This window comes from Sphingomonas sp. TDK1 (assembly GCF_001650735.1).
GTDB lineage: Bacteria > Pseudomonadota > Alphaproteobacteria > Sphingomonadales > Sphingomonadaceae > Sphingomonas.
In genome coordinates this window covers 344459-523610 of record NZ_LXVY01000034.1, presented here as the reverse complement: position 1 = coordinate 523610, position 179152 = coordinate 344459, and the positions used below count along the sequence as shown (strand labels likewise).

The 179152-nt window shown below is 65.7% G+C and carries 176 protein-coding genes, 2 tRNA genes, 1 pseudogene and 1 riboswitch (1 of these 180 only partly in view); of the genes and pseudogenes, 93 read left to right on the top strand and 86 right to left on the bottom strand.

Annotation, left to right across the window (positions count from 1 at the left end; all coding sequences use genetic code 11):
- Positions 1–547 precede the first annotated feature (547 nt).
- From A7X12_RS19125 to tnpC, 4 genes and pseudogenes are all read left to right on the top strand, one after another.
- A pseudogene (locus A7X12_RS19125) lies at positions 548–1135 on the top strand (integrase core domain-containing protein); the annotation flags it as partial.
- A gap of 100 nt (positions 1136–1235) precedes the next feature.
- The gene (locus A7X12_RS19120) at positions 1236–1700 is read left to right on the top strand and encodes a transposase (protein ID WP_064313016.1); all 465 of its coding nucleotides are present in this window, start codon (positions 1236–1238) and stop codon (positions 1698–1700) included.
- Positions 1697–2050 carry an IS66 family insertion sequence element accessory protein TnpB gene (gene tnpB / locus A7X12_RS19115; protein WP_064313015.1) on the top strand — a complete coding sequence of 118 codons (354 nt, stop codon included), beginning with the start codon at positions 1697–1699 and terminating at the stop codon, positions 2048–2050. The genes A7X12_RS19120 and tnpB overlap by 4 nt, the downstream gene beginning before the upstream one ends.
- 64 nt (positions 2051–2114) lie before the next feature.
- Positions 2115–3770: an IS66 family transposase gene (gene tnpC, locus A7X12_RS19110; protein ID WP_064313014.1), complete on the top strand. Its 1656-nt coding sequence runs from the start codon at positions 2115–2117 to the stop codon at positions 3768–3770.
- A 58-nt stretch (positions 3771–3828) separates the two neighbouring features.
- Here tnpC and A7X12_RS19105 read toward each other — a convergent pair whose 3' ends face one another.
- Complete coding sequence (locus tag A7X12_RS19105; protein ID WP_157105647.1) at positions 3829–4317, bottom strand: hypothetical protein; 489 nt, start codon at positions 4315–4317, stop codon at positions 3829–3831.
- A gap of 352 nt (positions 4318–4669) precedes the next feature.
- Between A7X12_RS19105 and A7X12_RS19100 the strand changes: the two genes are divergently transcribed.
- Complete coding sequence (locus tag A7X12_RS19100) at positions 4670–5566, top strand: DUF1963 domain-containing protein (RefSeq protein WP_064313012.1); 897 nt, start codon at positions 4670–4672, stop codon at positions 5564–5566.
- Between the two features lie 404 nt (positions 5567–5970).
- Here A7X12_RS19100 and A7X12_RS19095 read toward each other — a convergent pair.
- A tRNA-Arg gene (locus A7X12_RS19095) sits at positions 5971–6047 on the bottom strand.
- A 311-nt stretch (positions 6048–6358) separates the two neighbouring features.
- Here A7X12_RS19095 and A7X12_RS19090 point away from each other — a divergent pair.
- Together A7X12_RS19090 and A7X12_RS19085 are read left to right on the top strand one after the other, a co-directional pair.
- Positions 6359–7102 (top strand): queuosine precursor transporter, encoded by a 744-nt coding sequence (locus A7X12_RS19090; protein WP_064313011.1) that lies wholly within the window; start codon positions 6359–6361, stop codon positions 7100–7102.
- A 76-nt stretch (positions 7103–7178) separates the two neighbouring features.
- The gene (locus A7X12_RS19085; protein WP_064313010.1) at positions 7179–7991 is read left to right on the top strand and encodes a sulfite exporter TauE/SafE family protein; all 813 of its coding nucleotides are present in this window, start codon (positions 7179–7181) and stop codon (positions 7989–7991) included.
- A 50-nt stretch (positions 7992–8041) separates the two neighbouring features.
- Here the strand turns inward: A7X12_RS19085 and purQ are convergent, their stop codons facing one another.
- From purQ to purC, 3 genes are all read right to left on the bottom strand, one after another.
- On the bottom strand, positions 8042–8707 hold the full coding sequence (gene purQ, locus A7X12_RS19080) for a phosphoribosylformylglycinamidine synthase subunit PurQ (protein ID WP_064313009.1): 666 nt from the start codon (positions 8705–8707) through the stop codon (positions 8042–8044).
- Positions 8704–8934, bottom strand: a complete 231-nt coding sequence (purS, locus tag A7X12_RS19075) for a phosphoribosylformylglycinamidine synthase subunit PurS (RefSeq protein ID WP_064313008.1) — start codon at positions 8932–8934, stop codon at positions 8704–8706. Before purS ends, purQ begins: the two co-directional genes overlap by 4 nt.
- A 211-nt stretch (positions 8935–9145) precedes the next feature.
- The gene (gene purC, locus A7X12_RS19070) at positions 9146–9925 is read right to left on the bottom strand and encodes a phosphoribosylaminoimidazolesuccinocarboxamide synthase (RefSeq protein ID WP_010543438.1); all 780 of its coding nucleotides are present in this window, start codon (positions 9923–9925) and stop codon (positions 9146–9148) included.
- Between the two features lie 207 nt (positions 9926–10132).
- Here purC and parC point away from each other — a divergent pair, with 207 nt between their 5' ends.
- Positions 10133–12373, top strand: coding sequence for a DNA topoisomerase IV subunit A (gene parC / locus A7X12_RS19065; protein ID WP_064313007.1), 2241 nt, complete (start codon positions 10133–10135; stop codon positions 12371–12373).
- 181 nt (positions 12374–12554) lie between these two features.
- Entirely contained in the window at positions 12555–14153 is a 1599-nt protein-coding gene (locus A7X12_RS19060) for a putative bifunctional diguanylate cyclase/phosphodiesterase (protein WP_064313006.1), read from the top strand.
- Here the strand turns inward: A7X12_RS19060 and A7X12_RS19055 are convergent.
- From A7X12_RS19055 to A7X12_RS19040, 4 genes are read right to left on the bottom strand one after another with little or no spacing between them, the layout of a single operon-like run.
- A complete protein-coding gene (locus A7X12_RS19055) occupies positions 14143–15342 on the bottom strand; it encodes a CCA tRNA nucleotidyltransferase (protein WP_064313005.1) in 1200 nt (399 codons plus the stop codon). The genes A7X12_RS19060 and A7X12_RS19055 overlap by 11 nt on opposite strands.
- Complete coding sequence (locus A7X12_RS19050) at positions 15330–15926, bottom strand: CoA pyrophosphatase (RefSeq protein WP_064313004.1); 597 nt, start codon at positions 15924–15926, stop codon at positions 15330–15332. The genes A7X12_RS19055 and A7X12_RS19050 overlap by 13 nt, the downstream gene beginning before the upstream one ends.
- Positions 15923–16489 carry a DUF1285 domain-containing protein gene (locus A7X12_RS19045; RefSeq protein WP_064313003.1) on the bottom strand — a complete coding sequence of 189 codons (567 nt, stop codon included), beginning with the start codon at positions 16487–16489 and terminating at the stop codon, positions 15923–15925. Before A7X12_RS19045 ends, A7X12_RS19050 begins: the two co-directional genes overlap by 4 nt.
- Before the next feature lie 46 nt (positions 16490–16535).
- Entirely contained in the window at positions 16536–17057 is a 522-nt protein-coding gene (locus A7X12_RS19040) for a GNAT family N-acetyltransferase (RefSeq protein ID WP_064313002.1), read from the bottom strand.
- Between the two features lie 181 nt (positions 17058–17238).
- Here A7X12_RS19040 and A7X12_RS19035 point away from each other — a divergent pair, with 181 nt between their 5' ends.
- Complete coding sequence (locus tag A7X12_RS19035; RefSeq protein WP_064313001.1) at positions 17239–17610, top strand: dihydroneopterin aldolase; 372 nt, start codon at positions 17239–17241, stop codon at positions 17608–17610.
- A gap of 21 nt (positions 17611–17631) precedes the next feature.
- On the opposite strand, the gene A7X12_RS19030 is transcribed toward A7X12_RS19035, so the two are convergent.
- On the bottom strand, positions 17632–18525 hold the full coding sequence (locus A7X12_RS19030) for a hypothetical protein (RefSeq protein ID WP_232318578.1): 894 nt from the start codon (positions 18523–18525) through the stop codon (positions 17632–17634).
- 167 nt (positions 18526–18692) lie between these two features.
- Here A7X12_RS19030 and A7X12_RS19025 point away from each other — a divergent pair, with 167 nt between their 5' ends.
- From A7X12_RS19025 to A7X12_RS19005, 5 genes are all read left to right on the top strand, one after another.
- On the top strand, positions 18693–19367 hold the full coding sequence (locus A7X12_RS19025) for a TonB family protein (protein ID WP_064312999.1): 675 nt from the start codon (positions 18693–18695) through the stop codon (positions 19365–19367).
- A gap of 75 nt (positions 19368–19442) precedes the next feature.
- On the top strand, positions 19443–20246 hold the full coding sequence (locus A7X12_RS19020; protein WP_064312998.1) for a MotA/TolQ/ExbB proton channel family protein: 804 nt from the start codon (positions 19443–19445) through the stop codon (positions 20244–20246).
- Positions 20247–20329: 83 nt separating this feature from the next.
- Positions 20330–20809, top strand: coding sequence for an ExbD/TolR family protein (locus tag A7X12_RS19015; protein WP_064312997.1), 480 nt, complete (start codon positions 20330–20332; stop codon positions 20807–20809).
- A 26-nt stretch (positions 20810–20835) separates the two neighbouring features.
- Entirely contained in the window at positions 20836–21261 is a 426-nt protein-coding gene (locus A7X12_RS19010; protein ID WP_064312996.1) for an ExbD/TolR family protein, read from the top strand.
- A gap of 493 nt (positions 21262–21754) precedes the next feature.
- A complete protein-coding gene (locus tag A7X12_RS19005; protein ID WP_064312995.1) occupies positions 21755–22111 on the top strand; it encodes a tetratricopeptide repeat protein in 357 nt (118 codons plus the stop codon).
- Between the two features lie 188 nt (positions 22112–22299).
- Here A7X12_RS19005 and A7X12_RS19000 read toward each other — a convergent pair whose 3' ends face one another.
- Positions 22300–24150: a methyl-accepting chemotaxis protein gene (locus tag A7X12_RS19000; RefSeq protein ID WP_064313074.1), complete on the bottom strand. Its 1851-nt coding sequence runs from the start codon at positions 24148–24150 to the stop codon at positions 22300–22302.
- Positions 24151–24322: 172 nt separating this feature from the next.
- Between A7X12_RS19000 and A7X12_RS18995 the strand changes: the two genes are divergently transcribed.
- The 4 genes from A7X12_RS18995 (at position 24323) to A7X12_RS18980 (ending at position 28193) form a co-directional block, all read left to right on the top strand.
- Positions 24323–24766, top strand: a complete 444-nt coding sequence (locus A7X12_RS18995) for a GFA family protein (RefSeq protein ID WP_064312994.1) — start codon at positions 24323–24325, stop codon at positions 24764–24766.
- A complete protein-coding gene (locus tag A7X12_RS18990) occupies positions 24747–25508 on the top strand; it encodes an alpha/beta fold hydrolase (protein WP_064312993.1) in 762 nt (253 codons plus the stop codon). The genes A7X12_RS18995 and A7X12_RS18990 overlap by 20 nt, the downstream gene beginning before the upstream one ends.
- A 58-nt stretch (positions 25509–25566) precedes the next feature.
- A complete protein-coding gene (locus tag A7X12_RS18985; protein WP_064312992.1) occupies positions 25567–27390 on the top strand; it encodes a M2 family metallopeptidase in 1824 nt (607 codons plus the stop codon).
- A gap of 62 nt (positions 27391–27452) precedes the next feature.
- Entirely contained in the window at positions 27453–28193 is a 741-nt protein-coding gene (locus tag A7X12_RS18980) for an SIMPL domain-containing protein (RefSeq protein ID WP_064312991.1), read from the top strand.
- Positions 28194–28237: 44 nt separating this feature from the next.
- Here A7X12_RS18980 and A7X12_RS25675 read toward each other — a convergent pair whose 3' ends face one another.
- Genes A7X12_RS25675 through serS form a run of 4 tightly spaced genes read right to left on the bottom strand, consistent with a single transcriptional unit; the run spans position 28238 to position 30827 of the window.
- Positions 28238–28378 carry a hypothetical protein gene (locus A7X12_RS25675; RefSeq protein WP_157105646.1) on the bottom strand — a complete coding sequence of 47 codons (141 nt, stop codon included), beginning with the start codon at positions 28376–28378 and terminating at the stop codon, positions 28238–28240.
- A gap of 44 nt (positions 28379–28422) precedes the next feature.
- A complete protein-coding gene (locus A7X12_RS18975; RefSeq protein WP_064312990.1) occupies positions 28423–28767 on the bottom strand; it encodes a DMT family protein in 345 nt (114 codons plus the stop codon).
- Between the two features lie 12 nt (positions 28768–28779).
- Positions 28780–29547, bottom strand: coding sequence for a 5'/3'-nucleotidase SurE (surE, locus tag A7X12_RS18970; RefSeq protein ID WP_064312989.1), 768 nt, complete (start codon positions 29545–29547; stop codon positions 28780–28782).
- Positions 29547–30827, bottom strand: coding sequence for a serine--tRNA ligase (serS, locus tag A7X12_RS18965; RefSeq protein WP_064312988.1), 1281 nt, complete (start codon positions 30825–30827; stop codon positions 29547–29549). The genes surE and serS overlap by 1 nt, the downstream gene beginning before the upstream one ends.
- Positions 30828–30920: 93 nt before the next feature.
- On the opposite strand from serS, the gene A7X12_RS18960 reads away from it, so the two are divergent.
- The 3 genes from A7X12_RS18960 (at position 30921) to A7X12_RS18950 (ending at position 32644) form a co-directional block, all read left to right on the top strand.
- The gene (locus tag A7X12_RS18960; protein WP_064312987.1) at positions 30921–31376 is read left to right on the top strand and encodes a host attachment family protein; all 456 of its coding nucleotides are present in this window, start codon (positions 30921–30923) and stop codon (positions 31374–31376) included.
- A gap of 309 nt (positions 31377–31685) precedes the next feature.
- Complete coding sequence (gene dksA / locus A7X12_RS18955; RefSeq protein WP_064312986.1) at positions 31686–32153, top strand: RNA polymerase-binding protein DksA; 468 nt, start codon at positions 31686–31688, stop codon at positions 32151–32153.
- A gap of 116 nt (positions 32154–32269) precedes the next feature.
- Positions 32270–32644, top strand: a complete 375-nt coding sequence (locus A7X12_RS18950; RefSeq protein WP_064312985.1) for a PilZ domain-containing protein — start codon at positions 32270–32272, stop codon at positions 32642–32644.
- 143 nt (positions 32645–32787) lie between these two features.
- On the opposite strand, the gene A7X12_RS25235 is transcribed toward A7X12_RS18950, so the two are convergent.
- A complete protein-coding gene (locus tag A7X12_RS25235) occupies positions 32788–32940 on the bottom strand; it encodes a YdcH family protein (protein ID WP_084445710.1) in 153 nt (50 codons plus the stop codon).
- 161 nt (positions 32941–33101) lie between these two features.
- Between A7X12_RS25235 and A7X12_RS18945 the strand changes: the two genes are divergently transcribed.
- Both A7X12_RS18945 and A7X12_RS18940 read left to right on the top strand, forming a co-directional pair.
- Complete coding sequence (locus A7X12_RS18945) at positions 33102–33299, top strand: YdcH family protein (RefSeq protein ID WP_064313073.1); 198 nt, start codon at positions 33102–33104, stop codon at positions 33297–33299.
- 73 nt (positions 33300–33372) lie between these two features.
- The gene (locus A7X12_RS18940) at positions 33373–33834 is read left to right on the top strand and encodes a DUF1465 family protein (RefSeq protein ID WP_064312984.1); all 462 of its coding nucleotides are present in this window, start codon (positions 33373–33375) and stop codon (positions 33832–33834) included.
- A gap of 4 nt (positions 33835–33838) precedes the next feature.
- Here the strand turns inward: A7X12_RS18940 and A7X12_RS18935 are convergent, their stop codons facing one another.
- From A7X12_RS18935 to A7X12_RS18920, 4 genes are all read right to left on the bottom strand, one after another.
- The gene (locus tag A7X12_RS18935; protein WP_064312983.1) at positions 33839–34783 is read right to left on the bottom strand and encodes an NAD(P)H-dependent flavin oxidoreductase; all 945 of its coding nucleotides are present in this window, start codon (positions 34781–34783) and stop codon (positions 33839–33841) included.
- A 112-nt stretch (positions 34784–34895) separates the two neighbouring features.
- The gene (locus A7X12_RS18930) at positions 34896–35420 is read right to left on the bottom strand and encodes a gamma carbonic anhydrase family protein (RefSeq protein WP_064312982.1); all 525 of its coding nucleotides are present in this window, start codon (positions 35418–35420) and stop codon (positions 34896–34898) included.
- 5 nt (positions 35421–35425) lie between these two features.
- Positions 35426–35656: a hypothetical protein gene (locus A7X12_RS18925; protein WP_064312981.1), complete on the bottom strand. Its 231-nt coding sequence runs from the start codon at positions 35654–35656 to the stop codon at positions 35426–35428.
- 126 nt (positions 35657–35782) lie between these two features.
- On the bottom strand, positions 35783–37270 hold the full coding sequence (locus tag A7X12_RS18920; RefSeq protein ID WP_443029311.1) for a UxaA family hydrolase: 1488 nt from the start codon (positions 37268–37270) through the stop codon (positions 35783–35785).
- Positions 37271–37339: 69 nt separating this feature from the next.
- Between A7X12_RS18920 and dacB the strand changes: the two genes are divergently transcribed.
- From dacB to A7X12_RS18900, 4 genes are all read left to right on the top strand, one after another.
- Positions 37340–38743, top strand: coding sequence for a D-alanyl-D-alanine carboxypeptidase/D-alanyl-D-alanine endopeptidase (dacB, locus tag A7X12_RS18915; protein ID WP_064312979.1), 1404 nt, complete (start codon positions 37340–37342; stop codon positions 38741–38743).
- Positions 38744–38888: 145 nt separating this feature from the next.
- Positions 38889–39776: a GGDEF domain-containing protein gene (locus A7X12_RS18910; RefSeq protein ID WP_232318577.1), complete on the top strand. Its 888-nt coding sequence runs from the start codon at positions 38889–38891 to the stop codon at positions 39774–39776.
- Complete coding sequence (locus tag A7X12_RS18905) at positions 39773–40285, top strand: GAF domain-containing protein (protein WP_064312978.1); 513 nt, start codon at positions 39773–39775, stop codon at positions 40283–40285. Before A7X12_RS18910 ends, A7X12_RS18905 begins: the two co-directional genes overlap by 4 nt.
- An 83-nt stretch (positions 40286–40368) precedes the next feature.
- Positions 40369–41388: an oxidoreductase gene (locus tag A7X12_RS18900; RefSeq protein WP_064312977.1), complete on the top strand. Its 1020-nt coding sequence runs from the start codon at positions 40369–40371 to the stop codon at positions 41386–41388.
- 45 nt (positions 41389–41433) lie between these two features.
- Here A7X12_RS18900 and A7X12_RS18895 read toward each other — a convergent pair whose 3' ends face one another.
- The gene (locus tag A7X12_RS18895; protein ID WP_064312976.1) at positions 41434–43650 is read right to left on the bottom strand and encodes a beta-glucosidase family protein; all 2217 of its coding nucleotides are present in this window, start codon (positions 43648–43650) and stop codon (positions 41434–41436) included.
- 100 nt (positions 43651–43750) lie between these two features.
- Positions 43751–46012: an FdhF/YdeP family oxidoreductase gene (locus A7X12_RS18890; RefSeq protein WP_064312975.1), complete on the bottom strand. Its 2262-nt coding sequence runs from the start codon at positions 46010–46012 to the stop codon at positions 43751–43753.
- A 65-nt stretch (positions 46013–46077) separates the two neighbouring features.
- Here A7X12_RS18890 and fdhD point away from each other — a divergent pair, with 65 nt between their 5' ends.
- From fdhD to A7X12_RS18875, 3 genes are all read left to right on the top strand, one after another.
- Positions 46078–46827 carry a formate dehydrogenase accessory sulfurtransferase FdhD gene (gene fdhD, locus A7X12_RS18885; RefSeq protein ID WP_064313071.1) on the top strand — a complete coding sequence of 250 codons (750 nt, stop codon included), beginning with the start codon at positions 46078–46080 and terminating at the stop codon, positions 46825–46827.
- Entirely contained in the window at positions 46824–47354 is a 531-nt protein-coding gene (mobA, locus tag A7X12_RS18880; protein WP_064312974.1) for a molybdenum cofactor guanylyltransferase, read from the top strand. Before fdhD ends, mobA begins: the two co-directional genes overlap by 4 nt.
- A gap of 72 nt (positions 47355–47426) precedes the next feature.
- On the top strand, positions 47427–49028 hold the full coding sequence (locus A7X12_RS18875; protein ID WP_064312973.1) for a response regulator: 1602 nt from the start codon (positions 47427–47429) through the stop codon (positions 49026–49028).
- 6 nt (positions 49029–49034) lie between these two features.
- Here the strand turns inward: A7X12_RS18875 and A7X12_RS18870 are convergent, their stop codons facing one another.
- Both A7X12_RS18870 and A7X12_RS18865 read right to left on the bottom strand, forming a co-directional pair.
- The gene (locus A7X12_RS18870) at positions 49035–51086 is read right to left on the bottom strand and encodes an NAD(+) synthase (RefSeq protein ID WP_064312972.1); all 2052 of its coding nucleotides are present in this window, start codon (positions 51084–51086) and stop codon (positions 49035–49037) included.
- A 105-nt stretch (positions 51087–51191) separates the two neighbouring features.
- The gene (locus A7X12_RS18865) at positions 51192–51812 is read right to left on the bottom strand and encodes a murein L,D-transpeptidase catalytic domain family protein (protein ID WP_232318588.1); all 621 of its coding nucleotides are present in this window, start codon (positions 51810–51812) and stop codon (positions 51192–51194) included.
- Between A7X12_RS18865 and A7X12_RS26400 the strand changes: the two genes are divergently transcribed.
- Genes A7X12_RS26400 through mtnA form a run of 5 tightly spaced genes read left to right on the top strand, consistent with a single transcriptional unit; the run spans position 51697 to position 55045 of the window.
- Positions 51697–52164 (top strand): hypothetical protein, encoded by a 468-nt coding sequence (locus A7X12_RS26400; protein WP_232318590.1) that lies wholly within the window; start codon positions 51697–51699, stop codon positions 52162–52164. The two genes, A7X12_RS18865 and A7X12_RS26400, sit on opposite strands and share 116 nt — an antisense overlap.
- A gap of 9 nt (positions 52165–52173) precedes the next feature.
- Complete coding sequence (locus A7X12_RS18860; RefSeq protein ID WP_064312970.1) at positions 52174–52800, top strand: methylthioribulose 1-phosphate dehydratase; 627 nt, start codon at positions 52174–52176, stop codon at positions 52798–52800.
- Positions 52788–53345, top strand: a complete 558-nt coding sequence (locus tag A7X12_RS18855; RefSeq protein ID WP_084445708.1) for a cupin domain-containing protein — start codon at positions 52788–52790, stop codon at positions 53343–53345. Before A7X12_RS18860 ends, A7X12_RS18855 begins: the two co-directional genes overlap by 13 nt.
- A gap of 24 nt (positions 53346–53369) precedes the next feature.
- Positions 53370–54002 carry an acireductone synthase gene (gene mtnC, locus A7X12_RS18850; RefSeq protein WP_064312969.1) on the top strand — a complete coding sequence of 211 codons (633 nt, stop codon included), beginning with the start codon at positions 53370–53372 and terminating at the stop codon, positions 54000–54002.
- Positions 53999–55045 (top strand): S-methyl-5-thioribose-1-phosphate isomerase, encoded by a 1047-nt coding sequence (gene mtnA / locus A7X12_RS18845; protein WP_064312968.1) that lies wholly within the window; start codon positions 53999–54001, stop codon positions 55043–55045. Before mtnC ends, mtnA begins: the two co-directional genes overlap by 4 nt.
- 7 nt (positions 55046–55052) lie before the next feature.
- Here mtnA and A7X12_RS18840 read toward each other — a convergent pair whose 3' ends face one another.
- A complete protein-coding gene (locus A7X12_RS18840) occupies positions 55053–56207 on the bottom strand; it encodes an aminotransferase (RefSeq protein ID WP_064312967.1) in 1155 nt (384 codons plus the stop codon).
- Between the two features lie 96 nt (positions 56208–56303).
- Here A7X12_RS18840 and A7X12_RS18835 point away from each other — a divergent pair, with 96 nt between their 5' ends.
- The 3 genes from A7X12_RS18835 (at position 56304) to A7X12_RS18825 (ending at position 60059) form a co-directional block, all read left to right on the top strand.
- A complete protein-coding gene (locus A7X12_RS18835; RefSeq protein ID WP_232318576.1) occupies positions 56304–56540 on the top strand; it encodes a hypothetical protein in 237 nt (78 codons plus the stop codon).
- A gap of 509 nt (positions 56541–57049) precedes the next feature.
- Positions 57050–58909: a HAMP domain-containing methyl-accepting chemotaxis protein gene (locus A7X12_RS18830; RefSeq protein WP_064312966.1), complete on the top strand. Its 1860-nt coding sequence runs from the start codon at positions 57050–57052 to the stop codon at positions 58907–58909.
- Positions 58910–59015: 106 nt separating this feature from the next.
- Complete coding sequence (locus A7X12_RS18825; RefSeq protein ID WP_064312965.1) at positions 59016–60059, top strand: DUF2332 domain-containing protein; 1044 nt, start codon at positions 59016–59018, stop codon at positions 60057–60059.
- Here the strand turns inward: A7X12_RS18825 and pncB are convergent.
- The 15 genes from pncB to A7X12_RS18750 form a co-directional block, all read right to left on the bottom strand.
- Positions 60056–61360, bottom strand: coding sequence for a nicotinate phosphoribosyltransferase (pncB, locus tag A7X12_RS18820; RefSeq protein WP_064312964.1), 1305 nt, complete (start codon positions 61358–61360; stop codon positions 60056–60058). The two genes, A7X12_RS18825 and pncB, sit on opposite strands and share 4 nt — an antisense overlap.
- 9 nt (positions 61361–61369) lie before the next feature.
- Complete coding sequence (locus A7X12_RS18815) at positions 61370–62767, bottom strand: efflux transporter outer membrane subunit (RefSeq protein ID WP_064312963.1); 1398 nt, start codon at positions 62765–62767, stop codon at positions 61370–61372.
- Positions 62768–62769: 2 nt separating this feature from the next.
- Positions 62770–63723, bottom strand: coding sequence for an efflux RND transporter periplasmic adaptor subunit (locus A7X12_RS18810; protein ID WP_064312962.1), 954 nt, complete (start codon positions 63721–63723; stop codon positions 62770–62772).
- Positions 63720–63935 (bottom strand): DUF1656 domain-containing protein, encoded by a 216-nt coding sequence (locus tag A7X12_RS18805; RefSeq protein WP_064312961.1) that lies wholly within the window; start codon positions 63933–63935, stop codon positions 63720–63722. The genes A7X12_RS18810 and A7X12_RS18805 overlap by 4 nt, the downstream gene beginning before the upstream one ends.
- Positions 63932–65977, bottom strand: coding sequence for an FUSC family protein (locus A7X12_RS18800; protein WP_064312960.1), 2046 nt, complete (start codon positions 65975–65977; stop codon positions 63932–63934). The genes A7X12_RS18805 and A7X12_RS18800 overlap by 4 nt, the downstream gene beginning before the upstream one ends.
- Positions 65974–66384 carry a MarR family winged helix-turn-helix transcriptional regulator gene (locus A7X12_RS18795; RefSeq protein ID WP_084445705.1) on the bottom strand — a complete coding sequence of 137 codons (411 nt, stop codon included), beginning with the start codon at positions 66382–66384 and terminating at the stop codon, positions 65974–65976. Before A7X12_RS18795 ends, A7X12_RS18800 begins: the two co-directional genes overlap by 4 nt.
- A gap of 108 nt (positions 66385–66492) precedes the next feature.
- Complete coding sequence (locus tag A7X12_RS18790) at positions 66493–67674, bottom strand: dipeptidase (RefSeq protein ID WP_084445702.1); 1182 nt, start codon at positions 67672–67674, stop codon at positions 66493–66495.
- Between the two features lie 68 nt (positions 67675–67742).
- Positions 67743–68249 (bottom strand): bifunctional adenosylcobinamide kinase/adenosylcobinamide-phosphate guanylyltransferase, encoded by a 507-nt coding sequence (gene cobU, locus A7X12_RS18785; protein ID WP_064312958.1) that lies wholly within the window; start codon positions 68247–68249, stop codon positions 67743–67745.
- On the bottom strand, positions 68249–69703 hold the full coding sequence (locus A7X12_RS18780; RefSeq protein ID WP_064312957.1) for a cobyric acid synthase: 1455 nt from the start codon (positions 69701–69703) through the stop codon (positions 68249–68251). The genes cobU and A7X12_RS18780 overlap by 1 nt, the downstream gene beginning before the upstream one ends.
- Entirely contained in the window at positions 69691–70623 is a 933-nt protein-coding gene (gene cbiB / locus A7X12_RS18775) for an adenosylcobinamide-phosphate synthase CbiB (RefSeq protein WP_064312956.1), read from the bottom strand. Before cbiB ends, A7X12_RS18780 begins: the two co-directional genes overlap by 13 nt.
- Positions 70616–71593 (bottom strand): aminotransferase class I/II-fold pyridoxal phosphate-dependent enzyme, encoded by a 978-nt coding sequence (locus tag A7X12_RS18770; protein WP_064312955.1) that lies wholly within the window; start codon positions 71591–71593, stop codon positions 70616–70618. The genes cbiB and A7X12_RS18770 overlap by 8 nt, the downstream gene beginning before the upstream one ends.
- Positions 71590–72312 carry an adenosylcobinamide-GDP ribazoletransferase gene (locus A7X12_RS18765; RefSeq protein WP_064312954.1) on the bottom strand — a complete coding sequence of 241 codons (723 nt, stop codon included), beginning with the start codon at positions 72310–72312 and terminating at the stop codon, positions 71590–71592. Before A7X12_RS18765 ends, A7X12_RS18770 begins: the two co-directional genes overlap by 4 nt.
- The gene (locus A7X12_RS18760; protein ID WP_064312953.1) at positions 72309–72875 is read right to left on the bottom strand and encodes a histidine phosphatase family protein; all 567 of its coding nucleotides are present in this window, start codon (positions 72873–72875) and stop codon (positions 72309–72311) included. Before A7X12_RS18760 ends, A7X12_RS18765 begins: the two co-directional genes overlap by 4 nt.
- A complete protein-coding gene (cobT, locus tag A7X12_RS18755; RefSeq protein WP_064312952.1) occupies positions 72872–73888 on the bottom strand; it encodes a nicotinate-nucleotide--dimethylbenzimidazole phosphoribosyltransferase in 1017 nt (338 codons plus the stop codon). Before cobT ends, A7X12_RS18760 begins: the two co-directional genes overlap by 4 nt.
- Positions 73889–74042: 154 nt before the next feature.
- Positions 74043–74241: riboswitch (cobalamin riboswitch) on the bottom strand.
- A 54-nt stretch (positions 74242–74295) separates the two neighbouring features.
- Complete coding sequence (locus A7X12_RS18750; protein ID WP_198162077.1) at positions 74296–74799, bottom strand: hypothetical protein; 504 nt, start codon at positions 74797–74799, stop codon at positions 74296–74298.
- 102 nt (positions 74800–74901) lie between these two features.
- Between A7X12_RS18750 and A7X12_RS18745 the strand changes: the two genes are divergently transcribed.
- The 4 genes from A7X12_RS18745 to A7X12_RS18730 all read left to right on the top strand — a co-directional run bounded on the left by A7X12_RS18745 (position 74902) and on the right by A7X12_RS18730 (position 79239).
- A complete protein-coding gene (locus tag A7X12_RS18745) occupies positions 74902–75612 on the top strand; it encodes a response regulator transcription factor (RefSeq protein ID WP_064313067.1) in 711 nt (236 codons plus the stop codon).
- Positions 75609–76934 carry an ATP-binding protein gene (locus A7X12_RS18740; protein WP_064312950.1) on the top strand — a complete coding sequence of 442 codons (1326 nt, stop codon included), beginning with the start codon at positions 75609–75611 and terminating at the stop codon, positions 76932–76934. The genes A7X12_RS18745 and A7X12_RS18740 overlap by 4 nt, the downstream gene beginning before the upstream one ends.
- A gap of 101 nt (positions 76935–77035) precedes the next feature.
- Positions 77036–77731: a carbonic anhydrase gene (locus tag A7X12_RS18735; protein WP_064312949.1), complete on the top strand. Its 696-nt coding sequence runs from the start codon at positions 77036–77038 to the stop codon at positions 77729–77731.
- Entirely contained in the window at positions 77728–79239 is a 1512-nt protein-coding gene (locus tag A7X12_RS18730; protein ID WP_064312948.1) for a SulP family inorganic anion transporter, read from the top strand. The genes A7X12_RS18735 and A7X12_RS18730 overlap by 4 nt, the downstream gene beginning before the upstream one ends.
- A 62-nt stretch (positions 79240–79301) precedes the next feature.
- Here A7X12_RS18730 and A7X12_RS18725 read toward each other — a convergent pair whose 3' ends face one another.
- The 5 genes from A7X12_RS18725 to A7X12_RS26395 form a co-directional block, all read right to left on the bottom strand.
- On the bottom strand, positions 79302–81200 hold the full coding sequence (locus A7X12_RS18725) for a potassium transporter Kup (RefSeq protein WP_064312947.1): 1899 nt from the start codon (positions 81198–81200) through the stop codon (positions 79302–79304).
- A 202-nt stretch (positions 81201–81402) separates the two neighbouring features.
- On the bottom strand, positions 81403–81996 hold the full coding sequence (gene rplI / locus A7X12_RS18720) for a 50S ribosomal protein L9 (RefSeq protein WP_064312946.1): 594 nt from the start codon (positions 81994–81996) through the stop codon (positions 81403–81405).
- A gap of 11 nt (positions 81997–82007) precedes the next feature.
- Positions 82008–82232, bottom strand: coding sequence for a 30S ribosomal protein S18 (gene rpsR, locus A7X12_RS18715; protein ID WP_010543816.1), 225 nt, complete (start codon positions 82230–82232; stop codon positions 82008–82010).
- A 13-nt stretch (positions 82233–82245) separates the two neighbouring features.
- Positions 82246–82620, bottom strand: a complete 375-nt coding sequence (gene rpsF, locus A7X12_RS18710; RefSeq protein ID WP_010543817.1) for a 30S ribosomal protein S6 — start codon at positions 82618–82620, stop codon at positions 82246–82248.
- A 151-nt stretch (positions 82621–82771) separates the two neighbouring features.
- Positions 82772–83365 carry a PEPxxWA-CTERM sorting domain-containing protein gene (locus tag A7X12_RS26395; RefSeq protein WP_064312945.1) on the bottom strand — a complete coding sequence of 198 codons (594 nt, stop codon included), beginning with the start codon at positions 83363–83365 and terminating at the stop codon, positions 82772–82774.
- A 278-nt stretch (positions 83366–83643) separates the two neighbouring features.
- Between A7X12_RS26395 and fabD the strand changes: the two genes are divergently transcribed.
- The 11 genes from fabD (at position 83644) to A7X12_RS18650 (ending at position 95883) form a co-directional block, all read left to right on the top strand.
- Positions 83644–84579 carry an ACP S-malonyltransferase gene (fabD, locus tag A7X12_RS18700; RefSeq protein ID WP_064312944.1) on the top strand — a complete coding sequence of 312 codons (936 nt, stop codon included), beginning with the start codon at positions 83644–83646 and terminating at the stop codon, positions 84577–84579.
- Between the two features lie 12 nt (positions 84580–84591).
- Positions 84592–85332 (top strand): 3-oxoacyl-[acyl-carrier-protein] reductase, encoded by a 741-nt coding sequence (gene fabG / locus A7X12_RS18695; protein ID WP_064312943.1) that lies wholly within the window; start codon positions 84592–84594, stop codon positions 85330–85332.
- A 36-nt stretch (positions 85333–85368) separates the two neighbouring features.
- Positions 85369–85902, top strand: a complete 534-nt coding sequence (locus A7X12_RS18690) for a hypothetical protein (RefSeq protein ID WP_064312942.1) — start codon at positions 85369–85371, stop codon at positions 85900–85902.
- A gap of 100 nt (positions 85903–86002) precedes the next feature.
- On the top strand, positions 86003–86251 hold the full coding sequence (locus A7X12_RS18685) for an acyl carrier protein (RefSeq protein WP_010543822.1): 249 nt from the start codon (positions 86003–86005) through the stop codon (positions 86249–86251).
- 135 nt (positions 86252–86386) lie between these two features.
- A complete protein-coding gene (gene fabF, locus A7X12_RS18680) occupies positions 86387–87646 on the top strand; it encodes a beta-ketoacyl-ACP synthase II (RefSeq protein WP_064312941.1) in 1260 nt (419 codons plus the stop codon).
- A 4-nt stretch (positions 87647–87650) separates the two neighbouring features.
- Positions 87651–88667 (top strand): endolytic transglycosylase MltG, encoded by a 1017-nt coding sequence (gene mltG / locus A7X12_RS18675; protein ID WP_064312940.1) that lies wholly within the window; start codon positions 87651–87653, stop codon positions 88665–88667.
- Positions 88668–88745: 78 nt separating this feature from the next.
- The gene (locus A7X12_RS18670; protein WP_064312939.1) at positions 88746–90350 is read left to right on the top strand and encodes a S10 family peptidase; all 1605 of its coding nucleotides are present in this window, start codon (positions 88746–88748) and stop codon (positions 90348–90350) included.
- Between the two features lie 271 nt (positions 90351–90621).
- A complete protein-coding gene (locus A7X12_RS18665) occupies positions 90622–92400 on the top strand; it encodes a methyl-accepting chemotaxis protein (protein WP_232318574.1) in 1779 nt (592 codons plus the stop codon).
- Positions 92401–92555: 155 nt separating this feature from the next.
- Positions 92556–94169 carry an alginate export family protein gene (locus A7X12_RS18660; protein ID WP_232318573.1) on the top strand — a complete coding sequence of 538 codons (1614 nt, stop codon included), beginning with the start codon at positions 92556–92558 and terminating at the stop codon, positions 94167–94169.
- 337 nt (positions 94170–94506) lie between these two features.
- A complete protein-coding gene (locus A7X12_RS18655) occupies positions 94507–94977 on the top strand; it encodes a YaiI/YqxD family protein (RefSeq protein ID WP_064312937.1) in 471 nt (156 codons plus the stop codon).
- 135 nt (positions 94978–95112) lie between these two features.
- Positions 95113–95883: a PEPxxWA-CTERM sorting domain-containing protein gene (locus A7X12_RS18650; protein WP_064312936.1), complete on the top strand. Its 771-nt coding sequence runs from the start codon at positions 95113–95115 to the stop codon at positions 95881–95883.
- Here the strand turns inward: A7X12_RS18650 and A7X12_RS25225 are convergent.
- The 13 genes from A7X12_RS25225 to A7X12_RS18595 form a co-directional block, all read right to left on the bottom strand.
- Entirely contained in the window at positions 95813–95992 is a 180-nt protein-coding gene (locus tag A7X12_RS25225) for a hypothetical protein (RefSeq protein WP_010543827.1), read from the bottom strand. The two genes, A7X12_RS18650 and A7X12_RS25225, sit on opposite strands and share 71 nt — an antisense overlap.
- A 9-nt stretch (positions 95993–96001) precedes the next feature.
- On the bottom strand, positions 96002–96298 hold the full coding sequence (locus A7X12_RS18645; protein WP_064312935.1) for an antitoxin Xre/MbcA/ParS toxin-binding domain-containing protein: 297 nt from the start codon (positions 96296–96298) through the stop codon (positions 96002–96004).
- Positions 96298–96459: a hypothetical protein gene (locus A7X12_RS26005; protein WP_198162076.1), complete on the bottom strand. Its 162-nt coding sequence runs from the start codon at positions 96457–96459 to the stop codon at positions 96298–96300. Before A7X12_RS26005 ends, A7X12_RS18645 begins: the two co-directional genes overlap by 1 nt.
- Positions 96460–96587: 128 nt before the next feature.
- Positions 96588–97355 (bottom strand): type I methionyl aminopeptidase, encoded by a 768-nt coding sequence (gene map, locus A7X12_RS18640; protein WP_064312934.1) that lies wholly within the window; start codon positions 97353–97355, stop codon positions 96588–96590.
- Position 97356: 1 nt separating this feature from the next.
- Positions 97357–97563: a ParD-like family protein gene (locus A7X12_RS18635; protein ID WP_064312933.1), complete on the bottom strand. Its 207-nt coding sequence runs from the start codon at positions 97561–97563 to the stop codon at positions 97357–97359.
- Positions 97564–97756: 193 nt separating this feature from the next.
- Positions 97757–98341 (bottom strand): bifunctional 4-hydroxy-2-oxoglutarate aldolase/2-dehydro-3-deoxy-phosphogluconate aldolase, encoded by a 585-nt coding sequence (gene eda, locus A7X12_RS18630; protein ID WP_064313065.1) that lies wholly within the window; start codon positions 98339–98341, stop codon positions 97757–97759.
- Between the two features lie 29 nt (positions 98342–98370).
- Complete coding sequence (gene glk / locus A7X12_RS18625) at positions 98371–99339, bottom strand: glucokinase (protein WP_064312932.1); 969 nt, start codon at positions 99337–99339, stop codon at positions 98371–98373.
- Positions 99340–99464: 125 nt separating this feature from the next.
- Positions 99465–101288 (bottom strand): phosphogluconate dehydratase, encoded by a 1824-nt coding sequence (edd, locus tag A7X12_RS18620; RefSeq protein ID WP_064312931.1) that lies wholly within the window; start codon positions 101286–101288, stop codon positions 99465–99467.
- Positions 101289–101996 (bottom strand): 6-phosphogluconolactonase, encoded by a 708-nt coding sequence (gene pgl / locus A7X12_RS18615; RefSeq protein WP_064312930.1) that lies wholly within the window; start codon positions 101994–101996, stop codon positions 101289–101291.
- Between the two features lie 136 nt (positions 101997–102132).
- Positions 102133–103593: a glucose-6-phosphate dehydrogenase gene (gene zwf / locus A7X12_RS18610; RefSeq protein WP_064312929.1), complete on the bottom strand. Its 1461-nt coding sequence runs from the start codon at positions 103591–103593 to the stop codon at positions 102133–102135.
- A 195-nt stretch (positions 103594–103788) separates the two neighbouring features.
- On the bottom strand, positions 103789–104727 hold the full coding sequence (gene argC / locus A7X12_RS18605) for an N-acetyl-gamma-glutamyl-phosphate reductase (RefSeq protein WP_064312928.1): 939 nt from the start codon (positions 104725–104727) through the stop codon (positions 103789–103791).
- A complete protein-coding gene (locus tag A7X12_RS18600) occupies positions 104724–104990 on the bottom strand; it encodes an SH3 domain-containing protein (protein ID WP_232318572.1) in 267 nt (88 codons plus the stop codon). Before A7X12_RS18600 ends, argC begins: the two co-directional genes overlap by 4 nt.
- Positions 104991–105033: 43 nt before the next feature.
- Positions 105034–105387 (bottom strand): MarR family transcriptional regulator, encoded by a 354-nt coding sequence (locus A7X12_RS18595; protein WP_064313063.1) that lies wholly within the window; start codon positions 105385–105387, stop codon positions 105034–105036.
- A gap of 238 nt (positions 105388–105625) precedes the next feature.
- On the opposite strand from A7X12_RS18595, the gene secG reads away from it, so the two are divergent.
- The 4 genes from secG to A7X12_RS18575 all read left to right on the top strand — a co-directional run bounded on the left by secG (position 105626) and on the right by A7X12_RS18575 (position 110107).
- Positions 105626–105982, top strand: a complete 357-nt coding sequence (gene secG / locus A7X12_RS18590) for a preprotein translocase subunit SecG (RefSeq protein WP_064312927.1) — start codon at positions 105626–105628, stop codon at positions 105980–105982.
- 107 nt (positions 105983–106089) lie between these two features.
- Positions 106090–107721 carry a CTP synthase gene (locus A7X12_RS18585; RefSeq protein ID WP_064312926.1) on the top strand — a complete coding sequence of 544 codons (1632 nt, stop codon included), beginning with the start codon at positions 106090–106092 and terminating at the stop codon, positions 107719–107721.
- A gap of 4 nt (positions 107722–107725) precedes the next feature.
- Positions 107726–108385, top strand: a complete 660-nt coding sequence (locus A7X12_RS18580; protein WP_064312925.1) for a peptidylprolyl isomerase — start codon at positions 107726–107728, stop codon at positions 108383–108385.
- Positions 108386–108736: 351 nt separating this feature from the next.
- The gene (locus A7X12_RS18575) at positions 108737–110107 is read left to right on the top strand and encodes a methyl-accepting chemotaxis protein (protein ID WP_064312924.1); all 1371 of its coding nucleotides are present in this window, start codon (positions 108737–108739) and stop codon (positions 110105–110107) included.
- Positions 110108–110236: 129 nt separating this feature from the next.
- Here the strand turns inward: A7X12_RS18575 and A7X12_RS18570 are convergent, their stop codons facing one another.
- Entirely contained in the window at positions 110237–110713 is a 477-nt protein-coding gene (locus tag A7X12_RS18570; protein ID WP_064312923.1) for an Hsp20 family protein, read from the bottom strand.
- A 219-nt stretch (positions 110714–110932) separates the two neighbouring features.
- Between A7X12_RS18570 and A7X12_RS18565 the strand changes: the two genes are divergently transcribed.
- The 6 genes from A7X12_RS18565 (at position 110933) to A7X12_RS18540 (ending at position 121849) form a co-directional block, all read left to right on the top strand.
- Positions 110933–113416, top strand: a complete 2484-nt coding sequence (locus tag A7X12_RS18565; protein WP_064312922.1) for a TonB-dependent receptor — start codon at positions 110933–110935, stop codon at positions 113414–113416.
- Positions 113417–113957: 541 nt separating this feature from the next.
- A complete protein-coding gene (locus A7X12_RS18560; RefSeq protein ID WP_064312921.1) occupies positions 113958–115208 on the top strand; it encodes a lipoprotein-releasing ABC transporter permease subunit in 1251 nt (416 codons plus the stop codon).
- Positions 115201–115884: an ABC transporter ATP-binding protein gene (locus A7X12_RS18555; RefSeq protein WP_064312920.1), complete on the top strand. Its 684-nt coding sequence runs from the start codon at positions 115201–115203 to the stop codon at positions 115882–115884. Before A7X12_RS18560 ends, A7X12_RS18555 begins: the two co-directional genes overlap by 8 nt.
- On the top strand, positions 115881–116363 hold the full coding sequence (locus A7X12_RS18550; protein ID WP_064312919.1) for a glutathione peroxidase: 483 nt from the start codon (positions 115881–115883) through the stop codon (positions 116361–116363). Before A7X12_RS18555 ends, A7X12_RS18550 begins: the two co-directional genes overlap by 4 nt.
- A 90-nt stretch (positions 116364–116453) precedes the next feature.
- Positions 116454–119933 carry a DNA polymerase III subunit alpha gene (dnaE, locus tag A7X12_RS18545; RefSeq protein ID WP_064312918.1) on the top strand — a complete coding sequence of 1160 codons (3480 nt, stop codon included), beginning with the start codon at positions 116454–116456 and terminating at the stop codon, positions 119931–119933.
- Positions 119934–120256: 323 nt separating this feature from the next.
- Entirely contained in the window at positions 120257–121849 is a 1593-nt protein-coding gene (locus tag A7X12_RS18540) for a long-chain fatty acid--CoA ligase (RefSeq protein ID WP_198162074.1), read from the top strand.
- Positions 121850–122023: 174 nt separating this feature from the next.
- On the opposite strand, the gene A7X12_RS18535 is transcribed toward A7X12_RS18540, so the two are convergent.
- From A7X12_RS18535 to A7X12_RS18525, 3 genes are read right to left on the bottom strand one after another with little or no spacing between them, the layout of a single operon-like run.
- Complete coding sequence (locus tag A7X12_RS18535; protein ID WP_064312916.1) at positions 122024–123841, bottom strand: DUF885 domain-containing protein; 1818 nt, start codon at positions 123839–123841, stop codon at positions 122024–122026.
- 20 nt (positions 123842–123861) lie between these two features.
- Positions 123862–124320 (bottom strand): NfeD family protein, encoded by a 459-nt coding sequence (locus A7X12_RS18530; RefSeq protein ID WP_064312915.1) that lies wholly within the window; start codon positions 124318–124320, stop codon positions 123862–123864.
- 8 nt (positions 124321–124328) lie between these two features.
- Positions 124329–125312, bottom strand: coding sequence for an SPFH domain-containing protein (locus tag A7X12_RS18525; RefSeq protein ID WP_064312914.1), 984 nt, complete (start codon positions 125310–125312; stop codon positions 124329–124331).
- A gap of 50 nt (positions 125313–125362) precedes the next feature.
- Between A7X12_RS18525 and A7X12_RS18520 the strand changes: the two genes are divergently transcribed.
- The 3 genes from A7X12_RS18520 (at position 125363) to guaB (ending at position 128163) form a co-directional block, all read left to right on the top strand.
- The gene (locus A7X12_RS18520; protein WP_157105643.1) at positions 125363–126181 is read left to right on the top strand and encodes an HpcH/HpaI aldolase/citrate lyase family protein; all 819 of its coding nucleotides are present in this window, start codon (positions 125363–125365) and stop codon (positions 126179–126181) included.
- 59 nt (positions 126182–126240) lie between these two features.
- The gene (locus tag A7X12_RS18515) at positions 126241–126630 is read left to right on the top strand and encodes a hypothetical protein (protein ID WP_232318571.1); all 390 of its coding nucleotides are present in this window, start codon (positions 126241–126243) and stop codon (positions 126628–126630) included.
- 75 nt (positions 126631–126705) lie between these two features.
- Positions 126706–128163 (top strand): IMP dehydrogenase, encoded by a 1458-nt coding sequence (gene guaB / locus A7X12_RS18510; RefSeq protein WP_064312912.1) that lies wholly within the window; start codon positions 126706–126708, stop codon positions 128161–128163.
- Here the strand turns inward: guaB and A7X12_RS18505 are convergent.
- Complete coding sequence (locus A7X12_RS18505; RefSeq protein WP_232318570.1) at positions 128148–129917, bottom strand: GGDEF domain-containing protein; 1770 nt, start codon at positions 129915–129917, stop codon at positions 128148–128150. The genes guaB and A7X12_RS18505 overlap by 16 nt on opposite strands.
- 145 nt (positions 129918–130062) lie before the next feature.
- Here A7X12_RS18505 and A7X12_RS18500 point away from each other — a divergent pair, with 145 nt between their 5' ends.
- Entirely contained in the window at positions 130063–131250 is a 1188-nt protein-coding gene (locus tag A7X12_RS18500; protein ID WP_064312910.1) for an RsmB/NOP family class I SAM-dependent RNA methyltransferase, read from the top strand.
- 29 nt (positions 131251–131279) lie between these two features.
- A complete protein-coding gene (locus A7X12_RS18495) occupies positions 131280–131795 on the top strand; it encodes a tetratricopeptide repeat protein (protein WP_198162083.1) in 516 nt (171 codons plus the stop codon).
- Between the two features lie 6 nt (positions 131796–131801).
- On the opposite strand, the gene A7X12_RS18490 is transcribed toward A7X12_RS18495, so the two are convergent.
- Complete coding sequence (locus A7X12_RS18490) at positions 131802–132299, bottom strand: hypothetical protein (protein ID WP_064312908.1); 498 nt, start codon at positions 132297–132299, stop codon at positions 131802–131804.
- A gap of 83 nt (positions 132300–132382) precedes the next feature.
- Between A7X12_RS18490 and A7X12_RS18485 the strand changes: the two genes are divergently transcribed.
- Positions 132383–132459, top strand: a tRNA-Arg gene (locus A7X12_RS18485).
- Positions 132460–132507: 48 nt separating this feature from the next.
- On the opposite strand, the gene A7X12_RS18480 is transcribed toward A7X12_RS18485, so the two are convergent.
- Genes A7X12_RS18480 through A7X12_RS18460 form a run of 5 tightly spaced genes read right to left on the bottom strand, consistent with a single transcriptional unit; the run spans position 132508 to position 137203 of the window.
- Positions 132508–132720: a hypothetical protein gene (locus A7X12_RS18480; protein ID WP_064312907.1), complete on the bottom strand. Its 213-nt coding sequence runs from the start codon at positions 132718–132720 to the stop codon at positions 132508–132510.
- Between the two features lie 59 nt (positions 132721–132779).
- Positions 132780–134039 (bottom strand): N-succinylarginine dihydrolase, encoded by a 1260-nt coding sequence (locus A7X12_RS18475; RefSeq protein WP_064313061.1) that lies wholly within the window; start codon positions 134037–134039, stop codon positions 132780–132782.
- The gene (locus A7X12_RS18470) at positions 134039–135055 is read right to left on the bottom strand and encodes an arginine N-succinyltransferase (RefSeq protein WP_064312906.1); all 1017 of its coding nucleotides are present in this window, start codon (positions 135053–135055) and stop codon (positions 134039–134041) included. The genes A7X12_RS18475 and A7X12_RS18470 overlap by 1 nt, the downstream gene beginning before the upstream one ends.
- Positions 135052–136260, bottom strand: a complete 1209-nt coding sequence (locus A7X12_RS18465) for a hydrolase (RefSeq protein WP_064312905.1) — start codon at positions 136258–136260, stop codon at positions 135052–135054. The genes A7X12_RS18470 and A7X12_RS18465 overlap by 4 nt, the downstream gene beginning before the upstream one ends.
- A gap of 55 nt (positions 136261–136315) precedes the next feature.
- Positions 136316–137203, bottom strand: coding sequence for a DUF481 domain-containing protein (locus A7X12_RS18460; RefSeq protein ID WP_064312904.1), 888 nt, complete (start codon positions 137201–137203; stop codon positions 136316–136318).
- 142 nt (positions 137204–137345) lie between these two features.
- Between A7X12_RS18460 and A7X12_RS18455 the strand changes: the two genes are divergently transcribed.
- On the top strand, positions 137346–138062 hold the full coding sequence (locus A7X12_RS18455; RefSeq protein ID WP_064312903.1) for an SDR family NAD(P)-dependent oxidoreductase: 717 nt from the start codon (positions 137346–137348) through the stop codon (positions 138060–138062).
- Here the strand turns inward: A7X12_RS18455 and A7X12_RS18450 are convergent.
- Genes A7X12_RS18450 through A7X12_RS18440 form a run of 3 tightly spaced genes read right to left on the bottom strand, consistent with a single transcriptional unit; the run spans position 138056 to position 141273 of the window.
- Positions 138056–139387 carry an ABC1 kinase family protein gene (locus A7X12_RS18450; RefSeq protein WP_064312902.1) on the bottom strand — a complete coding sequence of 444 codons (1332 nt, stop codon included), beginning with the start codon at positions 139385–139387 and terminating at the stop codon, positions 138056–138058. The two genes, A7X12_RS18455 and A7X12_RS18450, sit on opposite strands and share 7 nt — an antisense overlap.
- Positions 139374–139748 (bottom strand): DCC1-like thiol-disulfide oxidoreductase family protein, encoded by a 375-nt coding sequence (locus tag A7X12_RS18445; protein ID WP_064312901.1) that lies wholly within the window; start codon positions 139746–139748, stop codon positions 139374–139376. Before A7X12_RS18445 ends, A7X12_RS18450 begins: the two co-directional genes overlap by 14 nt.
- Positions 139741–141273, bottom strand: a complete 1533-nt coding sequence (locus tag A7X12_RS18440; RefSeq protein WP_064312900.1) for a cryptochrome/photolyase family protein — start codon at positions 141271–141273, stop codon at positions 139741–139743. Before A7X12_RS18440 ends, A7X12_RS18445 begins: the two co-directional genes overlap by 8 nt.
- Positions 141274–141362: 89 nt before the next feature.
- Here A7X12_RS18440 and A7X12_RS18435 point away from each other — a divergent pair, with 89 nt between their 5' ends.
- On the top strand, positions 141363–141809 hold the full coding sequence (locus tag A7X12_RS18435) for a DUF3429 domain-containing protein (RefSeq protein WP_064312899.1): 447 nt from the start codon (positions 141363–141365) through the stop codon (positions 141807–141809).
- On the opposite strand, the gene A7X12_RS18430 is transcribed toward A7X12_RS18435, so the two are convergent.
- Complete coding sequence (locus A7X12_RS18430; protein WP_064312898.1) at positions 141810–142757, bottom strand: NAD(P)/FAD-dependent oxidoreductase; 948 nt, start codon at positions 142755–142757, stop codon at positions 141810–141812.
- 14 nt (positions 142758–142771) lie between these two features.
- Positions 142772–143386: a GTP cyclohydrolase I FolE gene (folE, locus tag A7X12_RS18425; RefSeq protein ID WP_064313060.1), complete on the bottom strand. Its 615-nt coding sequence runs from the start codon at positions 143384–143386 to the stop codon at positions 142772–142774.
- A gap of 145 nt (positions 143387–143531) precedes the next feature.
- Between folE and A7X12_RS18420 the strand changes: the two genes are divergently transcribed.
- A complete protein-coding gene (locus tag A7X12_RS18420; protein WP_064312897.1) occupies positions 143532–144119 on the top strand; it encodes a PAS domain-containing protein in 588 nt (195 codons plus the stop codon).
- Positions 144120–144177: 58 nt separating this feature from the next.
- On the opposite strand, the gene A7X12_RS18415 is transcribed toward A7X12_RS18420, so the two are convergent.
- On the bottom strand, positions 144178–144399 hold the full coding sequence (locus A7X12_RS18415) for a hypothetical protein (RefSeq protein WP_064312896.1): 222 nt from the start codon (positions 144397–144399) through the stop codon (positions 144178–144180).
- A 148-nt stretch (positions 144400–144547) separates the two neighbouring features.
- The gene (locus A7X12_RS18410) at positions 144548–145927 is read right to left on the bottom strand and encodes a M20/M25/M40 family metallo-hydrolase (RefSeq protein WP_064312895.1); all 1380 of its coding nucleotides are present in this window, start codon (positions 145925–145927) and stop codon (positions 144548–144550) included.
- Positions 145928–146323: 396 nt separating this feature from the next.
- Here A7X12_RS18410 and A7X12_RS18405 point away from each other — a divergent pair, with 396 nt between their 5' ends.
- From A7X12_RS18405 to A7X12_RS18395, 3 genes are all read left to right on the top strand, one after another.
- Entirely contained in the window at positions 146324–148729 is a 2406-nt protein-coding gene (locus tag A7X12_RS18405) for a TonB-dependent receptor (protein ID WP_198162073.1), read from the top strand.
- A gap of 175 nt (positions 148730–148904) precedes the next feature.
- The gene (gene ettA, locus A7X12_RS18400) at positions 148905–150584 is read left to right on the top strand and encodes an energy-dependent translational throttle protein EttA (RefSeq protein ID WP_064312893.1); all 1680 of its coding nucleotides are present in this window, start codon (positions 148905–148907) and stop codon (positions 150582–150584) included.
- Between the two features lie 330 nt (positions 150585–150914).
- A complete protein-coding gene (locus A7X12_RS18395) occupies positions 150915–151094 on the top strand; it encodes a DUF3108 domain-containing protein (RefSeq protein WP_064312892.1) in 180 nt (59 codons plus the stop codon).
- Between the two features lie 148 nt (positions 151095–151242).
- Here A7X12_RS18395 and A7X12_RS18390 read toward each other — a convergent pair whose 3' ends face one another.
- The 3 genes from A7X12_RS18390 to A7X12_RS18380 all read right to left on the bottom strand — a co-directional run bounded on the left by A7X12_RS18390 (position 151243) and on the right by A7X12_RS18380 (position 154122).
- Positions 151243–151521: an acylphosphatase gene (locus A7X12_RS18390; protein WP_064312891.1), complete on the bottom strand. Its 279-nt coding sequence runs from the start codon at positions 151519–151521 to the stop codon at positions 151243–151245.
- Between the two features lie 115 nt (positions 151522–151636).
- Positions 151637–152116, bottom strand: coding sequence for a transcription elongation factor GreB (gene greB, locus A7X12_RS18385; protein ID WP_064312890.1), 480 nt, complete (start codon positions 152114–152116; stop codon positions 151637–151639).
- Positions 152117–152130: 14 nt separating this feature from the next.
- Positions 152131–154122: a lytic transglycosylase domain-containing protein gene (locus A7X12_RS18380; RefSeq protein WP_064312889.1), complete on the bottom strand. Its 1992-nt coding sequence runs from the start codon at positions 154120–154122 to the stop codon at positions 152131–152133.
- A gap of 71 nt (positions 154123–154193) precedes the next feature.
- On the opposite strand from A7X12_RS18380, the gene dapA reads away from it, so the two are divergent.
- The 6 genes from dapA (at position 154194) to A7X12_RS18350 (ending at position 161783) form a co-directional block, all read left to right on the top strand.
- On the top strand, positions 154194–155075 hold the full coding sequence (gene dapA, locus A7X12_RS18375; RefSeq protein WP_064312888.1) for a 4-hydroxy-tetrahydrodipicolinate synthase: 882 nt from the start codon (positions 154194–154196) through the stop codon (positions 155073–155075).
- 67 nt (positions 155076–155142) lie between these two features.
- Positions 155143–155625 carry an SsrA-binding protein SmpB gene (smpB, locus tag A7X12_RS18370; protein ID WP_064312887.1) on the top strand — a complete coding sequence of 161 codons (483 nt, stop codon included), beginning with the start codon at positions 155143–155145 and terminating at the stop codon, positions 155623–155625.
- Position 155626: 1 nt separating this feature from the next.
- Positions 155627–156169: a DUF2062 domain-containing protein gene (locus A7X12_RS18365; RefSeq protein WP_064312886.1), complete on the top strand. Its 543-nt coding sequence runs from the start codon at positions 155627–155629 to the stop codon at positions 156167–156169.
- A gap of 71 nt (positions 156170–156240) precedes the next feature.
- Positions 156241–158634, top strand: a complete 2394-nt coding sequence (locus tag A7X12_RS18360; RefSeq protein WP_064312885.1) for a hybrid sensor histidine kinase/response regulator — start codon at positions 156241–156243, stop codon at positions 158632–158634.
- A gap of 40 nt (positions 158635–158674) precedes the next feature.
- Entirely contained in the window at positions 158675–159028 is a 354-nt protein-coding gene (locus A7X12_RS18355; RefSeq protein ID WP_064312884.1) for a response regulator, read from the top strand.
- 70 nt (positions 159029–159098) lie between these two features.
- Positions 159099–161783, top strand: coding sequence for a valine--tRNA ligase (locus A7X12_RS18350; RefSeq protein WP_064312883.1), 2685 nt, complete (start codon positions 159099–159101; stop codon positions 161781–161783).
- A 35-nt stretch (positions 161784–161818) separates the two neighbouring features.
- Here the strand turns inward: A7X12_RS18350 and A7X12_RS18345 are convergent, their stop codons facing one another.
- Positions 161819–162700, bottom strand: a complete 882-nt coding sequence (locus A7X12_RS18345; RefSeq protein ID WP_064312882.1) for a diacylglycerol/lipid kinase family protein — start codon at positions 162698–162700, stop codon at positions 161819–161821.
- A 115-nt stretch (positions 162701–162815) separates the two neighbouring features.
- Here A7X12_RS18345 and A7X12_RS18340 point away from each other — a divergent pair, with 115 nt between their 5' ends.
- The gene (locus tag A7X12_RS18340; protein ID WP_064312881.1) at positions 162816–164189 is read left to right on the top strand and encodes a cryptochrome/photolyase family protein; all 1374 of its coding nucleotides are present in this window, start codon (positions 162816–162818) and stop codon (positions 164187–164189) included.
- A 40-nt stretch (positions 164190–164229) separates the two neighbouring features.
- Complete coding sequence (locus A7X12_RS18335; RefSeq protein ID WP_064312880.1) at positions 164230–165462, top strand: SAM-dependent methyltransferase; 1233 nt, start codon at positions 164230–164232, stop codon at positions 165460–165462.
- A gap of 21 nt (positions 165463–165483) precedes the next feature.
- Here the strand turns inward: A7X12_RS18335 and A7X12_RS18330 are convergent, their stop codons facing one another.
- The gene (locus tag A7X12_RS18330) at positions 165484–165777 is read right to left on the bottom strand and encodes an I78 family peptidase inhibitor (protein WP_064312879.1); all 294 of its coding nucleotides are present in this window, start codon (positions 165775–165777) and stop codon (positions 165484–165486) included.
- The gene (rnd, locus tag A7X12_RS18325) at positions 165774–166949 is read right to left on the bottom strand and encodes a ribonuclease D (protein WP_064312878.1); all 1176 of its coding nucleotides are present in this window, start codon (positions 166947–166949) and stop codon (positions 165774–165776) included. The genes A7X12_RS18330 and rnd overlap by 4 nt, the downstream gene beginning before the upstream one ends.
- 147 nt (positions 166950–167096) lie before the next feature.
- Between rnd and aspS the strand changes: the two genes are divergently transcribed.
- Genes aspS through A7X12_RS18310 form a run of 3 tightly spaced genes read left to right on the top strand, consistent with a single transcriptional unit; the run spans position 167097 to position 170717 of the window.
- Complete coding sequence (gene aspS, locus A7X12_RS18320) at positions 167097–168899, top strand: aspartate--tRNA ligase (protein ID WP_064312877.1); 1803 nt, start codon at positions 167097–167099, stop codon at positions 168897–168899.
- A 16-nt stretch (positions 168900–168915) separates the two neighbouring features.
- Positions 168916–169932, top strand: a complete 1017-nt coding sequence (locus A7X12_RS18315) for a 2-hydroxyacid dehydrogenase (RefSeq protein ID WP_064312876.1) — start codon at positions 168916–168918, stop codon at positions 169930–169932.
- Between the two features lie 8 nt (positions 169933–169940).
- A complete protein-coding gene (locus A7X12_RS18310; protein WP_064312875.1) occupies positions 169941–170717 on the top strand; it encodes a polyphosphate kinase 2 family protein in 777 nt (258 codons plus the stop codon).
- Between the two features lie 69 nt (positions 170718–170786).
- Here A7X12_RS18310 and A7X12_RS18305 read toward each other — a convergent pair whose 3' ends face one another.
- Together A7X12_RS18305 and A7X12_RS18300 are read right to left on the bottom strand one after the other, a co-directional pair.
- The gene (locus A7X12_RS18305) at positions 170787–171050 is read right to left on the bottom strand and encodes a hypothetical protein (RefSeq protein ID WP_064312874.1); all 264 of its coding nucleotides are present in this window, start codon (positions 171048–171050) and stop codon (positions 170787–170789) included.
- A gap of 166 nt (positions 171051–171216) precedes the next feature.
- Complete coding sequence (locus A7X12_RS18300) at positions 171217–171846, bottom strand: carbonic anhydrase (protein ID WP_064312873.1); 630 nt, start codon at positions 171844–171846, stop codon at positions 171217–171219.
- Positions 171847–171975: 129 nt separating this feature from the next.
- Between A7X12_RS18300 and lipA the strand changes: the two genes are divergently transcribed.
- Both lipA and A7X12_RS18290 read left to right on the top strand, forming a co-directional pair.
- Positions 171976–172908 (top strand): lipoyl synthase, encoded by a 933-nt coding sequence (gene lipA, locus A7X12_RS18295; protein WP_064312872.1) that lies wholly within the window; start codon positions 171976–171978, stop codon positions 172906–172908.
- On the top strand, positions 172908–173405 hold the full coding sequence (locus A7X12_RS18290; RefSeq protein ID WP_064312871.1) for a type II toxin-antitoxin system RatA family toxin: 498 nt from the start codon (positions 172908–172910) through the stop codon (positions 173403–173405). The genes lipA and A7X12_RS18290 overlap by 1 nt, the downstream gene beginning before the upstream one ends.
- On the opposite strand, the gene A7X12_RS18285 is transcribed toward A7X12_RS18290, so the two are convergent.
- Positions 173330–173866, bottom strand: a complete 537-nt coding sequence (locus A7X12_RS18285; protein ID WP_064312870.1) for a CinA family protein — start codon at positions 173864–173866, stop codon at positions 173330–173332. The genes A7X12_RS18290 and A7X12_RS18285 overlap by 76 nt on opposite strands.
- Positions 173867–173905: 39 nt before the next feature.
- Positions 173906–175063, bottom strand: a complete 1158-nt coding sequence (locus A7X12_RS18280; RefSeq protein WP_064312869.1) for a bifunctional 2-C-methyl-D-erythritol 4-phosphate cytidylyltransferase/2-C-methyl-D-erythritol 2,4-cyclodiphosphate synthase — start codon at positions 175061–175063, stop codon at positions 173906–173908.
- Between the two features lie 138 nt (positions 175064–175201).
- On the opposite strand from A7X12_RS18280, the gene dusB reads away from it, so the two are divergent.
- The 4 genes from dusB to A7X12_RS18260 all read left to right on the top strand — a co-directional run.
- On the top strand, positions 175202–176200 hold the full coding sequence (gene dusB / locus A7X12_RS18275; protein ID WP_064312868.1) for a tRNA dihydrouridine synthase DusB: 999 nt from the start codon (positions 175202–175204) through the stop codon (positions 176198–176200).
- Positions 176176–177285, top strand: coding sequence for a two-component system sensor histidine kinase NtrB (locus A7X12_RS18270; protein WP_064312867.1), 1110 nt, complete (start codon positions 176176–176178; stop codon positions 177283–177285). Before dusB ends, A7X12_RS18270 begins: the two co-directional genes overlap by 25 nt.
- Positions 177282–178724 carry a nitrogen regulation protein NR(I) gene (gene ntrC, locus A7X12_RS18265; protein ID WP_064312866.1) on the top strand — a complete coding sequence of 481 codons (1443 nt, stop codon included), beginning with the start codon at positions 177282–177284 and terminating at the stop codon, positions 178722–178724. The genes A7X12_RS18270 and ntrC overlap by 4 nt, the downstream gene beginning before the upstream one ends.
- 90 nt (positions 178725–178814) lie before the next feature.
- Positions 178815–179152 carry the 5' end (the start) of a sensor histidine kinase NtrY-like gene (locus tag A7X12_RS18260; RefSeq protein ID WP_064312865.1) on the top strand. The gene runs 1930 nt beyond the window's last position, so the window shows 338 of its 2268 coding nt (coding positions 1–338); the start codon lies at positions 178815–178817; its stop codon lies off the right edge, out of view.

The window sequence follows — 179152 nt, the reverse complement described above, 5'->3', positions numbered from 1 at the left end:
ACCCACAAACATCCGTTCACGAACAACCGGTTATCGGTACCAGAACGCCCCGGATCAGCCACCTTGCCCGGCAACAGCGATGCGATCCTTTGCCATTGCGCATCGTTCAGTTCGTACCGCTTCACCGCCATCACTTGCTCCGCGTCTCAACACGGATGCCTATGAATCAGCGATCCGCTCGTTTGGGAATCCCGAATGTCGATCCGCGCTAGGGTTGTGCGAGGCACAGCGGCGAGTAGGCGGAGGAGCGACAAGTCGATCCCAGAGCTGGCCTTTTCCCTCGTGAAGAAGGGCACGACAATCATCGATGCGGTCTGCCGGATGGCGGTTCCGCCTTTCTACGCGCTGGTTCGCTGGCAGAGGCAGTCGGAGGCCGGCATCCTCCGGCACCGACATCGTTGATTGCACTACGTCCGTCACCAGCACCAAAAGGTCCAACGCTACCTGCGGCAGATCGCCAAGCGGGCGACGGCATTCGGCGAAGCTGAACGGATGCGTGGCGCGGCGCCCGACAGCGCCCACCCGTGTGGCCAGTTGCCAGGGATGGAAGGGCGGCCGCACGCCAATGCCCCTGTCGCTGCGGCCGAATGACCGCGGGTCGATGGACTTCGTTGCCGACACGTTCGGAGCCTCGCGGCGACTGCGCATCGTGGCGATCAACGACGATTGCTGCCGCGAAAACCTGTGCCTGATGGGCGACACCGGCATCTCCGGCGTGCGGGTTGCGCGGGAGTTGGACACGCTGGTGCGGCTCTACGGCCAACCGACTTGCATCGTCAGTGACAACGGGACCGAGTTCACCAGCCCGGCGATCCTGAAGTGGGCCAGCGAGAACCAGGTCGCGTGGCATTATATCGATCCCGGCAAGCCGCAGCAGAATGCCTTCATCGAATCTTTCAATGGGTCGCTGCGCGACGAATTCCTGAACCAGGAACTGTTCGACAGCTTGGCTGACGCCAGGCGTAAGCTGGCGGTCTGGCGCTACGACTACAACAACGTCAGGCCGCACTCGTCGCTGCAGAACCCAACACCGGCACGAGCGCGCTCGGCGTTCCTGCAGAATGGAAGCGTCACCTCCGGCGCGCTTGGGCCGGCGAGCACGCCTGAATATCAAACCAGCGGACTCTCATTATGACCGTAAGCGTCCGATCTGACCCGTATTGCGTGGGTACTTCTTCTGCGCGAGGCGGGGAGCACTGAGGAGTGTCCTTTGGCACTCCAAAAGGAGAGTGCGGATGGGGCGGATGGAAGTCATCACCCATGTGGAGCGTCGGCGGCGCTATTCAGACGCGGAGCGGGCCGCAGTGCTGGCACAATGCGACGCGCCGGGTGCCACCATCGTTGGAGTTGCTCGGCAGCTGAGGATGTCGCCCAGCCTGATCCATAGCTGGCGCAAGCGGCAGCGCGAGGTCGCGCTTCTTACGAGCGAGCCGCTCCAGTTTGTATCTTATGGTGAAGTGGCGAGCGGATCTGCTGCGGAGCCCTTGGTGGAGCTCCGGGGCACCGAGGTTGCTGCGTCATCCCGTGCTGCGGCGCGCGAGACCGGGACGACGCAGGAGGAACTGATACGGCCGAACCCGGGGTTGCGCCCCGGCGGCATCGACATTGAACTGCCCGGTGGGGTGCGCCTGTCGGTCGACACCTATGTCAACGAGAAGGCACTGGCCCGCGTGCTGCGGGTGCTGCGGGAAACGGCATGATCTCGCTCCCACCCGGCACCAAGGTGTACCTGGCCAGCAAGCCGGTGAGCATGCGGCTCGGGTTCGATGGCTTGGCGGCGCTGGTGCGGCCGCTGTTCGACCAGGAGCCCTATGGCGGGCACGTCTTCCTCTTCCGCAGCCGCAAGGGCAGCTATCTCAAGGCGCTCTATTGGGACGGCACCGGCCTCTGCCTGTTCTCCAAGCGCCTTGAGCGCCATCGTTTCGTTTGGCCGCCGCTGGTGAATGGCGGCGTCGTGCTGAGCGCGGCGCAGTTCGCCCTGCTGATCGAGGCGATGGACTGGCGTCGCACGGTGGTGCCGGAGGCACCTCGACTGCCCGTCCAGATGTAGCGGAAAGCTGCAGAAAATCTTGCATTTTGCTTGGGCGGGAGTCGCTGTTCTGGTATGGAAAATCATGTCTTCCGATGCGCTGGACATCCTCGACAATCCTGATGCGGTGAAGGCGCTTTTGGCGGCGATGCAGGCCAAACTCGCGGCCTCCGAGCAGGCGCTGGCGGCCGAGCGATCTGCGCATCAGGATACCCGGCAGCAGCTCGCCGCGGCCGAAAATGCCATCAAGCTCACGACGCTGCAGATCGAGAAGCTGAAGGTCCAGCTTGCGCGCCTGCGCCGGATGAAGTTCGGCCAATCCTCGGAGCGGCTATTGCTGCTGGCGGATCAGCTGGAGCTTTCGCTGGAGGATCTGGAAGCCGCACAGACGCATGCGACCTGCGTGGTCGCTGGCAGGACGGCTGAGGAAACAGCCTCAGAAAGCAGCCAGCCCCGCCGTCAGCCGCTCCCTGCGCATCTTCGTCGCGAAGAGGTGCTGCACCCGGCGCCGGCAGCGGACGGTTGCACCAGCTGCGGCGGCGCCATGGCCCAGTTGGGCGAGGACGTGACCGAGGTGCTGGAATATGTCCCGGGACGCTTTCACGTCGTGCGGCATGTGCGGCCGAAGCTGGCCTGCAAGCGCTGCGATGCGATCAGCCAGGCACCGGCGCCTTCGCTGCCGGTCCCTCGCGGCCGAGCCGGTCCTGGCCTTCTGGCACATGTGGTGATCTCGAAGTTCGCGGACCATCTGCCGCTCTACCGCCAATCGCAGATCTTCGCGCGGGAGGGTGTCGAGATCAGCCGATCGACGCTGGCGGACTGGATGGGTCAGGTCAGCTGGCTTTTGCAGCCGCTGGTCGACCGCATCGCCGAGCATGTGATGGCCAGCCCCAAGCTCCACGCCGATGACACGCCGGTCCCGGTGCTCTCGCCGGGCAGCGGCGAGACGGCGACGGGGCGGCTATGGGTATACGTGCGCGACAATCGACGATGGCGCCCCAGCGACAAACCCGCGGCGCTCTACCGCTACAGCCCGGATCGTAAGGGAGAACGCCCTCGCGAGCACCTCAAGACGTTCGCTGGCTTCCTGCAAGCTGATGCCTATGCCGGGTTCGAGAAGCTCTACGCGGCCGATCGACAGCCGGGGCGGATCACGCCGGTTGCTTGTTGGGCCCATGTGCGCCGCAAGCTGCACGATGTGCTCGATGCCGACGTCCGCTCCATCGCCCGTGAGGGGCTGGTGCTGATCGGCGATCTCTATGAGGTCGAACGACGGATCACCCGGGATCCGCATGATGATCGGCGGAAGGCACGTAAATACTCCAAGCTGAAGGCGCTCGACTTCTTCCAGTGGGCAGACGGCGTGCTCGCCCGGGTATCGGCGCGGTCTCCACTGGCGGAGGCGCTCCGCTATGCCGTTCGTCTGAAGCCGGCACTTCTCACCTACACGGAGGATGGCCGGCTTGAGATCGACAACAACCTGGCAGAGAACGCCTTGCGCGGCATCGCCGTGGGTCGGAAGAACTGGCTCTTTGCAGGTGCCGACTGCGGTGGCGAGCGGGCAGCAGCGATCTACAGCTTGCTCGAGACGGCGAAGCTCAACGATGTGAACCCGCAGGTTTGGCTCGCCGATGTGCTTGGTCGTATCAGTCGGGGGCACTCGATCAGCAGACTAGACGAACTGTTGCCTTGGATCTGGGAGGCACCCACCGCCCAAGGTTGCTCGACGGCATCAGTCTGAGATTTGTTTGAGCGGGCTCGGCGGCAGGCGCCGTCCGAGGATGGTCACCCATTATGCGTCAGTCCTTCGACGAAGTCTCCCACGCCTCAGCATAGAGAGGAGTGTGATCGTACAGGCATGAAAGTGAGCGGACCGTGCCAAAAGCGGGCGAACGCAGCGAAACATTGCGCACCGTCGCGACCAGCGTGCCGGTGGCGCGCTCCCTCACCAAGTAATCGTCATCATAAATGCGACTGGTCTGCGGCTCCGGAACATTTTCCTCCGCCCATCGTGACAACAAGCGGAAATCCGCGGTCGACCAGAAGGCCCGCCGATCCGGATCATCGCCCGCCGCCTTTCGCTCGGCGGTGAGCTGCACGAGGTATGCGTGCCATGCATTGGGCAGATGGATCTCGACACGTGCCCGGCGCTGGCACGCCGCAGCAATTTCGGCATCCGGGTCGCCACAGGACGGGATGACTAGGGTCATCAGAATGCAGCCCGCAAGGCGGCCCACCATTCCCGTACCGCTCGAAAATCGTTTCATGGATCCGATAGGATGCGTCATGGCCTAATCTCGTCCGCGAGCATCGTAGCCCTTGGCAGCTGCTGCCCGAAAAAGCTCGCCCGCTGGCGTTCTTTCTGAGGGAACACCGCAGCCGCGATGATACGATTGGCCCATCCGCACTCTCCTTTCGGAGTGCGAAAGCACACTCCTAAGTGCTCCCAACCTCGCGCAGCAGAACTTCAAGCGCAATATGGGTCAGGGCAGACGCTTACCTCGACCGTGCGCCTTCCTTCGCACCATAGCCGCCGGTGCCGGGTCGGTCGGCTCGTTTCCGTACTTTCCGCTTTTCAATCAACTTGGCTCATCAGCAACCTTGATGTTGCAAGCGGTTTCCTCTGATGTCTGACAGACTATGGCACGGCTTATCGATCTGATTCCTGGGCTACGGCTTTTTATCGAGAAGCTGGATCGCGGGCGGGCGATCGATCCTGAGTTCGCCATTCGCTACTTGAGAGGCGAGCATGACATCGACGGGAAACCCATCCCGCGATCGCCATACACCGTTGCACGTCTCAAGCTGGCGAAGCTCCAGACCCGGAAAATGGGACACCTCGGCGGCTTTGCCAGTGAGCCCACTTCCTCTTGGCTGGGTGGACAACCTGCGGAGTGCGACAACTCCCTATGGCCTACGCACCAAGGAGAACGGCTCACCTTCGTCGCGCAGATCGCGCTTCATGACCTTGAGGGCCGGGATGACATCGAATGGTTGCCGTCATCGGGATACCTCCTGTTCTTCGTCGGCCGGAACGAGTGGGGAGGGTTCGATCAGATGCTAGGGCGCGTGGTCCATGTTCCATACAGCTCGCGAACCGTTTGCCTGGCCAGCGAAGGGCAGGTGCGACAGTGGATACACTTTGAGCACCTAGCTACCTACGAGTCTCTCCAATCTAACGACGACGCGGGACAAGCTGATGACAATCGCGAATTCGACCGTTGGTATTGGAGTATCAGTCCAAGCTACTTCAAGGGGGCGGCGTGGCAAGTGGGCGGTTGGCCGCGACCACTGCAAACGGACGACATGCGACGCGAGTGCGAGCGCCGGTATCGTCGTCTGGCGTGGGACGACTATGATGCAATGAATGCGCCTGACTTCATGCGGGAGCTGGAGTCCTGGCATCTGATCGGCCAGTTCGATCTCGACGCGGCGGTCGAGAAGCCGGACGGCTTCATGCGTGGCTTTTACTGGGCCAAAGTAATAAACGGCCAGGCCATGATCAACGATGCCGTTCTTATTGGCCAATCCGACTGAAGATAACCCAGCCTCCGAATGCGCGGACGGGACAGGCCGGACGCTTACTTATGACCGCGGGTTCGATGGGGGGCAGGTCAAGTAGTATACAAGTTTGTAGACGGGCTCTGCGAGATTGGCTGCAGTCGGTAAAAGCTACGGGCGGTTGGCAGCTCGGGCTTCGATCGCTCTTACTCGCTACTTTTGCTTGAGTCCTTTTCGCCTCCGGTTGGCGGGAAAGGCGTGATAGGGGCCGGCGTTACGGTTGCGGCGACCATTAGGGGAGTTGGATCCTGTTTAGGATGACTCTGGGATGTCACACGCCCTCAGGCTGGCCTAAGAACTTCAGGTGACGAGAAAGATACGCGTGCGTCATAAACGACGGCGGCCAGCAGCGTCCAGAACGATCTGATAAGGGCGAACCTTGGTGACCCCGGCGTGATTCGAACACGCGACATTCGGTTTAGAAGACCGATGCTCTATCCAACTGAGCTACGGGGCCCCTCGATTCACCGTCGCTGCTTATCCGCTCGATGGCCGCAAGCCAAGCTATCTACGGTAGCCGAGACAGGGCGGGAGAGGCAATTGTGCCAAGCGGACGAAAGTTCATGGTTTTCCACGCCTTTTCAAGCATCGGCAGATAGCTGTCTAGAATGTTACCTGAAATTGCACAATCGCAGTAAGTGATTCAAATTAAAAGATTAGCGGAAAATTGGGCGGCTCGCGCTCTATCCAACTGAGCTACGGGCGCGCGACGAGGTGGCTTTAAGCGCAGATTGCCTGCGGCGCAAACGCCTCGCATAGTGCGGTGCAATGAAGACGCCGTCCGGACCTACCCATGTCGCCGCCCGCAGCCTTGCCGGTGGGCATTTCCGCTACTTCGATTTCGTGATGGCGGCCTTCGTCGCCATCATCCTGCTGTCGAATGTGATCGGCGCGGGCAAGGTCGCGCAGATCTGGCTCCCGGGCGTGGGGTACTGGCCGTTCGGAGCAGGAATCCTGTTCTTCCCGATCTCCTATATCATCGGCGACGTGCTGACGGAGGTCTATGGCTATGCCCGCGCCCGGCGCGTGATCTGGGCGGGGACGGCGGCGGTGCTGTTCATGGCCTTCATGTCGTTCGTCGTCGTGGCGCTGCCGCCCGCACCGGACTGGAAGAACCAGGCAGCGTACGAGGTGATCTTCGGACAGGTGCCGCGCATCGTGCTCGCCTCGGTCTGCGCCTTCTGGGCGGGCGAATTCGTCAATTCCTACGTCCTTGCGCGGATGAAGCTGTGGACAGGCGGGCGGATGCTATGGACACGGACGGTAGGGTCGACGATCGCCGGCCAGGCGGTCGACAGCCTGATCTTCTATCCGCTCGCCTTCTGGGGCGCGGAAGGCTGGACCAACGCGCTGGTCGTGAAGGTGCTGTTCACCCAATGGGCGCTGAAAGTCGCGTGGGAAGTGCTGCTGACGCCGCTCACCTATCTTGTCGTCGGGTTCCTCAAGCGCGCCGAGGGTGTCGACGTGTTCGATGAAGGGACCGACTTCACGCCGTTCGCCACGCGCGTCTGATCCTCCGCCGGCGCAAGCCGGGGACCGTGCGAAGCCCTGAAACCAAATCTTTCTGGCGTTCGCGGCAAATCCCCGCATGCTCGTGGGAAATCGGCTGCCAAGGATTCCTGTGCTCGCGATCAATCCGCTCTATTCCGTCGCCGGTGTGCTCGTTGGGTTGCTAGTCGGCATGACCGGCGTCGGTGGCGGCTCGCTGATGACGCCGCTACTCGTTCTCGCCTTCGGTTTTCACCCGGCCACTGCGGTGGGGACGGACCTCCTCTACGCCTCCGCGACCAAGACGGTGGGGGCAGGCGTGCATGGCTTGCATGGCACGATCGACTGGAAGGTGGTGCGGCGACTCGCCTATGGCAGCGTGCCCGCCACCATCCTGACGCTGCTGCTGCTTTCGAACGCACAGGAGCATGCCAAGAACAGCGGCGGGGTAATCACGGTTACCCTCGGCATCGCGCTGGTGGTGACGGCAGTCGCCACCTTTTTCCGGAGCCGCCTCGTCACCTTCATGGCGCCGCGATTCGAGCGGCTGGGCGAGGCGCGGATCGGCTATGTCACCATCGCCCTGGGGGCGGTGCTCGGGCTGTTGGTGTCACTCACCTCGGTGGGGGCGGGGGCGCTCGGAATGACGGCGCTGCTGATGCTCTATCCGCACCAGGCGGTGAACAAGCTGGTTGGATCGGACATCGCGCATGCCGTGCCGCTCACCTTGCTTGCCGGGCTGGGCCACTGGATGCTGGGATCGGTGAACGGGGCGCTGCTTCTGTCGCTGCTCGCCGGATCCGTGCCGGGAATCATTGTCGGCAGTTTGCTGGCGACGCGCACCTCGGACAAGGTGCTGGTACCGATCCTGGCCGCCACGCTGGCGGTGGTCGGCTTGAAGATGCTGTTCTGAAAAGGAATGCCGCGGTCCGGCGACCGCGGCTTCCGTTTGTCCGGCCCCGGTCAGGCGACCGCGGCGAGAAGCCCTTCGAACAGCCGGCGACCGTCGCTGCCGCCATGACCGGCTTCGATCTTGCGTTCCGGGTGCGGCATCATGCCGAGCACATTGCCGGCAGCGTTCATCACACCCGCGATGTTCCGCACCGAGCCGTTGATGTTCTCGCCGTATCGGAATGCGACACGGCCTTCGCCTTCGAGCCGATCCAACGTCTCGGCATCGGCGAAGTAGTTGCCGTCATGGTGCGCAACCGGGATCGAGAGTTGCTCGCCCGCCTGATAGGCGCTGGTGAAGATCGACTGGCTGTTGTCCACCACCAACGGTACGTCCCGGCAGACGAAGTCGAGGCCGGCATTGCGCATCAGCGCGCCCGGCAGCAGCCCGGTTTCGGTGAGGATCTGAAAGCCGTTGCAGATGCCAATCACCGGCGTGCCGCGATTGGCCGCCTCGATCACCGCCTGCACCACCGGCGAGCGCGCCGCGATGGCGCCGCAGCGGAGATAATCGCCGTAGGAGAAGCCGCCGGGCAGGGCGATCAGACCCAGGCCCTCGGGCAGATCGCTGTCGCCGTGCCACACCATGTGCGGCTTGGTGCCGGTCACGCTCTCCAGCGCGACCGCGATGTCGCGATCGCAGTTGGAGCCGGGGAAGACGATGACCGCGGTCTTCACAGCGTTTCGACCCGGTAGTTTTCGATCACCGTGTTGGCGAGCAGCTTGCGGCACATTTCGTCGATGGCGGTGTCGCTGGTGGAATCGGCGACCTCCAATTCGAAGATCTTGCCGGCGCGGACATCCTCGACGCCCTCGAACCCGAGGCCGCCAAGCGCGTTCTGAATGGCCTTGCCCTGCGGATCGAGCACGCCGTTCTTCAAGGTGACGATGATGCGGAGTTTCATGGGCGCGCCTATGACGCGGCGGGGCCAAAGTCGCAATCGGAAAACGTCTTGAAGCGACTCCTCCACGGTGCAGCGGGCGAAGGGGTCGCGTCGCGCTAGCAGCACCGTACACGGGGAAACGACAAAAGGCCCCGCTTGTGGCGAGGCCCTCATCACCATTCGCTCAAGGAATGGTCTCCTTCCCCGGCAGCCCGCGGAAGGAGATGGGATATTACTTGCCCCGCTTCTTGCGATGCGTCTCGAGGTCGAGCACGTCGGAGGCATCGCCTTCCGGGAACAGGCCGAGGCGGCGCGCCACTTCCTGATAGGCCTCGACTTCGCCGCCCAGATCGCGACGGAAGCGATCCTTGTCGAGCTTCTCGCCGGTGGTGATGTCCCAAAGGCGGCAGCCGTCGGGGCTGATCTCGTCGGCCAGAATGATCCTGGGATACTCGTTTTCCCAGATCCGGCCGAACTCAAGCTTGAAGTCGACCAGGCGGATGCCGATGCCGGCGAACAGACCCGAGAGGAAGTCGTTCACGCGGATGGCCATGTCGGCCATGTCGTGCAGTTCCTCCTGCGCGGCCCAGCCGAACGCCAGGATGTGCTCGTCGGTGACCATCGGGTCACCCAGCGCATCGTCCTTGTAATAATATTCGACGATCGTGCGGGGCAGCGGCGTGCCTTCCTCGATGCCGAGCTTCTTGGCCAGCGAGCCGGCGACGACGTTGCGTACCACGACCTCGATCGGCACGATCTCGACCTGGCGGATCAGTTGCTCGCGCATGTTGAGGCGGCGGATGAAGTGCGTGGGGATGCCGATGCCGCCGAGCAGGGTGAAGACATGCTCGCTAATACGGTTGTTGAGCACGCCCTTGCCGTTGATCGTGCCCTTCTTCTGGGCGTTGAAGGCCGTTGCGTCGTCCTTGAAATACTGGATCAGCGTGCCCGGCTCCGGACCCTCGTAGAGAATCTTAGCCTTGCCTTCGTAGATTTGCCGGCGGCGTGCCATGTCGGCCTAGTCCCTTGGAAATGCGTTGCCCCGGCTCCACGGGATTTCTCCGCGTGACCGCCGGGGCTCTGGAAGGCCTCGCGCTATACCGCAAGGGGGGCGTGCGCGCAATGCGGCGGTCCATACCGGCGAATCCGAAACAATCGGCGAGATCATAAGGGGAACGCTCTTGGCGTTTGCCCCTGTCGCCTGCTATCCCGTCCGGCGATGAGCCTCGACACCGACGTTTCCGAACCTTCCGGCGCCTCCGACGTCCCCTTCGACAGCGCGCTTTCCGAGCGTTACCTGGTCTATGCGCTGTCCACGATCACGGCACGATCGCTGCCGGACGTGCGCGACGGGCTGAAGCCGGTGCACCGCCGGCTGCTCTGGGCGATGCGGCTGCTGCGGCTCGATCCGGCCAGCGGGTACAAGAAGTGCGCGCGCGTCGTCGGCGACGTGATCGGTAAGTATCACCCGCATGGCGACGCCTCGGTCTATGACGCGATGGTCCGCTTGGCGCAGACCTTCGCGCTCCGCTATCCGCTGGTCGACGGGCAGGGCAATTTCGGCAATATCGACGGCGATAACGCCGCGGCCTATCGGTACACCGAGGCGCGGCTGACCCAGGTCGCGATCGACCTCATGGAGGGTCTCGACGAGAATTCCGTCGATTTCCGCCCGACCTATAACGGCGAGGATGAGGAGCCCGAGCTCTTTCCGGGCCTGTTCCCGAACCTGCTCGCCAACGGCGCGGCAGGCATTGCGGTGGGCATGGCGACCAGCATCCCGCCCCATAATGCCGCCGAGCTGATGCAGGCGGCCGTGGCGCTGATCGACAACCCGCAGGCGAATGTGCTCGAATTCGTGAAGGGGCCGGACTTTCCGACCGGCGGCATCGCCGTCGACAGCCCGGCCGCGATCGCCGAGGCCTATACCACCGGCCGCGGCAGCTTCCGCGTGCGCGCCAAGATCGAGAAGGTGACCGAGAAGGGCGGGGGCTGGCACCTCGTCGTCAGCGAAATTCCCTACGGTGTGCAAAAGGGCAAGCTGATCGAGGGCATCGCGGCGCTGGTCAACGACAAGAAGCTGCCGATCCTCGGCGACGTGCGCGACGAATCGGCGGAGGACATCCGCATTGTCCTGGAGCCGCGCAGCCGCACCGTGGATGCCGATACGCTGATGGACAGCCTCTACCGCCTGTCCGACCTGGAAGTACGTGTTCCGCTCAACCTCAACGTGCTCGACAAGAACCGCACGCCGCGGGTGATGAGCCTGGCCGAGGCGCTCGCCGGCTGGCTGGAACACCAGTTCGTGGTGCTCCAGCGCAAGTCGCAGCACCGGCTGGAGAAGATCGCCGACCGGCTGGAGCTGCTGCGTGGCTATATCACCGCCTATCTGAACCTCGACCGGGTGATCGAGATCATCCGTACCGAGGACGAGCCCAAGCCGATCATGATGGCAGAGTTCGGCCTGACCGACCGCCAGGCCGAGGCCATCCTCAACATGCGCCTGCGATCCCTGCGCAAGCTGGAGGAGATGGAACTCCGCCGCGAGCAGGAAAAGCTGGAGAAGGAACAGGCCGATCTCGAGACGCTGCTCGGATCGGAAGCCCGCCAGCGTACCTGGATGAAGCGCGCGCTGGGAAAGATGATCACGCGCTACGGACTCGACACGCCGCTCGGCGCGCGCCGCACCGCAATCGTGGAGATGGCGCCGGCCCGCGAGATTCCGCTGGAGGCGATGATCGAGCGTGAGCCGATCACCGTCATCCTCTCGCAGCGCGGCTGGATCCGCGCGATGAAGGGGCATGTCGAAGACGTCAACGGCGAGGCGCTGAAGTTCAAGGAAGGCGACGGGCTGCTGCTCGCCTTCCATGCGCAGACCACCGACAAGCTGCTGCTGGCCGCCGATAATGGTCGATTCTACACGCTGGGCGCCGACAAGCTTCCGGGCGGCCGGGGCTTTGGCGAGCCCGTGCGTCTGATGATCGACCTGGAGGCCGAGCGGCACATCGTCAATTTGGTGCCGGCGAGTGCCGCGCCGAAACTGCTCGTCGCGGCAAGCGACGGCCGCGGCTTCATCGTGAGCGCGCAGGAGGTGATTGCCGAGACCCGCAAGGGCAAGCAGGTGGTGACGCCGCGGCCGGGCGCGCACCTGAAGTTGGTCCGCCCGATCGGTCCCGAGGATGATTTTGTCGCTGCGATCGGTGACAACCGCAAGATGCTGGTCTTCCCGCTCTCGGAGGTCGCCGAGATGACGCGCGGGCAGGGCGTGCAGCTCCAGCGCTATCGCGACGGCGGCCTTTCGGACGTGATCACTTTCAAGTTCGCGGATGGCCTTCGGTGGCGTATGGGCGGCGAGCAGGAGCGCTACCGTTCGGAGCCCGACGTGATGCCGTGGCGGGCAGCGCGCGGCGCGGCAGGGCGCATGCCGCCTACCGGCTTCCCCCGCGACAACAAATTTTGAACGCGCAATTCAAAGTATCTGCCGATGCTTTTCAGGTCGCCTTAACTAGTTTGCCGCTACATCGGAATGGATGGCGTTTCGAAGGGTCCGGGCTCTGAGTATGCGTACCGTGGACCCCGTTCCACGGCCGGCTGACGCGTCGTCTGCACTGCCGCCGGGAACGGATGGTCTGCTGGAATTGATGCCGATCCCTGCAGCCGTGCTGGAAATCCAGGACGGGCGGTATTGTTTTGCCGCGGTCAACGGGCAGTTCAGGGTCGCAGGTCTGGGGTGCACTGCGCAAGATTCACCGGTGATCCAGTTGCTTGGTGCCCGGATCGGCCAATTTTTCGCTTCCGAGAAGCAGCACGAAGAAATTGCGTGGCGATTTGGCGGCGAAGTCGACAGCCGGCACTTCCGGGTCGTGCTCGCGCGCCGCAGCGGGACGGAGCCGCGATGCCTGATCACGCTTGTCGACCAGACGTCGGAGCTTCGCACCGAGCAGAGCCTGCGCCGCGAAATGGCGACCGACAGCCTGACCGGCCTGCCGAATCGCGCGGGTTTTTCCGATGAGCTGGAAAGCCGGATCGGGGAGGGGGATGCGGCGCGCTACGCCGTACTGGTCATCAACCTCGATCGGTTCAGCCGGGTGAATGCGTGCATGGGCGCGCTGGCCGGCGACGAACTGCTGATTTCGGTCGCGCGCAGGATCAAGGGCGCGTTGCGCGGACGGGACGTGCTGGCGCGGATCGGCGGTGACGAATTCGGCGTCGTGATGGCGCTCGACGAAGGCGCCGAGGACGCGGTGCAGGTGACGAAGCGCGTCCATGCCGCTTTCACCAACCCGTTTCGCCTCTCCAACTTCGAGATCCGCATCGACTGTTCGATCGGCATCGCGCTGGGCAGCGATATCGATGGCGACGCGGAGGATCTGGTGCGCAACGCCCAGCTCGCCGTAAGGCGCGCGAAGAAGAGCGGCCACACTGAATTCTATCACACCCGCGCCTTCGATCTGGCGCGCGAGCAGTTCGCGATCGAAACGGAACTGCGCCGCGCCATCGAAAATGGCTGCATGACACTCAATTTCCAGCCGATCTGCGACCTGGGCACCGGCCGCATCACCTCGTTCGAGGCGCTGGCGCGCTGGACCAATGATGACGGTGTGCTGATATCGCCCAATGCCTTCATCCCGGTCGCGGAGGAATCGGGTCTGATCGTGCCGCTCGGTCGCTGGGCGATGGAAGAGGCAGCGCGCACATTGGCCCAATGGGATGCGCGGGCCGGCGGGGATTGCGGTGTGAAGATCGCGGTCAATCTGTCGGCAATTCAGTTGCAGCGCGATCAGATCGGCGCGATGGTCAAAACGGCGCTTGATCGCCACAACATGCCCGGCTCGCGCTTCACGCTGGAGCTGACCGAAAGCGCGATCGTCAGCGATCCCGATCGCATCGCGCAGACGATGACGGCGCTGAAGGATCTCGGCACCACGCTCGCCATGGACGATTTCGGCACCGGCTATTCCAACCTTGCTTATCTGCAGAAGCTGCCGATCGACGTGCTCAAGATCGACCGCAGCTTCGTCACCGGCATGCTTGCCGACCGTGACAAGGTGGCGATCATCCGTGCGATCCTCAGCCTTGCGTATGCCCTGGGCATGCAGACGACCGCCGAAGGTATTGAGACGCCGGAACTGGCCCAGACGCTGGGCGCGCTAGGCTGCACCTACGGCCAGGGTTATCACTATTCCCGGCCCGTACCGGGCGATGCGGCCTTCGCGCTGATCGAGGCCTTCAAGGCCTGAGCTGGGCCACTACGGTATCGGCGATTGTCTCGACCCGGGCCGGCTCGGGAAAACCTTCCGCAATCCACTGGTCTTCCACCGCACGCAGCGCACGGGCGACGTCCGGCCCCTTCGCGAGGCCGCGTTCGACCAGCGCACCGCCGGTAAGCGGAAGGCGGGGAATTTCCCATCCGGCGAGCCGTTGCCAGCTCCGCTCTAGCGCGACGTCGTCGGCCGCAAGCAACAACCTATCCTCTGCGCCTTCCCGACCAATCCGATAGGCTAGCGCCCGGGCGTCGTCCGTGCCGCCGTCGGTCAGCGCCGAGACGAGCCGCTTGCGCTGCGCGTTGGACAGCTTGAGGCGGGCGCCGATCAGGTCGCCCACGGCGGGATCGCGCGGCAGCAGCGCGGCGAGGCGCCGGATCGCGTCGGGTTCGACGCCCAACCGCTTTTCCCGGGCTGCGACGGCGTCCAGCCGATTGGCGGTGGTGATTTCCGGGACGACCGGCGCCAGGATGCCGCGCTCGAGCATCAGGTTCGTAACCCGTACCGCATCCTTCGCGACGAGCAGCTTGAGCAGTTCGTCGCGGATGCGCTCGCGGCTAAGCGCCATAAGGTCCCGCGCGCGGGCGGTGCAGGCGTCCAGCCCTTCACGATCAGGCGTGTCGCCGAACCGCGCCAGAAAGCGGAAGAAGCGGAGGATGCGGAGGTGGTCCTCGGCGATGCGGCGCAACGGGTCGCCGATGAAGCGCACCCGTCGCGCGGCAAGGTCTTCGATGCCGCCGAAATAATCGGTCAGCTCGCCGCTCTTCGGATCGGCATAGAGGGCGTTGATCGTGAAATCGCGCCGAGCGGCATCTTCGCGCCAATCGTCGGTGAAGGCCACCGTCGCGTGTCGCCCGTCGGTGCTCACATCGCGACGCAGCGTCGTCACCTCGACCGGGCCGCTTTCCAGAACGGCGGTGATCGTGCCATGCTCCAACCCGGTCGGCACTGCGCGGATGCCCGCGGCGCGCAGGCGCGCCAGAACGTCCTCCGGCGGGAGCGCCGTGGCCAGATCAAGATCCGCGACCGGAATGCCGAGAAGCGCATCCCGTACCGCACCACCAACGAAACGGCACAGGCCTTCCGCCGCGCCCAGCACGTCGGTGAGCGTGTCCAGGCTGGGGCGGCTCCGCCAGTCAGTCTCCGGAAGCGTCAGCGGGGCCATGCTATCCGCCGCGACAGGTTTACCAGCATCGCCGCAGTGGCGCCCCAAATCCGATACTCTTTCCACATGATCTCGTAATAATGGCGCTCATGGCCCTGATAGAGCGCGTGTTTTTTCTGATGATTTGCCTTGTCGAGCAGGAAGGCCAGCGGAGCTTCAAATACCTCTGCAACCTCTGCTTCCGAGGGAACCAGCGCAATGTCAGGCGGAACGACGCCGATCACGGGCGTTACCTGATAGCCGGTAACGGTGCGATATTGCTCAACGGTTCCAACCACCTCGACCAGTCGGCGGGGCAGGGCGATTTCTTCTTCCGCTTCGCGCAGTGCCGCATCGACGGGATCCTTGTCGCCGGGATCGATGCGGCCGCCGGGGAAGGCGATCTGACCGGCATGGCGGCGGAGATTCGCGTTGCGGCGGGTGAGCAGCACCCCCGGCACATCACGATCGGTGACGGCAAGCAGGACGGCTGCGGCGCTCGGCACCTGCGCGGGATCGTAATATGCGTGATCGCCGGGCAGCAGCGTGGTGGCCTGGGCAGGCCGATCCTCCAACGCGTGTCGCAGCCGATCGTACAGCCTCATTCGCCAGGCTCTAGCGGGAAGAACGTGCCCTGGCTCCACACGCCGGGGGGCGTCCCTTCCTGCGTGAGCGCCAGCTGCGCGAGTTCGTAATAGACGGTGCGGGCGACCAGCGCCTCCAGGCCCTTTCGTACCATGAGATAAGGGTGAGGGCCGTCTTCGCGCGCCTCGATCCGCAGCGGATGCTCGCGCCCGGCCAGGACCGAATCGCCGGTATTCAGGCGAAAGGCGAGTCGCATGGATTCGCCTTCGCCTTCGACCTTCAGTTCAACGGCGACAAAGGGTGCATCCTCGACGGCGATGTCGAGCTTCTCCACCGGCGTCACCAGCACGTACCGGCCATCCGGTTCGCGCCGCAGGATGGTAGAGAAGAGCCGAACCATCGCCGGCCGGCTGATCGGGCTTCCCTGGTGGAACCAGGTGCCGTCGCGGGCGATCCGCATGTCGCTGTCCCCGCAGTGCGACGGGTTCCAGCTCTCGACCGGCGGCAGGCGGTGTTCCTCGGCGAGCCGGGCGATCTCTGCGAGCGAGAGGCTGGCGAAATCGGGGGGCGGCGTGTTGGGCATGCCACTCCCTTAGCGTGGTCTGTGGCTTTGTCGAACCCCAGTGGGATCAGGCGACCTTGCGAAGCCGGGGGACGAGCATGCCCGAGCAGTTGGGCACGGCCGCGCCGCGGGCCAGCAGACGCCGCGGTTCAAAAGGGCCTGGAAGGCGCCAGCGGCCGGTGCGGCTGGCGTCGAAGCCGAAAAAGCGGCCATAATATTCCGGGTCGCCGATCAGCATCAGTGCTTCGGCACCGGGGAGCGCGCTGACGTCCGCCGCTTCCAGCGTCTCCTGCACCAACCGCCGACCGATGCCGCCATGCTGCAGCGACGGCTCGACGGCGACGGGCCCTACCATCACCAGCGGCACCATCGGCCCGGAATCGCTCGCCAGCGCCACCGGCCAGCTCTGGATGGTGCCGGCCAGCTTGCCATCTTCGCGTAATGCGGCAAAACTGAAGGGGCGAATCGGCTGGGTTCCCTGCCGCACGCGATAGGCGGTACGCAGATGCCGCTCGGGCCCGAAGGCACGGTCGAGCAACGCCTCGACGGCGTGCGGATCGACCGCATCGAGCGCAACTATCTGTACCACGCCTAATCCTTCTCCGCCTCGGGCGCATCCCGAAAGGCGGGCGCCTTAGCGTTCCCGACGCATAGCGCAAGCGCGGATTTTACCAGGGGACGTGCAGAATTTGCACGGGGGAGGCCGGGCTTTCCCCTGCGCGGCGATCTGCTATGGCGCCCGCCTGTTTCGCCCACGAAAGGCTATTGGATTGCCCGACTCATTGCAGCTTCAGGTCATGGACCTCGAGGTGGAAGTGCTCACCGGAGTTTATTCCGAAGAGACGCATCTGCCGCAGCCGCTGCGCATCTCCGTCATCGCCGACCTCGACCTGCCGGAGCGTTTCCTGCCGGAAACGCCGCTCAATGCCTCCAAAAGCTATATCGACCTGAAGCATGCCGCAACGGACGCACTGCCCAAGGACGTACATTTCACGCTGATCGAGGCCGTGGCCGACCATATCTGCGAGACACTATTCGTCTCCGACTCGCGCGTGCGCCGGGTGGAGGTGCGGATCGTGAAGCTGGCGATCGCCGAGGCGGGCGAGTCGATCGGAATCACGCTTGTCCGCCACCGGCGCTGAGCGCCGGCAGCGGCCAAGGCGTCAGGCGCAGGGCCCGAGTTCGCGCAGGACGACCTGGTAATCCTGCCGGGCGGCTTCCGCATTGTCCGGCGTCTCGGCACTAACCGCTTCGTTCGGTAGCGCTTTGGGAAGCCCGCAGGCGAGGCGATACCAGGCCAGCGTGTTGCGCTTCGGGGCACCGGCATTGGGATCGACAATGTCGCCCAGCGAGACGCCCCAACGCGGCTTTTCACCCGGGCGGCGGAGAATCTGCAGTGAGATCGGCGCGCCGTTGGCGGTCTTCACAAAGACCTGAGTCTCGCCTTCGCCAGGCAGTGCGCCCGGTACATGGAAGGCGTTGCCGATGCCGGTGACGGCGGGGGGCGCATCGCTCGCCAGCAATTCGCGCGTGATGCCGCGGGTCAGCGCGTCCAGTTCCGGCGTCCACATATATTGGCTGTCGATCCCGGTCAGCTGCACTTCATTCGTCTTGCCGGTAGGGCGGGCAAACAGCAGCACGCGCTGCTTCTTCAATTTGGGTAGCTTGCCACGAGAATCGAGCGGCACGTCGGCGAGGTAGGAAATCTGCGTCGGCAGGGCGCTCCCGCCGCGAATCAGCGCCAGCACATCGGCCGTGACGTAGAGGCGGGCGCGTCCCGATGCGAGACCGGGTGCCGCATTTTCCTTGATCCGGATCATGTCGCTGATGCGCGCGTCAATGACCAGCGGCGCCCCGACAATAGCGGTAGCAACAGTGGCATAACTGGGTAAGCCACTTTGCGCTTCTTGGCGGATTTGCGCGGTTTGCGGAGCAGGTTGCGCAAGCGCAGGAAATGCCGCAGCGCAACAAAACAGCAGGGGTAGGGCATGTTTCATGCCGGTGCCGGTACCGGATTGTGCCGATCTTATACAGAAATAATTCTGCCATGGGCGCATTGTACGACCAATTCGTCCGACAAAGAGTTTGCGTCGTCGGAAGGCCCACGATACAGACTCGGTGCTCTCGCCATCAGGGGCGCAGTGTGACCCGAGGCGAGCGGACTTGTGCGCGGCTGCCAGCCGGCCAGGGTCGCAAGCAGGATTAGAGGGAGTGACGTTGCCGAATGGCTTACGCTGACCGGAATGTAAGTGGCAGTCGTGTGGTAGCGATCGTGATCGTCGCTATCATCGTGGCTGGCATGGGTTATGCCTTCGTCACAGGTCTGGCATACCAATATATCAAGAAGAAGGCGGAAGAGCTGAAGACCTTCGAGGTCGAAGAGCCGCCGCCCCCGCCGGAGGAGATTCCGCCGCCGCCGCCGCCGCCGGACACGCCGGTGCCGCCGCCCCCGACCCAGGTCGTGGTGCCGCCGGCCATCGTGCAGACGGTATCGCCTGCGCCGCCGATCCCCACCACGCCCATCATCCCCCCGCCGCCGCCGATTACGCCGCCTGCGCCTCCCGCGCCGCCGGCTCCCCCGGCGCCGCCCGCACCGCCGAAGATCGCTAAGGGCCTCAAGCCCCGCACGCCTCCGGGTTCGTGGGTTACCGACGACGACTATCCGGCAGCCGCATCGCGTGCCGGTGACGAAGGCACCGTTGCCTTCCGTCTCGACGTCGACGGTTCGGGCAAGGTGACGAATTGCACGATCACGTCGTCCAGCGGTTCCTCGCTGCTCGACAGCACCGCGTGCAACCTTCTCAAGCGTCGTGCCCGGTTCGATCCGGCTCAGGATGCGGCAGGAAACAAGATTTCCGCGCCGTACATGGGCCGCTTCACCTGGCGGTTGCAGAAGTAATTCTCCGGTTTCCGGTCCGTCGGGCGTGGCGGACCGGCTTGCGCAAGAAGCTATCTTTTAGAGGAAAGACCCAAAATGCTCACGACCATTCTCGCTGCCGGTGGTGCCGCAGCTAAGGGCGGCGAAAGCCCCTACGGCCTGACCCAGGCGCTCAAGGAAGGCGGCCTGATCTCGCAGTCGGTGTTCACCATCCTGGTGCTCATGCTCTTCGTGTCGCTCTACATCCTCTTCACCAAGCTCTTCGAGCAGCAGAAGATCATCAACCAGTCGAAGCGCGTGCGCCAGTCGTTCTGGAGCTCGACCAGCCTCCGCGAGGGCGCTGCGAAGCTCGAAAAGAACTCGGCCTATCGCCAGATCGTCGACGACGGCATCGAAGCCCAGGAGCAGTACAAGCTGCTGACCGATCCGGTCGAAGCGCATGACTGGCTGCATGGCTCGCTGGCGCGTTCGGAAGGTTCGATCAACTCGGCGCTGGGCGGCGGTCTCGCCTTCCTCGCGACCGTCGGTGCTACCGCGCCGTTCATCGGTCTGTTCGGTACCGTTATCGGTATCTACCGCGCGCTCATCAAGATCGGTTCGGCCGGTCAGGCATCGATCGACGCCGTCGCCGGCCCGGTCGGTGAAGCGCTTATCATGACCGCACTCGGCCTCGTCGTCGCCGTGCCGGCCGTGCTCGCCTTCAACTTCCTGCAGCGTCGTAACAAGGCGATCGCCGAGAACCTGAACGCGTTCTCGAACGACGTCCTCGGCTACCTGGCCTCGGACGGCCGCGTGAAGCCGGCGACTGCCGCTGCTGCCAAGAAGCCGGCCGTTGCCGCCGCTGCGAAGCCGGCGACCACGACCGCTGGCCAGACCGGCGGCACCACGACCCGCCCGTAAGACCAAGGTCGCAGGGCTGCGCACGTCGTGCAGCCCTGCCGCCGGATCCCGATCCGGCGCACAAGAGGATAGGATAACGCCCAATGGCGATTAGCACAGGCAGCGGCGGCGACGACGTACCGATGTCGGACATCAACACCACGCCCCTCGTGGACGTGATGCTGGTTCTCCTGATCATCTTCCTCATCGCCGTTCCCGTTGTTATCCAGACGATCGACCTCGCGTTGCCGAAGGTGCAGTTCGAGCCGACCACCACCAAGCCCGAGAACGTGTCGCTCTCGGTCAAGGGTGGTCCGGACGGGTGCGAGATCTTCTGGGGTCTGACCCGGGTCAACCACACCGAGCTGCTCGACCGCGCGGTTGCCAAGCTGAAGGCTGAGATCGACCGTCAGGGTGGCCCGAACGCCGCTGGTCTCGAACTTCCCGAAGTTCATATCCGCGGTGACATCAACACGCCCTATCGCTGCATCGGTGGCACCATCTACACCATGCAGATGGCGGGTTTCGTGAAGGTCGGCTTCATCTCGGAACCGGAGCCCGGTTCGAACACCACCCGGCTCTGATCGGTCCCGTTTAAGGAGTTACGACAATGGCAATGAGCGCAGGCCGTGATGACGGCGAGCCGATGATGGACATGAACACGACGCCGTTGATCGACGTCATGCTCGTGCTCCTCATCATGTTCATCATCACCATTCCGGTCCAGACGCACGCTGTGAAGGTCGACCTGCCGCAGCCGAGCGCCAACAACGCTCCGCCCGTCGAGCCGGACAAGAACAAGGTCTATATCGACGCGCAGGGCCAGGTGTTCTGGAACAGCATGCCGATCAACGACGTGATGCTGCGCCAGTATCTGGACGCATCGCTGCAGCGCTCGCCGGAGCCCGAGCTGCACTTCCAGCCGGATCCGCAGGCGCGGTACGAAGTGGTCGATCGCGTTCTGGCGATCATCAAGCGGGCGAACGTCACGAAGCTGGGCTTCGTCGGCAACGAGCAGTACCGCAACGATTTCTGATCCGCGGCGCGGTCAGAGTATTTTGGGAAGGCGGCCCTTCGGGGCCGCCTTTTTTTTGTGCCTATGGCATGCCGGCTATTTCGGTCTTTGGCGGCACCTTGGGCCCTTGGGCTCCGGGAACGCAGGGACCTAATGTCGATAGGCGCCCCGCTACCCGCCACAGGCCGGATGTCGAGGGCCGCGCGCGCAGCCAGGCCAAGCCTTTTTGAAGCCTGGTCAGCCCCCCGCGGCAGGAGGTGAAGCGCGCCCAAAGGACCTGCGTATCTCGAATCCCTCCGAGCTGGTTGCCTCTGATCGCCACCTAAATGGCCAGAATCCTGATTCCAGCATGCTTGGCGTAGGACCGATCAAACGCGGGCCTGTCGGGCCACTCAAAAAATCCTGCGCCTAGGCCGAAATCCGGGGTTGCGGGGATGACTTCATCGTGTCACTCATTGGTCATCCAAGTGTCATAAAAGTGCAACCTTGGTGTAACGATTGAGAGGAGAACGATATGTCGATCAAACTTGTCGCTGCGGCCGCGGTGTCGCTGTTCGCGCTGGCTTCGTCGGCGGCTGCCCAGGACAACAGCCTCGCGGCCAAGGAAATCATGACCGGTTCCTATTCGAAGGCCGAACACAAGCTGCTCGCCCAGATGCGCTTCGATCAGCGCCCCGAGGTGCAGCTCAACCTCGCAGCTGTCTATTACGCCACCGGCCGGACCGATCAGGCCCGTTCTCTGTATGAGCAGGTGCTCCAGAAGGATGAAGTGCCGATGACGGTAACGACGGATCGCACCGCGGGATCGCACGCCATTGCGCATGCGGGTCTCCGCTATCTCAACCAGCGTCAGCGCGTCGCTTCGCGCTGAGTTTGTGGACGGAGCGGTCGGATGCGACCGCTCTTGCCGACACAGGCCGAAACAAAGAAAAAGCGCGTCCGCGATGAGCGGCGCGCTTTTTCTTTTGGGGCGTCTATGGGCGCTCCGACATTTGGGCCTGGATCGATTTTCCGACGCCCAGCTCGCGCTGCGCCCGCTTCGACCTGAGCCAGTAATCGTCAGAAGCTGGCCCAATCGTCCCCATCGGCCGGCGCCCGTACGGGCACGGCCTGCGTCGTCCCCCGTGCAGGCGCGACCGGGGTCGCGCGCGCCAGGTTGGGCCGGCGCAGCGGCGCCTGTTGGCCGCCGGTGCGGAAAGTGGCGGCATGGGCGTCGAGCCGGGCGACCTGCTCCGTCAGCTGGCGGGCAGCTGCGGAGGTTTCCTCGACCATTGCGGCATTCTGCTGCGTCGCGCGGTCCATGTCCCCGATCGCAGAGCTGATCTCGCGGATCGCGGACGACTGCGCGCGGTTATCCGCCGCCATGCCGCCGAGCAGCTGGTGCACTTCGCCGACGGTATCGACGATGGCAGCGAGCGCGCCGTCGACGCGTTCCACGGCCCCACGGGCGATGACGACTTCGGACTGGGTGACGGTCAGCTGATCGCGGGCGCGCTTGGCTTCTTCTTCCGCACGCATCGCCAGCGCCGAGACGAGGTCGGCGACGACGGCGAAGCCACGGCCCGCTTCGCCGGCGCGGCCCGCTTCCACGGCGGCGTTCATCGCGAGAACGCGGGTCTGGAACGCGATCTTGTCGAGCCCCTCGATGACGCTGTCGATACCCTTGGCGCTGTCCGACACGCGGCCCATGGCCTGTACCGCTTCGTCTGCCGTCGCGCGGCCGGAACCGACCACGCCGATCGCCTGATCCGCCCGCTCCACGGTCACACCGGCGGCAGCGGCGGTGGCATCGATGCGCTGATTCATCTGGGTGATGGCGGCTGCCGTCTGCTCCAGGCTGGCGGCATTGGCTTCGGTGCGGCGGGCGAGATCCTCGGACGCGCTGGCGATTTCCTGCGAGCCGGTGCGGATCGCGGCCGTGCCTTCGAGCACGGTCCCGATCAGTTCGCGCAGGCTGCCGATTGCCGAGCGGAAATGGGTGGCAAGCTTCTCGTAATCGGCAGGAAAATCCTTGCCGATATCGGCCGTGAGGTCACCACCGGCGACCTTGGCCAGCGCCTGGCCGAGCGCGTCCATCGCGTGTTCGCGTTCCAGCTGCGCCTGACGATCGCGGGCCTCGGACTGCTGGCGGGCAAGCTCCGAGGTGCGGAAATGCTGCAGCGCCTCGGCCATCGCGCCGATCTCGTCCGTGGCGGTATGCGCGGGGATGGCGACATCGACCTTGCCGGCAGCGAGGGCGCGCATCGCGTCGGTCATCTGCACCAATGGCGCGAACATGCGAAGACCGGCGTACCAGGCCGCAGCGGCGACCAGCAGCGAGATCACCGCGGCCGAAAGCGCGAGCATCCAGCGTGCACCGCCGATAGCGCCCATCACGTCGCTTTCGGGAATGCCGACAAATAGGATGCCGATGGTCTTGCCCGAGGCGTCTTTGATCGGATCATAAGCGGTGAAGAAGGGTTTGCCGAGAATGTCGGCGGTGCCGCGATAAGGCTGGCCCTTTTCCAGCACCGTTGCATAGGCGGCGTTGCGGGCGAGCGGCGTGCCCACCGCGCGGCCGCCCTCGGGTTTGGTGACGTTGGTGGAAACGCGCATGTCGCCGCGGAAGATGGTCGCGGTGCCGCCGACCAGGCGCTTCACTTCGTCGACCGGAGCGTCCCAATTGTTGAGCTTGTGGCTGCCGACATAGATGTCGTCGCCATCCACACGGAATTCATTCCCATAGTCGCGCAGCACGCTCCAAGCGACGCGCATGTTCACTTCCTGCCGGTCCGCCGCCGTTTGCGCCGCCTGGCGCATCAGCGCGCGATCGGAGACGAAGAAGGTCGCGATCGCGAGCAGCACCATGCCGCCGACGGCCAGAAATGTCGTCTTAGAGGCGAGCGGAAGGTTGTTGAAGCGTTTGAACATATTGATCCCGTGATAGTGAGCCGCGGCGGCTTGGCGCGCCTTCAATGCGGTAATCTCCCCATTCATTATAGATCAGGTCGGCTTCACCGCGCTTTTTGGCCCGGCGGCCTCCGGGCAATTACGGAGCGTTGTGCGTTGTCGGCGGAAGATCTTTTCAACGGGAGTTGAGACGATGGTGGAAGAAGTCACCGGCGGGTGCCAATGCGGGCGCATCCGCTATCGCGCATCGATCGAGAATAACGATGCCTATCTTTGTCACTGTCGCATGTGTCAGCGTGCGACCGGCGGGGTGTCGATCGCCTTCAAGGGCGTGGCCAAGACCGCGGTGCACTGGGAGCAGGAGCCGGACCGCTACCGATCGTCCCCGATCGCCCAGCGGGGCTTTTGTCGCGAATGCGGTACGCCGTTGAGCTTCGAATTCGTCGACGGCGAGAATCTGGATCTGACGGTGGGCAGCTTCGATACGCCTGGCCGCTTCGCGCCGCGGCACCATTATGCAGTCGAGAGTATGCATGAACAGTGGCTCGACACGACCGCGCTCCCCAGATACCGGACCGAGGACAACCCGAACGTCGTCAAACGATGGATGGAAACACTTGGCCGATTACCCGACTGAAACCCACCGCTTCCACAGCTTCGACGGCGTGGAGATCGCCTGGACCGAAATGGGAGAGGGGCAGCCGGTGGTGCTGATCCACGGCTATTTTTCCAATGCCGAGGTCAACTGGATCAAATATGGCCACGCCGCCAAGCTGGCGTCACGCGGCTATCGGGTGATCCTGCCCGATCTGCGGGCGCACGGGCAAAGCGACAAGCCGCACGACCCTGCCGCCTATCCGCCGGACGTGCTGATGCGCGACAATTTCGCGCTGATCGAACATCTCGGCCTTAGCGACTATGATCTGGGCGGCTACTCGCTCGGAGCGCGGACGGTGGTTCGAATGCTCGCCAACGGCGCCCAGCCGAACAAGGTGGTGCTTTCCGGCATGGGGCTCGACGGGCTGGTCGCAACCAAGGGCCGCGGGGCTTATTTCCACCGTGTGCTCACCAATTTGGGAAGTTTCGAACGCGGCAGTTCCGAATGGCTGACCGAGGCTTTCCTGAGGACCACCAAGGGCGATCCGGTCGCATTGCTGCGCATCCTCGACACCTTCGTCGATACCCCGCGCGACGAGATCGAGGCGATCACCCAGCCTACGGTAGTGATCGCTGGTGCCGACGACTATGACAATGGCTCTGCCAAGGAGGTAGCGGACCTGCTGCCCTATGGCCTGTTCGTCGAAATCCCCGGCAATCACATGAGCGCCGTGACCCGGCCGGAACTGGGCGACGCGCTGGTGGAGTTCCTCGCCGGTTGACGGGGGCAGGGGAGGCGCGGCAGGGTCGCGCCTTTCTTGATTCCAGGGGCTTAGCATCATGATCCGCACCGGCCTTTCGCTCGTGGCGCTCGCCGCGATGCTGGCGGCACCCGCCCAGTCGCAGCAGACTATCGGGGCGCCCGCACCAACCGCGGCCGATGCCGCCACGTTCCTCGACCGGGCCCAGCAGGAGATGGCGGCATTCACGCTGACGGCGTCGCGCGTGGCCTGGGTCAACGCGACCTATATCACCGACGACACTGACGCGCTGGCCGCCGATTACGGCGCCAAGGGTACCGAAATGGCGGTCCGTTTCGCGCTCGACGCCGCGCGCCTCCAGAAGGCGTCAGGACTGACGAACGAGCAGCAGCGTCAGCTCACCATGCTCCGCGCCGCGCTGGTGCTGCCCGCGCCGACCACCCCGGGCGCCGCCCAGCAGCTGAGCGACATCTCGACCAAGCTCGGCTCCTTCTACGCCAAGGGCAAAGGAACGCGCGGCGGCAAGCCGATCAACGGCAGCGACATCGAGGCCGCGATGGGCACCAGCCGCGACCCTAACGAGCTGAAGGAGATGTGGGTCAGCTGGAACGACAATGTCGGCGCGCCGATGCGGCCCGACTATACCAAGCTGGTCGGCATCGCGAACCAGGGCGCGATGGAGCTGGGCTTCGCCGACACCGGCGCGCTGTGGCGCTCGGGCTATGACATGCCGCCCGCTGAGTTCGCAGCGATGACCGACAAATTGTGGAACGAGGTGAAGCCGCTCTACGTCGCGCTCCACACCTATGTCCGCCGCAAGCTCAACGAGAAATATGGCGACGCGGTGCAGGGCAAGACCGGCCCGATCCGCGCCGATCTGCTCGGCAACATGTGGGCGCAGGAATGGGGCAATATCTACGACGTGGTCGCGCCCAAGGGGGCGGGCGACCTCGGCTATGACGTGGGCGACCTGCTCAAGGCGAAGCAGTACGACTGGAAGAAGATGGTGCAGACCGGCGAGGGCTTCTACTCCTCGCTCGGCTTCGCGGCGCTGCCGGGCACCTTCTGGGAGCGCTCGCTGTTCGTGAAGCCGGCCGACCGCGAAGTGCTGTGCCATGCCTCGGCCTGGGACATCGACGAGAAGAACGACGTCCGCATCAAGATGTGCATCAAGGTGAATTCGGACGATTTCGTCACGATCCACCACGAGCTCGGCCATAACTATTACCAGCGCGCGTATCAGGCGCAGCCGGCGCTCTATCGCAACGGCGCGAACGACGGCTTCCACGAGGCGATCGGCGATTTCGTCGCGCTCTCGATCACCCCCGAATATCTGGTCCAGATCGGCCTGCTCGACCGCGCCCAGGTGCCGAGCGCGGACAAGGATATCGGCCTGCTGCTCCGTCAGGCGATGGACAAGGTCGCATTCCTGCCATTCGGCCTGCTCGTCGACAAGTATCGCTGGCAGATCTTCGACGGCACGATTCCGGCGAACCAGTATGAGGCGGGCTGGAACAAGCTGCGCCTCCAGTATCAGGGCATCGTGCCGCCGGTGGCGCGCGACGAGACCAAGTTCGACGCGGGCGCCAAATACCATGTGGCGGGCAGCGTGCCCTACACCCGCTACTTCCTCGCGCGGCTGCTCCAGTTCCAGTTCTACAAGGCTGCGTGCGACCAGTCGGGCTGGAAGGGTCCGCTGCACCGCTGCAGCTTCTACGGCAACAAGGAAGTCGGCGCGCGGCTGAACAAGATGTTGGAGATGGGCGCGTCCAAGCCCTGGCCGGACGCGTTGCAGACCTTCACCGGCAGCCGCGAAATCTCCGGCAAGGCGATGATGGAGTATTTCGCCCCGCTCAAGAAGTGGCTCGACGCACAGAACAAGGGGCAGCCCCAGGGCTGGTAAGTTCTACAAGACATTCTCCTCCGATCTGTGCAGGTACGCGCGCACAATCGGAGGAGAAGTTGATGCGTACCAAGAGCCTCGTTCTAGCACTGGCCCTGATCGTCCCCGGCGTCGCGAGCGCCCAGGGGCGTTCGGGCCGGCCGGTTACGTTGGAAATCGTCGGCAATGGCTGGGCCGATGTGAAGCCGGGAAAGGTGACCCTCGAAGTCGGCTATATCGGCAAGGGCAAGACCGAGGCGGAGGCCAAGCGCGACAGCGCCGTGCTGCTCACCAAGGTCGAAGGCGCGCTGCAGACGCAGGGGCTTTCGGCAGCGGCGATCAGCAATGCTGAGGCGGATAGCCTTTCCAAGCTGCGGGCCGAGCAAATGCAAAACGAGGATGCGGACAGCGCCAGCGATGCTGCGCCGACCGTCACCGATCCCCAGGCGCGGCTGCTGACCTTTCGCACGACCGCGCAGGCCGAAGCGGTGAAGGACAAGCTGCGCGCGATGGACTTCGAAATCGGCACGCTGCGCGCCGAGCCGGACATGGTGGAGGTCAACGTCGCCGACAAACAGGTGAAGGCGATGGCGCTGCGCAATGCCCGCGCCGATGCCGAGATCTACGCCAAGGATATGGGCCTGCGCGTCGCTCGGGTTGTGCGTATCAGCGAAACCGGCAACGGTCCGCTCACGCCCGCCGTCCAGAACAAGATCGAGCTGGCGATGAGCCAGGGGCCGCAGGCGGTGTTCCGCAGCTTCAAGCGGGCGGACGGCGCCACGCATGTCGAGAAGGCGCTGGTGGTCACCTTCGAGCTGCAGTGAAGCCGACGTCAATCCTCCCCCGCCAGGGGGAGGATCAGGTAGGATCAGTCCTCGGGATTCTGATCCGGGATCATCTTCTCGTCGGCGATTCCTGCATTCCACTCCGCAGAGCTGTCGGTGCCGTCGGGCTGGTGCGCGGTGCCGGGCTGGGTGTCGGGCGTCTCGCGGGTCGGTTCGGGGTTCATGGCGCTCTCCTTGTCCGAAAGAAACGCGCTTGCACCCGCCCGGTTCAGTGCTGTGTGCGGAACAGGAAGAAGGCGCCGGCCGCGATCAGCGCGAAGCCGATCAGGTGATTCAGCGTAATCCGCTGTCCCAGATACAGGACCGAAAAGGCCGCGAAGACGGTGAGGGTAATCACCTCCTGCATGCCCTTCAGCTGCGCCGCCGAATAGACCGCGCTGCCCAGCCGATTGGCCGGCACCGCGAAGCAATATTCCACCAGCGCGATACCCCAGCTGATGAGGATGACGAGCAGGATCGGCGCATTCTTGAACTTCAGATGGCCGTACCACGCGAAGGTCATGAAGATGTTGGAGACGAACAGCAGCCCGATCGGCAGCAGGCGATCCGTCATCGGCGTGCGTTCTCAGCCCGCATAGGCGCCGCGCAGCCGGTCCATCGATTCGCGGTGGGTAAGGTCGAGATGGAGCGGCGTAACGGTGACGAACCCGGCCTCGATCGCGTCGAGATCGGTATCGGGTGCCGCCTGGTGCGGCATCCGCCCCATCGCCAGCCAGTAATAGGGGAAGCCGCGCGGATCGAGGCGCTTGTCGAGCCCCACGCGGCCATAGTCGCGGAAGCCCTGCGCCACCACCTTGATGCCCTGCACGGCGCCGGCTTCGATGGGCGGGAAGTTGATGTTGACCAGCGTGCGCGGTTCCATGGTGACGTCTAGCAGCGGCCGCAGTACGCGCTCACCCCAGGCCTCGGCAGTGTCGAAGGGCACCGCGTCGCCCATGCCGCTGCGCGCGTAGCGCTGGCTGAGCGCGATCGAGCGGATGCCGGCCAGCGCGCCTTCCATCGCGGCCGAGACGGTGCCGGAGTAGCTCACGTCCTCGGCGAGGTTGCCGCCACGGTTGACGCCCGAGAGGATCAGGTCGGGCTTGGCGTCCGCCATCACCTCGGCGAGCGCGAACATCACGCAATCGGTCGGCGTGCCCTTCACCGCATAGCGGTTGTCGCCGTGGCGGCGGACGCGGAACGGCTCGGTGATGGTGAGCGAGCGGCCCTTGCCCGATTGCTCCTCCGCCGGCGCGACGACCGTGATGTCGTCCGACAGCGTCCGCGCGATCCGCTCCAGCACCGCGAGGCCGCGGGCATGATAGCCGTCGTCGTTGGTGAGGAGGATCCGCATCAGCTGCGCGGTTCGAGCCGGTTCAGTCCGCCAAGATACGGCTGGAGCACCGCCGGCACCGCCACCGATCCGTCTTCCTGCTGATAATTCTCCAGCACGGCGACCAGTGTTCGGCCCACCGCCAGACCCGAGCCGTTGAGCGTATGGACGAAGCGCGTGTTCTTTTCGCCCTCCGGGCGGTAGCGCGCATTCATGCGGCGGGCCTGGAAATCGGCGCAGGTCGAGCAGGACGAGATCTCGCGATAGCGATCCTGGCCCGGCAGCCATACTTCGAGATCGTAGGTGCGCGCGGCGGTGAAGCCCATGTCGCCGCTGCACAGCTTCATCCGGCGGAAGGCGAGACCGAGCTTGGTAAGCACGTCCTCGGCGGCGGCGGTCATCCGCTCATGCTCTGCCTCGGACTGGTCCGGGGTAGTGATCGACACCATCTCGACCTTTTCGAACTGGTGCTGGCGGATAAAGCCGCGTGTGTCACGGCCCGCCGCGCCCGCTTCGGAACGGAAGCAGGCGGTGAGGGCGGTGAGGCGAAGGGGCAGTTCCTCCTCCGTCAGGATCTTCTCGCGCACCGCGTTGGTGAGGCTAACCTCGGCGGTGGGAATCAGCCAGCGGCCATCGGTGGTCTGGAACAGGTCCTCGGCGAACTTGGGCAGCTGGCCGGTGCCGAACAGCGCCTCGTCGCGCACCAGCAGGGGCGGCACGCATTCTTCATAGCCGTAGGTTCCGGTCAGCGTATCGAGCATGAACTGGCCCAGCGCGCGGTGCAGCCGGGCGGCATGGCCGCGGACAAAAGTGAAGCGCGCGCCGGACATGGCGGCGCCGGTCTCGAAGTCCAGGCCAAGCGCCGGGCCGATCGCATCATGCTCCTTCGGCGTAAAACCGAAGGCGGGGATCGTGCCGCGCTCGTGCACGAAGACATTGTCGTTCTCGTCGGCGCCCAGCGCCACATCGGGGTAGGGCAGGTTGGGAAGCGTCGCGAGCCGGCCTTCGAGCTCGTCGCCGACTGACTTTTCCTCTGCCTCGAGCGCGGGAAGCCGTTCCTTGAGCGCTCCGACCTCCGCCATCAGCGCCGAGGCGGTTTCCTCGTCCTTCTTCGCCTTGGCGGCACCGATCGCCTTGGAGGCTTCGTTGCGGCGGGCTTGCCCCGCCTGCAGTTCGGTGACCAGTGCGCGGCGGCGCTCGTCCAGCGCCAGCAGCGCCTCCGACTGCGGTTCCAGGCCGCGCTTGGCTAGGCCTTGGTCGAAAGCTTCGGGATGTTCGCGGAGGAAGCGGATGTCGTGCATGGCACGAGCCTATGGCCGGGCCCTGTTCCCCACGCAACCCCGCCGCCGCCCATCCGTTGGTCTTGCCCAAGCGAGCAGCCAAAGGAGAGCGCAATGCAGGTTCCGCACGACGCGATGGTGGTGGTGGCCGACGGACGCAAGCTGCTGATGCTGCGCAATGAAGGCGATGCCGAATATCCGAACCTTCAGGTGGTCCGAAAGGAGTTGCATCCGAACCCCAAGGACTCCGACCAGAAAACCGATTCGTCCGGTGCGGCGGCTTCCACGCGCGGCGGCGGGCAATTCGCATCGTCCGGCGGGACGATGGGCGAAACCGATTTCCATCAATTGGAAGAAGATCGTTTCGCCGCCGAGGTCGCGGCGATGCTGAAGGAGGCGGCGCTCCGCAACAGCTTCGAATCCCTTATCATCGTCGCGCCGCCCAAGACGCTGGGCGAGCTGCGCAAGCACTATCACAGCAGCGTCAGTGATCGATTGAAGGGCGAACTCGCCAAGGACCTGACCGATCATCCTGTGCCGGCGATCGAATCGGCGCTGCTTTCGGCATGAAAAGGCGGCGGCAGGGGAAATCGCCTTCTGCCGCCGCCCCCCGAAGACGCATGATGATGCATCCGCAATCGTTCGAAATCAGGACAAGGACCGTTTCGGGACGGCACGGGCCCGCCTTTTGTCTCGCACAGAAACGCGAAAAGGCGCAGCTGGTTCAGGCGGGGCTAATTTCTACTCAACTATGGGGAATTCCCGCCAAAAAGCTTTCGCGGCATTGGCTTGTTAACGGCTGCTTGCGAAAGTATAGCGCCTGCGGGCAATGCAGTCTCCTGGCGGCTGGCCACCGGGGGACTGGTGTGGAGAGTGGGAATGGCAACTGTTTTGGGCCGTTTTGACGAGCACGATAAAAGCGTTCCTCCGGCCGCCAACGATGGCGACGATGGGTACCGGCCGAGTGACGACGAACCCTTCATGAATCCTCGGCAGCAGGAATATTTCCGCGCCAAGCTGAATGCCTGGAAGGACGCGATCTATCGCGAAGCGGCAGGCACGCTGAACCAGCTCCAGTCGGAACCGCTGCGCGAAGCGGATCTCACCGATCGTGCGTCGAGCGAGACCGACTGGTCGATCGAACTGCGCACCCGCGATCGGCAGCGCAAGCTCATCGCCAAGATCGACGCGGCGCTCCGTCGGATCGAAGAAGGTGAGTATGGCTATTGCGAGGTGACTGGCGAGCCGATCCCGCTCGGCCGCCTCGAGGCCCGTCCTACTGCCACGATGACCGTGGAGGCGCAGGAGCGGCACGAGCGCAACGAGAAGATCAGCCGGGACGAGTAAAATCCACGGCGGAAATCCGCTCCGGCATTTTTCCGGAGCGGATTCCGGTTAATCCTTTCGTTAAGAGTTGTTGGTCTACTTCCCTTCGGGTGCGAATCCGCGTTTGAGAGCCAACAATGGACCAGCAGTCTTACATCCCCACCAACACGCTTTCCGCGGATGATTTCGCGGGGAAGCGCAGTGGCGTTCGCGACAGCCTGTTGCTGACCGCGCAATTCCGCGTGGACGCAGAGGATGCGGGGACGGTGCGGGTCCGAAATCTTTCGGCTGGCGGTCTGATGGCGGAATATGCCGCGCCGGTGAGCCTTCGCACACCCGTGGAAGTCGAAGTGCGCGGCGTGGGCTGGGTGAAGGGCAAGATCGCCTGGGCAGCCGAGGGACGTGTGGGCGTGGCCTTCGATCACGAGATCGATCCGAAGCTGGCCCGCAAGCCCGTAGGCGGCGGCACGCGAACCCCTGACTATGTGAAGCCCATCCTCACACGTCGCTGACGCGGGTAGGCAGCGCAAATCCATGGGGTGAACCGCCCCGGACCTGTGCGGACGTCTTATTGGTTGAACCCGATCCGGGCTCGCGCAACGCCCTTGCGCTACGCGAGTCCAAGATCACGACAAATAGTCTGTGGACGAGATAGCTAGCGCTGCATCTCTTCCTTGACGCGCAGTTTCTGTTTCTTCAATTGCGCAATGAGTATGTGATCGGGGAGGGGGCGCTGCGTTTCGTTGGCGATTCGCTGATCAAGCTGCGAATGTTTGGCGTTAAGTGCCGAAAGATGCGCGGTGTGCATGAAGCAGTCCTCCTTCTACGACTCTGAGGGGTGCGAACTACATCATGTTTCGCCAGCTTTGTCGCGTGCAGAATCAACACTGATCGACAGAAGGGCGAAAAGCCGCGATGGTCCGTGCGCCGGAGCACGATCCGGCGAGTCGCGTGCACTGGGGGCAGGGAATGGACGAGAGCGAGATCCGGCGGCGGCTGGAGCCACTGCGCGCGGAGCATCGCGATCTGGATGCCGCCATCCTCGCTCTTGTCGACTCCGGGACGGGTGACCAGCTGCAAATCGCCCGGCTGAAAAAGCGCAAGCTCAAGCTCCGAGATGAGATCTCGATCCTTGAGGACCAGCTGATTCCCGACATTATCGCGTGATCGTTTCGCCATGTTGCGCTGTCGCGCGTTTGGGGCTTTCCGCGTGACCCGTACCTGTGGCAGCTAGGCCGGAATGAACGGGCAGGACGCCATTACCCTCCATCGTCGTCTGGTCGACTCGCTATATGTCGAGGCGATGGTGCTCGCTGATGAGGCGCGCGGTTATTTCGACCAGCTGGGCCGCGACGAGCGTGACGCGCTGGAGGCGCTGACCCGTGTCGCCTTTTCGTGCGAGTCGCTGAAGGTCACGACGCGGCTGATGCACGTGATTGCCTGGTTGCTCACCCAGCGCGCTGTCGATGCAGGGGAACTGCAACTGGCCGATGCGCGCACGGCGGGCCGTCGCCTGGGTCCCGCGCCGGAAACCGACCCGGTCCTGCTGGAGAGCATGCCCCATCAGGCAGTCGCGATCGTCCGGTCGAGCATTGATCTCTATCGCCGCGTTGCCCGACTGGATTCCGCTTTCGATGTGCCGGGCGTGGCGGTGCCAAGTCCCGCCCGGCGCATGCTGGATCGGCTCAGCGGGGCCTTCTGAGGGCTTAGAGCGCCAGCCGGGCGCGTGCCGCGGCATATTCCTCGCGCAGGCGCTCGATGCGCGCGCTGGCTGGCTCGATGGCATGGACCGCGCCGATGCCTTGGCCCGAACCCCAAATGTCTTTCCAGGCCTTGGCGCCGCCGAAATTCATCGCGCTGGGATCGCTCTCCGGGAGATGGTCCGGATCGAGGCCCGCATTGACAATCGAGGCGCGCAGATAATTGCCGTGCACGCCGGTGAAGAGATTGGAATAGACGATGTCTTCGGCATGGCCGTCGACGATCGCCTGCTTATAGGCTTGGACCGCGTTGGCCTCTTCGGTGGCGATGAAGGGCGAGCCGATATAGGTGAGGTCCGCGCCCATCGCCTGGGCAGCCAGTATGGCGCCGCCGGTAGCGATCGCGCCTGACAAGGCAATGGGGCCGTCGAACCAGGCCCGGACTTCCTGGACAAGCGCGAAAGGGCTCAGCCGCCCCGCATGGCCACCAGCGCCGGTAGCGACCAGGATCAGCCCATCCGCGCCCTTTTCGACTGCCTTATGGGCAAAGCGATCGTCGATCACGTCGTGGAGCGTGATGCCGCCCCAGGCATGCACCGCCTCGTTGAGTTCCGGCCGCGCGCCCAGGGAGGTGATGACGATCGGCACCTTCCACTTGGCGCATGTCGAAACATCTTCTTCCAGGCGTGGGTTGGAGCGATGAACGATCTGATTGACCGCAAAGGGTGCTGCCGGCGTTTCGGGATGATCGCGGTCCCAGGCGGCGAGCGCCTCAGTGATTTGGTGCAGCCATTCGTCGAGCTGGCTCTGGGGCCGCGCGTTCAGCGCCGGAAAGGATCCGACGATCCCTGCCTTGCACTGGGCGATCACCAACTCGGGGCAGGAGATGATGAAAAGCGGCGAGCCGATGACGGGAAGCCGCAGACGATCGAAGAGAGCCGGTAACGCCATGACAAAGTGATACCGCAGCCGATCGGCCTGTCTAGGCAGTGCCCGGCGACGCTACGGCAACGGTTCGCGCGGTGGGGCACTGGCGAGCGGCCGCTGGACGAAAGCGCGCGAATCAGTCGATTCGGACAAGCCCGGCGGCATATTCACGCTGTTTGGAGGCGTACAGTGCGGCGCTGGCCCGCAGCATGGCCCGCTGCGAGTCCTCGAGCGGGCGAACGGCGCGCGCCGGGCTGCCGACAATCAGATGGCCCGCCGGGAATTGCTTGCCTTCGGTGACCAGCGCACCAGCGCCTATCAAGCATTCGGGGCCGATTATCGCGCGATTGAGGATGATGGCGCCCATGCCGATCAGGCTGCCGTCACCGATGGTGCAGCCGTGCAGCACGGCATGGTGGCCGACCGTCACCTCCTCGCCAATCGTCAACGGGGCACCCGGGTCCGAATGGAGCAGGGCGCCCTCCTGGATGTTGCTACGCGCCCCGATCAGGATCGGCGTATTGTCCGCGCGCACGACGGCGCCGAACCAGATGCTGGCGGCGCTGCCGACATGCACATCGGCGATCAGCTCGGCGCTGGGCGCGATCCAGGCATCGGGCGCGACACGCGGCACCTTGCCCCCGAAGGCGTAGAGCGGCACCGCGGTTAGAGCGCGAAGCTCTCGAACCCGGCGGGCAGCGGCATGTTCATGCCAAGCGCCAGCGCCAGGGCGACGGCACCCAGCAGCAGGGCGAGGGTGGAGGAGAGCGAGAACAGTCCCCAGCCCACCAGCGTCACGATCGGTGCGTCGGTGCGCTGCTCACGCCGGTTGCGCTGCATCGTCAGCAGCACGAAGCCGGAGGCCATTGCGTAGACAAATACGAAGAATTCAGCCATTCCATCCACCCGATCTCTGCCCGGTTCAACGGCTAACCCTTTCAGCTTGCAGCATCAATCCAGGGGAAATGCGGACCACCGCAGTGCGGCAATCATTTACCGCATCTGCGTGGAACAAAGCGCGCATCAAAGCGTGACGCCACGTTTCCAGATGGCGATTTCGCGTTCGCCGTTGCGCTCGGCGGCGGTCGACTCGCCCGATGCAATTGCGACAATCCGGGCAAGCAGTGCATCTGCCGTGGCGGCGAGGCCGTTTGACAGCACCTTACCCGCGTCAAAATCGATCCAGCCGGACTTACGAGAGGCAAGATCGCTGTTCGATGCAATCTTCACCGTAGGGACCGGGAAGCCGAGGGGCGTGCCGCGCCCTGTGGTGAACAGAATGACCGTGGCACCCGCGGCGGCGAGCGCAGTGCTCGACACCGCGTCATTGCCGGGTGCTTCCAGCAAGGCGAGGCCGCGACGGGATACATGGCCGCCATATTCGAGGACGTCGGTAACAGTCGCATGGCCCGCCTTCTGCACCGCGCCGAGCGATTTTTCCTCCAGTGTGGTAATGCCGCCCGCGATGTTGCCGGGCGAGGGGTTCTCGGACACCGGCTCGCCATGTCGGGTGAAATAGGCCTTGAAGCCGTTCACCAGCGTAACGATGCGTTCGAAGACATCGCTGTTTTCGGCGCGCGCCATCAGCAACTGCTCCGCCCCGAATATCTCAGGGATTTCCGTGAGGATGGCCGTGCCGCCGCTTGCGGTTATTGCATCGCTCATGCGGCCGACCAACGGGTTGGCGGTCAATCCGGAGAATCCGTCTGAACCTCCGCACTTCACCCCGACAACAAGCTTGTCGATTGTCTGCGCTGTTCTCACACACTGTTCAGCTTGAACGATAAGCTCTTCAACTAGGCCAATTCCTTCCTCGACCTCATCCCCCGCGGCCTGGGCCCCAATGGTGCGCAGATTTGGTTGAGAAATCCCGTGCAGCATCGTGCTCATCTGGTTGGATTCGCATCCTAAACCTACGAGGAGCACGCCTCCCGCATTGGGGTGGCTCGCAAGCGCGGTCAGGATGGCGCGCGTGCCTTCCAAGTCGTCGCCCAGTTGGGAGCAGCCGAAGGGATGGGCAAAGGCATGGATCCCATCGACCCGTCCGGCAAACTTGGCAGCGGCACGTTCCGCGATCTTTTCGGCGGTGCGGCCCACACAGCCTACCGTGGGCAGGATCCAGATTTCGTTGCGGGTGCCAACCCGACCATCGGCACGCTGGTAGCCAAGGAAGCCCGGCCCCTCCGCGGCGGGGCCGGCCTCGAATGCCGGGTTATAGGCATAGGTGCCGCTCGTCTGCAGGGCGGTCTGGACATTATGGGTGTGTACATGTTCGCCCGCTTCGATCGCCCGGGTCGCCCGTCCGATGGGGAAACCGAACTTGTGGACCGGTTCGCCTGCCGCGATCGGCCGCAAGGCTACCTTGTGGCCCTTGGGAATGTCCTGACAAACGGTAATGCCGGATGCGGTTTCACCGGCAACGACGTCACGAAGGGCGGTGGCGACGGGGTCGCGGGGATCGATCTGGAATAGCGCGGGATGCATGCGCACCGATATAGGCGACGGGCGCATGGACGAAACCTTCTTTGCGCACGAAGAGAATGGCTTTCGTGCGGCTTCGGGCGGGCATAGGATGCTGCGATGCAACGCCTCTCGCTTCTGCGCTGTGCTGCGCTTCTCCCGCTGTTGGCCTTTACCGTTCCCGCCGCCGCACAATCGACTCTGCGAGCGCAGGTGGAGGCCCGACTGGCCGCTGCGGGCCCCGGCGTCCGCTTCGGCATGCTGGTGCTCGATGCGGACGGCCGGGAGATCGTCTCCATCGCGCCAGATCAGCGTTTCCAGCCGGCATCCACCGCCAAATTGCTGACCACGGCCGCAGCGCTTTCGGCGCTGTCGACCGACGGACCGGATTTGACTGCGGGAACGGCCGTCCGCCTCGATGGCGACGATGTCATCCTTGAAGGTCATGGCGACGGTCGGCTTTCGAGCGCCGACGACTGCATCGTCGATTGCCTTGCGACGCTCGCCGACGCCGTCGCAGCGCGGACGAAGCGCGTGCGGGACGTGATCGGCGACGACTCGGCGTTCGTGGAAGCTCGCTGGATTTCGGGTATGAGCTGGAACAATATGGGCACGCGATCGGGTGCGGCCGTATCCGCGCTCAGCTTGGACGGCAATCTTGCGACAATCCATGTCTCGTCCGCCGGCGGTGACAAGTTGGTCCGTGTCGAAGCGCCGCCCTTCTTCACCGTGGATCATCATGTCGAGGTCCGGTCGGGGGCGACGGATATTGTCACGGTCGACAGGATGCCGTTCGACTCGGTGCTGCACCTTACCGGCAGTCTGCGTGCCGAAGGCGGGACGGTGCACACAGAAATTGGCGTGGATGACCCTGCGCTGTTCGCGGCATGGCGCCTGAAGCAGTTGCTGGAAGCTCGGGGCGTCCGAGTAGCTGGACGCTATCGGTCCCGCCACCGCGTGACGGGTGCGGCGCCGCCCCCGGTGCCGCACGGCACGCTGATCTGCCGCGCCACCCCGCCGCCTTTGATCGAGACCCTGCGACATACCAACAAGACCAGCGATAATCTGGAAGCGGAGTTGTTGCTGCGACGCATCGGTGACGGCTCGGCGGAGGAGGGCGTGAAGCGCGTGGCGGAGATGCTGGATCGAGCAGGGGTCGCCGCCTGGAGCAGGGAGTTCGCCGATGGTTCGGGCATGTCGACCTATGACCGGGTCACGCCGCGCGCGATGGTTCAGTTTCTCCGCTGGGCGTCAGGCCAGCCATGGGGCGCGGCCTGGCGGGACACCCTGCCGATTGGCGGCGTCGATGGCACGCTCGCCCGTCGGTTCCGTAACACACCCCTGGCGGGACACGTGCTCGCAAAGACGGGAACGCTGGCGGGCGTGCACGCCCTGGCGGGCTATGTGCGGACGGCCAGCGGCGCTATGCTGACATTCGCAATTTTCGCTAACGATGCGCCGCGCGGCGCGGGCGCTGTCGCTGCGATCGACGCGGCGCTACAGCTGGTCGCCGCCGTCAACTGATCGCATTTGGTAGTTTTACGGAGCAGCAGCTTGGCAATTCATATGTTTTGGGCGCGTTAAGCTACTGGGCTCCAAAGAGTATCCAAGCCTTGGGGGAGTGGATCGCGTGAATGCACCGCCGCCGCAATCGGCCTTGATCAAGGCTATGATGCGCAGTTTCCGATGGACGACGCAGCTACATCCGCGCCAAGCTTGGCTCGGTGTCGGCGCGGGGCTGTTGCTGGTGACGCTGCTGGACTGGCTCACCGGGCCGATGATGTCGCTGACGATCGGCTATCTGTTCGTCGACTGTTTCGCGGCCTGGACTCTCCGTGAGCGCGCTGGCATCGGCGTGGTGCTGTTCAGCGTGGCGATCAGCTCGGCCATGAACGGTTTCGGCTATATTCCCGCGGTAGACCAAAGCGGGCTTTCGACCACCGTGGCGATCTGGAACACCGCGACGCGCGCCGCGGCGGCGATCATGATCGTGCTGATGGTCGCTACCCTGCGCCATTCGATCGATAGCGAGCGCTGGCGCGCCTCGACCGACTATCTGACCCGTTCGCTGAACGGAGGCGCCTTTCGCAGCCAGATCGAACGCGTCGCGCGAATTGGACGGCGACGTGGGGCCACGCTGTTGCTGCTCTACATGGACCTGGACGGGTTCAAGGCAGTGAATGACCGCTATGGCCATGCCGCTGGCGACGATGTGCTCCGCTGCTTTGCCGACGAGGCACGCGCGCGGATGCGTGCCGACGACCTGTTCGCGCGGTTGGGCGGGGACGAATTCTGCGCCTGTCTGGCGATCGAGCGGGAGGCTGCACCAGAGCAGGTGGCGGAGAGCCTCCATGCCCGCCTCAGCGACGCGCTGCGGGCGACCGGCTACGCCGTCACCTGCAGCATGGGGGCGGTGGTGATTGACGCTGCGGCGGGGGATGACACCGAACGATTGATTGCACTGGCGGATGAAGCGATGCTTGAAGTGAAGCGTAACGGCAAGAATGCGATCCGGATCGCATTCGACACGCCGGTTCAGATGCGGCGGGCGGCATGAGCCTGCATTTCTTCTCGGCCGCCTTTCGTCCCGAGGGCGAAGCCGAGCGCCAGCGCGCGGTGGAGGCACTGCCGCCGATCGCCCCGGACGATCCGGTCCTGCGCGAATTGCTGGAGGAGGTGCGTCGGGTGCTGTGCACACCGATCGCCATGCTCACCGTAACCGATGGCGAGATCCAGCGGATGGTCGGCGCCCTCGGCGTGGAGCCCGTGGTGCTGCCGCGCGCAATCGCCTTTTGCGCGCACACGATCGCAGCCGCGGACGGGATGATGAGCGTGCCGGACTTGCGGCTCGATCCCCGTTTCTCGGCGAATCCCCTCGTCACTGGAGGGCCGCGCGCCCGCTATTACACCGGCGTCGTGGTTCGGAACGGCGCGTTTCCCGTCGGGGCGCTTTGCGGGCTGGACCAGCGCCCGCATGGCCCCGCATCGTTCCGGCAGCGTGCGCAGATGCGGCGGTTGGCGGAGGCCGTGGCGGAGCATATCGGCGCGGTGGACAGTCGCGACTAGCGCGGACGGCCGTCCGCCGCACCTTGCTTGGAATGCCGAACGGTTCCCGCTAGGCCGCTGCCCCACGGCAACGGGAGAATTACATGATCCGCACCGGCCTGATCGGCTTCGGCCTTGGCGGTACCGCCTTCCACGCACCGCTGATCGAAGCGGTGGACGGCCTTGTGTTGGCGGCGGTGGGCACTTCCCGCGCCGATGCGGTACAGGCTGCCTATCCTGGTGTACGCGCGGTGTCGCCGGACGCGGTGATCGCCGATCCCGATGTCGACCTGGTGGTGATTTCCACGCCCAACCCGACGCACTTCCCGCTGGCGGAGGCGGCGCTCAACGCGAGCAAGCATGTCGTCATCGACAAGCCGCTCACGCCCAGCGTCGCGCAGGCAGAGGTGCTGATCGCGCTCGCCAAAGCGCAGGGGCGCATGCTGGTGCCGTTCCACAATCGGCGCTGGGACAGCGATTTTCTCGCCGTCCAGTCGTTGGTCGAGAGCGACCGCCTCGGCGAAATCCTGCTGTTCGAAGCGTATTGGGATCGCTTCCGGCCGGAATTGTCTCAGGCTTGGAAGGAAGCCGAGGGGGCGGGGCAACTGCTCGACCTAGGTCCGCACATGATCGACCAGGCATTGGTGCTATTCGGGATGCCAGAGGCCGTGCAGGGCGATGTCGCGAGCCAGCGGGGTAACAGCCTGGTCGACGACTATTTCAACCTGACGCTGTTCTACGGCGTGCGGCGGGTCGTGCTGGCGAGCTCGCGAATGATCGCGGCGGCGCGTCCTCGCTTCGCGCTGCACGGGCGCCGCGGCAGCTTCGTCAAATACGGGCTGGATCCGCAGGAAGCTGCGATGCGTGCCGGTGGATCGGTACGCGATCCGAACCATGGGCTCGAAGATCCGGCGCAGTACGGCAAGCTGACGATGCCGGACGGCTTGAGCGAGATTATCACGTCCGAACGCGGCGATTACCGGCGGTTTTATGCGGGCGTTGCAGCGGCGATCCGGGACGGAACGCCGTCGCCGGTGGCTGCAGAAGATGCGCTTGGCGGGCTCAAACTGATCGAGCTCGCCAAGCGCAGCGCACAAGAAGGACGGCGCATCCCCGTTGCCTGAAGGGCGCCCCCGCACGTCCTTCGCAGGACGCGCGGGAGATGCCGATCAGGGGTGCCAGCTTACCGGTAACGTGCGTGCGGGCACGTTGACGGTGGTAGTTGCGACAATGTCTTCCGAGGATTGGCCGAGCAGCACCTTGTAGCTGCCTCCAGCGATCTTCCACTGGTTCGAAGCACCGTCGAACATGGCCAGCAGACGCGGATCGACGGTGACGGAGACCGTCTTGGATGCGCCCGGCGCCAGCGCGATTTTCTGGAACGCGCCCAGCCGCTTCGGCGCTTCCCAGCCTGCGCCCGAGACATAGACCTGCGCCACGTCCGCGCCCGCACGGGTGCCGGTGTTGCGGAGTGTAAAGCTGACGGTCACCTGGCCCTTCGGTGCCGCGGCCTTCAGGCCCGAATAGGCGAAGCGCGTGTAGGACAGGCCATGACCGAACGCGAATTGCGGCTTGTCGCCCTTTGCGTCGTACCATTTATAGCCCACCGCCGCGCCTTCGGTGTAGCGCGTCTCGCCGTCGTTGGGGGCGCTAGGCTTGGGCAGCTGCGAGACGCTGCGCGGGAAGCTGGCGGGCAGGTGGCCCGAGGGGTTCACCTTGCCGGTCAGCACGTTGGCGATCGCCTCGCCGCCCGCGGTGCCGGGGTACCAGGCTGCCAGGATCGCCGCGGTCTTGTCCGCCCACGGCGTGAGCACGGGGCCGCCGCTTTCCAGCACCACCACCGTCTTGGCGTTGGCGCCCGCGACCGCCTCGATCAGGGCATCCTGATTGTCGGGAAGGGCAAGCGAGACGTCGAACGACTCCCCGGTCCACTGGGTAGCGAAGACCAGCGCAACATCGGCCTGCTTGGCCGCCGCTGCGGCCGCTGCTGCGTCGGTGCCGTCGACATAGCTGATCTGCGCGCCCGGCAGCTGCCGGCGCAGCGCCTCCAGCGGCGAAGACGGATGGTACATGACCGGGCCCGGCCAGATCTTCGGCTCGAGCGCGGGCATCGCATTGCCGCCGACCGGGTAGACCAGCGAAGAACCGCCACCGGCCAGCACGCCCTTGTCGGCATGCCCACCGATCACGACGATGCGCTTGGCGCTGCCTAGCAGCGGCAGCACGTCGCCCTTGTTCTGGAGGAGGACGATGGCGGCCTCCGCATCGGCGCGGGTCACGTCGGCATGTGCCTTCAGCATCGCCGGCGCGAGATCGAGCGGTGCCGCGGTGATCGGATGATCGAACAGCCCGTGCGCGAACATCGAGCGGAGGATGCGATGCGCCATCTCGTCGAGGCGCGCCTTGGTCACGTCGCCCTTGGCGACGGCTGCCTTGAGCGGTTCGCGGAAATAGGGCTGCTCATCGAACGGCCACCCGGACTGCTGCTCGAGACCTGCATTGGCGGCGGCGACGGTGGAGTGGGTCGCGCCCCAATCCGACATCACGAAGCCCTTCCAGCCCCAGTCGCGGCGCAGAACGTCGGTGAGCAGCCAGGGCTGTTCGCAGGCCCAGAGCCCGTCGACCTTGTTGTAGCTGCACATCACCGAACCCGGATCCGATTTCTCGATCGCGATGTTGAAGGCGAGCAAGTCGCTCATCCGCGCGGCGGTGCGATCCAGCACCGCGTTCATCTTGTTGCGATCGGTCTCCTGATCGTTGATCGCATAATGCTTCACGGTGGAGATGATGTGGTTCGACTGGATGCCGGCGATCTGCGCACCGACCATCGTTCCGGCGAGGAGCGGATCCTCGCCGCCATATTCAAAGTTTCGGCCATTGCGCGGCTCGCGGAGCAGGTTCACGCCGCCAGCGAGCATGACGTTGAAGCCGGAGGCGCGTGCCTCCGCACCGATCATCGCCCCGCCCTTATAGGCGAGGCCCGGATCCCAGGTAGCGGCAGTGGCGATCCCGGAAGGAAGCGAGGTGCGACCGCGCTTGTTCACGGCGCTGCCCTGGGTCGCCACGCCGACGCCGGCATCGGTCTGCCACTGGGCCGGAATACCGAGACGCGGGATGGCGGGGATGTAGCCCGCTGAACCCGGCCGCGCTTCTGCGGGCGTCTTGAAGTTCTTGGGCGCAAAGTCGGTGCCGAAAAGGCCGAAGACCAGCGTCAGCTTCTCGTCCTCGGTCATCTGCGCGAGGATGGCCTTGGCGCGCGCATCGGGGGAAAGCTTGGCGTTGGTCGAGGGGCGCGATGCCTGTTGCGCCTGGGCGGGTGCGGTGATGGCGGTGGTTGCGGCAAGGGCCAGCAGCGGTGCGGCCAGCGCCAGGGTACGTCGTTTCATATCGTCCTCTCCTCCCGGATCGTTTGTCAACGTTGTCCGCTGCCTAGCATAAGAACGGCCGCCGACAAGAGCCGGCAGCCGTCTTTGCGCAACGCAGGCGTCAGGCGCGAATTCGCACGGGTACCGATTTGGCGGCGGGAGTCTTTGACTCGCTTTCATGATGGCTGAGCGCGATCAGCGGATTAAGCTCCGGATAATAGCCGGCGACGCAGCCCGCGGGCAGGTTGAACGGCAGCACTTCCAGCCCCTCGACCTTGCGATCGATGCCATCGGAATCGTCGCCCACCAGCGTTACCCGCTGGCCTTCCGTCAAGCCGGCCCGCTCCATTTCCGCGGGACTGATCAGCAGCACGTCGCGCTTGCCCTCGATGCCGCGCAAGCGATCCGAATAGCCGTAGACGGTGGTGTTGAACTGGTCGTTCGAGCGCAGCGTCATCAGCCGGTACACGCCGTCCGCATCGGCGAAACCGGTGGCATTTAATTGGGTCGGCACGGTGAAGTCGGCCTTGCCGCTCTTGGTCTGCCAGTTGCGGTCGCGGGCGCTGTTGCCCTTGAAGAAGCCGCCGGGGGTGAAGAGCCGCTGGTTGAAATCCTTGAACTTGTCCGGATAGGTTTTCTCGATCGCGTCACGGACCAGCGCATAGTCGTTCGACCAGGCATCCCACGGAACGTTCGGATTGGGATCGAGCGTGGCGGCCGCGATACCCGCGACGATTGCGAGTTCGGGCTCGAGATGCGGAGAAGCAGGCTTGGCCTCGCCGATGGAGCCGTGGATGCAGCTGAGGCTGTCCTCCATCGTCACCACTTGCGGGGTGCCGTCGCGGATGTCGCGTTCCGAGCGGACGAGGGTGGGGAGCAGATAGGCAGTCTCGCCGCAGAATAGATGTCCCCGATTGAGCTTGGTGGCGATCTGGACGGTAAGGCCCATGCCGGTCCACGCCTTTTCCATTACCCGGTGATCGGGGATCGCGCGGAGGAAATTACCGCCCAGCCCGAGAAAGGCATTGATCTTGCCCGCCGCGATCGCCTCGCAGCCGGTGATGGTGGTGTAGCCTTCGTCGCGCGGCGGCTGGAAGCCGTACTGCTCGGAGAGCTGGTCGAGCGGCACCAGCTCGGGCTTTTCCGAAATGCCGACGGTGCGCTGGCCCTGCACGTTGGAATGGCCACGCACCGGCGATACGCCCGCGCCCAGTCGACCGATATTCCCGCGCAACAACATCAGGTTCACCACGCCCGCGACATTGTCATAGCCGCCGACATGCTGGGTCAGCCCCATGCCCCAGATGCCGATCGCGCTTTCCGCCTCGATATAGACATCTGCCGCGGCGATCAGGTCGGCGCGGGGCAGGCCGGTCTCGGCCTCGATCGTTTCCCAGCTGGTGCTGCGAACCTTCTCCGCGAAGGCTTCGAAACCATGGGTGTGCTCGGCGATAAAGGCACGATCGAGCACGCCGCCGCGGCGATCCTCCTCCGCGAGCACATGCTTGGCGATGCCGAGCATGGCGGAGATGTCGCTGCCGGGCTTGAGCTGATAATATTGGTGCGAGATCCGGGTCTTGCCGCCGGTGACCATCTGGATGCTCTGCGGATCGCGGAATTCGAGAAGCCCCTTTTCCCGGATCGGGTTGAACGTGACGATCTTGGCGCCGCGTTTGCGGGCTGCGGTCAGCGTATGAATGAATCGCGGGCTGTTGGTGCCGGTGTTCTGGCCGAAGAAGAAGATCGCGTCGCAATGCTCGAAATCCTCGAGCAGGCAGGTACCCACCGGCGCGCCGATCGTCGACTTGAGCGCCACCGAGGTGGTCTCGTGGCACATGTTCGAGCTGTCGGGCAGGTTGTTGTGCCCATACATTCGCGCGAACAGCGCCCAGGCATAGCTCGTCTCCAGGCTGGCCTTGCCCGAGGCGTAGAAGATCGTGGTCTTGGGATCATAGCCGCGCAGCTTCTTGCCGATCCCGCGATAGGCCTCTTCCCAGGTGCACGGGAGATATTTGTCGGTCGCGCGGTCGTAGCGCATCGGATTGGTGAGGCGTCCGGCCTGTTCAAGGTCGAAGTCACTCCAGCCGCGCAGCTCGGTGAGCGTATGCTGGGCGAAAAACGCAGGCGTGGCGCGGCGGGAGGTCAGGTCCCAAAGGGTCGCCTTGGCGCCGTTCTCGCAGAATTCGAACATGTGCGGCTTGGCCGGCTTGGTCCAGGCGCATGAGGTGCACATCATCCCGCCAGGCTTGTTCTGTCGCGCGAGCGTCTTCAGCACGTCCGGGCTGGGCCGTTCGGCGCCAGCCACCAGCGCCATGCCGCGCATCGAACCCCAGCCGCCCTCGGCGCCAGAATAGTGAATCGTTCCGTCTTTTGCCCGGGCCATTGCCACGCTCCTTCGAACACATTTTGCCCCTACCGCTGGCGCGGGCGCCTGCCTATTTGGAACCCATGGAAATGTGGTTCGATCGCATGACGCCCGACGGGTCGGAGACCCGCCTCCAACGCAGCTTGATCCCCGAAGTGCCGGTCGCGATCGAAATCAACGGCCTGGGGTATGCCGTCATGATGGCGACGCCCACCGACCTGGAAGATTTTGCCACCGGGTTCGTCGCGGCCGAGCGATTGGGCGAGGCGGTGGACGTCGAAAGCCACGCGACCGAGCGCGGCGTGGTGCTGCGCGTAACGCTTGCCGATCCGACCACGGTCATTGAGCGCGTGCGCCATCGGACCACCGATTCCAGCTGCGGGCTGTGCGGGATCGACAATCTCGAAGCGGCACTGCGACCGCTCCCGAAGATCGAAGCCGCCAGCACCGCCACGTCGGCCGCGATCTTTCGCGCCGCCGAGGCGCTGCGCGACCACCAGCCGCTCAACCGCGCCACCGGCGGCGCCCATGCCGCTGCGCTTTGTTCGGCGGGGGGCGAGATCCGTCTTGTTCGCGAGGATGTCGGGCGACACAATGCCTTCGACAAGCTCATCGGCGCGATGGCGCGGCAGGAGCTCGGCTGGGATGGCGGCTTCGCATTGATCAGCGCGCGCTGCTCGTTCGAGCTGGTCGAGAAGGCCGTGCTCGCGGGCTGTCCCCTCCTGGCGGCGATCTCGGCACCTACCGCGCTGGCAGCAGAGCGGGCGCGGGAGGCTGGCCTGCGACTGGCCGCGCTGGTCCGCCCTGATGCGATGCTGCGGCTGGTGCCATGAAGCTGCTGGGGGCGATCCTGGCCGGCGGCAAGGCGCAACGCTTCGGATCAGACAAGGCGCATGCGGAGTTTCGCGGGCGCCCGCTGGTCGACCATGTTGCCGCCGCTCTGGCGCCCTATTGCGACGATGTGATCCTTTGCGGCCGACCGGATGAGGGCGGCGCGCCGGACCTGCCGGAGCCGGGGCTCGGGCCGTTGGGCGGCCTAAATGGGGCGCTTCATGCGGCGGCGGAGCGTGGCTTCGCGCGCGTGCTGATAGCGCCTTGCGATACACCGCTGCTGCCCGGACCGTTGCTGGAGTCGCTTGTTGCCGGCGAGGGATCGGGCTTCGTCGCACAGTTGCCGGTGCTGGGGATCTGGGAAAGCCGGCTGGGTCCATTGTGCGACTCCTATCTGGCCGGCGGGAGCCGGGCCTCGATGCGCGCCTGGGCGGCGCATGTCGGGGCGCGGGCAATCGATTGGGAATTTCCCATTCCCAACATCAACTCCTGCGACGATCTTTCGGGGCTCACCGGGTTTTTTCCTTAGTTCCGCTTCTCATTCGCATGCGCTAGGTGTTGCGCAATTTTCTGTCGGCGACGGCCGGCGGCAGGGGGATGGATGGAAAGCGTGTTCGCAGCCTTCTGGAGCGGCAATTATTCGCCGCATGGCTATTGCCTGTTTTGGCAGCCCCAGTTGTTGTGGACGCATATCATCGCCGATGCGCTGATAGCGTTGTCGTACTTCTCGATCCCCATCGCGCTCGTGGCGCTGGTGCGTAGCCGCAAGGACCTGGCGTTCGGCTGGGTATTCTGGTGCTTCGCCCTGTTCATCCTGGCTTGCGGCGGCACGCATGTGATGGCCATCGTGACGCTGTTCTACCCGCTCTACGGGCTCGAGGCCGTGGTCAAGCTCGTGACGGCGATCGTGTCCGTCACCACGGCGATCTTGCTTTGGCCGCTTCTCCCCACACTCGTACGAATGCCCTCCGCTGAGAAGCTGAAGGAAGCGAACGGCCAGCTCGCCGCGATGGTCGAGCAGCGGGACGCGGCACTCGCCGAACTGAAGCATGAAGTGGCCCAGCGCGAGACGGTCGAGGCCGCGCTGCTTCAGGCGCAGAAGCTGGAAGCGGTGGGGCAGCTCACCGGCGGCATAGCGCATGACTTCAACAATCTCCTCCAGGCGATTGCGGGCAATCTCGAACTGATCGCACGCAAGCCAGACGATGCCGACCGCGTGATCCGCTGGACGTCGAGCGCGCTCGATGCGGTGGAGCGGGGCCGCCAGTTGACCGGACAGCTGCTCGCCTTCTCCAGCAAGCAGCGGCTGGACGTGAAGTCGGTGCGGCTGGCGGAGCTGATCGGGGGCATGGCAGGCCTGATCGAGCGCGCGGTGGCACCGCTGAGCCGCGTGCGGATCGAACGGATCGATCCGGTGTGGAACGTCCAGACCGATGCGCTGCAACTGGAACTGGCGGTGCTGAACCTCGCCTTCAACGCCCGCGACGCGATGCCGGAGGGCGGCATGCTCACGGTTTCCGCCGAGCTGCGTAGCGGTAAGGTGGCGCCCGATCTGCCGCCGGGCGATTATGTCGCATTGCGAGTGGAAGACACCGGCATGGGCATGCCCCCCGAGGTGGCCGCACGCGCCGTCGAACCCTTCTTCTCCACAAAGGGCGTGGGCAAGGGCACCGGCATGGGCCTGTCGATGGCGTTCGGGGTCATGCGCCAGTCGGGCGGGACGCTGCTCATCGAAAGCGGCGTCGGCAAGGGCACGGCGATCACGCTGGTGCTGCCCATCGCCACGTTGGAGCCGCGCCGCGACGTGCAGGACGATGCCGCCCGCGACGAACGGATCAGCCTGGCGGGCAAGACCATCGCGCTTGTCGACGACGACGCGCATGTCCGTGCGTCGCTGGCTGAAATGCTGCGCGCTGCCGGTGCGAATGTGGAGGAGGCTGCGGATGGCGCGGCCGGCGTCGCACTGGTGCAGACGCGGCGCTTCGATGCGCTGGTCGTCGATTTCGCGATGCCCGAGCTGAGCGGGAGCGAGGTCGCCGACCAGGTAGCGGCCACCAACCCCGATCTCCCGGTGATCCTCATCACCGGCTTCGCGGATTCGAACAAGCTCGACGCCATCGCTTCGCCCAACGTCAATATCCTGCGCAAACCATTCGAGTCGCACGAGCTGCTGCGCAAGATCCGCGACATCGCACGTCGCTGACGACGGTCAGGGCAGGGCGGCGCGCAGTTCCTCGATCCATGCCGTCGCCACGCTATCCGACGGGGCACGCCAGTCGCCGCGGGGGCTAAGGGCAGCCGCGCCTGATACCTTCGGCCCGTTGGGCAGTGCCGAGCGTTTGAACTGGCTGATCTGGAAGAAGCGGAACAGGAAGGTTTCCAGCCATTTGCCGATCGTCGGCAGATCATACTGGTTGCGACCCTCCGCCGGGAAGCCGATCGGCCACTGACCGGCCTGCGCATCGCGCCACGCGTGCCAGGCGAGAAACGCGACTTTCGACGGCTTCAGGCCAAAGCGCGCGACGTGGTGTAGGAAAAAGTCGTGCAGTTCATAAGGCCCGATCCGGTCCTGCGTGCTTTGCATCTTGCCATCGGCGTCGGCGGGTACGAGCTCGGGCGAGATCTCGGTGTCCAGGATCGAGAGCAGCACCGTCGCCGCCTCGCCGTCGAACTGGCCGCTCTCGACGCTCCAGCGGATGAGGTACTGGATCAGCGTCTTGGGTACGCCGGCATTGACGCCATAATGGCTCATCTGGTCGCCGACACCATAGGTCGACCAGCCCAGCGCCAGCTCGGAAAGGTCGCCGGTGCCGAGCACGAAGCCGCTGTTTTGGTTGGCCAGGCGGAAGAGATAGTCGGTGCGCAGGCCGGCCTGGACGTTCTCGAAGGTGACGTCATAGACCGGTTCGCCCCGCGCAAAGGGATGGCCGAGATCGGCGAGCATCTGGCGCGCGGCGGGCCGGATGTCGATTTCCGCCGCGGTGATTCCGATGGTCCGCATCAATGCCCAGGCGTTTGACTTGGTGCCCTCGCTGGTTGCGAAGCCTGGCATGGTGTAGCCTAGGATATCCGTACGCGGACGCCCCAGCCGGTCCATCGCCTTCGCCGCAACGATGAGCGCATGGGTGGAATCAAGCCCGCCCGAGATGCCGATCACCAGCGACTTGCTCTTGGTGGAGGCGAGGCGTTGGCGCAGCCCCTCTACCTGGATGTTGAAGGCCTCGTAGCAATCCTCTTCCAGTGCGGCCGGCGTGTTGGGTACGAAGGGGAAGCGGCGCAGCGGGCGGATCAGGCCGCGATCGGCAAAATCCGGCTGATGCGAAAAGGCGATGCGGCGGAACCGCGTTTCCGGCAGGCCGGCGTTTCGCGCATTGTCGTTAAAGGTGCCGTCCCGCATCCGCTCCAGCCGCAGTCGTTCCAAATCGAGATCGGCATAGGTGATCGCATCGGTCAGCTCGAAGCGCTGCGAGCTCGCCAGCTTCTCGCCGAACTCATAGATCAGGCCCTGGCCGTCCCAGGCAAGATCGGTCGTGCTCTCGCCGGGACCCGAGGCGGAATACAGATAGGCCGAAATCGTCCGCGAGCTCTGTGAAGCGCAGAGCAGCTCGCGCTCGCGGCCCTTGCCGATCACGATGTTCGAGGCGGACAGGTTGCAGAGCACCAGCGCACCTGCCATCGCGCCCTCGGTGGAGGGCGGCTGGGGAGCCCAATAATCTTCGCAGATCTCGATGTGGAAGACGAAGTCGGCCATGTCTTCGGCCGCGAACAGGAGATCGGGCCCGAAGGGGACGTTCTGGCCGGCGATCGTGATGTTGAGATCCCGCAGGCCCGAGCCCGAGGCGAACCAGCGCTTCTCGTAATATTCGCGGTAGTTGGGCAGATAGGTCTTCGGCACCACCCCGAGTATCCGGCCCCGCGCGATGGCTATGGCGCAATTATAGAGACGGCCGTTGCGTTGCAGGGCGGCGCCGATCAGCAGGACAGGTTTGAGCGCGCGGCTGGCCTCCGCGATCGCAGCGATGCCGGCTTCGGTGGCGGCGAGAACCGTGTCCTGCAGATGCAGATCGTCGATAGCGTAGCTGGTGACATTGAGCTCAGGGAAAACAAGGATGTCGGCACCGGACGCATCGCCCTGTCGTGCCAGCGCAATCGTCGCCTGCGCATTGGCGGCAGGGTCGGCGACGGTGCCGACCGGGGTGCAGGCGCCCGCCCGGATCATGCCGTGACGGTGGAGCGCGAAAAACGGATGCGGATCGGCCATGGATGTGTCCTATGCCGGGGACCATGGCCTGCCAACCCCGCGGCGGGCGGGATGTATCCAGCGATAGAGGACCAGGTCCTCCTGTGGGAAAGGCTCCTAGGTGGTTTACACCTTGGTGGCGTAGATCAAGCGCCCCGGGCCGAGGCGATCGAACACCTTCGCCAACTGGCGTTCGCCGACCGCGAAGCACCCCTGGCTGCGCCCGAGTTTGCCGTGCTTCGAAACCATGTCCGGGTTTGCATACCAGGCCGAGTGAACGACGATCGCACGGGCCAGCGCATTGTTGTTGGTCGGGTCGAGACCAATCAGCCGCTGGGAGTCGCCATGCTTGCCGACATAATAGTCAGCAGTAAGGAACGCGCCCTCGCAGGTTGCCTCCGAGTTGATCTGGTTCGAGAAGCGCTGCAGAACGCCGGTGTGCCCCGGGTCCGAGCCGATGCCGTGCGCTACCAAGAGCGGCTCGACTTCGCCGGTGCCCATGTTCACCAGAAAGAAGCGCGGCTGCGAGGACGGCAACGAGAAGTCCGCGATGGCGATCCGGTCGTGCGTGTCGACATGCATCGAGTGCCGGTCCAGCGCCGCAGTGGCGCGCTTGAACAGCTCGGGACGGATGCCTGCCGGCACGATCCGCGCCTGGGCTGCCACCTTGGGCGCCGGGTTCAGCGAGGCGACCGGCGCCGGCTGGATGCGCGGAGGCGGCGGTGCGGCTGCGAGGGTGGTCCCGATCGTGCGCGAAGCGCAGGCCGAAACCGCCGCGCCGCTCGCCATTACCAACGCCGATTTGAGCAAAGCCCGACGCGATTGTACCGAAGCGTTCGAATCCATAATCGTTATTCTGCGCCCGCAAATTTCTGTCATGCTGTGGAAACCGTATAGCAGAAACATCGTTAAGGATGGTCTTGCATATGGCCGGAACTGGGGCGTTTCGGCGCACCTGTTGCCCGGTTCACCGAGACGTCATGCCGTTTCGGGACTAGCGATCTTAACGACGCCGCGAATCACGCTGCGCCGCGGCGCCTTCTCTGGCTTGTTCGGCAACCGAAAATTTCTGTGTCGCGCGGCGCTTGCGAAGCGCTAGAGGCGCCGCATGACCATGTCCTATGACCAGGCTGTCGCAGCGTTGATCGATGCCGGACGACGGCTCGATGCGCGCGGCTGGGCACCCGCTACGTCGGGCAACTATTCGGCGCGGCTAGATGACGGCAGCGTCGCGCTCACGGTGTCCGGCAGGCACAAGGGGCGCCTTACCAGCGATGGCGTCATGCGCGTCGATCTACACGGGCGTCCGCTCACGGCAGGTAAGCCCTCCGCGGAAACGGATCTCCATCTCGCGATCTACCGTCTTTTTCCGGAGGCGGGTGCCGTGCTGCATGGTCACTCGCCGCAGGCGGTGGGCCTGAGCCGCGCGACGGACGCTGCGACCTGGACGCTGGCTGGGCATGAGATGCTCAAGGCCTATCCCGGTCATGTGACCCACGAGGCCGAGGTGCAGCTGCCCATCGTCGACAATAGCCAGGATATGGCCGTCATCGAGGCTGCGATCCGGCCCGCGCTGCTGGCGCCCGGGGCCATTCCGGCGTATCTCATTCGCAGCCACGGGCTCTACGCCTGGGGCAAGGACGTGGACGAGGCCGAACGCGTGCTGGAGGCGACCGAATGGATGATCGCCGCCGAACTCGCTGAGGCCAGCTTTAGGCAGGCATGGGCACGATGAGCCGACTTCGCATCTTCTCCGAAACCGGCACGACGCCGCTGCTCGATACGATGGATCCCGTCACCATCACCGAGGAACTGGCGATGCGCGGCGTGCGGTTTGAACGCTGGCCCTCCCGACGGATTCCGGCCGATGCAGGGCAGGAAGAGGTGCTCGCCGCCTTCGCGGCGGAAGTCGATCGGCTTAAAGCGGAGAAGGGCTATCGTTCGGTCGACGTGATACGGATGCAGCCCGACCACCCCGACAGGCATATGTTGCGCGGCAAGTTCTTGTCCGAGCATCGCCACGCCGAGGACGAGGTCCGCTTCTTCGTTGAAGGCGAGGGCTTGTTCACACTGCATCTGAACGATCGCGTCTATGCCGTTCTCTGCACGGAAGGTGATCTTATTTCGGTGCCGGCGGGTACTCCGCACTGGTTCGACATGGGGCCTGCGCCGTTCTTCACGGCAATCCGTCTGTTCACCAATCCCGATGGCTGGATTGCCCAGTTCACCGGGGACGCCATCGCCGATCGCTTCCCGCGCCACGAGCCCATCGCCGCTTGACCGCGGCGCAGTGAGATTCAAGCCATGACCCAGCACAAGGCCGTCCTTCTTGATATCGAGGGGACTACCAGTAGTATCGCCTTTGTGGCGGACGTGTTGTTTCCCTATGCTGCCAAGCACTTGGCGGAATATGTCGCTAATCACTCCGAAGAAACGGCGGCGATCCTGGCCGAGGTGCCGGGCGACGACAAGATTGCGACGCTGCTTGCTTGGATCGCCGAGGACCGCAAGGCGACGCCGCTCAAGACGCTGCAGGGCGTGATCTGGGAGCAGGGCTATGCCGACGGCACCCTCCAGGGCCATGTCTATCCCGACACGCCCGATGCGATGCGCCGCTGGTACACCGCCGGCGTGGCGATCTACATCTACTCCTCGGGTTCGATCGCTGCGCAGAAGCTGATCTTCGGTCATTCGATCGCAGGTGACCTGACGCCGATGCTGTCCGGCTATTTCGACACCACAACCGGTCCCAAGCGCGAAGCTGAAAGCTATACGAAAATCTCTGCTGCAATAGGCTGTAGAGCCGAGGAAATTCTATTCGTCTCCGATATGGTTGCGGAGGTCGAGGCGGCACGTGCAGCCGGGTTGGGCGCATTGTTGATCGATCGGAACGGCGGTCCCGCCGACATTCACTCGCTTGCGGAGATTCGCCTGTGATCCTCGAAGGCAAGCAAACCCGGTCGATCGCGCGCACGGCGGACGGGCAGGGCATCCGGATCCTCGACCAGCGGCAGCTGCCCTGGGAGGTCCGCTGGGTGGAATTGCGCGATCTCGACGCGGCCGCTCTGGCGATCCGCGAAATGTGGACCCGCGGCGCGCCGATGATTGGAGCGACCGCAGCCTATGGGTTCGCCATGGGACTGGCCGTGGACGCCAGCGACGCGGGACTCGATGCCGCTTATGCGACGCTGGTCGAGACGCGGCCGACTGCCATCAACCTCCGCTGGGCGCTCGATCAGGTGAGGGCAGCGGTCCGGGATCTTCCGGAGGGAGCGCGCGCCGCGGCGGCGTTCGCCCGTGCGGATGCGATCTGTGACGAGGACGCCGCGCTCTGCCATGCGATCGGCGAACATGGGCTTTTGCTGCTGCGGGCACTGCACGCGAAGAACCCGGATCGGCCCCTGAACATTCTCACCCATTGCAACGCCGGTTGGCTGGCCACGGTCGACTATGGCACCGCCACCGCGCCGATCTACCTCGCGCACGATGCCGGCATCCCCGTGCATGTGTGGGTGGACGAAACCCGCCCGCGCAATCAGGGTGCGCTGCTCACGGCGTTCGAACTGCGCAATCACGGCGTGCCGCATACGGTGATCGCCGATAACGCGGGCGGCCTGCTGATGATGCAGGGGCAGGTCGACGCGGTGATTGTCGGCACCGATCGCGTCACTGCCAATGGCGATGTCTGCAACAAGATCGGCACCTATCTGAAGGCGTTGGCGGCGCATGATAACGGCGTGCCGTTTTATGTCGCGTTGCCCTACACGACCTTCGACCCGGCGACCGCAAGCGGTGCCGACATCCCGATCGAAACGCGCGCGGCCGAGGAGGTGACCCGGCTGGCCGGGCCGGACGAAAATGGTCGAATCGCCACAATCCGGGTGACGGATTCGCCCGCGCTCAACCCGGCGTTCGACGTGACGCCCGCGCGGCTGGTCACGGGCTATATCACCGAGCGCGGCGTGCTGGAGACGATCTGACGCGCGTTCAGCCGAGCTCGGCCCGCCATTGCGTTACCCGCGCAATGGCTTCGTCGAGCACCGCATCCTCCTTGACGAAACAGAACCGCACCACGTTTGTCACTGGGTCCTCGGCGTAGAAGGCGGAGACGGGGATTGTCGCGACTTTGGCTTCGTCGACCAGCCGCGCGCTGAATGTGGCGTCGTCCAGCGACAGTCCGGAGGCGGCGAGATCCACGGAAAGGAAATAGGTGGCGGCGCTAGGCAGCACGGTGAAGCCGGCCTCCCGCAGGCCGGCGGCAAGCCTGTCGCGCCCCGCCTGGAATCCGCTGCGTGCCTGCTCCACCCAGTCATCCTGTGTCGCCAAGCCTTCGGCTACGGCCCATTGCAGATTGGGCGGGGTTGTGAAGGTAAGGAACTGGTGGGCCTTGGCGAGAATGCGCGCCAGCGCCGGTGCGGCGCACATCCATCCGACCTTGAACCCCGTGAGCGCGAAGATCTTGCCGGCGCTGCCGATCTTCACCGTTCGTTCGCGCATGCCCGGAAAGCCGATCAGCGGCAGGTGGCGGGCACCGTCAAAGGTCACATGCTCCCATACCTCATCGCAGATCGCGGTCAGATCGTGGGCCACGCAGAAATCGGCGAGCATGGCGAGGTCTTCGGCGCTCGTCATCGTCGCGGCGGGATTGAGTGGATTGTTGAGCAGGATCAGACGGGTTCGCGACGTTACCGCCGCTTCCAGGGCATCCCGCTCGATCCGCCATTCGGGCGGGCGCAGCCGCACGAAGCGCGGCACGCCGCCGGCGCGACGGATCAGCGGAACATAGGCGTCGTATAGCGGCTGAAAGCACAGTACTTCGTCGCCCGGTTCGATCAGCGCGAAGAGCGCGGCAGCCAATGCTTCGGTCGCGCCGGAGGTGACGATCACTTCCTCGGAAGCGAGGTTCAGCGCCTGATGTCGGGCATAATGGTCCGCCACAGCCTGGCGGAGTTCGGGCAGGCCGGCCATCGGGGGATATTGGTTCGATTTCTCCAGAACGGCGCGCGCGGCGGCCGCCAGCACCGCTTCGGGTCCGCGGCCATCGGCAAAGCCTTGCCCGAGATTGATTGCGCCGTTTGCCCGAGCGCGGGCGGACATGGCTTCGAAGATGGTGGTGCCCATCGAAGAATAGATCGGGTTCATCGCAGACCGCTATTGCGGGGTGCGGTTGCGCCTTGCAAGCCGGGGGGTAACCGCCGCATGAAGAAGTTGGTTGATGACCGCGTGTGTCGAAGGAAGATGATGACCAAGAAAGCGCCCGTGCCCGCCGAAGCCCACTCGCCCGAACATGCGCCGGAATCGCCGCAGACCGGTGAGGGAGAAGCGCTCGCCGTCGCCAAGGAGATGGCGGAAGCGGCGAAGCGCCGTATGCCCAGCAGTCGTCAGATCGGCATGGGCGCCGCGATCGGTGTGGGATCGGCGGCGATCGTCGCTGGACTGCTCTACTGGAGGGGCGGCCGCAAGGACCGCAAGTAAATTGCTTTCCCGTAGGCGTCGGGGCAGGGGCGCTCAGGCGCTCCGGCCCCGCGCAATTGGACGCCACGAACCTGCGTCGAGATGTACTGCTACGGGCCATGAACGGTCGGTGGAAAGCAGTTTGAGACCGGCCGGCCCATGCTGGCCGTTAGCCGCGCGGTCATGGCGCGATTCCTTCGGGAAAACTCCTGATCTCCGCACCCGCTACGTCGTTCTACAGGGGCAATGTTTCCCCCCTTGGTGACCGATCGGTAAGAGATCCTTCCTATAATGCGATAAACCACAGACCGGGAACGGGATGGGAACTCGCATGCGCCATCGTTTTCTTGCCATTGCCGACGGCTCGGCGGCGCACGCCGCCGATCACCGTTCGCGCGCTGCAGACGGGCGGATAGGCCTGTGACTCCCCCCGTTTCCTTCGATTTTCCGGCGATCGGTTCGGCTGTTGCGCAGGCCGCGATCGACACCAGCACGTTCGGGCGCGTCCAAAGATATCGGAAAGACCAGAAATGATTGCATCGATGAAAATTCCGAGGAAGCTCGCACTTTCGTTCCTGCTGATCTGTGCATCCGCAGCGATCGTGATGATCGTGTTCTTCATGAACATCTCGATGATCCGCTCGGTCACCGATCAGAATAACCTGAGCCAGCAGATCCACTCGAAGACGCTGACGCTGGAAACCGCACTGCTGCGTCAGAACAGCCAGCTGCGCGGCTTCCTCGTTACCGCCGATCCGACCTATCTGAAGTCGTATGACGAGGGCCGGACGGAATATGACGAAACGTCAGCCGAGCTCGAGAAGCTGCTGACCGATCCCGCGCTGCTCGACGCGCTCCGCAAGTCGCGCACCGAAACCTTGTCGTGGCGCGAAAAGTGGGGTGATCGCCTGATTGCCGAGGTGAAGGCCGGCAAGCGCGAGGAAGCCGAGGCGCAGGTCCGCGGCGCCGGCAAGGCAGTCCTCGTTTCTGCCGCCGTGCTGCCGCTGCGCGCCATCAAGGACGCCCAGGCTGACGCGATCGAGAAGAACGGCGCGCGTCAGGAAGGCGCCATCGCGACTGCGACCACCGTCCTGATCATCGGAGCGATCGCGCTGATCGGCATCGCCATCGGCCTGGCCGTGATGCTCAGCAGCATCATCGCGCGTCCGATCAGCCAGCTGACCCGCACCATGGCGGATCTGGCTGCCGGTCGAAACCATGTGGAAGTGCCCGCCACCACGCGTGGGGACGAACTCGGCGACATGGCCCGTGCCGTGCTCGTGTTCCGTGACGCCGCGCTTGCCAAGGAAGCCTCGGATGCCGCCAGCGCGCAGGCGGAAGCGACGCAGAAGATGGTTGTCGAGACCGTCTCCTCGCACCTCGCCGAACTGGCCCAGGGTAACCTCACTGCGCGGATCACCACCGATTTCCCGGGTGAGTACCGGGCGGTGAAGAATAACTTCAACGATGCTATCCAGAGCCTGCGGGATCTGATCGCATCGCTGATGGAAGCGACCACGTCGATCCATACCGGTTCGAACGAGATCGCACAGGCCAGCGAAGACCTTGCGCGCCGTACGGAAGCGAACGCCGCCAGCCTGGAACAGACGGCCGCTGCCGTCACCCAGATGGACCAGCGCCTGAAGGCAACGGCAACCGCCTCGAGCCGCACGGTCGAGCGCGCCGACGAAACCATGGCCACCGTCAACAATGGCCGCAGCACTGCGGACGAAGCGGTGCAGGCCATGGGCCGCGTGTCGGACAGCGCCAAGGGCATCGACAGCGTCATCGAGGGGCTCGACAAGATCGCGTTCCAGACCCGCGTTCTCGCGATGAACGCCGCCGTGGAAGCGGGCCGCGCCGGCGAAGCGGGCCGTGGCTTCGCCGTCGTCGCCGACCTCGTCTCGGCGCTGGCGATGCGTGCGGAAGAAGAAGCTGGCCGTGCCCGCGATCAGCTGACTGCGACGCAGAGCGACATCGTGACCGCGGTGCATGCCGTGCAGCGTGTCGATGGCGCGCTGGCGGACATTTCCAACGGCGTGGGTGAGGTCCACCAGCTGCTTGGCAATATGGCGTCCGATAACAACGCTCAGTCGAGCGCCGTCACCGAGATCAGCGCTGCGCTGGGCTCGATGGATCAGTCGACCCAGCAGAACGCCGCGATGGTGGAGGAAACCTCTGCCGCCGCCCGTAACCTGGCAAGCGAAGTCAGCATCCTTTCGGAGCAGGCGGGTCGCTTCAATGTCGGCAATGGTGGCGGTGCCCCCATGGCAACCTCGCGCGTCTCGCCGGCGCGCTTCAACGGCGGCAGCGTGAAGCCGCTGCCGGCCGCCGCAGTATCCGCACTGGTGCGAAACGGGGGTGCCGACGACGATTGGCAGAGCTTCTGATCGACCCACATGATGAGAACCGGGACGCGGCCGTTCGATATAATTGCGAATCGAACGGCCTCCGGCGACAAGCTTTGACGTGGCGGCTTCTGCCGGGAAAATGGTAATGAATATGATCGCACCCCGGACGGGCATCGCGGAGATCGCGCGCATGGCGCGGGTCGCCCAAGAGCTCGGATCGCCGTTCATCGGCGCGGTGCTGGCCGCGGGGCTTCGCCAACTTGCGAGGGGGCCGCACAGCCACGCGCTGATCGCCCATTGGGAAGGCGATCCAGCGTCGGCAGCGCTGGCAATGCGCCTCAACGCAGCACTGCATTTCCTCGCGCGCCGCGGCAATCCGCCGGCGCTGGCAGCGCTCTATCGCCACGAACATGACGACTTTGACGGCGCGATCGGCGCGGCGCTGGAGGCCGAGGATACTCTTATCGCGGGCTTTCTCCGTCGCACGCCGCAGACCAACGAAGTGGGCCGCTCGGGCGCGATCGTCGCCGCGCTGATGCAGGTGCGCCGAAGGTTCGGTTTGCCGTTCGAGCTTCTCGAGATCGGTTCCAGCTGCGGTCTGAACCTCAATCTGGGGCGCTATGGATTCGATCTCGGCGGTGTTCTGGCGGGGGATCGCCACTCGCCCGTGCAGGTCGCACCCGATTGGAACGGCCCCGCACCGCAGCCGGCCCCGCTGGAAGTGGTCGGCGCGCGCGGCGTTGATCTCAACCCGTTGAGCGCCGCCGATCCGGCAACCTGCGAACGGCTGATGGCCTATATTTTCGCGGATCAGCCGTTGCGGCTGCATCGCCTCGAAGAGGCGCTGGGCATGGCGCGGCGCCATCCGCCGCAGGTGGAGAAGGGCGACGCGTCCGAATGGCTCGCCCGCCGGCTAGCCGAGCCGCAGGTCGAAGGCGTCTGCCGGGTGGTGATGCACTCGATGGTGCTGCAGTATCTACCCCCGCGCGATCGCGCCGCGGTCGTCGCGATGATCGAGGATGCGGGGCAATATGCGACTCCCCAGCGCCCGCTCGCCTGGGTAGGCTTTGAATGGACCGAGACCCGCAGCGAAGTGCGGCTGTCGCTCAGCTGGTATCCTGGCGGCGAGCCGCGACGCGTGCTGGCGACCTGCCACCCCTATGGCAACTCCGTGGACTGGCGGGGCTAGACCTGCACTATCTGCTCGGTGCGACCGGCGTCGCCGAATACGCGCAGATAGCGGGCGATTTCCGCCGGCTCGCCGGTGGCCTTTGCCGGATTGTCCGACAGCTTGACCGCCGGCCGGTCGTTCGCCGCCACCACCTTGCAGACCAGTGAGATCGGCTCCAGCCCGGCCTCCCCGTCGGGATCGCAGCCGCGAAAGTCGTTCGTGAGGTTGGTGCCCCAGCCGAAGCTCATCCGCACCCTGCCGTTGAAGTGGCGATAGGTCGCCTCGATCGACTCGACGTCCATCCCGTCCGAGAAGATCAGCAGCTTGTCGCGTGGATCGCGGCCATGCTCCTGCCACCACCGCAGGATCTGTTCACCTCCGGGGATCGGAGGAGCGCTGTCCGGTCGAAAGCCTGTCCAGTCGGCCACCCAATCGGGAGCGCGCGCCAGAAATGAAGTGGTGCCGAACGCATCGGGAAGCGCGATCAGCAGGTTGCCGCCATAATGCCCGCGCCATTGCTCCAGCACCCGGTAGGGCGCATCGGCGAGGCTGGCATCGTCCGGTGCCAGCGCGGCTTCCACCATCGGCAGCTCATGTGCGTTGGTGCCGATCGCTTCCAGATCCGCGTCCATCGCCAGCAGCACGTTCGACGTGCCGATAAAGCGGTGACCGAGCCCTTCCTTCAGCGCTTCGACGCACCAGCGCTGCCACAGGAAGCCATGGCGCCGCCGCGTGCCGAAGTCCGACAGCACGAGATCGGGCAGGCCGCGAAGCCGTTCCACCTTATCCCACAGCTTGGCCTTGGCGCGGGCGTAGAGCACGTCGAGCGCAAACCGGTCGCGGCCGCGCATCGCCGTGCGCGAACGGAGTTCGTTGACGATGGTGAGCGCGGGAATTTCCCACATCGTCGTATGGGTCCAGGGGCCGTGGAAGTGGAGCACGAACTGACCGCCGCGGCGTTCCAGTTCATAGGCGGGAAGCTGGAAGTTCGCGAGCCAGGCGATGAAGTCCGGCGCGAACATCTGGGTCTTGCCGTAGAAGCTGTTGCCGGCCAGCCAGATCAGCTCTTTCTTCGAGAAGCGCAGGGAGCGCGCGTGATCCAGCTGCGCGCGCAGCTCGGCCTCATCGATCACCTCTGCCAGATGCACCGTCTTCGTACGGTTGATCAGCGAAAAGGTCACCTGCGTGTCCGGATGCAGCCGCCGGATCATCTGCAGCATCAGCAGCTTGTAGAAGTCCGTGTCGAGCAGGCTGCGTACGATCGGGTCGAGCCGGAAGTTATGGTTGTAAGTCCGGCTCGCGATATCGGTGAAGGTCATGGGCGGCTCTTATTCCCAGCCGCCGCCGAGCGCGAGGAAGATTGCGATCTGGTCGTCGGGAAGGCGCGCCTGTGCGGTCGCATAGCTCGCCTCGGCCTGGGCAAGGCTGCTCTGCGCCTGGAGCAGGGCGAGGAAATCGCTCCGGCCAAAACGGAAGAGGCGGCCGGCCTGGTCCGCAGCGGTGGCCGCGCTATCGCGCGCGCGGCGGAGCGCCTCCGCCTGGTCGCGGTCCCGCGCATAGGTCTCCAGCGCCGTCTCGGTGTCACGCAGCGCGCTGAGCACGGTCGAATCGAAACGCGCGATGTCGGCGTCGACCTGGGCCCCCGCCGCATCGATCCGTGCACGGACCGCCGGACGATTGGGGAAGCTCCAGCTGATCAGCGGCCCAAGGCTGAAGCCGAAGGAGGTCGGACCACCGGCACGATCGACGAGCCCGCTCAGTCCTGCCGAGCCGGCGAGGTTGATCTGCGGATAGAGATCGGCCGTGGCGACCCCGACCCGTGCGGTGTCGCCGGCGATGGTCCGTTCGGCCTGGCGGATGTCCGGCCGGCGGCGGATCAAGGCAGCGCCGTCGCCTACCGGCATCGGCCGTGGAAGGGCGGGGAGGGCGGCACAGCTTTCAACGTCGCGCGGATACTCAGCGGCCGGGCGACCGAGCAGCGCCGCCAAGGTGTAGAGGCCTGCGCGGCGCTGTGCCGCAAAGGCCGGCAAGCTGGCTTCGCTGGTTTGCACCGCCGCCTGTGCGCGGCTGACGTCGAACGCGGTCCCGCGCCCGGCGCGTTGCAGGCGCTGGGTGGCGGAAAAGGTTTGGCGCTGCAGCGTCACGATGCGCTGCGTGGTCGCGAGCCGGAAATTGGCGGCGCATACATCGGCATAGGCCCGGGCGGTGGCTGCAGCCACGCTCACCCGCACGGCGTCGCGCGCGGCGGCGACGGTGTCGCGATCGGCCAGGCTTGCCTCGATCGCGCGGGCGATCTTGCCGCGCACGTCCAGCGGATAGCCCACGGCGATCCCGAGATTATAGCCCAGCGTGCCCGGCAGCGTGGCGCCAGTGCCGGACGGTCGCGAAAGCGTGGTGCCGCCGGAAAGATCGGTCGTGAGCTGGCGTGTCGCCTCGGTCTGGCGAACCACCGCTTCGGCGCGACGGAGATTGGCGTCGGCCGTTCGCAAGTCCGCATTTGCGGCTAGCGCCTCCTCTACCAGCGCGTCGAGCCGCGGGTCCGTATAGAGCCGCCACCAGTGATCGGGCAGCGGCGCGTCAGCAAAGGCGTTGTTCTGCGCCGAGAGGAACTTGCCCGTCGCGGCTGGATCGTTCGCCGGCCCGGTAACGGGAGGGTGATAGTCTGGTCCGGCATGCGTGCAACCGGCGATGAGGGCGAGCGCAGCAAGCGCGGGGAGGTGGCGCATACTCAGCGTACCTTCGCTGACGCAGCGGGGGTTGGCGTCGGCGCGGCAGACGGCGAGGGCGCGGGCCGCGCGGGTGCGGGCCGTGCCACCGCGTTCGGCTGGATCGTCACCGTGGCCGTCCGGCCCGTGATCAGTCGCACGTCGGCCGGAACCTGGGTGAGCTTCACGCGCACCGGAATGCGTTGTGCCAGTCGCACCCATGTGAAGGTGGGATCGACGCTGGGCAGCAGGTTGCCCGCGTTGCTGCGAGTCGTATCGTTGATGCCCGCGGAGATGCTCTCGACCACGCCGTGGAGCAGCCGCGGTTCACCCATCAGTTCGACCGTCACGGGGGCACCGATGCGGATGCTCGGCAGCTTGGTTTCCTCGAAATAGCCCTCAACCCGCAGGCTGTCGGCATCGACCAGCGCCATCGCCTGCTGGCCGGCTGCAACATAGTCGCCCGGGTGGAGATCGAGATTGGTCACGGTGCCGTTGACCGACGCCTTGACCTGGGTGCGCGACACGTTCAGCTCGGCGCTTTGCACCGAGGTAAGAGCCTGGGCTAGCGCGGCCTGGGCCGTCGCGACGCGGGCTACGTTCTGCTCATGCGTTTCCGCCGCGACGAGATTGCCCAGCGCCAGATCACGCCGTGCTTCGCGCTGTGCCTGGTTGAGGGTTGCGCGGGCGCTTTCCACGCTGGCCCGCGCCTGGGCGAGGGCCAGCGAATAGCGCGGCTGATCGATGACGAAGAGCAGATCGCCAGCCTTTACCTGCTGGTTGTCGCGCACTGCGACCGCGGTCACCAGCCCGCCGATATCCGGGGTCACGCGGACCACGTCCGCACGGACCCGCCCGTCGCGCGTCCAGGGGCTGCGCGCATAATGCTGCCACAACCACATGGCGACGAAAGCGGCGGCGACCACGATAAGGATCGTCGCGGCGCTGCGGCCAAGGGCGGGGAGGTAGCGTTTCATGGGTGGAATCCGATCGAGGGGGTGGCCCAGGCAAGCAGGCCGAGCAAAAGAACGAACAGGCAAAGATCGACAAGCGCGCGATAGGCGACGAAGCGGTACAGGCTGAGCGCGTTGAACACGCGCGTCAGCACCATCGTCAGCAGCATGGCGATGACGCCGAGCAGAAGCAGCGTCGGCACGAAGACGCCGTCGATGGAAATCTCCCCGGTCATAGCCGCGCTCCCGGGGCGGGATCGGCATCGGGGAACAGGTTCCGGCGCAGGCTCAGCAGACTCAGGGCACCGGCGCGGCGTACTGCGGCGTCGGTGTCCTTGGCGATCGCGTGCAGCGCCGTATCGATATGGGCGAGCAAACGGGGATCCTCGGGCTTTTCAACTTCGGGTTCGAGGCGGCGATAATAGTCGCCGACGTCGCGGAGAACGTCGGTAAGCGGGGCAGAACGCTCCGGCGGCAGTTCGAGGCGCAGGGCACGGAGTTCGGCAATCGCCACGCCGGTGCGAAGGTCGCGCAGGGCATCGTAGAGCGGCTTGCCCGGCGAGCGTCCGCTGAGCGCCAGACGGGGCGCCAGCAGTGCGATGCGATCCAGCATGCGGTTGATCCAGCCGCGAACGTCCGGCGGCGTCATCAGGTTGCTGCGCTCCGCAATATCCGCCCAGCCGGCACGAAGCGTCCGGCGGATCGCCTGTTCGATACCCGCCGATTGCAGCAGCCGCGCCATCAGGATGGCGAAGGCGACGCCCATCAGCTGTGCGATGGCGCCGTTGACGAAGCTTGCGAACGCGCTGGTGTAACGGGCGGAAATCAGTAGCGGGCTGCCGAGGCCAAGGAGCGTCGGGAGCGCCAGGCCCATCCATTTGGGCGAATGCATCATCGCACCGAGGACCAGCAACGGAGGGGCCATCGCGAGGGCGAGCTGGCCGAACCCGTCGAGGCGCGGCATGATCGCATAGCCATAGATCGCGCCGAGGATGGTGGCGACCAGCGTGCCCCAGAAGAAGGACCGCAGCGGTAGCAGCGGATCGGGGGCCGCGGCAAACAGCGCCAGGAACACGCCGGCCAGCATCACTGCGGTCGAGCCATCGGACCAACCGCTGGCGATCCAGATCGCCGAGCCGATTGCCAGCGTGAGGAACGCGCCCAGCGCACCACGGGCGGCGCCGATCCAGTCGATATGCAGTTCGCGGCCGCGGCGGCCTTCCAGAAGCTCGGCTACGCGGGGGCTGACCGGACGGCGATCCAGGGTGGCGAGCTGCTCGGCGAGTTCCCGGCAGTCCCGATGTGCGCCGATCAGTGCGGCGAGGCGCGAAAGCAGGCTGAGCAGCAACAGGTCATGCCACGAGCTGCCCTCGTGCACCTCCGGTTCGAGTGCGGCACAGCGCGCTTCGAGGATTGCCGCATCGGCAGCCCGCTCGTCCCGGTCGCGATCAAGGGTCTTCAACCATTCCCGCGTATCGACGAGAAGCGCAGCGACGTCCTGCGGCAGTCCGCCATGTGCCAGTAGTTGCACCGTACGATCGTCCACCGCCGCGCCGAGCGGCATCAGCAGCGAAAGCTGATCCTGCAGCGCGCGTACCGTGCGGACGCGGGGGGCGGTGCGAACGGTCTCATAGGGCAGGTGAATGGAAAGCTGGTGCAGCTCGGTGATGTCGGCGGCAAGACGCCGCCGCTCGGCGTCTACACCCTCCACCGGCTCCAGCGCGATCGAGTCGCGGGACCAGCGCTCCGCATCGCGCAGGATCGTCGAGACACGGGTGAGCAGGAAGGCGGCGACCGATCGCGGGAACACCACCCCGTGCATCAGGCTGCCGCACAGAATGCCGAGGGTGATCTCCTGCACGCGCAGGCTGGCGACGGTGAAGATGGCACCCGGTGTGTCGACGCTGGGCAGCACGATCAGCACGGCGCTATAGCCAGCAAGCACGAACATATAGGCGCGCGGCGTGCGATCGAGCAGCGACACGAACACGCACAGCGCCAGCCAGCCCGATATCGCCAGGACCAGCAATTCAGGCGTGTTGATCAGCGGCGGCACCATCGCCACCGCCGCAGCTGCCCCGACGATCGTGCCGACGACCCGGAACAATGCCTTGGACAGCACCGCCCCGGCCAATGGCTGCGCAATCATATAGGCGGTGAGGAACGCCCAATAGGGTCGATCAAGTCCGATCGACAGCGCCAGATAGATGGCAAGCATCCCGGCTGCATAGGCTTTCAGCGAGAAGACAGCTGCGTCGATGCCCCAGCGCTCGATCATGACTGCGGCCGCCGTTCTGCGAGACGCGCGGACAAATGGTCCAATACCTCCAAGGTCGCCTCCAGCGCGGCGTCGCTCACCCCTTCGAACAACTTGCTGCGCAACGCGGCGAGGCGCGTGTCGATCCGTGACGCAAGCGAAACGCCGGTTTCGGTGAGTTGCAGGTGGTTCGCCCGGCGATCGCGCGCGTCTGCAATGCGTTGGATAAGACCCGCATCTTCCAGCGCATGCAGCGTTCGGACCAGCGACGCTTCGCTTACGCCTACCGCGCGGGCCAGATCGGCCTGGCGGGTGCCGTCGCCGAGACGCTGCAGATAGACGAGCGTCCAGCCGGTGGAACTGGACACGTCCAGCGAAGCCAGTTCCGCATCGGCAAGCCGTTGCCACGCCCGCGACGCAGGGTTCATTCGCGTCGCAAGCGCGCGTTCCAAAGAGTGCCGATCGGCCATAAGGGTCGTTAGTTAGGACGCTAACTAATTGCGTCAAGCTCTTCGCTGGTATGGGCAGTCCGTTTTTTATCCGGGATGTGCCGTCGACCAGTCCTCCGCTGCCTGCAGCACGCGCAACAGGTTGCCGCTCCAGATCTTCTCGATGTCCGCATTGCTATAGCCTGCCTTGCGGAGGCGTGCGGTGATGCGGGGAAGGGCGGTGATATCTTCCATGCCCCGCACGCCGCCGCCGCCGTCCCAGTCCGCGCCGATGCCGACATGGTCGACGCCCATCACCTGGATGGCGTGCAGCAGACTGCGCATGAACAACTCGAAATCGGCGGTGCCGTCTGCGGCGTCGAGCGCGGCCATATCGGCCACCAGCCGCCGCTGCTCGGCGGGCTGGAGCACCCACCAACGCCGCTGCCGCTCCGCCAGACGATCGCCGCCCGGCCCGGAGACCGTCGGGGCAAGATACACGCTGTTGATCTGCAACACGCCCCCTGCGGCTGCCAGCTTGCGCATACGGGCATCGTCGAGATTGCGCGGATGGTCGAAGATCGCCTTGGGCCCCGAATGCGAGGCGATGATTGGCGTCTTGGACCATTCGATCGCTTGGTCGAACACGTCGTCCGAGGCGTGGCTGACGTCGATCACCATGCCCAGCCGGTTCATTTCCGACACCCAACGCTTGCCCAATGGACTGAAGCCGTGCCAGCGCGGTTTGTCCGTTGCGCTGTCGGCGAACTGGTTATTGCGGAAGTGCACCGGGCCGGCCATTCGCACGCCGAGATCGTGGAAATAGGGGAGAAGGCTCAGATCCTCGCCCAGCGGATAGCTGTTCTCTATGCTCTGGAAGACCACGCGTTTGCCGCTTGCGGCAATCCGCCTTGCATCGGCGGGTGTGGTCGCCAATTCCAGCTTGTCGGGATGTGCGGCCACCACGCGCTGGATCCAAGTGGCGCGGGTGAGGGCGGCGTTGCGCGCGGCGGCATAACCCTCCGCCGTCAGCGGCCCCTGCGGGGTGTAGATGACGAAGAAACCGCCATCGAGCCCGCCCTGCTCCATCCGGGGAACGTCGACCTGGCTGCCGTCGAATTTTCGGTCGTGCCAGCGCGCGAAGTCCCAGCCGGGATGCTCGAACAGTTCGGGCGTGTCGAGATGCGTATCGAGTACCAGCATCTGCTCGTGCGCGAGGCGATCGACGGGGGAGACCTCTTCGTTCGGTGCGAGCGCGAGCAGCAGGGGAAAGACGAGGATTGATTTCATCGGCGACAGACTCCCGGCAGAGATGTCCGGCAAGCGTCGACCCGCCGTGTCGCTTCGTCAACCAGCGGCTATTTCAGTCGCAGCGGGAGGCCGGCGGCAAGGAACTGGACCTCGTCAGCGGCGGCGGCGATCGCCTGGTTGAGACGGCCGGCCGCGTCCCGGAAGCGGCGGGCAAGAGCGTTGTCCGGCACGATGCCCAGACCGACTTCGTTGGCGACGAGGATCACAGGTCCCCCTGCATCGGCGACAGCGGTGGCAAGGGCCTCGGTCTCCGCGTCGAGATCGCGTTCCGCAAACATCAGGTTCGACGTCCAGAGCGTGAGGCAGTCGACAAGCAGGACGTGGCTGGGCCCGGCATTGGCGAGGATCGCGGCGGGCAAATCCAGCGGCACGTCGAGCGTCGACCAGCGCGCGTCGCGATCGGCGCGATGGCGGGAGATGCGATCCTCCATCTCGTCGTCAAACGCTTGTGCGGTGGCGACGTAGATCAGGTCACCGGTGAGTGATTCTGCGCGTTGCTGGGCATATCGGCTCTTGCCCGAACGCGCGCCGCCAAGAACAAAAAGGCTGGTCATTATGCTGCTTCCCTGGCGAGCGCGATCAGTGCGGGGATATCGACATGGGTTTCCAGCACGGCGGCGATGGCGTCGAGCGCCGTATCGACGGACGCAGCATAGTCCACGCCGGACGAGGGGATTCCGATGCGGGCGAGCAGGGCACGGCGGAGCGGCGTGCTGGCAAAGAGGCCATGAAGATAGGTGCCAAGCACGCGTCCATCCCGGGCAATGGCACCGTCGGCGCCTGTATCCAGCGCGGCGAATGGTGTGGCGGTATCCGGACCGCTGGTAACGCCCATGTGCATCTCATAGCCCTGAATGTCGGCGCCGAACGCGATGCCGCGCGCGGGCCGCAATGCCTTTTCCAAGGTGAGTTCGGTTTCCACATCCAGCAGGCCCAGGCCGGCTGCACTGCCGGTCGGCCCCTCGATCCCGTGGGGATCGGCAATGGTACGGCCGAGCATCTGGTAGCCGCCGCAGATGCCGAGCACGGCGCCCCCCCGGCGATGATGGGCGAGCAGGTCGATGTCCCAGCCTTGCTGGCGCAGGGCCGCCAAATCGGAAATCGTGGCCTTGGAGCCGGGGAGGATCACCAGCGTCGCGTCTCCGGGGAGAGGGCGGCCGGGCGGGATCATCGCCAGGGTCACGCCGGGTTCCAGCTTCAGCGGATCGAGATCGTCAAAGTTGGCGATGCGGGGGAGCATGGGGCAGGCGATCAGCACGCGCCCGTTCTTGGACTGGCTGTGCCGCTCCAATACCACTGCATCCTCGCTCGGCAGACGGGCGGCATCGTGTAACCAGGGAATCAGGCCATAGCCGCGCCACTGCGAGCGTTGCTCGATCTGCGCATAGCCGTCCGCAAACAGAGCGGGATCGCCCCGGAACTTGTTGATCAGGAAGCCGCGGATCATCGCGGCGTCGTCCGCATCAAGAACCGCGCGGGTTCCGACCACCGCCGCGATCACGCCACCGCGATCGATATCGCCGACGAGTAGTACCGGCACCTGCGCAGCACGGGCGAACCCCATATTGGCGATGTCGCCATCGCGCAGGTTGATCTCGGCAGGGGAACCTGCACCTTCGACCACTACCAGGTCGCAATCGGCGGCCAGGCGGTGATAGCTGGTCAGCACCTCTCCGAGCAGCGCCTTGCGCGCCTCGCGGTAATTGCCGGCATGGAGCGTGCCGCGCACCTTGCCGTGCACCACGAGCTGCGAGCTGCGGTCCGCCTGCGGCTTGAGCAGCACGGGGTTCATGTCGGTATGCGGCGCAACCCGGCAGGCGAGCGCCTGCAGCGCCTGCGCCCGGCCAATTTCACCGCCGTCTTCGGTGACAGCCGCGTTGTTCGACATGTTCTGCGGTTTGAACGGACGAACGCGAAGGCCGCGATTGCTCAAGGCGCGGCAGAGGCCCGCCACCAGCACCGACTTGCCGACGTCCGACCCGGTTCCCTGCAGCATCAACGCAGCCATGCGACCCCTCCCGCGATCAGCCATAGCAGCCCGCAGGCGCGGACATAGAGGGCCAGTGCCCGCTGGATGTCGGCGGCATCTGCTGTCGCGCGGCCATCGCCAATCCACGGCTTGTCGGCCACCACGCCGTCATAGGTGATCGGTCCGGCGAGACGGAGCCCGAGCGCACCCGCCATTGCGGCCTCGGGCCAGCCGGCGTTGGGGGAGGCATGCTTGCCGGCGTCACGCCACAGCGTCCGCCAGCCTCGTCCGCCCGCCACACAGAGCAGCAGACCGGAAACCCGGGCAGGCACCAGGTTGAGCAGATCGTCCGTGCGCGCCGCCGCCCAACCAAAGGCACGCCAGCGCGGCTCGCGATGACCGATCAAGCTATCGGCGGTGTTGATCGCCTTATAGGCCCACAGGCCCGGCAGGCCGCCCACCAGCAGCCAGAACAGCGGCGCGACGATGCCGTCGCAAAAGCTTTCGGCCAGGCTCTCGATCGCGGCGCGTGCGACTCCCGGAGCATCAAGTCGTGCCGTGTCGCGGCCGACAATATACCCAACCGCCGTGCGTGCGGCCGGGAGGTCGCCGCCCGCCAGCGCGGCAGCTACCGGGCGAACATGCAGGTATAGACTCCGCTGGGCCAGCCCTGGAAAGGCCGCGGCAACCAGCACCAGCCAGCCGAATGACGAGCGCGCCGCTATTGCCTCCACGACGAGGCCGGCGCCGCCCCCGGCCGACAGGAGCAGCAGCACGGTCACCACCCCGAACGCTCGACGCTTGATGTCAGGCTGGTCCGCGCGGTTCCAGCATCGCTCGCAAAGCGCGATCAGTCGCGCAAAGCCGCCGACGGGGTGACCGATCCGCGCATAGAGCCAGGTCGGCCATCCGATGGCAGCTTCCAATGCCAGTGCCGCAAGCGCTACCGGCTCAGCCATCACGAAGCACGCGATCGATGCGGGCCAGCGCGTCGGGATCTGCCGGCATGCCGAAGCGCAGCCAGTGCGGAGCATAGTCGAAGGGGCGGACAAGAATGTTTGCCCGGGCGAGCCGCTCGAAAAGCGTTGGCGCCTCAGCATGCGCGACCAGTCGGAACAGGGGCGATTCCCCCATGGCCATCAGGCCATGGGCGTTCAGCAGGGAATCGAACGCAGCGGCGCGGACGCCAAGGGCCTCTCGCGTCGCCGCGATCCAGCGCGCATCGCGATAGGCGCGCGTACCGATCGCCAGCGCCGTCGCGTCGATCGGCCAGTCGCCGAGCATCGCCCGATAGCGCGCCAGGATCGGGCGCGGCGCAAGGACGAAGCCAAGCCGCACCCCCGCGAGCCCGAAGAATTTCCCGAACGACCGGAAGACGATCAGCCGGCGGTCCTCATGGACCAATGCCGCGATGCTCGCGTTCGGATGGGCGTCGGCAAAAGCCTCATCGACGATCAACCAGCCGCCCTTGGCGGTGCGTTCCGCCAACATCGCTTCCAGCGTATCGCGATCGAGCAGGATGCCCAGAGGATTGTTTGGATTGGCGAGCAGCAGCGCGGCATCGCCAGCAATGGGGGAATCGGCAGCCAGCGGAGTGCTGTCGGGGAATGCAGCAGCGTGCGTACGATAGCCCGGCACGATATGGCAGGCACGGCCACCCAGGATCGTGCCCAGCAGTCGCAGCCCCATCTCGCTGCCCGGCACTGCGCAGAGTTGCTCTGCGGCCACGCCAAAATGTTCTGCCGCCGCGGCTTCGAGCGCAGCCAGCGCCGCCGGATCGGGGAGGGGGCCGAGATCTACGTCCAGCGCATCGGGGACCGGCCACGCTTTCGGATTGATACCGGTCGAAAGGTCCAGCCAAGGCCCGTCGCCGAACCGCGCGCGGGCTGCGGCCAGATTGCCGCCATGATGAAGCAGCGGGTCGCTCATCCCAGATGCGGTGCGATCACCAGGGCGAGCAGCAGCCCGGTTTCGACGAGTTCGATCCCGGCGCCGTGGCCGTCTCCCGAGATACCGCCCAGCAGGCGCCGCACCCGCCACCCCCATGCGGCAATCAATAAAGGAGCTGCGGCCAGCGCCGGATTGGCGAGCGCGGCGGCGAAGGCAAGGAGCACCAGCCATAGGATCAGATCGGCAGGGCGAATGACGTTGCGGAAGCGGCTGGCAAGCCCTTCGTGCAGCGGCGGCAGCCACCAGCTCCAGACCAGCGGGCCAAATCGCGCGGCCGCTGGCACGAACAGCACGACCCACCAGCCCGTACCCGCAAGCAGCGCATGGAGCAGCACCAGTTTGGCGAGCAGCTGCAGTCCGATCGAAACCGCGCCGAAACTGCCGACATGCGGATCCGCCAGCACCTCGCGCAGTCGCTCGCGCCCCTTGTGCACTGCGCCACTCGCATCGGCTATGTCGGCAAGCCCATCGAGATGGAGCGCGCCGGTGACCCACACCCATGCTGCCAGGCCGAGCAAAGCCCCCGTCCAGGGATCGAGTAGCCAGCCGAGCCATAGGCCGAGCAGGAGAACGAGTCCTGCCACCAGGCCGGCGGCGGGAAACCAGCGGATCGAACGTGCGAAAGCGGCGTCGCCTGCGGCCACGGGCGGCAGCGGCAGACGCGTCAGGAACTGGAGGGCGAGGACGAAGTCTTTCATGTCACAAGTCCGATGATCTGGCCTACGCGCGGCGTCCCGGGCCAGATGCGCACGCTGAGCAACGCGGCATGGGGCAGGGCGATGTTCCACAGCTGTGGGAAGTCGATGGCGCACAGGTTGGCAAGTGCCGCCCGCATCGCGCCGCCATGGGTTACGATAAGCGTGGGGCGCTCGATGGCTGCGATCGCCTCGCCGACGCGCGCGACCAGGGCCGCCCATGCTTCGCCCTGCGGCGGCGTGTGGTTGGCGGGTTCGCTCTGGAACGCGGCAAGGGCCTGGCTGTCGATCGCATCCAGCGCCTGACCGTCCCAGCTCCCGAAGTCGAGCTCCCGCCAGCGTGCATCCGCATGCGCGACAAGACCATGGCTGGCCGCGATTTTCTCGGCCGGGACACGAGTTCGCTCAAGACCTGAACTGAAAACTGCTTCGAATTGCAGTCCGGTCGCCCGAATAGCGCAAGCCTTCACGCCCTCCGGAAGAGGGGTGGCGTCTGTGCGACCGATCAGCCGGCCCTCGGCGTCGGTGACGCCGTGGCGCAGGAGGTGCAGGACAATGCCGGTCATGCGGCGCCGGCTACCCCCGCTTCGGCGAAGGTCGCCATGCCGTTGTGCGCAGCCAGCGCTGAGCGCAGGACCGCCGCCGCCACGGCCGCGCCACTACCCTCGCCGAGTCGAAGGTTGAGCCGCAGCAGCGGATCCAGGTCCAGAAGATCGAGCAGGCGTGCATGGCCGGGCTCGGCCGAGCAGTGGCCGGCAATGCAATGGCCGACAATTTCTGGAACTACCGCTGCCAATGGCGCGATCGCCGCGCAACAGATGAAGCCATCGAGCAGTACGGGGACCCCGGCATGCCGCGCAGCCACCACGGCGCCGGCGATTGCCGCAAGCTCCCGTCCGCCAACGCGCCGCAAGGTCTGGAACGGAGTCACAGGGGCGTCTGCGTGCAGGGCGATGGCCTCGGCGACGACCGCGGCCTTCCTGTCCACACCCTTCGCATCGAGACCGGTGCCGGGGCCGGTCCAGTCGGTTGCAGCACCGCCGAAACTGCGGAGGCACAGTGCCGCGGCAGCGGTGGAGTTGGCGATACCCATCTCGCCGAGCAACAGCAGATCCAGGTCGGGCGTCACGACCGCAGCGCCTTGTGCCAGCGCATCGAGGCATTCCGCCTCGGTCATTGCAGGGCCGGTCGAAAAGTCGTGTGTTGGCCGGTCCAGGTCGAGAGCCACGACATCCAGGCGCATGCCGATCGCGCTGGTCAAAGCGTTGATCGCCGCGCCACCCCTCGCGAAGTTCGCGACCATCTGCGCCGTCACTTCGGACGGAAACGCGCTGACGCCCCGCGCTGCGACGCCGTGATTGCCGGCAAAGATCACCGCGCGTGCCCTGTCCATCGATGGCTGGGCACGGCCCTGCCAGCCCGCGAGAAAGACCGCGAGATCCTCCAGCCGACCAAGCGAGCCGGGCGGCTTTGTGAGCTGCTGCTGGCGGGCGCGGGCGGCATTGGCGGCGGCTGCATCCATCGCCGGCAGAGCGGTGAGCGCCTGGTGAAAGGCTGCCGCGTTGGGAAACGGGTTCATGCCGCGCGCTCTTCAAAGGCGGTCGGTACAACTATCATCACGCGCGCTCATCCCATCCTGACATGCCCATCGGGCCGAGCGCGCCTGGGCGCACCCGGTCCGTCGATGTCGCTCGAACGGAAATACCGCGCCACAGCCGCACCCTGGGCCGAGCGTGAGCGACCCCGTGCCGGCAGGTCTCCTGGCTTGCGGGTCGCAGCGGTGCGGGCGCCTTCTCGGAATCGCTTCCAATGGTCTTTGCCCGACCGCTCTCCGCTTACAGTTGCAGGGGCAGCTGCGGCGTTGGACGCCGAGGCGTCCGCACCGCATTCCCTCTTCGCCCGCGAACGGGCACCGGCATGAGTAAGAAGGTGAAACCTTCGCGGCCGCTCTAGCTCCGCCCTCCGCGATACGCCAGAGGGTGTTGCTTATTGATAGAGTTGCGCGGTGCGTGGCAGCAGCTGGTCGATGCGAACGATCAGCCGGGACAACAAGGGCAGGGCGTCCGCGCCGTCGCCGAGCTGGGAGACCGCGCGCAGCTGATGCGTCGCTGCCACGGTGGCGCGGGTCGTACCGGCGATATCGGGCGCGCGGGCGATCATCGGCTCGTTTCGATTGACCCGCACCAGAAGCCAGGCGAGCTTGTGTGCCGCGTCGATCAGCTGGATGCGCTCGGCGGCCAGGAACGCCCAGCTTCCGGTCGCTTCGATCACCGCGGACGAAAGTCCGTCGAGGGCCGCAAGTAGGTGCCGGGGCTCGAACGCAGCATCACCCGGAGCGGGCGCTAGATCCTGAGCGAGCGTATCGAGCGGAAGCGCTTCGACCGCGCTGCGATTCGCCCGCATGCGGCCCGGTAGTACGGAGCGGTTCAGGCGCGGCATCTGCATGGTGATTCCCCCACGTTGTGCGCTGCTTCTATCGCCGGCGGCCATGCCCGGCCGTGACGCACGTCACGGAACAACTTGCCGCAGCGGCGTTGACCCTCCGAGACCGGCTCCTTACGTTCTTGCGCGATGTATGCAGGTGAACCTCCGCTGACCCTCCCCACCATCGTCTTGGTGGAGGACGACCCCCAGTTGCGCACGCTCACCGCGCGCGCACTCCAGGAAAACGGCTATACGGTCCGTCCCGCATCCTCCGCGCCGGAGATGTGGCTGGCCTTGGAGCAGGGGCCTGTCGATCTCGTGCTGCTGGACGTGATGTTGCCGGGAACCAGCGGTATCGATCTGTGCCGTGCGATCCGCCAGAAAAGCTCCGTCCCGATCATCTTCATTTCGGCCAAGGGCAGCGAGACCGACCGGGTCGTCGGACTCGAACTGGGCGCCGATGATTATCTGCCCAAGCCGTTCGGTACCCGGGAACTGGTGGCGCGGGTGCGCGCCGTACTTCGCCGCGGCGCGGGCGAGCGGGACGCGACCGAGCGACCAAAGGGTGAAATCACCTTCGACGGATGGACCGTCAACTTGCCGCGCCGTGAGTTGCTCTCGCCGACGGGTGCGGTGGTGGACCTGACCGGTGCCGAGTTCGACCTGCTCGTGACGCTGTGTGACCATTCGGGCCGCGTCATCTCGCGCGAGCGGCTGATCGAATTGTCGCGTACGCGGCTCGGCGACAGCTCGGATCGGAGCATCGACGTGCTCGTCAGCCGGTTGCGTCGCAAGCTTTCGGATGCTGGGCATCAGGCGCCGATCGTTACCGTGCGCGGCATCGGCTATACGCTCAACGTACCCGTGACCCGCACTTGAGGGCGTTTCTCAAGCGCCCCTCGGGATTGATCGGGCAGGTCTTCGCGATCCTGCTGCTGACGATCCTCATCGAATTTGCCGTTTCCACGCTTCTCTACGAGCGCGCGAGCCAGTTCGCGGTCCGCGACGACGAGGCGCGGCGTCTGGCGGAACATCTGGTGATCGCCCGCAAGCTGCTCGCCGAACAGCCGCCCGCGCGGCGCGAGATCCTCGCAGCCGATTTCACGACCTCGCGCTATGAAGTGCGCTGGATGCCCCAGCTCCCCAACGGCCTGCGCGAGCAGCCCGATCTGGATCGCCTCTACGAGCAGGTCGTGCTGTGGGAACCGACTCTAGCCTCCGACGGACTGCGGCTGCGATTGACTTCGCAGGGCAGCAAGGCACTGATCGTCGGAGCGGTGCCGATGCCCGACGGCAGTTGGATGTATTTTCGGACCCGCGAGCATGTCCACGCCGCCGACCTGGGCCTTTCGCGGATCCTGCTCGCGCTGGCCCCAGCGCTGGCGCTGATCCTGATCAGTGGCATTCTGCTCCGGCGAATGCTGCTTCCGATGCGACGGCTCGCGGTGGCGGCCGATCGGTTCGGCACAGGCGGCATCCTCGAAGTCGAGGAAGCTGGTCCCAAGGAACTGCGCCGTGTGATCAGCGCGTTCAACCGGATGCAGGAGCGGATCCAGCGGCTGATCGCCGATCGCACCCAGGCGCTGGCCGCGGTCGGGCACGACATGCGGACGCCGCTTGCCCGGCTGCGATTGCGCGCCGATGCGATCGCCGACCCGGACGTCCACGCCGCGGTCGAGACCGACATTACGGAAATGGAGGCAATGATTTCGTCGCTGCTCGCCTTCCTCGGGGGCGAGGGCGATAAGGAAATGCCCGCCCGCGTCGATCTCGCGGTGCTGTGCGCGACGATCGCAGACGATAATGCCGATCATGGCCGCGACGTCGAATATGACGGGCCGGATCATTTCGAGCATGTCGTGCGCCCCTTGATGCTCAAGCGGGCGCTCAACAACCTCGTCGACAATGCCGTGCATTATGCCGGCCAGTGCTGCATCCGCTTGGTGCCGGTGGAGGGCGCGGTGGCGATCCGTGTCGAGGACAAGGGCCCGGGTATCCCGGACGAGGATCTCCAGCGCGTCATGCAGCCTTTCGTTCGCCTCGATGCGGCGCGCTCGCGCGACACCGTGGGCTTCGGTTTGGGACTGTCGATCGTCGCCCGAGCGGCGGAGGCCGAAGGAGGCAATTTCCTGCTGACCAACCGGGAGGGCGGGGGTCTGCGCGCCGAAATCATCCTGCCGCGCGACGGGCCAATAGCTTAGCAACGTTTTCTTACGAACGCGCCGCGATGCAGCAAATGCTGACCGGTAGTTTGCGATCCTGAAGAGATGCCCGCGCCGCGGGTCTGTTACAGGAGCAAGCCGTGAACGAAGTGATCGGACGCGTCGTCGATTTCGAGAAGCAGGTCTTCCCGAACCAGCACGCCCTCTATTCCAAGCTCGCCACCCACGGGCAGAGCCCGAAGGCGCTGATGATCTCCTGCGCCGACTCGCGCGTCGTGCCCGAGCAGATCATCCAGGCGAACCCCGGCGATTTGTTCGTCTGCCGCAACGCGGGCAACATCGTGCCGCCCTTCGCCACCCAGAACGGCGGCGTGTCCTCGACCGTCGAATATGCCGTCGCGGCGCTCGGCGTACGCGACATCATCGTCTGCGGCCATTCGGACTGCGGCGCGATGAAGGCGCTGATGAACCCGGAAATGCTGGAAGGCATGCCCAACGTGACCGCCTGGCTCCGCCACAGCCACGCCGCCAAGTGCGTGGTCGACGGCGGCTATGACAATCTGGAAGGTGCGGACGCGGTCCGCACCGCGGCGCTGGAGAATGTCGTGGTGCAGCTTGCCCATCTGCGTACGCATCCGTCCGTCGCGGCGGGCATCGCGCGTGGCGAGATCGCACTGCATGGCTGGTTCGTCGATATCGGCGCGGGCATGGTGCTCGGCCTCGACGGCGAGAGCGGCCGCTTCATGCCGATCCGCGAGGATCGCCCGATGCCGGTGGCGCTGCCGGCCGGCCAGCGGCTGGCGCGCGACATCGAATATGCGGAGGCAGCCGAATGAGCACGGTCGCGGAAGCACCGAAGCCCAAGAGCTTCGTGCGCGACTTCACGGCGTCGATCGTCGTGTTCCTCGTGGCGATGCCCCTCTGCATGGGCATCGCCATCGCCTCGGGCGTGCCGCCTGAGAAGGGCCTGGTCACCGGCATCATCGGTGGCCTGGTCGTTGGCCTGCTCGCGGGTTCGCCGCTCCAGGTGAGCGGCCCTGCGGCCGGTCTTGCCGTTATCGTGTTCGAGCTGGTGCGCGAGCAGGGGCTGTCCGCGCTCGGGCCGATCCTCATCCTCGCGGGCGCCATTCAGGTGATCGCAGGCGTGCTGCGTGTCGGCGGCTGGTTCCGCGCAATCTCGCCCGCCGTGGTGCACGGTATGCTCGCGGGCATCGGCATTCTCATCGTCGTTGGCCAGTATCACGTGCTGTTCGACGCCAAGCCGCTCTCCAATGGTCTCGCCAATCTCGCGGCGATGCCGGGCAGGGTGCTTGGTCTTTCCATGGATCTTGCGTCGGCGGAGATGGCCCTTGCGCTGGGTATCCTCACCATCGTCACGATGCTCGGCTGGGACAAGTTCAAGCCGGCCGCCGTCAAGCTCGTCCCGGGCGCGCTGGTCGGCGTGGTCGCGGCGACATTGGTGGCGTTCAGCCTCAGTCTGGACGTGACTCGCGTCGCAGTACCGTCGAACATCGTCTCCGCGATCGCGCTGCCGGAGAGCGGTTTCTTCGCCAAGTGGCTGGATCCGGGCGTGATCACCGCCGCGATCGCACTCGCCTTCATCGCCAGCGCCGAAACACTTCTGTCGGCCGCCGCGGTCGATCGCATGCATGACGGCGTGCGCACAAACTACAACAAGGAATTGCGCGCACAGGGTATCGGCAACCTGCTTTGCGGCTTTGCCGGTGCATTGCCGATGACGGGGGTCATCGTCCGCAGCTCCGCGAACGTCCAGGCCGGTGCGCAGACCCGGCTTTCTGCGGTCCTGCACGGCGTGTGGATCCTCGGCTTCGTCGCGCTGCTGCCGTGGCTCCTGCGCGAAATCCCGATGGCGGCGCTCGGCGCGGTGCTTGTCGTGACGGGCGCAAAGCTGGTCAATCTCAAGCATGTCCGTCACCTGTTCGCGCATTACGGCGTGCTGCCGGCTGCAATCTGGGCCGTGACCTGCGCCCTGGTCGTGACCCAGGATCTGCTGACCGGCGTGCTGGTGGGCATCGCGCTCTCGCTGCTCGAACTCGTTCCGAATATCCGTCGCCTCGGCCTCAAGGTCGACCAGCAGGAGGAAGCGGGCGAACATCGCATTGCGCTGGCGGGTTCGGCCACGTTCATCACGCTGCCTAAGCTTTCGGATCGCCTGGAGTCGGTGCCCGGCGGCAAGTCCGTGCTGCTGGATGTGTCGCGGCTGGATGCGGTCGATCATAGCTGTGCCGAACTGCTGAAGGACTGGCTCCAGCGCCGCCGGGCCGGTGGATCCCCCGTCCATCTGCAGGGCGCCAGCGGCAAGACAGCCTTGCTCGCCGACTAAACTAAACCAGGTCACCCCGAAGAACTGGGGCGGCTTCCAAGGTGGAAGCCGCCCCATTTTTTTTAGATTTCCAGCTGGCTTCCCAGCTCGACGACGCGGTTGGTCGGGAGTTTGAAGAACTCCATCGCGCTTTCGGCGTTTCGTACCATCCAGGCGAACAGCTTCTCGCGCCAGATCGCCATGCCCGGCCGCGACGAGGGCAGCAGGGTCTGGCGTGCAAGGAAGTAGCTGGTCTCCATCGGCCGGAAAGGCGCACCGCAGTCCTGGATCGCGGCAAGTGCCATCGGCACGTCTACCTCATCCATGAAACCATAGTGGAGCACGACGCGGAAGAAACCGTCGCCCAGTGGCTCCATGGTCGTGCACTCGGCGCCACGGACATGGGGCACCTGCTCGATTGCCACTGTGAGCAGCACGATGCGCTCGTGCAGCACCTTGTTGTGCTTGAGGTTGTGGAGCAGGGCCGGGGGGATGCTGTCCGGCGTGGAGGTGAGGAACACCGCTGTGCCCTTCACGCGCGTCGCTGTCTGGGCGGCGGAGCGGATGAACAATGCGATCGGCATCGCGCCTTCCTGCAGCCGGTCCAGCACCAGTCGGCGGCCACGCGACCACGTGGTCAGCAACACGAACGCCACCGCGGCGACCAGCAGCGGGAACCAACCCCCGTCGGGGATCTTGGTGAGGTTCGACGCAAAATAGGCGCCATCGATCAGCAGGAACAGGCCGGTGACGAAACCGGCGAGCAGCGGGTGCCACTTCCAGACGGCGAAGGTCAGCACCCCCAGCATGCAGGCGGTGATGAACATCGTGCCGGTCACCGCAATGCCGTACGCCGAGGCGAGGTTGCTCGAGCTGCGGAAGCCCAGCGCCAGCAGCACCACCATCACCAACAGGCCCCAATTGACCAACGGCACATAGATCTGTCCGGCGGCCTTGGCGCTGGTGTGGAGGATGCGCAGCCGCGGCAGGAAGCCGAGCTGCACCGCCTGCTGCGACACCGAGAACGCACCCGAGATCACCGCCTGGCTTGCGATCACCGTCGCCATGGTGGCGAGGATGACGAGCGGCAGGCGCCCCCAGTCCGGCGCCATCAGGAAGAAGGGGTTCTCGATCATCGCGGGATTGCGCAGGATCGCTGCCGACTGGCCCAGATAGTTGAGCATCAGGCAGGGGAAGGCGATGTAAAGCCACGACACCATGATTGCGCGGCGGCCGAAATGGCCCATGTCGGCATAGAGCGCCTCGGCACCGGTGACCGCCAGCACTACCGAGCCGAGCGCGAGGAAGGCGAGCGTTGGATCAAGCAGGAAGAATTTCAGCGCGTACCAGGGGTTGAGCGCCCATAGGATTTCAGGCGCGGCAGCGATACCGCTGATGCCCAAAACTGCGATGACCGCGAAGTAGACCAGCATCACCGGCCCGAACAGCTTGCCCACCGCAGCCGTGCCGCGTGCCTGGATGGCGAATAGCGCGACGAGGATGGCGATCGTCACCGGCAGCACCAAGGGTGCGAATCCCTGTTCTACGGTGGTGAGTCCTTCGACAGCCGACAGGACCGACACCGCGGGCGTAATGATCGCATCGCCATAGAAGAGCGCGGTGGCGATCACGCCGGTCATCGTGATGGCGACGCGCCAGCGCGTGTCGCCCATCATCCGGGTGATCAGCGCGAGCAGGGCCAGGCTTCCGCCTTCGCCCTTGTTATCCGCGCGCAGGATCAGCGCGACATATTTGACGGTGACGATGGACGTCATCGTCCAGAAGATCAGCGACAGCACGCCGTAGATGTGCGCGGGATCCAGGGCCAGTCGGTGATGGCCGATGAGGCTTTCCTTGAGGGAATAGAGCGGCGACGTTCCGATATCACCGAACACGACGCCGATCGCACCGATCGCCAGCGCCGAGAACCGTTCTTGATGCGCATGCGCGGAGAGTGTTCCGTCGCTCGCTTGCTGCTCCACTGCGGGCCTCCGTTCCCCGACTGATTCGGGGTGTCACGCGGTACGCCTGCGCGATTTCGCGCACCAGTGGCTTCGGGGGGCGGGCGCCTCTCTTTCGGGAGGATTTCAGGACAGGTGTGGCGCGTTTCCACATCCGAAAAAAAGGAAAGGGCCGCACCGATCGCTCGGTACGGCCCTTGCCTTGTTGGTAGAGTCGTTCGACTCAGCCCTGCGCGTCTTCCGCGGCGGGGGCTTCGGTCGCGATCTCGCCCGGCTCGGCGTTGGGATCATATTCTTCGGTGAAGCCGGTCTCTTCACGCTCGAACATGGCCGACATGACGTCGACGCCCTGTGCCTGCATCTCTGCCTCTTCCGGCGAACGCGCGACGTTGACCTTGACGGTCACCGCGACTTCCGGGTGCAGTGCGACACGGACTTCGTACAGGCCGATCGCCTTGATCGGACGGTCGAGCACGATCTGCGCCTTGTTGACCTTGTGGCCGTCGGCGGTCAGCACGTCGACCAGGTCGCGCACCGCGACCGAGCCGTACAGCTGGCCGGTGTTCGATGCCTGGCGGATCAGGGTGACCGAAACGCCCTCGAGCGTCTTCGATTCCTTCTCGGCCTCGACGCGACGGGTCGCGTTCTCGGCTTCGATGCGCTCGCGATTGGCTTCGAAGACCTTGCGGTTGGCTTCGTTGGCGCGAAGTGCCTTCTTGCGCGGCAGGAGGAAGTTACGGGCAAAGCCGTCCTTCACCTTCACCACGTCGCCGATGTGGCCGAGCTTCTCAACGCGCTCCAGCAGAATGACTTCCATGGATCCGCTCCTTACTTAACGATGTAGGGCAGCAGGCCCAGGTGACGGGCGCGCTTGATGGCCTGGGCCAGTTCGCGCTGCTTCTTCGCGCTCACCGAGGTGATGCGCGAGGGGACGATCTTGCCGCGCTCGGAGACGAAGCCCTGCAGCAGGCGGACGTCCTTATAGTCGATCCGGGGCGCATCCTTCGCGGAGAAGGGGCAGCTCTTGCGGCGGCGGAAAAACGGTCGTGCCATGGTCTATCGCTCCTTATTCGCCGTCGAAACCGCCGTCGCGCTCGCGACGACCACGACGCTCGCGGTCACCCTTGCGCATCATCACCGACGGGCCCTGCTCGTGGCCGTCAACCTTGACGGTCATGTAGCGGATCACGTCTTCGTTGATCTGCGTCTGGCGCTCCAGCTCAGCGACCACGCCTGCCGGCGCGTCGATCTCGAGCATGACATAGTGCGCCTTGCGGTTCTTCGCGATGCGATAGGCCAGGCTGCGAAGACCCCAGGTCTCGGTCTTCACGACCTTGCCGTTGTTGTCTTCGACGATCTTGGTGGCGGTTTCCGCCAGCGCGTCCACTTGCGCCTGTGCCAGATCCTGGCGCGCAAGGAACACATGCTCGTACAGAGCCATTCGTTCTCTTCCATGTTGGCCGATCGCTGACGCCGCCCCATGCGGTCGCCCCTCCGGCTGTCGTCTCGATAAAGCAAACGGAGCGGACGCATTGCTGCTCCGCTCCGATCTGGTGCCCCTACCCGAAAGCAGGGGCAGAATGCAAGTGCAATCAGGCGGCGGCGAAGCGCACCTGCTGGCGGGCGCGCCGGCGGCGAAGAGCGCCGCCAGCCATGCCGACGCCGGCGATCATCATGCCCCAGGTTGCCGGCTCGGGTACGCCGGCGACTGCTTGCGATCCGAAGAACACGATATGCGACAGATCCTTGAGGTTCTTGCCGTGCGGAATGTCCATCGTGCTCCAGCTGCCGCTGCTCAGATCGGCCACCTTGTAGAGCGAGAAATAGCTGCCGGCCTTCACCGCCATATAGTCGATCACATAACCCGGCGTCGACCAGGTGCCCGACGTTTTTCCGGCGCCGGTGATCAGGCCGGACGTGGTGTCCGTGTCGAACAGGTAGTTCAGCTTGATGTTGGGCTGCGCGCTCGGAACGAAGTTATTGTAGAGGTTGTAGACGCCCTGCGCGAACTTGTAGCTGTTCGGGTTCAGCCCGTTCTGGCTGCCATTGATGTTGCCGAGGAACAGGCAGCCGCTGGAAGAGCTCACCGAACTGCACTTGCCCACGACGACGACGGAGGCGTTTGCCAGCGACGGTGCGGCTGCTGCCATGATTGCCGCGCCTGCAAGAATAGCCTTCAATTTCATCACAAATCCTCCCGCTCTCGTCTCAATAAAGCTGTGACGAAAGTACGGGTAGGTCAGAATGTCAGCAATGACAGTAGTTTAGGTTAACGGTGCCAAAAGCGGTCACGTGGTTCAGATTGACACGGAGCGCGCTGGCATTACCGCAGCAGAATTGTCTTGCTCCCGAAATTCGGTGTTGCGCTTGGCCGCGGCTCGACTCGAGCGGCAGGCTTGCGTTCGGCCCGTGTCTGGCCCTAACGCGCACGGCCATTCACAGCGCTTCCGCAGGAGACACATGTATGCGCGCGTTCCTATTTCCCGGACAGGGCAGCCAGGCCGTCGGCATGGGCAAGGCGCTGGCGGAGGCGAGCCCCGCTGCACGCGAGGTGTTCCAGGAAGTCGATGAGGCGCTGGGCCAGCATCTGTTTAAGCTGATGAGCGAAGGCCCGGAGAGCGACCTGACGCTTACCGCCAATGCCCAGCCCGCCATCATGGCGAACGCGATCGCGGTTCTCCGCGTTCTCGAAAAGGAAGGTGGCATCCGCCTTTCCGACAAGGCCGATTTCGTCGCAGGCCATTCGCTTGGCGAATATACGGCGCTGTGCGCTGCCGGTGCGCTCGACCTTGCCACGACCGCAACGCTGCTACGCAAGCGAGGGGATGCGATGCAATCGGCGGTGCCGGTGGGCGAGGGCGCGATGGCGGCGCTTCTGGGCGCGGACCTTGTCAAGGCGCAGGCAATTGCCGACGCTGCGGCCGAGGGCGAGGTCTGCGCGGTCGCTAACGACAATGATCCGACCCAGGTGGTGATTTCCGGTGCTCGCGGCGCGATCGAGCGCGCGGTCGCCCTTGCCAAGGACCATGGCGCGAAGCGCGCGCTGCTGCTGCCCGTTTCGGCCCCCTTCCATTGCCCGCTGATGCAGCCGGCTGCCGACGCCATGGAGAAGGCGCTGGCCGAAGTGGCGATCCAGGCGCCGCTGGTGCCGGTCTATGCCAATGTGACGGCGGCACCCGTCGTCGATCCCGCGACCATTCGTACGCTGCTCGTGGAGCAGGTGACCGGCATGGTCCGCTGGCGCGAATCGGTGTCGGCGATGTTCGATGCAGGCGTGCACGATTTCGTCGAGCTGGGCGGCAAGGTGCTCGGCGGCATGGTCAAGCGGATCAGCCCGGATGCGAGCGTGACCAGCGTCGTGACCATGGATGACATCGAAGCGCTTGTGAAAGCGCTCTGAGGAGATACGGACATGTTTGATCTTACGGGAATGACCGCGCTCGTCACGGGCGCTTCGGGGGGCATCGGTTCGGCGATCGCCAAGGCGCTGGCGGCGCAGGGCGCGAAGCTCGCGGTGTCCGGATCCAATGCCGAAAAGCTGGAAGCCTTCCGCGCCGGCCTGGGCGGCGAGCATGTTGCACTCACTTGCAACCTGTCGGACCGCGCCGCCGTCGACGCCCTCGTGCCGCAGGCGGTCGAAGCGCTGGGCGGCAAGCTTGATATCCTCGTCAACAATGCCGGCGTCACGCGCGACAATCTCGCGATGCGGATGAAGGACGAGGAGTGGGAGCAGGTGATCCAGGTCAACCTGGAAGCCGCGTTCCGCCTGATGCGCGCCGCTGCCAAGCCGATGATGAAGGCGCGCTTCGGCCGCATGATCTCCATCACTTCGGTCGTCGGCGCGACCGGCAATCCGGGTCAGGCAAACTATGCCGCTTCGAAGGCGGGCCTGGTTGGCATGTCCAAGGCGCTGGCGCAGGAGCTCGCCAGCCGCAACATTACCGTCAACTGCGTTGCCCCCGGCTTCATCCGGTCGGCGATGACGGACGTTCTGCCCGATGCGCAAAAAGAGGCGCTGCTCGGCCGTATTCCTGCCGGAAAGCTGGGCGAGGGCGAGGATATCGGCGCGGCGGTCGTCTATCTCGCCAGCAAGGAAGCGGCCTATGTCACGGGCCAGACCTTGCATGTGAACGGCGGGATGGCGATGCTCTGAGCCGAGGAGCTCCGGGGGCGTGGAGTAAGGAATATCATGCGTTTGGTTCTTGCCGCAGCATTTGCACTTGCCACCGCAACCCCGGCCTTGGCGGCGCCGGCGGATCCTGCCTCGATCGGCTGCGTCGCGCAGAAGCTTGACGCTGCCGTGAAGGCGCAGCTTGCCGCCGATGTCGAGCGTAACCTCGGCACGCCCGGCCAGCGTCCGCATTACGACCCGGCGGTCACGCGCGGATTGAACGACGCCACCACGGCGTGCGCGAACGAGCGCGGCTGGAGCGGGGCGTCCGCGACGGCGTCGGGGGTCTATGCGCTTGCCGAAGTCGGCATGCCGATCGCCAAGCGGGTGGTGCGGGATCGTGGTTTCGACCCGGCTGCGCTCGACCAGCAGTTTGCGGCGCTGCCCGACGAGGTCCGCCGCAAGCCCCTGAGCCCCAAGGCGACGCAGGATCTGATCCGCGCCGCCGTTACCGACGAAGCACAGCAGACTCGCGCCAATGCGGAACTGCTCGCGCAATATTTTGCGTTTCTCAACACGCTGGAATATGCTTCAGCCGACTTTTCCCGATAGCGGGTTGGGTGCCGCGCGGCACCCTCTTGCAACCGCCCCGGCGGCATTCTAGGTGCGGGAAAACGGATTCAGAGCCCCATCACAAAGGAAAACAGGGACCATGGCCAACCAGGAAGAGATCACCACCCGCGTGCAGGCGCTCGTTGTCGACCATCTCGGCGTCGACGCCAAGGACGTGGTGCCTACCGCGAGCTTCACCGATGACCTCGGCGCGGACAGCCTCGACATCGTCGAGCTGGTGATGGCCTTCGAGGAAGAGTTCGGGGTCGAGATCCCGGACGACGCCGCGGAGAAGATCAGCACCGTCGGCGACGCCGTTGCCTACATCTCCGAGCATCAGCAGGGCTGACGCTCGAACCGCGCTCCCGGCCCGATGGGCAGGAATTGCGACTAGGCGGCTTCCCGTCCCGTGCCTTTGGCGATGCGGACGGGGAGCCGTTTTGTATTACGAACGAACCGAACAGAAATTGACTGGAGAACTGCCATGCGCCGCGTAGTCGTGACCGGCCTGGGACTCGTCACCCCGTTGGGGGCCGATGTCGAAACCGCCTGGAAGAACATCCTCGCCAGCAAGTCCGGCGCGGGCACGATCACCAAGTTCGACGCGACGGATTTCCAGAGCAACTATGCCTGCGAAGTGAAGCCGGCCGATCATGAATATGGCTTCGACGCCGGCAAGCGTGTCGACCACAAGATCCAGCGCCAGGTCGATCCGTTCATCGTCTTCGGCATCGACGCCGCGGGCCAGGCGATCGAGGACGCCGGCCTGCTCGACATGCCCGAAGAGATGCGCTTTCGCGCCGGCTGCTCGATCGGTTCCGGCATCGGCGGCCTGCCGGGTATCGAGAGCGAATCGCTCGTGCTCGCCGAAAAGGGGCCGAAGCGCGTATCGCCGCACTTCGTCCATGGTCGCCTGATCAACCTGATCTCGGGCCAGGTCTCGATCAAATACGGCCTGATGGGTCCGAACCATGCGGTGGTCACCGCCTGCTCGACCGGTGCCCACTCGATCGGTGACGCCGCGCGGATGATCGCGATGGACGACGCGGACATCATGCTCGCCGGCGGCGCGGAAAGCACCGTTTGCCCGATCGGCATCGCCGGTTTCGGCCAGGCACGTGCGCTGTCCACCGGCTTCCGCGACGATCCCACCAAGGCCAGCCGCCCCTGGGACAAGGACCGCGACGGCTTCGTCATGGGCGAAGGCGCGGGCGTGGTCGTGCTCGAGGAATATGAGCATGCCAAGCGCCGCGGCGCCAAGATCTACGCCGAAGTCGTCGGTTATGGCCTGTCGGGCGACGCCTATCACGTGACCGCGCCGCATCCCGAAGGCTCGGGCGCGTTCCGCTCGATGCAGATGGCGATGCGCAAGTCGGGCATCGCGCTGGAGGACATCGACTATATCAACGCGCATGGCACCTCGACGCCGATGGGCGACGAGCTCGAACTCGGCGCGGTGCGTCGCCTGTTCGGCGATTCGATCGGCGGTGCGTCGATGAGCTCGACCAAGTCGGCGATCGGCCACTTGCTGGGCGGCGCCGGCGCGGTGGAGAGCATCTTCTGCATCCTGGCGCTGCGGGACCAGATCGTGCCGCCGACGCTCAACCTCGACAATCCGAGCGACAATTGCGTGGGCATCGATCTCGTGCCGCACGTCGCCAAGGAGCGGGGGGTGAAGGCGGTGCTGAACAACTCGTTCGGCTTCGGCGGCACCAATGCCAGCCTGGTGATGAAGGCGCTCTGATCCGATGGCGAAGAACGCGCGACCCCGTTCCGGCAAGCGTGCGCCCGCACGCAGGAGCCGGGGGCCGCGCGTCCTTCTCGTCGCAGCGCTGCTGCTGGTCGCTGCCTTTGCCGGGGGCTGGTTCCTCTGGGCGGGGCCCGGGCCGGCGACACAGGAGCTGAGCATCGTCGTCCCGGAGGGGGCGACGCTCTCCCGCGCGGCGCGCGAGCTGGAAAAGGCGGGGGCGATCCATTCCCGCCCGATCTTCCTGAGCTTCGCCAAGCTGCTCGGCGGCGGCAGCACGATCCGTGCGGGCGAATATCGCATCGCGCCGCGGACCAGTGCGCGGCAGATCCTGGAGATGCTGCAGGACGGCAAGACGCTGCAGCGGCTGGTGACCGTGCCCGAGGGCATGCCGTCGATCCTCGTCGCCGATGCGCTTGCGAAGGCGCCGGCGCTCACCGGAACCGCCAAGATCCCTGAAGAGGGTTCGGTGCTGCCCGACAGCTATGCCTATGTTCGCGACGAGCCGCGTGCGGCGGTGCTGGCGCGGATGCAGAAGGCGATGACCGCCTATCTCGCAAAGGCTTGGCGCGCGCGCGACAAGGGGCTGGCGGTGACCACGCCGCGCGAGGCGATCATCCTCGCTTCGATCGTGGAGAAGGAGACGGGCAAGCCAGCCGAACGTACGACCGTCGCGGCGGTCTATGCCAACCGCCTGAAAGCAGGCATGCCGCTCCAGGCGGATCCGACGATCATCTATCCCATAACCAAGGGCAAGCCGCTCGGCCGCCGCATCCTCCAGTCGGAGCTGCGGGCCAAGAACGGCTACAACACCTATGCGATGCGCGGGCTGCCAGAGGGCCCGATCGCCAATCCGGGGCGCGCGTCGATCGACGCCGTGTTGCACCCGGCGCAATCCAAGGCCCTGTACTTCGTCGCCGATGGCACCGGCGGCCATGTCTTCGCCGAGACCTATGCGCAGCACCAGGCAAATGTGGCGAAGTGGTATGCCATCCGCCGCGCTCGCGGGGAAATGTAACGTAACCCTCGCGCGCTTGTCTCGGCCGCGCGGCCATGTAACAAAGTCTCCCTAATCCAAGAATATAGGGGGAATTTAATGCGTCGTGCTGCCTTGATTGGTCTGTTCCTCGCTACCACCAGCCCGGTCTGGGCGCAGGAGAAGCCGGCGGCAAAGGGCCCGGACCACCGCGAGCAGATGAAGGCCGAGGCGGAGGCCGCCTGGGCCAAGCCTTCCGTGGACGAGACCGCAGCCGTCAGCCATGGCGCGGTGACAGTCGGTGGTCAGCGGATCGCCTACACCGCCACGGCGGGCACCCTTACGATCCGGGACGACGATGGGAAGCCGACCGCTTCCTACTTCTACACCGCCTATGTCCGGGACGGTGCAGCCCGCGACGGTCGGCCGGTGACGTTCTTCTATAATGGCGGGCCTGGCTCGCCTACGATCTGGCTGCACATGGGCAGCTTCGCGCCCGTCCGCGTCACCACCGCCAATCCCGAATATATACGCCCGGCACCCTATGGCTTCGGTCCCAATCCAAACTCGCTGATCGACAAGAGCGACCTCGTGTTCATCGATGCGCTGGGTGCCGGCTGGTCTCGCCCACTGGGGGAGAAGACCGGCAAGGACTTCTGGGGTGTCGACCAGGATGCCGACGGTTTTGCCCGTGCCATCTTGCGCTATACGAGCAAGTTCGATCGCTGGCCGAGCCCGAAATTCCTGTTCGGTGAAAGCTACGGCACGCTGCGCAACCCGGTGGTGGCGGCCAAGCTGGAGGCGGCGGGCCTCAGCCTCAACGGCATGGTCCAGTTCTCGACCATCATGAACTATGGTGTCCGCCAGCCGGGCTACGACCAGAACTACCTCACCTTGTTCCCCACCATGGCGGCGACGGCCTGGTATCATAACCGGCTCCAGAACCGCCCCGCCGACCTCCCAAGCTTCCTCGCCGAGGTCCGCGCCTTCACCAGCGGCCCCTATGCCGCAGCCCTCGCCAAGGGATCGACCATCTCGCCGGAAGAAAAAGCGGCGGTGGCGAAGAAGATGTCCGACTATACGGGCATCAGCGAAGCCTATATCCTCCGCGCCGATCTGCGTCTCACGCTACCGCGCTTCCAGACGGAGCTGATGCGCGATCGGCGCCTGGCGGTGGGCCGGCTGGATTCCCGGTACCTGCTCAACATGACGGATGCCAATGCCGACAGCCCGACCGACGATCCGGCGTCGACTGCGGTCACCGGCGCCTTCGTCGCTACCTTCCAGGACTATGCGACCAGGGTGCTCGGCTACAAGACCGACATGCCCTATCGCATGACGGCCCGCGGCCCAGGCTTCGACTGGGACTGGAAGCACCGCGCGCCCGACGACAGCGGCACGCACCTGATGCCCGACAGCGCGGTCGACCTGGCCTATACGATGCGTACCAATCCGTACCTGAAGGTGCTTTTCATCAACGGCTATTACGACTTCGCCACCCCCTTTTACGGTGCGGAGTTTGACGTCAGCCACATGCTGCTCGACCAGCAGCTGCAGAACAACACCCGCTTCACCTATTATGACGCGGGGCACATGGTCTATCTGAACCCGACCACGCTACCGCAAATGCACCGCGACCTCTCCACCTGGTACGACGAGGCATTGCGGACGGCGGCATCCAGCACCCCGCCGGCACGACCGGCCGCCAAGGCCGCGCAGAACTGAGCACAGACGGGTGGAGCGGCGGCCCGCTCTACCCGGACTGTCCTTAAGGAAAATCCCCTAAGATCCAATTCAAATACCATTAGCATCTTTTGATAGTCGCGATTCGTTGGCTATAAAGTGGTATTATTGGTCCTAAAAACACAGCGCCTGGATTGCTCGGTTCTATAACTATCCGGAATGGATGTTTCCGGAGGGTCTCGTGCGTATTTTGAATGATATCAGCATTGGTAAACGCCTTTTCATCATTGGTGCGGGGTCACTGATTGGCCTGGTGTTGGTCATTCTTCTTGCCATCAATCAGCTCGACAGCTCGCTCACGAAAAGCTTTCAGGCCCGCACCAAGCAGGCGGTGGACATCGCCTATAGCCAGCTGGACCATTACGAAGCCGAGCAGCGCGCCGGCCGGATGAGCCAGGCGGACGCGCAGGCCGCCGCGAAGAAAGTGGTGGGCTCGATGCGCTTCGGCGAACGCGACTATTTCTTCATCCTCGATACCGATCACATCATGGTGATGCATCCGGTGAAGCCGGAGAAGGTCGGCAAGTCGACCTACGATACAAAGGATGCCGTCGGCGCCTATCATTTCCGCGAAATGGTCAAGGTCGCTGCGGAGCAGGGCGCGGGGTTTGTCTCGTACGAATATGAAATGCCGGACGGGAAGGGCGTCAAGTCCAAGATCTCCTATGTTCGTGCGTTCAAGCCCTGGGGGTGGGTGGTCGCCACCGGCGTGTTCGACGAAGAGATCCAGGCAGCGGTGCACGACGCCGAGATCAAGCTCGGCATGGCCGCGCTGGTAATCGTGCTGGTGCTGGTCGCCGCCGTCCTCTTCGTGAGCCGCTCGATCACGCTGCCGCTCGGTGCCATCACCGGCCGCATGCGCGGGCTGGCCGGCGGCGACACCGCCGCGGCGATCCCGGGCGCGGGTCGCAAGGACGAGATCGGTGCGATGGCGGGTGCGCTCGAGGTGTTCCGCCAGAATGCCGAAGCGAAGGTCCATGCCGAAGCCGCCAAGGCTGCCGCCGATGCCGACCAGCAGGCGATCGTGCTACTGCTCTCCGAGAAGCTCCAGGCGATGTCCGAGGGCGATCTGACCAGCTCGATCACCACCGCGGTTCCGCCGGCATATGGATCGCTCCGCGACAACTTCAACAAGGCGCTCGAGAATCTTCGCGAACTGATCAGCGTGTTGTCGGAAGCGACCAAGAGCATCGAGGGCGGCTCGACCGAAATCTCCGCCGCCTCGGACGACCTTGCCCGCCGAACGGAATCGAACGCGGCGAGCCTCGAACAGACCTCGGCCGCGCTACAGCAGATGAACGATCGCCTGAGGTCGAGCGCCGACGCCGCCGACCGCACGGTGGGCTTCACCCAGGAGGCGATCGGCATCGTCGACTCCGGCCGCACTACGGCGACCGAAGCGACCTCGGCGATGGACCGGGTTTCGGAAAGCGCACGCGGCATCGACAATGTTATCGAGGGCCTGGACAAGATCGCCTTCCAGACCCGCGTTCTCGCCATGAACGCCGCCGTCGAAGCGGGCCGGGCAGGGGAAGCGGGCCGCGGCTTCGCCGTCGTCGCCGATCTGGTTTCCGCACTGGCGATGCGTGCCGAAGAGGAAGCGCGTCGGGCGCGGGAGCAACTCACCACCACCCAGGCCGATATCGTCGTCGCCGTGGATTCGGTGAAGAAGGTGGATGCGGCGCTCGCCAACATCACCGCCAGCGTCAGCCAGGTACACGAGTTCATCGAGGTGGTCGCCATCGACAATCGTGCGCAGTCTTCGGCGATCAGCGAGATCGCGACCGCGGTGGGGGTGATGGACCATTCCACCCAGCAGAATGCGGCGATGGTCGAGCAGACCTCGGCCGCCGCGCGCAACCTGGCCGGCGAAGTCAGCGGGCTCACCCGCCAGGCGGCGCGGTTCAAGGTCGGCCCCGGCCGCACGGCGAGCGCTGCCTCGGTCCGCACCCCAAAGGCGTCGCGCCCTGCCACGGTCGCCCGCCCGGCGCCGACCATCGCCGTCGGCTCCGAGGAATGGGCGAGCTTCTGACGCTCTGCGGGCGGCACTCCTAGGGCTGCCCGCCTCCTTTCCGAACATTGGATTCCCGGAGGGCACCGCGCCCTTGCAGGACGATCGCGATGCTCCGCCCACAGGGACAGGGGCGGCGCATCGCGACGTGCTGCCCAGCTTGGACGATTGATTGCATGTCGCGTACCCGCACTTTCCTGCCCCTGATCGCCACCATGGGCCTGAGCCTTTCCCCCCAACTCGCCGGCGCGCAGACCGTCGAGCAGATCGAGCCGGCGGCGCTGCTGGTCGTCACCGGCAGTGCACAGGTCGTGCCGGAGCAGCGTGCCGCCCCGCAGCAGGACGCCGCCCCGCCGCAGAACATCCCCCCGCAACCGTCCACGCCGCCCGCTGAAGCGGTAACGCCGCGTGCACCTTCGTCGCCCGCCACCTTTACCTATCCGGCCCATGCCGACGGGTTCGGGATCAAGCTCGGCGGCTACAACGCCTCGCGCTGGGCCGAGGACTGGCGCGGCATGCGCAATCCCGGAAAACGCGACGATCCGCTCGACCGGCTCAAATATCTGCCGATAGATGCCGACGGCATCGCCTATGTCACGCTTTCGGGCGAGATCCGGTTGCGGGAGCAATATGTCTCGCAGCCCGGGCTTCTGCCCGGCGATCATCGCCGGGAACAGCTGCTGCGGGTATTCGCCGGCGCCGACGTGCATGTCGGGCCGCTGCGCGCCTTTGGCGAGCTCGCGCATGGCGGGCTTGCCGGCTATAATATCGGGGCGCCCGCAGCGAAGTCGCGCAACGATCTGTTCGCCCAGCAATATTTCGTGGAGCTTAGCGGCTCCATCGCCCGCGGGTTGGCGGGGGGCGTGCGCTATGGCCGGCAGGAATTCAGCGACGGGGCGCCGGGCCTGATTTCGGTGAAGGACGATAATTCGATCCATACCGAGTTGAACGGCGGCCGTGCCTGGCTCTCCTTCGCGCAGTTTCGCGCGGACATATTCGATTTCAAACAGACCATGCTCGGGATGGGCGGCAGCGGTGACGACCGGATCGACCACGCCACCCGCTTCTCCGGCGTCACCTTCGGCGTGGTGCTGGCCAATTCGGCCAAGCGAAAGGTCTTCTTCGATCCCTTTTTCTGGCGCGAGCGGAACGACATGCTCAAATGGGGCAAGGTGTCGGGGCTGGAGCTGCGCCATTACTATGGTGCGCGGCTGTGGGGCAGCACCGGCCGTTTGACCTTCGACTGGCTGGTCAACCATCAGGACGGCGAATATCGGGACCGCCCGATCGACGCATGGTTCCTGCAGGCCGCGCAGACCTATGCGCTGAGCGGCAAGGGCCTGAAGCCGAAGCCCGGCATCCATTTCGACTATGGCAGCGGTGGAGGTGCCTATGGCACGGGCACGATCCGCAACACCCGCACCATTACGGCGGGATCAATCGCCTACAGCTACCAGCTCGTGCTCAACCTGACGAACCTGTTCCAGGTCTCGCCGAACTTCACCATCTCGCCGAGCAAGTCGCTCGATCTTACCGCCGAGGTGCAGCACAGCCTGCGCGTGGACGAAAGCGATGCCGTGTATCGCGGTGCGGGCACCGCCTATGCCGGCACCCAGCTGGTGCGCGGCGCGCATGTCGGCGATGCGGCGCGCTTGCAGGCGACGTGGAAGGTGACCCCGCGCGTGTCGGTGATCGGACGCTATGAATATTTCGAGCCCGGCGCGGTGCTGAAGGCTGTCGGCTCCAAGGCATCCCATTTCCTTGCCGGCTGGGTCAGTCTTCGCTTCTGAGACGGCGAAGGTTCCGCAAGTTCCGGGAAGGCGACATCAACGCGGTCCCGGCCGCGGCGAGGGCGGTGCTGGTTCCAGCGCCGCCCTCGCGTCGCGTTCATAGCGCTGTATCGACTCGCCCTGGCAGGCGACGAACAGCAGCCGGCTGTCGAGGCGGCGGCGGCGCCCGACGATCTCGCCTCATCGCGCGATCGGAAAGGACCGTCGTCTTCAGGATGCAGAGGCGCGAGGATAGGCACGGATCTCCCTTGTCGGAAAGCGATTGGATTCTGGTTTGTTCTTTTCGGAGCCGCGCCGGATTTCGCATTTTGCCAATGCCTGTGGCAGGGGCTGGCCCATGCCGATCACGCCCCATATTCTCGTCGATGCCGATGCCTGTCCCGTGAAGGAAGAGATCTACAAGGTTGCCTGGCGGATGGAGGTGCCGGTCACCCTGGTCAGCAACGCCCACTTGCGCATCCCCCAGCACCCCTTGCTGACCCGCGTGGTCGTAAGCGACGGCTTCGATGCCGCGGACGACTGGATCGCCGACCATAGCGATGCGGGTTCGGTGGTGGTGACCGCGGACATCCTGCTGGCCGATCGCTGTCTCAAGGCTGGCGCGGCGGCGGTGCTGGCGCCCAACGGCAAGCCCTTTACCACCAGTTCGATCGGCAGCGCGGTGGCGGTGCGGGCGATCATGGCCGATCTGCGCGCGGGCGGCGACCGCATCGGCGGCCCGCCGCCCTTCGGCAAGGAAGATCGCTCGCGCTTCCTCTCCGCGCTCGATGTGGCGCTGGTGCGGGTCAAGCGCGCTTCTGCCGGATGATCTGCAGTACTGGTCGCCATTCCCTTGGCCAATAGCGGGACAAGCGGGCGTCTGCTTATCTTGACTCTCGGGCGATTTGGGATACGCCACCGTTAACTATCAATGTATTGGGGTGCATTCAGGGGAAGATTTGCGATGAAGAGTCCGATTCTGTCGAGCGCAGCATTGCTGCTTGCTGTTGTCGGCAGCGCGCCCGCCATGGCGGCGGATTTCTACCTCTTCAACAATTCGCCTAGCGGTACCGTCACGCTCACGGTGAACGGCGCCGGCAGCATCAATGCCTTCCAGACCGGCTGGTTCGACAGCAATGGCTCGCACTTCAACGGGTGGTCCAATTACCTCACCGGTAGCGTGACCAGCTGGGGCTCGACGACGGAGTATCGCTCCTTCTTCAGCTTCTTCCCGACAGGGACGGTGACCAGCGCATCGCTGACCATCGGCAACGCGCTCGCGGACGGCTATAGCAATGCGACGGGGCGGCCGCTCGAACTGACGCTGTACGACGTGACCAGCTCGATCGTCTCGCTGCAGCAATATAACGGTGCCAGGGGGATCTTCGACGATCTCGGATCGGGCACCGTGCTCGGCAAGATCACCGTCAACGGCGCGGCGTCGGGCTATACGATCGACCTGAACCAGGCCGGTGTCGATGCGGTCAACGCTGCCTATTCCGGCGTCGGCCCCTTCACCGTCGGCGCGCGCCTGAATGCCAGCGCGGTGCCGGAGCCCGCAACCTGGGCGATGCTGCTCGGCGGCTTCGCGCTGATGGGGGGGCGCTCCGTGCGCGGCGGCAGCGGACGACGGTCCGCTACGCCTGAGCGGCGATCCGTCCGGCTCAGTGCAGCTTGGCGATTGACAGCCCGTCGAGCTTGGCGCGTTCCTTCACCGACTCCTCGCTACGGGTGAGCGCCTTGGCGATCGCCCGTAGCGGCATGCCCTTCTTGGCGAGGGTGTGGAGCTTTTGCAGCTCGTCGGGGCGCCAGGGCTGGCGGTGTCGTTCGAAGCGTTCGGCCATGGCGACGTCTTAGTCGATCTTCGCCGCCGGGGCCATGCGGGCGCGCAACAGTGCGGCGACGCGTTCTGCGCCTGCTTCGCTGGTGCTGGCGATGTCGATCGGGCGTCCGCCCAGCGCCTCGTCTTCGCTGTTGAGGAACAGCAATGCGGTCTCGCGGTCGGGCAGCGACTGGAAGGCGAGCAGGGCAACCCGCGACTGGCGCGCGATGACTTCCGGCGCCAGCTTGGTCTTGGTGGCGCTGCGGAAGCGCTTGCGATCAAGCTCATCGGACGTCGCGCCGACCGCGACCTTGGTGATCGCGCCCATCAGGCGGCGGCCGCCATGGCATGGGCTTCCCGATAGGCCGAGATGCGCTCTGCATAGACTGCGGCGAATGCGCGGTGCGCCGCGCGCGAGGACATGCATGCTGCGCTACCGGCGCGGGTCAGGGCATTCTGGTAGCGGGAAAGGAGATAGGCGAGATCCATCGGCATATCCGTGCTGTGCAAGCGAGAACCTGATGGACCCAGCCGCCGGTGCTTACGGGAGGGAAGCCGGGGATATCCGCTAGATGGGGATCGCCCGGCCGTTTCGCAACCGTGGCGATCCCAAAGGGTCAGGCCAGCGCCCGTTCGCCCTGGCGCAGCGTCAGCACTTCGACGCCCGTCGCCGTCACCGCCACGGTATGCTCGAACTGGGCGGAGAGCTTGCGATCGTTGGTCACCACCGTCCAGCCGTCGTCGAGTGTCGTCACCTTGCGCGTACCCTGGTTCAGCATCGGCTCGATGGTGAAGGTCATGCCCTCGCGCAGCTTCATGCCGGTGCCGGGGCGGCCGAAATGGAGAATGGACGGTTCCTTGTGCATTTCGCGGCCGATGCCGTGGCCGCAATAGTCGCGAACCACCGAATAGCCGTGCTGCTTGGCATGCCGCTCGATCGCGGCGCCGATGTCGCCCAGCGTCGCGCCGGGACGGACCTGGGCGATGCCCTTCCACAGCGCTTCCTGCGTCACCTTCACCAGCCGCCGCGCCTGGGGCGAGACCTCGCCGACCATGTAGGTCTTGCTCGAATCGGCGATGAAGCCGTTCTTTTCCAGCGTGATGTCGAGGTTGATGATGTCGCCGTCGCGCACGACCGTCTCGGCGTCCGGCATGCCGTGGCAGACGACATGGTTGGGCGAGCAGTTGAGCACGAAACCATAGCCATATTGCCCCTTGCTGGCGGGGCGGGCGTGGAGCTCGTCGGTGATGTAGCGCTCGACCAGCGCGTCGATCTCGAGCGTCGACATGCCGGCGAGCGGCTGGCGGTCGAGCATCTCGAAGACTTGGGCGAGCAGCCGCCCGGCCTCGCGCATCAGATCGAGTTCGGCGGGCGTCTTGACCATGTCAGGCGGCCTCGAGCGCGGCGGCGCCGACCTGCGCCTCGGCCAGCTGGCGGCGGACGAGCTCGTGGAAGGGCAGGGTGGGGTTCGCCTCGGCGAGCATGCCGATCTTCATCCAGTACTCCGCCTGGGCGTTGATCGAGCGGCACATGACGGCGCTGGCGCGGCGGGCCTCCTCGTGGAGGTCGTCGGCGATTTTCACGATGCCCATGGGTGCTCCGGTGTGGGTCGAACTACGGAGCGTATATGGTTCGTATATTTGGGAGGGCAAGGGTTGAGAGCATTTAGCCCCTCTCCTTTAGGGGAGGGGTTGGGGTGGGGCTGTGTCTCGCAGAGACCAACCACCGTTCTGAAATCCCTCCACCCCCAAACCCCTCCTCCCAGGAGGAGGGGCTTAAGGTTGGTCAGCGCGGCAGCGCGGCGGCTTCGCGGGCCTTGGCTTCCACCTCTTCCAGCGATCCGCTGCTGATCCAGCTGCCGCCGACGCAGAGTACCGGATCGAACGCCAGCCATTCCGGCGCACTCGCCAGGCTGATGCCGCCCGTGGGGCAGAACTTCGCCTGGTAGAAGGGCGCGGCGAGGGCCTTGAGCGCCTTGAGCCCGCCGGAGGTCTCGGCCGGGAAGAACTTGAAGTGGCTGAGGCCGAGATCCATGCCGCGCATGATGTCGCCGGCATTCGCGATGCCCGGCAGATAGGGCACGCCGCTGCGGACGATCGCGTCGCCGAGACGATCGGTGAGACCGGGGGAGACGATGAATTCGGCATCCTCCTTCATCACCTGTTCGAACTGCTGGGTGTTCACCACGGTGCCGGCGCCGACGATCGCGCCGGGGACCTTTTTCATCTCGCGGATCGCTTCCAGCGCCGCCGGGGTGCGCATCGTCACTTCGAGCACGCGCAGGCCGCCCTTCACCAGCGCCTCGGCAAGCGGACGCGCCTTGGCGGCGTCGTCGATCACCAGCACCGGGATGACGGCTGCGGTGCGCATGATGGCTTCGATCGAAGGGCGGGTATCGCTCACTGTGCATGCTCCTGGGCGAAGGCGGCGGCTGCGCCGTACAGGCCCGGTTGGGGATGGGTAATCAGCTTGACGGGGATCGTCGCCATCAGGGAGCGGAAGCGCCCCTTGGCGACGAATCGCTCGCCGAAGCCCGATTGCAGCAGATGGTCCTTCAGGCGCAACCCCAGACCGCCGGCGATGACCACGGCGGTGGGACCATGGCCGAGCGCCAGATCGCCCGCGACCGCGCCGAGGCTGAGGCAGAAGCGATCGAGTGCCGCCACCGCCAGGCTGTCCTTGCCTTCCAGCGCCAGCGTCCAGATCGCCTTGTCGTCCAGCCGCGCGACCGGCACGCCTTCCAGATCGGCGAGCGTCTCGTAGATCGAGACGATGGCCGGGCCCGCGACGATGCGTTCCTTGGAAACCCGCTGGTAGGTGCGGCGGAGGCGTTTCACCAGCGCGTCCTCGATCGCGTCGAGCGGGGCGAAATCGCTATGGCCGCCTTCGGTGGCGATGATGTCGTAGCCGCCGCGATGGCGGAACACCTGCGCGACGCCGAGCCCGGTGCCCGGCCCGCAGACGGTGATCGCGCCCTTGTCCGGCAGCGGCGTTTCGGGCCCGCAGAGATGCAGGAACGCCTCGTCCTCAAGCTGGGCGACGGCATGGCCGATCGCTTCGAAATCGTTGACGATCGTCCAGGTCTCGGCGCCCAGGCGATCGGGGATCAGCGGCGGGCGGATGATCCAGGGATTGTTGGTGAGCTTGATCAGATCACCGTTGACCGGCGAGGCGACCGCGATCGCGGCGGCCTTGGGCACCGGCCGCCCGAGCTGCTCGCCAAAGGCGCGCCAGGCAAGCTGGAGGCTGGGATGTTCGGCAACCTTCTGGGTGATCGGCTCGCTGAGCGAGACGACACGACCTTCCGCCACCTCTGCCACGGCAAAGCGCGCGTGGGTCCCCCCGATGTCGACGGCGACGACTTCCATCCGATTCCGATCCTCTCATTTCCGCTTCTGTCAACGTTGCCAGAGCGCGGCGCCGTTCTTCCGCCGACACGGGCGCTTGTAAAGCCCGTGTGCGGCGGAGGAACCGATTTACTTGCGGTACAGTCTCACAGGCCCGCTTCGTGCAGCATCGCCGACGCGCCCTTTTCGGCCTCGTCGCAATGGTGACGCAGCATCGCGAACAGCTCCCGGCCGGTACCGACCGCGGGGGGCGGGGCGACGGCATGGTCGCGCGCGTCCCATTCGTCCGCCGGCACCAGCGCCTCCAGCACGCCGTTCTCGGCATCCAGGCGCAGGATGTCGCCGTCGCGCACCTTGCCGATCGGGCCGCCGCCGAGCGCTTCGGGCGACAGGTGGATCGCCGCCGGCACCTTGCCGCTGGCGCCCGACATGCGCCCGTCGGTGACCAGCGCCACCTTGAAGCCGCGATTCTGTAGCACGCCGAGCTGCGGGGTGAGCTTGTGCAGTTCGGGCATGCCGTTGGCGCGCGGGCCCTGGAAGCGGACCACGACGATCACGTCGCGCTCCAGTTCGCCGGCCTTGAACGCCTCCAGCACTTCCAGCTGGTCCGAGAAGACGCGGGCAGGGGCCTCGATGGTCCAGCGCTCGCGCTCGACCGCCGAGACCTTGATGCAGGCGCGGCCGATATTGCCCTTGAGGATGCGGAAGCCGCCCTCGGGGGAGAAGGCGGTCTCGACCGTGCGAACGATATTCTCGTCGTTGCTCTTTTCGCCATGCTCGGTCCAGACCAGCGCGTCACCCTCGATGTCGGGCTTGCGGCCATAGGCGGCCATGCCGTCCTTGGCGATGGTCAGCGCGTCGGCATGCATCAGCCCGCCGCGCAGCAGTTCCTTGATGACGAAGGACGGCCCGCCGGCATCCTCGAACTGGTTCACGTCGGCCGAGCCGTTCGGATAGACGCGCGTCATCAGCGGCACGACGCGCGAGAGACGGTCGAAATCCTCCCAGTCGATCACCATGCCGGCCGCGCGTGCGAAGGCGGGGACGTGGATCAGGTGGTTGGTCGAGCCGCCGGTGGCGAGCAGCACGATCGCCGCGTTCACGATTGCTCGTTCATCGACGACATGGCCGATCGGGCGATAATCGTCGCCGTTCCAGCCGATCTCGGCAAGGCGGTGGACGGCGTGACGGGTCAGCTCCTGGCGGAGCTTGGTGCCCGGGTTGGCGAAGGCCGAACCGGGAACGTGGAGGCCCATCGCCTCCATCATCATCTGGTTCGAGTTGGCGGTGCCGTAGAAGGTGCAGGTGCCCTTGCCGTGATAGGCGGCGATTTCCGCCTCCAGCAGCTCCTCGCGGCTCGCCTTGCCTTCGGCAAAGCGCTCGCGGACGGCGGCTTTTTCCTTGTTCGGCAGGCCCGAGCGCATCGGGCCGCCGGGGATCAGCACCATCGGCAGATGGCCGAAGCGCAGCGCGCCCATCAGCAGACCCGGCACGATCTTGTCGCAGATGCCGAGCAGCGCCGCGCCTTCGAATACGCGGTGGCTGAGCGATACCGCGGTCGCCATGGCGATGGTGTCGCGGCTGAACAGGGAGAGTTCCATGCCCTGATAGCCCTGCGTCACGCCGTCGCACATCGCCGGTACGCCGCCCGCGACCTGCGCGGTGGCACCGGCTTCCAGCGCCCACACCTTCATCTGCTCGGGATAGCGATAATAGGGCGCATGCGCGGAGAGCATGTCGTTGTACGAGGTAACGATGCCGATGTTCATCCGCGCGCCGGTCTTCAGCGCGTCGCGCTGTTCCTCGGTACCGGCATAGGCGTGGGCGAGGTTGGCACAGCCGAGCTTCGGCCGGTCATTGCCCGATTCGCGTTCGCGGCGGATCAGGTCGAGATAGGCGGTGCGGCCCGCCTTGGACCGCTCGATCACCCGATCGGTGACGGCTGCGATTTCGGCGTGCAGATTGGCCATTTACAGGCTCCAGTGAATGTCGACGGGCAGTTCGGTTTCGGCGAGGACGCGGCCGATCGGCAAGGTCGAGCCGGCGCCCTCGGCAACGGCGCGCTCCAGGACGTCGCGCTTCTCCTGGCCGGTGATCGCGATCATCAGCGCGCGGGCGGAGACGATCGCCGCCAGCGACAGGCTGACGCGGGCGACCGGCGCTTCGGGCGGCAGCGGATCGGGCATCACGCCCAGCGCGCGGCGTTCCTTGGGGCCGGTCAATGCCTCGGCGAGATCGGGGCCGGGGAAGATCGAGGCGGTGTGACCATCCGCGCCCATGCCGAGCAGGCAAAGGTCGAGCGGCCAGTGCAGGTCCTGCAGTCGGGCATCGGCCGCGCGGCCGGCGGCCTTGTAGTCGTCGGCCTTTTCGCTGACGACCGGGATCACGCGGGCGCCGAGCGGCAGGAACACCTTGGCGAGGCCGGTGACGTTCGACATGGCGTCGCCCATCGGCACGATGCGGTCGTCGGTCGGGATGATCGTCACGCGCTTCCAGTCGAGCTTGGCCTTGCTCAGCTTGGCGTAGATCGGTCCGGGGGTGCGGCCGCCGGCAAGCGCGATGACCGCGGCGCCGCGCGCGTCGATCGCGCTTTCGATGATGAACTGCACGTCGCCGGCGAGTGCGTCGCCCATTTCGGCGGCGTCGTCATAGTCCCACCATTCGATTTCGGTCGTCATGTAAGCTCCTTGGGTTTCGGTGGGACCTGGTCGGCGGCGCAGGTGCCGCGCGGGTCCGATATAGGGTGAATGTCCCGCTAATGCTCCCCTCCCGCTTGCGGGAGGGGAGCGAAAGAAGGAGAGGCACCAGCCCCGATCATTCGTGCCAGTGCACCCCGTCGCGCTCGGTGAGCGCGATCGACAGCGAGGGGCCCCAGCTGCCCGAGGCATAGGGCTTGGGCTTGAGATCATTGGCGTCCCAGCCGGCGCGGATCGCGTCGATCCATTCCCACTGCGCTTCCACCTCGTCGCGGCGGACGAACAGCGTGGGGTCGCCCTCGATCAGGTCGAGCAGCAGGCGCTCATAGGCGATGCGGCGGCGCGTGCCGGCGAACTCGGTGTCGAGGCTGAGGTTCAGCGGCACTTCACGCAGGCGATAGCCGTCGCGGTCCAGTCCCGGCTGCTTCGCCATGACCAGCAGCTGGACATATTCCTCCGGCTGGAGGCGGATCACCAGCGTGTTGGACTGGAGCATGCCGCCGCGCTCGGCGAAGATCGAGTGCGGCACCGGCTTGAACTGGATGACGATTTCCGAGCGCCGCTCGGCGAGGCGCTTGCCGGTGCGCAGGTAGAAGGGCACGCCCTGCCAGCGCCAGTTGTCGACATGCGCCTTGATCGCCACGAAGGTCTCGGTGCGCGAGTCCTTGCCGAGATCGGTGGTATAGTCGCGGACGATCTGCCCCTTCACCGCGCCGCCGCCATATTGGCCGACCACGGTGAGATTCGGCGCATCCGCCGCCGCGATCTTGCGCAGCGAGCGGAGCACCTTGACCTTCTCGTCGCGGATCGAGGTGCCGTCGAAGCGGGCAGGGGGCTCCATCGCGATCAGCGCGAGCAGCTGGAGCATGTGGTTCTGCACCATGTCGCGCAGCGCGCCGGTATCGTCGTAGAATCCGGCGCGACCTTCGAGACCCACCGTCTCTGAAACCGTTATCTGCACGCTGTCGATGCCGCGGGCGTTCCATACCGGCTCGAACAGCGAGTTGCCGAAGCGCAGCGCGAGGATGTTCTGCACCGTCTCCTTGCCGAGATAGTGATCGATGCGGAAGGTGCGCTCCTCGGGGAAGGCCTCCGCGACGATGTCGTTGATCTCGCGACTGGAGGCGAGGTCTCGCCCGAGCGGCTTCTCCAGGCTGATGCGGACATTGTCGCCGGCCAGACCCGCCGATTCGAGGCCCTTGATCGTGGGGCCGAACAGCCAGGGGGCGGTCGACAGGAAGATGGCAAGACCGCCCGAAATGTCGCCCAGTTTCTCCTTCAGCGCACCATAGCCTTCGGTCTGCGAAGCATCGAGCGTCTGGTAGTGCACGCGCTGGAGGAACGAGGCGACAGCGCTGTCGTCCTTCCGGTCGGCGGGCAGGAACTGCTCGAGCGCCTTGGCGGCGAAAGCGCGATAGCCCGCGTCGTCATGCTCGGAGCGCGCGGTGCCGGTAATGGTCAGGCCGTTCGGGAGCAGGCCATCGGCATGGAGCGCGTAGAGTGAGGGAAGCAGCATACGCTGCGCGAGATCACCGGTGGCACCGAACAGAAGCAATTTGCCGACGGGCTGCTGCATCATTTCCCTCTCGATTGGTTCGCCCCGCGAGACACCAATGCGGCCGAAAGATCAAGCCGAAGGGGCTGAATAGGTATGCGGCGACGTGCAAAAATTCTTCGGACGTCACGCCGTACGATAGGAATGTTGCGCGCGAAAGAACGGCGCCGCCCCTGCGGAGCGACGCCGTTGGCCGGAAAATCGAAGGCGCCTTGTTGGTTAGAGGACCAGCCCGGCGGTGGGATCGAGCCCTGCCATGATGTTGAGATTCTGCACCGCCGCGCCGGCAGCGCCCTTGCCGAGATTGTCGAGCGTGGCGATCAGCCGCGCCTGCCGCGTCTCGTCATTGCCGAAGACGCGCACCGACAGGCGGTCGGTGCCGGCATTTTCCTCGATCGATACCGTCGCCACGTCGGCGGGCAGCACCTGGACGACGGGCGAGTCGCGATAGGCGTCGCGCAGGACATTCTCCAGCGCTTCCACCGAAGGCTTGCGGGTGAAGGCGAACAGCGGCAGCGGGACTTCCACGATCATGCCGCGATAGGTGCGCGCGACCGAGGGCAGGAAGATCGGCGGATGCTCGATCCGCGCATGCTTCTGCATCTCGGGCACATGCTTGTGCGCGAGCGACAGGCCATAGGGGCGGAACGCGGTGCCGGTCGCGTCCGGACCGTCGCCCTCGAACTCGGCGATCATCGCGCGGCCGCCGCCGGAATAGCCGGATACGGCATTCACGCTGAGCGGGAAGTCGTGCGGGATCAGACCGGCGCGAATCAGCGGGCGGACCAGCGCGAGAAAGCCGGTGGGGTAGCAGCCGGGGTTGCTCACCCGTGCCGCCTCGGCGATCGCCGACGCCTGGCCCGGCTCCAGTTCCGCGAATCCATAGGTCCAGTCGGCGGCGGTGCGATAGGCGGTCGAGGCGTCGATCACCCGCGTGCGCTCGTTCTGGATCATGGCCACCGCTTCGCGCGCGGCGTCGTCCGGCAGGCAGAGTATGACGAAATCGGCAGCGTTCAGCGCTTCCTCGCGCTTCTTCGGATCCTTGCGGTCCTGGTCGTCGAGGACCATCACGTCGATCTCGGAGCGGCCGGCAAGGCGCTCGCGAATCTCCAGGCCGGTCGTGCCGGCGGCACCGTCGATGAAAACCCGCGCGATCATTCGGTCTCCCCCAAGGCCGATGCGTCGACATAGCCTACCAGCGCCGGCCCGGGGGCGACACCCCAGGCATGGCGGCCGGCGATTTCCAGCACCTCGAACACATCGCCCTTCCGGAGCGTGGTCAGCGCTGGCTCGTCGCCCTTGGGCGTCGCGCGCAGCGGCGTCTCGAAATGGATCACCCTGGGCATCGGCGCGGCGTAATGCGGCGCGAAGACGCGGCCGGCCAGACGGATGTCAGCGATATCTGGGCGGACGGCGTCCACCCGCGGATCGATCGCGGCCGAACGGCCGTCCAGCGCCAGACGCTTACGCGTCGGCGCGCTCTGGGACTGGCTCGCTGAGGTTACTGCCAGCGAGGAAATGCCCGAACTCTGCAAGAAACTCTGCCCCTTCCGCGGTACGCGCTACGAAGATGTTGCGCTTGTCGGTATCGTCGCGCTGGCGGCGCAGATAGCCGAGCGTGCCCAGGCGATTCAAGGCGCGCGTGACCACCGGCTTCGAGACGTTCAGTGCCCGCGCCAGACCGCGCACCGTATGGGGCCCGGGGTCGAGATACACAAGCATCAGCAGCGCCATCTGCCGATTGGTGAGATCGGGTTCCCCCGAACGCACATAATCGATCAGCGTATTTTTCCATCCCCACAGGGTCTGTTCGGACATAGCGTTCACGGCATCACTCGTTCGTTTCAGGCCCGGCACGGCATCGAACCGCTGAAACAAACGCGCATTTTGCAACTAGGTTTCAGTGCGCGGGCGAAATGTTGTGCGAAAACTGCGATGAAAATGCTGACCGGCCATGGGGTTGCGCGCCAGCATTGGAATCGGTGCCGGAACAGGCGGTTGATTGCGCCGAGCGGCTCGCCTATGTCGCGCCCTTCGCTAACGGGCACCGGATTTCATGTTCACCTTCCTCCTCGTCGTACAGTTCATCATCGCCGCCCTGCTGGTGGGGGTGATTCTCGTCCAGAAGTCGGAGGGTGGCGGTCTCACCTCGGGCGGCAGCCCGGCCGGTCTCATGTCGGCGCGGGGCGCGGCCGATTTCCTGACCCGCATGACCGCGATCCTGGCGACCGCGTTCATCCTGATGAGCATCGTGCTGGCCTTCCTGGCAGCCACCCGGCACTCGACCAAGATCGACGCGGGCCTGCAAAAGGCACCGGCCGCCGTTGCCCCGCTGGCAGTGCCGAGCGCGCCGGCGTCGACCGGCAACGATACGGCACCGACCGGCAACAGCGCGGTTCCGTTCAGCCAGTAAGCTTCCGTAGTTCGCCGCGCTTGCGGCGGATTAACCGTAAAATTTGCGCAACCGGCGGATTCTAACGCTTGCCGGTCTGCGCCCTTTGACGTTAGGCGTTTTCTCCCATGGCGCGGTACATCTTCATCACCGGCGGCGTGGTCTCCTCGCTCGGCAAGGGTCTCATGGCAGCGAGCCTCGCGGCGCTGCTCCAGGCCCGTGGCTATCGAGTCCGCATCCGCAAGTTCGATCCCTATCTCAACGTCGATCCCGGCACGATGTCGCCGCACCAGCATGGTGAGGTGTACGTCACCGACGACGGCGCGGAGACCGATCTCGATCTGGGGCATTACGAGCGCTTCACCGGCGTGACGGCACGCCAGGCGGACAACGTTACCTCCGGGCGCATCTACAAGACGATCATCGAGCGTGAGCGGCGCGGCGATTATCTGGGCGCCACCGTGCAGGTCGTGCCGCACGTCACGGACGCGATCAAGGCCTTCGCCCAGGCGGAGACCGAGGATCTGGACTTCGTGCTGTGCGAGATCGGCGGCACGGTGGGCGATATCGAGTCGCTGCCGTTCATCGAGGCGATTCGACAGCTCCGCAACGATCTCGGCCGGGGCCAGACGGTCAGCGTCCACGTCACGCTGGTGCCGTATATTGCTGCCGCCGGCGAGCTGAAGACCAAGCCGACGCAGCACAGCGTGCGCGAACTGGCGGCGCTGGGCGTGCAGCCCGACGTGCTGGTCTGCCGCGCGGAGCGTCCACTGCCGGCCGGCGAGCGCGCCAAGATCGCGCAGTTCTGCAACGTGCCGACCTCGGCCGTGATCCCCGCGCTCGATGCGAAGAGCATCTACGCGGTGCCGCTGCAATATCATGGCGAAGGCCTGGACGGCGAAGTGCTCAAGGCATTCGGCATCGAGCCGGGCCCCTCGCCTGATCTCAGCCGCTGGAGCGGCATCGTCGAGCGGTTGCAGAACCCCGAGGGCGAGGTCACGATCGGCGTGGTCGGCAAATATATGGGCGTGCCCGACGCCTATAAGTCGCTCACCGAGGCGCTGGTCCATGGCGGCATCGCCAACCGCGTGAAGGTCAATATCCGCTGGCTCGACGCGGAGCTGTTCGAGCAGGAGCAGGCCGAAGTCGCCGCGATGCTGGAGCCGATGCACGGCATCCTGGTGCCCGGCGGGTTCGGGGAGCGCGGCAGCGAGGGCAAGATCGCGGGCGTACGCTTCGCCCGTGAACGGGGCGTGCCGTTCTTCGGCATCTGCCTCGGCATGCAGATGGCGTGCATCGAGGGCGTCCGCGCGCAGGGTATCGCCAATGCCTCGACGACCGAATTCGGCCCCACCGAGGAGCCGGTGGTCGGCATGATCACCGAGTGGATGACCGCCGATGGCCTGCAGAAGCGCGAGGAGGGCGGTGATCTGGGCGGCACGATGCGGCTTGGCGCCTATCCGGCGAAGCTCGGCGGCAACAGCGTCGTCGCCTCGATCTATGGCAGCGATTCGATCAGCGAGCGCCATCGCCACCGCTATGAGGTGAACACCGCCTACAAGCCGGTGTTGGAAGAGGGCGGCCTCGTCTTCTCGGGCATGTCGCCCGACGGTACGCTGCCCGAGATCGTCGAGCGGCCGGATCACCCCTGGTTCGTCGGCGTGCAGTTCCACCCCGAGCTCAAGTCCAAGCCGTTCGATCCGCACCCGCTGTTCGCGGGGTTCATCGAGGCCGCCGTCAAGCATTCGCGGCTCGTCTAGGCGCGTGCTGCGGCGGGTCTTCGTCGCCGGGCTGGCGCTGCTGGCGGTGTCCGCCGCGCCGGCGCCGCAGCCGTCGCGGCCGGTGCCGGGGCAGGTCCGGGTGCGGCTGGTGACGAGCATGGGGACGATCACCCTTGCGCTGGATGCGAAGCGCGCGCCGAAGACCGTCGCCAACTTCCTTGCCTATGTCGATGACGGACGGCTGGAAGGCACCAATTTCTACCGTACCGCGCGGCGCAAGACCGAGCCGACCAAGGGCTTCATCCAGGGCGGCGTCGGCACCGACGCGCGGCGCATGCTCGACCCGCTGCCGCTGGAGCCGACCAGCAAGACCGGGCTCCGGCATCTGAACGGCACCATTTCGATGGCGCACGGGCCGAATCCCAATTCGGCCAACGGCAATTTCTCGATCATGGTCGGCGACAATCCGGGGCTCGACGCGCGCGGGGCGAACCTGGGGTTCGCGGCGTTTGGACAGGTGGTGGGCGGTATGGACGTGGTCCAGCGCATCCTCGCGTTGCCGAGCGGCGGCGGGCGCGACGTGATGAAGGGCCAGATGATCCTCAAGCCGGTGACGATCATTCGCGCCGAGCGCCTGGACGGGGTGGCGAAGCCTACCGGGCGCGTGCGGCCGTGGCTGCTGGGGCTGAAGCCGGCGGGGTGAGATCGGGGTCTCCTCCCGGCCCGGAGCCGCATCGTCGATTCCCGGCCCGGTGAGAACAGACGCCCTCGCAGTCATCGCGAGATGCGACAGTTGGGGCGCAGAAGCATGGTCGCCAACGCGTTAGGACGGCAACTTCTCAAATCAATTGCCTTACCCCCCAAGTCGCTGGTCTTGCCTTGCGCATCAGGCCAAGGCGCAAACACTTCGCCTCGAATGCCGCTTACGGTTTTCACCCGAGATTCCGGCAGGGACAAAAATGAAAAGGCGCGCGGATGGTGGCGCAAACTGCTTCTACAATGAGCAGTGCCGCCAAAGCAAAGTCGCACCCAGGTGCGAGCGACGTCATGGGAGATGGAGTTGTTCAGCGTTCTCAGGCCAAAGATACCTGCCCAATCCTCGTTCGCGCAGGCGCTTCTGGAATCGACGCCGGACGCCGTCTTCCTCATTCAGGAAGGCCGCATCACCCAGTGCAATGATGCAACCATGCGGCTCTATGGCTATGCGCGGGAAGCCATTATCGGCAAGGGGCCGGACTTCTTTTCGACCGACGTCCAGCCTTGTGGCACACCTTCGGCAGCGCTTGTGCCGCTCTATCTCGAAAAAGCGCTGAAGAACGGGTATCACCGCTTCACCTGGACGAACCGCGACAGCGCGGGGAAGACGTTGCCGCTGTTGGTCACGCTGATCGCGACGATGGTGGACGGCATCCCGTCGGTTCTGGTGAATGCCCAGGACCATAGCAAGACGGACGCGATGATCCGCGACATTTCGCGCGTTTTGGCGGAACTTGCCGAGGGGAATCTGACCAGCGAGGCCGAGCGGGCATTCGAACCCGAATATGAGGTCATCCGCACGAGCTTGAACAGCGCGATCCGCTCGATGCGGCAATTGATAGAGTCGGTGTCGGAGAGCGTGGTGGCAATTCGGACGGGGTCGGGCGAAATCGCCCAGGCGTCCGAGGACCTTGCGCGCCGCACCGAGTCCAATGCGGCAAGTCTCGAGGAAACGGCCGCGGCGATCACCCTGATGAACGGGCGCCTGAAAGCCACCGCCGATGCGGGCAACCGCACCGTACAACAGGCAACAGGGGCGATTTCCACCGTCAGCGCCGGCCGCGATACGGCCGAGAAGGCGGTGCGCGCGATGGACTCCGTCGCGGAGGGCGCCAAAGGCATCGACAGCGTGATCGAAGGCCTCGACAAGATCGCGTTTCAGACGCGGGTGCTCGCGATGAACGCGGCGGTGGAAGCCGGTCGGGCCGGCGAGGCCGGACGTGGCTTTGCCGTCGTGGCCGACCTGGTGTCGGCCTTGGCGATGCGGTCGGAGGAAGAAGCGGCGCGTGCGCGAGAGCAGTTGACCACCACCCAGGCGGATATTCTGCAGGCGGTCGGCATGGTGCAGAATGTCGACAAGGCGCTCGAGAACATTTCGGTCGACGTCGCCGGTGTCCACGCCCTGTTGGAGCAGATGACCGTGGACAATCACGCGCAGGCCCAATCCATTGGCGAGATCAGCACGGCGATCGGGTCGATGGACCATGCGACCCAGCAGAATGCGGCGATGGTCGAAGAAACGTCAGCGGCCGCCCGTACGCTTTCGAGCGAAGTGAATATCCTCGCCGATCAGGCGTCGAGGTTCAAGACGGGCAACCGGCCCTCTCGATCCTCCACCCGGGTGTTCGACAGGGCGCACCAGAAGGGCCCGCAATTCGCCATGCACTAAGCGCGGCCAGCCTTGTCCGCGGCTTTCGACCTCGGCGGGCGGCGTTCAAGGAAAAGGCGCCCGAGCCGAAGCCCGGGCGCCCCGTCGCGGCGCCTAAGGGAGGGGGACGCCGCGAGCTTTTGAGGCAGGTTACGCTGCGTGAGCCGTGCGATGGTCGATCGCGGCCGGCTCGCTGCCGGACCCCACCTGGATCTTCTTGGGCTTCATCGCCTCGGGCACTTCGCGCAGCAGCTCGATCGTCAGCAGGCCGTCGGCCAGGTTCGCATTCTCCACCCGCACGAAATCGGCGAGTTCGAAGCGGCGCTCGAAGCTGCGGTTGGCGATGCCCAGGTGCAGATAATTGCCCTGGTTGTTCTCATTCTCCCCGGCCTTCTTACCGGCGACCAGCAGCAGGTTCTGCTGCGCGGTAATGTCGATCTCCTCGGGCTTGAAGCCGGCCACCGCGATGGTGATGCGATAGCGGTCTTCCGCAAGACGCTCGAGGTTGAAGGGGGGATAGTTTTCCGAATTCGCCTGGCGGGCGCTGGCTTCGAGCATGTCGAACAGCCGGTCGAACCCGATCGCAGAGCGACGGAACGGAGTAAAGTCCAACTGACGCATCTTCATATCCTCCTATGAGCAATTTGAACGTCCTACCTATCGCCGCCCGGCCAACTGCCGCGACAGCGGTGCAAGGCCCTATCGGCGCCTTGCCTGCCTGATCTGGTGTTGCGTTTTGGCGTTTCAAGAGCAGTGCCAACCCCGGCTAGTCCGCCCTAAACATCTCCTTCCTCGCTAAACTCCACCATTGCAGTGGAGATTGCGGCAACGATCTAGGGGAACAAGATGAGCCTGCCGCTGATTCCGCTGTTGCTGCTGTCCGGTGCCGTGCTGCCCGCAAGCGATCCCGAGGTGCGACCGCCGCAGCCCGCCGCGGCGGAGCCGCAACAGCAGCAGGATGGCGACATCGTGGTGACCGCGCGACGGCGGGAGGAGCGGGTGCAGGAAGTGCCGGTCGCCATGTCCGTGCTGAGCGGCGCGGCGCTGGCCGAGGCGGGGGCCTTCAACGTCGCCCGGATCCAGCAGTCCCAGCCGGCGCTGCAATTCTATTCGAGCAACCCGCGCAACACGGCGATCAACATTCGCGGGCTCGGCGCGCCGTTCGGGCTGACCAATGACGGGATCGAGCAGGGCGTCGGCTTCTATGTCGACGGCGTCTATATCGGCCGGGTCGGTGCCTCGACCTTCGACTTTGTCGATGTCGAGCGGGTGGAGGTGTTGCGCGGGCCGCAGGGCACGCTGTACGGCAAGAACACCACTGCCGGTGCGATCAACATCACCACGCGCAAGCCCAGCTTCACGCCGGAGGTGCGCTACGAGGCCAGCACCGGCAATTACGACTTTCTCCAGCTCAAGGCCTCCGCCTCGGCGCCGATCGCCGACGACAAGCTGGCGGTGCGCCTGTCGACCTCGGTGACCAAGCGCCAGGGTACGATCTACGACACCAAGAGCGACCGCAACCTGCACCGGCTGGACAATTACGGCGTGCGCGGGCAGCTGCTGTGGCGGGCGGCGCCCAATCTCGACCTGACGCTGTCGGGCGACTTCAACCTGCAGAACCCGCTATGCTGCGTCCAATATTATGTCCGCACTGGCGCGACCCAGCGGCCGGCAAACCGGCAATATGCCGCGCTGGCGGCGGCGTTCGGCTATGCGCCGCCCAGCACCAATCCGTTCGATCGCAAGACCGATCTCGATGCCGACATCAATTCGCGGCAGGAAATCGGCGGCGCATCGCTGGTCGCGAACTGGGATATCGGGCCGGCGACGGTCACCTCGGTCAGCGCCTGGCGCTATTGGGACTGGCAGCCGGCCAACGACCGCGACTTCGTCGGCCTGCCGATCACCACCGTGTCGCAGAACCCGTCGCAGCAGAAGCAGGTGTCGCAGGAGCTGCGGATCGCCTCCAACGGCAAGAACAAGCTCGATTACACCGCGGGCATCTTCCTGTTCCACCAGACGATCGATACCCAGGGCTCGCAGGTTCAGGGCTCGGCGGCGAGCCGGTGGCTGCTCAACCCCGGCGCCAGCCTTGCGCCCGGCGCGTCCGGCTGCGCGCCGACCACCGCCGCGGCCTGCAACCCGCTGGTGCTCAACGGGCTGACCAGCAACAACACGATCAACTTCAGCAACACAAGCTTCGCGGTGTTCGGCAAGCTCAACTGGGAGGCGCTGCCAGGCCTGCGCATCCAGCCGGGCCTCCGCGTCAACTACGACAAGAAGAGCGGCTTCTACGAGTCGATCGTCAGCATCAACAATGCGCGCTACAAGTTCGTCGCGACGGCGGACAATGCGGCGGCGCTGCTCGCAAGCGGCACGGCGACGGCGGATCAGTTCAACACGCTGGCTCCGCAGCGCTACAGCCCGAAGTTCGACCAGTGGAACGTATCGGGCGATCTCACCCTGTCCTACGACTTCACCCGCGACAGCCATGGCTATGCCACCTATGCCCGCACGTTCAAATCGGGCGGCATCAACCTTTCGGGGCTGCCGCTCAATTCCACCAATACTGCGGTCGACCTGTCGACCCAGACGGTGAAGCCCGAAAAGGTCAACCATTTCGAGATCGGCCTGAAGAACCAGTTCCTCGATCGCCGCCTCACGCTGAACGTCGCGGGTTTCTGGACCGAGATCAGCGACTATCAGGCAACGGTCAACAACAACGCGATCAACGTGATCCGGGGCTATCTCGCCAATGCCGGCAAGGTGCGGTCGCGCGGCTTCGAATGGGATTCCTCGTTCCGGCCGAACGCACGCGCCAGCCTCTATTTCAACGGCGCCTATACCGACGCGAAGTACACCAAGTTCACCAACGCGCCATGCCCGCCCGAGCTTTCCGGTGGCAGCGCGATCACCAATCCGGCGACGCAGACGCCTGCCGCGGCGGGCCAGTCGGGCTTCAGCCCGTCGTCCTGCAACATTTCCGGTCAGGTCCTGCCGGGCATCTCCAAATGGGCGCTCGGCTTCGGCGGCGAGGTGAATGCGCCGGTCGAAGGCGGCCAGGTGTATCTCGGCTATGATGGCAGCTGGCGCTCGCGCTTCTCGTCGAACCCGTCGCCCTCGGCCTATACCTGGATCAATGGTTACGCGCTGTCCAACTTCCGGCTGGGCTATCGCAAGGGCAAGGTGAATGCGTTCGCCTGGGTGCGGAACGCCTTCGACAAGCGCTATTTCGAGCTGCTCTCGGTGCAGTCGGGCAATACCGGGCTGATCGTCGGCCAGCCGGGTGATCCGCGCACCTGGGGTTTCACGATCGGCGGATCCTTCTGATCGTGACACGGTCTGACCTCTCGCCATGGCCGGGGGAGGTTAGCGGGCGGAGCGGGGCTACCCGCTCCGCCCGATAGCGGTGCCGCAGGCCGGGTCGTCCCGGCAGGAATACCCTTTTGTCGGTTTGTCAGCCCGGCGAAAGCCGGGATGAGGGTTGGGCAAAGGCGAGCGGGCACAGGCCGTGCGGATCCATCGGCCGAAGACCAAGTAAGCGTAAGCAGAAGCCAGGCCGGTTGGCCATGACAAGGGGGCTGAAAACGAAAACGCCCGGACCGTTCCCGGCCCGGGCGCCTGCGTGACGAATGCTCGTCAGCCCCCTTGATAGGATCCCGCGTCAAACACTTGCAATCACTCACAAGTGGAGCTGGGAACCTCCCCGAACCGTGGCCTTTTTGCGCCTGCGCTTCGACGGTTTCTTGGTAGAAGCGTGGAGCCGCTTTGTCACCGGTCGACAGCTTGGCGTCAGCAGTTTGCGGCAAGCCTGTGTCGAATCGGCAACAGAACGCTTCCCACGCCGTTCGACTGGCCCTAGAGGATCCGCATGCTACTCTCGCGCTACGAGCGAATGATCGCCCGCCGCTATCTGCTGCCTGGGCGCAGTGAGGCCTTTATTGCTGTCGTCGCCGGCTTCAGCCTGGTCGCCGTGATGCTTGGCGTCGCCGCGCTGATCGTGGTGATGAGCGTGATGAACGGGTTCCGCGCCGAACTGTTCGACAAGATCTCCGGGCTGAACGGCCATGCGGTAGTGCAGGGCTATAATGGCCAGCTGCGCGACTGGCGCCGCATTGCCGACGAGGCCAAGGCGATCCCCGGCGTCACCGCCGCCACCCCGCTGATCGAGCAGCCGCTGTTCGCGTCGTACAACGGGCGGGTCGAGTTCGCCCTGGTTCGCGGGCTTCGGCTGGAGGACATCCTCAACAACCCGACGTTGAAGGGGAAGGAGATCCTCGGCTCGTTCAAGAACCTCAAGCCGGGCAGCGAGCAGATCGCGATCGGATCGCGGCTCGCGGAGGCGCTGGGCGCGTCGATCGGCAGCCAGATCTCGATCATCAACCCGCAGGGATCCGCGACGCCTTTCGGCACCATGCCGCGCATCGTCCAGTACCGCATCGCCGCGATCTTCGAGGTGGGCGTCTACGACTATGACAAGGCTTATATCATCATGCCAATGCAGGACGCGCAGACGCTGCTCCTGCTGGGCGATTCCGTGCAGATGGTCCGCATCGACACCAACAAGCCCGAAAAGATCGACGAGGTTATCCGCCCGCTCGCCGACAAGGTGGCCAATATCGGTCAGATTACCGATTGGCGGCAGATGAACCGCGAATTGTTCGAGGCGATCTCGCTTGACCGCACGGTGACGTTTACGGTGGTTTCGATCATCCTGGTGGTCGCGGCGTTCAACATCATCTCATCGCTCATCATGCTGGTCCAGGCCAAGCGTCGCGACATCGCCGTGCTCCGGACCATGGGTGCGAGCAAGAGCGGGTTGATGCGCATCTTCGTCACGGTCGGCACCACGATCGGCGCGCTGGGCGTGCTGGCCGGCATCATCCTGGGCTTCCTGATCGTGAACTACCGCGAGGGCGTGGCGACCTTCATCGGCTTGGTGACGGGTCAGAAGGTTTGGGATCCGCAGATGCGGTTCCTCACCGAGCTGCCCGCCAAGACCGATCCGCTGCAGACCATCGCGATCTGCGCGATGGCGCTGCTCTTCACCTTCCTCGCCACCCTCTACCCTGCGTGGAAGGCGGCGAGCACCGATCCCGTCCAGGTGCTGCGCTATGAATGAACCGGTTCTCCAGACGCGTGACCTGCGCCGCAGCTTTGAACAGGGCGGGGTGCGGATCGACGTGCTGCGCGGGGTCGACCTTGCGGTCCAGCCCGGCGAGATCGTGGCGCTGCTCGGCCCCTCGGGATCGGGCAAGTCGACCCTGCTCCAGGCGGTGGGCCTGCTCGAAGGCGGGTTTGAGGGGTCGATCCGCATCGGCGGCGAAGAGGCGGCGCAGCTGCCCGCCGGCGGGCGGACCGAGATGCGGCGCGAGAAGCTCGCCTTCATCTACCAGTTCCACCATCTGCTCCCCGACTTCGATGCGACCGAGAATGTCGTGCTGCCCCAGCTGATCCGTGGCGCGACGCGCGCAGCGGCGCAGGCACGCGCGACCGAGCTGCTCACCCAGCTAGGCCTCGGCCACCGGCTGACCCACCGGCCCAACCAGCTGTCCGGCGGCGAGCAGCAGCGCGTTGCGGTTGCCCGCGCGCTGGCCAACCGGCCGCCGCTGGTGCTGGCGGACGAGCCCACCGGCAATCTCGACGAGGCGACCTCGGATCGCGTTTTTGGCGAGTTCCTCAACCTCGTCCGCAACGAGGGCTCGGCAGCGCTGGTCGCGACGCACAACGAACGGCTGGCGGCACGTATGGACCGCGTGGTGCGGCTCCACGAAGGGCGCCTGGAGGAAATGGCATGAGCGAGGCGATCACGGCGATCCCGGTGACGCTGCCGGACGGCACGAGCAGCGACCTGTCGGCGTTCGCGGGTCAGGTTCTCCTGATCGTGAATACGGCCTCCAAATGCGGTTTCACGCCCCAGTATAAGGAATTGGAGCAACTCTGGCGGACCTATCGGGATCGCGGTTTTGCGGTGCTCGCGTTTCCCTGCAACCAGTTCGGCGCGCAGGAACCGGGCAATGCCGAGGAGATCGCGAGCTTCTGTTCGCTGACCTATGACGTCACCTTCCCGGTCTTCGCCAAGGTCGATGTGAACGGCAGCAACGCCGCGCCGCTGTTCCAGGCATTGAAGGCGCAGGCACCGGGGGTTCTAGGGACCGAGGCGATCAAGTGGAACTTCACCAAGTTCCTGGTCGGGCGTGACGGCACCGTCGTGGAACGCTTTGCGCCGACCACGGCCCCGCGTGACATCGCCAAGGACATCGAAGCGCTGCTCTAAACGCCGAGCCGGACAGCCGGTGCGTCCGAAAGCTGTGGAGAAACCGTTCGGCGGGTTGGCGAATCACCGGCGGAATCCCTAGGTTCGGGCATGGCGCATTCCGGTTTCGTCCCGCTTCGAGTTTTCTCCTGCTACACCATGCTGGAAGGGGCGATCGACCCCAAGGCGATCGCCAAGCACGCCAAGAGCCACGGCTTCCCCGCCATCGCCGTCGCCGATCGCAACGGCCTCTATGCCGCGATGAGCTTTTCGGATGCCGCCAAGAAGGCCGGCGTTCAGCCGATCGTCGGCACGCTGCTGGCGGTGAAGCGCTCGAACCTCGCCGAGGGGCTCAACGTGCCGATCGACTGGCTCGCGCTCTATGCGCAGGACCAGACCGGCTATGAAAATCTCTGCCACCTTGTCTCGCAGGCGCATCTCGATCGCCCGATCGAGGAGGATGCGCATGTGCCCTTCGCCGCGCTGGAAGGGCGGACCGATGGCCTGCTCTGCCTGACCGCCGGCGCCGAGGGCGCGCTCGCCCGGCTCTATGCCGAGGGGCAGGACAAGACCGCCGAGGCCTATGCGACGCAACTCGAGGCGCTGTTCCCGGAGCGGCTCTATGTCGAGATCGCCCGCCGCAACAACGACATCGAGACCCGCGCCGAGGCCCGGCTGGTCGACCTCGCCTATGCGCGGGGCCTGCCGCTGGTCGGTACCAACCCGGCCTGCTTCGCCGAAGCCGATTTCTACGAGGCGCATGACGCGATGCTGTGCATCGCCAACTCGACCTATCTCGAAACCGACGACCGCCCGCGCTCCTCGCCCGAGATCTGGCTTAAGCCGGCCGAGACGATGAAGACCAACTTCGCCGACCTGCCCGAGGCGATCGAGAACACCCTCGTCGTGGCGCAGCGCTGCGCCTATGCCGCGCCCAAGCGCAAGCCGATCCTGCCCAGCCTCGCCGGCGACCGCGAGGGCGAGGCGGCGATGCTGCGCGAACGCAGCTGGCAGGGCCTGAAGGACCGGCTCGATTTCGCCGGCATCACCGATCCATCGGACGTGGAGGTGTACAACAAGCGCCTCCAGTTCGAGCTCGACATCATCATCCAGATGGGGTTCCCGGGCTACTTCCTGATCGTGGCCGACTTCATCCAATGGGCGAAGTCGAACGACATTCCGGTGGGGCCGGGGCGTGGTTCGGGTGCGGGCTCGGCGGTCGCCTGGGCGCTGACCATCACCGATCTCGATCCGCTCAAGCTCGGCCTGCTGTTCGAACGCTTCCTCAACCCGGAACGCGTCTCGATGCCCGACTTCGACATCGACTTCTGCGAAACCCGGCGCGGCGAAGTGATCCGCTATGTGCAGGAGAAATACGGCCGCGATCACGTCGCGCAGATCATCACCTTCGGGACGATGAAGGCACGCGCGGTGATCAAGGACGTCGGCCGGGTGCTGCAGATGAGCTATGGCCAGGTCGATCGCCTCGCCAAGCAGATCCCGAACCACCCGACCGACCCCTGGACGCTGGAGCGCACGCTCAACGGCGTGAGCGAATTCCTCGCCGAATATAACGGCAACGAGGATGTGAAGCGCCTCGTCGACCTGTCGATGCGCATGGAAGGCCTGCCGCGCCACAGCTCGACCCACGCCGCCGGCGTGGTGATCGGCGACCGTCCGCTCGCCCAGCTGGTGCCGCTGTACCGCGATCCGCGCTCGGACATGCCGGTGACCCAGTTCGACATGAAGAATGTCGAAGGCGCCGGGCTGGTGAAGTTCGACTTTCTCGGCCTGAAGACGCTGTCGGTGCTCAAAAAGGCCGTGGTGCTGCTCGCCAAGCGCGGCGTCGACGTCAATCTCGATCGGCTCGATTGGGACGACGAGGGCGTCTATGCGCTGCTCCAGCGCGGCGACACGGTGGGCGTGTTCCAGCTCGAATCCGAAGGCATGCGCCGTACGCTGACCGCGGTGCGCCCGACCAATTTCGGCGACATCGTCGCGCTCGTCTCGCTCTACCGCCCGGGCCCGATGGACAACATTCCGATGTTCGGCGCGCGCAAGGCCGGGCGCGAGCCGATCGTTTACCCGCACGACCTGCTCGAGCCGATCCTGGGCGAGACCTACGGGATCTTCGTCTACCAGGAACAGGTGATGCAGGCCGCGCAGATCCTCGCCGGCTATACCCTTGGCGGCGCGGACATGCTGCGGCGCGCGATGGGCAAGAAGGTCAAGGCGGAGATGGACGCGCAGCGCAGCATCTTCGTGAAGGGCTGCAAGGAGGTCAACGACATCCCGGCGGCCAAGGCGAACGAGCTGTTCGACTTGATCGACAAGTTCGCCGGCTACGGCTTCAACAAGTCGCACGCCGCCGCCTACGCCTTGCTCGCCTACCAGACCGCATGGCTGAAGGCGCACCATCCGCACGAATTCTTCGCCGCCTCGATGGCCTACGACATCCACCAGACCGACAAGCTGGCCGTGTTCGCGGACGACATGCGGCGGCTCGGCATCGAGGCGACGTCGCCGGACATCAACGCCAGCGAGGCCGACTTCACCGTGCAGGCGCAGGGCGAGGGACTCGCGGTGCGCTATGCGCTCGGTGCACTGAAGGGCGTGGGCGAGCGGGCGATGGAGCTGCTCGTCGAGGAGCGCGAGAAGAACGGCCGCTTCGCCAGCCTCGACGATTTCGCCAAGCGCGTCGATCCGCGCGTGCTCAACAAGCGCCAGCTGGAAACGCTGGCCTCGGCGGGTGCGTTCGACAGCATCGAGCCCAACCGCGCGGGCGTGCATGCCGCCGCCGAGACGATCCTCGCGGTCGCCCAGCGCGACCATGCCACGCGGATGAGCGGGCAGGGCGGGCTGTTCGGCGATGCCGAGCCGGCGGGCGGCGGGATCACCGTGCCCAAGGACGCCGTCTGGTCGATGTCCGACAAGATCAACGCCGAGAAGGATGCCTTCGGCTATTATTTCTCGGCGCATCCGCTCGACCGCTACGAACATCTGTTCCGCGGCCAGGGCGTGCGCGACATCGCAAGCCTGCCCGACATGCAGATCCCCGAGGGCGCGCGGGTGAATGCCCAGATCGCCGCGCTGATCGAGGATTGCCGCTACCGCACCTCGGCGCGCGGCAACCGCTATCTGATGGCGACGATCTCGGACCGCAGCGCGCAGATCCAGACCTCGTGCTTCGAGGAGCTGATCGCCAAGGATATGGAAGCCTGCGCCAACGGCACCGGCTGCGCGATCCTGACGCTGGAGCTCGACAAGCGCCCCGGCGAGGATACCCCGCGCGCGGCGGTCAAGCGCGTGCAGCCCTTCGACACGCTGGCGGGTACCACCCAGCTCATCCTGGAGATCCGCATCGAGGATCCGACCGTGCCGGCGCAGCTGGCCGCGCTGGTCGGCGATCTGCGCGGCGGGGGCAGGGGGGAGATCCTGCTCCACGCGCCGATCGACGGCGGCGAGGCGACGGTGATGCTCGGCCGCGGTTTCCGGCTCGATACCGAACTGGCCGCGCAGATCGAGACGATGCCCGGCGTGCAGACCGCGTCGCTGATCCCGGCGAGCATGAAGCTGGCGGCGGCGGCGTAGGGGGCCGGCGCTGTCCGCTCCCTTGCGGGAGTGGGTAGCGCCGCCCGGCAGCGTGCCGCCCAGCGCAGGTTGGAGCGGGTGCGTTCCGCGGAGCCTCGCGCGGCTGGGGTGCAGCCGCTTCTCCTCTCCCAGCGCCGGATACGCGCCCGCTTCGCAAACGCTATGTCTGCGCCCCCTTTTTCCGCCAGGGGAGCGGGGTGGGAGCTCGGCTCTCCATCTTGCGGTACGCGCCCGCCCAGCAACAGGATGTAACGCCCACCCCTCTCGACTCCTGCCGATGAAGGCGTATCCTGCGCCAAAACAGCCACGCAATGGAGAGGCATATGCTGGGCGGTATGCAGGATTTCGAGCTTCGGGTATCCACCTTGCTCGATCACGCGGCGCGGGAGCACGGTCCGCGTGAGATCGTCACCCGTTGGGCGGACGGCAGCGAAACGCGCACGAACTGGGCCGGGATCGCGCACGATGCACGGCGAATGGCACAGGCGCTGGAGCGGCTGGGTATCCGGAGGGGCGACCGCGTCGCGACGCTGGCGATGAACCACAGCCGGCACCTCGTCGCCTGGTATGGCGCGACCGGCATGGGCGCGCTCATCCACACCATCAACCCGCGCCTGTTCGACGATCAGCTCGCCTTTATCGGCAACCATGCCGAGGACCGGGTGCTGCTCTACGACCGGATGTTCGCGCCGGTGGTCGAGCGGCTGAAACCGCACTGGACGACGATCGAGCATTATATCTGCTTTGACGATCTGGGACCCGACGGCTTCGAGGCATGGATCGGGGCCGAGGACGGCGACTATGCCTGGGTGACCGGGGACGAGCGCGAGCCGATGATGCTTTGCTACACCAGCGGCACCACCGGCAACCCGAAGGGCGTGGTCTACACCCATCGCTCCACCGTGATCCATGCGTTGACCGAGTTGCAGCCGGCCGAGTTCGACCTATCCACCCAGTCCGTGGCGATGCCGATCGTGCCGATGTTCCATGCGGTCGGCTGGGGCCTGCCCTGGGCCGCGCCCGCGGTCGGCGCGAAGATGGTGTTCTCCGCGGTCAACGACCCCAAGGTCCTGTGCGAGCTGATGAACCGCGAGAAGGTGACGCACTCGGCCGGGGTGCCGACCGTGTGGTTCGCGATGTTCCAGCATATCGACGCAACCGGCGAGGCGCCCAGGCACCTCAAGATCGTCACGATCGGCGGCTCGGCCGCGCCGCGCGCGATGATCGAGCGGCTGATGAAAATGGGCATGCGGGTCAACCACGCCTGGGGCATGACCGAGACCAGCCCGATCGGCACGATGGGCGCACCCTCGCCCGATTGGGACGAGCTGAGCTTCGAGGCACAGGTCGATCAGGTCAGCAAGCAGGGCAAGGTGCCCTATGGCGTCGAGCTGCGCACCGTCGATGACGAGGGCAATGTCTTGCCCCGCGACGGCAGGAGCTCGGGGCGGCTGCAGGTGCGCGGCCCCTGGGTGATCGGGCAATATTATCGCGAGGAGCAGCCCGCCGTCGATGCCGACAACTGGTTCGACACCGGCGACGTCGCGGTCCTGCACCCCGATGGCGTGATGCAGATCACCGATCGGGCGAAGGACGTGATCAAGTCCGGCGGCGAATGGATCAGCTCGGTCGAACTGGAGAATTGCGCCGTAGGCTGCGCGGGCGTGGCCGAGGCGGCGGCGATCGGCGTCCACCATCCGCGCTGGGAAGAGCGGCCGATCCTCCTCGTCGTGCGCAAGCCCGACAGCGCGGTGAGCGAAACGGAGATCCTCGCGCACCTTGGCCGGCACGTCGCCAAATGGTGGCTGCCGGACGAGATCCATTTCGTCGAAAGCCTGCCGCACACGGCGACGGGCAAGCTGCTCAAGATGGAAATCCGCAAACGCTACAAGGATTATTCGCTCAAGGCCGCGTGAGGCGCGCCCGCGTCAACCGTGCGGCGATCCGGAAAGGACCCACCGCCTGCATGCAGCTTGTGAGTCCTTCGCGCTGGCAAAGGCCAGCGTGCCCGTGCCGCCCCCGCAGCGCGCCCCCCACGCAGACGGTGCGCGGATTCTGCGGGGGAGCGGCGGCATGCGCCGCGATCGGCGTCAGGCTTTGCGCTGCGCGATGTGACGGTCGATCACATGGCCCAGCACGGTCATGGGGACATTGCCGCCCAGCACGACCGCGTCGTTGAAGGCGCGGAAGTCGAAGCGGTCGCCCAGTGCCGTCTTCGCTTGCGTCCGCAGACGGTTGATCGCGGTATGGCCTACCTTGTAGCCGCAGGCCTGCCCGGGCCAGGAGCAATAGCGGTCCACTTCGCCCTGTACTTCGTCCTCGGAGGAGCCGTTCGCCTCGACAAACCAGCGGATCGCCTGCTCGCGGGTCCAGCGCTTGGCATGCAGCCCGCTGTCGACCACCAGCCGGCACGCGCGGAAGCCCAGCGACTGGAGATAGCCCAGCTTCGCCGCGGGGTTCGCGGCGTATACGCCCAGTTCGTCCGCCAGCTGTTCGGCATAGAGCGCCCAGCCTTCCGAATAGGCGTTGAATTGCAGCAGCGAGCGGATCAGCGGCATCTTGAAGGTGTATTCGCCCTGCCAGGCATGGCCGGGGATCGCCTCGTGATAGGCGAGGTCGGGCAGGCTGAACCGCGTCCAGATGCCGGTAGAGCGCAGGTTGATCCACAGGCGGCCGGGCACCTTGCCGTCGATCGTGCCGGGGCCGCCATAGGCGCCTGCCGCGCCCGCTTCCTCCACGGGCGCGATGCGCTTCACCTCGACATTGCCCGGCACCAGCGTGTGGAACGCCTCGGGCATGCGGGTACGCATGTCGTCGATGCTCTTCTGGAGGATCTGGATGATCTCGGCGCGTCCGGCGTCGTTTTCCGGGAAGGCGAAGCGCTTGTCGGTGGCCAGCCCGCGCATCCGCGCGCCGACCGAGCCTTGCGTGTAGCCGAGCGTCTTCAGGATCGTGTCCATCTCGGCCTGCAGCTCGGCGAGCTGTGCCTTGCCCATTTCATGGACTTCGTCCGGCGACATGGTGGTGGTGGTGCCCGCGCTCAGCGCCCAGGCGTAATAGGCGTCGCCGTCCTTGAACTTCCACACGCCGGCATCGGCGGTAGCATGGGTGCGCTGCTTCTCCAGCTCGGCGATCTGGCGGTCGAGCGCCGGTGCGATCTGTTCGGCGGCGATCTTGGCCGCGCGCGCTTCATAGCCGCCCGGCATCGTCGCCGTGCGCTTGGCGAGCGAGGTCACCACGTCCCATTTGGCCGGATCGCCGCTGCGGGCGAGGTGGATCTGCTTCAAACATTTGTCGAGCAGGAAGTCGGGGGCGATCACGCCGACGCTTGCCGCTTGCTTGAGGCGCACCGTCTCGCCGTCGAGCGCGCCGGCATAGGCCTGGAGCCGGTCGCAATAGGCGTCGGAATCGTCGCGGCTCGCGATCTGGTGATCGCTGTCGAGCATCTTCGGCACGTCGATATAGGCGCCGACATTCTGGATCACGACATAGGGGGTGTTGCGCCAGCTCCCGACCGCGACATCGCCATAGGGAAAGGCGATGCCCTTCAGGCCGCTTTCATAGGCGGTCTGGATCACGTCGAGATGGACGCGCATCTCGGGGCTGACGGCATTGACGTCGATCCGCTCGATCTTTCCGAGCGTCGCCTTGAGGTGCGCCGCCATCTTGGCGACGCCCGCCGGGGTCCGGTCGGCGAGGCGGTGCTTGAGCGCGGCGCGCGCGCCCGTGTCGATCCCGAGGCTGGTCGCGCCTTCGGGGTTGAGCACGAGCAGCGCCTCGGCGGTGCGATCGATCAGCGCCCGGGCCTGGGCCTCGGCGGGGCCGGCCGCGAGCGCGGGGCGCGGGGCGGCGGCGGTGGCCAGCATGGCGCTCGATCCGAGCAGCACGTCGCGACGGGTGGTACGCATCAATTCGACCTCGATTGTTGTCAGTCTTGGGGAAGGGAAGGAAGGGGCGCGACATGGAGCGTCGCGCCGGTGGCGCCGGTGATCCGCACACGGGCGCCGGCGGGGGCGTCGGGACCGCGCGCCGGCCATTCGCCGTCGCCGATCCGCACGCGGCCACCATGGTCGCTGATCGGCTCGACGACGGTGACGACTTCGCCGACCAGCCGGGCGACGCGGTCGTTGAGGAGCGGATCGGCGCTCGCCACGGGGAAATCGCGATACCAGCGCCGGCCGATCAGCACCGCCGCTGCCGACCAGAGCGCGAACCCCAGCAGCTGGCCGGCCGCCGGCAGATCCGGGAACAGCAGCGCCAGCATGCCCGTGATCGCCGCCGCCACCGCCAGGAAAACGAGGAAGACGCCCGGCACCACCAGCTCGGCGATCCCCAGCGCGACGGCGGCGATCAGCCAGAGCAGGGGCGGGTGTTGCAGCCAGTCCACCTAGGCGATCAGCCCTGCTGGTCGAACGGACCCGGACGGCGGGCCGGGGGTGCGGACGGGGCAGGGGGCTTGGGTGCGCCGCCGGACAGCGCGTCCCGGGCCAGCTCGCCGATGCCGCCCAGCGTGCCGATCAGCTGCGTCGCCTCGACCGGGAACAGGATCGTCTTGGCGTTGGGCGAGGTCGCGAACTTGCCGACCGCTTCCACATATTTCTGGGCGATGAAGTAGTTGAGCGACTGGGCGCTGCCGGACTCGATCGCATCGGACACCAGGCGGGTCGCCTCCGCCTCGGCCTGGGCGGCGCGCTCGCGGGCTTCGGCGTCGCGGAAGGCGGATTCGCGGCGGCCCTCCGCCTCCAGGATCCGGGCCTGCTTCTGCCCCTCGGCGCGCAGGATCTCCGACTGGCGGCTGCCCTCGGCTTCGAGGATATTGGCGCGCTTCTCCCGCTCGGCCTTCATCTGGCGGCCCATCGCGTTGACGATGTCCGCCGGCGGCCGGATGTCCTTGATCTCGACGCGGGTGATCTTCACGCCCCAGGGCGTCGTCGCATGGTCGACCACCGAGAGCAGCCGCGCGTTGATCTCGTCGCGCTTGGACAAAGTCTCGTCCAGGTCCATCGAGCCCATCACGGTGCGCAGGTTGGTCGTCGTCAGCTGGAGCAGCGCGACATAGAGGTCCGACACTTCATAGGCGGCCTTGGCGGCATCCAGCACCTGGAAGAACACCACGCCGTCGGTGGAGATCATCGCATTGTCCTTGGTGATGATCTCCTGGCCGGGAATGTCGATCACCTGCTCCATCATGTTCACCTTGCGGCCGACACGGTAGAAAAAGGCGGGGTAGAAGTTGAAGCCGGGCGCCGCGACGGTGGTGAAGCGGCCGAAATGCTCGATCGTGTACTGATAGCCCTGGGTCACGATCTTCACGCTGGCGAGCAGATAGAACAGCACCAGCGCCACCAGCCCGGCCAAAAACACGAAAAGCACGTCCATACGCCCCGACTCCCTCGCAATGGGGCCTAGTGCTAGCATAGAGAAGCGCGATGACCAGCATGGCTCTCGCCCCCCGCACCGCCCTGTTCCTCCCCGCATCCAACCCGCGCGCGATCGCCAAGGCGCGCACGCTCGATTGCGACATGGTGATCCTCGACCTCGAGGATGCCGTGAAGCCCGAGGACAAGGACATGGCGCGCGCCGCCGCGATCGCCGCGATCGCGGAAGGCTTTGGCGCGCGGATCGCGGCGATCCGCGTCAACGGCACGGATGCGGCCGAGCATGGCGCGGATCTGGCGGCGGTCGCCGGGTCTTCGGCGGCGATGATCGTGGTCCCGAAGGTGGAAGACGCCGGGACGGCGGCACATATTGTCGAAACCGGCGGGAAGCCGATCCTGGCGATGATCGAGACGCCGCGCGGCGTGCTGGCCGCGGCGTCCATCGCGGCGCTGCCCGGCGTGGCGGGGCTGATCGCGGGAACGAATGATCTCAAGGCCGGCCTGGGTATCCCGTCGGCGGCGGGACGCGGCGGCATGTCGCTCGCGCTGCAAAGCGTCGTGCTGGCCGCCCGTGCAGGTGGTGGCTGGGCGCTGGATGGGGTGTTCAATGCGCTCGCCGACGATGCGGGGCTCGACGCGGAATGCAGGGAAGGGCGCGCGCTCGGCTTCGACGGCAAGACGCTGATCCACCCCGGCCAGATCGCGATCGCGACGGCGGCATTCGCGCCCACGCCCGAGGAAGTTTCCGATGCCCGTGCGCTGCTCGCGGCCGCCCGCGGGGGCGCCGAACGGTTTCGCGATCGCATGATTGAGGCGATGCATGTCGCCCAGGCCCGGCTGCTGCTGCAGAGGATTGGCGACATCGACTAAAATGCGTCGTCTGTCGTGTCGCCCCTACGTACTTCCTCTATGTCTAATACATGGAGAGCATGCACGAGATCGACATGACGTTGCTCCAGGCGATCGGGGCGATCGAGAACCTGTTGGCGTTGCCGAGCTGCGACGCGGCGTGCCTGTCTCGGGCGCGATATCAGACGGCGCGCGCCGTCGCCGCCCGAAGGCGCGCGACGGATCTCCTCGTCAATGCCGCCCTGCGCGAGGGCGGGGCGAGTGCGGAGGCGGCGCGGGCCCTGCGCAGCAGCAATCTCGACATGCGCATGTTCTACACCGATCATACCAGCGCGTGGCCCACGGCACGCGCGATCGCCGAATGGCCGGCCTATGTCGCGGCCTCGCGGCGGCTTGCAGCGGCCATCCGCAAACAGGTGCAGGCGGAGCGCGACCTGCTCTACCCGCAGGTGCCGCCGCTCGTCGCGTGACTGCCCCCTAGCGCATCTGCACCCTTGCGGTTACATGGGCCGCCAACATTCGACTCAAGGATTTGGCGCACCCCCATGGAAATCCCTCTCGGCTTAACGTTCGACGACGTCCTCCTCTATCCGGGCGAATCCGAAATCGTGCCGAGCATGGCGGATACGCGCACCAAGGTCACCAAGGGCCTTTCGCTCAACATCCCCATCCTCTCCTCCGCGATGGACACCGTCACCGAAGCCGACATGGCGATCGTGATGGCCCAGCTGGGCGGCATCGGCGTGCTCCACCGCAACATGGAGATCGACGAGCAGTGTGAGGCGGTCCGCGCGGTGAAGCGGTACGAAAGCGGCATGGTCGTCAATCCGATCACCATGGCGCCGACCGGCACGCTCGCCGATGCGCAGGCGCTGATGGCGCGCCACCGGATCAGCGGCATCCCGATCGTCGAGGCGAGCGGCAAGCTGGTCGGCATCCTGACCAACCGTGACGTCCGCTTTGCCGAGAACCCGAACCAGCTCGTTTCCGAGCTGATGACCCATCAGAACCTCGCCACGGTGAAGCTGGGCGTGGCGCAGGAGGAGGCCCGTCGCCTGCTCCACCAGCGCCGGATCGAGAAGCTGCTGGTCGTCGATGACGCCTATCGCTGCGTCGGCCTGATCACGGTGAAGGACATCGAGAAGGCGGTCACCTATCCGCACGCCACCAAGGATGCCAGCGGCCGCCTGTGCGTCGCGGCGGCGACCACCGTGGGGGACAAGGGCTTTGCCCGCACGGAGGCGCTGGTCGATGCCGAGGTCGATCTGGTGGTGATCGATACCGCGCACGGCCACAACAAGGACGTCAGCCGCGCCGTCGAGCGCGTGAAGAAGCTGTCCAACAGCGTGCAGGTGATCGCCGGCAATATCGCGACGGCGGAAGCGGCGCGCGCGCTGATCGACGCGGGCGCGGACGGCATCAAGGTCGGCATCGGGCCGGGCTCGATCTGCACCACCCGCGTGGTCGCGGGCGTCGGCGTGCCGCAGCTCACCGCGGTGATGGAAGCCGCCGAGGAAGCCGCCAAGTCGGGCGTGCCGGTGATTGCCGATGGCGGCATCCGCACCTCGGGCGATATCGCCAAGGCGCTGGCAGCCGGCGCCGGTGCGGCGATGATCGGCTCGCTGCTCGCGGGGACCGAGGAAGCGCCGGGCGAGACCTTCCTGTACCAGGGCCGCGCCTACAAGTCGTATCGCGGCATGGGCTCGGTGGGTGCGATGGCCAAGGGTTCGGCCGACCGCTATTTCCAGCAGGACATCAAGGACCAGCTGAAGCTGGTGCCGGAAGGCATCGAGGGCCAGGTGCCGTACAAGGGCCCGGCGCGCGACGTGATCCACCAGCTGGTCGGCGGCGTGAAGGCCTCGATGGGCTATGTCGGCGCCGGCACGATCCCCGAATTCCAGAAGAAGGCGCGCTTCGTGCGCATCACCAATGCGGGCCTCAAGGAAAGCCACGTCCACGACGTGACGATCACCCGCGAAGCGCCGAACTACCCGACGCGCTGATTGGCAGAACCGGCCGCCCCGGCATTTCCGTCGGGCGCGGCCGGCTTGCAGGCGGGCAGGTTGTCCGCATGGCAGACGCGGTTTCGCCCACCGCGCTTCGCCGCATACAGGGCGCGGTCCGCTTCGCGGTACAGGCGCGGAAAATCGCGATCGTCCTCCATCTCGGCGACGCCGATGCTCACCGTTACCTGCCGCGCACCGATCGCGGCGCGGTGATCGCATTCGGCGATTTCCTGGCGGACATGATCGGCGAATTTGGTCAGCGCCTTGCCCGAGAGGCGCGCGACCATCATCGCGAACTCTTCGCCGCCCAGCCGCGCGACGGCGCACGTCGGCCCCTCCCAGCGGGCCAGCCGCGCGGCGATGCAGCACAGCACCACGTCGCCCGCATCATGACCATGTTCGTCATTGATCGGCTTGAACTTGTCGATGTCGATCAGCAACAGCGCAAGCGGGGCACCGTCCTTCACCGCACGCTCCATCAGCGCCTCGGAAGCTTCCACGAAGCCGCGGCGATTGCGGATCATGGTCAGGGGATCGCGCTCGGCAAGGCGGCTGGCGCGGGCTTCGGCGGCGCGGGCCAGGTCGCGCTCGGCACGAAGCTTCGCGAGGCGGCGACTGGCCGCGATCGACAGCCAGATGGTCTGCCAGGCAGACGCGAACAGCACCAGGATCTGCGGCCCGCCGCCCCACAGGCTGTTCCCGATGTCCACCACCACGGTGAGCGCCAGCGCGATCGAGGGAACGGACCACGCCCCCAGCAGATCGCGCGCTTCCACGCTGCCGCGACGAATTCCCCAGACCAGGCAGAGCATCGCGGAAACGAGCGTGCCCAGTACCGCTATGCCCAGCAAAGGGGCGATGCTTTCGATCGCGGGTCCGCGCACCAGGGTAGCGGGCACGCCGATCGCGACCACCGCGCCGCTGAACATCCAGGTGGCGCCGCGGAGCCATCGCGGCAATATGCCGGCACCGAGCGCGGTAATCACGCTAAGGCTGGCGATCGGGATCGAGAGGACGGAAAGGCCCGTACAGGTCTGTGCCGCCAGCGTTCCCGCCATTCCCGGTGCGACCAACAGCCCGAATTGCGACCAGATCGCGCCCCACAGGAACACGCTCAGTGCCCATGCGCCCTGCCAGGCGAGATATTGGCGGCGCACGCCGGCTGCGAGCGAGAGATTATAGATGGCGCCGGCCAGCAGCAGGGTCAGCGACGCACCGATCAGCGCGGCAAGGATCGTCGTCTCGATATCGGCTTCGCCGGCATCCACCAGCCGCATCCGAAGCAGCGGATAGCTGCTCAGACGGTCGATCCGCAGCGTGATATGGGCGATCCGCGCATTCCCATCATTGGGGCTGAACGCGATCTGCGCGCCGGGTCGCCAGTGATCGCCGAAGGCGCCGCTGCGGACGTGCTGCGTCTCGACCGCGCCATTGGCATATTCGAACACCACCGAAAGCCGGTCGAAGCGGGTGTTGTGCACCAGCAGCGTTCGGGTTTCGCCGTTCCAGACGGTGCCGTGCGGATCGAAGCGGAGCCAGAGGCTGGCGGATTGATAGCCCTGGGGGGCGCCGCCGCAGACGAAGGGCAGGCGGTCCAACACCGCCTCGGGCGCGCCGATCGGGCTTACGGCATGGCAGATGCCGGAATTACGCCCCTCGGGTGCCGCCATCGCATAGGCGGGCGCAATCGCGAACCACAGCAGACCCAGCGCGAACCGGCGAATTACTATTAAACTGCTCGGGCAACGCACCGAACCTTCCCCCAAATCCCCCGGCGCAAAGCATGCACCTGTGGCATCGTTTACAAAGTTTCCACGGCTTGCGCCATCCATGTAGCGGCGGGCCACGGGCGCACCGGCTTTGCAATCCGGATGGGATCGGCTTAGCGACGGCGGCATGACTCCTGCCGCGCGCGTACAAATGGCCATCGACGTTCTCGACCGGATCATCGCGGCCGCCCGCGATCGCGGCGCGGCGGCCGATGTGATCCTGGGGCGGTGGTTTGCGGAACGGCGCTTTGCCGGTTCCAAGGATCGTCGTGCGGTGCGCGGGCTGGTGTATGACGCCATCCGCCAGGCGGGCGAGCTGCCGGTGTCGGGGCGCGCGGCGATGCTCGCGGTGGCCCGGGCGCGGCCGGAGCTTGGCGCGTTGTTCGACGGCTCGCACTACGGTCCCGCGCCGATCGCGCCGGGCGAACCCGTCGCGCCGGCGGGCGTCGCGCCCGCCTGGCTTGCGGCGGCGCTGGAGGCATCCGGGCTGGACGGCGAGGAGCGCGCGGCGCTGCTCGAACGCGCGCCGCTGGACCTGCGGGTCAATCGGCTGAAGGCGACGCCCGATATCGTCGCCGCTGGCCTCGACGGCGCCGAACGGCTCTCCTTCGCGCCGGATGCACTGCGGCTGCCGGAAGACACGCCGGTGGACCGGAGCGAGGCCTATGCGGAGGGGCTGTTCGAGGTCCAGGATGCCGGCAGCCAGCTGGTGAGCGCGCTTGCGGGGGCCGCGCCGGGCATGACCGTCATCGATCTCTGCGCCGGCGGCGGCGGCAAGACGCTGGCCCTGGCGGCGGCGATGGAGAATCGCGGCCGGATCCTGGCCTGCGACGTCGACCGCCCGCGCCTCTCCCGCCTGATGCCCCGCGCCGCCCGTGCGGGGGTGACTATCACCGAGACACTCCTCCTCAACCCCACCCAAGAGGCCGAACGACTCGTCGATTGGCAAGCGCAGGCGGACCTGGTGGTCGTGGATGCGCCGTGCTCGGGGACGGGCACTTGGCGTCGCAATCCCGAGGCGCGGTGGCGGCTGACGCCTTCGCAGCTGGAACGTTATGTCGATACACAAGCGCATCTGCTGGATGTCGCCGCGCGACTGGTGCGGCCGGGTGGGGTGCTGGTGCACATCGTGTGCTCGCTGCTAGACGCAGAGGGGGCGGGGCAAGTGGAGCGCTTCCTGGCGGCACAGCCGGGCTGGATGGCCGTAGCGCTCGACGCGCCTGCGGGGCGTCCGCGTGGTGACGGCCTGCGACTCACGCCGCGTCACGACAAGACCGATGGGTTTTTTGTCGCGAAGCTGGTGCGGCAATGCTAGCCCGTGGCCATGGAGTTTCGGAGATGTTGATGCGGTTCACCACGATCTCGGTTGCGGCAGCGCTGCTCGTGCTGACGGTTTCGACCAGCCTCAACGCACAGCGGCCGGACAGTCAGCTGGATGCCCGCTCGGTCGAACTGGTGCGTCAGGCCCGGGGCGCGCAGGCCGCGGGCAATCTTGCTGGCGCAAACGACCTGCTGGAAAGCGCGGTCGCAGTCGACCCGCGCAACCGCGAGGCGTTCGTGCTGTTGGCAGACATCGCGCAGACGCAGAGCCTTCCAGGTAAGGCGATTCGCTTTTACGGCGAGGCGCTGAAGCTCGATCCCAACGATGTGTCGGCGCTGCGCGGTCAGGGCGAGGCGATGGTCACCAAGGGCGCGATGACGCGCGCGAAGGACAATCTCGCCAAGATCAAAACCATCTGCAAGGCCGGTTGCGCCGAAGCGAGCACGCTGGCCGCGACGATCGCCAAGGGGCCACCACCGACGCCGACTCCGGTCGCCGCCAATGACAACAACACCCCCAAGGAAGCGGCCAAGCCCTGATCGCGTTCAGCTGGCAGCGATCGCCGCTTCCAATGATCGCGCGCGGGTCTCCTGCGCGGCGACGATCACGCCCGCACGATCAATGGCCGTCTGCAGTGCGGGATAGTCCTGCTGGCCGCTCTGGCCGCGCTCGACGCGCAACTGATCCAGGTCGGCGAGCGTCACCGCCGCGCGAGATCGCAGGCCGTCGAGCACGCTGAGCGCGGTCTGCGCGTCAAGCCACGCGCTGGTGCCCGCAGCCTGGCCGCGGGCGCGTGCCACCTTGGACTCGGCATCCTTCGCGGCTTTCTGGAATTCCTGATCGGTCAATTCGAGCGTGGCCGTCAGCGCCGCAATTCGCGCATCGAAGGCGGCGTCGGGTGTCGCCTGCGGCGCCGGGCGTTCGGGTTCGATGAAATTCAGGCCTTCATTCGCGCGCGGAAGCAGCGAGGGATAGCGCGTACTGGTCTGGGCGCAGCCGGCGAGCAGCGCGGCACCGACGGCAAGAAGGGGGAGGGATCGCATGGTGTTGCCATATGCTTGTGGAAAACTTGGCGCAACGGGGTTGCGCTCCCCAACGTCCGCCGATAAAGACCCGCCTCCACTAGGCGCCCGTAGCTCAGCTGGATAGAGCATCAGACTACGAATCTGAGGGTCGGACGTTCGAATCGTTCCGGGCGCGCCATTACCCCCGCCAGAGCATCCGCTCGGCGGGGGTTTGTGTTTCAGGGACTCAGAGACCCGCGTCGAGGCTGTCGAGAATGCGACCGCCCGCCATGAACACCGCGATCGGGCATAGTAGAAATAGCAGCTTGCCGCCGATGCCGGGATACAGGCTCAGATAGTGGAGCCCACGCTCAACCGCGCCGTTGGCGAGCCCAAAGATCACCAGAAACGCTTCGAACTTGGACTTGATCACGAACAGGCGGCCAATGCGATAGAGCATGGCAAGCGCGCAGCAAGGATTGTGCCAACGCCGAAAAACCGACGTTTGTCAGGCCCCCATCATGGTAAACTGTCAATTAACTCGACAAGATCGAGCGTTTCCAGCAGCGCCCTGCGCGCGTTCTCGATCCGGGTGATGAGGGCGGGGTCCGCGATCGCACCGGGATCAATCGCTTCCGGCCAATGGGCTTCGATGACGGCTGCGATTCGATCCAACGTTGCTGCGTCGACCAGGAAGCGTGAGTCCACGGCGGCAGGATCGGCAACGACGCGCAGGCGGAGGCACGCAGGTCCGCCGCCGTTCGCCATCGACTCGCGCACGTCGACCACCTGGACGCGGCGAATCGGGCCGTTACCAGCAACGTGCGCCTGCAGCCAATTCCACACGCTCGGCGTATCGCGCGCCTCGCTCGGCACGATCAATGCGATTTCGTCTGTCGGCAGCGTGACCAATTGCGCGTTGAACAGATAGGAGGCGATGGCGTCGGTGAGGCTCACCTGATCGGCCGCGACCTCGACGATCTCCACCTCCGGCATCGTCGCGCGTAGCCGTTCATAGAAGCGATCCTTTTCCGCAAAAGCGTGTTCGTGCGCGAACAGCACGCGGCCATTTGCCACTGCCACCACGTCATTGTGGAAGGCGCCGGCGGCAATGGCCGCGTCGGATTGCTGAACGAAGAGCGTCCGCGCGGGATCGAGCAAATGCCGCCGCGCGATCGCGGCGCTGGCATCCGGATGCTGGCGGGCGGGGAAGGGACCGCCGGCAATTCCGTAGACGAATATTTCCACGCCGGGCGCGTCGTGCGCGGTGGCGAGACGCATATGGTTGGCCGCACCCTCGTCGCCAAAGGGTGCGGGCACGGGACCATGCACTGCGAAGGCCGTATTGCGGAATGCGAGCCGAAGCTGCGCCAGCGTTTCCTGCCATTCATGGCTACGGTGCGGCATCGTCACCAAGTTGGCGACGCTCAGATGGCAGCGGCCATCGGCGGTATCCGGCGCAGGCGACACCGTCGCTGCGTTCGCGGCCCACATCGGCGAGGCGGATAGCGCCTGCGCCTGGCTGTGCGGCGGTGCCTGCTCATAGTGTAGGCCCAACCGGGCGAGCCATGAACGATCCGGCCGTGCGTGGGGAAGAAGGATGCCCTGATGCAGGCCAAGGGCGAGGTTCGTCCGCATCTTGGCGATGCCCTGCAGCGCCGCCGCCCGCGGGTGCGACACGGCACCACGATTGCGTGTGGCAGCAAGGTTGCCCGGGCTGAGACCGGCATAATTATGGCTGGGCCCCACGATGCCGTCGAAGTTGATCTCCACCAGCATCAGCGCGCCACCCACAGGATATCGTCGCCGATGGAGAGGGATAGCGTTTTCGCCGAAACCGGGTCGATCGTCACCCCTTCCGCGCCGGCGGACACTTGCGCCAGCGCGGATTGGAAGTCGGAGAGCTTACCCGTGGCGATCAGCGCGGGCTCACCGCCTGCGGCGATTGCGGCAACGGTGGCGCGTTGCGTTTCCCGCACGGTCTTCACCTGATCCGTACGCGCCGTCATCGTCGGGCCACCGTCGAAGATATCGATGTAACTTTCGAAGGCAAATCCCTCATTTTCCAGCATTCGCATCGCGGCGCGGCCGGAAGGGTGAGGCAAGCCGATCACGGAGCGGGCGTTTTCGGAAAGCATCGCGGTGTACACCGGATGCTTTGGCATCAGGTCGGCGATGAACTGGTTGCCATGGGTGGCATTGAACTCATCGGCCTGCTGAAAATTCATCCCGAAAAAGCGCCCGGCAACCCCGTCCCAGAAGGGCGAGCCGCCCGCTTCGTCGATCACCCCGCGGAGCTCGGCGAGGATACGGTCGGCAAAGCGCGCGCGGTGCTGGGCGATGAAGAGATAGCGCGCCCGCGCGAGGAGCAGGCCCAGTCCGCCGGCACGCTCGCCGGGGTGGAGGAATAGACCGCCCACCTCGCTACAGCCTTCCAGATCGTTGACCAGACTTAAGATCTCAGCGCGGAAAGTACGCTTAAGTTCTTGACTATGCTTGGTTACAGTCCCGATACGATAACTGTAGAACGGCCATTTCTCTCCTACACGCGTGAAGATCTGGCAGGTGCCGCGGACATCGCCGGTTTCGCCATTTTCGAGGATGAGCACGAAGAGATCGTCGGACACGTCGGCGTCCTCGCCGCGCGCGAAGGCGGCATGGCTGCGATCAAGCTTCGCGCGCAAGGCAGGCCTGTCGGGCGGCAAATTGGTGAAACCGCCGCCGGTTAGCTTCGCCATCTCGTACAATGGCTGAAGATCCTCGTCGCGCGCGGCGCGGATGCGGAAGCTGCTCATGGCCGACCCCGTTCGGCGAGGCGGAGGACGGTGAGGGCCGAGAGCGCGGCGCGCTCGGGCAGACTTTCCGGGATCAGAAATTCCTCCATGGAATGAATGGCGCCGCCGCGAGCGCCCATGGTGTCGACCACCGGCACCCCGCAGGCGGCGATGTTGTTGCCGTCGCACACGCCCCCGGTTGCCTTCCACGCGATCGGGATGCCGAGATCGGCACCAGCGTCGCGAACGAGGTCGAACAGGCGGGCTGCCGCCGGGTCGACCGGCTTGGGCGGGCGATTGAAGCTGCCGTGCAGTTCGATACGGACGTCATGCGCTGCCGATACGCGCGCGATCGCCGCGTCCAGCGCGGCTTGCGCGCGCGCGATCGCATCCGCGTCGCCGGGGCGGAAGTTGACGCGGAGGATCGCAAGATCGGGCACGACATTGTTCGGCCCGCCGCCGTCGATCCGCGCCGGGTTCACCGCGAGGCCCGGCGCCTTCGCGTCCGCCAGTATGACGGCGAGCGCCGCAGCGGCGACCAAAGCGTTGCGCCCGTCCTCGGGGTTGCGACCGGCATGGGCGCTGCGGCCATGCACCACGAGCGAGAAATTGCCGGTGCCGCCCCGCGCTCCTGCCAGCGTGCCGTCGGGAAGCGCCGGTTCATAGGTAAGCGCGGCTGCCTTGCCGTCTGCGACGCGGGCGATCAACGCGCGGGACGAAAGCGAACCCGTTTCCTCATCCGAATTGATCAGCACCGTATAGCCCAGCCGGTGTGCCATCGGGCTAGCTTCGGCTGCTTCCAGTGCGGCCAGCATCAGCGACAGGCCGCCCTTCATGTCGGCGGATCCCGGCGCGTTCAGGCGTCCGTCGTCCAGCCATCGCGATCGCTGGAAGGGATGATCGATCCCGAACACCGTGTCCATGTGGCCGGTGAAAAGCAACTGCACCGGGGCGTCGGGCCGCACGGTCAGCAACAGGTGGCGACCATGCGCCATCGGTTCGACGATGCCGCCGGGCGTCACCGTTTCGACCGGCTCCGGCGCAACCAGTTCCAGTGCACCGGGCAGGGCGGAAAAGGCGTCCGCCAACGTAGACGCCATCGTAGCGAGACCCGCCAGATTACGGGTGCCGCTGTTGATCGCCGCCCACTGCAATGTCCTCTCCAGCATCGGCGCAGCTTGTGCGCGCTCGATCGCCGTCCGTTCTATCGCGGATAGCATGTTCATGGCCGTGTCGTAGACCGGAACGGGGGCGGTTGAACACCCCCGGGCCGGCAGCCCATCAGAAATCGACGACGAGCGCCGCGCGGCTGGTGGTGTCGGTTGTCAGGCGACCGAGCGGCGGCGCGCTTTCATATTGGACGGTGTAGCTGAACTGCGCCGACAGTGGCCCGATCAGCTTTGCCAGCAGCGCCGACTTGGTCGACACCGTGCTGTTGTCCTTCTCGACATAGGCGGACGCCTGCTGCGTCAGCGACATGCCGCGCGACAGCCTCCAGGCAAAATCAAGCGAACCGCGCGCCGCGATGTTATTCTCGGTGGGCGCGCCGATGAAGCGCGTGTAGCGATAGGCTGGGCCGAGCTCGAGATCGAGCTTGATCGCCGAGCTCTTGATCGCGCTATAGCCGGCGCCGGCCGAGATCGACACACGGTCACCGAAACCGGAGAAGCGATCGCTTTCATACTGCGCGGCGCCGTACATGTAGGCGCGGCTGTCGAACTTCCAGTTGGGTTCATAGGCGGCGAGGTAGCGTTCGCGCGTAGTGACGCCCAGGCTTTCCTGGTAATCTGCCTGCACGCGTACTTTGTGGCGCCACTCGATGCCCTCGCGCTTCACCTCAGCGGCCGCGGTGACGCCGATATTTTCCGAATTGCCGGTCTGCACATAGCCGCCGAGTTCGACATGGCCCTTCACCAGTTGGAGGAAATGCGCCTCCCGTAGGGCCTGCTGGGCAACCTCCCGGCGCTTCGATCGCCAGTCTCCGGCCATCTTGGCAACCAGGGGGGCGCTCGCCGGGTCGGCGGTCTTGGCGTATTTGACGATGACGGCCACATCGGCCTCGTTGCCCGAGCTCATCGCCGCATCGAGCATCGCCTTGATCGTTGGCGGGATCGGTGGATCCTCGGTGTTCGCGAGCAACAGCGGAAAGGCAAGGAGCAGGGCACGCATCACGCCTTCCTCCTAGCCACAGTTTCGCGGCGCAAAAAGGGCAAGCTGCCGCATCTGCACAACGTACGGCCTCAGCGCGGCCGGGAGGACAGGTTGCAAGGACGAGGCGCGGGGCCGAGACAGATGCGTGGAAGGAGCGCGCATGGGGCGGACGGCAGTGGTGTTCGGCGCGTCGGGCGGGATCGGCGCGGCGCTGGTGGCGGAACTGGCAGCCGATCCAACGATCGGGCGGATCCATGCCGGCGCCCGTTCTGTCGAGGGAATCGACGTCGCCAAGGCAATGCCGTTCCGTTTCGATCTTCAGGATGAATCCAGCATCGCCGAGGCAGCGGCGAGCATCGGCGGCCCGGTCGATCTGGTCTTCGTTGCGACGGGCATGCTGCATCGAGACGGTGGCCCCTTGCCAGAGAAGGCAGTTCGCTCGCTCGATCCTGCGGTCATGGCTGAGCTTTTCGCGATCAACACGATCGGACCCGCGCTTATCGCCAAGCATTTCCTGCCGCTTCTCCCGCGCGATCGGCGTGCCGTGTTTGCCGTGTTGTCGGCGCGGGTCGGATCGATCGCGGACAACCGGCTGGGAGGATGGCACAGCTATCGCGCGTCCAAGGCGGCGCTAAACATGCTGATGGTGAATTTCGCGATCGAGCTGCGTCGCACCCATGTCGAGGCGATCATTGCAGCGTTGCATCCCGGAACGGTAAACACGCCGCTTTCAGCACCTTTCCAGCGCGGTGTTACTCCGGAAAAGCTATTCGAAGCAGGCAATAGCGCCAGATTAATGCTGGACGTTCTCAACAATCTGACGCCAGCGGATTCGGGTGGTCTCTTCGCCTGGGACGGCGCCCGGATCCCTTATTGAGCGAGTCGGCGCTCTACCAGACCGCGGAGTGCCACCCGCGCCTTCAGCCGCGCCGCGAGGAGTGCCATGCCGCTGATCTTGCGCTGGACGAACAAAATGTCGGCAGGCGGCACGTGCCATATCGCGCGGTCCTCGACCATCTGCATGCCTTCGCCGCGTACCGCCTGGAGGAAACTGCGGTCGCCGAAGTCGAAATCGTCCGCGCGGTCGGTCTGTTCGAGGGTCAGGCCGATCATCCTGTCGATCACGGCGGGATGGCGCGCTAGCGCGGCCGGGCTGAAGAAGCCCAGGTCGAGGGCGGCGGCGCGTACAGCGGCGCGATCGCTGCTCAGGCCGGCGTGCAACAGGCGGCGATATCCACCTGTAATGGCGTCGGAAACGGGCATCGCTGCGCCAAAATCGAGCAACACCAACCGCCCGGTTTCTGGTTGATAGCGGTAATTGGCGAAGTTGGGATCGGTCTGAATAAAGGCGAAGGCGAACAGTTCCTGTAGCACCAGGTCGATCAGCGCGGTGGTGACGCGGTTGCGCTCGCCCTGGTCCGCCGCTTCGAGGGTTTCGATCGGCTTGGCGGCGATATAGTCCATCGCCAGCACGTTGGTGGTCGAGAGCTCCGGCACCGGGCGGGGCACGAGGTAACGATCGTCGCCGGCGAGATGGTCGGCATAGCGTGTCATCATCGCTGCCTCACGGACATAATCCGCCTCGTCGTGAAGCTGGCGCTTGGCCTCGCCGAGCAGCGGCGTGACGTCGAGCCCCTTGGGCAACAGCCCGGACAGGCGGAGCAGGGTCGCGACATTGTCGACATCGGCGTCGATGCTCTCCCGCACGCCGGGATATTGCACCTTGATCGCCAGCGTTCGCCCATCGGGCAGCCGCGCGCGATGGACCTGGCCGATCGAGGCAGCGGCCATGGGGTGCGCCTCGAACAGCGCGAAGCGTCGACGCCAGTCGGCGCCCCATTCCTTTGCCAGCACCTGCTGGAGCTGGGCGGGGGGCATGTGATGGGCGCGGTCACGCAGGCGGGCGAGGATCTGGGTGAGCTCGTCGGGCAGCACGTCGCCGGCATCGAGCGAGATCATCTGCCCCAGCTTCATCGCCGCGCCGCGCAGCTGGGCCAGCTGCTCCGTCGCGCGGGCGACGTTGCCGGGGGTGAGGACGAGGTCGCGCAGCTGCGGGCGCTCACCGGCGACGAGGCGCTTGGCGCCCTCCGCGAGCACGTTGCCCGCGACGCCGCCCGCCAGCCGGCCCATCACGCCGAAACGGGCGAGCCGCCCCTTGGGAACCGCGCGCGAGCGGCCGTCATATCCATTATCGTCCGCCATGCCGTTCCCTTTCGCGCATCCAGCGCTGGAGTGTGGGTCGAACGCGCAGAAAGGCGCGGTAGAGCCGCTCGAGTGCCCAGGTCATCCCTGGAAGCAATGCCAAGAGCCCAAACGGGCGCAGGAGCGGGATAACGCGCCACATCGCCGCGAATGCCGCCGCACCGTTGAAGAAGCGGCCCTGCGCGTCGCTGACATGGAAGCGGGCGAGCAAGTCGCCGCGATCGAGCGGGCAGCTGTTCGTGTCGTCGCTGACATCGACGAAGCGCAGCCTTCCGCGTCGATCGAGCCGACGCATCAGCGCAATCTCGCGGACGCACAAGGGGCAGCCGCCATCGTACCATACGGTGAGCAGATCAGCCATTCCAGCGGCTCCCGGCGGGCACCAGCGCGTCGAGGAAGCGCCCGGCATCGGCGGCAATTTCCGCCTTGCGCTCGTCCGTCATGCGGTCGAAATTGCGGACGATCGGGCCCATCCGCTGGTTGCGCGCGAAGCGATCGCGGTGATGGGCGATGAAATTCCAGTAGAGATAGTTGAACGGGCAGGCGTCCGGTCCGGCCTTCAGCTTCACCTTGTAGCGGCAGCCGCTGCAATAGTCGGACATGCGATCGATATAGGCGCCGCTCGCCGCATAGGGCTTGGAGCCCATGATCCCGCCATCGGCGAACAGCGCCATGCCGATGGTGTTGGGCATCTCCACCCATTCATAGGCATCGGCATAGACCGCCATGTACCAGACATGGACCAGATAGGGGTCGATGCCCGCGAGGAGCGCGAAATTGCCGGTGACCATCAGCCGCTGGATATGGTGGGCATAGGCATGCGTACGGGTCTGCACGACCGCGTCGCGCACGCACGCCATGTCCGTCTCGGCGGTCCAGTAAAATTCGGGAAGCGGGCGACGGGCTTCGAGCGCATTGGTATCGGCATAGTGCGGCATGTGCAGCCAGTAGATCCCGCGGACATACTCCCGCCAGCCGAGGATCTGGCGGATGAAGCCCTCGACCGAGTTGATCGGTACCCGCCCGGCGCGCCATTCGGCCTCGGCGCGGCGGCAGAGGTCGAGCGGATCGAGCAGACCGATGTTCATGTAGAGCGCGAGGTGCGCGTGAAACAATACTGGCTCGCCGCTCCGCATCGCATCCTGGTAGTCGCCGAAGCGGGGCAAGGCATGGGCGAGAAAATGATCGCGCGCCTTTTCGGCATCGACCCGGGTGACGGCGAGGGCAAAGGGCCGCAGATCGCCGAAATTATCGGGGAAGCGGTGCTCGACCAGTGCTAGGACCTCGTGCGTGATCGCATCGGGCTCAAAGGCCGGGAGCGACGGGGGCGTGGTGCCGGGGGGCGGGGTCTCGCGATTGTCGTGGTCGTAGTTCCACTCTCCGCCGGCAGGCTGATCGCCGTCCATCAGCAGGCGGGTGCGGCGGCGCATGTCGCGGTAGAAATGCTCCATGCGTAGCTGGCGTCGGCCCTGCGTCCAGGCGCGGAACCCGGCGGGGTCGATGAGGAAGCGCGTGTCGGGGAGCAGGGCCAGACCCGGCACTGCAGCGAGTGTTTGGCGGAGGCGCCATTCCCCGGGCTCGGTGCAGAAAATTTCCTCTATGTCGAGGTCTTTGCGGGCACGCTCGATCTCGCCTGCCAGACTGCCGCTGTTCTTCGGATCGTCAAGCCGGGTGTAGCGGACTTGCCAGCCCTCCGCGCGAAGTTCCTCGGCGAAATGCCGCATCGCCGAGAAAACGAAGGCGAGCTTCTTCTTGTGGTGCGGCACATAGGCAGCCTCTTCGGCGACTTCCGCCATCAGCACCAGGTCCTCGGCCGGATCGGCGTCGGCGAGCGAGGATATGCCAGCGCTGAGCTGGTCGCCGAGAATGAGGATCAGGCGGGCCATGCACGGTGATGTGGGGCAGGGGACGCGCCGGAACGCGATGTCTTTTCGGACAGGTTGAGCACTGGCGGCGCGCAGGCGATGCCAAGGCGATGGAAAACCATGCCTCGCTCGCCCCCGCCGCGCGGATGCTCGGCTATGCCGGGCTGTTGCCGCTGATCGGCTGTGCGGCCGGTCTGGTGCTGCTGCCGATGCACCGCGTGGCCCTGCTCGACGCCGGGTTCGGCTATGCCGCGCTGATCTTCAGTTTTCTCGGCGGGCTTTGGTGGGGCCAGGGTATCGCGCGGGGCAGGGGCTCGCCTGCGCTGTTCGCGATTGCCGTGCTGCCGTCGCTGATCGCTTGGGGGCTGATCCTGGTTCTCACGCTTGGCTGGACCACGCAGGAGGCGTTGGTGGTACTCGGTTCGGCAATCCTGCTCTCCCCGATCGTTGATCTGGCGCTGGGCCGTACGCAGCCGAGGGTACAGGGGTGGATCGCGCTGCGGCTTCAGCTTTCCACCGGGCTCGGTGCGTTGACGCTGGCGCTCGCCGTCCTCTGACTAGGCGGCAGCCGCCGCGCTGCCGACCATCGCGCCCAGCCGGTGGCCGGAGAGCCAGGCCAGCTCGACCCGAGGACCCTGCAGCCAGTCCCCGCAGGCGCCCAGCCGGAGCGATCCGTTCCATAGTGCACCCTTGTCGATCCCTGGCGTCATCGCGAAGCGCCAGCGATGCGCCGCCAGGTAGCGGACAGCCGGCGCCGCGCCGCCGGAATGCGCAAGCAGCGCGCCGAGCAGTGCCTGCGCAACAGCATCCGCGCTGTCCTCGAGATGCGCAGCCGACCAGGAGCCGTGCGCCTGCACCACCCAGGTCTCGCCGTCGTGCCGGCCCGGTTTGGCACCGTCGCGGGCGGCCCAGCCGATGATGCCGTGCTGGCGGATGCTGTCCGCCGCGATCGGTACCCGTTCCTCGAACGCGATCATTGCTGTCCAGCACGGCTGCGACCGTGCCGCCATGGCATCGGCGGCCATCATCAGGTCGTGCGTGCCGAGGATCGCTGCGGCCTGCTCGGCGGGCAGCGCGATAATCGCCGCGTCGAAGGGCCCGTGCTGCTGCTCCTGAAGCCTAACATGCCAGCCCTGCGCGTTCCGCGTGAGGCCGATGACATGGTGTCCGAAATGGACCTGGTGCGCCGAGGCCATATGGCGCACCGGCGCATTCATCGTTGGCGTGCCTACCCAGGCATCGGGGCCGGCCTCGTGCCAGGGGCTGGCGACGCCCTGCGTCTGCCAGTCCTGAACAAGTCGGCGAAAGCGATCATCGCGCACGGTGAAATATTGGGCGCCATGATCGAAATGAAGCATCTCACCATCGATCTCGACCCGCCGGGTGGACATGCGACCGCCGGGACCACGCCCCTTGTCGAACAGCGTCACCCGGTGCCCTGTGGCACGCAACTGATCGGCACAGGCGAGGCCTGCGATGCCGGCACCGAGGATCACGACGTCCATCTGCGCGGTCCCGCTCAATAGCCCATCAGCGACATCAGCTCGGCGCGGCTGCTGCGGTCCTCGAGGAAGCAGCCCAGCATTCGGCTGGTCACCATGCCGACGCCGTGGGTCTTCACGCCGCGCCCGGTCATGCAGCCATGCTGCGCCTCGATCACGACCGCGACGCCGGCGGGCTTGAGGTGCGTCCAGATCGACTGGGCGATCTCGGCGGTCAGCCGCTCCTGGATCTGCAGGCGGCGGGCATAGCCGTGCAGCACGCGGGCGAGCTTGGAGATCCCGACCACCCGGTCCTTGGGCAGATAGGCGATTGATGCCTTGCCGATGATCGGCGCAAGGTGGTGTTCGCAATGCGACTGGAACGGGATGTCCTTCAGAAGCACGATCTCGTCATAGCCCGCCACTTCCTCGAAGGTGCGGGCAAGGTGCATGCCCGGATCCTCATCATAGCCCGCGCAATATTCACGCCAGGCCTTGGCGTGGCGGAGCGGCGTATCGCGCAGTCCCTCGCGCTCCGGATCCTCGCCAACCCAGCGCAGCAGGGTGCGGACTGCTTCCTGCACTTCGTCAGGGACCATTTCTTGCTCAGGTTCGTTGTCGGCCCGTTCTATATCGTTGCAGAAGAAGTTCATCGGGCCTACCTTTCGTTTCACCGGCAGCATTTGCGCGGCACGCCGGCATCGAGTGTCCTCCACATGAGGAACCCGGGTGAAACCGGGAACATGGACAAAAGGGTATGCAGCGGTGCAACCCCCAAAGGATGCGGAAAGCCGACCAATGCCACTAGCCGACATGATCGCCGGAAGCGCCGTCGCCGCGGTGCTCAGCAACCCCCGACTTCCCGACAATCCCATCGTCGATTGCAACGATGCCTTTATCGCGCTGACCGGCTATCAACGCGACGAGATCGTCGGCCGCAATTGTCGCTTCCTATCTGGCGACAAGACCGAGCCGTGGCTGAGCGAGGCGCTGAGAGCCGGAGTCCGCGAAAAGCGGCCGGTGATGGTGGAAATCCTCAACTACAAGAAGGACGGCACGCCGTTCCGCAACGCCGTACTGGTCGCCCCGATTTTCGGTGAGGACGGCGAGCTTGAATATTTCCTTGGTTCGCAAATGGAGGTGGAGGGGCCCAAGGAAGGCACCGCACACCGCGCCACCATCGCCCGCGAGAAGATCGACGGCCTGTCGCCGCGTCAGCGCGCGGTGCTGATCGCGATGGCGGCGGGCAAGCTCAACAAGCAGATCGCCTACGATCTCGGCCTGACCGAACGGACGATCAAGATGCACCGCGCGGCGATGTTCCGCGCGCTGGGCGTCCGGACGGCGGCGGACGCAGTGCGCATGGCGATCGAGGCAGGCTATTAAGTAACGAAAAAGGGGCGCCCCCGCTTGAGGACGCCCCTGATCGGCTTGGCAGCGGCGCTTACTGGGCGTTGCTGACGGGCATATCCATATTGTCGGGCGCGGCGTTGCCGATCATCGCCTCGGCCTCGGCATTAGCGCGATCGTCCGCGTCGTTCTGGTAGATCATCGCATTGGCTTCGGGTGCGACATTCGCCCCGTCCGTCACATTGCCTTCACCGCCGCCACATGCCGCAAGCGGCGTCAGCAGCGCTGCCGCGGCCATCAGGCGAAGCTTGGTCATCCGGTTGCTCCCACTTCAAATCCGTTGCGCAGCCGAAAGGAGCTGCGCGGCAAGCCCGCTGCATGGGCCACGGCGAGCAACGCGTCAAACGCAAATATGTCGCATCGCCGTGACTTTGCCATGTTTTTGCCTGATTCCGAGACGGCGATCACTCACCCTTTTCGGCGGATACCGGACCGATATCCTCCGGCGCATTCGCTGCGATCGCCAACATTGCCGCCCAGGCGGCGACGTTCTGGCGCAACTGCGCGGGGTCGATCTTGTCGAGGGTGTCGTCGGGCGTGTGGTGCAGGTCGAAATAGCGCAGGCCGTCCTGGTTCAGCCCGATGGTGCCGACGCCGAGTGCGAGGATCGGTTCGACATCGGTGCCGCCATGCGCCTTGCCGCGGCCACGTTCGATGCCGATCGGATAGAGCGCGGTCTCCAGCCGGTCGCCGATCGCCTTGGCACTATCCGGCAGGTTGGTTTCGAACTTCCACACACGGTCGGCGCCGAAGTCGGACTCCATTGCCAGTACATGGCGTTCCTTGGCATGCGCCTTGGCATAGGCTTCGCCGCCGAAGCCGCCGACTTCCTCGGCACCGAACCAGACGACTCGGATCGTGCGACGCGGCTGGCCGAGTTTGGCGGCCTGGAGTGCGGCTGCCGTCGTGATCGCCACGCCCGCGCCGTCATCGATGGCCCCGGTGCCGAGGTCCCAGCTGTCGAGATGGCCGCCGACGACGATGATGCCGGCATTTGGGTCGCTGCCGGGAATGTCCGCGATGACGTTGCCGGATTCCGCCTCGCCCCTGAACTGCGGTGTCACGGCAAGACGCAGCTTCACGGGACCGCGCTTCACCAGCCGCACCAACTGCTCGGAATCGGGCACCGAAAGCGCGGCGGCCGCGATCGGCGATACGCCCTTGGCCCAGGTGGTGACGCCGGTATGCGGATTGCGATGGTGATCGGTGCCGATCGAGCGGATCAGCACGGCCGCAGCCCCCTTGCTGGCCGCGATGCTCGGGCCCGCCCGGCGGACGGCGCCGTAATAGCCATATTGGGAGCCGTCCTGTGTCGGCACCATCGCATGGTCGATAAAGGCGATCTTGCCCTTCAGGCTGCCGGCTGGCGCCGTCTGCAGTTCGGCGAGCGACGGGAAGTAGACGATCTCCGCTTCCAGCGGCTGCGCACCGGTCGAACCTGAATATCCCAGTGCCGCGATGGTCAGCTTCTGCGCTGCACCGCCCAGGACTTCAGCGGTCTCCACTCCGCGCACCCAGACCGGCATGCGATAGGTTTCGACATGGACATTCTGGAAGCCGAGTGCGGTCAGCTTCTTGACCCCCCAGGCGCGCGCGCGCGCTTCGGCCTCGGTCGCCGCAAGGCGTTGCCCCACTTCGGTGGTGAGTCCCTCCACCAGGTCCCACGCGACTTCATCCTTCATCGCGGCGTCGCGCACGTTTGCCACCTGCGGGGCCGTTTGAGCGAATGCGGTAGCGGGCAGGGTGAGGGCGGCAGCGGCTGCCAGCAAGGTCCGGTTGATCATGCTGCGAATGCTAACTCGGGACCGGGCGATTGCAATGGGGTTGCGTGCACCCGGGACGTGCACGCCAAGAATAGCAAAATGCCTACGCAAGGTGATGATATTTATCTAAATTATATTTATAGTTATAGTAATATAGATAAAAATTAATCATTTTCGAATAATGATAACTGTATACGTATAGTAACTTACGGCAACATCGCGATCTATCACGCAAGGAATTAGCATCATATTTCCCGCAGATGCAAAAGCATAAATACTTTTAGGGAGGGTTGCGTGAAGGTTGCTTTATCCACGTCGATCGCACTGGTCGTTTTCTGTACACCTGCATTTGCATCACCGGATCGCGTAGTTGCGCGTGCTGATGATGCGGGCGCGGACGCGGGGGCAACCCAGACCGTGCCGGCTGCCAAATCGAAGAAAGCCGTGTTCTCGACCGGCGTGGCGAAGGGGCGCGACCTGCTCGACAGCGCCATTTCCACCAGCGCGATCGATGAGGACCGCATTCAGGAAATCGGCGCACGCACGCTTGGCGAGGTTCTGCGCACGGTGCCGGGCATCCGCGTGGAAGATACTGGCAATGGCGGGTATGCCAACTACACCATTCGCGGCCTGCCGTTGGCAGGCTTGGGTTCCAAATTCCTACAGTTTCAGGAAGACGGCCTGCCGGTTCTGGAGTTTGGCGATCTCGCCCAACTCCAGCCGGATATGCTGATCCATGCTGACCTGAACCTGTCGCGCATTGAATCGATCCGGGGCGGATCGGCATCGACCTTTGCGTCCAATTCACCTGGCGGCGTCATCAACTTCATTTCGAAGACAGGGGAGGACGAGGGGGGCTCGATCCAACTGAGCACGGGTCTCGTTCATCTCGATCGCAAGCGCGGCGATTTTGAGTATGGCGGCCGCCTGTCGACCAATCTGCGCTTCCATCTCGGCGGGTATTACCAGACGGGCGCCGGCACGCGCGACGCGGGCGCTTCCGCCTTCCACGGTGGTCAGGTCAAGCTGAACATCACGCGCGACTTTGCCAACGGCTATGTCCGGGTCTACGCGAAGGTGCTCGACGATCGCGAAGCCTTCTTCACCACGGGCCCGATGCGCGTGACCGGCACAGATGCCAATCCCACGTTCAATACGATCGCCAATTTCGACCCGCGGGTGAACAATACCATTTCGAAAAACATGCCCAACGTGCTGAGCGTGGGTGTCGATCCGAAGGTGGTCCGCACGGAGTTGGCGCAGGGGTGGCATGCCAAATCTGCCGCACTAGGGCTGGAGGCGAAGTTCGACATTGCCTCGTGGACCTTCGTCAACCGCATGCGATACAGCAGCAACGCGTCGGCGGTCGGCGGATCCCAACCGGTAATCCTCACCTCGGCTCCGGTGCTTGCGGCGATGTTCGGCGGCCCGGGGGCGCAGTTCAGCTATGCCACCGGCCCGAACGCCGGGCGGCCGGTCACAAACCCGGCGACCCTGAACGGCAACGGCCTCGCAAGCTTCTCGTCGATCAACAACATGGGGGCGCCGAAGGCCGACTATTTCGTCAACGATTTCCGCGCGTCCCGTGTCTGGAACGTCGGTGGCGGCGACCTGACGACGACCGGGGGCGTCTACAAGGCGTACCAGAAGCTTACGGCCAAACTGTTCATGGACACGGCGTTCCAGGATTTCGCCGGCCCCGATTCGGCGCTGCTCGACCTCACGACGGCGGGGGGCACGAAACTGACTCAGGGCGGCATCGCCGCGTTCAGCATCTGGCCGATCACGGTCCTCGGCAATCGCTATTTCGATGCCGACTACGACATCACCGCGCCGTACGGGTCGCTTAACTTCCATACAGGGCGCCTCTCCGTCGGCGGCAGCGTTCGCTACGACAGCGGTCGGGTGAAGGGGCAGCGCTACGGCATCGAGATGGGCGGCAACCGTACCCGCTGGATGCCGTTCGACATCAACGGGGATGGCGTTATCAGCCCGCCCGAGCGATGGGCCGACGGGATTCGCGCCGATCAGCCCGCGCCGATGGATTATGCCTATCACTATTTGAGCTATTCGATCGGCGTAAACTTCCGCGTTTCGCAGAACTTCGCCGCCTTCGCCCGCTACAGCAAAGGTGGTCGTGCCCTGGCGGAAACCATCGTCTTTACGCCGACGCTCGACCCGGTCACCGGGAAGCCTGCCAGCAGCAAGGACACCTATAATCCGGTGCGACAAGCGGAAGCAGGCGTCAAATTCCGTACCGAGGCACTGACGCTGAACCTGACGGGTTTCGTCGCCAACACGGCGGAGCAGAACTTCCAGGTCAATGCCGATGCCAATGGCGTGCTGACGCTCGTGCCGTTCAGCCGCAGCTACCGCGCTTATGGGGCGGAGTTTGAAGGCAGCTACGCGCATGGTCCGTTCAGCATTACGGCAGCCGCGACCTATACCCATGCCGAGATCAAGAGCGACAACACCGATGCAACGATCGCGGGCAACACGCCGCGGCATCAGCCGAAGCTGATCATGCAGGCGATGCCGGTGGTCGATCTTGGCGCGGTCAGCTTCGGGTCGTCGGTGGTCTATACCGGCTCCAGCTATGCGCAGGACGTCAACAAGCTGAAAATGCCGGCTTTCACCACCGTAAACGCCTTTGTCGAATATCGGCCGGTCGACCGGATAACCCTCTCGGTGAACGGCAGCAACCTGTTCAATGCACTGGGCGTAACCGAAGTCACTCAGGCTAGCATCCCTGCGGACGGTATCGTCAGCGCTCGCGTCATGAACGGGCGCACCGTCGCGGCGGCGATCCGCTTCAACTTCTAATCCCCGGGTAGGCGACACCCCCCAACCTGCCCCCGCCGGCCTATCCGGCGGGGGCATTTCTTTGCGGCGAGGGCGGGCGGGCCGGCGCCCCACTGCGTTGCCAAGCGGCGGCGGCATCGCTACATGCTTCGCGTCTTTCCAGCATTCAGAATTCTCGCAACGGAGATCCGCCACCGTGGCAGCGCAATACGCCTTCGTCATGAAGGACATGACCAAGACCTTCCCCGGCGCCCCCAAGCCGGTGCTCAACAACATCAACTTGCAATTCTACCAGGGCGCCAAGATCGGCATCGTCGGTCCGAACGGCGCGGGTAAGTCGACCCTCATGAAGATCATGGCGGGCATCGACAAGGATTTCGCTGGTGAGGCCTGGCCGGGTGAGAACATCACCGTCGGCTATCTGCCGCAGGAGCCGCAGCTCGATCCCAGCAAGAATGTGCTTGAGAACGTCAAGGACGGGGCGCGCGAAGTCGCGGACATGGTCGATCGCTTCAACGCCATTTCGGCCGAGATGGGCGATCCCAAGGACGACACCGATTTCGACGCGTTGATGGAGGAGATGGGCGATCTCCAGGCCAAGATCGACGCGGTCGACGGCTGGAGCCTCGACAACCAGCTCGAGATCGCGATGGAAGCGCTGCGCTGCCCGCCGTCCGACTGGCCGGTCGACAACCTCTCGGGCGGTGAAAAGCGCCGCATCGCGCTCACCCGGCTGCTGATCCAGAAGCCGTCTATCCTGCTGCTCGACGAGCCGACCAACCACCTCGACGCCGAAAGTGTCAACTGGCTGGAAAACCATCTCAAGGAATATGCCGGCGCGGTGCTGATGATCACCCACGACCGCTACTTCCTGGACAACGTCGTCGAATGGATCCTCGAGATCGACCGCGGCAAGTATTTCCCGTACGAAGGCAACTACTCGACCTATCTTGAGAAAAAGGCCAAGCGCCTCGAGCAGGAAGACCGTGAGGCCACCGGCCGTCAGAAGGCGATCAAGGACGAGTTGGAATGGATCCGGCAGGGCGCCAAGGCCCGCCAGACCAAGTCGAAGGCGCGTATCGCCAAGTTCGAGCAGCTGGTCGCGAGCCAGGAAAACCGCACGCCGGGCAAGGCCCAGATCGTCATCCAGGTGCCCGAGCGCCTGGGCGGCAAGGTGATTGAGGCCAAAAACATCTCCAAGGCGTACGGCGACAAACTCCTGTTCGAGAATCTCTCGTTCATGCTGCCGCCGGGCGGCATCGTCGGCGTTATCGGGCCGAACGGCGCGGGCAAGTCGACGCTGTTCAAGCTGCTCACCGGCCAGGAAACCCCGGACTCGGGCGAGATCGACATCGGCTCGACCGTGCGCCTCGGCTATGTCGACCAGAGCCGCGATCACCTCGACGACAGCAAGAATGTCTGGCAGGAAATCTCCGACGGCCTCGATTACATGAAGATCAACGGCCACGATCAGTCGACGCGTGCCTATGTGGGCGCGTTCAACTTCAAGGGCGCGGATCAGCAGAAGATCGTCGGCAAGCTCTCCGGTGGTGAGCGCAACCGCGTCAACATCGCCAAGATGCTCAAGCGTGGCGGCAACGTGCTGTTGCTCGACGAACCGACCAACGACCTCGACGTGGAAACGCTGGGCGCGCTGGAAGAGGCGATCGAGAATTTCGCGGGCTGCGCCGTTGTGATCAGCCACGATCGCTTCTTCCTCGATCGTCTCGCCACTCACATCCTCGCCTTCGAGGGCAACAGCCATGTCGAATGGTTCGAGGGCAATTTCGAAGCCTATGAGGAAGACAAGCGCCGTCGCCTGGGCGATGCCGCCGATCGTCCTACCGCGCTTGCCTACAAAAAGCTGACGCGCTGATTTCCTACGCGCCGGTTCGAGCCCTTGGGGCTTGATCCGGCGCTCGCTTTTCTAGGGTGTGTCGCTGCTATAGTACGGGCCTCTACCTGCGGAGCCGTACGGTACTTGCACCGCTTCCGGTCGCTGGCATGCCGTTGCCGGATCACGGTATCAGGCTTCGCGAGGGGTGCGCCTGCTATGCGCTGACTCGCGCCGACAAGCCGATCGGCCAGACCTGGCAGCGCGCCCGTCCTGCGATGGACGGCGCAATACGCCTGTCTGGGACATTGTCGTCCACCACCGCCTCGGCGACGGAAAATTTCGACATGCGCGATCATTTCGTGCTGCGCCGTGGCGATCTCCGCACCGGGCGCAGTGTGGGATGGCAATCTTGTGGGATTGGCCTTCGCCGCGCTGCCGTTGGCGGAGGGGAAAACCTACGAGCTGCCCTTTTTCCAGTACGACAAGGGCATGGGACGCTTTACGCTGAAGGTGGTCGGCCTTGCTAAGGTGGATGGTCAGGATGCGTGACTCATCGATGCGGATGCGGAAGACAGCCCCGCCTTCCGCTATCAGATCGGTAAGGAACCGCCGGCGGAATTAGGCACGGATGGCCCGATGTTCGGCCAGCATCTAGGCGGCGACTGCACGGCGCTGGCCGAACCCTGAAGGGCGTGGATCAGGCGGTGAACCGTTTGGTAAAGCCCTTGTGCACCTTATCCTCGGCCACCGCTTCGCTATCGACATGCTCAACACGCGCCATGGGCGGGCCTTCACGACACGCCTCGACGAAGAGACCGAGCGCGGTGTCTTCCCCCGCGGCGACAATCTCCACGCGCCCATCGCGCAGATTGCGCACCCAACCGGTCAGCCCTCCGCGCTGGGCGGTACGCACCACCCAGTCGCGATAGCCGACCCCCTGTACCCGTCCCGAAACCAGGATTCGCTGCTGCGCCATATGCTCCCTTTATACACGCCCGCCGTGTCGGACCGACATTACCTGTAGCAGTCTGGCACAATTCGGCAGCGGGGCACGGGAACGGCCCGCCGCAACTATGGCAGTCCCCGGCGCGTCAGGGATAGGTGATCGCCAGCACTTCATATTCACGTTCGCCGGCGGGCAGCGTCACCCGGCGCAGATCGCCAATGCGAGCGCCGCGCAGTGCGCGAGCCAGCGGTGCGTTCCAGCCAACCAGCCCCTTGGCGGCATCGGCCTCGTCATCGCCGACCAGCGTGAGCGTGCGATGGTTGTCTTCCTCGTCGGCGATGGTCACGCAGGCGCCGAAGAACACGCCGCTGCGATCCTCCTGCCGGCTGGGATCGACCACCTTGGCCGCCTTCATCCGCCGGGCGAGAAAGCCCAGCCGCCGATCGATCTCGCGCAGCCGCTTGCGGCCATAGATGTAATCGCCGTTTTCCGAGCGATCGCCATTGCCCGCCGCCCAGGAGATGGTCTCGACCAGCTTGGGGCGTTCCTGCCCGAACAGCTGGTCATACTCGGCCTTGAGTGCCGCATAGCCTGCGGGCGTGATATAGTTGGGGCGATCGTTCATCGTCGCCCGCGCTATCAGCCCGGCCGGCTCTTGCCCAGATACCAGCTTAGGTTCGCCGTCCCCTTGCTGCGCGCATAGGACGGGTTCATGAGGTCGTAGACCACGGCGTTCTCCAGCACGCGCTGGACATAGTTCTTTGTCTCGAAGATCGGGATCTGCTCGATCCAGCGCACCATGTCGCCGTCCGGCAGGCGCGGGTCACCATAGGCATTGAGCCACTTGTTCACATTGCCAGGCCCGGCGTTGTAGGCGGCGACGGCCAGCGGATAGCAGCCGCCATAATAGTTCAGCATCCGCTGGAAATAGCTGGAGCCGAGCTGGATGTTGTAGTCCGTATCGGTGTTGAGCGCGCCGGGGTCGTAGCCCATGCCGAGCTTGCCTGCCGTTTCGCGCGCAGTGCCCGGCATGAGCTGCATCAGACCGCGTGCACCCGCGCGACTCACCGCGTCACGGTTGAACTGGCTCTCCTGGCGGGCGATGGCGTGGATGATGGTCCAATAGTCACGCTGACCCTCCGGCACCTTCACCGAGGGATAGCCGGCGGCGCTGTAGTCCGAAAGGCCGTTCTGCAGCGCGCTCCGCCCGACCATCACGCCCAGATCCGGCCGGCCGAGGGTGCGGCTGAGGTCGGCGGCGAGGAGATGGTCGTCCTCGGTCGTCGCATCCTCGGCGATCTTGCGGAGGAACAGGCTCTGGTCGCTGCGGTTGCCCATCTGGCCGAGCAGCTGCGCCGCGCGGACGAGCTCGCGGCGATAGAATGCCTCACGGGCCCCAGGCGAAGCAGTCTTGCCGCTGAGATCGCGGGGCCCCCGCAGCGGCTGGCCGAGGCGTTCGACCGCGAGCTGGCCGTAGAACAGGTCCGGGAAACCGCCCGCGCTCGCATAATAGCTGCGCGCGCCGGTCGCATTCCCCGCCGCTTCCGCCGCGCGTCCGGCCCAATACAGGCCCTTGGACTGCGTGCCCGGGGTCTTGGAGCCATGGCCGTAGCGCGCGAACATGCCGACCGCATCGTTCGGCCGGCCGAGATTGTAGAGCGCGACCGTGCCCGCCAGCCAGGTGAGGCTGGTATAATCGTCGCGCACGCCCAGCGAGAGATCGCCGACATCGGTGCCGGAAGGGAAGGCGTCGTCGACCTGCGATGCGATGCGATAGGCGAGGTCGTACTGCCCGTCCGCCAGAGCGCCTCGGGCCGCCGACAGCAGCACTTCGTACCATTTCTCCGGATCGCCCGGGAAGCCGGCCATGCGGCGCGGCTGGGCGAGGTACGACCGCATCAGCTGCGTCTGGCCGGTCTGGCCGAGCCAGCGCGCGCGATCGGCGATATAGCCATGGTCGGAGCCGCCGCGCGCCTCCGCGAGGCTCGCCTTGGTCGCAGCGTCATAGGCGTTGGTGCGATAGGCGATCCGCGCGTCGAACACCGGGCGGAGCTCGGGCGAGGTGAAGGGCAGCTGCCGCGTCGCGATGCTCGTCGCACCCTGCCACAGCAACATGTCCTCGCGCGCGTCATGGTCCGCAGGCCGGAGCGCGGTGCCGAAGGAGGCGAGGAGCCTGCTTTCGTCGGCGCTGCGCAGAACGCCCGATCGCCATACCCGGCGTGCCTGGTCCTCCGCCTCGGCGCGACGCCCCGTGGCGGCGAGCGCCTCGGCATAGCGCAGCCGGCCGGCCGGGGTGATCGGCGGGAAACGGGTGAAGAAGCGGATGGCAAGGTCCGGCATCGTCGCGCCGCTGTCGAGGATCGTCTCGGCAGCCGCCCGCCGGCTCTTCTCGCCGGGCCAGCCGGGATGGGCGAGCAGGAAATTGGCATAGTCGGAAAAGGCGTAATTGTCCGATTGCTGCAGACGCTTCCATTCGACCAGCGCCGTACTCACCGGATCATATTGCGCCTGCGCCTGGGGCACGAAGCCGCCTGCCAGGGCCGCCAGCATCGCAGGGGTTACCTGCGAGGAGGCCGCCAGTCCCGAAACACCGGCGAACAACAACGCGCCTTTGAGTACCGTACCGACCATGCTGGACATGATAGGAGATCGCGCCGTATCTGCCACCCCGTTTCTACCGAAAAAGAGGATGATTCCGCGCGATGTTTTCTGGATCGATCCCTGCGCTCGTGACGCCGTTCCGTAACGGCGCGTTCGCGGAGGAGGATTTCCGCGCGCTCGTCGAATGGCAGATCGGCGAAGGCTCCGCCGCGCTGGTGCCCTGCGGCACCACCGGCGAGGCCGCGACCATGCCGAAGGACGAGCATTTCCACATCGTGCGGGTCTGTGCCGATCAGGCGAAAGGCCGGGTAAAGATTCTCGCCGGTGCCGGTTCGAACGATACCAAGGTGGCGATCGACAATGTTCATGCCGCCCAGCATGCCGGCGCCGACGCCGCGCTGATGGTGCCGCCCTATTACAACCGTCCGAGCCAGGAGGGGATCTTCCGCCACTTCGCCGCGGTGGCGGAGGCAACCGATCTGCCGATCGTGCTCTACAACGTTCCCGGCCGTACCGTGACCGATATCCAGCCCGCCACCATGGCGCGGATCGTGAAGGCGTTCCCGGAGACGTTCGTCGGCGTGAAGGACGCCACCGGCAACCTCAGCCGCGTCTCCGAGCAGCGCGCGGGCTGCGGCACCGGGTTCGTCCAGCTCTCGGGCAATGACGAGACCGCGCTGGCATTCAACGCGATGGGCGGGGTGGGCTGCGTGTCCGTGACGGCGAATGTCGCGCCGAAGCTGTGCGCCGACTTTCAGGCGGCCTGGGCAGAAGGTGACACCGCCCGCGCGCTGGAGCTGCACGACAAGCTGTATCCGCTCCACATCGCGATGTTCACCGATGCGTCCCCAGGTCCGGTCAAATATGCGATGGGCCGCGTGCGTCCCGGCTTCCCCCAGGAACTGCGCCTGCCGATGACCGAGGCGGGCGAAGCGAGCCGCAAGGCGGTGGACGCCGCGCTGGATTTCGCCGGACTTCTCTGACCTTCCGACCGGGGCGCCAACAAACGGCTGGCGCTCCGGCCTCCGCCTCCCTACATCCCGCCCTCTTATGGCCCGTCCGCGTCCCGCTACCTTCGACAAAGTGAAGACCGTTGCCGAGAACCGGCGCGCGCGCTTCGACTATTTCATCGAGCAGACCTATGAAGCCGGCCTGGTGCTGACCGGGACCGAGGTGAAGTCGCTGCGCTTCGGCGAGGGCTCGATCGCTGAGGCCTATGCCGAGATAAAGAACGAGGCGGTGTGGCTGGTCAACGCCAACATCCCCGAATTCAGCCACGGCAACCGATTCAATCACGAGGCGAAGCGGCCGCGTAAATTGCTGCTTCACGAGCGCGAGATAAACAAGTTGCACGGCGCCGTCGCCCGCGAGGGCATGACGCTGGTCCCGCTGTCGGTCTATTTCAACAGCAAGGGGCGTGCGAAGGTTGAACTGGCGCTGGCGAAGGGCAAGAAGACGCATGACAAGCGCGAAACCATCAAGGAGCGCGACTGGAAGCGCGAGCAGTCGCGCATCCTCCGGGACCGCGGCTGAGATGGCCGCGCAGGGCCGCCTGCGTCGCCTGGCCGACAAGGCGGTCCCCACTCGGGAATCGATCGAGACCAATCGCTGGTTGAAGCCGGTAGCCGGGCGCGTGATGCATTCGTCGCTGTGGCGCTTCACCCGCCGTTCGGTGCCGCGCGGCGTCGCGCTGGGCATGCTCACCGGCATCCTGGTGCCGATGGGGCAGATCCCCGCATCCGCCTTGCTGGCCCTGCCGCTGCGCGCCAACATCCCCGCGGCGGCCGCGACCACCTTCTTCACCAACCCTTTCACCACGCCGCCGCTGTGGGTCGCGGCCTATTGGCTGGGCAGCTGGATCCTCGGGCCCCGCGCGGCGCAGGAGGTGCTGTCGGGCGATACCCCCGGCTGGCTGGACTGGCTGCTGCACCAGGCGGGGCCGGCGACGCTTACCGGACTGGTCACCATCGCCGTCGTGCTTGCGGTGCTCGGCTATTTCGGCAGTGGGTTGCTGTGGCGCTGGTGGATCCTCCACAAACGCAAGCGTCGCCTGCAGCAGCGCCTTCAGCGCGCATAAGGCGAACGCGACAATCCGCTTTCGAGCGATCGACGCTTGACGCTGGGCCTGCGGCAGAACATCGGTGAACGATGGCAAGTCTGCCCGATGCCGAGCTGCCCAAGCCGTCCCTGCTGCTGCCCATCGCGGCGGTGGTGGTTACGGGCGTCGCCGCAGCGGCCGTCGTCCTTCTCAGCCTGAACGATCGCGCGATTGCCACCGGCTTCGGTGCGGCTGCCCTGCTGGCGGCCGGGCTGCTGCTGGCGATCGGCCGGCTGTTCCGGTCGCCCAGCACCAGCATCGAACGCTATACCGATTGGGCGATCGCCCATGCGCTCGCCTCGGCCAGCGACGATGCGCTGGCGGTGACCGATCGCAGCGGACGGCTGGTCTGCGCCAATCCGCGCTACGAAGCGCTGTTCGGCGGCTGGCCGACGCCACCCAGCCTGCCGATCGGCGAGGAAGGCGAGCGTGCGCTGGGAGCCTGTGCGCGGGCGGCCTGGCGGGATGGCGAGAGCCGGTGCAGCGACGTTCAGGTGTTCGGCGCGCAGGTTGCGGTGCGCGTCGTTCGGGTCGGCGACGAATCGCTGGTGTGGCGCTTCATCGGTATCCACGCGCTGGATCTCGCCGTGCAGTTGCAGGGGTTGCTCGCGGGCCCGACCGGCGATCGTCTGGGCGGTGCCGGGGTGATGGTCGTGCTGGTGGCGCCGGACGGGCGCATCCGATCCGCCAACCGGGTATTCCGTCACCGCGCGCTCGGCAGCGCCGACGGCATTGTCGACGGCCGCGATTTCGCGCGGCTGCTGATCACCGATTCGATCGGCCAGGTGCGCTTCGAGCGCGAGGGGATCGAGGGTACGCCGCTCCGGGTGCTGCAGATACCGTTTCTGGAAGGCGACGAGGCGCCGTTGCTCGTGGCACTTCTCGACGAGGAGCCGACGGCGCTCGCCGCCCCGGCGCTCGCGGGCAGCGCCTCGGCCCATGTCCATTCGCTGATCTCGCTGCTTCCGACCGGCCTTGCCTTGATCGATCGCGACGGTCGGTTCCTGACGATGAACGACGCGTTCGTCCGCACGGCGCGCGTGCATCCGGCCGCGCCGCCGCTCTATCCCGGCGATCTGGTGGTGCGTGAGGACAAGGCGACGCTGGCGGATGCCGTGCGGCGCTTTGCCGGCGGTGCCCCGCAATCGCTGGAAATCACGGTGCGGTTGAAGGACGCTTCCGAGGAGCCGGTCGCGATCACCATCGCCGGTGCGCGCGGACTTGGCGATGCCGCTGTGCTGCTCAGCCTGCGCGATTCGGGCGAGGAGGGCAAGCTGAAGCGCCAGATCGCCCAGGCGACCAAAATGCAGGCGGTAGGCCAGCTCGCGGGCGGCGTCGCGCACGATTTCAACAACATCCTCACCGCGATCATCGGGCATTGCGACCTGATGCTGATGCGCCATTCGCCGGGGGACAGCGATTATGACGATATCCAGCAGATTCGCGCCAACTCCAATCGCGCGGCGAGCCTGACCCGCCAGCTGCTCGCCTTCTCGCGCCAGCAGACGCTGCGGCCGCAGGTGCTGCAGCTGCCCGACATCATCTCGGAAGTCTCGAACCTGTTGAAGCGCCTGCTCGGCGAAACCGTGTCGCTCGACGTGAAGCATGGCCGCAACCTCGGGCCTGTGCGCGCCGATCCCGGGCAGCTGGAACAGGTGGTGGTCAATCTCGCGGTGAACGCGCGCGATTCGATGCTGAGCAAGAACCCCAGCGGCGGCGGTTCGCTGACGATCGAGACGCTGGCGGTCTCCTCGGCCGATGTCCGGCGCATGGATGACGACGTGCTGCCGGTGGGCGACTATACCGCGCTGCGCATCTCGGACACGGGCACCGGCATCCCGCCCGAGATCCTGCCCAAGATCTGGGAGCCGTTCTTCACCACCAAGGAGGTGGGCAAGGGGACGGGGCTTGGCCTGTCGACGGTCTACGGCATCATCAAGCAATCGGGCGGCTATATCTTCGCCGAGAACAATCCGGGCGGCGGCGCGGCCTTCACCATCTATCTGCCGGTGCACACCGCGCCAGAAGCGGCGGTAGCCAAGCTGCCGGTGGTGAAGGATAAACCCGCCGATCTCTGGGGTACCGGCACGATCCTCGTCGTCGAGGACGAAGATATGGTCCGGGCGATCGCCGAACGCGCACTGACCCGCCAGGGCTATTCGGTGGTCACCGCCGAAAATGGCGAAGTCGCGCTTGAAACGATCGAGACGATGGAGAAGCCGGATCTTCTGGTTTCCGACGTCGTGATGCCGGTGATGGATGGGCCCAGCATGGCCCGCAAGGTGCGGGATCGCTGGCCGGACCTCCCGATCCTCTTCATGTCAGGCTATGCGGAGGAACAATTGCGTCGTTCGATCGATCTCGACAATGTTGCCTTTCTGCCGAAACCCTTTTCCGTGCAACAACTTGCAGAAGCGGTTCAGGTGATATTGGTGACCAAATAAGTGCTTGGCACGAAACAATTTTTCCTGCAAAGGGGGTTATATGCAGGGTCCGCGTAACATTCTCATCGTCGAAGACGAGCCGTTGATCGCCATGATGCTCGAGGATTTCCTCGATGCGCTGGACCGTGTTCCGGCGGGAACGGCCGACACCGTGGCGGAGGCGCTGGATCGGATCGGCGCCGGCGGCATCGATGCCGCGATCCTCGACGTGAACCTGCGCGGCGGCGAGCAGAGCTGGCCGGTGGCCGACAAGCTCGCCGAACTCGGCATCCCCTTCGTGCTCGCGACCGGCGGCGCCGATGACAGCATCGCGCCGCTCCACCGCGACCGGCCGGTGCTCTCCAAGCCGTTCACCCTCGACCGCGTCGACAAGGTGCTCAGCACGCTCAGCTGAGCGTCCGGGGCAAGGGCGCGTCGGCAAGGGTTGTGCGCGGGGCAGGGGCAACGCTAAAGCCCCTGTCACCATGACCGAACTCCCCAAGACCTTCGACCCCGCCGACATCGAATCCCGCTGGTACGCCCATTGGGAAGACGAAGGCCTGTTCCGCCCCGCGCGTGAGGGCGCCGAGCCCTGGACGATCGTCAATCCGCCGCCCAACGTGACGGGCAGCCTGCACATCGGCCACGCGCTCGACAACACGCTGCAGGACATCCTGGTCCGCCATGCGCGGCTGAAGGGCAAGGATGCGCGCTGGGTGGTCGGCACCGATCATGCCGGCATCGCCACGCAGATGGTGGTCGAGCGCCAGCTCAACGCCGCCGGGCAGAAGCGTACCGACTTCACCCGCGAGGCGTTCGTCGACAAGGTGTGGGAATGGAAGGCGGAGAGCGGCGGCCAGATCACCCGCCAGCTGCGCCGGCTCGGCTGCTCGATGGACTGGGCGAACGAGCGCTTCACCATGGACGAGGGCTTCTCCAGGGCCGTGCTCAAGGTGTTCGTCGAACTCCATCGCCAGGGCCTGCTCTATCGCGACAAGCGGCTGGTGAACTGGGACCCGGGCCTCGGCACCGCGATCTCGGATCTGGAGGTCGAGACCAAGGAAGTCCGCGGCAATTTCTGGCATTTGCGCTATCCGCTGGCGGACGGTTCGGGCTTCATCCAGGTCGCGACGACGCGCCCCGAGACGATGCTGGCCGACATGGCGGTCGCCGTGCATCCCGAGGACGAGCGCTACAAGGCGCTGATCGGCAAGCAGGTTCGGCTGCCCATCACCGGCCGCCTGATCCCGATCGTCGGCGACGAGCATGCCGATCCGGCGCTCGGCTCGGGCGCGGTGAAGATCACACCTGGCCATGATTTCAATGACTTCGAGGTCGGTATTCGCGCTGGAATTAAAGCCGGCGAGATGCTCAACATGCTCGATGCCAAGGCGGCGATCTGCCAGACCCAGGACGGGCTGGTGCCTGCCGAGTTGATCGGGCTCGACCGGTTCGAGGTGCGCAAGGCGATCGTCGCGCGGCTGAAGGACGAGGGCTTCCTCGTGCCGTACGTCGACAAGGACGGTGCCGAGCACGACGCCGAACCGCGGACCATCCAGACCCCCTATGGCGACCGTTCGGGCCAGGTGATCGAGCCCTGGCTGACCGACCAATGGTATGTCGATGCCGCGACGCTCGCCAAGCCGGCGATCGAGGCGGTCCGGTCGGGCGCGACCAAGATCGTGCCGAAGAGCTGGGAAAAGACGTATTTCAACTGGATGGAGAACATCCAGCCCTGGTGCGTCAGCCGCCAGCTCTGGTGGGGCCACCGCATCCCGGCGTGGTTCGATGCCGACGGCAAGCCCTATGTCGCCGAGACAGAGGAAGAGGCGCAGGCGCAGGCCGGGGAGGGCGTTGCGCTCACCCGCGATTCCGACGTGCTGGACACCTGGTTCTCCTCCGCACTGTGGCCGTTCGCGACGCTCGGCTGGCCCGAGAACACCGATCCCACGCTTGGCGGGCGCTATTCGAACGACGTGCTCATCTCCGGCTTCGACATCCTGTTCTTCTGGGACGCGCGGATGATGATGCAGGGCTTGCACTTCATGAAGGAAGTGCCGTTCAAGACCCTGTATCTGCACGGTCTTGTCCGCGCGGCGGACGGCCAGAAGATGTCCAAGTCCAAGGGCAACACCGTCGATCCGCTGGGCATGATCGACAAGTATGGCGCCGACGCGCTGCGCTTCTTCATGGCGGCGATGGAAAGCCAGGGCCGCGACATCAAGATGGATGAGAAGCGGCTGGAAGGCTATCGCAACTTCGCGACCAAGCTGTGGAACGCCGCGCGCTTCTGCCAGGCGAACGGCATCGCCGCGAGCAAGCAGCTTGAGGCGCCGTCTGCGGAGCTGGCGGTAAACCGTTGGATCATCGCGGAAACCATCGCGACGGTGCAGGCGCTGGACCTCGCGCTGGCGGACTTGCGCTTCGACGAGGCGGCGAACAGCATCTATCAGTTCGTCTGGAGCCGCTTCTGCGACTGGTATCTGGAGCTGATCAAGCCGGTGCTGCAGGGCGAGGGCGTTGCTGCTGCCGACGCGGACGAGACCCGCGCCGTCGCGGGCTGGGCGCTCGACCAGATCCTCGTCATGCTCCACCCGTTCATGCCCTTCATCACCGAAGAGCTGTGGTCGAAAATGGGCCCGCGCGACCATGACCTGATCGTCGCGAAATGGCCGATGGCCGATGCCCGCGCGCTCGATCCGAAGGCGGCGCAGGAGATCGACTGGCTGATCCGGCTGGTCAGCGAAATCCGTGCCGCGCGCACCGAGCTCAACGTGCCGCCGGGCGCGCGCCTCCCGCTGCACATTCGCGATGCCTCGGCCGAGACGGTCGCGCGTCTGGCGCGGCAGGACGCGGCGCTGGCACGGCTCGGTCGGGTCGACCAGGCGCAAGGCGACGCGCCTGCGGGCGGCGCGCTCCAGCTGGTGGTGGACGAAGCGACCTTCGTCATGCCGCTCGGCGACGTCGTCGACCTCGAAGCCGAACGCGCCCGCCTCACCAAGGCGATTGCCGCCGCGGAGAAGGAACGGGACGGACTCGCAGGCCGGCTCGGCAATCCGAGCTTCGTCGAACGTGCGAAGCCGGAGGCGGTCGAGAAGGCACGTGCCGACCATGCCGAGAAGGCGGCGGAAGCCGAGCGTCTGTCGGCGGCACTGGCGCGATTGGGCTGAGCGGACGCCCCGGTGCGAGCCGGGGCGTATCCTCGTCAGTTGGCGGCGGGCACCATCACGTCGATCACCGCTGCCGCCACTTTCGCTACCACCGGCGTCTTCGCCAGCACCTCGCCGTCGATCGAGATCGGCAGCGGCGGCTCGGTGGCGACCCGCAGCGCCGTGCCGCGGAAGGTGACGGTATCTTCCTTGCGCGCCTCCAGGCGCAGCACGGAGGCGGCCCAGTTGCGCACCAGCCGCGACTTCACATGGCCTTTTACGACCTGGACGACGATCTCGCCCGAGGCGACGCCGGCCTCGTCCACCAGCTCGGTGCCGCCATGGAACGGGCCGTTGGAGATTCGCACCTCCACGGCGCGCAACCGCTTGGCATCCTTGCCTTCGCCGACGATCACGGTGAACGGCTTGAACTTCAGGAACTGCAGCGCCGCCCAGCTGAGATAGCCCATGCGGCCGAACCAGCGCTTGACGTTGTGCGGCACGGTCTCGGCGATCTGGGGGGACAGGCCGATCGCGGCGGTGCTGGCGTAATAGTCATCGTCGATCATGCCCAGGTCGATCCGCTTCGGCCGCCCTTTCAGGATCGTGTCGACCGCGCCGTCGAGATCGAGAGGGACACCCAGCGAGCGGGCGAAGCTGTTCGCCGTGCCCAAGGGCAGCACGCCGAGCACGACGCCTTTGCCGACGAGCTTGTCTACCAGTCCGCTGATCGTGCCGTCGCCACCGCCGAGGATCACCAGCTCGGGCTTCTTCGCCAGCACCTCGCCCAGCACGGCCTCCAGGCGATCCGGATCGTCGACCGCATGCGCATCGACTGGCATGTCCTGCTCGCCGAAGCGGGCGCAGGCACGATCGAACCAGTCCTGGCCATGGCGGGACTTGGTGTTGACGATCATTGCCGCCGATCGGAATTGCATGAGGCCCCCTTGGAATGATGACGGTCCCGTAACGCATCGGCGCGGCGATCGGGTCCGTGTGCCCTGTTCTTGAGGACAGGTCGCCTTCGGCGGACCTTGCGCGTTTGTGCCCCCTATGACTGCGCCTGTTCTACTCTGGTTTCGCCGGGATCTCCGCCTTTCCGATCAGCCCGCGCTTCGTGCAGCCCTGGAGGAGGGCATGGTCGTGCCGGTCTATGTGCTGGATGACGAGACCGCAAAGCACCGTGCGATGGGCGCTGCGTCGCGCTGGTGGTTGCATCACAGCCTTGCGGCGCTCGATGCGGACCTTCGCGCCAAGGGGTCCCGTCTGATCCTGCGGCGCGGCAAGAGCGACGAGGTGCTGGCGGCGCTGGCGAAGGAAACCGGCGCGACAACGGTGCATTGCATTCGCCATTACGAACCCTGGTGGCGAAACGCCGAACGGGCGGTGGCAAAGCAGCTGACGCTCTGCTGCCACGACGGCAACTATCTGTTGCCGCCCGGCGCGGTGACCACCGGCGCGGGCAAGCCCTACAAGATCTTCACGCCCTTCTGGCGCGCGCTGCGCGAACGTCTTCCCCCGGCCGACCCGCTGCCGGCCCCGAGGAAGATCGCGTCGCCGCCGAAATGGCCTGACAGCGATAAGCTGGAAGATTGGGAGCTGCTCCCCACCGCGCCGGATTGGGCGTGCGGTTTCGGCGAGGAATGGGAGCCGGGCGAGGCCGGCGCGCACAAGCGGCTGCGGCGGTTCCGGGAGCATGCCGCACGCTATGACGACACCCGCAACCTGCCGTCGATCGAGGGCAGTTCGCGCTTGTCGCCGCATCTCCACTTCGGCGAAGTCTCCCCAGCGCGAGTGTGGCACGCGGTTGGGGATGCCGGCGGGCAGGTGGAGGAATATCTTCGCGAACTCGGTTGGCGCGACTTCACCCAGAACCTGATCTGCCAGTATCCGGACTATGCCGCCAAGAACGGGCGGCCGGCGTTCGACAAGATGCCGTGGCGCACCGGCAAGGAAGCCAAGGCCGATCTTCGCGCCTGGCAGCGCGGGCAGACGGGCTATCCCATCGTCGATGCCGGCATGCGCCAGCTTTGGACCTCCGGCTGGATGCACAATCGCGTGCGGATGATCGCGGCGAGCTTCCTCATCAAGCATCTGCTGATCGATTGGCGCGAAGGCGAGCGCTGGTTCTGGGATACGCTGGTCGACGCCGACTACGGCAACAACACGGTGAACTGGCAGTGGGTTTCCGGATCGGGGGTCGACTCGAGCCAGTGGAGCCGGGTGATGGCGCCGTTGTCCCAATCCGAGAAGTTCGACGCCGCAGGCTATATCCGGCGCTGGGTGCCCGAGCTTGCGAACGTACCGGACGGTGCGATCCATGATCCCGAAGCGGCGGGGTGTCGGCCGGGGGCGTATCCTTCCAAACGGATTAACCACCAGGATGCCCGCGAACGCGCGCTGGCGGCGGGGCGTACCGTCCGCTGAAGGGCTTGCCCCGCGCGGCAAGGCGTGCATGTAACGGGGCATGAACGCTCCGGCACAGGATCGGGTACGAGCCCCCAAACGCGGCACCTCGCCGCTCGCCCTCTTCGGTACTTTCTTCCATCGCCAGCTCGACCGGCTGGACCTCGGAATCTCCGAGGGAAGCCTGGAAGTATTTACGCCTGATGGTCAGGCGCGGCTGCTAGGGGGCGGCGCGGCGGGGCCGGCGGCGAACGTCACGCTGCACAGCTGGCGGGCGCTGGTCCGGCTGGCGACCGGTGGTTCCGCCGGATGGTACGAGGCTTGGGAGAAGGGCGAATGGTCGAGCCCCGATCCGGTGCAGCTGTTCGCGCTGTTCAGCCGTAACCGTGCGGGGCTTGCGGCGCAGTCGCGCTCGCGGGGGCTGTCGCTGCTGCCGCGGCGGCTGATGCATTGGATGCGACGCAACCATCGCGGCGGATCCCGCAAGAACATCGCGTTCCATTACGATCTGGGGAACGACTTCTACACGCGGTGGCTCGATCCCGGCATGAGCTATTCCAGCGCGATCTTCCGCGATGCAGACGATGCGCTGGAGACGGCGCAAGAGGCGAAGCTGCAGGCGATCCTCGAGCGCACCGCCACCCGGCCGGGCGACACCATCCTCGAGATCGGCTGCGGCTGGGGCTCGTTCGCCGAACTGGCGTTGCGCCAGGGACGGAAGCTGCATGGCATCACCCTTTCGACCGAGCAGAAGGCCTGGGCCGAGGCGCGGACCGAGGGGATGGCAGGCGCCCGCTTCAGCCTTACCGACTATCGGGACGTGACGGGTCAATATGACGCCGTCGCCAGTATCGAGATGGCCGAGGCGGTAGGGCGCGAATATTGGCCGGCCTATGTTTCGGCGATCGCCCGCGCCTTGAAGCCGGGCGGGCGAGCGGCCCTGCAGGTGATCACGTTCGACGACGCGATGTTCGAAGGCTATGCCCGCAACGTCGATTTCATCCAGACCTATATCTTCCCCGGCGGCATGCTGCTCAAGGAGAGCGAATTCCGCGCGCTGGCCGAGGCCGAGGGGCTGGAATGGCGCGACCGCCACGGCTTTGGGCTGGACTATGCGGAAACCCTGCGGCGCTGGCGCGAAAGCTTCGATGCGGCGGCTGCGGCCGGCCTGTTGCCGGCGCAGTTCGACGCGCGTTTCGTCCGCCTGTGGCGCTACTACCTGATGTATTGCGAGGGCGGTTTCCGCGGTGGCGGGATCGACGTGATCCAGATGACGCTGGTGAAGCGGGGCTGAGCCCCGCTTCGGCCGCCGCCGTCAGCCGCAGCGGGCGTCGGTGATGGTGCCGGTCTTGTCGACGTGCAGGTTGAGCCGGTCGACGCGGAAGTCCATCGTCACCGCCGCGCCGGGCTCGATCCAGCGGATGCGCTTCGCACCCGAGCGGGCGAGGGCATCCGCCTCCACCGCCGGGGAGCGCGGCTTGCCCTTGAGGTCCAGCACGCGGTTGGCGTCGCATTCGACCATCGGCGGCAGGGGATCGGCCTTGTTCTGCGCGGCACAGCCGGCCGCCCCTGCGGCGGTGAGCGCGAGCAATGCGACGGTCCGGATCATGCCGGCTCTTCCGTACGGCTCATCTTGAGCTTGCCGTTGCGCACCGCGAAGGCAAGCTGGCCCTCGACCAGCGCCAGCGCATCGCGGCCGAACTGTTCGTAGCGCCAGCCTTCAAGGATCGGCAGGTCCTTGCGGACGCCGGCGGCGAGCGCCTCCAGGTCCTCCGATCGCGCGAGCAGGCGCGGGGCGACGTTCACTTCCTTTGCGCGAATCTTGAGCAGCAGCTTCAGAAGGTCGGCGACCAGCGCCCCGTCCTTGCCAAGGGCGGGCTTGCGCTCTTCGCGGCCGGGCATCTCGTCGGCGGGCAGGGACTTGGCATCGGCGAGCGCGTCCATCATCCGGCCGCCGATATCGTTCCCGGCCCAGGCGGCGGAGAGGCCGCGCACCTTGGCGAGGTCGCTCTGCTTGCGCGGCGGATTGGCGGCGAGATCGGCCAGCGTCTCGTCCTTGACGATGCGGCCGCGCGGCAGGTCCTTGCCCTGCGCCTCGAGCTCACGCCAGCGGGCGAGCGCCTTGAGGCGGCCGAGCACGTCCGGCTTGCGGCTGTTGATGCGGACGCGCTGCCATACCTGGTCTGGATCGTTGCGGTAGTTCTCTGGATTGGAAATCCGCTCCATCTCCTGGTCCAGCCACACACCGCGGCCGGACTTGCGGAGCTTTTCCAACATCTTCGGGAAGATCTTGGACAGGTGCGTCACGTCCGCGATCGCATAATCGATCTGGCGCTTGTCGAGCGGGCGGCGCGCCCAGTCGGTGAAGCGGGCGCCCTTGTCGACGACGATGCCGAGATAGGTGTCGACGAGGTTGGAATAGCCGATCTGCTCGCCCTGGCCGAGCGCCATCGCGGCGACCTGGGTGTCGAACATCGGATGCGGCGTCTTGCCGGTGAGGTTGTAGACGATCTCGATATCCTGGCCACCGGCGTGGAAGACCTTGAGGACGTCCTCATTCTCGACGAGCAGGTCGAGCAGGGGGCCCATGTCGAGGTCCGGGGCCATCGGATCGATCGCCGCAGCCTCCTTGTCGTTGGCTACCTGAATGAGGCAGAGCTCGGGCCAGTAGCTGTTTTCCCGCATGAACTCGGTATCGACCGTGATGAAGTCGGACTGCGCGAGGCGTTTGCAGAGATCGGCGAGGGTGACGCTGTCTTCGATCAGACCATGAATGTGCATCTGACGCCCATATACCGGTCTTCGGGTTGACAAAAGTGGGGTGTGACCGGAATGCGCGCGGTCATAGTGTTTCAATATCGTCGCGCCGGCTCGTTCCGGCACCGCCCCACCAGGCGGCGATGACGACAAGGTGAGAAGATCAGCCACATGCACGCCTATCGCACCCACACCTGCGCCCAGCTCCGCTCCGCGGACGTGGGGCAAACCGTCCGCCTGTCGGGCTGGGTGCACCGCAAGCGCGACCATGGCGACCTGGTGTTCGTCGACCTGCGTGATCATTACGGCATCACCCAGATCGTCACGGACGCCAGCGGCCCGGCCTTCGATGCGATCGAGTCGCTGCGTTCCGAATCGGTGATCACCGTCACCGGCACGGTCGTCGCCCGCGATGCCAGCGTGGTGAACCCGAACCTGCCGACCGGCGAGATCGAGGTCCGCGCGGCGGAAGTGACCGTCCAGTCCGCCGCCGCCGACCTGCCGATGCCGGTGTTCGGCGAGCAGGAATATCCCGAAGAGATTCGCCTGCGGAACCGCTATCTCGATCTGCGCCGCGAGAAGGTCCACAAGAACATCCTGCTGCGCTCGAACGTGATCGCATCGCTCCGCCGCCGCATGATCGACCAGGGCTTCACCGAGTTCCAGACGCCGATCCTCACCGCGTCGAGCCCCGAGGGCGCGCGTGACTATCTCGTCCCCAGCCGCGTCCATCCGGGCAAGTTTTATGCGCTGCCGCAGGCGCCGCAGATGTTCAAGCAGCTGCTGATGGTCGCGGGCTTCGACCGCTACTTCCAGATCGCGCCCTGCTTCCGCGACGAGGACGCCCGCGCCGACCGGTCCCCCGGCGAATTCTACCAGCTCGACTTCGAGATGAGCTTCGTGACGCAGGACGACGTGTTCGCCGCGATCGAGCCGGTGCTGCACGGCGTGTTCGAGGAGTTCGCGGACTGGGAGGGCATGGGCCGCAGCGTCAGCGCGCTGCCGTTCAAGCGCATTCCGTACCGCGAATCGATGCTGAAGTACGGCAACGACAAGCCCGACCTGCGCAACCCGCTGGTCATCACCGACGTGTCGGACTTCTTCAAGGGCTCGGGCTTCGGCCGCTTCGCCTCGATCGTCGAGGGCGGCGACGTCGTCCGCGCGATCCCGGCGCCGGGCACGCACGAGAAGAGCCGCAAGTTCTTCGACGACATGAACAGCTGGGCGCAGAGCGAAGGCTTCCCCGGCCTCGGCTATGCGACGCAGAAGGACGGCGTGTTCGGCGGCCCGATCGCCAACAACCACGGCCAGGACGGCATGAAGGCCATTGCCGAGGCGATGGGCCTTGGCCCGAACGACGGCATCTTCTTCGCCGCCGGCAAGGAAGCGCAGGCAGCTAAGCTCGCCGGCCTCGCCCGCACCCGCGCTGCCGAGCAGTTGGAGCTGATCGACAAGAAGCGCTTCGAGTTCTGCTGGATCGTCGACTTCCCGATGTTCGAATATGACGAGGACGCGAAGAAGGTCGATTTCAGCCACAACCCCTTCTCGATGCCGCAGGGCGAGCTGGAGGCGCTGGAGACCAAGGATCCGCTCGACATCCTCGCCTACCAGTACGACATCGTCTGCAATGGCATCGAGCTGTCCTCGGGCGCGATCCGGAACCACAAGCCCGAGATCATGTACAAGGCGTTCGAGATCGCCGGGTATACGCAAGCGGACGTCGACACCAACTTCGCGGGCATGATCAACGCCTTCAAGTTCGGCGCGCCGCCGCATGGCGGCTCGGCCCCGGGTGTCGACCGCATCGTGATGCTGCTCGCCGACGAGCCGAACATCCGCGAAGTGATCGCCTTCCCGATGACGCAGAAGGCCGAGGACCTGATGATGCACGCGCCGTCGGCCGTCAGCGACAAGCAGCTGAAGGAACTGCACATCCGCCTGGCGCCGGGCGTCGACGGTCCCAAGGCCGGCTGAGCGGAGCAGGGCGGTCATGCGCGTCGTGGTGTTCAACACCAAGGCCTATGACCGCCGCTTCCTGACCGAGGCCAATGCGCGCTTCGGCCATGAACTGACCTTCCTCGAACCCCGCCTCGACCTGCTGACCGCGCCGCTGGCGGCGGGGCATCCGGCGGTATGCGTGTTCGTCAACGACGGGGTCGATGCGGACGTGCTGGAGGCGCTGGCCAAGGTCGGTGTGCGGCTCGTGGCGCTGCGCTGCGCCGGCTTCAACAACGTCGATCTTTTCGCAGCCGAGCGGCTGGGCATCGGCGTGGTACGCGTGCCGGCCTATTCCCCGCACGCGGTGGCGGAGTTCACCGTGGGGCTGTTGCTGGCGGTGGACCGGCAGATCCCGCGCGCCTGGTCGCGGGTGCGGGAGAACAATTTCGCACTCGACGGGCTGATCGGCCGCAATCTCCATGGCCGCACCGTCGGTGTGATCGGCACCGGCAAGATCGGCGCGCTGGTCGCCCGCGCGCTGCGTGCCGGCTTCGGCTGCACGGTATTGGCGAGCGACCTCCATGCCGATCCCGCGCTGGAGGCAATCGGCGTCCGCTACGTGCCGCGCGACGCGCTGCTGCGCACCGCCGAGATTCTCACGCTGCACTGTCCGCTGACCCCCGACACCCACCGGCTGATCAACGCGCAGGTGATCGCCGAGGCGCGCGACGGGCTCACCATCGTCAACACCAGCCGCGGCGCGCTGATCGACACCGCAGCACTGATCGAGGGACTCAAGTCGCGAAAGGTCCGTGCCGTGGCCCTCGACGTGTACGAGCAGGAAGCCGACCTGTTCTTCGAGGACCTCTCCAACGAAATCATTGCCGACGACCAGTTCCAGCGGCTGTTGACCTTTCCCAACGTGCTGGTCACCGGCCATCAGGCCTTCCTTACGGAGGAAGCGCTGTCGGCGATCGCGGAGACAACGCTGGCGAGCATCGCCGACCATGAAGCTGGTCGACCACTCGCCAATCGCGTCGATGCAGCCTTGATCGCTCCCGCACGTTAAGGCGCGCTATGACGATCGATCTTTCCGACTATGAGGCCGGCGACCATTTCGACGGCGACTATGACGCCGAACTCGCCAAGCTGCAGAAACGGCTGAGCCATATCCAGACCGCGCACATCATCCACAAGCGCCGCGCGATCGTGGCGCTGGAGGGCTGGGACGCGGCGGGGAAGGGCGGGGTAATCAAGCGCCTCACCGCCGAATGGGACCCGCGCTACTATGAGGTGTGGCCGATTTCCGCGCCGACGCAGGAAGAACTCTCGCACCACTTCCTCTGGCGGTTCTGGCAGCGGCTGCCGGCGCAACACAATATCGCGGTGTTCGATCGCACCTGGTACGGCCGGGTGCTGGTCGAGCGCGTCGAGGGCTATGCCAGCGAGACCGACTGGCGGCGCGGCTATGCCGAGATCAACGATTTCGAGGCGCAGCAGGTCAATAACGGCGCGACGCTGATCAAGCTCTTCCTGCACGTGACGCAGAAAACCCAGGACAAGCGCCTGCGCGACCGGCTGACCCATCCGTGGAAGCGCTGGAAGACCGGCATGGACGATTTCCGCAACCGTGCACGCCGGGCGGACTATCTCGATGCGATGCACGAGATGTTCCACGAGACCGACACGCCGCATGCACGCTGGACGGTGATCGACGGGAACAACAAGAAGGCCGCGCGGATCGCGGCTCTGACCGCCATCGCCGAGCAGCTGGAAAAGCATGTGCCGATGGTGCCGCCGGAGCTCGACCCGGAGGTCGTGAAGGTGGCGACGGAAGCGCTGGGGAAATTCTGAGACGCTACCGCATCAACGGACGCTGTCGGCACTGCGTCTGACTGTCCGATGTTGGTGGCAAGCGGATGTTCAGCCCAAGATGACGAAGACGAAGTAAGCCGCAAAGGCACCAACCATCAGCGCGATATTGGCAAACCATATCGTCCAGAAAAGCACGGGCCGTTCCGCCCGCAGCACCTGCCCCATAAGGCCGTCCCCGGCTGCGCTCATAACGAGATGGATTTCGCCTTCCCTCGCGAACCGGGCTAACCGGGCGAGCCAAAAACCTATCCCCAAGATGAGGGCAATGCCGACCGCCACGTTGAACGCATCGACGTGCCCCACCTTATCCAAATCCTGTCGCTTTCGGCTTCGGCGCCGCGCCGATGCTCTCGGGCAGAGAATGACCATTTCCGTGAATGGCCGCAACTGGGGCGCTTTCTGAAGTTCCCATATTGGTGAGCCTACCCCAAGTCGTAGAGATCCTCCCCGATATGGGACGGATCCCCGATCCACCAGGTCACGCCGCCTGGAACGTTCCGTCTTCGCCCATCACGTGCAGGATGCCGTCGGCGATGGCGAAATACGCCCCGTGGATGGTCAACGCGCCAGACGCCTCACGCTCGGCGACGAAAGGGAAGGTCCGCAGGTTGCGCATCGAGACGCGAACCGTTTCGTGTTCCATCGCGCGTACGGCCTCAGGCCCCTCGCCATATTCGGCACGGACCTTGTCGCGGGCCTCGTCCAGCATGTCGACCCAGTGGGCGATGAAGCCGCCTTGGCCCTGCTCGGCATCGGCGAAGCGCTGGGTGAGCGCCGCATGCGCGCCGCCGCAGGCGCCGTGGCCCATCACCACGATTTCCTGTACCTGAAGCTGAGTCACCGCGAATTCCAGCGCGGCCGAGACGCCGTGGCGACCGCCATCGGTCTCGTACGGCGGCACGAGGTTGGCTACGTTGCGCACCACGAAGATCTCGCCCGGCGAGGTATCGAAGATCTGCGCCGGATCGACTCGGCTATCCGAGCAGGCGATCACCATCACCTTGGGGCTCTGGCCCTCGGAGAGTTCAGCCCAGCGCGCGCGCTGGCTGCTCCAGCCGTCCGTGCGGAAACGGTGATAGCCACCGATCAGTTCTTGAAATCCTGCCATGTGTTTCGCCTATCCATCCTTGCAGACCCTGTCGACGCCAGAACGCCCGCACCGCGGTTGCGCTCCCTGCAACGCCATGCGCAATTTCCGGGACTGGCGAAACGCGTCCGGGCGCTCTATCTGCCCCCCATGAACGAGCAGACTCCGCTGCCGCGCCCCGAGCGCGTCCGCAAGCCCGACTGGATCCGCGTCAAGGCCCCCACCTCGGAAGGGTTCGCCAAGACCCGCGCCCTGATGCGCTCCAAGAACCTCGTCACCGTGTGCGAGGAGGCCGCCTGTCCGAATATCGGCGAGTGCTGGACCAAGAAACATGCGACGGTGATGATCCTGGGCGACGTCTGCACGCGCGCCTGCCGCTTCTGCAACGTCAAGACCGGCATGCCGCGCAAGGTCGATCCGCTGGAGCCGCAGCATGTCGCCGAAGCGGCGGTGCAGATGGGCCTCGAGCACATCGTCATCACCTCGGTGGACCGCGACGACCTGCCCGACGGCGGTGCCAGCCAGTTCGTCAAGGTGATCGAGGCGATCCGCACGGCGAGCCCGACGACCACGATCGAGATCCTGACGCCCGATTTCCGCAACAAGCACGAGGCCGCGATCGAGGCGATCGTCGCGGCGCGGCCCGACGTCTATAACCACAACCTCGAAACCGTACCCCGGCTCTACCCGATGATCCGTCCGGGCGCGCGCTATTACGCGTCGCTGCGGCTGCTGGAGACGGTGAAGCGGCTCGATCCGTCGATCTTCACCAAGTCGGGCATCATGCTGGGGCTCGGCGAGCAGCGCCTGGAGGTGCATCAGGTGATGGACGACATGCGCTCGGCCGACATCGATTTCCTGACCATGGGCCAGTATCTCCAGCCGACGCCGAAGCACGCCAAGGTCGAGGAGTTCGTGACGCCGCAGGCCTTCCAGGCGTACGGCGCGATCGCGCGGGCCAAGGGCTTCCTGCAGGTCGCCTCGTCGCCGCTCACGCGTTCCAGCTATCACGCCGGCGAGGATTTCGCCGAGATGCGCGCGGCCCGCGAGGCCAAGCTGGCGAAGGCGAGCGCCAAGGCCTGATGCCCAAGCACAGCGAAACCCGGCAGCTCCCCTACACGCCGGAACAGATGTTCGATCTGGTGGCCGATGTCGCGCGCTACCCCGAGTTCCTGCCCTGGGTGAGCGCGATGCGCGTCCGCTCGTCGAGCGAGACCCAGGTGGTCGCGGACATGATCGTCGGCTTCAAGGGGCTGCGCGAGACCTTCACCTCGCGCGTGACCAAGGCGCGGCCCGAGACCGTCCATGTCGAATATGTCGATGGGCCGCTCAAGCACCTGTCGAACGACTGGAAGTTCCGGCCGGACGGGCAGGGCGGCTGTTATGTCGATTTCTGCGTCGACTTCGCGTTCAAGAACCGGGTGTTCGAAATGCTGGCCGGCCAGGTGTTCGACCGCGCGCTCCGCAAGATGATCGGTGCGTTCGAGGAGCGCGCGGCGAAGCTTTACGCCGCTTCGGGTTCCTCGACCGGCACTTCGGGCGACGGCATCAACAGGTCGAGCGCACACAACGCTGCCTGAAGGCGGATCCCGCCGCGGCCGTTGTCCTCGAAATGGCGCGCGTCGGCGACGACGTGCTTGGGATCGGCACCACGGATCGCCTGGGCGAACACCACGGTGCCGACCGGCTTGTTCTCGGTCGCCCCGCCCGGGCCGGCGATGCCGGTGATCGCGACCGCGACATCGGCCTTGGTGCGCTCCAGAACGCCCTGCGCCATGCTCCAGGCGACCGCGATCGAGACCGCGCCGAAGGTTTCGAGCACGTCGAGGCTCACCTTCAGCACGTCCATCTTGGCGTCGTTGGAATAGGTGACGAACCCGGCGTCGAAGACGTCCGAAGAACCCGGCAGTTCGGTCAGCGCGGCGGAGACCAGGCCGCCGGTGCAGCTTTCGGCAACGGCGACGCGGCGACCGGCAAGACGGTTCGCGTCAATGACCTTGCGCGCGGCTTCTACGAGTTCGGTGGGAAGAATCGTGTCCATAGCGCGGCCCCCTTGCCACCGGTTGATCGCTTGTACGAGTCAGTTCCTTGCAGGTACGCGTACCGTTGCGACAGCCTGCGCAGCCATGCCCTCGCCGCGGCCGGTGAAACCCAGGCGTTCGGTGGTGGTCGCCTTCACGCTCACCTGTCCCCGATCGAGACCGAGGATCGCGGCGATCGAGGCGCGGATCGCCTCGCGGTGCGGGCCGATCTTGGGCGCCTCGCAGATCAGCGTCACGTCGATGAAGTCCAGGATGCCGCCTTCGGCCGCGACCAGCGAGGCCGCATGTTCGAGGAAGCGGGCCGAGGCCGCACCGCGCCATTGCGGGTCGCTGGGCGGGAAGTGCATGCCGATATCGCCCGCGCCGATCGTGCCGAGCAGGGCATCGGTGATCGCGTGAAGCGCCACGTCGGCGTCGCTATGGCCGGACAGGCCCTTGCTGTGCGGAATGCGCACGCCGCCGAGCCACAGCGCGTCGCCCTCGGCGAAGCGGTGCACGTCGTAGCCGGTCGCGGTGCGGACGCGCATCGCGGCGGCCAGCCGCGTCTCGGCGGCGGCGAAATCGGCGGGATGGGTGATCTTTTCGAGCATCGGGTCTCCGGGGACGAGCGCGACCTGGCCGCCGATCGCACGCAGCATCTGGGCGTCGTCGGTCGCCTCCTGATCGGCGGGCCAGCGGCGGTGCGCATCGAGAATGGCGTCGAAGGCGAAGGCCTGCGGGGTCTGGACGCGGTAGAGGTCGGCGCGCGGCACGGTGTCGCCGATCAGCGCGCCCTCGCCGCGTACCAGCGTGTCGGCCACGGGGAGGGCAGGGATCGCACCGCCTTCGACATCGAGGCTCGCGAGCAGGTCGTCGATGACCCGCGCCGGAAGAAAGGGCCGGGCGGCGTCGTGGATCAGGACATGGGTGAAGTCGCCGGCGATCAGTGCCTCCAGCCCGTTCCGCACCGACTCGCGCCGGGTTGCACCGCCGGTGACGAAGGGCGTGGTACCCAGCGCCGCTTCGAGCTGCGCCTCCTGGCCTGCGCCGATCACGGTGAGGACCGCGTCGATCTTGGGATGGCTGCTCAGCGCTTGATGGGCATAGGCGAGCAATGGCTTGCCGCCGAGCGGTGCATATTGCTTGGGTACGCTGGCCCCGGCACGGGTGCCGCTGCCGGCGGCGACGAGGATGGCGGCGGTCCTGAACGCGGTCATGGCGGAGCGCCTAGCGAAGTTTGCCGGGCAGGGGTAGGGCAACCTCCATTCCTCCCCGGCACGGGGAGGAATTTAGGGCACCTTGCCCTTCGCGCCCCGGATCGCTACATCGCCTGCCTGATTTTCAGGCAGAATTTGATGCGCGAACTCGCCCCTATCCAGATCGGCCCCGTGCGGGTCGAAGCCCCAGTGCTGCTTGCGCCAATGACCGGCGTGACCGACCTGCCGTTCCGGCGCGCGGTACGGCGCTTCGGCTCGGGCCTCAATGTTACCGAGATGATCGCCAGCGCCGCCGCTATCCGCGAGACGCGGCAATCGGTGCAGAAGGCGGCCTGGGACCCGATCGAGGAGCCGGTCTCGATGCAGCTCGTCGGCTGCACGCCGCACGAGATGGCCGAGGCGGCCAAGCTCAACGAGGATCGCGGCGCGTCGATCATCGACATCAACATGGGCTGCCCGGTCCGCAAGGTCACCAACGGTGATGCCGGCTCGGCGCTGATGCGCGACCTGGACCATGCCGGCGCGATCATCCGCGCCTGCGTCGATGCGGTCAGCACGCCGGTGACGGTCAAGATGCGGATGGGCTGGGATCATGACAGCCTCAACGCCCCCGACCTTGCGAAGATCGCGCAGGATCTCGGCGCCAAGCTGGTGACGGTGCATGGCCGCACCCGCAACCAGATGTATCGCGGCTCGGCCGACTGGAGCTTCGTGCGCCGGGTGAAGGAGGCGGTCTCGATCCCGGTGATCGTCAACGGCGACATCTGCTCGGTGGCGGATGCGCGCGAGGCGCTGGCGCAATCGGGCGCGGACGGCGTGATGATCGGTCGCGGCGCCTATGGCAAGCCGTGGATCCTTCGCCAGGTGATGGACGCGCTGACGGGCAAGGGCGACAAGCCCGAGCCTTCGATCGAAGAACAATATCGCGTCATCACCGAGCATTATGTCGAGACGCTCGGCCATTACGGCAACGAGGTCGGCGTCAACATGATGCGGAAGCATCTCGGCTGGTACACCAAGGGGCTGCACGGCTCGGCCGAGTTCCGCAACAAGGTGAACCAGGTCGTCGATCCGGTGCAGGTTCTCGACATGCTGGCGGAGTTCTACGAGCCGTGGCTCTCCCGCGCGGCGGCCTGAAGGGGTTCCGCCCGCAAACCGTCGAAGGACCGAGCTTCGCCGAACTGTTCGGCGCGCTGCCGGTGGCGGTGCTCGTGCTGGACCCCGACGGGCGCATCGCCCATGCCAACCCCGCTTGCGAGGTGCTGCTCAATCACAGCGAGACCAGCATGGTCGGCCAGCCCTATGACGCGGTGCTGCTGCCGCCCGAGGACTATACCGGGCGACGGGACGGCCGAGGCTTTGCCGCGTTCGATGCCGAGATCGAGGCGGTCCGCGGATCGCGATTGCGCGTGGACTTTCTCGAAGGCCAGGTACCGGATCACCCGGGCTGGCGGATCGTGACCCTCCACCACGCGCCCCAGGCACGCAAGATGGGGCAGGGGCTCGATCGCACCGCCGGCGCCCGTGCGGCGATCGGTGCCGCGGCGATGCTGGGGCACGAGATCAAGAACCCGCTGTCCGGCATCCGCGGTGCGGCGCAATTGCTCCAGAGTGGTGGCGACCCCGAGACGAACGGCGAGCTTACCCGGCTGATCACCACCGAAGTCGATCGCATTGCTGCGCTGATCGACCGCATGCAGGATTTCACCGATACGCGCCCGCTCGATCTCGCGCCGACGAATATCTACCCGCTGCTCGATCATGGACGCCGCGTGGCGCTGGCCGGGTTTGCGCGCGGGATCGTGATCGAGGAGTGGTTCGATCCGTCGCTGCCACCGGTTCTGATTGATCGCGATGCTTTCCTGCAGGTGCTGATCAACCTGCTCAAGAACGCAGCGGAAGCGCTGAAGGGGCTGGCCCAGCCGCGGATCATCCTGTCGACCGCGTTCCGCCACGGCATGTCGGTCAATGCCGGTCCCGGCCAGCCGCGCCGGCCGCTGCCGATCGAGATCTGCGTGATGGACAACGGCCCCGGCGCCCCCGCCGACATTGCCGAGCACCTGTTCGAACCGTTCGTCTCGGGCAAGCCGGAGGGCAAGGGGCTGGGGCTTCCCTTGGTAGAGAAACTGGTGCGGGATATGGGCGGGATCGTCCAATATGCCCGCGAACGCGAACCGGAGGTTACGGTGTTCCGCATCCTGCTGCCGCGAGCCACGACATGACGCCGGGCTCGGTTCTGGTCGTCGATGACGACGCTGCGATCCGCACGGTGGTTGCTGCCGCGCTGAAGCGCGAAGGCCACCGCGTCGCCACGGCGGCCAGCGTCGCCGAACTGCGGCGCGCGCTGACGACGGGCGTGCCCGACGTGCTGGTGACGGATGTGGTGCTGCCCGATGGCAATGGCCTCGACATCGTCTCGGGCCTGATGGCGGAGCATCCGAACCTGCCCGTGATCGTTTTTTCGGCGCAGAACACGCTGGCGACCGCCGTGCGGGCGACCGAAGTGGGCGCGTTCGACTATCTGCCGAAGCCGTTCGACCTCGACGCGCTGACCCATGCCGTCCGGAGCGCCATGGCGCGCGGGCGTCGTCGGCCGGCCGACCAGTCCGATGCGGAGCAGGGGGGCGGGCCCTCGCTGATCGGTCGCTCGCCGGCGATGCAGGAGGTGTATCGGGTTATCGCCCGCGTCGTTTCCAACGACCTGACCGTGCTGATCAGCGGGGAGTCGGGAACCGGCAAGGAGCTGGTGGCCAAGGCCATCCACGATCTGGGGCCGCGCCGGCGTGCGCCGTTCGTCGCGCTCAACATGGCGGCCATCCCGCGCGAACTGATCGAAGCCGAGCTGTTTGGCCACGAGCGCGGCGCCTTTACCGGTGCGCAGGCGCGCGTGGCGGGCAAGTTCGAGCAGGCGGCGGGCGGCACGCTGTTCCTCGACGAAATCGGCGACATGCCGATGGATGCACAGACGCGGCTGCTGCGCGTGCTGCAATCGGGGGAGTTCACCACCGTCGGCGGTGCGCGCACGATCCGAGCGGACGTCCGCATCGTGGCGGCGACCAACAAGGATCTCGCCCAGCTGGTCCAGATCGGCCAGTTCCGCGAAGACCTGTTCTACCGGCTGAACGTCGTGCCGATCAGCCTGCCCGCGCTGCGCGAACGCCGCCAGGACATTCCGCTCCTCGCCCGCCACTTCCTCGATCGCGCCGTGGAGGATGGCCTGCCGCGCAAGCAGCTCGACAAGGACGCCGTAGCGCTGCTTGAAACGCTCGACTGGCCGGGTAATGTTCGCGAGCTCGAGAATCTGATGCGCCGCATCGCCGCGCTGTCCCGCGACGAGTGGATCGATGCAGCCGCCCTGCGCCGGGCGCTGGGCGATGGCGGCGGCATCTTGCCGATTGCGCGGGATGCGGGGATCGAGGCTGCCATTCGTGCAAGGCTGGAGCGGATCGCGATCGAGGAGCCCCGTGCGCTTGACGACGGCACCCTGTACGACCGGATCATCGGCGAAGTGGAGCGCCCGCTGATCGAAATGATGCTCGGGCGCCACCATAACAATCAGCTGCGGGCGGCGCGGGCGCTTGGCATCAATCGCAACACGCTGCGCAAGCGCTTGGATACGCTGGGGATTGCTACTCGTGGCGAGGATGGCGCCGGATCGTAACATGATATGCGTCGGACTGACGCATCTGCGTGACAATCGGGCAATATTATGTGTTCTTTTGGCCACAATCCCTGTGTATCCAGGGACGCAATGGTCGCCGTAGCTCCAACGAGTCTCGATAGCCCGCAAGATTGGTCGCGTCCCGGCAGGGCGTTTCGGCTGGTCGAACTTTTGGTGCTGGCGCTCGCGCTGGCCACGCCGCTCGTCACCTACTGGTTCGTTCGCCAGCATTCCAGCCAGCAGCTGTTCAGCCCCGGCGTCGCCGCGACGCTGCTGCTCGTCAATCTGCTGCCCTATGTCGCGCTGATCGTGCTGATCGGCCGGCGGATAGCGCTTAATCGTACCGCGCGATCGGCGCTGGCTGGCGGCGGGCGCCTGCATGTGCGTCTGGTGGCGGTCTTCTCGCTGATGGCGAGCGTGCCGATCGT

What these genes read in the sequence shown, in the direction of transcription:
- A7X12_RS25225 (WP_010543827.1), bottom strand. Translation starts at nt 95,992, where the DNA reads ATGGCCGAACGCTTCGAACGACACCGCCAGCCCTGGCGCCCCGACGAG.
- eda (WP_064313065.1), bottom strand. Translation starts at nt 98,341, where the DNA reads ATGCGCACCGCAGCCGTCATCCCGGTGCTGGTGATCGACGACGCCGCC.
- A7X12_RS19055 (WP_064313005.1), bottom strand. Translation starts at nt 15,342, where the DNA reads ATGGCCCCGCTGACGCTTCCGGAGACTGACTGGCGGAGCCGCCCCAGC.
- rpsR (WP_010543816.1), bottom strand. Translation starts at nt 82,232, where the DNA reads ATGGCACGACCGTTTTTCCGCCGCCGCAAGAGCTGCCCCTTCTCCGCG.
- folE (WP_064313060.1), bottom strand. Translation starts at nt 143,386, where the DNA reads ATGAACTTCTTCTGCAACGATATAGAACGGGCCGACAACGAACCTGAG.
- A7X12_RS19030 (WP_232318578.1), bottom strand. Translation starts at nt 18,525, where the DNA reads ATGCGCCCATGGCAGAATTATTTCTGTATAAGATCGGCACAATCCGGT.
- A7X12_RS18540 (WP_198162074.1), top strand. Translation starts at nt 120,257, where the DNA reads ATGCTGGGCGGTATGCAGGATTTCGAGCTTCGGGTATCCACCTTGCTC.
- A7X12_RS18340 (WP_064312881.1), top strand. Translation starts at nt 162,816, where the DNA reads ATGACTGCGCCTGTTCTACTCTGGTTTCGCCGGGATCTCCGCCTTTCC.
- A7X12_RS18350 (WP_064312883.1), top strand. Translation starts at nt 159,099, where the DNA reads ATGACCGAACTCCCCAAGACCTTCGACCCCGCCGACATCGAATCCCGC.
- A7X12_RS18585 (WP_064312926.1), top strand. Translation starts at nt 106,090, where the DNA reads ATGGCGCGGTACATCTTCATCACCGGCGGCGTGGTCTCCTCGCTCGGC.
- smpB (WP_064312887.1), top strand. Translation starts at nt 155,143, where the DNA reads ATGGCCCGTCCGCGTCCCGCTACCTTCGACAAAGTGAAGACCGTTGCC.
- A7X12_RS18870 (WP_064312972.1), bottom strand. Translation starts at nt 51,086, where the DNA reads ATGGCCGATCCGCATCCGTTTTTCGCGCTCCACCGTCACGGCATGATC.
- fabG (WP_064312943.1), top strand. Translation starts at nt 84,592, where the DNA reads ATGTTTGATCTTACGGGAATGACCGCGCTCGTCACGGGCGCTTCGGGG.
- purS (WP_064313008.1), bottom strand. Translation starts at nt 8,934, where the DNA reads ATGAAACTCCGCATCATCGTCACCTTGAAGAACGGCGTGCTCGATCCG.
- fabD (WP_064312944.1), top strand. Translation starts at nt 83,644, where the DNA reads ATGCGCGCGTTCCTATTTCCCGGACAGGGCAGCCAGGCCGTCGGCATG.
- A7X12_RS18415 (WP_064312896.1), bottom strand. Translation starts at nt 144,399, where the DNA reads ATGACCAAGCTTCGCCTGATGGCCGCGGCAGCGCTGCTGACGCCGCTT.
- A7X12_RS18765 (WP_064312954.1), bottom strand. Translation starts at nt 72,312, where the DNA reads ATGAAAGACTTCGTCCTCGCCCTCCAGTTCCTGACGCGTCTGCCGCTG.
- A7X12_RS18525 (WP_064312914.1), bottom strand. Translation starts at nt 125,312, where the DNA reads ATGGACGTGCTTTTCGTGTTTTTGGCCGGGCTGGTGGCGCTGGTGCTG.
- A7X12_RS18280 (WP_064312869.1), bottom strand. Translation starts at nt 175,063, where the DNA reads ATGACCGCGTTCAGGACCGCCGCCATCCTCGTCGCCGCCGGCAGCGGC.
- cbiB (WP_064312956.1), bottom strand. Translation starts at nt 70,623, where the DNA reads ATGGCTGAGCCGGTAGCGCTTGCGGCACTGGCATTGGAAGCTGCCATC.
- A7X12_RS26005 (WP_198162076.1), bottom strand. Translation starts at nt 96,459, where the DNA reads ATGGATCTCGCCTATCTCCTTTCCCGCTACCAGAATGCCCTGACCCGC.
- A7X12_RS18575 (WP_064312924.1), top strand. Translation starts at nt 108,737, where the DNA reads ATGGAGTTGTTCAGCGTTCTCAGGCCAAAGATACCTGCCCAATCCTCG.
- rplI (WP_064312946.1), bottom strand. Translation starts at nt 81,996, where the DNA reads ATGGAAGTCATTCTGCTGGAGCGCGTTGAGAAGCTCGGCCACATCGGC.
- A7X12_RS18595 (WP_064313063.1), bottom strand. Translation starts at nt 105,387, where the DNA reads ATGTCCGAACAGACCCTGTGGGGATGGAAAAATACGCTGATCGATTAT.
- A7X12_RS18805 (WP_064312961.1), bottom strand. Translation starts at nt 63,935, where the DNA reads ATGACCGGGGAGATTTCCATCGACGGCGTCTTCGTGCCGACGCTGCTT.
- A7X12_RS18355 (WP_064312884.1), top strand. Translation starts at nt 158,675, where the DNA reads ATGCAGGGTCCGCGTAACATTCTCATCGTCGAAGACGAGCCGTTGATC.
- A7X12_RS18550 (WP_064312919.1), top strand. Translation starts at nt 115,881, where the DNA reads ATGAGCGAGGCGATCACGGCGATCCCGGTGACGCTGCCGGACGGCACG.
- cobT (WP_064312952.1), bottom strand. Translation starts at nt 73,888, where the DNA reads ATGAACCCGTTTCCCAACGCGGCAGCCTTTCACCAGGCGCTCACCGCT.
- A7X12_RS18950 (WP_064312985.1), top strand. Translation starts at nt 32,270, where the DNA reads ATGGACCAGCAGTCTTACATCCCCACCAACACGCTTTCCGCGGATGAT.
- mtnC (WP_064312969.1), top strand. Translation starts at nt 53,370, where the DNA reads ATGACCCAGCACAAGGCCGTCCTTCTTGATATCGAGGGGACTACCAGT.
- A7X12_RS18535 (WP_064312916.1), bottom strand. Translation starts at nt 123,841, where the DNA reads ATGCGTACCACCCGTCGCGACGTGCTGCTCGGATCGAGCGCCATGCTG.
- A7X12_RS18435 (WP_064312899.1), top strand. Translation starts at nt 141,363, where the DNA reads ATGGAAAACCATGCCTCGCTCGCCCCCGCCGCGCGGATGCTCGGCTAT.
- A7X12_RS18945 (WP_064313073.1), top strand. Translation starts at nt 33,102, where the DNA reads ATGGACGAGAGCGAGATCCGGCGGCGGCTGGAGCCACTGCGCGCGGAG.
- cobU (WP_064312958.1), bottom strand. Translation starts at nt 68,249, where the DNA reads ATGACCAGCCTTTTTGTTCTTGGCGGCGCGCGTTCGGGCAAGAGCCGA.
- A7X12_RS19025 (WP_064312999.1), top strand. Translation starts at nt 18,693, where the DNA reads ATGGCTTACGCTGACCGGAATGTAAGTGGCAGTCGTGTGGTAGCGATC.
- parC (WP_064313007.1), top strand. Translation starts at nt 10,133, where the DNA reads ATGAGCCTCGACACCGACGTTTCCGAACCTTCCGGCGCCTCCGACGTC.
- A7X12_RS18650 (WP_064312936.1), top strand. Translation starts at nt 95,113, where the DNA reads ATGAAGAGTCCGATTCTGTCGAGCGCAGCATTGCTGCTTGCTGTTGTC.
- A7X12_RS18900 (WP_064312977.1), top strand. Translation starts at nt 40,369, where the DNA reads ATGATCCGCACCGGCCTGATCGGCTTCGGCCTTGGCGGTACCGCCTTC.
- A7X12_RS18655 (WP_064312937.1), top strand. Translation starts at nt 94,507, where the DNA reads ATGCCGATCACGCCCCATATTCTCGTCGATGCCGATGCCTGTCCCGTG.
- A7X12_RS19045 (WP_064313003.1), bottom strand. Translation starts at nt 16,489, where the DNA reads ATGCCCAACACGCCGCCCCCCGATTTCGCCAGCCTCTCGCTCGCAGAG.
- A7X12_RS18475 (WP_064313061.1), bottom strand. Translation starts at nt 134,039, where the DNA reads ATGCTGGTGGAGATCAACTTCGACGGCATCGTGGGGCCCAGCCATAAT.
- rpsF (WP_010543817.1), bottom strand. Translation starts at nt 82,620, where the DNA reads ATGGCTCTGTACGAGCATGTGTTCCTTGCGCGCCAGGATCTGGCACAG.
- A7X12_RS18310 (WP_064312875.1), top strand. Translation starts at nt 169,941, where the DNA reads ATGACGATCGATCTTTCCGACTATGAGGCCGGCGACCATTTCGACGGC.
- A7X12_RS18635 (WP_064312933.1), bottom strand. Translation starts at nt 97,563, where the DNA reads ATGGGCATCGTGAAAATCGCCGACGACCTCCACGAGGAGGCCCGCCGC.
- A7X12_RS18555 (WP_064312920.1), top strand. Translation starts at nt 115,201, where the DNA reads ATGAATGAACCGGTTCTCCAGACGCGTGACCTGCGCCGCAGCTTTGAA.
- A7X12_RS18910 (WP_232318577.1), top strand. Translation starts at nt 38,889, where the DNA reads ATGATGCGCAGTTTCCGATGGACGACGCAGCTACATCCGCGCCAAGCT.
- dksA (WP_064312986.1), top strand. Translation starts at nt 31,686, where the DNA reads ATGGCAACTGTTTTGGGCCGTTTTGACGAGCACGATAAAAGCGTTCCT.
- greB (WP_064312890.1), bottom strand. Translation starts at nt 152,116, where the DNA reads ATGAACGATCGCCCCAACTATATCACGCCCGCAGGCTATGCGGCACTC.
- A7X12_RS18420 (WP_064312897.1), top strand. Translation starts at nt 143,532, where the DNA reads ATGCCACTAGCCGACATGATCGCCGGAAGCGCCGTCGCCGCGGTGCTC.
- A7X12_RS18465 (WP_064312905.1), bottom strand. Translation starts at nt 136,260, where the DNA reads ATGAACATGCTATCCGCGATAGAACGGACGGCGATCGAGCGCGCACAA.
- dnaE (WP_064312918.1), top strand. Translation starts at nt 116,454, where the DNA reads ATGGCGCATTCCGGTTTCGTCCCGCTTCGAGTTTTCTCCTGCTACACC.
- A7X12_RS18860 (WP_064312970.1), top strand. Translation starts at nt 52,174, where the DNA reads ATGACCATGTCCTATGACCAGGCTGTCGCAGCGTTGATCGATGCCGGA.
- A7X12_RS18750 (WP_198162077.1), bottom strand. Translation starts at nt 74,799, where the DNA reads ATGGCCGCCGGCGATAGAAGCAGCGCACAACGTGGGGGAATCACCATG.
- A7X12_RS18840 (WP_064312967.1), bottom strand. Translation starts at nt 56,207, where the DNA reads ATGAACCCGATCTATTCTTCGATGGGCACCACCATCTTCGAAGCCATG.
- A7X12_RS18360 (WP_064312885.1), top strand. Translation starts at nt 156,241, where the DNA reads ATGGCAAGTCTGCCCGATGCCGAGCTGCCCAAGCCGTCCCTGCTGCTG.
- A7X12_RS18520 (WP_157105643.1), top strand. Translation starts at nt 125,363, where the DNA reads ATGACCAGCATGGCTCTCGCCCCCCGCACCGCCCTGTTCCTCCCCGCA.
- A7X12_RS18905 (WP_064312978.1), top strand. Translation starts at nt 39,773, where the DNA reads ATGAGCCTGCATTTCTTCTCGGCCGCCTTTCGTCCCGAGGGCGAAGCC.
- A7X12_RS18770 (WP_064312955.1), bottom strand. Translation starts at nt 71,593, where the DNA reads ATGAGCGACCCGCTGCTTCATCATGGCGGCAATCTGGCCGCAGCCCGC.
- A7X12_RS18780 (WP_064312957.1), bottom strand. Translation starts at nt 69,703, where the DNA reads ATGGCTGCGTTGATGCTGCAGGGAACCGGGTCGGACGTCGGCAAGTCG.
- A7X12_RS18730 (WP_064312948.1), top strand. Translation starts at nt 77,728, where the DNA reads ATGAGCACGGTCGCGGAAGCACCGAAGCCCAAGAGCTTCGTGCGCGAC.
- A7X12_RS18960 (WP_064312987.1), top strand. Translation starts at nt 30,921, where the DNA reads ATGCAGGTTCCGCACGACGCGATGGTGGTGGTGGCCGACGGACGCAAG.
- A7X12_RS18800 (WP_064312960.1), bottom strand. Translation starts at nt 65,977, where the DNA reads ATGATCGAGCGCTGGGGCATCGACGCAGCTGTCTTCTCGCTGAAAGCC.
- A7X12_RS19100 (WP_064313012.1), top strand. Translation starts at nt 4,670, where the DNA reads ATGGCACGGCTTATCGATCTGATTCCTGGGCTACGGCTTTTTATCGAG.
- A7X12_RS18440 (WP_064312900.1), bottom strand. Translation starts at nt 141,273, where the DNA reads ATGGCCCGCCTGATCCTCATTCTCGGCGACCAGCTCAGCGCTGGCATA.
- tnpC (WP_064313014.1), top strand. Translation starts at nt 2,115, where the DNA reads ATGTCTTCCGATGCGCTGGACATCCTCGACAATCCTGATGCGGTGAAG.
- rnd (WP_064312878.1), bottom strand. Translation starts at nt 166,949, where the DNA reads ATGCACATTCATGGTCTGATCGAAGACAGCGTCACCCTCGCCGATCTC.
- dacB (WP_064312979.1), top strand. Translation starts at nt 37,340, where the DNA reads ATGCAACGCCTCTCGCTTCTGCGCTGTGCTGCGCTTCTCCCGCTGTTG.
- dapA (WP_064312888.1), top strand. Translation starts at nt 154,194, where the DNA reads ATGTTTTCTGGATCGATCCCTGCGCTCGTGACGCCGTTCCGTAACGGC.
- tnpB (WP_064313015.1), top strand. Translation starts at nt 1,697, where the DNA reads ATGATCTCGCTCCCACCCGGCACCAAGGTGTACCTGGCCAGCAAGCCG.
- map (WP_064312934.1), bottom strand. Translation starts at nt 97,355, where the DNA reads ATGGTCAAGACGCCCGCCGAACTCGATCTGATGCGCGAGGCCGGGCGG.
- zwf (WP_064312929.1), bottom strand. Translation starts at nt 103,593, where the DNA reads ATGATGCAGCAGCCCGTCGGCAAATTGCTTCTGTTCGGTGCCACCGGT.
- A7X12_RS26395 (WP_064312945.1), bottom strand. Translation starts at nt 83,365, where the DNA reads ATGAAATTGAAGGCTATTCTTGCAGGCGCGGCAATCATGGCAGCAGCC.
- ntrC (WP_064312866.1), top strand. Translation starts at nt 177,282, where the DNA reads ATGACGCCGGGCTCGGTTCTGGTCGTCGATGACGACGCTGCGATCCGC.
- A7X12_RS18790 (WP_084445702.1), bottom strand. Translation starts at nt 67,674, where the DNA reads ATGAAATCAATCCTCGTCTTTCCCCTGCTGCTCGCGCTCGCACCGAAC.
- A7X12_RS18410 (WP_064312895.1), bottom strand. Translation starts at nt 145,927, where the DNA reads ATGATCAACCGGACCTTGCTGGCAGCCGCTGCCGCCCTCACCCTGCCC.
- A7X12_RS18470 (WP_064312906.1), bottom strand. Translation starts at nt 135,055, where the DNA reads ATGAGCAGCTTCCGCATCCGCGCCGCGCGCGACGAGGATCTTCAGCCA.
- A7X12_RS19050 (WP_064313004.1), bottom strand. Translation starts at nt 15,926, where the DNA reads ATGAGGCTGTACGATCGGCTGCGACACGCGTTGGAGGATCGGCCTGCC.
- A7X12_RS26400 (WP_232318590.1), top strand. Translation starts at nt 51,697, where the DNA reads ATGCCTGCCGGCACGATCCGCGCCTGGGCTGCCACCTTGGGCGCCGGG.
- argC (WP_064312928.1), bottom strand. Translation starts at nt 104,727, where the DNA reads ATGATCGCGCGGGTTTTCATCGACGGTGCCGCCGGCACGACCGGCCTG.
- A7X12_RS18315 (WP_064312876.1), top strand. Translation starts at nt 168,916, where the DNA reads ATGCGCGTCGTGGTGTTCAACACCAAGGCCTATGACCGCCGCTTCCTG.
- A7X12_RS18685 (WP_010543822.1), top strand. Translation starts at nt 86,003, where the DNA reads ATGGCCAACCAGGAAGAGATCACCACCCGCGTGCAGGCGCTCGTTGTC.
- lipA (WP_064312872.1), top strand. Translation starts at nt 171,976, where the DNA reads ATGAACGAGCAGACTCCGCTGCCGCGCCCCGAGCGCGTCCGCAAGCCC.
- mobA (WP_064312974.1), top strand. Translation starts at nt 46,824, where the DNA reads ATGAAGCTGCTGGGGGCGATCCTGGCCGGCGGCAAGGCGCAACGCTTC.
- A7X12_RS18660 (WP_232318573.1), top strand. Translation starts at nt 92,556, where the DNA reads ATGTCGCGTACCCGCACTTTCCTGCCCCTGATCGCCACCATGGGCCTG.
- A7X12_RS18825 (WP_064312965.1), top strand. Translation starts at nt 59,016, where the DNA reads ATGAATATGATCGCACCCCGGACGGGCATCGCGGAGATCGCGCGCATG.
- A7X12_RS18855 (WP_084445708.1), top strand. Translation starts at nt 52,788, where the DNA reads ATGGGCACGATGAGCCGACTTCGCATCTTCTCCGAAACCGGCACGACG.
- A7X12_RS19120 (WP_064313016.1), top strand. Translation starts at nt 1,236, where the DNA reads ATGGGGCGGATGGAAGTCATCACCCATGTGGAGCGTCGGCGGCGCTAT.
- A7X12_RS18480 (WP_064312907.1), bottom strand. Translation starts at nt 132,720, where the DNA reads ATGCTCTATCGCATTGGCCGCCTGTTCGTGATCAAGTCCAAGTTCGAA.
- A7X12_RS19015 (WP_064312997.1), top strand. Translation starts at nt 20,330, where the DNA reads ATGGCGATTAGCACAGGCAGCGGCGGCGACGACGTACCGATGTCGGAC.
- A7X12_RS18300 (WP_064312873.1), bottom strand. Translation starts at nt 171,846, where the DNA reads ATGGCAGGATTTCAAGAACTGATCGGTGGCTATCACCGTTTCCGCACG.
- A7X12_RS18920 (WP_443029311.1), bottom strand. Translation starts at nt 37,270, where the DNA reads ATGCGCCCGTCGCCTATATCGGTGCGCATGCATCCCGCGCTATTCCAG.
- A7X12_RS19085 (WP_064313010.1), top strand. Translation starts at nt 7,179, where the DNA reads ATGCTCGTGGGAAATCGGCTGCCAAGGATTCCTGTGCTCGCGATCAAT.
- A7X12_RS18445 (WP_064312901.1), bottom strand. Translation starts at nt 139,748, where the DNA reads ATGGCTGATCTGCTCACCGTATGGTACGATGGCGGCTGCCCCTTGTGC.
- A7X12_RS18690 (WP_064312942.1), top strand. Translation starts at nt 85,369, where the DNA reads ATGCGTTTGGTTCTTGCCGCAGCATTTGCACTTGCCACCGCAACCCCG.
- pgl (WP_064312930.1), bottom strand. Translation starts at nt 101,996, where the DNA reads ATGACGACCGAAATCGAATGGTGGGACTATGACGACGCCGCCGAAATG.
- A7X12_RS18450 (WP_064312902.1), bottom strand. Translation starts at nt 139,387, where the DNA reads ATGGCGGACGATAATGGATATGACGGCCGCTCGCGCGCGGTTCCCAAG.
- A7X12_RS18815 (WP_064312963.1), bottom strand. Translation starts at nt 62,767, where the DNA reads ATGCGCCACCTCCCCGCGCTTGCTGCGCTCGCCCTCATCGCCGGTTGC.
- secG (WP_064312927.1), top strand. Translation starts at nt 105,626, where the DNA reads ATGTTCACCTTCCTCCTCGTCGTACAGTTCATCATCGCCGCCCTGCTG.
- A7X12_RS18935 (WP_064312983.1), bottom strand. Translation starts at nt 34,783, where the DNA reads ATGGCGTTACCGGCTCTCTTCGATCGTCTGCGGCTTCCCGTCATCGGC.
- A7X12_RS18365 (WP_064312886.1), top strand. Translation starts at nt 155,627, where the DNA reads ATGGCCGCGCAGGGCCGCCTGCGTCGCCTGGCCGACAAGGCGGTCCCC.
- fabF (WP_064312941.1), top strand. Translation starts at nt 86,387, where the DNA reads ATGCGCCGCGTAGTCGTGACCGGCCTGGGACTCGTCACCCCGTTGGGG.
- pncB (WP_064312964.1), bottom strand. Translation starts at nt 61,360, where the DNA reads ATGACCTTCACCGATATCGCGAGCCGGACTTACAACCATAACTTCCGG.
- A7X12_RS18995 (WP_064312994.1), top strand. Translation starts at nt 24,323, where the DNA reads ATGGTGGAAGAAGTCACCGGCGGGTGCCAATGCGGGCGCATCCGCTAT.
- A7X12_RS18940 (WP_064312984.1), top strand. Translation starts at nt 33,373, where the DNA reads ATGAACGGGCAGGACGCCATTACCCTCCATCGTCGTCTGGTCGACTCG.
- A7X12_RS18500 (WP_064312910.1), top strand. Translation starts at nt 130,063, where the DNA reads ATGACTCCTGCCGCGCGCGTACAAATGGCCATCGACGTTCTCGACCGG.
- A7X12_RS18460 (WP_064312904.1), bottom strand. Translation starts at nt 137,203, where the DNA reads ATGCGTGCCCTGCTCCTTGCCTTTCCGCTGTTGCTCGCGAACACCGAG.
- guaB (WP_064312912.1), top strand. Translation starts at nt 126,706, where the DNA reads ATGGAAATCCCTCTCGGCTTAACGTTCGACGACGTCCTCCTCTATCCG.
- A7X12_RS18380 (WP_064312889.1), bottom strand. Translation starts at nt 154,122, where the DNA reads ATGGTCGGTACGGTACTCAAAGGCGCGTTGTTGTTCGCCGGTGTTTCG.
- A7X12_RS18565 (WP_064312922.1), top strand. Translation starts at nt 110,933, where the DNA reads ATGAGCCTGCCGCTGATTCCGCTGTTGCTGCTGTCCGGTGCCGTGCTG.
- aspS (WP_064312877.1), top strand. Translation starts at nt 167,097, where the DNA reads ATGCACGCCTATCGCACCCACACCTGCGCCCAGCTCCGCTCCGCGGAC.
- A7X12_RS19005 (WP_064312995.1), top strand. Translation starts at nt 21,755, where the DNA reads ATGTCGATCAAACTTGTCGCTGCGGCCGCGGTGTCGCTGTTCGCGCTG.
- A7X12_RS18455 (WP_064312903.1), top strand. Translation starts at nt 137,346, where the DNA reads ATGGGGCGGACGGCAGTGGTGTTCGGCGCGTCGGGCGGGATCGGCGCG.
- A7X12_RS18830 (WP_064312966.1), top strand. Translation starts at nt 57,050, where the DNA reads ATGATTGCATCGATGAAAATTCCGAGGAAGCTCGCACTTTCGTTCCTG.
- A7X12_RS18285 (WP_064312870.1), bottom strand. Translation starts at nt 173,866, where the DNA reads ATGGACACGATTCTTCCCACCGAACTCGTAGAAGCCGCGCGCAAGGTC.
- A7X12_RS19060 (WP_064313006.1), top strand. Translation starts at nt 12,555, where the DNA reads ATGCCGATCCCTGCAGCCGTGCTGGAAATCCAGGACGGGCGGTATTGT.
- serS (WP_064312988.1), bottom strand. Translation starts at nt 30,827, where the DNA reads ATGCACGACATCCGCTTCCTCCGCGAACATCCCGAAGCTTTCGACCAA.
- A7X12_RS18430 (WP_064312898.1), bottom strand. Translation starts at nt 142,757, where the DNA reads ATGGACGTCGTGATCCTCGGTGCCGGCATCGCAGGCCTCGCCTGTGCC.
- A7X12_RS18985 (WP_064312992.1), top strand. Translation starts at nt 25,567, where the DNA reads ATGATCCGCACCGGCCTTTCGCTCGTGGCGCTCGCCGCGATGCTGGCG.
- A7X12_RS19105 (WP_157105647.1), bottom strand. Translation starts at nt 4,317, where the DNA reads ATGACGCATCCTATCGGATCCATGAAACGATTTTCGAGCGGTACGGGA.
- A7X12_RS18795 (WP_084445705.1), bottom strand. Translation starts at nt 66,384, where the DNA reads ATGAACCCTGCGTCGCGGGCGTGGCAACGGCTTGCCGATGCGGAACTG.
- A7X12_RS18330 (WP_064312879.1), bottom strand. Translation starts at nt 165,777, where the DNA reads ATGATCCGGACCGTCGCATTGCTCGCGCTCACCGCCGCAGGGGCGGCC.
- A7X12_RS19010 (WP_064312996.1), top strand. Translation starts at nt 20,836, where the DNA reads ATGGCAATGAGCGCAGGCCGTGATGACGGCGAGCCGATGATGGACATG.
- A7X12_RS18570 (WP_064312923.1), bottom strand. Translation starts at nt 110,713, where the DNA reads ATGAAGATGCGTCAGTTGGACTTTACTCCGTTCCGTCGCTCTGCGATC.
- A7X12_RS19000 (WP_064313074.1), bottom strand. Translation starts at nt 24,150, where the DNA reads ATGTTCAAACGCTTCAACAACCTTCCGCTCGCCTCTAAGACGACATTT.
- A7X12_RS18925 (WP_064312981.1), bottom strand. Translation starts at nt 35,656, where the DNA reads ATGGCTGAATTCTTCGTATTTGTCTACGCAATGGCCTCCGGCTTCGTG.
- A7X12_RS19020 (WP_064312998.1), top strand. Translation starts at nt 19,443, where the DNA reads ATGCTCACGACCATTCTCGCTGCCGGTGGTGCCGCAGCTAAGGGCGGC.
- A7X12_RS18390 (WP_064312891.1), bottom strand. Translation starts at nt 151,521, where the DNA reads ATGGCGCAGCAGCGAATCCTGGTTTCGGGACGGGTACAGGGGGTCGGC.
- A7X12_RS25675 (WP_157105646.1), bottom strand. Translation starts at nt 28,378, where the DNA reads ATGAACCCCGAACCGACCCGCGAGACGCCCGACACCCAGCCCGGCACC.
- A7X12_RS18890 (WP_064312975.1), bottom strand. Translation starts at nt 46,012, where the DNA reads ATGGCCCGGGCAAAAGACGGAACGATTCACTATTCTGGCGCCGAGGGC.
- fdhD (WP_064313071.1), top strand. Translation starts at nt 46,078, where the DNA reads ATGGAAATGTGGTTCGATCGCATGACGCCCGACGGGTCGGAGACCCGC.
- A7X12_RS18835 (WP_232318576.1), top strand. Translation starts at nt 56,304, where the DNA reads ATGATGACCAAGAAAGCGCCCGTGCCCGCCGAAGCCCACTCGCCCGAA.
- A7X12_RS25235 (WP_084445710.1), bottom strand. Translation starts at nt 32,940, where the DNA reads ATGCACACCGCGCATCTTTCGGCACTTAACGCCAAACATTCGCAGCTT.
- glk (WP_064312932.1), bottom strand. Translation starts at nt 99,339, where the DNA reads ATGGAAGTCGTCGCCGTCGACATCGGGGGGACCCACGCGCGCTTTGCC.
- mltG (WP_064312940.1), top strand. Translation starts at nt 87,651, where the DNA reads ATGGCGAAGAACGCGCGACCCCGTTCCGGCAAGCGTGCGCCCGCACGC.
- dusB (WP_064312868.1), top strand. Translation starts at nt 175,202, where the DNA reads ATGCGCGAACTCGCCCCTATCCAGATCGGCCCCGTGCGGGTCGAAGCC.
- A7X12_RS18290 (WP_064312871.1), top strand. Translation starts at nt 172,908, where the DNA reads ATGCCCAAGCACAGCGAAACCCGGCAGCTCCCCTACACGCCGGAACAG.
- A7X12_RS18760 (WP_064312953.1), bottom strand. Translation starts at nt 72,875, where the DNA reads ATGACCGGCATTGTCCTGCACCTCCTGCGCCACGGCGTCACCGACGCC.
- surE (WP_064312989.1), bottom strand. Translation starts at nt 29,547, where the DNA reads ATGCGGATCCTCCTCACCAACGACGACGGCTATCATGCCCGCGGCCTC.
- A7X12_RS18345 (WP_064312882.1), bottom strand. Translation starts at nt 162,700, where the DNA reads ATGCAATTCCGATCGGCGGCAATGATCGTCAACACCAAGTCCCGCCAT.
- A7X12_RS18515 (WP_232318571.1), top strand. Translation starts at nt 126,241, where the DNA reads ATGCACGAGATCGACATGACGTTGCTCCAGGCGATCGGGGCGATCGAG.
- A7X12_RS18975 (WP_064312990.1), bottom strand. Translation starts at nt 28,767, where the DNA reads ATGACGGATCGCCTGCTGCCGATCGGGCTGCTGTTCGTCTCCAACATC.
- A7X12_RS18645 (WP_064312935.1), bottom strand. Translation starts at nt 96,298, where the DNA reads ATGGGCGCGATCACCAAGGTCGCGGTCGGCGCGACGTCCGATGAGCTT.
- A7X12_RS18875 (WP_064312973.1), top strand. Translation starts at nt 47,427, where the DNA reads ATGGAAAGCGTGTTCGCAGCCTTCTGGAGCGGCAATTATTCGCCGCAT.
- A7X12_RS18335 (WP_064312880.1), top strand. Translation starts at nt 164,230, where the DNA reads ATGAACGCTCCGGCACAGGATCGGGTACGAGCCCCCAAACGCGGCACC.
- A7X12_RS19090 (WP_064313011.1), top strand. Translation starts at nt 6,359, where the DNA reads ATGAAGACGCCGTCCGGACCTACCCATGTCGCCGCCCGCAGCCTTGCC.
- A7X12_RS18980 (WP_064312991.1), top strand. Translation starts at nt 27,453, where the DNA reads ATGCGTACCAAGAGCCTCGTTCTAGCACTGGCCCTGATCGTCCCCGGC.
- A7X12_RS18810 (WP_064312962.1), bottom strand. Translation starts at nt 63,723, where the DNA reads ATGAAACGCTACCTCCCCGCCCTTGGCCGCAGCGCCGCGACGATCCTT.
- edd (WP_064312931.1), bottom strand. Translation starts at nt 101,288, where the DNA reads ATGGCCAATCTGCACGCCGAAATCGCAGCCGTCACCGATCGGGTGATC.
- A7X12_RS18895 (WP_064312976.1), bottom strand. Translation starts at nt 43,650, where the DNA reads ATGAAACGACGTACCCTGGCGCTGGCCGCACCGCTGCTGGCCCTTGCC.
- purC (WP_010543438.1), bottom strand. Translation starts at nt 9,925, where the DNA reads ATGGCACGCCGCCGGCAAATCTACGAAGGCAAGGCTAAGATTCTCTAC.
- A7X12_RS18490 (WP_064312908.1), bottom strand. Translation starts at nt 132,299, where the DNA reads ATGCGATCCCTCCCCCTTCTTGCCGTCGGTGCCGCGCTGCTCGCCGGC.
- A7X12_RS18495 (WP_198162083.1), top strand. Translation starts at nt 131,280, where the DNA reads ATGCGGTTCACCACGATCTCGGTTGCGGCAGCGCTGCTCGTGCTGACG.
- A7X12_RS18560 (WP_064312921.1), top strand. Translation starts at nt 113,958, where the DNA reads ATGCTACTCTCGCGCTACGAGCGAATGATCGCCCGCCGCTATCTGCTG.
- A7X12_RS18670 (WP_064312939.1), top strand. Translation starts at nt 88,746, where the DNA reads ATGCGTCGTGCTGCCTTGATTGGTCTGTTCCTCGCTACCACCAGCCCG.